Below are 230,686 nucleotides of genomic sequence, written 5' to 3' on the forward strand. Positions count from 1 at the left end.
GATGTGCTGGGATTGGGACGATGCCGGGATTCTGGCAAGATCACCAAACGCTGACAACCAAACAATATTGAGGATGCGGGAATTTCTCAGAAGCAAGAAACATTTGCGGCGGGAAGACTTGCGAATTCTCGGTTCACAGAATCAAGTCGTGTTTGCGCGTTCCTGTCTTGGATGTTTCCATACTTCACTGCTCGTTTCGATCCTGAATCGTGGCGGCAACTCACCTCAATCTGATCAAAGCTTCACACGCAGTTCGACGTTTCTTCTGTCTCAGGCGTGTAGACGGTGGCGTTTTGTTCAAACCGATGATTCCCGTAAGCTCCCCGCAATGACACGCTTGAAATCAAATGTCATTGAACCTCATCTTACGTAGCAAGTTTAAATCAACGTCTTATTATCAAGTGGAGGTCTTGTGGTGCATCTTTTCTGGAGTATTGTCATCGGGATCGCGGCAGGTTGGTTGAGCGGCAAAATTATGAAAGGTCGCGGCTTCGGGTTACTCGGCGACCTGATCGTCGGAGTTGTTGGTGCCGTTGTCGGTGACGTCTTATTCGGCGCACTCGGATTACACGCGGAAGGGCTGCTGGGCAATCTCATCGTCGCAACCGCCGGTGCGGTCGTGCTGATCTTCGCCGTACGGATCATCAGCAATCACAGCCGATAAACCGCACCATCGATGTGAGATCGGGCCTCATTTTGAATCTGGCTTCGCCTGAACTCGGCACACATGCGCAGGTCTCTCACGTCGCAAGTTTCACCTGCGCGACAGACCTCTGAAAAGCGCATGCGACTTCGCGCATGGGGACGCCGCCGTCCCGCCGGTTCAGAATCCAGGATTCACGTTGCTGGGGCTTCCGCCTCCAGGTGCATTTTGGGCGGGTGGGATGGAGATCGGGGCTGGTGGTGCCACCGGTGAAAGGTTTCGGGCAATGCGATCTCGTCGCATGGCATAGCGGATGGGGAAGGACGGCCAGATGACTTGCGGTGAGTCTCGACCAGACAGATCTTTCGCAGAATACGGTTTCAGCGGATTGCCGACGACTTCGTAACGCCCGTCGAAGATATGTGGCATGTACGCGGCTTTGATGTCCCGATTCGCACTGGCATAGAGTATCGACCGGGCCAGTGGTCTCTCCGAAACGTACTGCGTGAATCCCAGCCATTGACGATCCGGTGCGCCACCAAAAAAGTTGTTCCGCTCGGGCTCAAATTGCATGAACTCGCGTGGAAGCGGCGCGGTATGCAGGGCGGTGAGCAGGAATGCCATGGTGAGATACCCGGTACCGGCCCCGACGAGCCATCGGCCCAGCGAATCAACGGCCGGAATCACCTGGATATAGCTGGGGGCCAGATTCTCACAGCCGAGTCTCAGTGCGAACTCGACGCCAATGAAGAGCCCCACCAGTGCGACCACATCGGTGTACGAGTCGGGAAGAAACGCTTTCAATTGAACCGCGAGTGGCTCGAAAAAGTTCATCGCGATCAGGGCGGCCAGCAGGGTGCACAAAAACGTTTCAACGGCACCCCAGATGCCTTCGTTCGCCACCATCCAGGTGACCACGCCGACGACAATCAGGCAGGCGATGTCGATCATGATGCTTGACGCTCGGTTGAAAAAAGGACTCGGAAAATCGGGCATAATTCACAGAAATCATCAGGACCGCGTCGGTTCAGCCCGACGGCTTTGCGTCCGTCATTCGTCATTGTTTCCACGCCGGGGAATGACGTCTTTTCGTCGCAACAAACACCTGGCAATCGAAACGCATCCGCGTCCAAGGAATTCATTGTCGATGAAAATCGGTCTGTCCCCCTCACTGGCCTGTGGACGATGGTCTGTCGTCATTTGACGACTCGCAGTAATTCGTCCAATGAGGTCGTTCCTTTGACGACCAGACGCAAACCTTCTTCTTTCATGTACAGCATCCCGTTCTTGCGTGCTTCGGCCTTGATCGCCGTCATATTGGGGGTTTCGCGAATCAGGTCGCGCAAGCGGTCGTTGATCACCAGCAGTTCGAACACGCCGACACGACCGACAAAGCCCAGCCCGTTACAGGTTGGGCATGAGCCTTCCGGATCTTTGGGTGGTCGATAGAACTTGTCGACCTTGTCGGGCGGAAGCCCGATCTTCTGCAGCAGGTCCGCCGATGGTTTGTACGCCTCTTTGCAATCCTGACAAAGTTTGCGTACCAGGCGTTGGCCAAGAATGGCCGAAATGGAACTCGCCAGCAGGAACGGCTCTACTTCAAGGTCGATCAGGCGGAACAGGGCTGCAATGGTGTCGTTCGCATGAACGGTTGAGAACACCATATGGCCCGTGTTGGCGGCCTGACACGAGATTTTGGCTGTATCGCCATCGCGGATTTCACCGATCAGTACGACGTCGGGGTCCTGGCGAAGAATGCTTCTCAGGGCCGTCGAAAAGGTTTGTCCCGCTTTCGTGTTGATCTCGATCTGCGTGACATTCGGCATCTTGTATTCGACGGGATCTTCGACCGTGATGATGTTGTTTTCGAATGCATTGATCTCTTGTAGAGCTGCGTACAGCGTCGTTGATTTACCGGCGCCCGTCGGTCCGCAGGTCAGAAACATTCCATGCGGCTGGCTGACAATGGTCTGCATCTGCTCGACCAGTTGTTTTCGCATTCCCAGATCGGCGAGCGTTCGTACCGAATTTCCCTGATCGAGAATTCGGATCACCATTTTTTCGCCGCCTTGCAAACCCTGGGTCGCAACGCGAAAGTCGATTTCGCGGTTTTCCATTTCCGCCCGGAAACTGCCGTCCTGGGGCTTTCGGCGCTCGGTGATGTCCATCGCCGACAAGACTTTGAAGATATTGATCAACGCATCCCCGGTGGCGCGATCAAATGGCTCGGCCGGATACATGACACCGTCGACGCGAAGCCGTACCGACATCTCGTGTTCACGTGGTTCCAGGTGAACGTCGGTTGTTCGTCGCAGGATCGCGTCGTAGATCAGTTCGCGAGCGGCAACGTAACCGCTTGAGCTTTCCACTTGTCGGGATCGGTCGATTTCGCCGGCCCCTTTGCCAGACTTGCCGATCAGCCGAATCGGAGGTCCGCCCGCATGGCTGCGCAGCTCTTTGGAATTGAACTTCATTCCCAGCCGTGATAACAGTCGCATCGCGACCAGTTTCAGATGCCGTGGCGTCAGAACCTTGGCCGAATCGGGAACGCGTTTGTTTCGCTCCGCGACATAGATGCCCATCGGCGTCGCGTAGCCGGCGGTCATGACCAGGAAGCTCAGGAAAGGACTTGGGGCGCATAAAGACAGGACAAATCCAACCAATCCGGCGAACAGGAAGATCGTGTTCCAGACCTTCGGGCGAACCTTCAATTCCCTTGAGTCCGTATCGATCCATTCCGCCGTCCAGACCCACAACACGAACAAACCGATCAAATAGGCCAGTTTCAGCGTGTGGAAGTAAAAGCCCACATGACGCGGATCTTGCGGATGATTTCCGCGATAGAACGGGCCTGGAACCGGTGGGAAGCTATTTGCGTTCCGTGCCACGGTCACCACGGGGCCCTGGGCATTCGCCGTTCGAGCCTCTGTCAGGATCACGCCAAACATCACCGCGATGATGCAGAGAACCGAGAATACTGAGGAAATTCGCATAGGGTGGGCCGCTTGAACAGTATTCATTTCCATCAGGACAAAATCCCATCAGCCTAACGGGAATCGAATACGGGAGCCGCAAAAAAGCTGCAGCCTGTTTAAAAAAATGTGGAAATCATCCACAAGTCTTTACCGATCCCAGTACGTCAATTCCCTTGGTTGCAGGTTCAAGCGGCTAAGTGAGTCAGGTCGGATGAGGACTCGTACAGAGAAACAAGGTGACGTCCATGACGGATCGAAAGTTCCCAGGGTGGCGCCTTGCTTCGAATTCTTCTTTTTTCCAGTGCTTTAACAGGCGGCTAAGGCGATCCAGAGTTACGGCGTCTCTTGATGAAATTCCGCCCAGCGATCCCAGGCATAGGACCATTCCATCCACATTCGCATGACCGACCACAGCAGTCGCATTCTGGACATTTGATCGGCAGACATCCGACCTGTCGATTCCATGGCACTCTTGGCGGCATTTGCCAGCTCCCAGCGGGCACCCAGAGCACGACAAAGTCCATCCGCCGACAGGTCGGGGTCGGCGTCCTCGCGAGTGTAACCCGCTCCATTGGCGGTGACAAAGAGCGTAAAGAGTTCGCTTCGAAACGGATCGATTTCCAAAGGCTTCGTTTCTCGTTCCGCCGTAAGGATCAGTTCTTCGACGCGATTCAGGATGCGAGTGGCCAATTGATCAGTTTCATTTGCAGTGGCGGACATAAGGCGATGATCCTGTGTTAGTCAAGACATTGACGGTTAAAAATACCAGATGCCAAGACCGGATGAAATTGACCCATCGTGACAATGGCAGGAATTTCGTGGAAACCGGCACCCGACAAAAGAAATCGACCCGGGCCTTTGCAAGGTCCCGGGTCGATTTGATCATTCCATCGGAATCGTCATCGGCCACGATTCGTCGGCCACATTATTCATCGGTGGGTGTCGGAACGATTCCGGCTGACTCCTGGGCCGTCTCTTCAGCGAACACGCTGCTGATCGGGGCAGGACGGGTTTCGAGGCTGTTTTTCGTGACGCGGGTTGCCGTGCGGCCGTCGAGGATGCTGCGAGCGGCATGACGCAATTCGTCGTCGCTCAGGCGGCGAAGATTGCCCAATTCCGCCAGCGGCTTCATCATCCGTGCGACTTTGGCAACCGAGGTTTCCATCAGGCTGATCTCAACCAGATCGCGTCGGAAATCCCCCAGCGAGTGGATCTGGGCGGCCAGTTCTTCGCGGAAGTTGCTCAGGATTTCGAGCGTCTGAATTGCTTCGGCGACCGATCGCGTCTGAACTTGCAGAACATTTTGCATCTTCAGCATGCCATTCAGGTTCTCTTCCGATGTCGCGACATTCAAGTGCTCATCGATCAGCTTGCCCTGCATCTTGAGGATGGCGTCCAGGTTCTGTTCCGAAGCATCCAGGTTCAATTCGCCGCCGATCAGCTTGCCGTTCAGGCCAATCAAACGCTCGGCCCGTTCAGTTGCGATCTCGGCCTGTTGCCCACCTTCCGCGAGCCGTCGCTGCAGTCCGGCCAGCTTGCCGGAGACGGCTTCGGCGGCTTCCAAGTTCTGTGCGGCGTCGTTCAAACCGGATTTCAGCGCCGCCAATCCATTCAGGCTCGCTCGTGCCGATTCAAGATGTTCGACTTGCTTGCGCAACTCGGCACTCAGTTCGACCAGTTGCTTGAGCGACGATTGAGCCTGTGCGAGATCCTGTGCCTGCGAACCTGCGGTCTCTTTCAGTTCGATCATCTCGTCCAATGCCGTCGCGGCGGTCTGATGCGTTTCCTGCTGCGCGACAACCGCATTTTCGAGAGATTGGATCAAATTGAAGGTGGTCGTTGCTTCGTCCGTGATGGTTCGTTGATCAATGATTCGGGCGTGCAGTTCGTCAACGCCTGCGATGGCTTTCGAGACGGCGTCATTCTGAGCGGCCACTTCGATCACGTCACCGCGGAGTTGTCGAATCGATTGTAAAGCGAGGCGGGCGTCGGCCACCTGACCTTGCTGGGCACGCAGGCTCGACAGCAGGCTGTTGGCTTCCCACACGTTCTCGCTGGTGGAGGCCAGGGTTTCCATTCGTTCTTCGACCGTCGACAGTGCTGATTTCAGATGCGAAATCTCCAGCGACATTGGTCGTGCGACCAGGAAGTGCAGTCCGAGGAATCCGATCGTGATTCCCATGAACAGCATCAGCCAGGTTTGCTTAAGTTGTTCCGCCAGTTGGTTTTCGATCGTTCGCGTTCTCGAGTGTTCGGATGTAAACATGGAAGTCTCTCCCAATTCCGTTGATTCCAGTTGCTTTTGGGGTGGTCCTGCAGACCAGGTAACAGCCGTCCGATGCGAACCAGCGGCGCGCTGGTGGTGCTTGACAGTTTTTTATCGCCCAACCAGTTCGGCAATCTTTGCCGATTGACCAAGAGATATCGCCGTGTTGCAAACGATCGCGGGAAATGGATCGATTGTGTGGGTTGCGCTTGCTGGCCATCATGCTGACGTGGATTTCAGGTCTGACCGCATTCCCGCTGAAGTACGAGACGTTTCATGGTTCATTCCTCTGATGGCGACGAAGGTGATGACGAGTGGCAGGACGAAGACGACGATGATGGTTACATTCCCTGTCCGTATTGCGGACAGACGATGCTCGAGGCGGCCGACTATTGCCCCTCTTGTGATCGTTGGATCTCAAGCGAACAGGTCTCGACGAATCGTCGCCCCTGGTGGGTGATTGCCGTGGCGCTGTTGCTCTTGGGTCTGTTCGTGCTGTCCGCGTTTCGTCTGTGATTCTCGATCGAATTGCCTGTTGAACGAAGCGGGGAATGGCACCGCCCCGAGTCGAAATCGCCATGATGTCGTGAAGAGCAAGGGCCTGTCCCCCGATGAGCTCAATCGTCCAATGTTCAGCAGCGATCCGATCATTGCAGGAAAGCGTCTGATATGCGTGTGTTGGTGACAGGTGGTGGTGGATTCCTGGGGCAAGCAATTGTCCGGCGACTCATCGCGCGGGGTGACAGCGTGCGCAGTTTACAGCGCAGCGCCGCTCCGACTCTCGAGGCGTGGGGCGTCGATTGCGTTCGCGGCGATCTGACGGATCTCGCGCAAGTGCAAGCGGCTTCTGAGGGATGCGACCTGGTCTTCCATGTGGCCGCCAAGGCCGGCGTGTGGGGGAAGTTTGACGAATACTATCGCGCGAATGTCGTTGGGACTGACAACGTGCTCGCCGCGTGCCGCAGTCAGGGAATTCCAAAACTCGTCTACACCAGCTCTCCCAGCGTGGTATTCACGGGGCACGATGAACAGGGGATCGATGAATCAGTCCCGTATCCCAAGACGTATCTGACGCACTACCCGCAGACGAAGGCGATTGCCGAGCAGCGGGTGCTGGCGGCCAACGGAGCTGCCTTAAGCACTGTCGCGTTGCGTCCGCATCTGATCTGGGGTCCCGGCGACAATCATCTGGTTCCACGCTTGATTCAGCGGGCCCAGTCGGGCCGCCTGCGTCGGGTTGGAAACGGCGAGAATCTGGTGGATGCGACCTATATCGATAATGCCGCCGATGCACACTTGTTGGCTGCCGATCGACTTGGTTTCGCTTCCGTCGTCGCCGGCAAGGCGTACTTTATTTCGAATGGCGAGCCGATCCCGCTGTGGACACTCGTCGATCGGTTACTCGCCTGTGCTGGCGTGCCCCCGGTCTCGCGTTCGATCTCCGCGTCGACGGCGCTGCTCGCAGGCGGGATTCTCGAGTTTGTTTACCGCCTCACAGGCCGCCGTGACGAGCCGCCGATGACCCGGTTCGTGGCAAGGCAACTCTCGACGTCGCATTGGTATCGACTGGACGCGGCACGGCGCGATCTCGGCTACGACCCCAAAATCTCGATCGACGAAGGGTTAAAACGACTCACGGACTCGCTGCGACAGAGCTGAACCCTGGTGGAATTCTTCTGTCGCCAACAAACGCGACCGCCGCAGTCTCGAATGGTCGAGCCTACGGGCTTCTGTGGAATTGGGGGCGTTTGACCCAGCCCGTCAGAGCCAGGCGGTCTCCTTTGGGCTGGGCCGCTCGGTCGGCGGGAAAGGCCAAGCCTGGCAGATATTTCACGAGCCAAATCCTTCACCCTGATGCGGTGCCGGTCTCCATCAGCTTTCGTCGTCGTCCTCTTCCTCGTCCTCATCGTCGTCGTCAAAATCGGGATGCAGCGGGTCGCTGGGGTCAAAGAAGAAATCTCCCAACCCCATTGGCATCATGTTTCCGCCCAGCGACTGCTGCCGCCGTTTCGCCAGCGAGTCCAGATCATGGGCACCTTCACCCAGGCAGTTCATCAGTGCCTCGTGCCAGACTTTGTCTTTTCCGGCCGGATGTTCCGGATCTTGCGCCAATCGCTTCATCGCATACCGCAGAACGTTGATTCCGTCGCGTGTCGAGAAATCGAGGTTCAACTGGTGTGACTGCTGCAGGAAGTCGACCGTCAGGTTCAGCATTTCCGTTTCCGCGAACGGCAAATGGAACCGCAGGATCGACAGTTCGTCATCTCGGTTGGGATGACCGAGCGTCAACGTGGGCTGCAAACGGCTCAGAATATAGTCGGGGATTTCGAAGGTCGATTCGTCGTCGTTCATCGTGACGGCACAGCGGAAATTCGCGTGGGCATGAATCGTGATCCCCGCGACGATCGATTCGACATACCGCCGGTGATCGAGCAGTGGAGCCAGACTGGCCCATGACTTCTCGTTCATGCGATTGCCTTCGTCCAGGATGACGATTCCACCGCGAACCATCGCCGTGACCAGGGGCGACGCGTGATACTTGATGCGACCGCTTTCGGCGAGGACCGGTGTGACGAGCAGATCTTCCGGACGCGTATCGGCCGTGCATTGGTAAATGTACAGATCCTGCTGGCGAACTCGACCGGCCGAAATGGCCAGGGTTGTTTTGCCGATCCCCGGTGCACCCACAAGTCGCGGCGACAGCGGCAAGTCCTTGGCATCAACGACCAGCCAGCAGGCCATCAGTTGCTGCAGGATCTCACGCTGGCCAATCCATTCTCCTTCAGATGTATCGGGTTGACTCAGGTGCAGACGGACGCCATCGATTTCAATCGAGTCGGACATGAAGCCAGGATCTTTCATAGGAATGTGGAAGGCGTCGCAATCGCCTTCGTGAGGCGGACACGATGCCGCCCGGGGCAGTCTGCTATTGTGAGGCATTGACGTGGAAGGAACAATGCATCAGTGCAAAGTGGTTCCCCTTGATGACGGTCCTGTTTTTCGACGGACCGTCCGCGTCGTGATCAACGCCGTTACGATGGATGGGGTTTGTGGATGCACTTGGATCTGGTGTGTCCGGGGAAAGTACCGAAGGATTGAGACGGAACTCGCATCGCATGTCCGTTCCTCGCAACAGACTGTGCCCCGCGAATCTCTGTTGTTGATACGAGATTGATCTGACGATGGCCGATGAACTTCCAATCATTCAACCTCCTGTCGAGCCCCGGGAAAAAGTGAAAACGTTTCCCGGATCGCCGGGGGTTTATCTGATGAAAGACAGCCGGGGACGTGTGATCTACATCGGCAAAGCGGTCAACTTGCGGAACCGCGCCGGAAGTTATTTCACAAAGCAAGCCGCCGAAGATCTGCGAACCGCAAACCTGGTCCCGGAAATTCGCGATCTCGACTACATCGTGACCGATAGCGAAGTCGACGCGCTGCTGCTGGAAGCGCGGCTCATCAAAGATGTTCAGCCACGGTTCAATCAGGAACTTAAGGACGACAAGACATTTCCGTATCTCGAGATTTTCATTCGCGAAGAATTCCCGCGTGTCGAGTTCACTCGGAAGCCTCGCCCGCGGGGAACAAAGCTGTACGGCCCGTTCACAAACGCCAAGCGCCTGCGTGGGGCCATCGCGGTCCTGCAACAGATCTTTCAGTTCCGGACCTGCTCGCTCGATATCAAGGAGGCGGATGAGCGTTGGCGCTGGTTCAGGCCCTGTCTGCTGGCCAGCATTCATCAATGTACTGCCCCCTGCAACATGCGGATCAGTCGAGACGACTATCGTCGCGATATCCGCCGTCTGCGAATGTTTCTCGATGGGAAAAAGGAAAGCCTGTTCAATGAACTGCGCAGTGAGATGCAGTTGGCGGCAAAGGAACTGAAGTTCGAAAAGGCCGCACGGCTGCGTGATCAGATCAAGTCGTTAGAGAACTTGAATCTGCGGGGTGACCTGCGCGAGCACGCGCAGCCCGAAGTGTTTCAGATCGATCCCAAGCGCGGCCTGGCGGGATTGAAGAAGGTATTCGACCTCCCCACCCTGCCCCGTCGGATTGAGGGAATGGATATCGCCCACCTGCAGGGCGGACAAACGGTCGCCAGTTGCGTTCAGTTTATTGATGGCCTGCCGTTCAAGCATGGATACAAGCGATTCAAAATTCGATCGATCGATGGCGTCGACGATTTCGCCTCTATGCGAGAAGTGGTCAGTCGTCATTTCCGGCGACTGCAGCAAGAAGGGCAGCCGTTTCCTGACCTGTTGCTGATTGACGGGGGAAAAGGGCAGTTGGGCGCGGCCATGGCGGCACTGGAAAGCATCGGCGTGACGGCGCCCTTCGTCTGTTCATTGGCCAAGCGGGAAGAGGAAATTTTCTTGCCAGGTCAGTCGGAACCACGCGTGCTCAGTAAGCATTCGTATGCCTTGCGGCTGTTGCAGTATGTGCGCGATGAATCGCACCGATTTGCGCAGCAGTACCATCATTTGCTGCGGAAGAAAACGACGTTTGGCGACGAGCCGACGTGAGCGGCTGTCCCTCTGGACAGGTCTTCAGAGTCGTTCCACGCGCCCTTTCTCGTGAAACAGAACCGGTTTCGTAAAACAGAACCATGGCATGTGACGATTCCCGCCGATCGTCAATCGTCGAGGAGGTTGTTTTTGCTTTTTCCGCGGCCCCGGCGATCACGCGAGACGACTCGTCTATCGTCACCTGAGAACGTACTATAAAATTCTTCTCATTGATCACTTGATGTGGAATCGGTGACGGCGGCCGGGATGTGAGTACCGAGAAGATGTTGACAGGACGATTGAGGCCGATCGCATGCCTCGCAGGCGTCACGCTCATGCTGTGCGTTTGCCTTGAATCGACCGCGGTTGCTCAGCCGCTGGCGAAGGGCCGGCTGCAGCAAATCCAGACCAATCATCGCAAGAAATTCCGCGATTTCTCGAATCAGATTGAGAAACTTGCCGAATTCTGCGATGACAAATCGCTCATCGAAGACGCCGGTTTTGTCCGTTCGCGCATCATTCCGCCCGAGACGTTGTCGCTACGGACCGAGAAGCTGTCGAACAAAGTTCAGCCCGAAATCCCGGCTGGGATGGTCGGTGACGAGCGTCACTGGAAGACTCAGCTTCGCTACCTCGAAACGGCCTATGCGAAAGACCTGTTTCTTCAGGCCAAGGCGTCCGTGAAAGACGGCTTCCCTAGTTATGCCTATAACCTGATCCGAGAAGCGGCGTTGCACGATCCGGATAACACGCAGGTCAGAAGGATTCTTGGATTCGAGCGGCTCAAAGACGAATGGATCACGTCTGTCGCTGCGTCTCAAATCAAGAAGGGTTTTGTCTGGCACGAGAGCTTCGGCTGGATTCCCAAATCTCATTTGCAGCGCTACATCGACGGTGATCGCTATTTCAATTCACGGTGGGTCACCCCGCAGAAAGAAGGCGAACTGCGGCGCGACTTCAATTCCGCCTGGGAAGTTCGTACCGATCACTATCTGATCAAAACCAATGTCAATCTCGAGAAGGGTGTCGAGATGGGCAAGGCGTTGGAAGACTTCTACAGCGTCTTCAACGAGACCTTCGCGGGATTCTTCCACACCCCCGAACAATTGAAAAAATTGTTTGAATTCACCGGTAGTGCCAGCAAGGTCCGTGAGCCATTCGTTGTGCACTTCTACGCGTCGAGAGATGAATATCTCCAACGAATGCGAAAGTTCTTTCCTTCGATTGATCAAACGAACGGTGTCTATCTGACCAGCGATCGCGTGGCTCACTTCTACTACGACCCCAAGCAGGAACACGAAGGGACGCTTTATCACGAAGCGACCCACCAATTGTTTTTCGGCCGCGAAAACCCTCACGCCAATCGAACCATTTGTGAGAACCATCACTTCTGGATCATTGAAGGGATCGCCTGCTATATGGAATCGTTCCAGCGTAAGGAAGGTTCATTCATGCTCGGCGATCCGACGTATATCCGTTTTGATCGTGCCCGCTACAACCTGCTGCATGACAAGTATTATGTGCCGCTGCGCGAGTTCTCCGGGTATGGGATGCAGGAATTTCAGCATGCTCCCGAACTGGTGAAGAACTATACGCAGGCGGCAGGGCTGGCTCGTTTCTTCATGCACTATGACAATGGACGATACCGGGAAGCCCTGGTCAGTCACCTGTCGCAACTCTATAGCATCAACGAGAAGACACGGGAACGCGCGGAGGGACTCGACGAGCTCACAGGCGTCGAATTCTCGGAACTCGACCGCCAGTACGCCGACGACGCCGCAGAGGTCACAGGGCAAGTGTCGGCGCGATAGAGACCCCCTTGTCATTCGTTTTAAAGTTGCGTTCTTTGAGATAAAGCCCCTCTTGCCACAGGACGTTGTGAGCACGATCACCATCAGTCATGCCCCCTCAACGTGGTGGCGTGTACCGCTCCAACGGAATTGTCCATCGCAAGTAAGTTGCCCTGACTGGCAACGCCGTGAACGATTTTTGCTAGCCAATTGGGAGCCAGCCGTCGCTTTTCCTGCGGGCCAAAGGCCCAATCATTCTACCAGCCCAGTCCAAAGGAGACTGCAAGGGCTCCGACGGGCTAGGTAATCATCCCCCGCAGCATAAGACGGCCTGTAAGGCCATCTATTCAGCCCCAGGCATCTTGTTCATCGATCTCAATGCGATGCTTTCGGTAAGGCTCTCGAAATTCATCCTGAAATGACCTTCGCTCGTGATGCCGTTCTTGGTGTTCGATGGACCGATTCACCTCGTCGAGCATGGATTCGCTGACCCAGACCGTCGGAGCCCTGCGGCCTCCTTTGGGCTGGGCTGATGGAATGGTTGGGCCTGCAGCCCGCAGGAAATGCCACGATTAGTTCGCATTGAATACGCAAGAATCCTTCACGGCGTTGCCGGTAGGGCCCAAGCAAAACCGTCTCGGGCCTACTTGCCGACACCCGCTTCCGTGACGGGCGCCGGTGCTGGCAGATTGACGGTTGGTACAGTCTCTTCAGTCACCTTCTGACCCAACTCCGATTCGATTTCAATGCGATGCCGAGCCACGGCTTCATCAAATTGAGACAACACATCCAGCGCTTTGTCCTTCGATGTCACCAATCCAATCAGCAAATACTGGGCAATCGCGATTCCGTAACAGATCCAGCCGATTTCGCCCCCATGCAGGACAGAAAGGATGGCAAAGACCGGCGATGACCGATTGAGATGCTGGCAGATCAGGCCCTTGCCCAGTTGGGGCAGGTAAGCCAACACACTCCGAATCACGCGTCCTTTTTCGATTTTGGGTTTTTGCGGGCCGGGATGAATCAATGCGAACAGCGCCTGATCAGGCATGACCTCGATGACACCAATCGCCAGCAGAATGCGGCCCGCCTGAAAATACCAGGTTGCGACTGTGGTCGCCGGAAGCCAGAAGAACAACGTGTGTTCCATGTTATCGGTGGCCGCGAGTAACAAGAGCGAACCGCGAAACCACTGCTCAAGGTCTTTTTCGAGTTCCTCGTTGATCTCTTGGACGCGAACCACCTTTCGCATCGTAAACCGGAAAAGCGGTACTGCGATAAAACCAAGAAGCAACCGCGTCACCGGTTTCAGCACCGGCTGCAACAATCGCGTCGGCAACAGAAATTGCAGCAGTTGAAACACAGGCAGACTCTTGAGGTTGCGACCGGCGATTCTGACTCGAACGAAATGAGAATCAGCGGTTGAAGTGATATCGCATGATCTTCGGAATCGTCAATCTGGGGTTTTCCAAGGAATTTTCCGACGCGATCGACAACAATCAGATCAACGTGGAAATCTGTCCTCTGGTTCAATCGACATCGCGGGTCATCGTGGATTTCTCGCGTCGATTCGTCAGTCCCCCACTTAGGACTGCGAACGGTTGCTGGCGGACGGACGTCGTAACGGTGGCATCCGGAAAGATTCGTGTCTTTTCAAGATTGTTTCGATGAACCAACGACACTGGAAATCGCTGCTGCTGGAACCAGGCCGACAGTGGGTGCTGCTTTCGGGTGGCTGCTACGTCCTCGCCTGTGTGTTGCCTGCCTATGAACTGCAGATCATGGGCAAGAAGGACGTCATACTCGGTTTGCAGTGTTTAATGATGTTTCCCCTGTTTTGGTGGTGGGCGAATCCGCTTTATCTCGTTGCTGCCATAGCCTATTGCGTCGATTATCGACGGACGTCGGCAGTGTTCGGCGTTCTCGCAATGCTTCTGGCACTGCACTTCGAATTTTTCGTCCTTGGCGAGGGGCAGTCAGTCCGCACTGGTTGCATGTTCTGGACGGTCAGTTTCCAAATCGTCTTTCTCAATGCCGTCTGGCATCTGTGGCTTGATCGCAAGCGACAGCTCGAATCGTTATCGTCGAGTGATCCCGTTTAAATTGATTGCCGCTCACCGTTCGTCAGAGATGCCGCGCCCGTGCGATTCTTCCCGGATCGCGCCGCACTGCGTGGCTGAAGAGGATCGTATCGCGGTGCCAAAGTTCGACTTTTGATTCGTGACGCAGCACGAGGTATACCGCGATGTCCGACTCTTCCGCTCCACTGCTGCTGGATTGCCGTGACGTCAGCGTCCGTTTTGGGGGCGTTGTCGCGCTTTCGGGTGTCGACTTCAGCTTGCAACCGGGGGAAGTCCATGGGCTTGTCGGCTGTAACGGCGCGGGAAAGTCGACGCTGATGAAAGTCCTGGCGGGCGTCGTTCCCGAATATACCGGCGAGATTCGGCTCGATGGTCGGTTGATCCGGCTCAGTTCCCCGCGCGAGGCCTTGTCGCACGGCATCGCGATGGTCTATCAGGAACTCTCGGGCATCGAGCAACTGAGCGTGGTCGAGAATCTGTTTCTCGGGCGTCAATTGGTCAATGCCTGGGGGCAATTGGATTGGCGCGAGATGACGCGGCAGGCAACGGCGGCACTCGCTGAGCTCGATATTCAGATCGACGTTCGTCGTCGGCTGCGCGATTACCCGCTGGTCATTCGGCAAATGATCGAGATCGCCCGTGGCCTGCACAGCGGGGCACGTGTTTTGATTCTGGATGAACCGACCAGTGCCCTCAGCCCACCCGAAGCCCGTCGACTCTTTGAGCTGATCAAACATCTGCAGACGCGCGGCGTTGCCATGGTCTTTATCAGCCATTTCCTGGAAGACGTGCTGGCAATCTGCAATCGAGTCACGATTCTGAAAGATGGACGTAAGCTTCGGACCAGTCTGTCGCGTGATCTGGATCGGGCCACCATCATTCGCGAAATGGTCGGTGATGTGACCGAATCGACTTCGGAAGAATGTGTCGAAACCGCTCTTCCTGTCGCAGCCGAGGGAGCCGCTCGTCTCGAAATTCGCGGACTGATGCGAAGTCGGTGTTTCGAATCGATCTCACTCGACGTGAAGCCTGGCGAATGCCTGGGGTTGTATGGATTTGTCGGAGCTGGGCATCAGGATCTGGTTCATGCCTTGGGAGGCTCTGTAAATCCCGAGGGAGGCCAGATCCTTGTCGATGGAAAGCCCATCCGGACGGGGGACGTGGCGAGTGCCGTCGGTGAGGGAGTCGTTCTGGTGGCAGCGGATCGCGCGCAGACTCTTGCGCGACGAGCTCCCATCTCGCATAACACAACCCTCGCTCATTTACGCCGAACTCTGGGCAATTGGATCGTTCGCCGTCGTGAGAACCAGGTCTGCCAACCGCTGCTGGAGCGTGTCGGCTGCAACCCGCCCAATCCCGCATTGCGCGCAGGCGCTCTCTCGGGCGGAAATCAGCAGAAGGTTGTCCTGGCCAAGTGGCTGCTGGGGCCGATTCGCGTCCTGCTGCTCGAAGAACCAACGCGCGGAATGGACGTGCACGCGAAGGCCGAGATCATGGAACTGGTCGCCGAGCAGAAGCGCCAGGGCGCCGCCGTCGTCCTGGCTTCAACGGAGCCAGAACTGGTACTCGCCTACTCAGACCGTATCGTCACATTAGCCCGCGGCCGCGTCACACGCGTCTTCAGTGGAGAACGAGTCACCAAGCAAGACCTCATGCGGTGCGCCGAAGTCGTGTGAGTGTTCTCTGGTCGCCTTCTCCTGAAGAAAGGAGTGCCTCGCCAGTTGCGTTACTCGCGGCGATCGTGCGGAATCTTGTAAACGTAGAGGCTGTCTCCGCAAACGTGGATCGGTGTCTTTCGCAAGAACTCTTCATAGTGACAGTTGGGTGACAATCGCCATCGGTCACCAACCAGATAGTTGACACTGATGACCCATAAGTCGGATGTTTCGTCGGGCGAGGCTGATGTCATCCAGTGTGGGCCACATCTTGCTGGCACATGATCGATTCCAATATCGGCGGGATCAAATACGCCATGATATGCCAAGTGAATCGGCTGATCGATCTGTTGCTGCTGCAGCCATTCCTTCAGAAAGTACAGATCTTGTCCCCAATCCAAACTGCTGTGAATCATGTGGCGATGGCCTTGGCGTGCACCGCCAGCGACCAGGTTAAAGAATGATATGAACCGCGGCGCCGTTGTGAGGGTTGTCGTTATCAATGAAACCACGCAGGTCATCGTAAGGGCTATCACGGCCAAGCGGAGATTCTGTTTCCAACGACGGATCGTGAATGGAATCGAACCGGCGAAGACGAACAGTGGTCCGAACGCAGGCAGGGCATATCGAAAGTGATGATTCAAGGAGGGTTGGCAACTGAGGATGACGACCGTCGCAAGGCCTGGAAGGCAGAGGGACATCCAACCTGCCACGTGATCGAGCTCGATGCGGGGAAGCTTTTGAAATGACACGCAAATGGAAATCAGGACAAGGCAGAGAATGCTTGCGGGCACTTTAACCAAAAAACCATATAGATAGTAGTACCACCAACCGGACATGCGCCATTCGCCGCGTAGATAGGATGCATGCGGAAACGCTTCGAAGTCTTTCTTTTGCTGATCCAGTCCGAGTACGAATTCTTTGGGAAGCGGCACCGGAATAAAGGCGAAATGGCCGTCTTTGAAGACGTTCCCCGAACGTGCATCGGGTTGGGGGTTTCCCAGTCGCTGGCTGACAAATTCGAAATCGCCCAACCGCATCAGTGTGCCATCGAATAGATATCCAAGGTTGAGCACATAGAGCGATACGCCGAACAAAAGCGTCATTTGGCCAATTTGACTTCGCAGGCTCGTGCTCACGCCATTTTTTTGTATCTGCAACAGGAACACGACGAACCATATCGACGGCCAAAGCCCGAACAGCACAATCCACGACGATCTTGCGAGCAATGCCAATCCGAACGTCGCCCCGCAAAGTGCCGCTGATTCCCACGAAAGCGCTTTCAGCCACCGCCAAAACGTGTAAGAGGCGACAAGTCCCAGTGAAGCGCCGCCCATATCTGGGCAAATCACCTGACCCGCCGCGAGAATATTGGGGCTGAAGCACCACAACACACACGACAAAAACCCAGACAAGGACCCGCACAATGCACGTCCCCAAAGGTAGCAACACCAGGCACCCAATATGCTGAAAGGAAGGCAGGCCAATCGGGCAAGGTTGAACAGATGAACTGAATCGAGGCGGTTCACTTTGACGAAATCGGCTCCAATCGCGAATTCTGATCGCACTTGGGGGCCGTAGCGGAGATTGTTCCAGTGAGTCTTGCAGCCGTTCATCATCACCGGAATCGCGGCGATTGCCCGGATCAGTGGTGGGTTCACACGGTAGACGTCGAATCGCCCGAGTTCCCACAGAGCGACCCCCGAGGCCAAGTGTGCCGGTTCATTTGATGTCGGACTTTGCCACATGGCCGACCATCCCAGTAATACGGCGTGGCAAACCAACACCAGACAGACTGCCCGTGTGCACCAGTCGCCGTTCGTGGATTCGACGAAGTGAGCACTCTTCCGACTCTCAATTGGGAACGACGGGCATTTGCAAGACTCGTTTTGTTTCATCGCGTCTGACTGCCTTGCGTCTTCGCGGCTGAGGTGATTAACAGTCGAGCGGAACCTTTTGCCGTCCGCCCCAGCCATAGCTGATGGTGACGTCGAGGTCGATTCGTCTTATCGCCATCAACTGGATTGTAATAGAATCGTTCTGAGCTGCGATACAATTGTGGCCTGCTCTCGGTAACTGTTCACAGGCCGGGGGCTGGTTCAGTGTCCCGCGGCAAAGGGAAAGGTTGCTGTCGTCGATGCACTGTGGATTCCAATGAACCGGGAAAATGTGCCTGTCCCCGTCTCTTTGGACTGTGAGCGGTTGCCTTCTCTCGCATTACAGTGACAGCGATCCTTCGTCACTGCCGCGCATTTGGCTGCCGACGATTCTCGATGCGTACTCGTTCGCCTTGTTGGCAACCAGATTCGCATTTCCTCTGCCCCAATCTGGCGAGGCTGCGAGGCTGGTTCGCGTCATTCGATCATTTTTTTCCAGATTTCGCTTTTTTTTGAATTCATGTTGTATACGAATTTGCGGTTTGTATAATCTTGCCCTGGCTGCGTATGATTATGTGAATGCGCCGACGGTGATGCTTGGCTTTCGGCTTCACTAAGGTCGACTTGTTTTCGCGCAATGCGACGGCTTCTTGCTTCATCATGAAGGTGATGCGCTCTACTCTGGTTGTTTGCGAGTGTTGTTTCTTGGTTTGCTCGCGATAGGTTTATCGACGTACCAATTCGGATTTGAAGTGGTGCTGGGTCGGCGACCGCAGGTGCCAAGTCTCGGTTTTAGCGAGATTTCCTCTTCTGTTTTTGGCGGATTCGCCGCTTTCGTGTCTTTGTGTCAAATCGCGTGTTCAAGACTGTGCATGAAATAGGGCCTCCGTCGACGGCTTGAGTGTTGGGTCGGTCGGGCGCTATGTCGTCATCTAAATGAGGAAGTGGTTAATTCTTGTTGTGGTTTTGCGAACCACTAGAAGAAGGCACGAATTATGGGCAGGCAAGTGTTCTCGGATTTGCTGTCGGAATTGAAGGACGCGGATGCTGAGGAGCGAGCTCAGCGTGAGTCGCCGATGTCTCGCCGTTGGTTCGTGCGGTTGATGGCCACTGCGCTCGTTGGGGTTGCGACGCAATTGGCCGGAGACGTGCAGGCGGCGAATTGTGGTGCTGGCATAGATAGTTGTACGACCGACTCATGTACGATTGATACGTGTGGCCCTGATACCTGCACAACATCGAATACGTGTGGTACGAACACCTGCACAACCGGAAATATCTGCACCGCGGCCAATACATGCACAACGAGCAATAATGAGTCCTGCCAGCAAAGCAATACTTGTGGTACGAACACGTGTACGGCGTCGAATACTTGCTCGGCGTCGAATACTTGCACCACGACCGATTCGTGTGCGACCGATTCGTGCGGGTTTAATCGATGCACTACGGATAGTTGTACCACGGATGATAGCTGTATGATTAACAATACGTGCGTAACTTCGGATACGGATTGCGGGTTTAGTGATATTTCCTGTACGGCGCTCGTCAACACGACGCTATGAGTGGCTCATCGTGATTGCTTCATCGCGAAATCGCGGCAGCGAGGTGCATTGAGGGCAAAGGTTCTTCAGAGTCATTTTCAAGCGTTTGGTACCACAGTCCAATTGTGTGTAGGCCTATACAAGTAGGCTGTTGCAAGTCGCGGGGGCTGGTTCCGCGCAGATTCAAAAATACCATGACACGGTGAACACGAAGGTGCCAGTTCCCCTTATTTCAACAGGCTGCTAAGGAACTGATCTAAATTCAGCAGATTTCTCACCGAAGAGACTCGTGCCTTGTCTTCGTCTCTCGGTAATTACGAAAATGACTAGGGCTCATCATCGGGGGCGGCGCAAAGAGATCGAGCGTGCTGTCTAAGGTGAGCGAGGTTGGGTTGGTGCGGCGGCGCCTGCGTGAAGACCGACGGCAGTCCTTGATATTTTCATGAACGAACCACCGGGCCATTGGAAGCGAGTGTAGTTGAAATGAGGCATCGATCTCCAGGGCTTTTTGTGACGCTGTTCGTACTGTTCGTGACCGAGGTGTTGGCAAACGAACCCGCCGAACTCGCAAAGCATTGCCTTCAGGCCATCGACAGGGTCCAGTCGTACGATGTCACAATGGAAGTGACAACCCTGGTCTTTCCAGACGTGTCCCAACCAGGCAAAGAAAATGTGCCTTTAAAGGCGTCGACAAGGTTGATTCGCGATGTTCTCGCGCAAGGATATGGCAGGCGCGTCGAGGTTTCGGTTGACGACGACGAGTCGCATACGACTGCGGTCAAAGCTTGGGGGCTCATCACGTCGAGCCGCAAAGGCTTCGCGATCGGTCTTTCATATGCCCTCGATTCGGACTACTTCAAATATTACAATCAGAATTGCTATGGATACCTCGTTTCCGAGCTGCTTCAGAAGCGAGAAACGAAGATTCAAATGCGCGAGCCATCTGCTGAAAATGGTGAGTTTGGAATCGAATTGTCTCACCCTCAATTGCAAGGTCCGGTGTGCATTTGGATGGATGCCAAGTATGGCTACATACCAACCACCATTGAGAAGTACTCGATCGTCAGTGGCAAACCATACTTGTACACTCGATCGCATGTGGCGAAGTTTCATCAGGTGGCCGATTCAATTTGGGTTCCCGAGGAAGGAATTTCTGAGCAGTACTTCAATGCGCCGGGGCCGATGGCTGGGCGGGCCGTGGTGGGGGATTCAATGAGGGTGTTACTGGATCGCTCAAGTTGGAACTCGATTGAATCTGGAGACTTGTTTGGCACGGCAAGCATGCCGCCCATCAATGCCGAGCAATTGGATTGGAAGGTGCACAATCCGCCTGCAGTTGAAAAGGCTCTCAAGGCTGCCGAGGCTGCGATGGCCGCCTCAATGAAAGCGAATGCGCAGGCGAATTCGATTGTTCAGAGTCCCACGGGACGACTTATTGTGCTGGCGAACATTGCAATCGTCATCATGATTGTTGGATGCGTTGTTTGGCGGAAATTGCGACGTAGCGGATACTCCTCTTAGAACTCTCTCTCACTTGTCTTGGCAGCCACGGTGTCGATGCTGCCAAGTGCCGGTCGTTGCTTGAAATGGCGCGGTCGCTTCGCGCCAACACGTTCGTATCAGTCACGCGAGGAACCGTTCGCAGGCCGGGGGCTGGCTCATTTTCCCGCGGCATTGGGAATGATTGTTCTGGTCGATGCGCGGCGGATTTCAATGAGCCTGGAAAATGTGCCTGTCCCCCTCGCTTCGGGCTGTGAATGGTGACGTAACACGAGTGTGGTTCTTACGGCTTAAGTCATCTCTCCAAAAGGACAGATATCTATGTTGCAAATCTCGCTCCCCATTCTTGATTCGACGCCGACAGCAGGGATGAAGGCAGGTTGCTCTGGGGGAGGGTGTAGCTCAGGGTGCGGTTCGTCAGGCGGGAACGCGGCTCCGAGAGTCGTTCCTGAGATCGACTCCGAAGCGATCAATACTGGGGTGCCTTTCGATGAGAGACGCTTGAATCTCGGCGCGACGCCGACCAAAGGAACGTTCGTCACCTTTATCGATCTTGATCTGACCGTCGAGTGCAATCTGAGGTGTACATATTGTTTCAAAGAAAAATGGAATGAACACATGGAAGAGCGAGTGGCATTCGATGCCGTCCTTTGGCTGCTCCATGCATCCGGTCCAACGAAAAATGTCGCCGTGAATTTTATGGGTGGCGAGCCGCTTCTTCGTTTTCGGCTGATCAAAAAGCTGGTTCCTTTTGGAAAACGCCGAGCGTGGCAGCTTGGGAAGAATATTCATTTCGGAATGACAACGAACGGAACACTCGTCACGGACGAAGTCGTGAGTTTCTGGAAAAAGTGGGGGATGGGATTTCACACTTCGATTGATGGGACCCCGGAAGTACAAGATCGAAACCGGCCAACGACGGGCGGACGGGGGTCATCGCAACTCGTGGAGAAATCCGTACCTAAGGTCTTGCAATATCGTCCACACACGACGGCGCGCAGTACGGTCGTTCCTGATAGCGCCGCCACACTCGTCGAGAGTTACAAATACTTTCGATCGCTCGGTTACATCAATGTCGCGTTTGTTCCCGGTGGTCCATCTTTCTGGAGTCCGGAGAGCATTCAAGCCTATGAGAAGGAACTGATGGGAGTTTGCGATTTGGTAATGGATGAATTCCGCCAAGGGCGATTTATCTACTTGAAGGGGATCGACGATGCCATTCAAGGGATTATCCGAGACAAACGCCCCAATCATGCTTGCGGCGCGGGGCGCGGACTGTTGCTTGTGGATATTCATGGCGATATCTGGCCGTGCCATCGTTGGAACAAAGATCATCATCAGTCGTGGCGAATTGGAAATATTTACCAGCAATTTGACGATCTGGTTCGCGCCGAATTGGATCGACCCAATCATACAGATCTCCTCGAGCAGAATTGTGAGATCTGCGTTGCGAATAAGTTCTGTGCGGGAGGGTGTCCGGCCGAGAACTTGGAAGAAACTGGAAAGGTCTACAAACGGCATCCCAATGCCTGTGAGTTGACTCGTGTGTGGGCGCGAGCCGGGCAATATGTCCACGACGTGCTTCTGAAAGAAGGCAATGCCACGTTTATGGCACATTACTACAAAGACAAGAACTCACAGTTGAACTGATGTGTGTCGTGTCGCGGCGGATAGCTGAACGGCGGGCGCTGCCCCTTGCATAGTCGATTCAGCTTCTTGCAAACGATGCTGCCGAACTGCAGGTGAGGATTCGTGAACCCGAATCTCGAAGGGTCTCTGGACTCTGTTCAATGAACTTTAAGTGGGCGTGCAACAAGTGATGTTTCAACTCAATGGCGAAGATGTGATCTGCCGTGAGAAAGATGGCGATCGCTTGCGTATTCTCGATGCGTCCGGCTCCAGGGCCTTCGATGTGAGTCTTGGAGACCACCAAGATGAGAAGCGAATTCAGTCGAGACTCAATGAATTCTTTTCCAGGCCGATCGACCCTAAGCACGAGCCTTTTGTCACGATTCAAGTTGACGCGCAACTCGACAGCGTTCATCGAGAAGAGATACGTAAATGCATCGTCGTTTTGTTCGATCTGCTCAAGTCAAACACTCGGCTCAATGTGACATTTCATTTTCGGCAACCTTCGCCAGATTGGTCGGAGACAATCTCGTCGATCGAAAAGCTGAATGAGGCTCTCTCAAATAATCTGCAGGCGAGTATTCGATTATCGGGGGAGTTTGACGAACTTGATGAAGGCACCATGGACGAAATGTTTCGTCTCGGTGTTCAGCTTCGATATGCGACCGGCTATGGGGCAGCGGGGCCAAGCGTTGATTCGATTGTCGTAAAGAAATCCGCCATCGCCCGACTGTCAGAATTTGGTTATCAAGTTCCGATGGTGATCTACGCCGGCCACGGCAATCTGAAGAAAATTGAGCAATCGATTGCAGAGATGTTGCTGGTTAACCACTACGGCGGATTCTCGGTCCCACTCGTTTCGAGGCATCCGAGTTATGAATTCTCCGAGTCTGATCCAGGATTGCCAGACACTCGAGACTATTGCGAGTTACTGGTCCGACTCTACAAGAAGTATTCACACTTTGATGCCGGTTTAGCTCCAGTCAGTGAATTGGCGATGCTGGCAAAGCACGGTGGACGCAACCGGGCGCTCGATTTGCCAACGATCTTGCCGATTCACCTGAATACCGCTGGAGTGGTAGGCATCTATCGCCAGACGCCCTCACGAAGTCTTCCTTGGAAAAATGTGAGTGAGATTGCGGAGTGCGACGAAGCAGCGCTTCCGAATCTTCGTCAAGACCTGCGTCAATTTCTCAAGAATTCATTCGATTGGAGCAGAAACAGCTACTGTGGAGAATGCCAGTGGCGGGGCATTTGCGGTGGGATCGATCATTTTGGTGATTCAAATGGCCTGCCCAACGATGTATACGATGTGATGTGCGACCATCGAATGCTGCTTCTTGAGCACTTTGTCAGCGAGCGTATTGCCGACTTTCAGCTTTGATGGCTCGAACCCAGGCTGGCTCAATGTGATTCTCAAGTGTCACGAAGTGCATACTGTTTACGGTCCTGTCGCGATGGCGACAGGACCGTGCCTTTTAGCGGGGGCTGGAGAAAAGGCGGGGGAAAAGGGTGGCGAAAGGAAAAGGGGACGCAGCTCAATAAGTGGATTTCTGGTGGACCAACGATTGCGGTTTTTGATGCTACGTCGCCCTCGCATCTGCCCCGGTGAAACTGCTTTCACGTGCTTGATCGGACGGTGGCGCGGTTGCCGTTGTTTGAAGTGATCGAGGATGACGAGGCGTTCGAGCGAGTGCTATCGGAAGCACACCGGTTGTTTCCCTTGCTCATGGAAGACGATGGTCATCTGTCTGTCGTACTTCGTGATGTTGAACATAATCCCATCAGGGCCAATCTGTGTGAGCGTGCGTTGGATTGGAAATTCGGCAGCGCTGGACGCCTGGCACGCGGTGATGGGCCGTCGCGTTGCCTCTTGAACGACTGCCATTTCCCTGTTTCAGCAATTGGGCAGGCGACCTCAATCTGCCCCAGTCCGACGCCGAGATTGAGGCGATCCGTCCCAGCTTGAAGCGGAGAGCACCGTATGGACGTGTGAAGCCTGGATGGCCCAATCTGCGGTGAGGCTGAAACTGATCCACACAGTGAGGGCAAGGAGCCGTCCTCCAAGATGAGCTTCGTCTCTGTTCTTTTCTCATACGATGCGCCGTATTCATCGCGAGTCTTGTCGTGTTGCCTATAACCTTAACGATGATTGCTCTGTTGTGGACGTCAGGGTTCTGTGAAGTGGAATCCTGTGAGGGGCGTGCTATTTGTTCTTCGGCGTATGCCATGACAAAGAGTTGCCAGGGAAATCGCCGTCGCATGTTGCCAGCCGTTTTCGAAAGGCTCTGTGGAATTGATCACGATTTCGCCTCACCCAACTCAACGCGGCACCTATCGGCTCAGCGCCGAACAATGGTTGCCTCGTCCGCTTGACGAGGTGTTTGAGTTCTTTGCAGATGCCTACCGGCTTCAGGATCTCACCCCCCCCTTCTTGAATTTTCAGGTGCTCACGCCTCGTCCCGTCGACATGTTTGCCGGAACGACGATCGATTACCGCCTGAAATTGCATGGGATTCCGATCCGCTGGCGCAGCGAGATCACCGAGTGGCAACCACCGCTTCGGTTCGTTGATCGACAACTCAAGGGCCCGTACCGCTTGTGGAACCATCTGCATACCTTTGAAATGAAAGATGGTGGCACGCTCGTTCGTGACATCGTCGACTATGCCGTCCCTGGCGGAGCACTGATTCACTGGCTGATGGTTCGGCGTGATCTGATGCGCATTTTTGAATATCGACATGGACAACTCGCCTCGTATTTCGGAGCAGGCGATCCGCCGTCGGCAACGGCTTCGGCAAAGTGAACACTTATCGCGAAGTGTGAACGTCTTCATTCATCCAGAAACGTGTGGAAATCCGACTCGCACCGCGGGTCGCAACCCATGGCGAGCTGGTTTCGGCTCGGGTACACTCTGCCCGACTCGGTCCGCGAACCGGTGAAATCAGACGTTCGACTCGTCTGATTTTTTCGCTCTCCTTAAAACAGGCAGCTTTTCCATGGCGTATTTCCCTGAAGTCTCGAAGATCGCATACGAGGGGCCCACTTCCAAGAATCCACTCGCCTTTCGTCACTACAATCCTGAAGAAGTGGTCGAAGGCAAAAAGCTGAAGGATCTGCTGCGATTCACGGTTTGTTACTGGCATACATTCCGTGGTACGGGTGTCGATCCCTTCGGTTCCGCGACGCTGGTGCGTCCTTGGGATGACGGTTCAAACTCCGTCGAAAACGCGGTCAAGCGAGTCGACGTGGCTTTCGAATTCATCGAAAAGCTCGGTTGTCCGTTTTATGCCTTCCATGATCGCGACGTGGCTCCTGAAGCTGAGACGCTTTCCCAGACCAACAAGAATCTGGATGCGGTGGTCAAAGCGCTGAAGGCCGCTCAAGAGCGGACGGGAATTAAGCTGCTGTGGGGCACGGCGAACATGTTTTCGCACCCACGGTTCATGCACGGTGCCGCGACCACCTGCAATGCCGATGTCTTCGCCTTTGCCGCGGCACAGGTCAAAAAGGCGTTGGAAGTCACCAAGGAATTGGGTGGCGAAAACTATGTCTTCTGGGGTGGTCGTGAAGGCTATCACAACCTGTTTAATACCGACATGAAGCGCGAACTGGACCATTTGGCCAAGTTCATGCATATGGCCGTGGATTACGCGAAGAAAATCGGCTTCACGGGACAATTCCTGTTTGAGCCGAAGCCGAAAGAACCGACCAAGCATCAGTATGATTTCGATGCTGCCGCGTGTCTGAACTTCTGCCGTGCCAATGGGTTGCTTGATCACATCAAGCTGAATATCGAGACCAACCATGCGACACTGGCCGGTCACACGATGATGCACGAATTGGAATACGCTCGCATCCAGGGGGCGCTCGGAAGCATCGACGCGAACACCGGCGATCTGCTGCTGGGTTGGGACACCGATCAGTTCCCGACCGACATCTATCTGACGACGCAGTGCATGCTCGTCATTCTGGAACAGGGTGGGATCGCTCCTGGTGGGGTGAATTTCGACGCCAAAGTGCGTCGCGAAAGCTTCGATCCGATCGATCTATTCCACGCGCATATCGGTGCCATGGATGCCTTTGCACGCGGAACCAAGATCGCTGCGGCGATTCGTAAAGACGGTGTGCTGAAGGACTTCGTCAAGAAACGCTATCGTAGCTTCGATACGGGAGTCGGTGCGGAGATCGAATCGGGCAAGGCGACCTTCGAATCGCTCGAAAAGTATGTCCTGGGTAAAGAGACATTGAATCCCAATGAATCCGGCCGTCAGGAAATGCTTGAGAACATTATCAATCAATATCTGTAACGCCGGCAAACCTGTCCCGAACCGACGCTTTTTCACCGGTTCGGGGCGAACGACACTCCACATTGAGTGTCCTTAACGGTAGACTGAACGGGACTCGCGGGGCTGACGTTGAAGTCAGCCCCGCGTTTTTCGCGTCCCGAGGTTCCGAAAAACGTTTTCCCGGATGACGGCACGTGTCGAACGGATCGCATTTCGATCGACATCAGCCCACCGGCGGTTTCGGACTGCTGAACGACGCTCATCCCGAAAATCTCACAAGCTTGTCGGTTCTGCCGCGCGAGACGTGCGTTCTCGCCGTCCAATGAATGTTTTCACTGAAGGTTTGCAATCGTGTCAGTCACGTCAGTTGTCGGTTTGCAATGGGGCGATGAAGCCAAGGGAAAGATCGTTGATTTTCTGACTGATTCGCACGCCGTTGTGGTCCGGTATCAGGGTGGAAACAACGCGGGCCATACGGTCAAATTCGATGGTCAAACCTACAAGCTGTCGCTGCTTCCCACGGGCATCCTACGTCCGGGTGTCACGGCCGTCATCGGTAACGGTCTGGTCGTCAATCCAGAAGCATTGCTCAACGAGATGAAGTCGTTGACCGATCGCGGTATTCGCGTCGATGGCCGCAATCTGTTGCTGAGCGATCGTGCTCACGTGATCTTCCCGTATCACATCGTCGAAGACCGCGTTTTCGAGCAACGACGTGGTGACCATGCCATCGGGACCACCGGTCGTGGAATTGGAACCTGCTATCGCGACAAGGCGGGGCGAACACATGCCGTTCGCGTCGGCGATCTTTATCATCCCGAATCTCTTCGCGATAAGCTGAAGGACATCGTCGCATTCAAGAACTTGACGTTGAAAGCACTCGATCCCTCGCTCGAGCCACTCAATGCCGACGCGATCTATGCTCAGTACCAAACGTACGCTCAAAAGCTCGAGTCTCACGTGGTGGATACGACCGCATGGCTCCATAAGGCTTTGAAGCAAAAACAAAACATCCTGTTTGAAGGCGCTCAGGGCGGGCTGCTGGATGTCGACCACGGGACGTTCCCTTACGTCACCAGTTCCAACAGCTCGGCCGCGGGAATTCACAGCGGGAGTGGTGTGCCGCAGCGAGCGATCAATCGGATGATCGGTGTTGTGAAAGCTTATACCACCCGCGTGGGAGGAGGCCCCTTCCCGACGGAGCTGCACAACGAGATTGGTCAGCATATCCGCGATGTGGGGCACGAGTACGGAACCGTGACGGGACGTCCGCGTCGTTGTGGTTGGTTCGATGCTGTCGCGACGGCGTATGGTGCCCGCGTTTGCGGTGTCGATGAGATTGCCGTGATGCTGCTCGACGTGCTGGCTCAGCTTGACGAGCTCAACATTTGCGAGGCATACGAGATTCGCGGCGAACGCACCACAGACTTCCCTTCGCATGTTGAAGACCTGGAAGTTGCCAAGCCGATCTTCCGAAAAATCCCCGGCTGGAAGCAGGACATTACCGGGGCACGGAAGCTGAGCGATCTGCCCGCCGGTGCGCGGCGCTACGTCGATACGATCGTGGAGCTGCTAGAGGTTCCCGCCAAGTTCATCAGCATCGGCCCGGACCGCGAACAAACGATTCTGTTGTAAGTTTGGGCGGTTTGCTTCCATCGCCAGCGTATGAGATCGCCCTGAACGAACTGATCGTTCAGGGCGAAGTTTTTTTATGCATCAGGACAGGCTGCGAGGGGTTCTGGCCTGCTGGCGGCCTACGTCATCAGCCATCCTGTTCAGATGCCGAGTCCGATTCCGTTCAGGATCCCGGTCCCAACGGTTCCGTCGGTGATGTCGAACATCGCTGGGAATCGTTTGTTCCACGGCTTGTTCCCGGCCGGGCAATACTGACGCCCATTCCCTTCGATCGCGGCGACTCCCGGAATGTGTGCGGCAATGCTGGCCGAATGCAGGAAGGAATATCCCGGGCAGGTCAGGTCCTGAACGCAAAGGAACATGCCGTACTTCTGCGCGGCGGCCCCCAGCAGCAACGTCTCGGTCTGTCCCTTGCAGGCTTTGAGCGCGGCACCGGTATAACCCTGTTCGCGGGCCAATTGCAGGGTGTCGAAGTTCACGAGTGATTCGTCGATCACCACGGGCTTGATCTTGGCGGCTTCGTGCATCTTGTTTTCAGGATGCGCCTTCAGGTCGCGATGCGTCGGTTGCTCGACGTATTGAATCCGTTCGAACGTGGCCGGTGATTTCGCTTTGATCTGGTTCAGGAACTCGACGACGTAGCTGACGTTCTGGCACTTCTCGTTGAAGTCCACGGAATAGAACCAGGTCGTGCATCCGCGCTTCACCTGCGCTTCCTCGGCGACGCGATTAACTGTCAGGGTTCGATCCAGGTCCCAGTCGAGGTTATCGCCGGCCAGTTTGATCTTCATGTGTGTCAGGCCGTTGTGGGCGATCCACTGTGGCAATGTTTCCGGAAGTCCATCTCCGATCTTCTTCGTGACGTCTGCATCGGTGAGCGGGTCGAGCGCGCCGATCAGATGGTACAGCGGCATCCGCTCTTTCGGCTGACGCAGGGTGTACTTGTCGAGGTACTCACCTTTGAACTCGCCGTCCAGATAAGTCGACAGGTCATAGTTCATGAACTTCGACGACAGCGTGTCGAAGCTATTCAAGTTATGCAGTCGGCCGTAGGCATCGTGAAGTGCGGCGTCGAATGAACTGGCTGAGACCAACTGAGCCAGCTCGGGCATCGGTTCGGGCACTTTCAGTTGATTCGACAAGGTCTTGGCAAGGTGGTCGTATTCGGCGGAAAGGTGATAGACGAGGTCGATGGGGTGGCCGAACTCACCACACTCGTTGGCGAGATCGATGATTTCATCGATGAATCGCTGCATCGTGTTCTCGGCCTGTTCCGGCGAGACTTTTTCCGATGGCCAAGCCCAGATGTTGCCGAGCGGCATACTGCCAAAACCACTGGCGTGGCGTTTGCCATCGCGTGATTCGACTTCGACATCAACATTAACGATGAACGCTTTATCCATCACGCGCCCGCCGAATTTCAGCGGGGCTCGAAACGGTAACGGTTCAACGGCGCAAGCGGCATTCTTGATGCGGATGTCCGTCGATTTCGGCATGTCCTCGGCACTTCTTTGCTGGAGAAAATGAGAAAGTAAACAGAGTTCGTCGCTCGAACTCGGACTGCGGCAACTTCAGCTCAAAAGATCAAACAATCAGCTGTTGAGATCGCGGGGCTTGGTACTTCCAGACCCCGAAACTGCATGGGATATCTCGTGCAAAGGTGGCTAACACCTTCGTTACAACAGGCTGATCTTGTATTCCGTCGCCTCATTTCCGATTCATTTGGCCCGCATGACGACATCGCGATCTTAGCTTTCGCGGGCAATGCGATCAAGAATTCCATTGTCAGGTCTTACGGATGTTGTCAGGCCAGTCTACTGGAACGGTGTTCATTACGTGTGGAGACATGGTAAGTCGCATTGTGGCGATTTCACCAGGAATTTCTGTCAAACCTGAAATGTCGTCTGTTTCCCGGAACCTCGCCTCCTCGAAGATCCGCAAATTCACTACACCTCACCGGCAGTTTCCGCCGGAATCGGTGGCCTGACGCTGGCACAGGCCGGGCAGGAACAAAAGCTGCTTGAGAACCTATTGTTGTTCGAACCTCGTTGCCGCGAGTGTGTCCTAATCCACAAAGTCATGTTTGAGGCCTGGATGTGATTCAGGCGAAGACAGCCATGAAAAAATGGCTGACGGTGCTGTGGTGCCACCTTGGCGGTTCGTGACAATCAATCACTTGTAACTGGAAGGGAACCAGCATGACTTCGATCAAATTGTTTTTTTCTGTCGTATGTTTGAGTCTTGTTTGCACGGGATCGGCATTTGCGCAGCCAGGTTGGGGGCATCACCATCGGCACTATTACGGCTACGGCCGACCTGTCTATGGCTATCCCCCCGTCGTCGTGGCACCTCCTCCGGTCGTGGTCGCACCGCCCCCAGCGGTGATTCCCGCTCCGGCGCCAGGTGTGGTTTATTCATCACCGGTTTACCCGGGACCGACGTATGTGGCACCCGCACCGGTTCCCGTCTACGCTCCACCTGCCTACGGCTATGGCGTCGTGGGGCCACGTGGACGCTACGGCTTCGGGTACAGCAGTCCCGGTGTTGGCGTGTATATCGGAAGATAGTTGAAGGCAATTTCAGCAGAAACGGATAGGTCGATTGATGGCTACTGAGGCAATGGCGGAAATCACGGAGAGTTCTCAACCTCGGCAAGCGAACGCCGCGGTTTCCGTCCTGGTGGCGCTCAGTCTGTCACATCTACTCAATGATGTGATGCAGTCCTTGATCAATGCCATTTATCCTCTGCTCAAGGAAAGCTATTCGCTCACCTTCTTTCAAATTGGAATGATCACGTTCACGTTCCAATTGACCGCGTCATTACTGCAGCCACTGGTTGGTTTCTTTACCGACCGCCACCCCTGGGCCTATTCATTGACGTCGGGGATGGGGTTTACATTCGTGGGCTTAATCTTGCTCGCGATGGCAAATAGTTTTCCTGCGATCCTCGTGGGGGCGGGGATGGTGGGAATTGGATCGTCCGTCTTTCACCCCGAAGCGTCTCGGGTCGCGCGACTGGCGTCGGGGGGGCGATACGGTTTTGCCCAGTCGATGTTTCAGGTGGGCGGCAACGCGGGGTCGGCCCTGGGGCCTTTGCTCGCGTCCTACATCGTCGTTCCTTGGGGACAACCAAGTATCGCCTGGTTCTCGATCGGGGCCGTGGCCGCGATGGTGGTTCTGTTCAACGTCGGTCGTTGGTATCAGCAGCAGCTGAGCTCGATCCGCATCCACAAGCCAAAGTCCGTATCGGTCGACCGACCAACGCTTCCGCGTTGGCGTGTTGGAGCCGCGATCACGGTGCTGCTCGTGCTGATCTTCTCGAAATATTTCTATCTCGTCAGTCTCAGCAACTACTACACGTTTTACCTCATGCAGCGTTTCAACGTGTCTGTCTCGGATGCCCAGATTTACTTGTTCGTCTTCCTGGGCGCTGTGGCGGTGGGGACAGTGGGCGGCGGGCCCGTCGGTGACCGGGTGGGGTTCAAGACCGTGATCTGGTTTTCGATCCTGGGAGTCTTGCCATTTACGATCATCCTGCCGCATGTCAATTTGTTCTGGACAGTCGTGTTGACCGTTCCCATCGGGCTGATTCTGGCGTCGGCCTTTTCCGCCATGATTGTTTATGCCCAAGAGCTTGTTCCCAGCCAGGTCGGCATGATCGCCGGTCTGTTCTTCGGATTCGCCTTTGGGATGGCAGGCATCGGCGCCGCTGTGCTGGGCTGGTTGGCGGACAAGACGAGCATCGAATACGTCTATCAAATTTGTGCCTACCTGCCGCTATTCGGTTTGTTCACGGCCCTGTTGCCAAATACGGAACCTCAGCGTCGACATGCCAAGGCATAGTCACGAGAGCAATTCCTGCGCGATTGAAACCTGTCGTCCCGCGTCACCCACGATCGATGGCGCGAATCGAATTCGCATCAAATACTCTTGCTCTTGGGATTGTCTGGGGTCGCGAATTCGGATCGCCGTTGTGGATCTTTCCGTCTCCGAAGGTTGCGGGTTTGCGGTTCCGAGCGTCAGCAGATAGGCGGCCATTAACAGTCCGATGACGCCCATAAACATCACGACGATCAAGCCCAGCGGCCAGCGCGGTGGTTCATAGGGAAGGTTCTGGTTCAAACGGCGGATGAATCTGGCATGTTCCCATCCGGCAAGCAGGCTGACGGCGGTGCCGACCAGGACGAGCACGATTCCAATCCACAACGAGAACCCAGAATGATGTGAAACGGGAATCTTTCCCATGGCGGCAATTTCTCGCAGGAAGAACCCGAATCGCGCAACGACGAATCCGAATCCCATCATGGCCAGGCCCGTTCTGATCCATGCCAGCAATGTCCGCTCGCCAGCGAAGCGATTTCGCGGATCTTCGGGGATGGGTTGACCGCTACTCATGGGGTTTCCTTGGAGATGTGCATTCGAAGTTCGTTGGCGCCGCAAATGGCGTGCATGAAGATTTGCCATGAGTGGGCCGACAGTCCACGTGATCAGAAAAAAAAGCTGTCCCTGCTCATGCAGGGTGATTCGCTCGTATCATGCGTTGAAAGCGCGTGTCGCGGAAAATCAATCTGTCGAGCTCGACGTATTTTGGATATGGGATCAGTCCATTGAATAGAGACCTCCGACTATTGCTGGCTTGGTTGACGGTGGTTCTGGGAACACGGCCACTGATCGCCGCTGAGCTCGATGCCCTTGATCCGGCGTACCACCACACGGGCGAACTCGCGGGATCGCTTCGCACTGCGGACCCATTGCCGCTCTACGATGCCGATCCTCAGCACGTTTGGAATCGATTGTTTGCGGCCATCTCGATCCGTCATAGCCTGTTGCCTTCGAAGCGTGGTGGAACTCCCATTGCCCGAATTGAAGGGGGGGATTCGATTGATTTTCTTGCCTGGCCGGGAACAACATATTGGGACGAACCGGAAACCGTCGCGCGGCTTGTGGGGTTGCTCGATCAGTTCCAGCAGGAGCGTGCCGAACGCATGACGACCGATCCCATTCGGCGCGTCATGCTCCAGCGCGACCTGTGGGCGGTCTTTGATTCTCTGGTCAGTCAAAACATCTCTCGCCGTGGTGACGTTGAAACCCGCCAGCGACGTGCGCGACTCTGCGGTCGCTTGGCAAAGGTTATCCAGTCGCTGGCCCTGCCGGTTGAAACTCTCGCACAGTTGCCCAACAACTATCAATTGGCACTCGAATCGGGGCATTTTACTGACACGCATCAGTTCGATCCCCAACGCGAATATCTTCCCTCGCGATTGCTGACGGAGGACGACGAATGGCAAGAGCTCGACTTCTATCAACCCAAAGTGACGCAAGACATCGAACGCCGCTTCGTCTTCTTGCACACCCGCGCCTTTCGGGGCCGATCGTACTTTCGCGTGTTTTATCGATTTCCCGGCGGTCGCTCGCAACTCGAGAAGTATCTCCAGGAGGTGGAAGCGACGGGAATCGATTGGAAGGCGTCGGGCCAGCACGGCAGCATCATGCTGAAGCCCGATGCTCCACAGGTTCCCGAGGGGACGGAAGTCGCGTTGCTGCAGTTCTTGATTGCACTCGATCCGAACATGAAGCCCGTCCCCACGCCGCTGGTGGAATCTGTTCGCGTCAACATGTTCAAAACTGTCGATGGAGGTCGCGATCCCAGTACGAACACCGGTCTTGGATTCAATGCCACCAAGTATACGCTCAAGCGGCGACTTGCGTTTGCGGGGATGAAGCATGGCGGGCTGCAACGCGAACCAGATGACCTTCCCGTTTATCGAATCATTTTTGAGAGCGAAAACGCGATCGACTGGGGCCCGCGTGGGCGATTCTTCGAACTGGCCGCGGAATGTCGTTCGTGTCATTCCGGAAGTGGTCGATCGGGTGTCTTCGCCATTCCTTCGCTGATCAATTCCGGGGGCATCGATTCGGGTGCCCAGCTTGGTGTGGTGCATCCGCTTGCGGTGGGGCAACCCAGTCCGCATCCCGCGCGTACCGTCAAATGGAAGACCGCCGATGAGACGTACCGCCGACTGGTTGAGTTTGTTGAGAATTGAATTCACGTCAGATCGTCTTGATGGATGGCACCAATGACGGAACTCTCTGAGGCTGACCGTGACCTGCTTCAACGATTGGAAGAATCGCTGTGGCGTGAAACATCTCGCTTCGACAGGGCCTATCTCGACACCGTCATGGCCGCCGATTTCTTTGAGTTCGGGCGATCCGGGAATGTTTATGCTCGCGACGACGTTGTTTCGATGCCGAGTGGTCCGATCAATGCGGTCTTGCCACTGGCCGATTTTCAAATTCGGCGGCTGGATCAGAATCTCGCTCAGGTGACCTACAACAGTACAGTCACGAGCAGTAACGGCACGGTCTTCAGGCCGAGGCGAAGTTCGATCTGGAGTCGTACGAGCGACGGTTGGCGGATGCGATTTCATCAGGGGACACCGATTCCCGATCCCGATTAATCCTTGGCCCTTAGGCGGATGCCCGCGGATTACCAAAAATCCATCGTTCTCAGGTCATTTGTGCTGGGATCCTTGTTAAAATCGAGGGTTGAATCAGGTTCTGCGAATGGACTGAATGGCACATTCTTTGAGCGGTCCTCGCGTCGCGCGGATTTGCATGTTTAAGGATTCCGGTTTCATGATTGACCGTCGATTTGCCGTATGTTTGGGGATTGCCAGCGCGTTGCTGTGCGGGATCGATGTCGGTGCAAACGACTATGTCCGAGACCTGCAGACCGAAGCGATCAAGGAAGGAAAGGCACCTGTTGCGCATTGGGGCGACAAGGAGGACAGGTATGTCAGTTGGAGTTCGCACAGCAATCGATTGATTCCCGTCTATTCGTATGGAACGAAGACTGCACCCGAGGGAATTTCGCAAAGCAGCTACAAGGGGCCCCTGAACCCTTATCATTCCGAGGCGGCGCTCAAGCGATTGTATGGTCGGGTTCCTGAAAAGACGTTGAATCCCGATGCGACCTATTTCGACCAGACGAATGTGTTCGACATTCAGCAGGCCGCTTTGAAGGCCGGAAAGAAGCACATCTTCCTGGTGGTGTTCGACGGGATGGACTGGCAGACGACACAAGCCGCCGCGATCTATTTGAAGCAAAAGGTGACCTACACCGAAGGTCGGGGCGATGCGCTGCACTTCCAGAAGTACAACGCGGGGGGAACCGCAGAGTTCGGTTACATGGTGACGAGTCCCCACAATGAAGGCACCGAGGTCGACGTTGACACCCAGACCGTGAAGAATCCGGGTGGTTCGATTTTCGGTGGCTATGATCCGAGCCGTGGGGGACGATTCCCCTGGGAAATCGCTCCCGAGATTCCTTATCTGATCACGGCTCCAAAGACTGATCCGACCAAGCAGGCCTATACCGATTCGTCGAGTTCTGCCACCAGCATGACCGCAGGCATCAAGACGTATAACAACTCGGTCAATGTCGACGCGAATGGTGCCCCGGTGCCCACGATCGCGCACCTGGCGCAAGCGGTCGGCTATTCGGTGGGTGCGGTCACCACGGTCCCCATTTGCCATGCGACCCCTGCGGCGGCGTACGCTCATAACGTGCATCGCGACGACTATCAGGATCTGACGCGAGACTTGATCGGCCTGCCTTCGATCATTCATCCGAACGAACCTCTGGCTGGGCTCGACGTGCTGATCGGAACAGGATGGGGCGTCGAGATTCCGAAGTCGTCTGGCCAGGGAAAGAACTTCGTCGTTGGGAACCAGTACTTCACCGATGCGGACAAGGCCAAGGTCAGCGTCGACAACGGTGGGAAGTATGTCATCGCGGAACGAACCACGGGGATTGCAGGCCCCGTGACATTGCAGCAAGGCGTCGAACGAGCGATCAAAGAGCACAAGCGGCTGCTGGGTTATTATGGCGTTGCCACGACGGGGCACCTGCCCTTTGCAACGGCGGATGGTGACTTCAAGCCTTCGCCAGGTCGCTCCGGCAAGGCCGAGCAATATACCGATGCCGACGTCCAGGAAAACGTGACGCTGAAAGACATGGCCGAAGCCGCGATTCATGTTCTGGCTCAGAACCCAAAAGGATTCTGGTTGATGGTGGAGGCGGGTGATGTTGACTGGGCTAACCACGATAACAATCTCGATAACTCGATTGGTGCGGTGATTTCCGGAGATAACGCCGTCAAGGCGATTACGGATTGGGTTGAGAAAAACAGCAACTGGAACGAGTCGGTCATGATCGTCACGGCAGATCACGGACACTATTTGTTCCTCGATCACCCCGAACAGTTGATCGATCCTCAAGCCAAAGTCAGTGACACTGGAAGCGGTCGCTGAACCGCGAAGTCGTGTCGTCTTCGATTTTCTGTAACCACGTGTGACCGGGACGATCTGCTTTTGCGGGCGTCCCGGGATCCACGCGCGTCTTATTGTGTCGGTCGTTGCCAGGCGACCTGACCGCCGTTCTGAATGTGCTTTCGCAGCAAGGCTGACAATCGTGCTGCGATCGCCTGTTCTTCGTGGATGCGATTGCGTGATTCCTGAGGATCAACCGCCAAGTTGTAGAGCTCGAGCGGTTGAAACGGGTTGTCCTGAATCAGCTTCCAGTCGCCTTGGATCAAAGCTTCGATGGTTTTCCCGCCGTATGCCGAACCGCCTTCGCGCCGGACAAAGTACAGCTCGCGCTGGGCGTCGGCCAAGGCATTCTCAGCGGAAGCCTGTCCCAAGAGTGTCGGCAGAAAGCTGATTCCATCAATGCCTTGTGGTGTCGTTGCCCCGGCCGCGTCAGCGATCGTTGCGAACAGATCCATGGTCACGGCGGACCGCGCCGTGTGCGAACCGCTCTCGATGTGATTCGGCCAGCGTGCGATGGCGGGGACACGTAAGCCGCCTTCGTACATGTGCTGTTTCTCGCTACGCCATGGGCCATTATTGGCCTGATGCCGCAGCAATCCCCCGTTGTCGGACGTAAAAAAGACCAGCGTGTTGTCCGCCAGTTTCAAGCGGTCCAGAGTCTCCAGAACCTTGCCGATCCCGGCATCCATCTGCTCGATCAAGGCGACCAACCCCACGCGCGCTTCGGCCATGTCCGGTTCGCGTTGGCGGACCTTCTCGCGCCATGCGGTTGGTGGCTGGATTGGATCGTGGGGTGCGTTGTACGCCAAGTACAGGAAGAACGGCGTATTGGGGCGTGCCGCGTCAGAGCGTGTCTGAGCCTTCGCCCGTTCCGCGAGATAGTCGCACGCCCAATCGGTGAACAGGTCTGTCGCGTGGCCTTCGGGGTCAATCACGTCATGATTGCGACGCATGAAGTTTTGCCCCCCGCGACGATGAGTGAGGTAGTCATCCATCATGTCGCCAAGGAACCCATGGAAGAAATCGAATCCCCGTTCGGTCGGCGTGTTCGGTGACGCAAGCCCCAGGTGCCACTTGCCAACGATCGCAGAATGGTATCCCTGTGATTTCAGAATCTGGGGCAGCAACACGGCATGTGGTGCCAGCCAGCCCCACGAGTCGTTGTGCGTATGACGGATCACGCCGGGGACGCCGACACGATCGGGAAAACAGCCGGTCAGCAGCGCCGCGCGAGTAGGTGAACAGACGCACGAATTGGCGCGGAAGTTGTCGAACGTCATTCCTTCGCGACAGAGTCGATCGATGGCGGGGGTGCGGATGTCCTTGGTTCCGAACGCCGAGTAGTCGCCTCGACCCTGATCGTCGGTCAGGATCACAATCACATTGGGTCGTGATGGTCCGGCCGCCGTCGACACGCCGGGCGCCAAGAGGATGGTGAGGCTGAACAGCGAGAAGATCATGGATGCCCTGAGGACCCAAGTCGGGGTCTTGCTTCGCGGGATGATCGACGAAGCATGCTGGAAGCTTTTATGAACCGTATTTGGCGGGGCGAACGCCCCATTCTGACGATCCACCGATCGCTGAAGGCCAGCCCAATCCATCGATCCGTGAGTTCTCGGCACAGCATCAACTCCCTTCACGAGGATGATTGCGCGGTGATCTTCTCGAACGTCCCGTAAATCGTCCTGATTCGTTGCCATGCACTGGAACTGATCGTGTCTGTCCCACACGCCAATCGGAAACTAACGTCGTAGCCAGAGTCCACGGTGAATCGTGCAGCCCATTCGTCGACCGCGGCGATGAAAGCCGGTCAAAAAGTCGTTGTCGTCCAGGCCTGCTGGTTCCGGGGGTGGTTCTTGCGGAATGAACTCGACGTGATGATTCATTAGCGACGAGATCACTTCAAAATACTCGCCCACGTCGGACCACGAGTGTACGTAGCCACCGTGCTTGACGATGAGTGCCAACTGGTCGGCAAATTCATCGGTAAACAGGCGGCGTTTGTGGTGTTTTCGCTTCCACCACGGATCAGGAAAGTAGACACGTGCGACATCGACCGAATGAGGTCGAACATGGTTGGCCATGAACTGCTTGGCGTCCCCACCGATGACGCGGGCGTTGGGAAGTTCGCGTTTGGCCAGACGTTTCGCGCCGTGTCGCCCTTCGGTGAAGTCCAGTTCCAGCCCCAGCCAGTTGGTTTCGGGATGGCTGATGGCCGAATCGACCAGGAACTTGCCCCGTCCGCAACCGATATCGAACTCAACGGGATTTGAGTTGCCGAAGACCTCGGGCCAGTCGAGCACACCTTCGACTTCATCGAGTGCGGTGAAATAGGGACGCAGATCAATTACGGGCGGGGCCATCAACGAATCCTGAGCGCATGCAACACGGAAGAGCCGGTCGGACGAGACAAGTCCCGGGATGGCTCCGCCAAAATTATTCTTCTGTGGCCGCCGAGCGGTTCTTGTCGATCGGGACACCGATCATTTTGCCGCTGAAGACCATCTTTTCTTTGACGAAACCCTGGAAATCGAATTCCGCGCGGCGGCCGGGGCGCAGCTTTGACAGCCGAGCCATGATCAGCAGGCGGTCGCCGACGAACACGGGTGATCGAAATCGCACTTCGTCCATCCCGCCGAACCCCAGGAAGTCTCCTTCCAGCAGTTCGTATTTTCGAGCATAAAATCCTGCCAGTTGCGCGGCGCATTCGCACAGCACGACACCCGGCATCAGCGGGAACTCGGGCATATGTCCCCGCACCCAGAATTCGTTCGGGGTAATATCTTTGTAACCGATCAGGCCATTGCCTTCGCGATCGACGTAAACAATCGCCGTCAGTTGCTCCATCTCGAATCGTTGCGGATTGATCTCTCGAATCTCTTCGATTGTGAATACCGGTCGATCAAAATCCACTCGATCAAATTCGTAGATGAGTTGCGGAGGCATCGCGATTCCTTATCGGTCGGTCTTGCGGCAGGGACAACCTGTTCCGCCTATTGGACTTGCAGACAGCAAATGATCCGAAACCAGGCGGCTGGTGTCCGGTTCGACAAATGTCCGTCCCGTCGTGACAGACTTTTAAGAATGAATGATGATCCACGAAAGATCAAGAGCGCTGAAATATCGCCATTGGCTTATGGCTGAACATCTCATTCATGCAGCAGTGTCGGTGCCTTTGATCGCAAAAAGGATGCGCACAATCCTGTCCAGGTACGAGACTCTTTTCTGAAGCGTCGAGCCCCCATTGACGGTCACGCCTTCGGGGCCATCAGGCTGATCCGCAGATTCTTGTCAAAGTGCGCCGTCGCAATCTGCAGGCCGTCCGGGTGCAGCGACAGGTCGCGGGCCTGACTGCCGAGATTGAACGTATGGAACTCATCTTTTGAATCGAACTTCCAGAAGAACAGATGGCCGCCCCCCTGCCCTCCGCTGGCGCCGATCAAATAACCTTCGGGGTGAATGGCCAGACCCCACAGGGTTCCTTGTGTCGCGCCTTTGGATTGGTGAGCGATCGTTTCTTTGCCGGCTTCCCAATCGACTTGCGACGCGATCACAAACCCGACGCCCGCGAACGAGTTCGTGACGCCTGTGATTCCGCCGCCGAAGAATCGTTTGCCGTCGGCGGTGAACTCCAGGCAATATGGCCCCCCATAATCGGCCATGAACCCCGCATCGTAAAAGCTGAGGCTAGGGATCGGAAACAGGCGGACTTGCTTGCCGCTATCGACTTCCCAGTGAATGAACTTGGCGGTGAGATCCCCCGAGACCAGTTGCTTACCATCGGGATGAAAGGCGACGTTGTAGACGTGTCGTTCATGGCCGGAGAATTCACGAATCGGTTGGCCATCGGCCAGCGACCAAAGCTTCACCTTCAGGTCATTCCCGCAGGACGCGAGCATCGTCTTGTCGGGACTGATCGCCAAGGCGCGGATCCAACCTTGGTGCGCTTGAATCGTGCGCAACGGCACGGGTGTTTCGGCGGTTGTCGACCACCAGATCAGCCGCCCATCGTGGCCGCCGGTGATGACCTGATCGCCCGCTCCTGAAAATGCGATGGCGCGAACCCAGCTATCGTGTGCGACGAGTTCCGATTTCACGCCGGTCGCGACTTCCCAGCGGATGACTTTATTGTCCTGGTCACCGGCGAACACGTAACGGCCAGACGGATCGAACCGGCACGAGATCAGCGGACTGCCGTGCGCTAAGGTTTTTGAATTGTGCGTCTGCTTCGGATCAGCGGCCATCTGTCGTTCCTTCAATTATGCCAAGAGTTCCGTGATGACTCGGCTGGATTCCGGCACGAGCGGAATCGGACGGCCTGTTCGATCGGGCAGGAAAATGTGCGGATCGATGCCCAGCAGGTGGTACATCGTCGCGAGGATATCTTTCGGCCCCACCGGATTCGACACCACTTCTCCGGCGTGTTTGTCTGTCGCACCCACGACGCGGCCGCGTGCGATTCCGCCACCCGCAAACAATGCGGAGTACGCTTGTGACCAGTGATCACGACCGCCTCCGTCGCCGGAACTGAGCTTTGGCGTACGGCCATGTTCACTGATGCAGACGACCAGAGTGTCGTCGAGTTGTCCGCGACGATCCAGATCCAGAATCAGTCCCGAGAATGCCTTGTCGAACTGGGGCAGCAACTGGTCGACCATGCGAGGGAAGTGGTTCCAGTGCGTGTCCCAGGCGTCGCCGGCGATCCCATATTCGTCCCAGAAGACACTGACCAGCCGCGTTCCCGCGTCCAGCATTCGTCGGGCGGTGAGGCACGACTGGCCGAACAACGTCATTCCGTACATTTCACGCGTTTCTATCCGCTCTTGCCGCACGTCCAGCGCAGAGGTCACGGTTTGTGATTGGATCAACGAATGGGCCATCTGCTGAAAACTCGACAACGACTTACCGCGACTGGAACGTTCGAGATCGCGTCGCGCGTCATCCATTTGTTCCAGCAGCGAGCGGCGGCGATTCAATCGATCCAGAGTCAGTTCAGCGGGCAGGCTGGTTGATGCCATGCGGAAGGTGGCGTCTGGCTTGCACCCGATGTAGGGGTCAAAGATTTCCGAGCTGACGCCGCCCAGTTTCTTCCACACCGATCGATCGGCCTCGCCTTGAAATTCGGTCCAGACGGGATTGTAGGTTGATCCCAGGTAGGCGGCGTACGGTCCGGCTCGAAACACTTCCCCTGTGCGTTGGGAACTGAAGGGAAATGGCAACGCGACATTCTGGGGAAACGCGGCCAAGCCACCGCGTCGCTGACGATCGACGTATTCCACGGCGCTGCCAAAATACGGATGATGTCGCGGATCGCTGGGGCTCAGTTCCATCGTGACGTCGATCACGGGAACGCCCGTCATGGCATGTGCCACGCCGTGCAGTGGATACTCGTGATGGATGGAACGCAGGACGGTCGTGCGATCCATCATCTTTGACATCAGCGGCAAGTGTTCGCAGACATCCAGTCCCGGCACGACGGACGGGATCGGCCGCATCGTGCCCCGGATTTCGACCGGTGCTTCGGGCTTCATGTCGACGGTCTCCATCTGGCTGGGAGACCCATACAAAAACAGAATGATGCATCGTTTGGCGCTGCCAAACCCGTCGGGCATGGTCCTCGCCGTTGCCGGACGCGATTCCGCGGCGCGGGCGGCGTCGGCTTGCAGCAACTGCGGCAAAGAGAGGCCCATCAAGCCCGAACCGCCGACTTCGAGCAGTTCCCGACGAGTCAGTCCGGTGCACAGCTTTCGGGGCGAACTCAGCAATCGTAGCATCGAGGATTTCCTTTGAAACAACAGATCAAAATTATCCTATGCTATCGGCGTTTCGACCCGCAACCCGCAGTTCTGTGTCCCTTCGGATTACCAATGACGTGTACACGTGTTGTGTTGGTGGCGAACTTGAACTGAATCTCGACAAGCAACCGGCTGGGAATTGAGCATCTTGATTTACTTGATCGAGTTCCTCGGTAACTCCTGTTTGCGTCAGGGTTTGAATGTGCTCAACGCTATCTTGCTCATTTGATCGCCTTGAGCATTATGGCTTGGTCGCTTCATCAGAGTTCCAAGAGGTTGGTGTGCGGCATCTCCCTGAATTTGAGGATTCCGCCAATCCTGCGATCCAAACATCGTGCACCTGCTTTCATGAATCAACCGTTCACAACCCGAAGAGAGGGGGACGGGCACATTTTCCCGGTTCAATTCCCTCGTTGCCAAGCTCCCGCTTGGCAATGCCTCTTCGGATCTCGGTTTCTGTCGAGCAGAAAAGTGGCCTGGGACCATCGTACATTTCTGATGTGTCTGAAGCGTTGACAAGCGCGAGCTTGGCAACGAGGGGAAACAAGTCTGTCAGGCCGACCATTCGAATGCGATGTAATGGAGGTCATGATAGAGATTGCCCCCCGATCTGTCCCCATCAAAACCACCGTAGTTTCCAAACGTTTGGAAGGTGAATTCTGCAATTCGCTTTGTTATTCAGCGATATTCCAGAAACCCATGGCAATGCCAATTGAAACGGTGATCCAGTTCGTTGCCAGCATACACACCAACATTCCAGTCGTGACTAGCAAAGTTAGAAAGAGTGCCTTTAAGGCTCGGATTCCGCGCGTTCGGAAGAGATAAATTGGAAAGGCCACGACGAAGAATAGCACCAATGTCGTTGATGCCAACTTCCCGAATCCCCGGCCCCGTTCGTTTGCGTCCGCAGAACACCAAGATAAAGCCAGGATGGAAATTGGCAGCGAGGCGAGGCCGTCGATCAGTCGATCGCCTGCTGGAAGAAAGCAATATATGGCGCCGAGCGCTGCGGAATAGACGAACAGCCAAACAACAATTCGTCGTTTTTTCGCAGAATAACTTGTTTCGGGAGGATATGTGGGGCCGTCATCGGCGATGACGTCGGTCGATTCGGATTGCTGATTGATCATGTAAAGGCACAAAAAAAGATTGCCGTGCAGTCTTCGCCGTCGCGGATTGGGATTATCGCTGCTCCTCGTTCCATAACAACATGGTAAGGGATCAAGCTTCGTAAGTGGTACCTTGAGTTGGATTGGGATGGCCGATTCGGACCGCTTGGCAGCGTCTGTTCCAAAACCCCCGTTGGGCAACGCTGTGAAGGATTTTTTGCTGAGTTTTGTGTGCCACTGGCTATGCCAGTGCCCTGTCCGCATTCATCCAAAGCAGGACAATGACGGTAGGTGATAGGTCATTTGATAAGGGTTTGTGCTGAAACAAGGATTGCCGTTGGATTCCCAAACAACGGTGTTTTGAATTCCTGTATCCCCTTGCACTGGCGTAGCCAGTGGCACACGAAAACAATGGATAAATGCTTCACAGCGTTGCCCATTGGGCCTGGAAACCCGCGGCGTGTTCTTTGTGGCACGTTCTTTCGAGAACGGAATGGAGTGGGGTACACTCTCGAATGAGTGCACTGCAGCATGACAACACCGTAACAGCATGACACGCCGCGTCAGGACATCGTATGGATCAACGAACTTGGGAGCAGGTTGAGCCTCAGTTGGCCGAGATGGCGAGCGAGCTTGAGCGGCTGTTGGCATCACCTGACGCGACAAAACTTCGCGATATGCTGGCGAAGGTATCGCGGACCATGCCGCGTCATCATTCGGCCAGCCTGAATTGCGCCCTGGAGATCTTTGATTCTCAACGCGAGAAATCGTTCCCGGTGCTGACGATCGGAATGGGCGTGTCCGAGTTGGGCGAGGTCTTTTCAACATTGGGTGAATCGGGCTCACATCGCTATATCGTGAATGGTGAGATCGAAGTCGTTCCGCAGGATCGCTGTCCGAAATGCCTGGATGAATGGGGTTTCAAGTGGATCTGTCACCAGTGCCCTCATTGTGACGCGCAGCTTGGGGTCAATTGCTGGATGTTGCTGGATTCGGACAGGTGTCCGAACTGCGAAGACGGCACAGTTTCGGCCGATGATCCTCACTGCCATCAATGCGGAGTTTTCATCGATCCCAAGTTCGTGCGCTGGGGGTGACGCGTTGTGTTGTCGCCGATGAATGATTTCGGTTGGAGTTTTCGCCGCATCGCTGCCTCGGCGGCATTTGTGCTTGTGAGCCTTGTTCTGCCCCTGGGGATCATCGGTTTGACCGTCGCGTCGCTCGTGTCGGGTGACGCCACGCGAACTCCAGAGGGGGAATGGAAGTGCTACGATGGTGGGGTGCTTGATCAAGGCTCGCTTGTGTTCCCCGTTCAGCGGAATCTCAGGGGGATTTCCAATTCCACCATGGGGTTTGAAGCACGGATCAGGCGCTTGGATTTGAAGTCCGGCGTCGAAAGCGACACTGGCGTCGTCGTTGCCAATCAAGGGATCAATCTGCAATTGGTCAATGAGGAACTGCTTGTCTGGACCCGACAAGGCATCCACCGATGGGACGACTCGTCTCTCGTGAAGATCGCCGATTCGCACAGTTGCCTGAGAGTTCGAAATCATCCATTCCTTTATGATGAGCATCTCACACAAGTGGTCGAGGCGGAGGACGGAGGTTTTCGGTTGATGCATTTGATCGATGACGCATGGGTTAAGGGACTCAAGATTCGATTGCCTGAAACAGACTGCGACTGGCACGAAGACCCGAAAACAGGCAAAGCCAGACTGCAATCGCGTGCGCCTTCTTTGCCTCTTCCAACTGGAGGGGCAGTGCCATGGATTCATCTGATGGTCGCGCAACACGCGGGGAAAACGCACCTTCTCTTGAACACGATCCCCAATGGGCTGTACGCATACCGTCACGGATTCGAGTTTGAGGATCCCGAGTGTGCGTCGGCCCAAGCGCCCGCGAATGCGTCGGTCGATGTTTCGGGCTGGGAACCTGTGCCACTTCTTGTGAGTGGTGATCGATGCGCGGGGATCGTCTGTGATCGTGATGGTCTGCTCGTGGCATCGACAAAATCGTTGGAGCCAATCCGGATGATTCGTCGAACCGACGTCGGTCACTGGCAGGAGGTTGTCGCGGTCGAAGGGGTCAAGTTGCGGTGCACGCCGCAACTCTTCGTCGATGCTGCGACTGAAACGGCGTATGTGTTCGACGCGTATCGGCCGTGGAGCTATGCGGCTTTGTATCCCATTGAACAGAATTCCATTTTGCCGGCTGATCCGGTCTGGTCGCTTGAGGTTCGCAAGTACCTGGCTCGCTGGCTGGCTCTATTGGCGGCGGTGCTCGTCGGCTGGTTGGTTCATCTGATCACGCTGACGTGCGGCACAGAGTTGCTCGCCCTTCGCAGGCCTGAAAACGGCTACGAATTCGGCAATCAAAGCGCGATTCTCGCCACGACATGGCGACGTGGGTTCGCGTTTTCCGTTGATGCGTTGGCTGTCGCGTTGATTCTGTCGATGGTTCTGGCAATTTCACTACGAGATCCGAATCTCCGTTGGCACGACGGCGACGAACGAGACCTGTGTCAAACGCTTTATGATGTCGAAGACATTCTGCTGAAGCGACCGCGAGAAAGTGATCAGATGAACCTGGCGAACTATCCGCGTTTTGAGTACTTCGCGACGATTTTTCGTGGCCGTCCTGACCTCTACAGTTCTGCACTTGCGACAAGTCTCATCGTCTGCGGCCTGAAGATCTACGTTGAAGGCCGGTTTGGGGTGACGCCCGGCAAATGGTTCATGGGGATCCGGAGCGTGGGTTCGACATTGCGTCCCTGCGGGTTTGCACGTGCGCTGGTTCGCAGGGTTCTGTATGTGGTCGACATCCTGTGTTTCATCACGCCGCTTCCGGCCGCAATCAGCATGATGTTTTCCTCCCATCGTCAGCGGTTGGGGGATCGTGTGTCGGATACTGTCGTGATTCGCCGGAGGTCGGGCTCTCCTTCGAGAACCCGACTTGAGATTAAGCATCCACAAAATTAGGCCAAAGAACTTTTGGATTCACTCCAAGCGCTTCGGCGATGCGTTTTATCGTTTTCCGCTGTGGCCGACTTTGTCGTTTCAAGAGATTGGAAACCGCCGGTTGAGTGGTCCCCATCTGAGCCGCGAGCTGGGCCTGGGAAATGCCTTTCGATTCCATCAATGTTTGCACGGTCTCTGCAAAGTTCCGTTCCTCGTCGATGAGTTCCTGTTCCGCCGTTTGTGCCTCGGGCGATGCATGGAATGCGTTGTTTTCTTCTCGGATCATGGCCGAACGCGAAGGGAAGATTGCTTCGTCAATGACATCCCACGCATGGGATTGTGCTTCCGAAGGCGCGTTCTTGTTTCGAAGAATTTTGAACATTCGCGCCACGATCTCTTGAATCTTAGGGTCGCATTCATCAAGTGCACATTGAACTTCGAGGTAGAACTGAAGTGCCGTCTTTGAAAGGACTTTTTCTGCCTGAAATAACGTTGCCATTATCATTCTCCTTGCACGGAACTCTTGGCAACCCGGAGTGCTGATCGAGTTCCTGTGCTTCGGTTGAGTCATAGTATCGGATGACAATCAAATTGCGCAATTCAGCGAAGATGCTCAGCATGTGCTCGTCGAGCTGATGATCATTCTTTGCGACGACGGAGAGTATCCAAATCCTGCATCGATCCTCGTCTCCCAACGGAGATGGCGCCTTGTAGAAGATGGCACTCAGGTTATTCATTCCTGCGATTGTCTCATCGATTCGAAGTTCAAAGATGTCCAGCGCCTGCAATTCTTGAATCTGTTGTCATTCCAGAACCGTCGTTCCATAGCTCTCGCTTGCATCTGGAAAGTGCGCTAGCAGCGCTAAGTGATGTTCGAGCGCAAGACGGTCTCGAGCGGCCGTCAGAAGCTCGGCAATCCGGCTAATTGCTGTGGGAGTTGGAACCACCCAAAACCGACCGAATCTGTTGATGCTTTCCATCGCGTGGACACCTCCATGATTTGCCGATTGGTGTCGTCGCCGGATTGCCCGTTGGTATCACACAATCGACCGTCCTACAAGACGATTATCACATAATATGCAGAGTTGGCAATTAAATAATCTATGAATATTTCAAAAATGCCCGCAGCGACGCACTGGGGAGTGTATCTGTTGATGTTTGTTGGGGGCCAAGGTTCAAGTGGTGATTTGAATCACTTTCGCCTGCAGTCTGGGGACTGCAGCGGTGTGCCGGAGAAACACTGCGGGGGGTGGTGATCTGATTGTCGGTGATGTCAGGTTGGTGGACTGTAACCGATTTGTATTAAGTCAGTTGCGTCGGAAATTTTTGGGCCTGTCGAGGGTTGGCATGGGCTTTGTATTGCGGCCTTCCAACGGGTGCAATCAATCCATTTCTTGCGGAGGCTGGCATGAGTCATTCGACCGAACCGCGATCACCGATCCTGCGATTTCTGAATGCGTTCTTTCAGGAGGAGAACATCAAGTGGATCCTGGGAATTGGGGTCTGCATTCTGCTGGGGTCGTCGTTGAGACTCGTCACGATGCACTGGAACGAGTGCACGCCGGTTTGGAAGTATTTGATTCTGTTGGGGTACACCGGGATCGTCTTTCCCCTGGGTGAACTCAGCTACCACAAGCTGGGGCTGCGGAAGACGGGGACGGTGCTGCTGGCTTTGACCGTGCTGCTGATCCCGCTCAGTTTTCTGGCACTGCACTGGGTGCGGCCGCACGAAGTCACGTCGACGTTTGATCTGGTCCACAACACCAGTTTGGCGGGGCTGCTTGCCCTGAATCTGTTGTGGAGTTCGTTTGCGGCACACCGCATCTTCCGACATTTTCTGCGTGACGTGCAGCCGACCTTTCTGGTGTCGTACCTGTTGCTGTGCGTGGCGGGGGCGGTGGTTCCTGGTTTACCGACGGCCTGGGCACCGGTTCTGACGCTATTCCTGTGGGCCGTGTTTACGGCGGGAACCGTCAAGGTGAATCGCCATGTGTTCTGGATGACCGAAGAGCATCGTCTGCCGCGGATCTTTGGTTTCTTCCCGATTCTGCTACTGGGGGCTCAGTTTGCCGTTGTCCTGGTGTTTGGGCTGGCCGGACATCTGACTCTGGCCTGGATGGGATTTCTCTGCACTCTGATCGCACTGCCGATTTTGTTAACCGCCGATACGGTGGCCCGAGTGTTTGAGCAACGCACGGGCGGATTGGTAAGACCAATTCCTTGGAGCATCAGTGGTCCGCTGATGTTGGGAATCATCTTTTGCGTGGCGGGTGTCATGCTCGCCTTGACGGCATTCCCGGCGAGCGGAGCCGTGGTGCCGACGGCGGCGATTGCGGCCGTGATCATGGCCGTGGTGGCACGGAGGACCCAGAAGGCGGCCTTCGTTTGGGGGATGGTGTTGTGTGTCATGGCCTGTTATCAGACCAGTCCGGTGTTCTTCAAAGAGCTGGTTCTGCAGGTGCGTGATCAGGCGGCCGCGGCCGTTCATGAGGCCCGATTGCCGTACGCCTTTTACGGTTTGACGTATGGGCCGCTGATCGTGGTGTTTTCAGTGATCGCCCATATGCTGCGGCGTCGCGGGGTGTCGTTGTTTGCCGCACCGCTACGACAGACCGCGTGCGGACTGAGTTTGATTCTGCTGGCGGTTTCGTTCACGCATCCGTCTGCGATTTTGCCGGTGTCGTTGGTGATCTGTCCGATGTTCTGTGTCCAGCTCGTGCTGTTCCGACAACGGCTGTTGTTGATTCCTGTGGCGATTGCGTTTCTCGCGGGGGCGTATGGTCTACCCCTGTTCTGCGAGCGGATCTATGACGTTCCCGTCTCGATGGAACTGGCGCTCCTGATTTGGACCGCGGCCGCGGGATTGTTGCTGTTGCCTGGAGCTCTCGTGGATCGGTGGAGTCGTTCCGTTCCCGCGCCCGTAGGTCATGTGATTCCGCATTTCGTTGTGGACAACGTCTGTCAGCTCTTCAGTCTGATTGCGACCTTGGGGGTTTCGATCCTGTGGATCGTCCAGATTCATCGTCATTGGCCATGGTTGGAAGGAATTTCCGGTTTGCTGCTTGCCGGGGTGATCGCAGGTTTGCTGGTCTGTCATGCATTGCGCTGGGTGAACTCGTTGTTGGCGGAATGGTCGCTGGTCTACGTCACCTACTTTGCGTGGACCTGGATACAACCATCCCCCGCGACAGAGAATTCATTCGTCAACTCCACCATGTTTCTGTTGGGGGCGCAGTGGCTCTTGAGCTATCTGCTGGAGCGATGTCCCGAGACACGAATGGCACGGACGTACGCTCGTCCTCTGACCAACGTCAGCTTCTACGGGATGGGGATCCTCTTCGCCCTATCGGGCTGCCGCTGGATCTTGGCGCACATCGCGCCCGTGACTGTGCCGCTGACGACGGGTTTGGTACTCCTGGCATGGTCCTTTGATGCCGCGCGGCGCTTTCAACGGTATCGACTGGCAACGGTGGCCTGGTTCGGATTGCTGCTCTTCTGCAGCAGCGTCATGGCGGATCGGTACCGACTCTCTGATCTCGGTTCCTGGCTGGTCGTCTGGACGCTTGCGGGATATGGGCTGCTTACTGTCCAGCAGATTCTTCAACGCGTTCTGCGATGGGATGACGATGGGACGTTCGACGGAGTGTCCGCTCGTTTGCCCGAATTTCACCGAGGGATTCAGGTTTGTCTGCTTCCCCTTTCCGTGATCCTGCCAGCGCTATTCCTGCTGGTCACGGTCGCCAGTCTTCTGGTTCTTGACTGGCCGCATCGTCTGGCCGGGGGGCTGGCCTTGGGCGGGATGGTGATGCTGCGGCAGTGTCGCATGGGGTTCAGTGTGTTCGCCCTGTTCTGGCCGCTCTTGAACTGGTCTTTACTGGCGACGGTCATGACGGCGCTCGTGCCTGAAAGTCGATCGATCTTCGGGCTGACGCCGGCGGATCTGAAAGCCTGCGGTTTGCCGCTGGCGATGTCTGCCGCGATTAGTGTCTGGTTCTTCGAATGGACGGCGCCGCGAAAGCTGGTGTCCCATCTCGCCATTCTGGGGACTCATCAGCTGTTGCTCGTTGTGACCTCGCTTTCGCTGCTCGCCGGAGCGTTGACCTGGTACGCACCGGGAACGTGGTCGACGGTGGATCTGATTTATGTCGCTGTGGCGGGAGTCTGTCTGACGGGTTGTACGTTGATGATTGCGATTCGGTCGCAAGTGGTCGAGCACGTCTGGTCGGCTCAGCTTGCGCTGTTCGGATCGCTGGTCTATCTGGGTGTGGCTGCCGCCTGGCCGTTGACCGATCCGGCGTTGGGTTACGTGTGCCTCCTGGCGGGACTGATCTTTTGGTCGGTGGGAGCCCTGTCGGAATCCTCCTCGCGATACGGCATTCTGTCGATTCCCTTTCGAAAGACAGGGTACTGGCTGCCGCTGGGAGTTGTCCCCTTGGCTCTTTACCGTCAGGTGGCGGGATTCGAAACGACATTGGCGGGGCTCAATAGTCTGCCGTTGCTGGGGGCGGCGGGGTTCTATTTCTGGCGAGGTATCGAGCGGCGACACCCAGGAACGCTGATCCTGTCTGCGGTGATTCTGAATCTGTCGACGGCTTTGTTGTTCCGTGAATTGAGCTGGACCGATCCGCAACTGTTCCTGATCCCAATCGGAATCTGCATCCTGGGTTTGATGGAGCTGCTACAGCAGGAGGTTCCTGCGAGTTACCACGACCGATTGAGGACGCTTGGTGCACTGGTGATTCTGGTTTCGCCAACCTTCCACATCGTGACCGGCAGTTGGGTTCACATTCTCTCGTTGATGGTTCTGTCGGTCGTCGTCGGACTATTGGCGATTGGACTGCGCATCCGCGTGTTGCTTTACACCAGCCAGGCATTTTTGCTGGCAGACCTGGTGTCGCTGGTCGTTCGTGGTTCGGTCGATCAACCCAATTTGCTGTGGATCGTGGGTGTCGCGTTTGGAGCGGCCGTGATCACGCTGGGAGCGATCTGTGAGAACCACCGCGAGACGGTGTTGAGTCGCCTGCGGGGTATCGCCGCCGAGATGGAAACGTGGCGGTGAGTGGTGAGGGGGCCCGCGATTTGGCCGTACTCAGTTCCTGCCATTCCCTCGTTTTTCCTCTCGTTGCCAAGCTCCCGCTTGGCAACGCTTCCTACACAAAGGAAATGGGGGTTAGGAACGCTGAGAACATTTCTGTTGGGCGGATAAAGAGATCGTAAGAGGCGTTACCAAGCGGGAACTTGGTAACGAGGAAAAAGCACCCTCCAGCTAAAGCTTGGTAACGAGGGAATGGAATGCAATGAGTCGTGAGGGGTCACGTACTCACTCACTGCCAGTGAGTCTTTTCTGAGTGATTGTCATCGCAATCTGGCAGCTTGCGTGCTTTTTGAAAGTCGAGGCAATTATGTGTTGGATGGAACGTTTTTCTCTGATCATGCGATCCAGTTTCACGGTGATTTCGGAGAGGTTTGAGAATCCCGAGCGGATGCTGCATCAACTGCTGATCGATATGGATGAAGAGTTGGAGACGGTGCGTCGCAGTGTGGCGGAAGCGCTTGCCGATGAGATTCAGCTTCGTAAAAAGATGGAGGCGGCGCGATTGGAACGCGACCAGTGGCTGACACGTGCAAAGTCGGCGATTGATCGAAAAGATGAAAAATCCGCCGAGGCCGCTTTGCAGCAAAAGCTGTACGCTGCCGAACGTGCCGAAGAGTTGTCGAAAGAGTATGAACGACAGCAACAGCAGACACGGAAGCTGCGCGATTCCGTACGCGATCTGGAAGAGAAGATTCGACAAGCGCGCCAACGGCAGACGTTGCTGCTGGCACGCGTGACGCGAGCGGACTCGGCCCGTCGAATCAATGCGGTGCTCGACCGCACCGGCAAACAATCGGCATTCGCACAGTTCCAACGGATGGAAGCGAAAGTCGATCGAGCCGAGGCGCTGGCTGAAGCGTACGACCGGATGGATGGTCGTGATCCGGACGTCGAAGAATTGGAACGGCAGTTTGCCGAGCAGCAACGGGCTGAGACGCTGCGGCAGGAACTGGAAACGTTACGTCAAACAATGGGATCTGGGGATTCAGCGCCATGATCGTCAAGTTGCTGCGTGATGCACAAACGAGGATGCGATCGTGGTGGCTTCACGATCGCATCCGAGTCTCGCCCCTTGAAGGAAAGTTGCTTCGAGTCCAGGCGGGCGACCTGGTTCAAGTGGGCCAGGCGCAGGCGGAAGTGGTGGAACGATCGGTCATCGACAATCCGGATGGTTGCACCTTGAGTCTGGCCTGCAGGACATCATCGGACCAGACACCATCTGGTGATGCCCTATTGCAAATCGAGCTGACACCCGAAGGAGACATCTCGGCGATTTTGTGGAAAGAGAACGATCGATGGCGCGAGTTGTCATCGATCGAGGTGGAGATCTGGTTGAGGAGTTGAGTGAGTGCTGGGGCCGATGTGTTGAGATCTCCCACGACGATCAAGGGAGGAATGTCCGCGAGCTGACGCTTCTTGGGTCGCCTCGTCATCATGGGAAGTGATGTCGATTCGTCTTCCCCTCTCGCATCCCCTCGTTACCAAGCTCCCGCTTGGTAACGCTTCCTACATGTCAGAAATGTCTACGGCGGCTCCTGGTGGCTTTCCTGCTCGACAGAAAACACAATCGTAAGAGGCGTTACCAAGCGGGAGCTTGGTAACGAGGGAGGAATCTGGGGGAGCACACGTGCTCCAATCCGCATGGTGATTGACTGGTAATCCTTCGATAACTTCTTCGGTAACGTACGAAGTTCAGCGAATTTCAAAGAGATCGCATGCTCGAAAATATGCAATTATGGGTCTTCGGCACAGCGGCCTTGATTGATACCGTTTTATTATTTGCATTGCTTGAGCGTCACAACTGGCGTGCCGTTACGATCTGGATGTTGCTGCTGGCTGTGGGAGTCTGGACCTGGCATGTCAGCTACTTCGTTTGGCAACTGGTCGGTCAGTCGGTGGGGCCCTTGGCCGATCCGATGCGTTGGTTTTCGATGCTTGCCATGGCGTTCGGGTTGTTGATGATGCCGAGTGCGGCGCTGCATGGCACCGCGCGTTTGTTGCGTCACGGGGAATTTCGCACGGGTGCTCTGCCCGATCCCAAGCTGATCTTGTGCTACCTGCCGCTACTGCTCTTGATGCCGATCAACAGTGCATTGGCCGTTGATCCAACGCGACCCTTTCTGGATCTGCTGGTTGAGTATCGGCTTCCGTATGTTGGCTGGCTGTGCCTGGTCAGCGGCGTGACGGCGTATGGGTTGTGGACGACATCCATGAACGCCGCCTATCTTCCGCTGCGACGGTTTTATCGTCTGCTCGCCGCCAGCATGGTTCTGACTGCGGGACTCACGGCGACGTTTATCGTCCTGCTTGACCGAGATCGTGATCCGAGTGTGGCGATTCTGTTGCAACCGTTCGTCAGCTTGCTGCCGATGATTCCAGTCATTCTGTTCGCCTATTTCGTGATGCGATTCCAGTTGCTGCCCTTTGTGCTCGAACGGACGCTGGTGTATGCCGCGGTGCTGACCGGGGCGATGCTCTTCCACCAGATCGTGTTGCAAGGTTTGATTTCCTCTGTGGGAGAGCGTTATCGCCTGAACCTGGGTGTTATCGAGGGCGCATTGGTCTTTCTGGCGATCATGCTCTACCAGCCGCTGCGCTATCGAGTGGCCGAGGCATTGCAGTCGCTGCTCGATTCTACGGGGGTTCGTCGAAACGAACGGCAGCGGTTGGCGGTGCAACTGGCGTCGCGGGCGGGTGACCCGGTGATCGAACTATTGAACTGGTTCGTGCCTGCGATGAAGCGGTCCTTCGGAAGTGATCTGGGAGCCGCATGGCTGTGTGATCGAGATGGGAGACTCATCGCGACGGCGGGATCGTCAGAGCTGCTTCGCGATGAAAACGTGGCGCCGATACTGTTGTCGATGGCGAAGGCGGATACGCAATTCGTCACGCGATACTCGGTGTCGAATCCGGCGATCGTCGAGTTTCTTGATCTGGTTCGAGCGGGCGCGCTGTTGCGGTTTCAACATGCGGAAGTCTCGGGGCTGTTTCTGATCGGGTGCCGACGATGGGGGCAGCCGCCCAGTAACGAGGATCTGCACGCCTTGGCACTATTGGTCGAACAATTCGGTGTCACACTGCACAATTCGCGGTTGATGGCCATTCAAGTGGCGGCGGAACATCGTGTGCTGCAGCAAGAGAAATTGTCGACCCTGGGACTGATCGCCAGTTCGCTGGCTCATGAAATCAAGAACCCGTTGTCGACGATCAAGACAATCACTCGTGTGATGGCCGAGGAACTGGGCCCTGACAGTCGTTATGCCGAAGATTTGCAGATGATCGGCGGCGAGATTGAACGGTTGACGGCCTCGGCTTCGGAATTGTTGTCGGCGGCTCGGCCCCCGCGGGGGGAGCAGCCAGCGATTCCCTTGCTGGAAGCCCTCAATCCGACGCTGCGTCTATTAGAATTCTTGGCGCGTGAACGCGAAGTCGAATTTCAAATTCGTTTCCCCGAGGAATCGATTCTGATGTCGATCGATCATGTGAATCTGCGCGAGATCGTTTTCAATCTGATTTCGAACGCGATCGACGCCGCCGGGCCACGTGGTCGTGTTCATTTTCATTGTCAGCGCGAGATGCAGCGACTGACATTGGAAGTGGGAGATACCGGCCCTGGGCTGTCGGCGGAGCAACAGGATCGACTGTTCGAGCCGTTTTTTACAACCAAATCGACGGGTACCGGCCTGGGACTGTATATTGTCGCGCGAAGGGTGCGAGAGTCGGGAGGTCTGATCGATTGCCGGAGTGTGGTCGGACAGGGCACGACCTTTGTGCTCACGTTGCCCTATTCCTGAGAATGGCAAGGCTGCTTGACGGTGCTGGTCGGATCGCGTCATTCGAGCGATGTCGATGCCGGTTCTCGTTCTATCCACGTGCTGCAAGCCGGAATGATGCATGTCAGTGTTGCGGATCTTGATTGCGGACGATGAAGCCCCCGCTCGCTTTGCCATGCGCCGCGCGTTGTCCCAAACGGCGACCGAGATCATGGAGGCGGGGGATGGGGACGCGGCACTGGAGTTGATCCGGTCCGAGGTTCCGGACCTGGTGTTTCTCGATCTGCAGATGCCCAAACGCGGCGGGATCGAGATCTTGAAAGAGTTGGGTCACGCGGCGGGTCAGTCCGAGATCATTGTTGTCACGGCCAATGACAGCGTGGCGACGGCCGTCGAATGCATTCGGCTGGGCGCATCGGATTTCATCGCAAAGCCGTATGAAGTGGAACAAGTGCGCTCGATTGCCGCGCGTGTCCGGAAACGACTTGAACTGCAGCAACGGGTTGACCACCTGCAGAATCAGTTGGATTCGCAGTCGGGTTGCGGTGCGATGGTGGGTGTCAGCGGTCCAATGCAGCGGTTGTTTCAGCAGATGACCAAGGCCGCTCGTTCGGACGCCGACCTGTTGATTCGCGGCGAAACCGGGACGGGGAAAGAACTGATCGCGCGAGAGATTCATCGACTGAGCGGGCGATCCGCGGGCCCCTTCATTGCGGTGAACACGGCCGCCATTCCCGAGTCGCTGACCGAGAGTGAGCTGTTCGGGCATGTTCGCGGGGCGTTTACAGGGGCCGATACCACCCGCACGGGCGTTTTTGAGCAAGCACACGGCGGGACCTTGTTTCTGGACGAGATTGGCGACACCCCGCCCGCCGTTCAAACGAAAATGCTGCGTGTGCTGCAGGAACGCGTCATTCAGCCGGTCGGGACGGGTAAGACGGTTGCCGTCGATGTGCGAATCATCAGTGCCACGCATCAGAACCTGGAAGAAGCGATGGCCGACGCGGGATTCCGGCAGGATTTGTTCTATCGATTGAAAGGCGTCGAACTGCACGTCCCGCCGCTACGGTCTCGTCGCGAAGATGTGCTGGTGCTCGCGAACCATTTTCTGGATCGCTGGTCGTCAAAGTCGAATCAAGCTCGTCCCGATTTCAGTCCTGCAGCGATCGACGCGCTACTCGCGCATCGCTGGCCTGGAAATGTGCGGGAACTTGAACACACGGTCCAGCGCGCCGCGATGATGGCCGATCAGGCGTTGATTGATCCGGCCGATCTGGGGATTGCGTCCAGCACCGCGGTGGTCGAAGAGTCGCCCTTTGCAGCCTACATCGGATTGCCGCTGAGCGAGGCAAAAATGCAGGCAAGCGAATTGCTCGAACGCACACTGATCACGGCGGCACTCGATCGAGCACAGGGCAATGTCAGCGAGGCGGCTCGTCAGCTGGGGATGCACCGTCAAAGTCTGCAACAGAAGATGACCCAATTGGAAATCCGCCGTTGAAGTGATTGTCGTGAGGAATCATTTCGCTCATTTTGGTTTGTCTGAACGAGAACACCATGCCGAAACTCGAATTGAGCAGGACCGAGCGTCATCTCGTTGATTCCATTCTTGAGATGCAAGTCGGGCGTCCTAACTTCTTTGCTTGGGGATATCTCGTTTGTGGAGGGGTCCTCGCGGTCTTCGCTGGGTTGAATGATAACACTGCCATGGCATTCACGGCATTTGGACTCGTGTGCGGGTTCCGCATTTGGGAGGAACGGTCGAACTCGAAATACGCACCACACTGGCTATCCCTCATTCAGAAATACGAGTCGATGCGCGAAGATCTGTCGCGTGGTGGCTCGTCGCCTGATACTTGGGACGCGGTTGATCGTTACTTCAATGGCCAATTGATTCCTTCAGATGGGGTGCTTGAGTCGGCGTTGATCGAGAGCGCTGCCGCGGGGCTTCCTTCGCAGCAAGTGGCGCCGAATCAGGGGAAGCTGCTGATGCTTTTGGCAAAGATCTCGCACGCTCGCAAGATCCTCGAGATTGGAACGCTGGGCGGCTACAGCACGATCTGGCTGGCGCGGGGAATGGCCGAGGGGGGCACCGTGATTTCTCTCGAAGCGGATCCGAAGCATGCAGAAGTTGCACGCGGGAATGTTTCCCGAGCGGGATTGGCAGAGGTGGTGGATATTCGAGTCGGTGATGCGCTGGAAGCATTACCAAAACTTGCCGAGGAGAATTGTGGGCCCTTTGATCTTGTGTTTATCGATGCTGACAAAAAGAGCAATTCGAACTATTTCGCCTGGGCGATCAAACTGTGCAAGCCAGGCTCGGTGATCGTGGTCGATAACGTGGTACGGGATGGTACTGTGATTGATCGCCAAAGCAGTGACCCCAGTGTGCAGGGTGTTCGCCGGTTTACGGAATTGTTTGCGGCCGAATCGCGTGTGAGTGGGACGGTGATTCAGACTGTCGGTAGCAAAGGTTACGATGGCTTCGCCATCGCGCTGATGCTCGACAAGTAAAATCGTTTGTCGGTCGTCGCACAATGAAGGATCGTGAGTGTCTGAGTTTCAAAAATTGATTCGATGTCTTGAGTTGGAGGCCGCGGCAGTCGCCGAGGAACTGGTGATTGCGTCGCGTCGTGCGCCGAGTGAACAAGCTGAGCTGACTGGTTCGACATTGGTGGGGCTGGCGATTCGTGACGAGACGCCCGGGTTCGGCGGACGGACGGTGGTGACGCTGGGCAAACGCGATCGACGACTCGAATTGCCTTGGACGCGATTGCGATCGGGGATGCCCGTGGTGTTGTCGGTTCAGCAAGCGGACAACCGAACGGGATGGCGGGGTATCGTCACCTGGCGCGATCGTGATTCGATCGCGGTCGTGCTGAGCGATTCTCCCGAGACCGAAGTTGACCGTCCGCTCTATCGACTCGACATGGCCGCAGACGATGTGGCGCGAGAGCGACAGCGGAGTGCGCTCCGGCGTATTGGCGAGATTGACCGTGGTCGCGCGCTCCGGCTGAAGCAGGCTGTGCTTGGGAAAGAACCACCTGAATTTGATGCGGTACCAGATTGGTCACCTCTAGCGCAATTGGATGAGTCACAACAGGCGGCGGTCAGCCATGCTCTGTCGGCTCAGCACCTGGCGGTGATTCATGGTCCGCCCGGGACAGGTAAGACCACCACCGTTGTGGAATTGATCCGGCAGGCGGTGCGTCGGGGTGAGAAGGTTCTGGCGTGTGCGGCGAGCAATCTGGCTGTCGACAATTTGCTCGAACGGTTGGTGATCGCGCGCGAACGCGTGATTCGGATCGGGCATCCGGCGCGCGTGCTGCCTGAATTGCGGGAACATACGCTCGACGTGATGGTCGAATCGCATCCCGATTTGAAGCTGGCGCGTGAATGGACGAAAGAAGCGTGGAGCTTGCGTCGGCAAGCGGGCAAATTCACGCGAACGGCGCCACCACCGGGGGCTCGCCGTGACGCGCGCGACGAGGCAAAGCGGCTGCTGCGTGATGCACGAGAGTTGGAGTCTCGGCTGGTGGAATATCTCTTGGATTCGGCTCAGGTGGTCTGTGCGACGCTGACAGGACTCAATGACGAAATTCTCGGCGAACGTCAGTTCGATCTGGTTGTGATTGACGAAGCGGCACAGTCGACCGAGCCGCCCTGTTGGATTCCGCTACTGAGATCCAAGCGACTTGTGTTGGCAGGAGATCATTGCCAGTTGCCGCCGACGATCATCTCCCACGATGCGCGGCGTGAGGGATTTCAGGTCAGCATGATGGAACGCCTGGTCTCACGCTGGGGTGATCTCATCGCGCGACGGTTGGACACTCAGTATCGCATGCATGATCGGATCATGCAGTTCTCGTCGGATGAGTTCTACGATTCGAGTTTGATCAGTGCCAATTCGGTTCGCGCCCATCGATTGGCGGACCTTCCGCATGTGACGGATGGGGAACTGACACAGAGCTCGATCCGCTTTTTCGACACGGCAGGATCAGATTGTGTCGAGCAGGCGGAAGTCGAGGGAGAGAGCCGCACGAATCCGGGTGAAGCGGAGTTCGTGGTGATCAAGGTCAATGAACTGCTGGCGGCCGGTGTTCGCCCCACCGAGATTGCGGTGATCACGCCGTATTCAGCCCAGGCCCGACTGCTGCGAACTCTGATTGCCGAAGCGGGTGTCGAGATTGATACGGTTGACGGCTTTCAAGGGCGAGAGAAAGAGGCGGTCGTGATCTCGCTGGTGCGGTCGAACGCGAAGGGCGAACTGGGGTTCTTGACCGATACGCGCCGGATGAACGTCGCTTTGACGCGGGCTCGGCGTCACCTGATGGTGTTCGGGGATAGTGCGACGCTGGCCAATCATGAGTTCTACTTGCGGATGCTGAATTACTTTGAACGGCAGGACGCATACGGTACGGTCTGGGAGATTTCCTAAATCATTGTGCAGCCACGTTTCGCTCGATTGTCGTAAGCGGATGACGTCTCAAACGAATGCGGCGCGGGTCAGAATGGGATTTGAGACAAGCTATGTCTGAAGAGATTTTTGACGTTGTTGATCAAGACGACCGGGTGCTCTATCAGGCCCCGCGTTCCGTGGTCCATGCCAATCACTGGCTGCACCGGGCCGTGCATATTTTTGTGTTCAATTCTCGCGGAGAGTTGCTCGTGCATCGCCGTTCGGCGAACAAAGACGAAGCACCGCTCAAGTGTACGTCTTCGGCATCGGGGCATCTGAGTGCCGGCGAGTCGTACGCCGATGCGGCCGGCCGCGAATTGGAAGAAGAGCTGGGGCTGAAGGCACCTGTCGAATTTCTGGGGATCTTTCCGGCCAACGGGGCGATGACCTCGTTCGAGCACAGCGGCCTGTATCGGACGACCACGGATGACACACCGGTGTTTGATCCCGGCGAGATTCTTTCGGGGGAATTTTATTCCCTTGCGGACGTTCAGGCGATGATCGAACGCGATCCCGATGACTTCACACACTGTTTCCGGGCGCTATTTCAGTGGTATCTGGAACGGTTGCAGTCCGGGCATTGAGCGGCTCGGGTGAGGTCGTTTTGTCTGGGGGCGGCGTAGGAGCGCGCGGGCTGTTTTTGAGTGCCTTTCGGATGCAGGAACACCGAGAATCACGTTTTCTGCTGACACGGGTTGCGAAAACTGCTACACCATGGACTCAATGACCTTGGGTCACGATGACCGTTCGAATCATGGAGTTGATGGCATGGGTGTGCCGATTTCGCAGATGTGGACCGTGGCGAGCTACGTCCTCGGGAAGAAGCTGCGGGGCGTCAAACGGTATCCGCTGGTGCTGATGCTGGAGCCGTTGTTTCGCTGCAATCTGGCCTGCGCGGGTTGCGGGAAGATCCAATACCCTGCCGACGTGTTGCGTCGAAATCTGACGCCGGAACAATGTTTCAAGGCCGTGGATGAATGTGGCGCGCCGATGGTTTCGATCCCCGGGGGCGAACCACTGCTGCATCCACAGATCGGTGAGATTGTCGCCGGGCTGGTGGCGCGCAAGAAGTACGTGTACCTCTGCACCAACGCCATTCTGCTTGAAAAGCATATCCATCAGTTCAAGCCTTCGAAGTATCTTTCGTTCTCGATCCACATTGATGGCCCGAAGGAAGAGCATGACTTCGCGGTCTGCCGTGAAGGGGTCTACGACGTCGCGGTGAAAGCCATTGAGTCGGCGGTTGCGAAGGGGTTTCGTGTCACGACGAATACGACCGTCTACAACAACGCCGACCCCAATGCGATGCGTGAGATGTTCGACAGCATGATGGGGCTGGGCGTCGAAGGGATGATGATTTCGCCCGGTTATCAATATGAAAAGGCACCCCAGCAGGAGCTGTTTCTGCGGCGGAGCCAGACGACGAATCTGTTCAAGCGAATCCTGGGCAACGCGAAGAAGCCGTGGAAATTCAACCTGTCTCCCCTGTTTCTCGAGTTTTTGAAGGGGAACTGGGATCTGGAATGCACTCCATGGGGAATGCCCGCGTACAACCTGTTTGGCTGGCAGCGACCGTGCTACCTGCTGAATGAAGGCTATTGCGAGACGTTCCAGGAGTTGCTCGACACCACCGACTGGTCGAAGTATGGACGAGCGAGCGGCAATTCGAAGTGTGCCGATTGCATGGTTCACTGCGGCTATGAAGCGACTGCGGTTGCCGATACGTTTGGATCACTCAAGGCGTTTTCTCGCGTGGTGAAATTGACGCTGTTTGGTTCCGGACGTGAAACGTTGCCGCCGGACGATTCCAAACCGAACCATCACGATGACAATTCTGGATCGACCAGCGATTCCGACCGCATTCGCAAGGTCGAATTGCCTGTGTTAAGTTCGTAGCGTTTGCCCTACTCGGTGCGTCGACGCCCGCAGAGAGTCCGCCGTTGATGTCCCGTGAGCCGCTGTTGCACATTGTCCTGTTTCAGCCCGAAATTCCGCCCAATACGGGGAATATCGGGCGCACATGCGTGGCGGTCGGGGCGAAGCTGTGGTTGATCCGGCCGCTGGGTTTCAGCCTGGATGAACAACAACTGCGCCGTGCAGGGCTCGACTATTGGCCGCACCTTGATTACGAGGTGGTTGAGAGTTGGAGCGAGATCGTTCAGCGGCTGCCGGGTCGAACCGTCTGGTGTATCGAAAATCCAGCGGCGCGGACGGTCTGGGAAGCCAGTTTTACACCCGGTGACATTCTGCTTTTCGGGCGGGAAACGAACGGACTTCCCGCCAGTCTGGTGGAACAGTATCGCAGTCATACGCTGCAGTTCCCGATGCATGCTGAAGTCCGCAGCCTCAATTTGGCCAACACGGTTTGCGCTGTGGCATACGAGGCGGTGCGACAGTTTGGCGGCCTGACCGCGAACTAATGTCGTGGTTTGGTGGGATTTAAGGGGCTGCCAACTCTGGCGTTTTGCCATAAGTCATCTATGTAAAATAGGATAGGTGGAGAGTGCGCGCGAGGGGCATTCGGGGAAAGTGGCGTTGGAGGATTTCTCGACTCCTTTTAAAGTACGCGCTCTCCCGTCCTCGTATTTAAAAGTTGGTGTGAATGGTGATGTTTCCGAAACATCTCCCCTCGGTCGCGCTATGCCATCCTGGTGGCCTATCGTTCGTGGTTCGGAGTTTTGTGCTCGGCGCTGTGATGGCGCTCGTCGGGTGCGGAACGACCCGGATGTCGGACACGTTGCGCACCGGCACTGAACAGATGCTGTTGTCGACGGCGATCGATCGGTCGATCAGCGAGATGGATTTCGAGGTTCTGTCGGGTAAGGACGTCTATTTCGATCCGCAGTACCTAAGAGGCGTTTCAGACGAAGGTTACATCATCAGTTCGATTCGCCAGAAATTGCTGGCGGAAGGTGTGTTTCTGAAGGCGGTTCGCGATGAAGCGACATATGTCGTCGAAGCCCGCGCGGGAGCGGTGGGGACGAATCGTCAGGATGTGCTGATCGGAATTCCTCAGACCAGTTTGCCGACCGGTGCGGTGGCGGCCGGCGTTCCAACCGCGATTCCTGAAATCCCCTTTGCGAAGAAAACGAATCAGAAGGGTGTCGCGAAGATTGCGGTCTTTGCCTACAACCAGGTCACAGGTCAGGCTCTTTGGCAATCCGGTGCCGAACCGGTGACTGCCGATGCTCGCGACACGTGGGTGCTGGGTACGGGGCCGTTCCAGCGCGGATCGATTTACACCGGTTCGAACTTCATGGGACAGCGGATCAAGTTGCCTTGGACTCGTTCGTCGGACAATTCCGCGAACTCGGTGGCAATCGGTGTTCCCACGAACGTTCCGCGATTGTTTCCCGAAGATCCGGGCGTGGTGCCGCCAAGTCCGCCATCGGTTGCGAAGGGGAAAGAGGCTCCCAAAGCGACACCGGCCTCGTTCGTGCCGGCGGTTCCGCCGAGCCAGCCTCAGCCAGGTCGAATTCCTGCGACCAGTCCTCCATCGTCGACGTCGTCGAGCACATCCGGTTTCCGTTCAGACACCTTCTCGTTGACGCAGGACGCCCAGGGGTCATCGGGGGGGAATGCGGCGGCGGGTGCGGCAGGTGTGTTCATCTATCGGAGCACGACGTCGCAGCCGGCGACGCCTTAGTGGATGTCGGTCCGATCGCGGAGGCAAATGGGAATCTCGAGCTGTTCTAGGGCAAAAACCTGGAATGCGTGCATCGAAACGTGAGCGGTGCTGCCCTAGTGGCACATCCACCCTGTACTGACAGGTTCTTGAACAAGGCTCGCAGGCTCAGTGATCTGCTTGCGGAAGGTTCCTCGACGTGTCAATTCAGGCTTTGAAGCTCCCTAGTCGCTGAAATGATTCCTGTGCTACAATTCTCGACCGTCTACGCGACGTGATGTCCCGGTTGCCGAACGCGTTTCGTCTCGACGCCGGATTGACTTCGTGAGTCGCGCATTGCGGTTCACCCTTTGAGTTGCCTCGAAAGCCGCCGCATGCCGACTGATCCTCCTGCAGCACATCGCAAACTTTGGGAAGAGCGAAGCGTCGTCGTGGCGCTGATTCTTGCGGTTCTTGTGCCTGGATTGGGGCATCTCTATCAGGGGCGGACCGTCAAGGGGTGTATCTACCTGTTTGGAATTCTCGGCTTGTTCCTGTGGGGGGTTAAGCTGGGCGAAGGCGTGGTGGTTTACAATCTGCCGGACAAGGGGTCTCGCCGGATTACGTTGCACTACGCCGCCCAACTGGGGGCTGGTGCCGTGGCTTATCCGGGGCTCTGGCAGCCGAAGCGAGCCGCACGCGAGGAAAATCATTCGCTACGGCAATTGGCTCAGCCAATGACGGCGTCGTTTTCGGGGCGGCTGACGGCGGTCGATAACGATACTCAGGGTGGCAAGCTCGAAGGAAAAGTCAATTTTAAGCCCGAAAAGGGCGAGTATGGCACGGAAACTCGAGGCACATTTACTGGTACTCTGGACGGTCAAGCGATCGAATTGCCACTGGCCGGCGGGTTCTTTCTTGAGAGGCCGATTGGAGCCGGTTTCCGCCGGATCTTGAAGTGCGGGGTTGTGGGCGATCGCGATTCTGGCCCTGGCGCAGGGAAGATGATCACCGGAACCATTCCGCGTTCAATCATGGACGGGTATGGGGTTCCGCCTGACATGGATCAATTGCAGGAAGTTACTGGTCGCCTGGGAAAATTGCACGAACTGGCGTTGGTGTTCACCTGGATCGCCGGGTTGCTGAACGTGCTGGCGATTTGGGATTGCGTGCAGGGGCCTGCATATGGATTCGGCGACGAAGCGTGGTCGCCGCCGCCTGCCGATGACGAAGCGAATGCCACGGCCGCTGCCAAGTCTGCGGCTCTCAACAGTGCGGCTACCTCTACGTGAGTATTGGGTGTGATGATTCTCGCAACACAATTGCTTGTCGGCCATAATATGCCGTTACTGGCACAGACGGCCAATCTGACGTGGTACATCCTGCCGTTGGCGATGGTTGTCAGCCTGGTTTACAGTGCCAGTCGATTTGAGCTGCCGGACCGCATTCTGCGTCGCGCCGTCTGGTTGTTCGTGCAAATCGTCGGCTTCATGGCCGCGGTCTTCGGCGTCCTCTGGGTGCTGTCATACGGCATCTAGGGCACCCGCGCTTCATCTGACTTGCCGTCTATCTTCTCTCTTTGTCTCCGTGTCTCTCTCACCCCCACCGGGCCCACTTGTACGTTTCGCGTACTTCGGGTGCACATTGGTAGGGGTGAGACGCAGAGGCACGGAGACGCAGAGGGGGAAGTAAGCATGATCGAAAAAGAAAAAGGGCCGCCCTTTTTGGAAGGGAGCCCTTTTTCTGTGTCTGAGGTTCAGCCGTTTTTGGAGCGGTGAACTACTTGGCTTCTGGTGCGACCGCAGGAGCCGACAGCTTGTTGATCAGCTTCATCAAGCGTGACTTGTCTCGCGAGGCTTTGTTCGCGTGGATCAAGTGCTTGGCAGCGGATTGATCGATCTTCTTGATTGCCAACTGCAGCACGGCCTTGGCGTCTTCGACCTTTGCAGCACCCGTCGAAACGGAGGCAGCCGTCGTACGAACTTTCTTCACCGAGGTTCGCAAAGCTGACCGCTCATGTCGGTTCTTCACGCGGCGGCGTTCCATTTTTCGTAAAGCGCGTTTGGCACTGTCAGTGTTCGGCATTGAATCAAGACCACATAGTTGTCTGACCGCGGCGTTAAAACAAACTTCCCAGCCGTGCCACGGGTTCGCTGGAGGGATAAAGAATATAGCTGGGCGCTGCGTGCTTTGCTAGTGAGTTCGCAGGAACATCCTGCCAGAAAATTGTGTTTCTGGCGGTTGGACGTTTGCGGAAACGCAATCGTCACCCTCGCCCAAGTAATGGACGGGGTGACGATTTTGTAAGTGCTGTTTGAGAAGTAGTTTATATCAATCCATTGCCGACGGCGTATGCGAAGTACATCAGCGATCCGACACAGATCGGAATGCCGTAGGGCAGCAGAGACATCGTAGGTTTGCGCTCTTTGGCGATGGCGAACAGCTTGTTCGGATCGCGGATCGTCATGATTTCGAACGCAATGTGGAAGAATTGGGTCACGTGGTGCTGAATCCGTCCGCTCCACGCCACCATCACCATGGCCATCAGAGCACCGACGATCACCGTCACCAGGAACGAATTCCAGGTCGTCGCGGCACCCAGCCAGGCGCCAATTCCCGCCATCAGTTTCACATCGCCGGCTCCCATTCCACCGATCGCGTACAGCGGCAACAGACACAGCAATCCGCAGCCAATTCCTGCCAGGCTGGCACTGCAACCCGACCAGCCATTGGCGAGCGTGTGATAGGCCAGGCCCGTCAGGACCATCGGAAACGTAATCCAGTTGGGAACCTTAAGCTGTTTCCCATCGATATAGGCGGCAAAAATCAAAACGGCTGAGACGAGTGTGATGTCCCAGTGAACCAACAAAACTTGCAGCCAATCCATGTCCAATCACCTTTCGTAAAGCAGTTGAGGGGCGGCGTCGACGGAGCTTCCAGCTCCCGCCAGCATGCGATCGGTTTTCAGCATCCACGTTGCTGTCCGGTGGCCAGGTTCACCATCCCCACCAGCAGCACAAGTGCAGCGGGGGCCCATTGGAGAAGCTGGCTACTAGACAAATCAAACCAAATAGGAAGCATGTTCAACCTTCGATCAATCCGCGGGTGTTGAAGCGAAATCTCAGAGTCATTTCGACGTGTGCGACTGCTTCAAGAAACCGTGGCAAACGGCAGATTCAAAGCCAGGGCGAGGTCAGCGAAGCAACCCGGTCGCAAAATGACGACCGGGTCGCGGGACTCCAAGGCGGCTCGATGCGCCTGAATGACGATTGTTGAAATCGCGGGGGGGGCGGGCTCCGTCAAACCACCGGGATGATTCGAAAGGTGCCTGTTTCCCCTAATTTCACTCATCAATCACAGGGCGTTGGCGGCCGACAGGAACTTGGCATTGGCCTTCGTACCGATCGTCGAGACCGTACCGATACAGACGACGATGATCAGGGCGAGCATCACCGCGTATTCAACGGCGGTTGGCCCATCTTCCGAGACGAGAAAATTCTTAACGCTGGTCATGAACTTGTTCATCGTTTCCCTCTTTCAACACACGGCCCGAATCCCGCACCAGGAACCCAAGCGATCTATCAATCTGAGAAGTCCGCTCAGTCGTAGCTACACTGCAGCGACCACGAAGCCTCTCTGCACCCCTGGGTGAACCGACTTTCGTCGGTGTTCACATGAAGCCGACGGTTGGAACGACTGTCGGCTCATGTGAACATTCGAAACCTAGTTCGAGATTGCAGTGCGTCAAATTGGAGTGGTTGAGAATTTTGGGAAATTTGCGAGAAGTGTGTCGGGCGCGGCTGGTGCAGTTAGCCTGGCTATCTGAATTGATCAGCGAGAGCCGCGCAGGCGAGGGTCGGAAGCATCTCGAAGTGCTTCGCCCATCAGGTTATACGCCGTAATCGTGATGAAGATGGCTAAGCCCGGGAAATGAATCAGCCAAGGTGCATGCAACAAGGCTTCACGGCCGTCGGCCAAAAGTCCGCCCCATGAGGGTGTCGGTTTCGAAATTCCCAGTCCCAGAAAGGACAGCGCGCTTTCGGTCAGGATCGCACCTGCGATTCCGAATGTCGCGGACACCAGAACAGGCGCCATGGCATTGGGTAAGACATGTCGGAAGATGATCCGAATTGGTGAATATCCAAGGGCGCGCCCCGCGAGCACGAATTCCTGATCGACCAGGCGCAGGAATTCACCTCGCACCAACCGGGCGATCCCCGTCCAGCCGGTCAATCCGATAATCACCATGATATTCATGATGCTCGGGCCGAAAAATGCCACGATGGTCAGGATGAGAAAGAACGTCGGGAAGCAGATCATGACTTCGATCAGTCGCGAGATCACCAGGTCTGGGACGCCGCGGAAGTAACCCGCAATCGCACCGACCACGATTCCGATCGCGACGTAGATCGCCACAGCGACCAGCCCCACTGACAGGCTGACGCGACCGCCCCAAATGATCCGACAAAGCACGTCGCGGCCGGCTTCATCGGTTCCCAGCCAGTGCGGCCCGCTCCAGGTGGATGTCGGTTTCATGGATGCGGCGTCTTTTCCGGTGGGGCACCACGCCGCGGGATACCAGGCGGGGGCCGCCGATTTTCCAGAAAGATCGTATTCATCAAGGCTGTAAACGATCAGTGGCCATGTTACGGATTCGTAGACAACTGGTGCGCGGTCGGCCGTGCTGTCGGCGGCAAAGACGCCATTTTTGTAGTCGGTCCGATCTACTCGCGAAGGAACCATCCACCAACGCAGGCCACCGGCAAGCGTTGGAATCACAATCAGGATGACGACCAGGCCCCACTTGCGGCGGTCTTCGTGATCGGCCGAGAACAGAACTCGCAACAACCTCTTCCAGACCGGCAGCAGCAGGAACAGAATGTTGGCGCACAGGAAAAAGACTTCGAGTCCGTTCAGCGATTGAAAGACGGGGAAGTGGGATTTTGAAACCAGCGTCAAATCTTTGGCGTCAAAATTGGCGCGCAGGTCTCGTTGCAGTCGTTTTAATTCTTCGATCGATTTGGCCTGATCGGGAATGACTGCGGCCGAAAGCAAGTCCTGGCCGATCGTCCGCAGCGGAGCCGCTTTATCGGGGGCGATTGCATCGGCCATGATGCCGATTTGAATGGGCAGCGTCTTGAGCAATCTCTGGGCGTCGATTTTGGATTGATCGCTGGTTCGTGACTCGATCAGTTGTGTGATCGTGGCGCGCAGGGTCCGCCCGGCTTCCTGATATTCGAATCGGTTATAGCCGAAGTAATACAGGGGAGCCGCATTGGCGAGGATCGGTGCAAAGACGCTGGTCGTGATGAGAACCAGGATCACGACCGCCGCACAGACCGCCATTCGTCGTTTGCAGAACGCGCGCCAGATTAATGCCCATTGACTTTGACCACGTGTTGAGCCTGTGGTCGCGGCCACCGCCGTTGCTGATTTCGCTGTCACAAATCCCCTTCCCTGCGTCATCCACCGAGGGTGTCACCAGAAAATCGTCGATCGAAAATCCACTGTCTCGATTTTCCAATGACACCGCAATCCGTTTGGTCTCGCGAGCAACGACCGAGAATCCTGATTGATTAGATCCGATGGATGGTAGCACAGCCGTGCGTCGATTCGAACCCTCGTGTGTGCCGGATGCGAATTGTCGGCACGAAGGGGATCGTTGCGAATAGCTGCCGGAGCGCTGCAGCGATCGTCGACTTCAATATTTCAGGTCGATTCGATTGTCAGATTCTGTGGTGGAAATGCCGGACTCGTGAGGTGATCGGCGACCTCGGCTGCGGACGACGCCGTGAGCAACGCGAACGAGGCACACGAGAGCACAACGAGCCCCAGCAGCCAGAACGCGGTTGGCCAGGGGATCATCGATTGAAACAAAAATCCGGCCGCGACCGCACCGATGTTTCCTCCGGCGCCGACCAGTCCTGCGACGGAACCGAGTGCCGGGCGATTGATGAATGGTACGATGGCATAGACGGCGCCATTCGACATCTTGACGAACAATCCCACAAGCAACAGCATCGCCACGGCTGGTCCGATCTGTTTTGTTTGCGAAAAGATCAGCAGCATCAGTCCTTCACCCAGGATTGTCAGAAGCAGCCATTGTGCCCGACCGGTCAGGCCGGTTGCCTTGGCCCAGCGATCGCTGACCAGGCCCCCCAGGGCTCGCGCGAACAGGTTCATCATTCCGAAGCCTGCGGCAATCGATCCTGCCGAATACATGTCCATCTGAAAGTAGTCGGTGAAGTACAGGACGGCGACGTTGTCGATTGTCAGCTCGAGTCCGAAACAACAGGCGTAGAGGATCGCGAGCGCCCAGACGCGAAGGTCGCGGGCCGCGGCCATTAATGTCGACTTCTTTCCTGCAGAGGGCAAAAGCCCTGCTCGTCTGAGATCGGCGAAATTGCCTTCGGGTGTATCCTGAGTCAACCACCAATAGAGGACTCCCGTGAAGGCGCAGACCACACCCGCGCAGACCATGCACAAACGCCACCCCGCGGCCGCCGAAATGCCCGTGCCGGTGATCAACGCGAACAACAGCGGCATTCCAAGTTGAGTCACGCCGCCTCCCAGATTGCCCCAGCCTGCGGCCGTTGCGTTTGCTGTTCCTACGCAACTCGAGGCGAACATCCGCGAGGTGTGGTATTGCGTCACGACGAACGAGGCGCCGATCGCTCCAATCAGAATTCGTCCAATTAGGAACGTTGCGAAGTCCGTTGCGAGCCCCACCGCCATGACGGGAATCGCACCCAGCACTAGCAGCCAGGTGTACGTCAGGCGTGGACCGAATCGGTCGCACAACCATCCGACGAGAATCCGAAACACAACGGTCATGCTGACGGAACCGATGATGCACCATCCCACCTGTTGTTTGGTGAGTCCCAACTCTTCGCGGATCACGGGCATCAGCGGGGCGAGTCCAAACCAGGAGAAAAAACACAGGAAGAACGCGAGCCATGACAGATGGAAGGCGCGCATCGGAACGGTGTCGAACCGAAAGATTTGCAGGCGCTGGGCCGGGGCGGCGACAGGACGAGTGACATCGACAACAGACATCGAGTGACCTTTCGATCGTCGAGGAAACGAGGGGAAATTCAACAATGGGCCATGCGAGCGCCGATGGCCAACTGTCACGACGGCAGACGAAGTCTGACCGCGCACGCTTTGTACGAAGGTTGTTTTGAATAGGGATCGAACACCGCGTCGGTCAGGCGATTAACCTCGGCATAGTGCATCGGCAAAAAGATTTGACCGGGGGGAACGGACTGCGTCAGAAAGGCGGTCGCTCTGATGCTGGCGCGTCGTGATTCCACGAGCACCGTCTGCTGCGGTTGTACACCCAGCCTTCGAGCGTCGGCGGGATTGATCTCGACATAGATGTTTCGCGGCGAGAGTTTCTGCAGGACGGCGGATTTCGCCGTCCGTGTTTGGGTGTGCCATTGAACGGCCGTGCCGCGACCTGTTAGCAGGATCAGCGGAAAGTCGTCATTCGGCGGCTCGGGCATGGGGCGAGAGGCTTCGAATCGCAGCTTCGCGCGGCCATCGGCATGAAAGAATTTTCCATCTGCGAACAGACGCCTCTCTTGAGTGATTCCAGCGACTGGCATTGTGATCTGCGATCGCTCTGCACTGTCTGTGAGTGCACTGTCGGCTTGAAGCGGGGGAAAGGGCCACTGAATGCCACCCGATCGATCCAGGTGAGATTCGTCTTCGATGCCGCTGAAATCGCAGGGCCGATCCTTGCTGAGTTGCTTGAGAAGCTGGAACACGGCCGCGGGTGAAGACCATTGGCGAAACATCGATCCCACGCCGCACGCCTGGGCGATCAATTGGAAGATGCGAAAGTCCGAAAGGGCCTGTCCGGGTGCCCGCGCGATCTGTTTGATGGTGCCGATGCGGCGTTCTGAGTTGATCAGCGTTCCGGACTTTTCTCCCCACGCCGCTGCGGGCAGCATCAGATCGGCGAGCTGTGCCGTTTCCGTGGAGGTGTACATGTCTTGCACGACCAGAAACTCGAGTCGGCTGAGAATATCTTTCGCCTGGTCCTGATTGATCCACGAATGGGCCGGATTGGTGGCTATGACCCACAGCCCTTTGATCTTGCCGTCCAGGATTCCCTTCAGGATTTCGTGGTAGCTGAAGCTGTTTTTGTCGGGAATTCGTTCTAGCGGAATCTCGAGGATTTGCGAGACTTCGTTCCGATGGGCAGGGTCTGTGAATTCGCGACCCGCAAACAGACCTGTCGTGTTACTGAATAGCCGTGATCCCATCGCGTTGCACTGGCCTGTGATCGAATTGGCCCCAGTGCCCGGTCGGCCGATGTTCCCCGTCATCAAGGCCAGATTGATCAAACTTTGAGCCGCTCGCACCCCTTCGTACGACTGATTGATGCCCATCGTCCACCAGAACGACACTCGTTTTCGGGTGTGGACCAATTGGGCAAATTCTTCCAGTCTTTCCGGAAGGATTCCCGTGACGTTTGCGACGAATTCCGGAGTGTAACTGGCAACATGTTTCCGAAATTCCTCGGCGCCGGACGTGTGTTGTTTCAAATAGTCGGCATCGATCCAGCCACGTTCGAACAGGATGTGTGCGATTCCGTAGAACAGGGGCAGGTCGCTTTTGGGCTTGATCGCCAGGTGCATGGTCGCTGCCATGGCCGTTTCGGTTCGTCGAGGATCGATGACCACGATTTGTGGCTGGCGGCGATTGCGCATCACACGTTCCCATAGGATGGGGTGTGCGATGCACAAATTGGCTCCTACTAACACGATCACGTCCGATTCTTCGAAGTCGGCGTAGGTGTATGGCGGGGCATCGAAGCCGAACGATTGCTTGTAGGCGACGACCGCGGTCGCCATGCATTGCCGCGTATTTCCATCCCCGTGCAACATGCCCATCCCGAATTTGCCGAGGGCTCCCAGGAACGCCATTTCCTCAGTCGCGATCTGTCCTGTACCCAGCCAGGCCATCGCTTCGGGCCCATAGCGATCACGAATTCGCATCCATCGCTCGGCGAATGTTCGAGTGGCGGTCGGCCAGTTAATTTGTTCGAACTTTCCGCGGGAGTTCTTCAGCAGTGGCGTCGTGGCGCGATCGGGACTGTTGAGTACCGTCAAGGCTTCCCAGCCTTTGGGACAGGCCATTCCCAAATTGACGGGGTACTCGGTGGTCGGTGACAGACCAACCGGACCATCCGCCTGCAAATGGGCAGTAAGAGAGCAACCTGTCGAGCAAAAGCCACACACGAGGTTGGTCGTTGCGGTCGGCGTGATTGACTCGGGAAGCCGTGCGAGTCCAAAGTCGCCGGGGCGTTGCAGGAGTTCACGCGTCATCGGGCCGTCGTGTGCCCGAATCAGATTTCGCAGGTCGAGCCAGTTCATGTGCGGACGGCTCCTGGCATACGTGGCGCAACCGCGGTCATGAAGAACAGCGTCCGTTCGAGCAGTTCGCCGCAGACTGACATCGCGAAGATCGCGGTCACGGTTGCAAACCATTTCACCGCAGAAGTCTGTTCGGCATCGATCATCAAGAGGCTGGGCAGAATGACGCCACCCAGCGCGCCGATCGCAAATCGGACGGTCGTCATCCCGGCGAGTTCCCGCGTCATGAGCTGTGCCATCCGTTTGAGCGGCGTCTGATGGCGATCGAGCAGATGCAGCAGATCGCAGGCTTCGTATGTCAGCTTGACCAGTGCCGACGCGACGAGCGGACGGTACAGGCGGCCAAACAGATCCCGCATGACGGCACTGACGGAGAGTTCCGGGTGCATGACCGCTGCAATCATTGAGGCAAACAACATGGCTGCGAGTCCGAGCCAGATGCTGGTCCCGATGAATCGGAACAGCGTCCGTGTTCCACCCCAGGTCGGCCGCCGCGTTCGGTAATAGATCATCACCGAACACAACACGCCGGCCAGTCCACCGGCGAGGACACTGGCTCGAACCAATCGCCAGGACGAATCGGCAATGAGGTGTTCGCCTCCCAGGAACTCTCCCGAGGAATAGACCGCCGCGGCGGCGGCAAATGCGCCGAAGGCGACGATTTCACGGCTCAACCACGACTTGCGTAAACCGAGGAACGCGCGCCATGCCAGGTGCGGTCGACCCAGATGCAGCGTGGATGATCCCAAGGCCAGCATGCCAAAGCCCAGTGCGATGAGCGATTGCCAGCCGCGAACATCGGCAAATGCGTTCGTTTCATAACGATTCGCCAGCCACGCATTCACATAATATGCACCAACGGACAACTGCGTGAGAACCAGCATGACGATCAATGGAGGGTGGGCTTCCTCGATCCGTGCCGCGTAGTAATCTGCGGGAACCATGTTTCGCGGAAAGACCTGTCGAGTCTTGTAGATGGTCGTGGGTTGAGTGAGCTGTGGATCAGGTGCGGCCGGAAGGAAGTTGGTGGCTTCGCAATCGGCTGCGACATCCGCCTGTGAGACGACACTGATCCGGATCGCTTCGTGAGGACAGGCTTGAACGCACGCGGGGGCTTCACCAGCCGACAGCCGTTGTGAGCACATATCGCATTTGCGGACGATTCCCTTCCCCGCATGATACTTCGGCACGTCGTACGGACAGGCCAGCACACAGTACTGACAGCCAAAGCATTGATCATCGAGATGTTTAACAATTCCGGTTCTGGCGTCTTTCTCATACGCCAGTGTTGGGCAGACTTCCATGCAGGCTGGCTGCAGGCAATGGTGACAGGCGGCCGTGACGTGTTGCAGGACGGGTAAGGCCGCCGTGCCCCCCACTAGCAATCCGACATCGCGCCAGGTTTCTTGTTCGTCCAGGCCGTTCAGAGAATGGCAGGCCGTGACGCATGCTTTGCAGCCCGAGCAGCGATCAAGATCCACTTCAAACGCATATTGCTCGCCCGGTGCGGGAGGACTTGATGGCAGCAATCGCTGATAGTACTTGGATTGAAATGGACGGCCGCCCGACCCAGAGGTTCGGGCGAACTCGTCGACGGCCGTCAGCTCTTGCTGATCCTGGAGGAGCGTATCGATCAGTGACAGACCACTGGTGGACTGTGTGTCGATGGGCAGGCTTGCGGGAGTCATGCCGTGATTCCTTCGCATCGGCGCTGCTCGACAGCAGGAGCCACGGCCAGACGCCCGGGGGGCGGTAACCACAATAGGACATCGTCACCATCGATCTTGACGGGGTAAGTGGCAATCGAACAGGTGTCACCCGTCAGGCACGAGCCGGTCTTCAGCGAAAATGTTTTCTTGTGGAGCGGACACGCGACCTTCGGTTCGCCTTGACTGTCGCCGAGAATTCCGCGAGACAGGACAAATTCCCGCTTGTGCGGGCACATGTTGGTTGTCGCATACCATTCACCGCGACTGCGGAAATTGAAGACTGCGATCTGGGCGTATCCGTATCGGATCGTGCTGCCGCCATCTTCGGGAAAATCGGTCACCTTGCCGACACGGACCCAGGTGTGTTCTTCTTTTGATGGTGAGTATTGACTGCCGTCCGGGAGAGTGAGTTGGGTGAGCGGAATGGAATCGCTGTTCCAGTCGGCCGGTCGTGACTGCCCTCGTTCTGAAACAATTTCGATATCCGGTTCGGTCTGCTTCGAATTGACGAACTGCTGGAAGAACCGGCGTTTTTCGGGGTCATTGACGACCTCTTTCCACTCGCACGCATAGGTGTCGACCACCCGCTGCATCATCTCTTCGAGATCGGCCGCGATTCCCAGTTTGTCGTGGACGATGACCTTGCGCAGGTGTTCGATTCCTCCATCCAGCTTTCCGAGCCAGACCGAGGTACGCGTGAGTCGATCGGCGGTCGTGACGTAGTACATCAGAAAACGGTCGATGTACTTCAAGCAGGTGTCTTCATCGACGTCGCCCACCAGCAGATCGGCATGGCGTGGCTTCGTGCCGCCGTTTCCACACACGTAGAGGTTATATCCACGCTCGGTTGCGATCAGGCCAAAATCTTTGGATTGAGCCTCGGCACATTCGCGTGTGCAGCCGGAGACGGCCCCCTTTAATTTGTGCGGTGAGCGAAGGCCCTTGTAGCGGTTTTCGATGCGAATCGCGAAGCCGACCGAATCGCCCACTCCATAGCGACACCAGGTTGTTCCGACGCAACTTTTGACCGTTCGCAAGGACTTGCCGTAGGCGTGGCCGCTTTCGAATCCCGCGTCGATCAGGTCGCCCCAGATACTTGGTAGTTCATGGACAGGTGCGCCGAACAGATCCACGCGCTGACCACCGGTGATCTTGGTGTACAGGCCATATTTCTTCGCGACGGTTCCCAATGCAATCAGTTTATCTGGCGTGATCTCTCCGCCAGGGACTCGCGGGACCACCGAATACAGCCCACCGCGTTGGATATTGGCGAGAAAGCGGTCGTTGGTGTCTTGCAGCGTCGCATGTTTTGGTTCAAGGATTTGCTCATTCCACAAACTGGCCAGAATCGACGCGATCGTCGGCTTGCAGATTTCGCATCCGGCGCCCTGGCCATGACTCGACAAGAGCTGCGCGAATGTTCGAATCCGTTTCACTTTGGCGATCTGAAAAAGATCCTGACGGCTGAATGGAAAATGTTCGCACAGCGAACGATCGACGACGTGCCCTGCGGTCAGCAGTTCCTGATTCAAAAGATCCAAGACCAGTGGCACGCAGCCGCCACAACCCGTTCCGGCTTTCGTACACTTTTTCAGCTCGTTCAGGTTCGAAATCCCACCGCGAATGGCCTGGCAGACAGCCCCTTTCGTAACGTTATTGCACGAGCAGATCTGGCAGTCGTCTGCAAGCTCGGCGGCTGCAGGTGCCGTTGCGGATCCCCCCGTCAATAGGTCGGCGGGGCGGCCCGGCAGTGGCTTGCCGCTTCGGCTCAGTGAAAGCAGTCTTGTAAAATCACTGGCGTCTCCGACCAGCATACCGCCGAGCAGATGGCGGCCGTCGGAGGTCACTAAAAGCTTCTTGTAAACACCTGCGACCGGGTCTTCGAATGTCAGGGATTTGGCGACATCGGCGTCCGCTTCATATTGACCGAATGATGCGACGTCGACGCCCATCAGTTTGAGCTTGGTCGAAAGATCCGCACCGTGAAACTCACGCTGGTCGCCGGTGAGATTCGCAGCGAGGACATCGGCCATTTCGTAACCGGGGGCGACAAGTCCGTAGATCATCCCGCGATGCAGCGCCACTTCTCCGATCGCGTGGATCTGGGGATCGCTGGTCAGCAACCAGTCATTCACGACAACACCGCCACGGGGACCCAGATCGAGACCACAATCGCGTGCCAGTTCATCGCGGGGACGAATTCCTGCCGACACGACCACCATCTCGACGTCCAACTTCTGTCCATCGGCGAATTCCATCCCCGTCACGCGATCATCACCCACGATCTTTCGCGTGCTTTTGTTAAGATGGACGCGGGTTCCTTGTGATTCGATTTTGTTGACCAGGATCTGCGACCCACGTTCGTCCAGCTGCCTTGGCATCAAACGCGGTGCGAATTCGATGACGTGCGATTCCAAGCCCATGTCCAGGACGGCTTTGGCCGCTTCCAGGCCGAGCAATCCGCCGCCGATGACGGCGGCACTTCGGGCGGTCGGCGCCCAGGCGAGCATGCCATCGAGATCTTCGATGGTGCGATAAACAAAGCAGCCGGGTAAGTCGACACCCGGTGTCGGCGGCACGAAGGGCGATGAACCCGTCGCGAGGACCAGCAGATCGTAGTGCAGGGTGCGGCCAAGCCGCGAGTGAACCGTCTGGTTGAATCGGTCGATGCGATCGACACGATCACCAATGTGAAGTTCGATTTGATTCTGGGCGTACCATTCGGGATCGGCCAGCATCAGCTGCTGCACATCGCGATGGATGAAGTATTTGCTCAAGCCAACACGATCATACGCGGCGCGTGGTTCTTCGCAGAACGTCACCAGGTGATAGCGGCGTTGTTGATCACGTTCGATCATGTTTTCGCAGAAGCGATGGCCGACCATGCCATTGCCGACGACGACGATCGTTTTGCGTTCAATATGCGTTGACGGGGAAATCATGCTTAAGCTGCCTTTGCCAACCCGCAAGGTGGGGGCGGAACAATTCTGCAGTCGCCCGACTCGTTGACGCAGATCGGGCATGGCAATCAATGCGCCTGACGATGCGGCGTGGGGACGATTGCAGGCACCCGTTTCGGGGACCCGAAAGGCAGTCTGTGGAACATCACAGAACGGCTTCTGTATTTCAGGCGGCGGCTCTTGGCTCCCCTAATCGTGGTGGTTGAGATTCGTTTGGGAGATTGTGGAATCTCAGGATATCACATGATTTCTTGAGGAAATCGAGAAGTCGCCGCGATCGCTTGTTTCGCACATCCGGCATCAAATTCGAAGCTGACAGGCGAATCAGGTGATGTCGACCGCACTCGATTGGAGAAACGAAGGTGCGCAGGAAATCAGCAGGTCTGTGCCAGAGAATCTGGCAGCGGAAGAGGCGTTACCAAGCGGAAACTTGGTAACGAGAGGAAAGCGAGAGGAAGCCAGAAACGAGAGAATACACTCGTGATACCGTGGTACACTGATCCGAGGATTTCGTTGTTGTGGGAACGCACTTTGCGGGATTCGTCTGTCGTCACACTTTATGAGGTGTGACTTGCGTGGTCGGCTCAACCATGTCTAACGTCTGAAATGGAAATGGATCAGTCCCCTAACGCGGCAGAAAATCCCACTCGGCGACTCGACAAGCGATCCTGGATCTCGCTGTTACTGGTCGCCGCGCTGATCGTCCTGCATCAATTTTTGATTCAACCTGCGCTCATGGGGCTGACGACCGATGCGCCCGTCATCAACTCCGCTGGTCGTCAGCGAATGCTGTCGCAGAAACTCGTCAAGTCGGCATTGGCGATGGTCTCTGCGGCTGACCCCTTCACGCGTGAACGTGCGCGAGCTGAACTGTCTACGACACTGAGTTTGTGGCGTGAGTCGCATGCACAGCTTCAATCGCGACCGCCGACTCTGATTCTCGGCCGTCATGAGAGTGACCTGATCCGGCAACGATTCTTAAACATCGAACCACATTTTCAGGCGATGATCACGGCCGCAGATGCCTTGTTGATCGATGACATCGATCCGAGCTCGCAGAATGCCCTCACAACCATGATGCGTCATGAATCCGATTTCCTGACCGGGATGCATGAGATCGTTGAACTCTATGAGAAAGAGGCGCGTCAGCATGTCTACCAGTTGCAGCTCTGGGGGCTGATGATCATGGCGGTCATTCTTGGCGTGCAATTGTTTATGCAGATGCGTGTGATCCGGCCACAATTGAGCGTGGTCGGCGACGAATGGAAAAAAATTGACGACCGATATCGAATGCTGGTTGAGTCAATGACCGATGGGCTGGTCGTGTTTGATTCGTCGGGACGAATCGAATTTGCGAATCGGCAGTTCGAAAACTTACTGGGACGTGAGACAGGTGCGCTGTGGGGACGGGACTCAGCGGATGTGGTGGACGCCAATGATCAACTGCCGTTCGAACGGCTTTTCACGGGTGATGGCGCGCCGAATGGGCCAACCGATTTGCGATGGCGTACGGCCAATGGTCAAATCGTCGAGACGATCATTTCACCGCGGCGGTTGACGAACAAGCACGGACGGCTCGAACGACTTTTGCTCGTTGTGACCGACATGACGGCCCGCGGAGCCATTGATCAGCGGAACCAGCAACTGAAATCAGAACTGGCGCACGCGGACCGTTTGCGTTCGATGGGAACGATGGCGGCGATGATCGCCCATGAGATCAATCAATCTCTGTGTGCAATCGCCAACTATGCCGAAGGATGTCTGGGGCTGCTAAGGTTGCCCACAACGGGCGTTCAGGAATTGAAGAACCCGCTGCAGAAGATTGTGCAGGCTTCGCAACGGGGAGCCGAGGTCATTCGCAGAACGCGCGACTATTCTCGTCGGACACCCGATCGCGTTTCGGTCGTGTCGGTCGAACATCTCCTCTGCGAAGTCGAAGAATTATGCCGTAGCGAGGCACGTCGACGGTCGGTTGTGATTGAACTGTGCGTGGCGAGTGACCTGCCGAGGATTGTGGTGGATGCGATTCAGATTCAGCAAGTCCTGACGAATTTGATTCAAAATGCATTTGATGCCTTTGAGCGGGCCAACTCGCCTGACCGTCGGATTGTTCTTTCGGCACGGCGTATTCGGGAGAGCGAGCTGGAATTCGCGGTGGCGGATACAGGGCCGGGGCTGCCCGATGGGGATTCGGAATCCTGGTTTCAGCCATTCGTGACGACGAACGACGATGGGACGGGATTGGGGTTGGCCATCTCGAAAGGAATTGTGGAATCGCATCACGGGCGTATCTGGGCCGAGACGCCTTCGGATACGGCCGGACCGAATGCACTGGGCACGGCGTTTCGATTTGTTCTGCCTTTGGAGGATTTTCCTGGAGGCCTTTCGCCTCGAACGACCGAGGAAGATCATGCTGCAGAGGCCGCTCATGTCCGATAAACCATTGGCAACGGCATTTATTGTCGACGACGACCTGGATATGCGTGGATCGCTGGAATTTCTGATTCAGTCCGCGGGTATTCCGACCTGCTCATTTCCGTCGGCAATCGAGTTTCTGACGGGGTTCGATGCGAGCCGACCCGGTTGTTTGGTTTGTGATGTTCGCATGCCCGAAATGACGGGGCTCGAATTGCTCGAACGGCTGAGTGCGATGCGCAGCCCCCTACCCGTGATCCTGATGACGGCCCATGCAGATGTGCCAATGGCGGTTCGTGCGTTAAAATTGGGGGCCGCGGAATTTGTCGAAAAGCCGTTCAATCCGCAATTGCTGCTCGAACGCGTCCAGTATGCTCTGATGGAAGACAATGGGCGGCGTGTCTCACAAGAGATCTGGCATGAGTTCGCACAGCGGATGCAGGACCTGTCTGATAAAGAACGCTCGACCCTAATGTTGATCATCACCGGGGCACCTAATAAGGCGATTGCCGGGCGATTGGAACTGAGCGAACGCGCTATTGAAGAGCGGCGCGCGTCGATCATGAAGAAATTGAACGTCAATTCGCTGGCCGAACTTGTGCGTCAGGTGACAACGTTCGAGTTGCTGTTTCCGCATCCGCATCCGCGTCTGTTGCGGACGTCATTCGACGAATCGCAGGAATGATGATGCCTTGCGGTGAATAAGAAGACAATTTCCCGCGCCTCGTCGATCGTGACAGACGACGACGGCCTCTCGAATGCGTAGAATGGGCTTCGGCGTCGCCGTCAAATCACGGAGAATCGCCTGCCGACGATCTTAATACGAATCTCAATTCAGGGGCCATTCTCGCTGTGGGCGCTCGTCAATCGCGACTGATCGAAGATTTGGCGGGAATCTTTCGTGGAGAGATCCACTGCGATCCGTTGTCGCAAGCGCTGTATGCGTCGGATGGCAGCCTGCACCAGATTACGCCGTTTGGCGTGGCGTGCCCACGTGATCGAGACGACGTGTTAACCCTGATGCGGTACGCCGCGGAAGAGGGTCTTGCCGTTGTTCCGCGAGGTGCGGGAACCAGCGTCGGGGGGGAAGCCCTTGGTACGGGAATCGTTGTTGATTTCTCGCGACATATGCATCGGATTGAGGAGATCGGATCACAAACCGTTCGGGTGCAGCCTGGCGTGGTTCACAGTCGATTGAATCGCGTCTTGAAAGAATCGGGGCGTTACTTTCCGCCTGATCCGTCCAATACTGCAACGACGACGATCGGCAGTATGTTGGCGCTCGATTCGGCGGGGTCGCACTCGATACGTGTTGGCTCGACACGCGATCATGTCGTCAGTCTCGAAGTGGTGATGGCGAATGGACGCGTCTTCGAAGCGGCGAACGAATCATTGGAGAGTCTGGCGACGGGCGCAGCCGACGCGCCGATCGAAGAAACGATTGCGCTCAAACGCATGCTGGCCAGTCGTCTGGCAACACTATTGTCCGTGAATGCGGCGCTCATCGACGAGAAACAGCCCGCGCGGCAATTTCGCAATCGTGCGGGGTATATGCTTCGCGGAGTGCTTGCCAATTCGACGGTTTCGTTTCCGCGACTGCTCATCGGTTCGGAAGGAACTTTGGGGCTGTTTACGGGCGCAACGCTGCGTACGGCGGCATTACCCGCACATCGCTGTGCGCTGCTCATCATTTTTGAATCGATCGAATCGGCCGTACAGGCGGTCCAGACCATTGCGCGGCTTCGTCCCAGTGCGTGTGATCTATTGGATCGCCGGCTGTTGACACTGGCGCGAGATCTTGATCCTCGCTTTGCGTCGTTGATCCCCGTGGCGGCCGAAGCGGCACTGATCGTCGAACAGACGGGATTCAGTCAGTCCGAAATCACGCTGCAGGTGCATGACTTGATGCTGCGGATGAAAGACTTGCCGGACGCGGGGCGGTCACTATTCGAGGCAACGACGTACGATGAAATCGAGTTCTTGTGGTCGCTGCCCTATCGAGTTGTGCCGCTGCTGAACCGCGCACGAGGCGAAACGTCACCACTGCCAATCGTTGAAGACATCGCAGTTCCGCCCGAGGCCCTGCCCGAATTTGTGGGGAAGGCGCGGCGGGTTCTGCAACGGCATGAAGTGACGGCGTCTATGTATGCGCACGCGGCCGCGGGACAGCTTCACATCCGACCATTCCTGCCAATGCCGCTGGACGCCCGGCGGATGGAGGATCTGGCGCGAGACCTGTACTTCGCCGCACTGTCAGTGGGCGGTTCGATCAGCGGCGAGCATGGTTTGGGGCTCTCGAGAACCGCCTTCCTGCGTTCGCAGTATGGCGAGCTTTACCGGGTGTTTCAGCAGGTGAAAACGATCTTCGATCCACACAATCTGCTGAATCCAGGCAAGGTCCTGACCGACGATCCGCATCTGACGATCAACCATTTGCGACCGCAATCCCTTGATCCTTCGCCGCTGGTGGAACTGCAGTTGAGCTGGACTTCTGCCGAGTTCGATGCGGCGGCGGCGGCCTGTCACGGATGTGGTTCGTGTCGCACTCAGGAACCGAACGAACGAATGTGTCCGTTCTTTCATCTTGAACCGTCGGAGCAGCGTTCGCCGCGTGCGAAGGCGAACGCGATTCGAGCGATCATGGATGGGCGGTTGCCTGCCCATGATCTGGCGTCGAGCGCGATGCAGACGTTGTCGCGGCTTTGCTTCAACTGCAAACAATGCGAACTGGAATGCCCCAGCAATGTCGACATCCCGCATTTGATGCTCGAAGCCAAAGCGCAGCACGTGGCGGCAAACGGTCCGAGAACCTCAGAATGGTTCGTGTCGCGGGTGCATGCGTGGGGCGATTTCCTGTGTCGCTTTTCCTGGCTGGTGAATCCGTTGTTGAATGTCGACAGCGTACGCTGGATTTTGGAACGGCTGTTCGGCCTGGCGCGTCGGCGCAAGTTGCCTCCCTTTGCGCGGCGTACCTTTCTGAACAGTGCGCCGCGAGACTGGCTCGCACCGCCTGTGTCGTTGAAAGACCCTGCACCGGTTATCTACTTCGTCGACCATTTTGCGAACTGTCATGACCCCGAACTGGGGTTCGCGCTGGGGAGAATTGTCGAGCATCATGGCCGGCCCTTTCATGTGCCACCGGGGCAGACGCGTTCCGGGATGGCGCTGATTTCGATCGGCGATCTCGAGGCGGCCCGGCCACTTGCCGAGAAGAATATCCGTGTGCTGGCAGAGTTCGCGCGCGAAGGATGCCCGATCGTGTGTACCGAACCGGCGACGGTGATCTGTTTGAAGCGAGAATATCCCCTGCTGTTGGATCACCCTGATGTGCAACTGGTGGCCGATCATGTCGTCGATGCCGGCGACTTTTTGGCGCGCTGGCACCAGAGCCGCGAGTTGCGAACCGACTTTTCGCCACTGACGTTTCATGCTACGTATCACACGCCGTGTCATCGCCGCGTGCTTGGGGCCGAGACCGCGTTGATCAACTTGTGCAGGTTGATTCCGCAGTTTCGGGCGTCGTCGGTCGAGCACGGCTGTTCGGGGATGGCGGGAACATACGGACTGACCAGCGAACACTTTGATGAATCGATCAAAATCGGCGCCAAGTTGATCGAGCAAATGCGTTCCAGTGAGATCGACTTCGGATTGACGGAATGCAGTAGTTGCAAGCTGCAGATGGAGCAGCAGTCGCCGACTCCGACGCTACATCCCCTGAAGGTTCTGGCGCTGGCTTATGGGCTTATGCCAGACGTGCGTCGACGGTTCAAGCCGAATTTGAAAAAGCGGCTGACGTCGTAGACGAAACGTGTGCCATCCTTCAAGAATCGATTGTCCAAGGCGGCCCTTCTCCGCTGCGTGTGTAGTCTGAATTACGAATGGCCACCCCGACGACGCTCCCTATAGTTGTTCGTCAAGGGCTCGCGGCGTAAACTCTTAACGCCTCGTGTGCCCGCCGTGTGCGTCCCGCCGATCGACAACTTCTGAGGATTCCCGCATGTCTGTTCCTGCTCCGACTCCAGTCGAGCCGATTCGGCTGACCGGTACGCAATGGTTGATTTGCGTGATCGCCGCAATTGGTTTTGCGTTCGATATTTACGAATTGCTGATGCTGCCGCTGGTGATCGGGCCGGCCCTGAAAGAATTGGCCGATATCACCCCTGCGAAGAAAGAACAATTCGCGCTGTGGTTCGGCTTGTTGTTTTATGTTCCCGCGGTCTGCGGAGGGATCTTCGGCCTGCTAGGCGGTTATATGACCGATCGCTTGGGGCGTCGACGTGTGCTGACGTGGAGCATCCTGTTGTATGCCTTCTCGGCGTTCGCCGCAGGCTTTTCGACAAGCCTGCCAATGCTGTTGTTTTTCCGCACGACGACGTTCATCGGGGTTTGTATCGAGTTCGTGGCCGCGGTCGCGTGGTTGGCGGAATTGTTTGACAACCACAATCAACGCGAAAAAGTGCTGGGTTATACCCAGGCATTTTCATCTATTGGGGGATTGTTGGTCGCTGTCGCCAGCGGGCTGATTCTGCAGTATGCGAATGCCCTGCCGGCGATTTCCTTGCCGAAATTTCTGAATCTGTTTGGCGGTGAAATTGCCAATACGCACGCCGCATGGCGATACACGTTGATGTCCGGTTTGATTCCGGCGATTCCGCTGATCGTGATTCGTCCGTTCTTGCCAGAGTCACCAAAGTGGGCACAGAAGAAGGCGGCTGGCACGTTGCGACGACCGAGCATTGCCGAATTGTTCTCGCCTGAACTGCGACGAACCACGATCGTGACGACGATCATGTTTGCCGCCAGTTATGGTGTGGCGTTCGGCGCGATCCAGCAGATGCCGCAGATCGTGGGCGGAATCGATGCCGTGAAGAAGGAAACGGGTGAGAAAGTCGCTGCCGCCAAAGCGAAGGAAATGGAGAGCGAGCCGGACAAGGAAAAGGCCACGAAGGCGGCTGGGATCGCGGCGGGGCGTGTTGCTGGCGAAATCCGCCAGAAGAAAGCGGCGGAATACACCAAGGCTCAAGAAGTGGGGGGGCTTGTCGGCCGCTTCGGATTGGCTTTGTTGGTGATTTACTTTGCCAGTCGCCGAACACTCCTGCGGGTGTTTCTGATCCCAGGGATGATACTGACGCCGATCATTTTCGTGCTGTTTGCCCGAGGTCAGGAATATACCTTCTTCAGTGCTGATATCAGTTGGATTCCCGGCTTCCACGGTTTTCATATATCACTGCTGGGAATTGGCATCTTTCTGGCAGGTCTATTTACCGTCGCGCAATTTAGCTTTTGGGGCAATTATCTTCCCCAGGCGTATCCCGTTCACTTGCGTGGAACGGGCGAAAGCTTCGCGGCCAATATTGGTGGCCGCATGATCGGAACTCCCTTCGCGGCCGTGACACAGTATCTGGCAACGATGGAGAACGTCATTCCGGGGGGATCGCCGGAAGCGAGGACCGCCTATGTGGCAGCCGGGATAGCGGGAACGTTGTTCCTCGTAAACCTGATCATGTCCTGCTTCCTGCCTGAGCCCAAGGCGGATCAGGAATGATTTAAGTCATAATGACTGAGCGAAGCGGGCTCGATTTTCTGAGGTACAGGAAGCGTTGCCAAGCATGCGCTTGGCAACGAGAAGACAGTAAAGGGGACAGGCACCTGACGGCGCCAGTCCCCTTTACTGTCTTCATTTACAGGTGCAGATTCATCTGGCAAACTGTGCCAGGAATGGATTGGAAAGTCCCGATCCGAGTATGTTTCTTTTGATTTGACCTCATTGCAGACAGGATTGCCGATGAAACAGCTTCTCGCTTCTATCGCCGTCGTTGCGATTTGTTCTTTGGGATGGGCGGCCGATCCGGCCAATCAAAAAGAGGAAGGCTTTGTTCAACTGTTCGACGGAAAATCGCTGAATGGTTGGAAAATCAATGAAAATCCCGAGAGCTGGACGGTGAAAGACGGGGAGATCATCGGCAAGGGGAAACGTAGCCATCTGTTCTACATGGGTGATGATAAGCCGTTCAAGAATTTCGAACTGCGTGTCGACGTCAAAACCGAAGCGAATTCCAACGGCGGAATCTACTTCCACACCAAGTATCAGGACGAAGGCTGGCCGAAGTATGGCTTTGAAGCACAGGTCAACAACAGCCACGGCGACTACAAGCGCACCGGCAGCCTGTACGACGTTGTGAACGTTGTCGAAACACATGTGCCTGACAATCAATGGTACACCGAGACGGTGATTGTGAAGGGCAACAAGATCATCGTGAAGATCAATGACAAAGCGTTGTTCGAGTACGCCGAACCAAAAGATCTGAAGCCGGGTGAGCAGTTCACACGCAAGATCGACCAGGGGACGTTTGCGTTGCAGGCTCATGATCCTGGCAGCACCGTTCACTTCAAGAACATTCGCGTGAAGCGACTGGACTAGTCTCGCATCCGTTTTGATTTTTGGGACACAGGAATTTCCTGGTGTACCTCATCCCTCGTTACCAAGCTCACGCTTGGTAACGCCTCGTGCGCCGCAGTTTTCCGTCGAGCAAAAAGGTGTCCTGGGACTCATGGGCACACGTCATAATGTGCGGGAAGCGTTGCCAAGCGGGAGCTTGGCAACGTGGAAAAAGTGTTACCAGGTGGGAGCTTGGTTAGGGTGCTGCCAGTGGCAGGCAAACGCCGAACGATGGTCATAGGAGAGTGCCGATGGCGTCACGAAATTGCTCATGTGCCGCTTTGATCCTCTTGATGTTGCAGGCAGGCAGCGTGGGACCGGTTTTCTCTCAGGAAATCGTCCCGGCAAAACCGAAGGCGCGAACCAACGGCAAGGAACCGGCGTCCAACCCCATGGCCGTTCAGATCCGCACGAGCGTTATGAATGGCGTGCGAATGATTACCGTGGTCGGAGATGAGGAAAAGGTCGAAATCACCGACAAAGGCGGCAAGGAGATCACCGTCAAGCACACCAGAATGGTCGCCGGAAAGCCGGAAACTACCGAGCACAAGGCGGACAATCTGGAGGCGCTGAAGGGGAAATCTCGCCTCGCAGCAGCACTCTATGAAAAGTATGCGGGGGCACCTCGGCAGCCGGTGGGAGGAATGCGCCCCTTGGCTGTCCCGCCCCCCGTCCCGGTGAACGGACGAGCGCCCATTCAGGCACAGTTTTTTTTGAATGACGATCCGGAATTGAGTCGTCCGGGACCTCGGCGGATTCGGGTCGAATTGAAGGATCGGCGGATCGAGATTTATGACGGGGCTGGGGCGGCGATTCGCATAAATATTGTGAAACGCGTGGATGACAAGGACCAGATTGAAGAAGTCCTGGCAGAAAATCTGGTTGACTTGATGGACAACCACCCCGAGCTGGGCCGTCTTTACGAGAAATACACAGGCATCAACACCCACTGATGTTTTTGGAAGAATGCCGGAATAAACCGCAATTTCTCAAGCGGTCAACGGCAAGAGCCGATGGAAAATCCGAGAAGCTTGCATCATGCTCAGACACCGATACAATCACTTCTGACGACATGGTGGCTATAGCTCAGTTGGTAGAGCGCCAGATTGTGGTTCTGGATGTCGCCGGTTCGAGCCCGGTTAGTCACCCCTGAAAAAGGCCCCGTTTGCTGTGACAGCAAACGGGGCCTTTTTTGCTGGTTAGAGCGTGGGTTTAAGGTCGTCGAAGATGAAGATTACGACGGCCCCGCGCCTCGGGGCCATCGTGCATGATTATCAACATGCATCGTGTTCTGGTGACGGTGCTGCAAGGTGGACGCTGAGGCCGCCGTCCGAGTTGACGCCGCGCGCGGCAACGTCAACTCGGTTGAGGTCCAGGCGAATCCAGAGTTCTCTGAGGCGGTCTCGAACAAACGCTTACGTCGTCAGTTCGGTTCGAACGGTCTCGAGCAGTTTCTTTGTCAACATGATCCCTTCGGGTTCGCTGTGCTTGCTGCCTTCGTACTCGATGCCGATCCAACCGCGATAGCCGTAGGACAGGACGATCGGGAGCAACTTCCGGTAGTCGAGATTGACTTCGTTTCCGGCACTGTCGAATTCATGAGACTTCGCGCTGACGCCCTTGGCGAATGGCATGAGTTCTTCCGTGCCCTTGTAGCGGTCGTACTGAATTTTTCCTTCGATGCGGAAGTTGCCAAAATCGGGCAGCGTGCCGCAGTTGGGATGATTCGCCGTGTGGATTGTCGATGACAACCACGTCCCGTTCGATGACAGGCCGCCATGGTTCTCGACGATCACACCGATCTGATGCGTGGCCCCAAACTCGGACAGTTTCCGCAGGCCGTCCGCGGCCAGCTTCATCTGTTCCCAATACGATCCGCTCGACCGGGCATTCACGCGGATCGAGTGGCATCCCAGAAACTTGGCGGCTTCGACCCATTTCTTGTGGTTGTCGACCGCTTTCAATCGCTTTTGTTCGTCGGGATCGCCCAGATTTCCTTCTTTGTCGATCATGATCAAGACACTCGTGACGCCGTTGTCGTCGGCACGCTTTTTGAGTTCCGTCAGGTAAGCCTTGTCTTCCGCTTTATCCGCGAAGAACTGGTTGACATATTCGACGCCTTCAATCCCATATTCCGTTTTGGCGACCTTCGCAAAGTCGATCGGATCGGCCTTCTTGTCGAAGTAGGTTCGGTGAAGCGACCACTGCGCCAATGAGATCTTGAACAGTGGTGGCTTTACGTCTTGTGCGATCGCGGGAGTCGATTTCATCAATCCGCTTGCGGCGGCAACCATTCCCGCACTTGCGGCCAGGAATCGACGACGTGACAGTGGCTGTACCATTTCCCAAATCCTTTAACAATGAATGCCTGTTCATGCACGCGGCGAGTTCTTCCGGCGGCCAGTGGATTCTAACGGGATTGGCCTGGGGTTTCGAAGCCGTGGCCGGATTGACTGTGGGTGTCTGGCCTGGCCGGTTCCAGGAGAGCCGGAGACCCATTTCCCGCTTGGCAGACATCGAGATTGCAAGAGGCGTTACCAAGCGGGAGCTTGGTAACGAGAGGAGGACGAGAGCGGGGGCTTGGGGGTGAGGAAAACGGCCCTTACAAAAACGACCGCTGGAATCTGGTTGCGGACTCGGGTAAACCTAGACTGTGACCCCCAACAGCAGAAAGGACGTATGACGTTTCACCACACGACCCTCGACAACGGCTTGGAAGTTGTCGCCGAGATTAACCCCGATGTGCACAGCGTGGCCTTTGGCTTCTATGTGAAAGCCGGATCGCGCGACGAAACGCCTGAACTCGCGGGAGTCAGCCATTTCCTCGAGCATATGGCATTCAAGGGGACGGAACGTTTTTCCGGTGAAGACGTCAATCGCATCTTTGACGAACTCGGTGCCGACAACAACGCGGCTACTGGGGAAGAGAGCACGGTCTACTATGCCGCGACGCTCTCGGAATACTTGCCGCAAGCGTTCGAAATCCAGTCGAGCATCCTGTATCCCACATTGCGGCAGGATGACTTCGACATGGAGAAGAAAGTGATTCTCGAAGAGATCGGCATGTATGCCGATCAGCCTTCATCGGTCGCGTATGACAACGTGATGCAGACCCATTTCGCCGGACATCCGCTCAGCCATTCGGTACTCGGTACGACTCAGACGGTCGGTGCCCTGACGTCCGATCAGATGCGGAAATACCATCGCGACAACTATCTTGCCGGAAACATCGTGCTGGCGGTGACCGGACAGACCGAGTGGGACACGGTACTGGAACTGGCTCATCGACATTGCGATGCCTGGCCGAAGGGAAAGACAGATCGCAAGGTCATGCCAGCACATCCGAAGCCCTCGGTGCGCTACATCCACAAGGATCAGTGCCAGCAAGAGCAGATCATTCAGCTCGCGCCCGCACCGGCGGGAAATGACTCGTTACGGTTTGCGGCCGAGTTGCTGTCGGTCATCGTCGGTGATGACTGTAACAGTCGGCTCTATTGGGAATTGCTCGATCCGGGATTGGTCGAATCGGCCGAGATGGTCTATTACGACTACGAAGACACCGGCGCGTATTTGACGTTCTTGAATGGTCCACCGGACGAGACGCACGCCAATCTTGCGCGGATCACGAAGATCTATGAGCAGGTCAACGCGAGGGGCGTGACCGCCGACGAACTGGTCCAGGCACAGAACAAAGTCTGTTCGCGGATCGTGCTGCGTGGGGAGCGTCCTATGGGCCGCTTGAACGGACTGGGTGGCAACTGGTTGCTTCGCCGCGAGTATCGTACGATCGCGGACGAAGTCTCGATCGTGCGAGGTATCACGCTGGCCGATATTCGCAAATTGCTGGATCAATTCCCTCTGGGCCAGATGACGACGGTCGGCGTGGGGCCTTTGTTGAATTGAAGACGGGCTCACCGAGAAGACGGGCCAACTGGATCGTGTCGAAGTGATTTTCATCAAGCTGATCAACGTCTGACTTGTCACATTCAACCGAGAGATTGACCATGGCGTGCTTCCGTTTTCGTGTCTTGCAGGCGTTTACGATCTGGTGCCTGGCCGCGATCAATCTGGCCCAGGCTCAAGGACCTGTGCCGAAGGGCGAGGTGCTGGAATACACCTTCGAAGATTCGAAGATCTTTCCCGGAACGACACGGAAAGTTTCGATCTATATTCCGGCTCAGTACAAGGAGGACACTCCAGCGTGCGTGTACGTCAATCAGGACGGGGTCCAATACAAGGCGCCCGATGTTTTTGACGAGTTGATCCACAAGAAAGAGATGCCTATCACGATTGGTGTGTTCGTGACACCGGGCGTGGTGCCGGCAACCTCCGACGAGGCGCTCGATCGATACAATCGCAGTTTCGAATACGATGGTTTGGGCGATGCCTACGCTCGATTCATTCTGGAAGAAATCTTGCCGGATGTCGAAACGCGTCAGGCGACGGATGGCCGCGCGATTGTGCTTTCGAAGGAAGCCAACGACCGTGCGATCGGTGGCGCGAGCAGTGGTGCCATTTGTGCATTTACTGCGGCGTGGGAACGGCCTGACGCCTTCAGTCGTGTCTTCAGTGCGATTGGAACGTATGTCGGACTTCGCGGCGGACAAAACTATTCGACGCTCGTGCGAAAATACGAACCCAAACCGATTCGTATCTTTCTGGAAGACGGCAGCAATGACCTCAATATCTGGGGCGGCGACTGGTGGATGTCGAATCAGGCGCTGGAACGATCACTGACGTTTGCGGGATATGAAGTCACGCATAACTGGGGTGAGGGTGGTCACAGTGGTGAGCACGCCACTCAGTTGTTTCCCGATGCGATGCGCTGGTTGTGGAAAGACTGGCCAGCGCCCGTCAAGACAGGACTTGGTTCACCTCAGTTGCAAGAGATCTTGATTCCTGGTGAGGACTGGAAGCTTTTGCCCGGTGAGTTTCAGCAGGTGGAAGGCCTGGCCGTGAATGCGAAGGGCGAAGTCTTTTTCAACGAAATGAAGAGCAACAAGATTCTTCGCATTAATCTCGACGGGTCTGTTCAGGATTTTGCGTTGAATGCGAAACGCGGTGATGGACATGCTTTCGGTCCGGACGGTCGACTGTATTCTGCAGCCACGTCGACGAGTCAGATCGTGGCTTGGGACGAAGCTGGTAAGCCGACGGTGATCACTGACGGATTTCGAGGAAATGATCTGGTTGTCAAATTCGACGGCACGATGTACGTCACAAGTCCAATCTTAAGCGGCCCCGAGGCGAGCAAGATCTGGTTGGTCGGAACTCGTGGCGACAAGAGGATTGTTGACACGGGTTTGAGGTTCGCGAACGGGGTCTGCCTGTCACCCGATCAATCCTTGCTGCTGATTAGCGACTATCGCTCGCACTGGGTCTACAGTTATCAATTGCAGGAAGACGGGGCACTTGCCCACAAGCAGAAGTATTGCCATTTGCATGCACCCGATACGGCCGATGACAGCGGCCCCGACGGGATTCGTTGTGATCAAGACGGGCGAATCTGGGTTGCCACTCGCATGGGGCTTCAGGTCTGCGATCAGCCGGGCCGGGTCACTTGCATTATTCCGACCCCGAACGGCAAGGTTTCGAATCTGACGTTCGGCGGGGAAAAGTTTGATACGCTTTACTGCACCTGCGGCGACCGCGTGTACTCGCGTAAAGTGAAGGTCCGAGGGGCAAATGCCTGGGAAGCTCCGGTCAAGCCTGCGAAGCCGCGTCTGTAAACATGGTCAAACGCCAGCCTGAACGAACTGCGAGCGCCGTGCCTCAATGTGATTGGCGTGTTCGTGGACTGATGCTCGTCTGGATCGGATTCACGCTTCTGGTCACGGGGTTCGTCTGGATTGTTCCAATCGAAGTCTTTCAGCAGTGGGCCTTCGATCGTGCGGGACAGGGGCAGTTCGAGCGTTTTGAAGCGGTCGGGTCTGCCGAGTTCTCTGTTTGGCTGAGTCGTATCGCGTGCCTTGCTGCGATATTTGTGTCCGGCATCGTCTGGTGGAATCTGGACCGCTGGGCGAACTTTGCCGCCGAGACGTGGGCCGGTCTGCGGGCGGTGACGCTTTCGAGTTCTGCTTCGAACAATTCGACCTCGCGATCACTCGTCGGCCGCTTGCGGACCCTGGGCGGCCGAGCCCTCTTGATTGTCTGGGGCGTGCTGTTCGTCGTTCATTTCGCGAATGGAATACGCGAGCGGATCCATGAATGGCCCTACTTTCGGTTCAACTCGGGTGACGTCGTGCTGCCGAATATCAGCGATTCAAACCGCGCGGTCATTCGTTATCTGCGAGAGGCCACACCCGAGAACGCGCGAATTCTGGTTGCCAGCGACCAGAAGCTCTTCTTCCTGTCGTACTACTTGAGGCCGCGGGTGTTGCTCCATCGCATGCATCCCGAAAGTGAGCACGTGATTCCGCTGAAGGATCAAGAACGGAAGTTGAATGCATATCGACTTGAGGACCTGTCACCGCACGATCTTGAACAGATGCCTCACGATTACACGCTGGAGTATTTCGAACATCCCGATTTCGTCGAGCGAGGCCGGTTGCTTGAGGATCGCGGATGGATCGAATTCATGCGACGACGCGAGCAGAATCCGACGCTGATTCCGCCGTACGTGGTCCGGTTGCGACCTGTGGAAGGAACTCGCCCATGATGGGACTGGTGTTTCTTACCTTCGGAATCGTCGGCCAGTGGCTGTTTGGCGTACTGCTCGCGATGGCAATCTTCTGTCGACCCGGTCGAGCGCCTCGTCCCTTTGCCGAGCTGGCAGGATTCGGTTGCGTGCTGGGAATCGCGGGCACAGCCTGGTGTCTGTTCGTGTGGTCATTCTGTGGCGGACCGTTGGGAACGACTCCCAGCGTTCTGATCACCGTGATCGGGTACGGTGTGGGGGGGCCATTCGCCTGGCGCCAATTTCGCTCGCGTGATCGGGAGCCGACGGCGCCTGGGGTGATCTCACTCGTGACGCGGCAGCAACGAGCGGTGGCCTGTGTCTGTCAGGCACTGATTGCCGGGTTGTTCGCAGCGTGCGTCCTGCAGACCTTGCAGACCCCACAGAAGCTGTGGGACGAACGGTCAATTTTTGCGATCAAAGGGCGTGTGCTGTTTGAAGATCGTTCGATCAACAGTTCAACCTTGTTGCATCCCGATTTCGTTCAGTACCACCCGCGCTATCCGTTGCTGTTACCGCTGGCCGAAGAGCACATTTACGCATTATTGGGCCATGTCGACGATCGGCTGTCGAAGCTGGTGTTTTCGGCGCTGTATCTAGGAATGGTGCTCGCCGTTGCGGGGGTGCTGAGTCGCCATTGGTCCTGTGATCGCGCCTGGATGACGGCGGCAATGGTGGCCACGGTACCGGCACTGATGCCGTACGAGTACGGTTTCCTGTGTGGTCAGGCCGACGCGCCAGTGGCCTGTTTTCATACTGTCTCGGTGCTTTATCTTTGGGATGCTCTGGTATCGCAGCGCCGAGGTGTGTTTCGCACCGATGCTCTATTGGCCGCAGGCCTTTCTGCCGGCGCAACGGTTTTTACAAAAGATGAGGGGATCGCGTTCTTCATCATCGATACGGGAATTCTTGCGCTGTTTGGCGTTCTCAATCTCCTCCGTGGAATTCGGATTCGTGATTCCCTTATCGCGATGACGCTCTTCCCCGTCACCGCAGGGGTGATGCTTTTGCCATGGTTCCTGCACCGTCGTAGCCTGCCGCTGACAACGGAGATGAACTACTTCGGTCGAATGACGCTCGCGATGTTCGTTGGCCGAGTTCCGACACTCGGTTGGTCAGGGCCACATCTGATTCGTCGGATGTTTTGGGAGTGGCGCGAATGGGGGCTGCAATGGTGGCTGATGGCAGCGGCCTGGATTGCGTTTCCGTGGCGTGCGCTGCAGCAGTCCCAACTTCTCTTCATTCTGGATGTTGTCGGGGCACTCGCATCACTTCTCGTCGCGGGCATGTTGGCACCGGCCCAGTTGGATGAACACATTGGTGGTTCGAGCCACCGCTTTCTAATGCAGATCGCGCCGGCGGCAGTGCTGTTCGCAATGACGCAGTGGTTCTCAGAACGCGAATTGACGTCACCAGCGGATTCGGGTTCCGGCGGAAACTGAACCCGGAAACTAAGCACGGGCGCCGGTCCGTTCACGCGAGCGCTTCTGTGATGACATGTCCGTGATCCAGAGCCGGCGACGGTCGTCCCTGGCGATCGGGGACGCGCGTTTCGGGCTCGATTCCCAGGCAGTGATACATCGTGGCGGCAATGTCGGCGGGGCCATAGGGACGGGTCAGCGGGTAGGCGGCGTGTTTGTCGCTGACGCCGACGACTTGTCCCGCCTGAATGCCCGCGCCTGCGAAGAACATCGAGCCACATGCGCCCCAGTGGTCGCGACCGCCAAGAGAATTGATCTTGGGAGTTCGCCCGAACTCAGTCAGGTAAACCACCAAAGTGGAATCAAGTAACCCGCGCTGCTTGAGATCCGTGATCATTGCCGCGAATGCCTTGTCGATGCCTGCGACGCTATAGCCGCGTTTGCACATCTCGGAGACATGCGGGAATTTTTGTTCCGGAACGTTGTGGATGTCCCACAAGTTGCCGTAGTCGGGATCATAGCCATAATCGACCATGACGAAGCGCGCGCCGGCTTCGACCAGGCGTCTGGCCAGCAGACAGCGTCCACCGATCTTGGTGCGACCATACTCGTCGCGAACGGCGTCCGGTTCGAGCGTGATATCAAATGCGTTGCGAACCTGAGGAGCCGTCAGCAGATTCATGGCCCCGCCGAAATGTCCTTCCATCGCGGGAAGGGCTCCCGATTGTTCCACGTCTCGCAGGGACTGCTCAAGACTCGATCGGAGCTGACTGCGTCGTTCCAAACGCCCAATCGTCATTTCTTGCAAGAATCGAAGCTCGGGCGGATTCAGGTCTTCGTCCATCAGGGGCGAGGGCAAATCCTGTTTCTCACCCACCGTGAAATCCGGCTGATCGGGTTGTCCGCCAACACAGAATGGCGCGTACTGGTTTCCCAGCCAGCCGCCGACGAACAAGTTGTGGGGTGGCGGGCCTGGGCGTGTAATGCCAGGCACCGCGATATAACCGGGCAGGCCGTTACGAGGTCCCAACAAGTATTGCACGATGGAACCGATGTTGGGTTCGGTGAAGAGCTGCGCCTGAGTGACCTTTCGGCCGGAGAGGGTGTACACCTGACTGAGCAGGTGATCGTCGCTGTCGTGCGAGAAGGATCGGACGACACACAGGTCGTTTGCAATCCGAGCCAGATTCGGACAAACCTCGGCAAATTGGATGCCTGGCAGAGACGTCGAGATGGCGTTAAGCGTACCGCGTATTTGCTCCGGTGCCGTGGGCTTGGGATCGAGCGAATCGAGTTGGGTCACGCCCCCACCCATCCACAGAAAGATCACCGACTTGGCTTTGGCTGTCGCGGAGGGGATGACATTGGCGCTGACACTGCGATGCAGAAATCCTGGCAGCACTGCGGATGACAGCGCAATTGGTCCGACTTTAAGTAGATCGCGACGGCAGACCAGTGAACGCAGCTGTTCCGACTGTGATTGACGGAGTCTCGACATTCAGATTCGTCCCGGCAGAACCACAAGGGTGAGACCAGTCCTAGTCAAATAGGGCTGACGACGTTCCGAAGATCGTATCAAGACTTCCTGTTCCGTAACACCAGCGAATGAACGAAGTGTCACGATCCAAGAAAAGGTGAGCGCACGTCTTTCGGTAAACGAAAGACTGTTGTCGTGTGGTCCAATGAAACCTGGACATATGACCAATCTGATCGTTGCCAATCAGCGATTTTTCGAATCCGTCCAATCACTGATCTCGGGTTCGATCACGACATCGGGGCGTCCATGATCGCTGACAACCTGATTCGAAACTGTCTGTACTCGGTACAAACCCGCGAAGCAGAGCAGGAAAAATCCAATCGCGATCAGTACCGCAAACAAGTAGCCAATGCTCCTATCAGTGTTTTGGGGAAGTGATTGATAGAAGCTTTGATCGAGGTCGGTTTCAAGAAGCTTCATGAGGGCACCTGTAGGGTGGAATCGTGTCTCGCTGGTTTCACCTGATTGACGCGAAGCAGATTCCATTCCAGGTGCCGACAGATCGCGAAGGGATTCCGAACGAATCGATTGAGTCGGTCAGGACCATCGTCAATGGCGAGATCGATCGTCGACGGACAATCGGTGAGAGCGTGGCCTGTTGCTCGAAGTCAACGGGCGTTGCAATTTGGAGACGTCGTTGGTCGTGTCACAACAGGAGCAACGACGTCTCGATCGGGTCCTGATCCCCACTGTTTTGGGTGTTCGTCCGAATCAACCAGAGCCGTTTCACCGGAGTTAGACGTTCCACATTTCTTCGAAGGCCTGGCGGATGCTGCGGAGCGTGACCGGATGGTCGGACAAGATCCGAGAATGGGCCGTATTTGCGATTTTAGGGACCAGGTCGAGTTGGTGCTTGGACAGCACGAACACGACCGACGTTCCCGACGAACGACAGACGGACAGGGCCTGTTCGAATTGGGCCTCGGCATCTGCGCCCAGTGTGGCTCCCATGAGAACCAACCCTTTTGGGGTATCCGTTCGAAGTCGAGTGAGGGCGCGTTGGAAATCGCCCAGCATCAGGACGCGATAGCCATGCTTGGAAAAGTACTGACGCAACGAATCCTGATGTCGGATGCGTTCTTCCACGCACAGCACCGTTGGCGAGGTCGACTTGCCGGCCGCCTGGGAGGAATTGTCACCGGTCGGGGCTTGATCGCCCAGGGTCGCGCGCAGGTCGCGTAGCAATTCTGTCGGTGTCTGATAGCGATCGAAAGGATTGACACAGAGTAATTGGTCGACAATCCGCGTCAGATTTAGGGGCAGTGACGGATCGACTTCGCACAAGGGGCGAACGTCGCTGTACCGACTGTATTGCCGACGATCTTCTTTGTTCTTTGATGGAGTATAGGGCGGCTTGCCGCTGAGTAGTTCGTAGAAAATGGCACCCAGAAAGTACAGGTCACTGCGGGGATCGTTATCTGGTGCACCGCTGCCGCGTTCCAGCGTCGCGTATTCGACCGCACGATCGACTTCGTCGTCGATCGATTTCATGGAAGCGTCCTGTCCGGCCAACCCAAAGTCGACCAGTTTGGCGATTCCCTGGGCGCTCAACAGCACATTGGTCAGCTTCATGTCGCGATGGGTCAGGCCGACGGATAACGCGTACTCAAGCCCTTCCGCGATATCGATGGCGTAGCGAGTCGCTTCTTCAGGGGAAAATTTTCCACGGGCTTTCAGCAATTCGCGAAGGTTGCCCCCTTCGACGAACTCCATCGTCAGATAGTGCTGATTGCCATCGGAACCGACTTCATAGATTGGGACAATGTTTTTGTGTTTGAGCCGCTTGCCAAGTTCGCCTTCGCGTTTGAAAAGGGCGACCTTGCGAGGATCTTCGGCCCAGCGCGAGCGGAGCACCTTGATTCCGACCATCTTTCCGTCATCAACGGAACAGCCGCGGAAGACGCGCGCAAAACTTCCTGATGCGTTGCGGTACAGCAATTTGAACCGGCCCAGCAGCAAACCCTCCAGATCGCGCTTGCGTAGCTTGGCGATTTGATAGGGTGTCAGCAGGTGGCGGTTTTCCAGCTCTTGAATCAGGCCATCAATACTTTGGCCACGCGACTGTAAACGAACCATGCACTCCTGGAGTTGCGGCGATTCGACCAGTTTCGATTTCGTGAGGTAGTTCTGGAAATTTTGCAGGCTCAAAAAATGCATCAGTGACTCGATCCGCATTCTTTCAGAAAAATCTGAAAGAGGGGCAATTGCTGTACCAGTTTCGTGAGACCGCGCTGCAACGGAAGAAACGACCAAACTCACTTACGGAAACGAGTTTGAGCGGTTTGTGTTGCGACGACGCCATCTCGGTTGCGTTTCAGGCCCTTGTCTGTCTGTTGAACAGATGCAGCACGATAGTATGGCCCGATTCATCGTTCAAGTGGCGATCCGATTTGTGACGGGCGACCAATTTGTGAGTGGTCACCGCAATGCCGGTCACAACGATGAAGAGGATCGTGTCCCCGGTCGAGGGAAATTCGCCGCCAAATCACCCGTCAAATCTCAGGGCCAGGGGCCCGGTGGGAGTCCAGCGGTACAGGCAATCTGTCCCGACGGGTTTGCGCGCATCGCCTGCAGACTCGCGAAGCTGCTCGTTACGAGGTCACCGCTGGTTTGATGTCCACCAGGGTGAGCCCATTGCGTCAGTCGTTCCCGGCAGCAGGAACGACGCTGCTCAGGGGATGTCAGATTTGGAGCACAGCGGATCGCCGCATCATTCGAAAGCGACTTCCTTGATGTCGAACAATTGTTCAAGGCGAGTCATCTGTAAGACTTCACGTACGTCGACCGAAGGATTGTAAAGTTCGATCCGATCCACATGTTTTCGTAACGATGTCAGGACGCCCAGCATGCCGCTCGGAATCAGCGTGACACCTGTCAGGTCGAATGCCAGCACTTTAACCTGGAATTCGTCGATCATGCGAAACAGTTGTTCGCGGTATGACGAAATGCAGACTTCGTCAGGAACATCGCGACCTCCAAAGCCGACAACTGTCAGCTCACCTGTCTGGTACACCTTCAAGACCTGCGGGTCTTTCAGGTTGCCGATTTTCAGGGCCGAGTCGTTGGGGCTAGGGTCGGAGTCGTCGAGAACGCTGTCATTCATCGTCAAGATCCTTATTCCTGATCACGCATCGACACAACACCCTTGCCATTGGGATTCACGGCAAGTTCACTGATCCCGGCGGGCCAGTGTTCTGACGTCAGCAGCGGTTTGCGACCGCATTCGAGTGCCTTGAGCGCGGCAGAAAAACTATACCGCTCCTGAAATCCCCTCGCTACAAGCAACGTCTCGTTTCTGAGAAAGGCGAAAACGGCTGGCCATCATTTTACTGGGCGTCATCTTGGGGATAGACGAGCAGGCGATCGTGCGCGAGCAGGATCAGATCTGCAAGACCATCGCCCGTGACATCGGCAACCAGTGCCTCGCGCGGTTCTGCCTCTTTCGTATTGTCGTCGTTCCGGAAGGACTTTTGTTCGTAGACACGAAAGTAGAGTGCGTGCCGCAATCCGTGATTCGGACGATACTGGATGATTTCGATGTAATGGCTGCGGGTGTCCGTCATCGCCAGATCAACATATCCATCACCATTCAGATCGCCTGCAACCACATCGGTGGGGTAGATCTTTTCCAGTTGGCTTTCGAATGACGCAACTTCTTTGATGGCAGGAGTGCTACCACCCGCGAACAGCACCGCGAACTTGTCGGCGCTGAAGAGTAAAAGGTCATCCTTCTTGTCGCCGTTCAAATCGACGACCTTCAAGGCCTTCAGGTGGAAATCCCCGATATCGATTTCTTTCCAGGGCTGGTAAGTCTCTTCCAGCTTTTTGAGAATTCGAAGCTTATGCAGGCTGCTGTCGACTAGTGCGATTTCCGGTTCTCCATCGCCATTGAGATCAATGATGGCGCCCGCGATGATCTTGGCGTTTGATTCGGCGATGTTGAACTGATCGGCGACTTCCCAGCGTTTTTGCGGGTTCAGGATCATGTGTCGCGCAAAGTTTTCTTGTGTGATCAGCAGGCCTTTTTTCCCGCCCAGTTTACAAAGGCTGACTGCCCCCGCGCCACCCGATCCGACGCCCAGATTTCCTGTCACCACAATTTCGGTGGGAACTCCCCCGTCATTCAAGCTGAATAGTTGTGGTGCTTTCGATCCTTGAAAGACCATGAGTTCCGGTCGATCGTCACCAATCACGTCCGCCAGGACCAGGCGTTCCGGCGTTCCTTTGAGATCCAATGGGGTCGATGTCTTGTCGCCAAATTTGACGGGCTGCCACTCGTCCTGCTTCACCCGCTTCATGGCATATAGAGGGTATTCCGTCGAACGGCTTTCCTTCTTGACCTTGGACAGGAACAGGACTTCAGGTTTTTTGTCACCGTCGATGTCGGCAATTTCGATCAGCGATGCATCGGTGTCGGTTGGAATGGACTGGGGGAACGTTAGGCGTCCGTCTTCGAAGTGGCTGACGCCCAGCGTCTTTTCTGGGCCGCTATGGATGACAAGTTCCGACTTCCCCTGACCGTCGAAGTCGACGGCCCGGATCTGGTCGGTTCCCGTCAGGCTGGAGAATGGGGTTCCCATGTCCAATCCCTGACCCGGATGTTGCCTGAAGAGCAGCATCCGCGATGCCTCGGGGTCGGTCACGACAAGATCGCTCAGTCCGTTTCCGTCGAAATCGCCCACCGCGAGATCGCGATCTTTGCCCGAGCCCTGTTTTCCGAAACCGTACTGGATCAGCCGTTCTGGCAATTCGTTCGGACCTAGTTGCTTTTGGACAACGTTCAAAATTTTCAGTCGCGCGGTGCGTGAATCAATTGTCAGGATCTCGTGTCCCGGCTTGCCGTCGACATCGCGTAATGACACGGCACGGGGGCGTTCGAGGTCAAAGACATATTCGGGACCAAGTTGCCCATTCGACAGTTGCAGGCGCGCACCCAGCACGCGATTCAGACCTTCGCCTGCCAGATAGCACAGGTCTTGCCGCCCATCGCCATCAAGGTCCGCGATCTGGGCCAGTCCCAGTTCGTCTGACGTATTCATGAGGCGTTTCGGTGGGGCGAGGACTCCCTTTGATGTCTGGTAAAGCAGAATCGTTTCATGCTTGCCAAGAATGACGAGATCGTCAAAGCCGTTGGCGTCCAGATCACCCGCGGTCAGGAACCACTGTGAGGGTGACACGTCGGGGATTCGCTGTTGCTTCTTCTCGGTCCAGTCGCCCTGTTCTGGCTGAAAGCGAATGACCAGTTGATCGGGTGTCCCAAAATAGACGATGTCCGTTCGTCCGTCGCCGTTGAAATCACCCAAGGTGACGGCGGCGATTTCGTGATCGACCGGCAGTTTCTGATGTTCGAACCGCCAGTTGCTTTCGATGGCATTGATATCGGACGGCCTGCCAGACTTGTCCTTGGCTTCGGGCGGCGCTTTGCGCTGCAGCAACAGATCGAGTCGGCTGTGGCCATTGTCGATCAGGATGATGTCCGTCAGGCCATCATGATTCAAGTCGCCGGTCAACATGTTGCCGGATCGTTCGGTCAGCTTGACCACCTCGACAGGTTTGAATCCGTAATACGGAGCCAGCTTCGAATCGTCTTCGGCTCGGACAGGTGGTAGGAACATCAACGTGGCAAGCAAGTACATCCCACGTCGTGAAATCGTCGGCATGAAATTCGATCCTTCCGTCTCTGGGCCAGTTGGCCAATCATTGCAATTCTGTCTGTCCTGCAATTCCGTCGATCAGCCTGCGTCGACATACGGTCCGCGGAAAAACCCCGTGTCTTTGGGGGCCGCATATTTGACGTCGAGCGCCGGGCTGGTGATCACTTTGCCTTTGTCGTGAATCGAGTGCATGGCCAGGTCGGTCAAGGTGCTCGTAAGCAGCGTTCGCTCGACTGGATACGGCGGTGTGCCGGAGGCAAAAAACTTCTCGATATTGAATGTCAGTGGATCGAAGAATCGCGCGCCGGGGGGTGAGGGCAGGAAGAAGCAGCTTGAAATCGGTTCAGACCAGCCTTCAATGCTTGCGGCGAACCCGAAATCGGATGTCTGTTCCATCAAATTCAGAATGGTGCCGCGCGTGCCGTCGTGGTATTCGACGAGAGCGGCTTGGGGGTTCAGCACATTTTCGCGAATCGGTCCCGTGTTCCGGCTGGGACAGCGTGACAACGCGGCTTCGAGTAATCGCCATGACCAGCGGTCTTCGTCCCCCGCCTGCCAAACCGCGTCCCCTTCGAGAAACTGCACCGATTTAATGCCCGTCTCGCCCCCTTTGCGACGTTCCATCATCGACTGCAGAACTTCGAACGCGTGGAACAGATAGATCTCGACGACCGATCGCTCGTAACCAAACGTGACGAGTCCTTCTTTGAACGGCGTTCCGACGGTCGGTTCGATTTCAGGGCGGCGCCATGTGACGGGAAGCGATGAACCGGCCATCAAGCCAAACTTCAGGTCACGCGCGGTTTGGACCATTTTTGCCGCGAGTTTGTGGTCATACGACAGGTGCTTGTCGACGAAGATCGGAACCGAACGGCCCGTTTTCTTGAATACATCGACGATCTGTTCGAAGAATTCATAGCGTGGGTACTGCAGCTGACCGAATTTATTCTGAGGGTAGTCGCCATGTTCGATGATCAGCAGCACCGCGTCGATGTCCAGTCCCTGTTTTTCCCCCAGGGCTTGCGAGATCGTCTTGCACAGTTCGATGCCGTGTTGCTCGCACGTGCTGGGTCCCAGGTCATTGGCCGGTTGTTGATGATTCCACATCCGCACCAGTTCAAAGGGCGGCTGATGGTGGAAGCCGTTGCGTGTGTAGCCATGAATGAATCGACCGGCGATGTGGTAGGCGTGCGAGCGAAGCCGGTAAACGGAGTTAATCGCGGCGACCCTCGGTTTTCGTTTGACCACCGATTCCGTGGGCTCTTGCCGGGCCGCTCGGTCGGCGCCCGCGGCCAATTGATGTGCGCCAACGGCAAGACCTGCGGCGGATGCCAGGAATGAACGGCGACAAACTTCATGGCCAGACTGCGTCATCGATTCGCTCCGGGAAGACTGCCTTTTTTCGCGATCGCGTGCTTGAGATTAACCTGCCAGGATGGCCAATGCGACGCAGGCCGCTTGGCATCGGAATGGACGGTGATTCTGCTTGTGGACCGTTGCGTTGTTCAGGGTGAAGTGTGAAACGAGAGATCTGGCTTGTTCGTTTCGAACTCACGCGACCGATCATAACAAATCGGATGACGTAAATCTCATGCTGACAGGCTCTAAAAGGCGGTTACGACAGTTGTGGGATATTGCCGCGGATCAACGGGAGTGGTGGCGTCGATCGCGTCTTTCGGCATGTTTTGTCGTCAGGGGTGGGCGGGGTCATCGGCGAGAATGCGATTCAATCGATCCAGAAGTTCCGCGGATGAGAAGCCCCGGACCAGGATTCGCTTCAGGTTCGCCGTGTGGCCGCTGAGAATTTCAAAGCGACTGGGGCCGATTTTCAGGGCGTCGGCCAAGACTTGAATGATCGCAGAGTTGGCTTTTCCTTTTTCTGGCGCCTGAGTGACGGCGACGCGGATCGCCCCGTCGAAGGTGCCCGTGATTCCATTCCTTCTGGCACCGGCGTGGGCCTTCACTCGCAGGATGGCACCGTCCGGCGATTCATCGCAGGTGAGTTCTGACATCGAGTGGTTCGATCACATTGGGGTCGCGGGCGATTGCGTCATGCGCGGCTGTTCGGTCGATCGCTCGATTTTCAGAGGTGTGGGGTCGCGGTGATGCGAGCAAATCATGCGCATGGGGCTTGTGACAAAAAACGAAAAAGCAGTGAATCGACATTGGTTATATCGATCCACTGCTTCAAATAGACAATCTCGCGTCCGCGATCTGTGGAAGACGAACGGGAAACCACCAGGGTAATTCGACGTGCGTCGGATTACTTCTTCTTGGCGGCCTTCTTCTTGTCGTCTTTCTTGTCGCCTTCGGCGGTTTTCTTCTTCTTTTTCTTACCGACGACCAGCCGAACGACGCGCAGCTTTGGAAGGCCAAATGGGCTCGTGCCATCCGCCCAGCGTTCATCCGCTTTCATCTGAGTAATGCGTTCATCGCGTGACAGCACGCTTCGAAGACGGGCCAACCGGCCTTTGCGCTTCAAACTCTTTTCAATGGTCACTGCAAATCACTCCCGCCAGATTGGCGAACCTTTTTGAGCGTGTCACGCTCGAATCATAGACCGTCAACGAATGCACCCTGCCTATCAGGACTCAACCAAGCCAAAACTCGGCCAGCCGGGAGCCGTCAGGTCGGGCCGAATAGGATAGTTTGACTTGCGTCCGGATTCAAGCCGCGATTCTCTGGTTCCAACGGGAGGCGTTTCAGGTGGAATTTTTCGAGCAGATTTTTGGAAGTCCATTTTCTCGAAGTGACCTCCACTTGCCACTTTCGAGGTCGATTCGATAGAGTACGCCGCGACGGCTTACCCGATAGTGTAACGGTAGCACAACAGATTTTGGTTCTGTTTGTCCAGGTTCGAATCCTGGTCGGGTAATTGCAGTAAGCCCCTACATGATAGGGGCTTACTGCTTTAATGGTGTCAAGAATTGACCATCAAATTGGGTCGCTTGTCCGGAGATCGCAAAGCGCTTCGACGTCAAAAACGCTATTCAAGTTGGTTTTTGACGGAGTCATCGTTTGTGGGGCGACATTCTTGATTTCGTCATTCTCCCAGAGAATGACCGGTGTGCCGGTTTGAATCGCACGTTGGATGACCTTCTTGGCTGCCTGTTCAAACGCTGCATTTGCAAGGTCGGTCAGCGATTGATCATTGGGATTGCTCATCGGGCACCTCAGACTGCAGTTGAATTCGCTGAAATAAGGACTCTTCACGGATCGAGAGCGAGAGTTGGTCCTCTTGAGCGATCAAGCCGGGAGGCAGGCGGGAAGCGTCGTACAGCCGCCAGTGATCGAGTATCGGGCGGTAGAGACGGAAGAGATTTTTTGATCCCGGCTGAGTATCGGCGTCTGATGTCTTCAACCGGAACATGATGCCCTCCTTGCCGTACCCGGTTTGCAACACGTTTCTCGGCCAAGTCCTGGCTGGGTTGCCACAAGTACAAGAGCACACGTTTGGGCAGTTGATGCGGTTGTCCATCATGAGGAAATGATAAGGAGTGCACCGCAAGAATGGCAAAAAGTATGTAAATCATCCGCGACAACAGCATTTGTTTTCTGTCGTCGCGATCGCCGTGACCGTCCGTCGAAGGATGCTGGCTCCGTTTGATCAGCTTCGTGTTGTATTGTTAACGCTGATTTTGTAAGGGTTTGTGAGGTTTCTGGATTTGCGTGGAGGCTCTCGTTCTCGAGATCGCCGTGAAATATCGCTTCACCTTCGCTTCTGCGCACGAGCTGCGTGAGTTAGAAATTCAAGCTGATTGACAGTCTTCCTAAGACGTCTCGTGACAGTTTTTGGCCGTTCTCGGTCTTTCCGTCGGGGCTTTTTCTGCGAAGTCCTTACACGGAAGTTGCTTTCTTACCGAGTCGTTTTCGTTCCTGGGGAGTTTGATTGCATAGGCGGCACATCAGGGCCGCCGGATTGTCGTGATCTCCCAAGGTTCTGATTTGCTCGCCGCCCAAAGGGCCGTTCATGTCCGCTGCGCTCGACGTTTCGTCTGTTCAACATGGTCTGTCGGAAAAGCACCACATTTCGAACTCACGCCCTGCCGGGACATTGTCCGAGCTATTCGAGGCCCAGGCGGATCTTCATCCGGACCGAATTGCGGTCGAATGTGGTTCGCTGCAGATGACGTATCGCGAACTGGAGCAGTCGGCCAATCAGTTCGCATCCCACCTTCGTTCGTTCGACGTCGGACCGGAAGACACGGTGGCTTTTTGGCTGCCTCGCTCGCGAGAGATCTATGTCGCACTGCTCGGCATTCTGAAATCAGGGGCCGCCTATGTGCCTCTGGATTCCGAGTACCCCGCCGATCGGGTTGCATACATCCTGCAGGATGCGGGTTGCAAACTGATCGTGACCACATCGGACTTCGCCGATCGACTGGAAGATTTTCAGGGAGCTGTCGTTCTGCTTGACCGAGACGGGTCCCTGATCGCGGATCGCCCCAGCCATCGTTTGATGAGTGGCGAATTGAAAGCGGCGAGCGAGAATTTGTGCTATGTGATCTACACCTCGGGTTCTACGGGCAAACCAAAAGGAGTGTTGATTGAACACCGCAGCGCCGTTCATTTGGTTAAGACCGAGGCCGAGCGTTTTGCGTTGAGCACAGAGGATCGCGTCTATCAGGGATTCTCCATCGCGTTTGATGCCAGCGTCGAAGAGTTATGGCTGGCGTGGTGTGCCGGGGCTACACTGGTTGCGGCGTTGCCCGATATGATTCATGCGGGCCCTGATCTGCCGCGACTTCTGACCGAAATGAACATCACGGTTCTGTCGTGTGTCCCCACGCTGCTTGCCATGATGGAAGGCGAACTGCCGACTGTTCGCATCTTGATTGTGGGGGGCGAGACCTGTTCTACCGACCTCGTCCATCGATGGTGCGTGCCGGGACGTCGGATGTTCAATACCTACGGCCCCACCGAAGCCACCGTGATTGCGACGTGGACTGAGTGCGATCGCAGCAAGACGGTCACCATCGGCGGACCGCTACCGGGCTATACCGCGTTTGTGCTGGATGACAACGGTCACGAGTTGCCACCGGGAGATGTGGGCGAACTGTATCTGGGCGGGGCGGGTCTTGCGCGCGGATACATGGGCCGCGAGGATCTCACTCGGGAGCGGTTTGTTTTCAAAACGGTTGGAATTCTGGAGAGGGAACCGCAACGGCTTTATCGTACGGGTGACCTCACCAAGTGGACGTCGGACGGCCAACTGGAATTCTGTGGACGGGCCGACGGCCAGATCAAACTGCGTGGCTTTCGCGTTGAACTCAGTGAAATCGAATCCGAGCTGCTGCGCTGCCCGGGGGTTCGCGCCGCGGCAGTCAATGTCTGGGAAGACACTGTCGGCGTTCAGGAACTGGTTGCGTATCTTGTTCCCAGAAGTGATTCTGACATTGACGACGAGCAGCTACGGCAGGCGTTGCGCCTGGTGTTGCCCGTCTACATGATTCCAACCCACTTCGAAACGATCGATTCCTTACCGACCCTGACCAGCGGCAAGGTCGATCGCAAGCGGTTGCCGGCACCGAAACGGCGGGCCGATTTGTCGAGCCAACCGATTTCAAATCAGTGGAAGCCTGCGGATGATGTGGAACTGCGACTAGCCGTGGCCTGGAACGAAGTGTTTCTCACGAACACGATCGGCCCCGACGACGACTTTTTTATGGACCTTGGCGGCCATTCGCTGCTCGCCGCACGGATGGTCTCGGCATTACGGACGTTTCCGACGTTCGCCAGCCTGTCGATGGTCGACGTGTATCATCATCCAACCATCTCTCAACTGGCCGATTGCTTGCGGCAGCGTAACCGCTTGTCGAACGGCAGTTCGACCTTGATGGCCGCCAAGAGCGACTCTGAACGTCGCGATCTCTCGCGCCGGTATCGCTGGTGTTCCGTCTTTCAATTCATCGGCTTGTACTTTGTCATTGCGTTCTTTTCCCTGCAGTGGCTTGCCCCGTATTTGACCTACACGTTTCTTTTGGACGATGGGTACACCGGGCTTGTGCCGATTGTGATGTCGCTGGGCACACTCGTGATGCTGTATCCCGTGATGCTGGTGCTCTCGATCGTCACCAAATGGCTGGTCATTGGACGGATCAAACCGGGACGTTATCCGCTGTGGGGGTCGTACTTCCTGCGCTGGTGGTTTGTGCAGGCGATTCGCAATATCGTGCCGACCAGCTACTTGACCGGGACTCCGCTTTTGGCGTGGTACTACCGCTTCATGGGGGCCCACATCGGAGCGAACGTCTATCTCGGAAACGATGGCTGCCAGGCCTTTGACCTGTTGTCGATCGGGGAAGACAGTTGCCTGGGGGCCGATTCGCACTTTACCTGTGCGACGGTGGAAGATGGGTGGCTGGTGCTTGGTTCCATCGAAGTCGGACAACGCTGTTACGTGGGGACGCGATCGGTTCTGCGTCCCGGTTCGAGGATGTCGGATGATTCGGAGCTTTCCGACCTTTCCAAGCTTCCAGCGGGGCAGCAGATCCTGACCGGCGAGACGTGGGCGGGTTCACCGGCATCCCGGGTTGATGCCGCTGTGGATGGACCGAACTCTGTTGCCATCGATCGCCCTTCCTTGATCAGACGCTTTGGATACGGTGTGTTGTATGTCGCCGGTGTGATGTTCTTTCCGCTCATCCCGATGGCGGCGTTCTTTCCGGGCATGATCGCCATGGCCCATCTGAACTACATTGACGAACACTATTCCTATCTGGTGCTCTCTCCGTTTGTCGCAACCTCGTTCGTGGTGCTCATCAGTCTCGAAATCGTAGTCGTGAAATGGTTGCTGTTGGGGCGTGTTCGGCCCGGTACCTATCCCCTGTACCGTTCGTTCTATTATCGAAAGTGGCTCGTGGATCGCCTGTTGAGCCTGAGTCTGGATGTGATCGGGCCGCTCTATTCCACCTTGTACCTGTCACCCTGGTATCGACTGCTGGGGGCGAAGATTGGTCGTCGAACGGAAATCTCGACGGCATCATTTATCTCTCCCGATTGCCTGCAGATCGGTGATGAGAGTTTCGTTGCCGATGCGGTGTCACTGGGGGCAGCCCCGGTCCGCGACGGAGTGATGACGATTGGCCCTGTTTCGATCGGCCAGCGGAGCTTTGTTGGAAATAGCGCGCTGGTTCCCTGCGGTGTCACGATCCCGAACAGCAGCTTGATCGGCTGCTTGTCCATGCCCCCGTCGACTCCCATGGCCGATGGTTCGTCATGGCTCGGTTCGCCGTCATTTTTTCTGCCACAGCGACAGGCGAGTGCCGAGTTCACCGAACAAGAAACCTTCCGGCCGACGGCGTGGTTGGTCGGTCAGCGCTTGCTGATCGAGTTTTTTCGAATCACGCTGCCCTCGACGCTCTTCATCATCGTGACCAATGTCTTGCTGTCCGCGATTCTCTTGATGCGGGATGAGCTGCCCGACTGGCAAATCATCGTGCTGTTTCCGTGGCTGTATGCCATTACGGGATGTGCCGCCGCGGTCGTGATGATTGCCTTCAAGTGGACGCTCATGGGCCGCTATCGTCCCTGCGAACGACCCTTGTGGAGTCCGTTTGTCTGGCGAACGGAAGTGGTCACTTCACTTCTCGACAATTTCGCATCGCCGTTTTTTCTCGACCTGTTGGCCGGTACTCCCTTCATCTGCTGGTTCTTCCGCCGCCTGGGAGCCAAAATCGGAAAACGTGTTTACTTGGATACCACGGAACTGACGGAATTTGATCTTGTCGAGATTGGTAGCGATGTCGCGGTGAACCTGGACTGCACGTTGCAGACGCACCTGTTTGAAGACCGCGTGATGAAGATGTCGACGATCAAGATTGGTGATGGCTGCAGTCTGGGAGCGATGTCACTGGTTTTGTATGACACCGAGATTGGTGAAGGAGTCACCGTTGGCGATTTGTCGCTGGTCATGAAGGGCGAAACGTTGCCGCCGCATACTACTTGGACCGGTGTCCCCAGCCGTCGAACGAATTGATTGCGTTGAATCGAGGCCGAATGGAGTTCAGGGTAACGGCCAACTTCTTCTCGTTACCAAGCTCTCGTATTGGCAATGCGTCGTACACATCAGAAATGTGTACGACGGTCTGAGGCCACATTCATGCTCAACTGATAATAAGATCGCAAGGGGCGTTACCAAGCGGGAGCTTGGTAACGAGAGGAGGATGAGGTTGGGAGCTTGGTAGCGAGAAGAAGGTTGAGGTTGGGAGCTTGGCAACGAGGAAATGATCGTCGAAACGCCCCTACTTTGTGATGACGACGCTTACCAGCAAGGTCTGCAATTCCGGCCAGCGGATTGGCTTGGCGATGTACTCATCCATGCCTGCGGCCAGGCATTCTTCGCGGTCGCCTTTCATGGCGTTCGCCGTCATGGCGATGATCGGAATGTGGCGATCTGCGCCCTGCTCTTTCGCACGGATTGCGATCGTCGCTTGAAATCCATCGATTTCCGGCATCTGGACATCCATCAGGATGACGTCGAATGGTTCTCGCTCCCACGCTTCGATCGCTTCCTGTCCATTGTTGGCGATCGTCACGGTGTGTCCCCATTTCTTCAGGACGCCGACGGCCAACGTCTGATTCGCATAGCCATCCTCCGCCAGCAGGATTCGTAGCGGCGGACAGGTGGAGTCAATCTTTGTCGACTGCTGAGCCGCCCGCTTGGCGGCATTGCCCAGCGTCGTTGCGATCGTCAGGTGCAGGTCCGATTGCTTGATCGGCTTCATCAGGTGTGCGGCGGCACCCAGTTCCCGGCACCGGGCGGCGTCGCCTGAACTGGCGCCTGAACTGAGCATCATGATCACGGTGCTGTGAAAGCGGCGGTCCTGGCGAATTGTGGAAGCCAGTTCGAATCCGTCCACGTCCGGCATATGGACGTCGCTAAGAACCAGGTCATACGGTTCGTTGGCCTGAATGGATCGGGACAGTTCTTGCAACGCGGCCGGGGCACTGTCGACGGCGGTGGGGCGCATCGCCCACGAATTCAGAATCTCTTGCAGGATGAGTCGATTGGTCGCGTTGTCATCCACAATCAGGACCCGCAAATCTTTCAGTGATGCCAACGGTTCGAAGGCCGGTTTGGGGACGGTGGCGAGCGCGAATCGTGCCGTGAAGTGGAACGTACTACCGCGGCCCGATTCGCTTTCCACCCAGACTTCACCGTCCATGAGACGCACCAGGCGCGCGGTGATCGCCAGACCCAGGCCGGTGCCGCCGTAGCGTCGCGTGGTGGACGAATCGACTTGCGAGAAGGCATTGAACAGCAAATGTTGTTTGTCGGCAGGAATCCCGATCCCGGTATCACGGACGGAGAAGTGAAGCCGCACATCCCCCGCGATCTGAGACTCACGCGACACTTGCAGCACAATCTCGCCACGCTCGGTAAATTTGACGGCGTTCGCAATCAGATTGGTAACCACTTGTCGCAAACGATAAGGGTCACCGGTCAGATATTCAGGAACATCAGGGGTGACATGGCAAGCAAGTTCCAGTTCATCGCCTTGAACTTGTAACGCAAGCGTTTTGATGGCGTCGCCCAGCAGATCGCGCAGCGAGAACGGTGTCTGGTCGAGTTCCAGCTTGTCGGCTTCGATTTTGGAAAAGTCCAGAATGTCATTGATCAGGCGCAGCAGTGACTCGGCGGAATCTTTGACAATCTTCAGATAGCTGTCCTGCAGGTCGTTCAGCTCCGTGTCCAGGACAAGATCCGTCATCCCGATGACGGCATTCATCGGTGTGCGAATCTCGTGACTCATATTCGCCAGGAACGCGCTTTTGGCTCGATTCGCAGATTCGGCGGCTTCCTTGGCTTTGCGAAGGGCCTCTTCCATTTCCTTGCGTTCGGTAATGTCGATCGCAATCCCAAGGACGGCGTGTTTGCCTTCGTACTCAATCGTTGTCGCGGCAAAGTCGACCCACAGCGGCCGTCCTGATTTGTGCACGAGCTTGATTTCATAGCGCATGGGGACCGATTCGCCGCGTTGGCGGGCCAGGCTCCGTTGATAAACAAGTTCGCGAAATTCGGGATGGACGTAGTCGAGAAAGCTGACGCGCAGCAGTTCTTCGCGTGTGTAGCCCAAGACCAGTTCTGTGGCGCGATTGGCATAGGCATGCCCTGTGCCCAGATAGATCGCGACCATCGCGGGAATCGTTTCGGCCATGGCACGAAATCGCTGTTCGCTGGCGCGCAGGGCTTCTTCCGCGGATCGGCGCTGGGACACATCCCGAATGATGCTCGAATAGCCTTTGAGTTCGCCGGAAGGGTTGCGCAAAGCGGATGTGATGACATCTGCCCAGAACTTTGAGCCATCTTTTCTGACCCGCCAGCCTTCATCTTCCGAACGACCAAATGTCGAGGCCGCGCCGAGTTCGTGCTGCAGCTTGCTTTGCTTGGCATCATCTTCGGCATACAGGCAGGAAAAATCGCGCCCGACGATCTCTGCAGAACTGTAGCCTGTAATCGCTTCCGCCCCGGCGTTCCAGGTTTGGATCTGTCCACGATGGTTCAGCAGAACGATCGCGTAATCGGTGACACTCTCGACCAGCAATCGATACAGTTCATCGCCGGGCGCCTGAACGGGCGTGACCTGATCCTCGTCACTGCCGAGGGATCGAAAGCGTTCGGCGTCCTGTCGAATCGAATCCATTTTGCCAAGTACCTTCATTGCGAACCCGACGTGTCGACCCGCGTTCAGCGCGTGTTCACGTCATGGTCACCGTAGGACTTCACTGTGAATCCACATTTTCATTGTGAATCGAAATTCCGGGTCTCGTACCTTGTCACAATAACGAATCAGGAAGCCACTGCATGAGCGTCTTCGGTCATGCAGGACTTGGCGAAACAGAAAAAATCACGAGACCTCTGATTCTCTGCAGTCTATCGCCAATCATTACATCTGCGGTCTGACGGGCAATGCATGCGAGACGTTTTGGTTTTGGTCGGTCGATTTCGTGTGTGCCGCGATTCTGAAAAAATTACAATGTCACACGCCCGCGATGTAAAATTGGGTTCGCGGTATTTCCGTTGGCGCCTTGATCGTCATGACTTCGACACGGCCGACTTTGTGAACCAATGTGGGATGTCGGCGGATGTCGTATTGTTGGATCCCCTATCGGAGAAATCCGGATCGATTCTCGCAGGTTCTGACGCTGTTCGTCAGAAGCGTCTATCCCAAAGCGGCTTAAGTGAATCTTGACGGCTTCGAAGGGATTTCGAAATCATGATTTCGGCGGGGATCTCGATTTCTGGATGATCGTTTCGAACCAATTCGTGAGCGCTGATGGGTGGGAATAACCCGTCTTGACCCATTTTGCCGCTTCGCCCTAGGATTCGCCTCGCTTTCGAGGCTTCCGGGGGGTTGGCCGACATGATTCAGGCGATAGTGTGCCAACGACGGTTTTGGCTTGTGATCTTGCTTGCGCTCATCTTGCGATGTGGTTGCGCGATCGCGGTACAACGATATGTCGCGCAAAATCCCGGTCGACTGTGTCTGATTTCCGGTGATGCCGAAGGCTACTGGGAACTGGCGGGGAAACTGGCCGCGGGTCAGGAGTATTCCATCTACGAACCGCCGCGTCGTCTGTTGCGGATGCCAGGTTTTCCGTTGGTCCTGGCGATTCCCCGCGCGCTGTTCGGTGACAATCCCTTTGCCGCGCGGATGTTACTGGCTGTGATTGGCACGGTGGCGTGTGGATTGACCTATTGGCTGGGTGCGGAGTTGGCGGGGGAAACGGTCGCCACACTTGCCGGACTTTACACCGCGGTGTCACCGCTCATGGTGTTGTTCAGTGTTCTGTTTCTCAGTGAAATGGCGTTTGCGGCGGCGATGCTCGCCAGTCTGGCCGTCCTTGCGCATCTGGTGCGACGACTTGCCGAATCGAGTCCGTCTGGGTCACTTTCCGGGTTTGCGCTGCAGGCCGGGGTCTTGATCGGCGTGGCGACATACATGCGCCCCACATGGTTGCTGGTGGGACCTGGCGTGGGCCTGCTGATCATGCTATTCGGCCCGCAGACGCTCGTCATGCGAACGCGTCTGGCCGCACTGATTTGCGTCGGAGTGGCAGTGACGCTTGCACCCTGGACGATTCGAAATTACCAGATCACGCATCATGTCATTCCGACGACGTTATGGGTCGGACCCAGCCTGTATGACGGACTGAATCCGAGCGCCAATGGCGACAGCGACATGACGTTCTTCGAGGACGACAAGCTGCTGCACGTGATGTCTGAGTACGAAATGGATCAGGAGTACCGGCGACGCGCCTGGAGTTTCGCGCGCGAGAACCCGCAGAAGACCTTGTGGCTCGCTCTGCAGAAACAGATTCGCTACTGGAGTCCGTCACCCAATTCCGTTCAGTTTCGGGCGGCTGCTTTCCATCTAGTGGCCTGGGCCAGTTATCTGCCGCTGCTGCTGTTCTCGCTGGTCGGTTTCTACGCCGCGCGACGCGACTTCTGGTTGCTGATTCTGACAACGGCACCAATTCTGTATTTCGCGGCGCTGCATTTGCTGTTCGTCGGTTCGCTTCGATATCGGTTACCAGCCGAGTTTCCACTCGCGGTATTGGCGGCCGTCGGCATCGTGTATTGCTGGTCAGGTTCAAGTGGTTCCGCGGCGGCCGTTACCAGTCCCCCGCTTGTAAAAAGTCCATAGGGTCCCCTGTCCCTTGTTGTGAGTGAGTTCAACCTTGGCAGCCATCCTGAGATGGATGTTCGTCCTGACCCTGCTGACCACAGTGGCCGGGGGCGGCGCGGCCTATTGGATGTATTCCCGCAGTGATGAGGGGTTGCGCGCGTATGTGCTGGGGCAGCTGCAGACCGCCGCACCGACGTTGAAGATCGAACTGGGGCGGGCACATTTCGACTATATCTTTGGCCGAGTTTACCTGTACGACCTGCGAATGTTTCGCCCCGAGGACAACGATGACAATCCGTCGCTCGAAATTCCTGAGATCATTGCGACGCTCGAGTCCACGGCTCTAACGGATTTCGAAGATGTCGTTGTGCAGAAGCTGTATCTTGTGAAGCCGACGCTACGGCTGTCGCGGGCGGCGGACGGCAATTGGAATTTGCCCGCGTTCGTGCCTCCGCCGAATCCGAGTTCGACGTTGCCCGATCTCGAGATCGAGCATGCCCTGGTTCAACTCGAGTTCCAGTTGGCCGATCAGCGACGACGTCAGTTGAAGCTTCGAAATCTCAATGTGTCAGCCCGACCTCGAGACGCACGGCGGATGGCGATTATTGTCGCCACCCAGATTGAACCGGCTGGACCACTCACGCTCGATATCGATGCCGCTCTGGATGGTTCCAAATGGACTTGTCGATCGCACGAGCCTTGGAAGGTTCCCGTCGATGAAAAGCTGCTGCAGTTGCTGTGCGACCTTTCGCCAGACATTGCCGAGAAAGTCGTATCCGCCGGGGAATGGATGGAATCGCTGAAAGCCCGTCAAGAGGCGACGACTTTGAACGCGAACGGTGAACTGCCATCGTCACCCATGAAGCTGGCTTCGCAATTTTCCGCCACGCAGATGGTTGTTCCCGATTTCGGCGTTCGTTGCCAATGCGGTTTGACCTTCCGAGTTCAAAAGGAATCCGCCGAAAAGACGCCGACCGTACAGGTTCACGTCGATGTGTCAGAGGGAGTGATCCGCAATGAACTGTTGCCATTGCCGCTGCACGATATTGGCGGTGAAATCTATTTCGATAATCGCCACATCAAAGTCGATCGGCTTCACGGAATAAATGGAGCCACACAAGTTGAAGTACAGGGAGAAATTCTTCCGAGTACCCCGATCACCCTCGGATTGAAGTTTCGCCACGTCGAACTGAATGACACGCTGAAGGCGCGGCTGCCTGAGTTGCTTCGGCCGACAGTTCAGTCGCTGGGGTTGAGCGGAATCTGCGATCTCGACGCCACGTTGACGCAAGAAGGCAGTCGATGGGTTCCGAAGATCGACCTGATGCTCTCACAAGGAACGGTGACGCATAAGAATTTTCCGGTGACCGTTCGCGATGTGGTGGGTGAACTTCATCTGGAAAAGAATACGGCGGAGTTCACTGCGAAGGGCAAGTATGCAGGGCAGGAGGTCACCGCCGAAGGAACGATCCTCAATCCTGGTCGGGCGCATTCCGCCGATGTCCGTGTCAAAAGTGCCAATCTTCCCATTGATGATGAATCCCTGGCAGCATGTCCTCCTTCCCTGCGGAAGGCGATTGAGGCGCTCCGGCTACGAGGTCGTCACGATTTGCTCCTGCGGCTGAAACGCGAACCCGGTCTGAACGTGAAGTACGAACCGCAACTGGTGGTTCGCATCCACGACGGAGCGATGCGTTTCACAGAGTTCCCCTTTGCGATCCAGCAGTTGACGGGTCTTGTGAAATGGAAGGGTGATCTAGTTGAATTCCTCGACCTGGAAGGTGTTCACGATGGAGCCAAGATCTCAGGGAATGGCACGTATCGCATTCGGCCAGGACCGGGACGATTGGATTTAAGTGTTCAGGCAACCGACGCGGCGTTCGATCGATCGCTCGAAGACGCATTGCCGCCGTCGTTAAGGAACGTCTGGAAGGAGTTCAATCCTCAAGGCTACTTCAACATGACGACGGAGATGGCGTGGTCTCCCGGTTCGCGTTGCCAGATTCGGGTGCCGAGCGTCAAGGTTCGCGATGGTGTTGTTGTCGTGAAGAGTTTCCCGTGGGCTCTGCACGATCTGAGCGGTGATTTCTCGTACAATATGGAGCCAGGCAAGCTGGTCATCAACGACGTCGTGGCGAAGCACGATGCCGTTGAACTGAGCGCGAGCGGACAAGGATCGTTTTCCGAGGGAGCCCCGTGGCGACTCGAATTCAAAGAATTTAGTGTCGACAATTTGATTCCCAATGCGACCTTCCGCGATGCATTGCCCGCGTCGCTGCAGAAGACGTTCGATTTCCTGCGTCCCACGGGTTTCTATTCGTTTTATGGTCCCGTCGAGTTTTTCGGATCGAAGTCAGGTGACCGAACGCTCAACGCAACTTGGAATCTGAAAGCTGTTCTGTCGCGTTGTGGGATCTACGCTGGCGTTCCCGTCGAGGACATCAATGGCGAAGTGCATTTAAATGGGCAGTGGGATGGTCATCGAGCAAAACTAAAGGGTGAACTCGATCTCGATTCGATCTCGGTCTTCCGCCACCAGCAAACGGGATTGGCCTATCGCATTACGCAGATTCATGGTCCGATTTCGTTTCAGGGTGACACGTTTGTCGCCGGGACGGACGCGGCGATTCCACCGCGAGAGTCTGACTCACCCGATCCCGAAAAACGCGTTCGAGGATCGGTCTTCGATGGCCAGATCTTTCTCGATTCCGTGGTGACGCTGGGGGCTGAACCGAGCTATCGCGCGTTTGTGGAACTACAGAAGGGACGCTTGGAACGATATGCCCAGCAGTATCTGCGTGGTCAATCCAAGCTGGCTGGGGTGATGAACGGTTGGATCAATTTCCGCGGCAAGGGGAATGGTGTTGAGCAGATCGTCGGCGAGGGAAAGATGATCATCGCTCCGGCGGCGCTCTACGATTCGCCGCTCTTCGCGCGACTTTTCGAATTGTTTAAATTCCAAAGCACGCAAAGCGCGATGTTTGATCAAGCCACTGCGAATTTCACCGTGGCCAATTCCCAATTCGACTTCAATTCGATCGAGATGGTCGGCGAATCGTTGAATATGCGAGGACGCGGCTATATCCGATTCGATGGTGCCATGCAGCTTGATTTTGGTCTGCGTCTGCGTCAAATGATCCCCAATCCGTTCAAAGGACCGATGGCCGTTAAGGTGACCGGAAGCGTCAACGATCCCAAGGTTCGTTTCGTCGCCCTGCCAGAATTGGACGACGCCTTCCGCCAATTCATTGAGGCATTCGATCCACGCAAGATGGCGCCCGGCCCCGGCCTGTTTCCGGTACGCACGAGCAGCAAGACGGATGAATCGAAGCGTTGAACAGGTGGTGATCTCGTGGTTGCCGCCGATGCGTTCAATTTCGTCGGTTCGTCACGACGAATTGATGACGCGTGGCTTGAGTTCGCTCTCCGTTCTCGTCGTTCCGCGGATCTCGAAATTGTCTGTTCGGGATCCCGTACTGGCCGGATGGTTACTTCTTTCCCGGCGAGATCGGTATTCTATAGACCCGCAATGATGCGATGCCTGTTGATCCTGCCCTCGTGCCTCATCCCACCTTAACGAATTCGGATGTCATCCCAATGGCTGTACGAATTGTCGGACGTACGACGCATCCTCGAATCGCTTTGCTTGTGACGCGCGCTGTTGGATTGTTGCTCGCGACGACGATCCCATGCGGGTGGGCAGCCGAGGGACCTGGCGTCGACGATTCGAAAATTGAACAGGCGTTGTTCGAGCAGAGTGTTCGACCAGTACTCCAGAAGTATTGCCACCGCTGTCACAACGCGGACGATGCACAATCGGGCGTGCGTGTCGATCAGTTGGCGGCCGTGCCGGAAGATCGGCATCTCTCACTGCTCAAGGGAATTCAGCGGCAGGTTGAAGAGAGTTCGATGCCCCCAGAGGATGAGCCGGCATTGTCCGTTGACGAGCGGAAGACGCTCGTCGATTGGATCGAACGAGCCATCGTCTCGGCTTATCAACGAAAGCAGCAAAAGAACGGCGCGGTCCGGCGGCTGACCGTTTCGCAGTATCGAAATACCCTACGCGATCTGCTGGGGATCGAAGAGGATTTGACGAAATCGCTGCCTCCCGATCCGATTTCCAAAGATGGATTCGTGAATAACGCGCAGGCGATGGTGCTGTCGCCGCTGCAACTGGAAGCGTGCTTTGAGATCGCCGAAAAGGCACTCGATCTTTGCATTGTCGATGAACGTGTCCGACCTGTAGTTCAAACCTTCCGCATGGAACTCGGCGCGTCGATCAACTCGCAGCCGTGTCCGGATAACCTGATTCTGGGGGCGAACAACGCGCTGCTGAACAATGCCGACTTTCTTGTCACGGAACAGAAGCCCCTTAAACCGTTTGACTACCAACCATTCGCGATGCGTACGGCCTATGAGTTCATCGAAGGTTATGCCGGCAACGACACCGTTCGCGGCTGGCGGAAGTTCGACAGTATTTATCATTCCGTGTTTGCCTGCGTCCGAGGGACGCCCGGCTACCCCAAAGGTGAGCCGAATCAGGTCGTGGCCGAGGGGTTGCTACTACGCCCCGCCATACCGAGTGCTGAAATTTTCGGCCAGTCGGATACCTATGGTCCGATGGCGAATTTCAAGATCTCACTTCGCGAGCTGCCCAATCATGGCCACTTTCGCGTGAAGGTCAAAGCGGCCCGCTACAACGATGGGCTGTTGCTCAACGCGGGAGAGAAAACGCAGACGGCACACGATTCCGTCGCAGTCCCCGCAGCCCAATTGGCCGGGAACGCTCTTGCGACGATCACCCTTGAACGCGCGGGCGTCTACCAACTGGATGTCGCATGCACACCGGGGGGAGCTCAAGGTCTGTTGTCGGTTGAACTGGGCAAGCAGTCTTTTACAGGACGTTTGTTTGAAGCGAAGCCGCCTGCTGCGGGAACCACGGGGGATGCCGTGAACGCCGAAGTCTCAACCGCGTTTCTGCTGGTCAGGCTGCCGGCCGGACCGATCGAGTTGAAAGTCCGTTTCGCTGATCAACCGCGGCTGCGCGGGTTGATGTTCACTCGACTGGCGGACGACAGTGAGTTGACACGTCGGTTCGAGACGTTTGAACGGCGTTCGCCATCGCTGAGTGTCTTTGTCGGGTTGCGACGTGACTGTGGCAGTACGTTGGCCCCGGTGGGGGCGCCGCAACGAGTCGAATCCAACGATCTCGGCGAGTATCTGTTTGAAGGGGCCATCAACAACTACCCCAGTCCTGACGTTGAGACTGACAATGTGAACTATCTGGCGGGGATTCGCGAGATTGGTGTTCGCAGCGAATTCACCGATGGTCGCGACATGCCGCGCCTGCTCGTACGCTCTGTCGAGTTTGAGGGGCCCTTCTACAAAAGTTGGCCGCCCGCTTCACATCGCCAAATTTTTGTCGATTCACCGCATCGTGAACATGCCGACGAATCTTATGCGACCGATGTGATTCGTACGTTTGCCACACGCGCGTTTCGTCGTCCGATCTCGCAGGAGGAACTGGATGCGTTGCGAGACGTCTGGCGCCGTTCGTTCGCGGAAAGCCACGATTTCCGGGCGAGCATGAAGGACGCGCTGTTCTCCGTTCTCACGTCGCCGCAGTTCCTATTCCTCATCGAGAATAGCAGCGGTCCGGAATCCGAAGACGTCGATCCGTACGAACTGGCCTCGAAACTTTCGTACTTCCTGTGGAATACGGCCCCTGATCAGCGATTGCTGGATCTCGCCGCGCAGAACGTTCTTCACGAATCACTCGATCACGAAGTGACGCGAATGTTGAGCGATTCCCGGTTTGGGAACTTCGTCAGCGAATTCGCCTCGCAGTGGTTCAGCTTGGACAAGTTCGATGTGGTCGCGGTCGATGCGAAGCGGTATCCACGACTGACGCGCGATGCGAAAACGCAGTTGCGAAAAGAACCGGTTCAGTTCTTGCGATATTTGATCGATCAGAATCTGTCGCTCCGGAATCTGGTGCAGGCGGATTTCATTGTCGCAAACGAGGTCGTGGCGAACTATTACGCATTGGCTGACCGAACCGAAAGCGGATTTCAATTTATTCCGATCAAGCTCGATCGCCCCAGGCTGGGAGGCGTGTTAACACAGGCTGGAATTCTGTCGGGGCTCTCGGACGGTCGCGAGTCGAATCCGATCAAACGAGGAGCCTGGTTGGCACGCAAGATCATCGCTGAACCGCCCGAAGATCCGCCGCCGAATGTGCCGCAGATCAAAGAGGATGATGGCACGACGCTGACCCTGCGTGAGAAACTTGAGCGGCACCGGAATCAGAAAGGATGCGCGAAATGTCATGCGGGAATCGATCCGTGGGGACTGCCGTTTGAGTCGTACGATGCAGGAGGTTTGCTGAAAGCGTCGGTCTATGAGGTCAGTCGTTCTACGCTTCCCGATGGGACCGAGATCAACGACCTCAACGCTTTAAAGGTCTATCTGGCCAACGATCGAATGGACCAAGTCGCGTACAGCTTCCTGAAACATGTGACCTGTTACGCCATCGGTCGAAGTCTTGGGTATATCGAGATGCAAAATTTGCGGGAAGAGGCACGCGCGATGAAGTCGAGCGAGTATCTGACTCGAGACTTGATCCGGTTCGTTGTTCATAGCGAGTTGTTCTTGAAAAAATAGCCCACGGATTGCGATACGCTGCTTGGGTAACAGTTAACAGGCCGGGGACTGGCTCAGTTTCCCGCGGTCAAGGGGAGGCTCACGCATAGTCGATGCACAGTGGATTCCAATTGAACCGGGAAAATGTGCCTGTCCCACTCTCGTCGGACTGTGAACAATTACACTATTTGGCCTTGAAAGATTTCACTGACGGATTATCCACTTGTTATCAAGCCTGTTGAAGTACGGGGGACAAGCACCTTGGCATTCACGATGTCATGGCATTGTTGAATCTGGTCGGAGCCAGTCCCCGTTACTGCAACCGGCCGTAAAAGCCCTACATTTGTCGGAACGATTTCATGATCACTCGACCGAAACTCGATCGTCGCACGTTGCTGAAGGGTTTGGCCGGCGTCACCGTGTCGTTGCCGTTGCTCGACGCAATGGGCAAGGACGTCGCGGAGAAGCCGCCGCGTCGGTTCTGTGCGATGTACACGGCGAATGGAATGTCGTTGCCGAACCCGAAGCACGAGATCGATGAATGGAGCTGGTTTCCCAAAAAAGAAGGAGCCGAGTTTGAGTTCGGCAAATCGACCGAGCCACTTCGACCGTTTCGTGAACAACTAAGTTTTCTGGGAGGACTCCATCATCCGAACGGAACAAAGGCCGATCCGCACATGTGTTCCGACATGTGGCTGACCGGTGCCCCGCTGCACAATCCGAAGCCGGGGGCGTTCAATTCGGTAGGGCTCGATCAGATCGTCGCACTTCATACGAAGCAATATTGTCGTCAGCCTTCGTTGGTGTTGTCGATTGATGCTGGCGTGGGCTTTTTGTCGCGAACCGGCACAATTTCTTACAACCTCGACGGGAAGCCGATCCCCGCCGAGAACAATCCGCGTCGTGTGTTCGATCGACTGTTTCGCGGAGATCGATCGTCTCAAGCCGTTCAGCGCGAACAGCTCAAGCGGCGAATCCGATTGGTGGACGCCGTGGCCGACAATGCCCGATCACTGAATCGGCAACTTGGCCAATCTGACCGTGAAAAGATGGATCAGTATCTGACGTCGCTCGACGAGATCGAGGGGCGGCTCGTCGCATCCGAGAAGTGGATCGATATTCCGCTCAAGCCACAGGATTACAGTCACCTGAATCTTGATGCGACAACCGAGGGCGAACCGCGCGAGTACTATCGCAATATGTTCGACCTGATCGCGCTGGCGTTTGATGCGGACATCACACGCTCAGTCACCTTCATGCTGAATCGAGAAGACGGGATGGGGATCAGCGATACGTTCCCGCTGAAGATGGGTCTTAGCCGGACGCATCACAATCTGTCACACGCCGAGGACAAAGAGGGCCAGATTGAATTTGCGAAGTATGATCTGTTCCTCAGTGAGCAGATTGCATATTTCATGAATCGACTGACCCAGTTTCGTGATGTGAACGGCAGCGTGTTGGACAACACCATTGTGCTATATGGCAGCGGTGCGAGCACCACGCACAACCCTTTGAATCTGCCGACACTGATCGCTGGCGGCGCCAACATGGGACTGAGTCATGGCAAGTACTGGGTTGCACAACACACGCCAATGTCGAATGTGTACCTCAGCATTCTGCGGTCGATGCAGATCGAAGAAGCGTCATTCTCAGACAGTTCGGGCGTGGTCCGCGATTCCGTCTTTACGAAGGTGTAATACGATTTCGTTGAACCCGAAATCACTTGGTTTAAGTCGCAACCAACGGCGACGGTGACATTTGATTCTGACCTGGCCAATAGCCACGCCAAGCTGTTTCGTCGCAGCGATGTTGGCCATCATCGCTCGGGCGGTGAACGGCTCGTCCGTGCCGACTGCAGAACTTCAATCAGATGATTGATTTTGTCTCGGACCTCGTCTGAGAGGTGATAGACTTCCGGATGCCGTTTTGTGACCGCGAGGATCTCACCAAGTGCTTCCTCAAGTCGCGTTCGGGGCGGTTCATCAGGAGTGATGTCGTTGATTGTAGGAGAGATGACGCCCATACCATCGGGCTGCCTGCTGTTCGTGCGTTCCGGAAAAAACGGCGGTTCCTTCGGTCTGAGCTGGAGCAAGACTTCTCCGCGTTGGACCATCTGTTCCAGGAGACCCAGGAATTTCAAGCGGTCCTGGTTCTCCATCGATTCCACTCGAGATTTGAATGTATGGTTTGCAAACTCACGTTGAAATTTCTCGACGATCAGTTCGCGCACCCAGTTATTTTCACGATCCGCAACGATCGACATCAGGTCGACGATCGAAGGTTTCGCGTTTCTACGAAACCGATGGGGCAGCGGATCCCAGTGCGGCGGGAATTCATACTGCCGATGAGCGGACATCAGGTTGACCGCGTCCGTGAAACGTGCCTCACGTATGAGTCGCTCGGCCTGAAATCGTAGTTGCTGTTCTCGTTAAGTGATCGGCAGCACGACGATCCAGCCAAGAATCATCAGAGTGGCCACAACCCAGACCGATCGACGAATCCGGTCGATCGATTGACGATCGGTCACCATCCAGGTCCATACTGGTGTTGAGAGGCTAAAGACAACGCAGGTACCAAGCAGCCAGACCGGGTACGAAAGCATCCCCAAAATGACAACTTCCATCGTCCGGTTCGAAATGATGCTTTCACTCTCGGTGAGCCGAATTCCCCCCATCGTGGCCATCAACGGCACTGGCACGAGTGAGGTGAGGAACAACGCGACGGTGTCGGCGAAGAGCATCACTGGAAAAAATGTTTCGAGACGAGCATTGAAGATCACAGCGATCACGCGAGTGATCAGCAAGACGCGCCAGATCGAAACCAGTCCCAATAAGTTGAGGTTCATCGAGACCGCATCTGCGGCATTCATGAAACGTTCAAACGGGATCGCATAAAGCCATGCAAGCGGCGCGGTCATCCAGTAGAGGCCTAAAAAGATGAGATAGGCACCTAGAAAATTGCCCGTGCCCGCCTGGCGGCGGAGCGACAGCAGATAAATCAAACTAAACAGAAGCATTGACGTGGCAAGTGACGCAATGAGTGGCAGAAACAGATGCGCGGGTTGGTGCAGAAGATCCTCACCATCGTATTCGCGTGCAAACCCCGCGGAGATCACCAGCAACAGACTCAGCCAGATCGTGCCCCGATTTGAAGCGAGATTCAGGATGGCGGCGCGAGAACCAAACAAATAGGCCACAACCGTCGAGAGGGAGGTCTGGTCATCGACAGAGGCAGTTGTTTCATTGAGATGAATTGAATCGTTGTTGGTTAATGTCATCGAAAGATTTTCTCTGTGAGATGTACTCATGTGGCAAATCTCGAATTGGCTGATCATCCTTCTTCCTGCAGGCGGGAAGAAGGATATCTTGGGCCGCCGCACGAACGTATTGGGCTTTGGTCACTCGATTGCCGCGGACATAATACTGCGGATAGCCGCGCCGCAATGTTCCCTTTGAGGCCCATTTCCTCCAAATTCCGTGGTAGCCATGGCTGTTCACGAAAAAGTATTCTTCGTGTACCGACACGTCATCATCGTTCCAATTGCGTCGGTAGCCTAACTCGCCTTCTTTGGGCCAGTAATGTTCTTCGGAGAGTGTTTGTTTTGTGTCGTCGCACCAAAGGTCAAGCCCCGTGCCATTGACCAACGTGTACGTGATCAGCAATTCGCCCTTCTCGTTCCATTGCTTCCCTGGTCCATGGAGCTGACCATCGCGAAACGTATCCAGATCCATCGGCTCGCCATTTGCAAAGAACCGATACGCCCTTCCATGCTTCTGGCCACGCTTCATTGAATATTCGAAGAACAGGACGCCATGTTCGTCCCATTCTCTGAATCCCACAGGTTCGCCGTCGAGATCGTAATAGGCCGATTTCTTCGTTCCGTCCTCAAATCGCTGATCGACCTGTTCGTGCGCAGCACTGGGGATTGAAGTTCGATAGTTTCGGGATTTCATCGCAATCTTCATCTCACAGGATCGAACGCGATCCAGAACTTGTGGCGAATTGAAAAACGTTGCAAGTCTTCCTGGTTGCCAACGACATGCTCTGTATTTCTTTAGAATTCATTGCGGCAGCTTTACGCTCCATTCTTTGGAGTTGTTGTTGGGAGCGTTGGCACCGGTTTGCTGAGAAGCAGATACGCGGTGAGTAGCGTCAGCGGGACGACGATCAGCCAGTAGCGGATCAACACGATCCCTGCCTGTTGCTGTTTCGTTCCGTACGAACGGATGCGAGCAAACCAGCAGTTCGAAATGCTTTTCCAATCTGTTGAATCAAAGTTCGATTGATCGGTGTCAGAAAACCAGGAGACGCTGCCGCGCCTGGGTGTCACTTTGTGTCTTGGATCAGCGGACATGTTCCTCATCCAGATCATGCCTTGGGCGCATGAGACATAGATGTCGTCCATTCCTCGATTGTGATGAATGTACAGGGTGTCGGCGACGCTACGGCTCCTGACCCAACCCACGGTCAGCAGGCAGGCGATGGCCAATGTCAAGATGCCTAACTTGCGTTTCCAGCCACGGAAATATGCGAACACAATCACGCTCCGATAAATGTCAACTTTGCATCCTCGTGACTTGGTCACAGCAGTTCGAGCATTTCGCTCGGGGCTTGAAAATGATAAATGGATGGGATCGCGACTGATGGTCGGATGTTGTGGGCAGCCGCGACAGGGTTGAGTATAGACAGATAGTCTCTTTCGGCGGAGGTCTGAAGTGAAATTTCACGAGCTCGCGTTTTTTACAGAAGACGTCGATTCGGCCTGTGATTTCTATGAACGATTGCTGAACGCCAAACCAGCGTATCGCGGGCCGGGGATTGCGATCTTCCAGATTGGCGAGACACACATTCTGATTCATGCCAAGTACGAGCCAGGTCCTGGTGAATTGCCCTGCGAGAATCATTTCGCATTCGCCGTCAGTCACCTGGATCAGGCGGTGGTTGATCTCGAGATGCGGGGCGTTGCCGTGCAGATACCTCCGAAGTCCTACGACTGGGGGCGATCCGCCTATCTGCGCGATCCAGATGGAAAGTTGATCGAGCTTCACGAGGCGAAAGCTGCGACGGCGGGCGAGGCTGGTTCTGGCCACTGAGTTGTGGCAGCGCTCGGAACTGGTTCGTACTCGTCGCTGAACGGCTTAAGCAGGCCGTGCTGTTAGGTATCGCAATCCAGAAAAAAGAATGGCGGGGTGCTTTCGTCATGTCAGACATGCCGCCTTGACGATACCTGACTATTCGAGGTATAAGGCGGCGATCATGGCGAAGAAAACAAATCCCGATTTTCTGAACGGTGTCCCGGAGCTGCTGATTCTGCAGTTACTCGATCGACGATCGATGCACGGCTACGACTTGGTGCAGGCGATTCGTGAAGCGTCGGACAGGAAGCTGGACTTTGGGGAAGGTTGCGTCTATCCGGTCTTGCACAGGATGGAGGAACAGAAGCTTCTCGCAAGCAAGCGTGAACTCGTGGGAGGCCGGAATCGGATCGTCTATCGCTTGACCAAACTGGGGCAGCAGAAACTTGCGGACTCACGGGCGACCTGGCAGCACGTGGTCACGGCGGTGAATGCGGTCTTGCAAGGAGGCGTCCATGGCGAACCAGGAATGGCGTGATCGATTGCATGAAGAATTGAACAAACGGAAGCTGCCACCTTCGTATTCGGCACGTCTGATAGAAGAGTTTACTGACCATCTGACGGATCTTCAGGAAGTGAGTCCCAATATGGAGGCTGTCAAATCCGCAGAAGCAAAGTTGGGCACACCTGAGTCGCTGGCCGCCGCAGCAGAAAGAGAATATCTGAAGCGAACCTTTTCCGGCCGTCATCCGATTCTCACATTTCTTTTCCTGCCGATTCCTGTCGTGGCCATTACGTCAGTCGTCATGATCTATTTGCTGTTTCGATGCCAGTATGAATTCACGCCCACGTATCCAGCACATCTGGAGAAGCCAACGATGTTTGAATGGTTCATGGCGTACGGCTGCATGTATTTCAGTCGTTTCTTGCCCTTCGCGGTGACGGCGTTGCTGTTCATGAGCGTCGGGAGAAGAGCGCGTCGCCCTGGATGGGGGGTGTTGGCCTGCGTCCTTGTTGCCGGATTCGCCTTCTTGTTTCATGTCATGGTTGTGATGCCGAATGAACAACATAACCTTGTCGTGGCACTCACATTCGGTCCCCAAGACAGTGAAGGCTTGTTGTTTTGGCTTGTTAATAGTGTCGAGAGGGACAGCGACAGATTGATCCAAGCCATCGTTCCAATTGCGATTGGCGTGTGTGGGTTTATCCGCTTGCCTCGTTCCATTTGGCTTCGATTGGACAATGTCATATCTCCGATGGGGCCAGCCACAACGTCATTGTAAATCCACGGGGCGCACCTGCTCTCGGCAAGTGCCTGACCCCGGGCCGCTGTCAGACGTCGGCGTCAGCACTGTGCAGCAAGGAGGCGTCCATGGCGAACCAGGAATGGCGTGATCGGCTTTGGATGGAACTGTCTCAGCGAAACTTGCCAGCGTTCTACGCAGCGCGTCTTTTCGAGGAATTGACGGACCACTTTACAGACATCGAACAGGAGGATTTGAGCATGGATGCTCTGACATCTGCCGAAGAACGGTTGGGCGCACCCGCCTTGTTGGCGCAGGCGGCTGAAAAAGAATATCGGAAGCGAACGTTTGCAGGGCGTCATCCGGTTCTGATGTTCGCGCTGTTGCCGCTCCCGGCCGTCACCGTGACCTGGATCGCGACGATGATCGTGTGTGGTTTGGGCAAATCGCTCGTCACACCGCTGCTGCCCGTCAAGTGCGATCCACCGACTCTGTTTGAATGGGGTGTCGCGTACGCCTCGATGTACGTCGTTCGATTTCTGCCATTCCTCTTGATGGCGTGGCTGTTTACGAGTCTCGGACGACGTGCCAATCGTCGAGGGTGGTCTCTGTTGGCTTGCGGCTTCGTGGCGGTCTTTGCTTTGTTTGTCCATATTCATCTTCGTGAACCGGATGACCAGTACAATCTGATGGTCTGCTGCGGGCCCGAGTTTGGGTTTCAGGTATGGCCGGCTCGGCTACTACAGGCCGGGGTTCCACTTGCCGTCGGTTTATGGGGCTGGCACCAGGCGGCCCGATCACGTACGAGTGCGCAGGGCGGCGACTCGAATGGGTTTCGACCGCCGCCACGACCGCTTCCAAGCCGGGCGTAACGCACGGCGCGCGTCAGGTTGATCGTGATTGAGACCTGGCGCTTGGGCGCATCATCGTCGCGAAGCCTCGCGTGTCGTTTTGGACCATGCCAATCGGGACAGACACGCGGGTTTCACGATGTTTTGATTGGCTCTTCGTTACGTTCTCGCTTGCACGATCTTGACGGGGTTCCCAGAGGCATTGATCGTGACGGTCACGTTGACCTGTCCGACGGTCCAGTTGGCTCGGCTCTCAATCGTTGAGTTGTCCGGGAAGAGCGTTTGCAGGTGTAAGCGAGTGCCCATGACGTCGAGTACGGCGTGGACGGACGCCAGGTCGACGGCCTTTACGACAGATGTGACGACTTTCGCTGTTTTCACTTTCACCTTGCGCGTGATCGATTCTCCTTTGCCGTTAGTGAACGTCTTATCCACCATGTCTTCGCGTGCGGGTGTCACCAACCAGTTGCTCAGATTCATATTCACGTCGGCCAGTCCGCCGAAAAGTTTGGCCAGCTTCTTGAGGTTCAAGTAATGGATCTCGACCCGTTTCACGCCGCCGTCCAACGCTCCCAATGCTTCCTGTCCCACGTCGGAGTTGAGGAGTTCGCACAAAAGAATCGTCATGTCTCCCTTACCGAGCCAGCCACTGTTGGCGGTACCGGGACTCTCCTTGAACCGATCTCGGAAGCCGTCTTTCGAAATTCCAACGCTCTGGCGATCGAGCGTCACATTGTTCCACAGAACGGCCCCGGGAGATCCTTTCATGAGGTGTTCGGCGATGGCATGTGCCGCTTTGCCGCTGACTCCGAGTTTGCCCTCGGATTGATTGATGAGCTTGATTGTGTCGGAAGGGTAGTATTCGCGTCGGAACATAGATTTTTCCCGATGACAGAGTCCAGGGAGGTCAATTCCTACGCAGTGTGTAGTGATACGCGATCAAGGTCAAGTCTCGGCGCAGTGTGATCACTGACTCACAATCGCTAAGACGAGCCCCTAGATTGTGTCTGCAGCACACATACACAGACACTAGAAATCAATGCCTCTCAATTCGGACAACACGCCAGTGGTCGATGGCCGGATGCCGGTGTCGATTCGCACTTCTTGGTCTGGGCGAGTTGCAGAGATGACATTTCCCTGTCGAGGACTTCCTGGTAATAGGCCAGTCGCTTGGCGGCGATGTCTAACGAACCGCCGAATGAGCGTTCTTCTTCCAGATAGATCAGCGGAACGGGGAATTCGACGATTTTCATTTTCTGGGCTGCGGCCTGCACCCACAGTTGCAGCGGCATGGCGTAACCGAGTTCCGTAATCCGCAGCCGCGCCAGACAATCGACGCGATACGCTTTGAATCCGCAGAAGGCGTCCGTCAGGTTCAGGGAGAACTGGTGATTCAGCCATTCCGTGATTTGCAGATTGATGCGCCGTCGTTCGATCGGCGGTTCACTGGCGCCCGGAAAGACTTTCAGATAGCGACTTCCCGAGATGATATCGGCGGGATGATCGGGGCAATCGTAGACTGCAGCCGCCATCTCGGGGATCAGTGCTGGCTGGTGCTGGCCGTCACAATCGATCGTGACCAGCACGTCGTATTGTCCTGCCAGGGCGTAGGTGAATGCGGTGCGAAGGCCGGCACCGTAACCCTGGTTTTGCTCGTGACGGACAATGTGAATTCCAGGGATTGTCTTCAGCAGTTCCGCAGTTCCATCGCTTGAACCGTCGTCAACGACAAGAATCTCGTCCGAGTACTTCTTCACTTCGGCAATGACGTCAACGACGTGACGTTCTTCATTGAAGACTGGCAATGCCGTTAATACACGCAGGGACATAGGGCGACTCCCGTCACTAAAAATTCAGGTCTCCGTACCGCTTCCCTGCACAACGGCGGGATTATTCTAGACCGCGCTCAGACACTGTCAACGAGTTCTCTGGTGCGAATTCGCAGTGTGCGCACGCGATTCTGATAGCTGGCCGTCAGAGGGGTTGCAATTTGCCAATGCCGCAGAGGCGTAATACTTCCCGTACGAAGACTGTCCAAGTGTTTACACAATCGCCAATTGTCGCTTCGGTTACCTGAATGCGAGAATCTTCTGCATGTGACGATCATTGTGGTTTGGAGGGGATTTCCGTTTCCCACTTGCTTTGACCGCTTGATTTGCCGAAGATATCAATCACTGCCGATGCACCGCTGAATGACTGTTGAGCACGCGACTGGTGATCAACCGCTTGCCCTCTGAAAACAAGCCGAGATTCGATGAACGGCCCTGCCTGATTGCTGACAACGCCTGCTGACCGCGCTTGCCAAGACATCCTCGACGTTTGACTCCCGCCCGATTGGTGCCCGCCACTTACTCGCCGAGTGCCGTATGATTGCAAACCGATTCACGCTGAGACCATTTCTCTCACGCGCTTTCCTGGGTCTGGCTCTCTTCGGAAGTCTTGACCGCGTCGTGGTTCAGGCCGAGTCGAATCCGAGTTCCAGTTTGGCGTCAGACGTCCTGACGTTCGAAGCGGATATTCGGCCCATCCTGAAAGCCTACTGCCTGGACTGCCATGGCGGGGCCGAGAAGCCATCAGGGGGATTGGATCTGCGGTTGCGCCGTTTCATGGCGGCCGGGGGCGATAGTGGCGCCTCGATCCAGCCGGGAGCTCCTGCCGACAGCGTTCTGATTCGCCGGATGATCGATGGCGAAATGCCACCGGGGGAAAAGAAAGTTCCGGCCGAAAAGATTCGGATGATTGAACGCTGGATCGCCGCCGGAGCACCGACCGCCAAAGACGAGCCGTTGACGATTGATCCAGGGATCGGGATCACCAACGAAGAACGCGCGTATTGGGCCTTCCAGCCGATTCGCCGTCCTGATGTTCCCATCGTAAAAGCCGCGGACCGCGTCCGGACTCCAGTCGACGCGTTTGTGCTCGCCAAGCTTGAAGGTGCCGGGCTGACCATCAACGCCGATGCTGACCGCTTCACGCTGCTCAAGCGAGCCTACTTCGATCTGATCGGATTGCCACCCTCGCCCGCGGAAACACAAGCGTATTTGAATGACCAATCGCCCAACGCCTACGAAGCCATGATCGATCGATTGCTCGAATCGAAACACTATGGCGAGCGATGGGGCCGGCATTGGCTGGATGTTGCCGGGTATGCCGACTCGGAAGGCGATGGCAACGTCGATACCGTTCGGCCTTACATCTATAAGTATCGCGATTATGTGATCCGGTCGTTGAATGCCGACAAACCACTCAATCAGTTTTTGATCGAGCAACTGGCCGGTGATGAATTGACCAAGCCACCATATAAGGACATGAGTCCCGAAACGACGGAGCTTTTGATTGCGACCGGCTTCCTGCGCATGGCGGCGGACCCAACGGCCAGTGGTCAAGGCGATCCCGAGACCTCGCGCAATCTCGTCGTGGCTGACACCATCAAGATCGTTTCATCGTCTCTGTTAGGACTGAGCGTCGGTTGCGCGCAATGCCATGACCATCGCTACGATCCCATCCCACAGGCCGACTACTATCGGATGCGGGCGGTGTTTGAACCGGCTCTAAATGTGAAGTCTTGGGTGATTCCTCGCGATCGCGTGATCTCGTTGTACACGGAAGCACAGCGGGCGAAAGCGACGGAAGTGGAAGCCGAAGCGGGCAAGCTGCAAGCGGCCTACAACGAGAAGCAGGCCAAACTTGTAGAAGAAGCGTTTGAGAAGGCGCTCGAAAAGTTTCCTGAAGATCAACGGGGAACGTTGCGGACGGCCTTCAAAACGCCGGACGACAAGAAGACAGATGAGCAGAAGCAACTGGTCGCGACGAACCCGGGCCTCAAAGTGGATCCAGGCGTGCTTTACCAGTTCAACGATGCTGCCGCGAAGGAACTGACCAAGGATATGGCCGTCATTCAGGCCAAACGCGGTGAAAAGCCGGTCGAAGATTTTATCAGTGTGCTAGCGGAGCCTGCAGGCGAACCACCGGTCACGTCGATCTTTCATCGTGGCGATCATCGGGAACCAACGACTCCGGTGAAGCCCGGTGATCTGACGATTGCCTCGCCGCCTGGGCAGCGGTTTGAGATTCCCAATCACGACGCGACGCTGCCCTCAACCGGGCGCCGACTGGCGTGGGCGAAGCATCTTGTCGACGGACAACATCCCCTGTTGGGGCGAGTGCTGGCCAATCGCATCTGGTTGCACCACTTTGGTCGTGGAATCGTCGATACGCCTGGTGAATTTGGAATTCTTGGAACGCGTCCGACACACCCTGAACTGCTCGACTGGCTCGCTGCGGAATTGCCTCAGCAGGGCTGGAGCATGAAGCGGATGCATAAATTGCTGATGGTGTCCTCGGTCTATCGCCAGTCGTCCCAGCGATCGGATGCGGCGATGGTTGATTCGGATGGATCGCTCTATTCGCGATTCAGCGTCAGGCGGCTTGAAGCGGAAATCGTTCGCGATCGCATGCTGGCCACGTGCGCTCGCCTGGACCGCACGCAGTTTGGTCCGCCCGTGGAAGTGATCGAAGACTTTGCGGGGCAGGTGCACGTCAAAGACGACTCCGCGCGTCGTAGCGTCTACATCCAGTCGCGTCGCAGCAAACCGGTCTCATTGCTGACCGCGTTCGATGCCCCGGTGATGGCCGTGAATTGCGATCGACGGACGACAAGCACCGTTGCGCCGCAATCGCTGATGTTGATGAATGGAGATTTCACGCTGAAGCAAGCCGAGCATCTGGCGAAACGGTTGAGGGCCGAGACAAATGACCTGGATCGTGACATGACACAGGCGTTCAATAGCCGGTTCCCGAGCTCGCAGATGGCCTGGCAGTATGGTTATGGAAGCGTCGAACGACCATCGGCGGACGCAAACCTGACACAGGTCGTCACCCGTTTTCAGCCGCTGGGTCATTGGACGGGGACGACGTGGCAAGCCAGTGCGTCGCTACCCGACGCCGGTGCCGGATGGGCGCTGTTGCATGCGGCGGGTGGCCATCCGGGCGACGACCAGCAGCGTGCGGTCATTCGTCGGTGGGTCGCTTCCAAGCCGGGAACGATCGTCATGACGGGTGCATTGAATCACCTGTCAGAGAATGGCGACGGAGTTCGGTCGCGCGTGATCTTGAGCCGTGGGGGTCAGCTTGGTGAATGGACATCGAAGAAGAATCGTATCGAAACAAACATTGCCAAGATCGAAGTTCAGCCGGGCGACACGCTCGACTTCGTGACCGATTGCCTGGAAAACGTGACCAGCGATTCTTTCGAGTGGATTGTGTCGCTGCGATCAGTGAATGACCAAGGGCAGGAACTGGAACGCTGGGACTCGGCCGGAAACTTCCATGGACCGTTGACGACAACCGTTCCCGAGCAAATTGCGTTTGCCTGGCGATTGGCCTATTGCCGACCAATTACCGTTGAAGAGTTGGAGATCGCTTGCCAGTTCTTCGATCAGCAGACGCGTACGCTTCGATCTGTGGGCGCCCCCGGCGATCACGATCTGATTTCGCTGTCGAGCTTGTGTCAGCAGATCATGAGCAGCAATGAGTTTTTGTACCTCGACTGAATTTGTCGCGGGCCTGTGTTTGTCACCGGATTAAGCTCGACGAGATTCAACTCAAAGAGATTGAACGCAATGAATCATCCAGATCTCTCTTGCGATGGCTGTCACTCTCGACGTCAGTTTCTGGCGACGAACGCGTTTGGTATTGGCAGCTTTGCCCTGGCGTCGCTGCTGAAGGAAGAAGGGCTGCTGGCCGCTCCTCCGGGCAAGCCGAAGGATCTGCAGTCGAACGATCTCAAATGGCGTCAGCCGCAGTTCGCGCCGCGTGCCAACGCGATGATCTCGATGTTCATGCATGGCGGTCCGTCACACATGGACCTGCTTGATCCGAAGCCTGAACTGACGAAGCATCACGGCCAGGATTATAACGGCGAAGTGGTCTTCAGCTTTGTGAACCGGGCCAGCAAGAAGCTGTTCGGCAGTCCGTGGAAATTCTCGGCCCATGGTGAATGTGGGACCGAAGTCTCGGAACTGTTGCCGCACACCGCCGGAATCGTCGACGACATTTGCGTGATTCGATCGATGCACACGGGGCACAATGGCCACGAAGTGTCGATTCGTTATTTTCATAGCGGCATTCCGGCGGTCACCGGTCGCCCGACGCTGGGAAGCTGGATCGTTTACGGTTTGGGAAGTGAGAATCAAAACCTTCCAGCCTATCTGGTCTTGGCCGATCCAGGGGGGCATCCTGTCGATGGAACGGTCAACTGGTCGAGTGGATTCATGCCGCCGCTGTTCCAAGGTACGGTGCTTCGGGCCGAGGAACCGCGCATCTTCAATCTGGATGCTCCACCTCACCTGCGTGGTCCCTTGCAGAAGCAGAATCTGGATCTGCTGGCACGGCTGAATCAGCGGCATCTGGATCGGCACCCGGGTGAATCCGATCTTGAAGCACGTATTGCCAGTTATGAGTTGGCCGCGGCCATGCAATCATCGGCGAAAGAAGCTCTCGATATTTCTCAGGAACCCGAACATATCCATAAACTGTACGGTCTCGATCAGCCGCATTCGCGCGAGTACGGAACGCGGTGCTTGATCGCGCGTCGATTGGTAGAGCGTGGCGTGCGGTTCGTGCAACTCTTCCTGGGTGGGCAACCCTGGGACAACCATACGGGGATTCGGACAGGGTTGCCGGACATCTGTAAAAAGACCGATCAGCCGGCTGCCGCGTTGGTCACGGATTTGAAGCAGCGCGGGATGCTGGATTCGACGATCGTCCACTGGGGTGGTGAGATTGGCCGGTTGCCGGTCAGCGAAGGTGATCTGACGGAAAATGGCGGCCGCGATCACAATGGACAGGGATTCTCGATCTGGATGGCGGGTGGCGGTTTTAAGCCGGGGATGACGTATGGAGAAACCGACGAAGTCGGCCATCGTGCCGCCGTGAATGTTGTCACACCGAATGATTTCCAGGCAACAATCTTGCGGCAACTGGGGATTGATCACTCGAAACTGTTGTACCAGTTCAATGGTCGCGAACAGCAGATCACCGACGGTCGTACTGCACGCGTGGTTTCTGAAATCGTAAACAGCTAAGGGGCGGCAACGAGCAGCCGTCGTGCAAATGGCTGCTTGGAAACCAGTCTTGTCGGTGCCGAAAATGTGACTCTCGTTTGTTGACTTAGAAACGTTGTTGTTTCGAGCAATGACGAGTGCCGAGCCGACGTTGGACGATTCTAACAATCTTCGTATTGAACGGAGAGTAGCATCGCGTTCGCGCACAGAGTACGTTAGCGACTTCAGTTACGAGTAATTCATCGCACGTCGTTGCGAATCTCGTTCTGTCGGGGCGATCTGACAATTCAAGCTCGCAAGTCGTGAACATGTTATTCGGAATGTCTCGCAGACCATGCTGGCATCGACTGTTTGACGTGTTATTGCTCTTGGTCCTGATCTTGGACTGTGGTCAGCTTGTCTACGGTCAAGGCATCGCGACATCCGGCACGAGTTCTACCGTTCACGAGGCGAACTCGAAGTCCAAGTTTCGATTGAACGTTGTTTGGAATTCGAGGTTTGGGAATTTTACGTACGTCCCCGAGAAGTGGGCGGACCTTCATCTGGCGGTGCAAAATTCCGTCGACGCGTCTCGAGAGTTGTTGTGTGCAACCTATTTCGATGACGACCCGACACTGCAGTTTGGACGTGACGTGTGGTTGCCTGCACGTTCCAAGCTGCGGATCACGCATCCGGTTCTGATTCCCAAATACAGTGAATCGAAGGGACGCGCGATCAATCTGCATTCCCTCGTGATTGAGAAATCGTCAGGAGAAGAGATTCTCGTCAAAAGCGAGTCGGGGCAACTGCTTCACGAAACGTCGATGTTGGTGACTCATTCGCGACGAAATACGGCCGTCATTGCCGGGTCACGCGCAAGCGAATGGGTACCTTCGGATGTCATGAATCTGATCGTCGCGTGCCGCGTCGACCAACGATTGAACAACAAAGTCACCATACTTGGCGATCAATTTCTGCCCTCGGATGAAGCGGGGCTGAGTCGTCTTGATCACATCGTGATTGCCGAAGATCGATTGGCGGATGACTTTGCCGCAATGTCGGCTCTGCGCGATTGGGTCAGTGCGGGTGGTCACCTGTGGGTGATGGTCGATCGAGTGAAACCGTTATTCCTCGAGCGGTTGTTTGGGGATGATTTCACAAGCGGCATCATTGACCGGGTGGGCCTGACCACGGTTCGGATGGATCGACCGGCGATGTTGATTGATCCTGTTGAAATCGAAGGTGAAACTGTCGAGCATGAGGAACCGGTCGAACTGGTGCGGATGATTCCTTCGAATATGGAGGTGTCATACACTGTGAACGGCTGGCCTGCAGCCATGTCTCGCTCGTATGGCGAGGGGCGGATCATGCTGACGACTCTGGGGGCATCGGGGTGGATGAAACCCCGAAAAAGCGATCCTGAAAAAAAGGACTCTGCAAAAGCCGTTGACCCGATGATGATTTCCGACTTCGTAGCAGGGCCCGAGATGATGAATCTGAGTTCGGAATTCTTTCGAATTCCCGCTGCAGAACTCTTGTCCCCAAGCGATCTCGAGCCTCAGGTGCGAGAATACATCGGATATCACATCCCCTCATTCTCGTTGATTGTCGGTCTATTGACGTGCTTTCTCGTGTCGCAGGTCGCCCTGGGTGTCTGGTTGATGCGAACCGAACGGCTCGAACACCTGGGCTGGATCGGTACTTCGTTCGCGGTTGCGATCAGTCTTGTCTTGTTGTTGATCGGCATCTCCTATCGTCACGGTGTGCCGGGGACGATTGCCTCGATTCAAATGGCACAAGCGATCCCGGGAACTGACGAAGTCCGCAGCCAGGGTTGCATTGCCGTCTATCATCCCGAGGGAAGTGCGTCTGAAATCCAGACGACTTGCGGCGGCCTGATGTTTCCCGACATGTCCGGACTTGAGAATGCCACGCGCAGGATGGTCACAACAGATCTGGGCGCCTGGCGCTGGGAAAATCTGGTCCAGTCCGCGGGGTTACGAGTGTACTCGTTTGCTCGGGCCGAGACCGTTGTTGCTCGAATCGAGGCGGTGGCGACGCTGGACGCCAATGGCATCTCGGGGCGGTACTCGGGACGTCTGCCACCCGGGGATGATTCCGTTCTTGCGACACGATTCGGCCGGTTAGGCGTGACGCTGAAAGGCGATGGCACGTTTGCCGCCCGTGCTGACAGCGCATTTGAGGCGTCGCAATACTTGAGCGCAAGGTTGCTGAGCGATGAGCAAATTCGCCGCCGCCGGACGCTCGAGACACTTTTCAAAAGTCATAAAGAGAAAGGGTTTGCTCTACGTCCGCAACTCTTGTTCTGGTCGGAGAAATGGGAGCATGGGTTCCACTTTGGAGACGACTTGAAGCCACAGGGCAGCACATTGATCTCGGTTCCGCTCGTGATTCAGCGGCCCGCAAATGGAACAGAGATCCTGATTCCCCCTGCTCTCCTGGCGTATCGAAATCGCATCAATCCCGATGGTTCGAAAGGTTCTTCAATTTGGGATGAATTTCGAGAGAAGTGGCTGGAACGTTCGACACCCGGGGTGACGTGGCTTAGCTTTCAGGTTCCCAGGGAATTGCTTCCGATTGTCGCCAGGCGCGCACGTCTTTCGATCATGGTCACGGGGCCAGTCGGGCGCATTGAGATCCTGGGGTTACGGCGCCACGACGTCGTTTCTCTTCACACCGTCGTCGATCCTGTTGGAACGGTGCAAATCGAGCTGGATGATATCAGTGCCCTTTCCATTTCCGATGATGGGCAGTTGTCGCTGGGGTTGCAGATGGGTGATTCGTCACGCCCCGGACTGACCATGACCGTGGCCGGTACGGCAACGCAGTCTGGTGCTGAGGCACAAGCGTCGTCGGCCGTCACCAATGTCAACGCGGGCACGAAAGTGAACTATTGGAAGATTGAATCCCTTACCTTACAGCTTTGGGCGAAAACGACGGAACCGATTGCGAATGACTGAAGCCATGTCTTTGAATTCACGCGCGATTGCACTCGGTGACACGTCTTCGATGCGACGAAGTCGAATGCCGCGTTTCCGTCTCGTATGTTGCATCATCTCTCTGTTCGCTGGCGTCAGCATTCTGAACGCGGCGATTGAACCCGATTTCCTGATGGATTCTGATCCCGGATTTCGCGATCCGGATCGCCTGAAGAAGTTCAGTCCGCGTTTGAAAACACTGTGGATTGAAGCACTGAATCGTCCTGAAACCGACATGCAGCGGATGGCCGCCGAAACGATTTCCCTTGCGCATCAACATGGTATTCCTGATCTGATCGAGTCCGTGCCAATCCTGGAAAGTATGCTGATCGCGGACCAGACCCATCCCGCGACGCGATTCGCGGCGGCACGCGCTCTGATCGTGCTGGAATCACGCCCTTCCGCCGAGAAACTCTTGCACGCATCACAGTTGTTTGGGGCTGACCTTCGGCATCTGATTGAGCCTGTGATGGCAAAATGGGACGTGATTTCCGCACGAGAAATCTGGATCAAGCGATTGGAATCGGCGGAAACTCGGCCGCGTGATCTGCTGCTCGCCGTTCGTGGCCTGGGTGAGGTTCGTGAAGCCAAGGTTCTGCCAGTCCTATTGGCGATGGCGCTTGATCTCGTGAGGGGCCCGGAAGTTCGTTTGGCGGCAGCAGCGGCGGCGGGCCAATTGACCGAAACCGGTCTCGAGGCGGACGCCAGACGCCTTGTTGATGAAACGCGAACATCGCCAACATTGAATCGACTTTGTGCCATTCGTCTGCTCGATCGTCACAACAGCGAATCCGCCAGACAGCTCTTGATTGAACTCGTGGCGGCGGACAAGCAACCTGTCATTGTCACGCCGGCACTGGAGCGATTGAATGCCATCGACTCGCGATTGGTGTTGCCACTGGCCGCGAACGCGATGAAAAATGCCGATCAGCGCGTTCGTGAGCAAGGCGCCCTCGCATACATGCGATATCCCACCGTCGAGCGGATCGAGTCATTGAGCCAGCGCTTGAGCGATCCGCATCCTCAAATTCGGGCGAACGTTAGCGAGAACCTGGTTCGTCTGTCGCAGAATCCCGAGCTGAATGAAACCATCCGTGCCCGCGCAATGGAAGTGCTTGCTGGCGAGACGTGGCAGGGACAAGAACAGGCCTGCCTGTTGCTGGGGTCTCTTCAGCACAAACCCGCCTCCAAACGACTGATTGAACTGCTCGAGTCGTCGCGCCCCGAAGTGATGATCGCTTCTGCGTGGGCGCTTCGGAAGGTCGCTGACGTCGAATCGATTCCGGCCATTATCGACAAGATTCGTCGGCAGACGGAGGTCCGCTTGAAACGGTTTCATCCTCCGATTGATCCGCAGGTGGCTCACCTGTTTGAAGCGTGTGCCGTGATGCGTGCGGCCGAGGTCACCCCGATGATCATTCGATACGTCCCCAAGAATTCCAGTATGGGTGAGCGTTCACGCTCGGCGGCCATTTGGGCGATCGGCGTGTTGCTGAATGGCAATCCCAACGAGACCGCGGCAGACGCGCTCATGAAGCGGATCGAAGATGATTCACCGCCAGATGAAAGTGTGCTTGTCAAGCAGCATTGCGTCATTGCATTGGCGAGAATGAAGGCGATCGAACATGCCCCTGCATTACGGCAATCGATTGCGACGAACGTCCCGCCGACGGCGATGGGTTTGGCGAAGCGATGGGCGATCAAAGAGCTGACGGGCGAAGTGCTACCAGAACCGATTCCGATGCTGGCAGATCAAGGTGAATGGTTTCTGGAGCCCGTCCTCGAAGACTGAATCGAGCGGGGCGGGTGCCAGAGCGACGAACGCGTGCGATTTGGCCGCCCGTTGGAACGCAGGGGACAGCCCGCATTTTAAGCGGCGATGCGTTGCTGATGACAACGCTCCATGCCTTGTCGCACGTCGCATGTGATGAAAGTGCGTGGGTCCCCAACCCGCGAATGGTTACGGTTTCGCCAAATTGCTACTTGCCAGCGCCCGTGGTCGACAACGCGATGACACCCATATCGATCGGAGTTCCTTGAATCACCGTCACTTTGTGCTTGGATTTCTTAGGATCGCTATACGCACCCTTTAACTGATCTTTCTTGGTGGGATTCAGTGAGATCGCCTCTTCCCAGACAAAGGTCAGTACATAGTCTCCGTCGGGCAGGCCATCCTCGGCTACGTATGTCGACACCGCGAAGGCTCCCTTTTCGTTGGTTGTAGCCAAAGCTGGACGCGCGATGTCTGACGACGAACCATCTGCGATGAACTTCACGCTTACGTTCAATGCGGGCTTTCCATCGACTTCCACAATCCCTTTCACGGGTGTGGTTTTGAGGCGTGCTTCTCCACGCGGCGCTTCGGGACGGCAACCACAGCACAACACGGCGATCAGGATTGCCGCCCAGCATCGAGATTGAGACATCATTGATCGCCTTCAAGCAGGTGTATTTACCGACTGGGGTGTCTCATCACTGGGATGTCACAACACAGTGTTGTGACATCGACATTGAAAACACAAACAGATGCGAGCCCTTTGGAACGCATCTGTTTGTGGATCGCACTCGATCAATCCAGTTGGATTGACGCCGTGTTCTTAGAATTCACCTGTAATGTCGCCTGCACTTGCGGTCACAAGTGACACAAGCGTGACACCGCTCATGTTCTGATTCAGAAAACGAACACTTCCATCGCAGAGTGCCACATGTGCGCCACCAGTATGAAACGCGTACAAGCCCGCAGAATACTGTGTCGGATCAGGAGCGATGACGCGCGCATTCGAGCAGTTGATCGCACAGGGGCCCGCCGCTCCTGTGCCGTCCACAAGGCGTCCTGAAAGCTTCCACTGTCCGTTATTTCCATCGATCCACGCACCACCACCTTCGAAGACGTTAAAACCTGCCTCATCTGCGAGCGGGCTTCCCGTGGGGGTGATTGGCTTACCGAGACGATAAAGCACGTTTCGGCCCGCAAGTTCGCCAATCATGGTCGTGTTCGACAATCCATCGGTAATGTCCCCGATGCGGCCATTGATCGGCACATTGTTGGTTCCGCTGCCGGCCAAGAAGGTGTTTCCACCCACCCCCCAGCCATTCAGAGTCGAGTAGGTGCCTGGCGGGCTTTTGTATGCAAAATCCTGAAAAGTCCCCATGACTTGATTCGTGGAGATGTAATCGATCGCACCTGCGTTTGTCAGCCCCGTCGCCGCAGTGACGTGGAGTGCGGCATTGAATGTGGGGTCAACTGTGTAAGTGATTGTGTTGGACGCTCGTGGCGTCGATGGACAGAGGAAGCTTGTGATGACGACTCGGCCCGCCGCAGCATTGGCAGGATCAAATGCCGACAAATTGAAATTGTAGAGATTGTAGGCGTTTGCCTGGTCAATATATGGCAGGATTGCCAATGACCAACAGTTGCTCGTGAGCAATCCACCATATCCTGCAGAACCAGCTCCAAGAGTAATCCAAGTGGGAATCGGGTATCGAGAGTAAGTACTCTCGTAATTGGCCATCCCCAATCCCATTTGTTTGAGATTGTTCTTACACTGCGTCCGACGCGCGGCTTCACGAGCTTGTTGAACGGCAGGTAATAGAAGCGCGATGAGTACGGCGATAATGGCAATCACCACCAGCAACTCAATCAACGTAAATCCGCGCGTGCGCGGCGTGACAGCCTGTCTCGTCATGGGTTTGTCTCCAGAAGAAAACCGCGAAACAACGGAAAACCAAATCTGAATAAGAGTTGGGGTCGTCAAAAGCGGAACCGGACGCTACGCAAAAATCACGCAGACTGAAGACATATCGAGGTACAAAAGAGAGGGAACTTAAGACGTTATAGTCTTAATGAGATTCCCGCGCCAAGGAAAAAGAATGAAATCTGAAAAGGATAGCGCGTGAGAACTTACACGTTTGTCATTTCAACTAGGACTGACACGCTTTGATGAAATGTATGAGCTGTTACCTTTCTCACATGTATCAGGTTTCAGACAAATTCAGCACAATGTGAAAATGTGAAGCCTGAATTCGTCACACATCGATCGTGTTGGTGAAACAGATGTAATCGTTCACAGGCCGGGACTGGCTCATTTTCCCGCGGTCAAGGAAAGGACTACTCGAGTCGATCCACTCGGGATTCCAATTGAACCGGGAAAATGTGCCTGTCCCCCGCTCTTCGGGTTGTGAACAGTTACGAAACAGCAAGATCGAGCGGCGAATCGATTCCTCACCGAACGTGAGCCTGATCGAGCAATGCAATCTCATCAGCATATTGATCGATCTGATCGACTATTGCGAAAGGGGTATGGTTGAAAGGGGCGCGGTGAGGTTGAGTGGTTCGAGAAACCACTCGCCTTCTGGATAGCTTTCTGGTTCGGGCTCGGGAAGCTGTTCACCGGTGAGCTCTCGAACGGCCCAGCGAGTCGCAAGACCCAACGGCGTCGGAGGTGTCCCATTCGAAATCGTTTGCCGCATCGCGGGGGCCTGATCCTTGCCGTTCATTCGGGCAATGGAGACGACACACAACCGTTTGATCAGTAAGGGTTCGGGATCCTTGTCCGAGTTTTCCAGGAATCGCCCGATCAGGCGACTGCAGATTGCATCGTTCGAGGTTCCGGCGTGTAACATTCCGAGTGCCCAGATGGCCGCACCTCGGGAACGTGTCATCGTCAAATCTTTCGGGATGTAGTCGAGCATCAATGATTCGGCGGCCTGAACGTTCATCACTCCGCACGCTTCGAACAGATGGGCGATCTGCTCGTCGACGCCTCGTATGGATCGCTGCTTGCGTTCGTCCGTCTGGCGTCGAATTTTGTCGACAATTTGGGGCGCAGAAAGAGGTTCCGCAAGTTTTCGAAGTGCCCATGCAGTATTGATCATGACTTCTGGTCGTGTCGATTCCAGAAGTGCGACAAGTCGGTCTGCCGCGGGTTTGTGCTGGAGCGAGCCCAGGATTAAAGCCGCATGCGATTGCCCTTGCCAGCGATCACCATTCAAGATGTTCATGGCGGCGGACCGAACGGCTTCGTCAAATTCAGGTTTCAATGCCAGCTCACCCAGGTTGCTGGTGACCAATGTGCGGACGGATGGATGGGGATCGTTCAACAGCATCGCGAGCCGTTCGATGTGCGGAATTGTTGGCTGGCGGAGATACGCCACGGCTCCTTCTTCGCGAACATGCTGATCTGCGTGGCGCATGGCGGTCTCTGCCAGGGGAAGAACGAGTTCTGGATTGATCTCATTCAGCCGCTTGAGAGCCGCAGCGGCGATCGATGCCTCGGGGTCGCTCGCCAGGTTGTGCAGCAACTGACAAGCATCTGGAGATGAATGTCGGGCAAGCAAGCGAATGGCACAAAGTTGATCGATGAATTTGGATGGGGGCCGTCCGCCACTCAAGCGGCGAGCTTCCGATTCAAGCCCCGACTCGACCATGGCTCCGGCGGATTGTGCGGCTTCGAGTCGAATCGAACTTCGTCGAGTTGGGTCCATGATGATCTTCATCAGCAACGGACGAGCGGCTGCGTGGCGGGTCAGCCCCAGTCCGCTGATGGCCAGAGAGATGTCGGTGGGAAGTGCCTCGGAGGACTCCAGCCGTCTGATCCAGACGGCGTGTGCCGGGGCAAAGTCCCAGCGAGCAATTGCAGGTTCGACGAGCAATCGCAGATCCGCACCGTGTGACAATCCTGCCTCAAACAATTTCGACGCAGAGTGTCGCGATTCGAGCACGATCAGCGCGCGGGCCGCGGCATAGCGTGCCGCTGGGTGCGAGGAAGGCGCCGTTAAAATCGTTTCCAAAACCGGGGCCAAGTCGATCAAGTCCGGAATCCCATGCAAGTGGGCCCGAGCGACCGTCTCGGCGGTCATTCGTTGCAGATCGATCTCTGGCCTTTGCAGTGCCTCGAGCCAGAGACTCTTGAAATCGCGATGGAATCGTTTCACCGGCGCGGGGGGATGAAATTCCGGATTGGACTCCATCAGGAAGTCAGGGACAAGTTCCGCGTTTCCCGTCGATGCCACAGTGAATAACAGGGCTGCGATCGCCCAGGCTCGAGTGCAATGCAACATGGCTGAAGTTTTTCCGAGAAAAGACGTCTCGACGGAGTAGGTGTTCGGTGTGGCCGCGGCATGCGGCGCGTTCGTGACAGTGACGCGCGAGAGGGCTGCAAAGGGACGAATCAGTCCGTGAGCGGAGTTTTCGCCGTACTGGCCCAAAGCTGTAGTGCCAGAGATTCGATTCGCCAGTAGTTCACTTTGGCACTCTGATTGATTTGCGTCGGAGCGAGGCGTTGTTCGTCGGTCCGGTTTTGATCGGCAGCGGAGTGAGTCAATTCGGGACGATTGGGGTCTCCGGCGCTCAAGCCGAGAGAGAGGCGTCCTTCGTCGTCCAACGTCAGAGAGTCGGCATCGGAAATTTCAATCGACAACGAACCGACAGGATCCATGACCGTCTTCAGGCTGATCACGGACCCATCCTTCAGGCCGAAAATTTCAACACGCCCCACGGGGCCGGCCACCTTGAGATCGATTCTCGCCCGACGCAGGGTCAGAGGGAGCAGTTCGCGCGGGATCATGAAGTTCAACCAGCTCAAGCCAGGTGTCGAACGTTCCTGCCATTCATTGCGCGTTGCGTCCCACATCGTTGATGGCAATGATCCATCTGGATTTCGGCGATTGAAGTAGTTCAAAAACGGCGATGGAATAAAGATCTCTGTGCCGCTCGCGGGACGTTCAAGCACCAGCGGCAAGGCGACAAGCGACGTTCCCCGCCGTGCCAGCCCTTCTCCGAACCGGAAACCGTTGTCCCAAGGCTCGGACCAGAACATGAGTTGCGGCCGGTCGGGATAGTCTTTGCGTTTTGGGTTCGTCAGTAGCGACTCCAAGGTCCGGCGACGTCGATTCTGCTCGTCACTTAAAAGTCCGGCACTCAGGAATTGATCACGTTCGAAAATGTCCTCTGCGCGGCCGATGAATGTGCCGTCGGCCTTCAATGCCACCCCCATTCGCCCATTGCGGGTTGCCAGGATCGCATCAGATCCGACGGGCAATTGTCCCGAGTATTTCCCCACGACGCCGTTGGAATTAAACGTGGCATGGGCCTGCAGGCGGTCGATCACGGTCTGGGACTGAGTGAACGAAGTTGAACGAAGCCCCGCCGCTTGTGGCAGGTTTTCCCAATGACAGGTGCCCAGATCGGTGGTGATCATGCGGCGCGACGTCCCCTCCAGGCCAGTCATGTCGGGAATCATCCGGCCACCATTCGTGACTTCAATTGTGGCCTGGCTTCCTTCTGGCTGGAAAATCGAAAGTAGGCCCTCCGTCCGAATCTCGTCGGTTCCTCGGATGCCCTGGATGAATTGCACACTCGCCAGTGTCGGAGGAATGGCTTGGCGACTCGTTCGGCCGATCATGATCAATCCAGCGCTGACAATGATGGCCAGAATTGAGCCCATCCAGCTGACATGTTCCAGGCGCCCCGAAAGATTGAGCCAGGTTCCCAGCGCGAGGATACACAGGGAAAACCCCAGCAAAGTTCCCACAATCGCACCCCACGAAGGGATGGTGTAGCCGATGTATTCCCGGACTTGTGGTTCAATCGTGTTGAGTGGAAGCAGTGGCGGGTTTCGCGGACTGAAGAAGTCGCGGGCGATGGTGGTGAGCGGCGACGCGGCAATGACGTTCGATGTCTTCAGCGGGTCGGTCGGCTGCTCCATACTTTCGGGTCGCGGTCGTACCCATGCCCGCGCCCCAAGTGTCGTGAGCAGCAGCTTTCCATCACCGCACGCTTTCGTCATTGCAACGGGCCATCCGTTGACCGAATAGCTGGCCGTGAAACTTGGATTTACGATTCGAACCAAGTCGACGGGATCATCGTAGTCGACCGTTTCGGCTTCGGTCATTTCGGTATCGGTCAGAGCTGAAGCCTTGTCGATGCGAACGGAAGTGAGTCCGACGCGATCCACGACATGGCCAGAAAAATCATCACCCAGCAGCCGCTTCAAGACGACGGGGTCGACTTGATCGAGCATGACCCACAGATTGCCGCCTGCATGCAGCCAGGCACGCAGGGCTGTCGTTGCTGCGAAGTCGTCCGTGATTCGGCCGTCGGCGAGGATAAGGTGATCAAAGGTTTTAAGTACGCTTTCATCCGCGGGCAGAAAGGGATCGTTGAGGATCGTAAATCTGTTGGTGAGCTGCTGTCCGACTCGGCCTGCTACGATTAAGTCCGCAATCTCATTTCCCGGCTCCGTGGATGCAATTGCCGAATCGCCAAAGACGGCTGTGTTGCGTCCTGCCTGTGCAACCAGGATTGCGGCATCATGAAATCGCTGGCCCGATTCGTTTCGGATCATGACTTCATTGGACTCTGAGGCGTCGAGGATCAGAGAGCGGAGGTTGAGATTCCGGCCTGGTGCGGGATCGCACTTCGGAACGAGAATCGGGTGCGAGGTGCGCAGGATCGACTGTTTCGGAAGCCAGACTTGCCGACCATATTGCAAACTCGGATCTTGATCGAAGTACGTCGTGCAGAGAACTTCGCGTGATTCTGACCGGGCGTTGACCAGGTTGATTCGCAAATCACCCCATGTTTCAGGGGCATACGTATAAGGCCCCGTGTTGGAGCTTCCAACGACCTTGTATTGGAAATCAGGCTTCGAAGTCGTGTCACTCGTACTGCGGACTGGAATGGGTTGGCCCCAGGCCGGTGAAGTCAATGGAAGGATCGAGATTGTCAGCAAGGCCAAGACAATCAATCGATTTCGCGATGGGGCGATAAAAATAGAGCTCGGCATAGGGCATGACTGGATATTGAAGTTCAAAGATCGTCAATGAAAACGACGGAAGTCGTCAACAACAGGGTGAAGTCCGACGGAGAAAGGCAAAGAGTTCCCTTTGACAACTCAAAGGGAACTCTTTGCGACATTCACGTTATCAGCTTCGTTCTGGGCTGATCCTACTCACTTTGTGGTGAGCTCAATTGTTCCCAGATCCACGGCCTTGTTCACGACCGTAAACTCGATCTGCGATTTCTTTGGGTCGCTGTAACGGCCCTTCAGTTTGTCAAGCTTCTTGTACTCGCGATTCAGGACGTCGTACTCTCGCCACTCCACTGTGACGAGATAGTCACCGGCAGGAGCGCCATCACCGTCCCGATAGGTCACGAGTTCGAAGGTTCCGTCCGGCTTGGATTCGCAAGACGGCGCCTTCTCGATCTCCGTTCCCGCGGAATTCTTCAAAAAGCAAACCAGGCGAACCGGCGGGGTGGGTGTTTGGCCATCGACCACGACCGATCCAGTCACCTTAAACGTCGGCTTCTGGTTTGGCTCCAGTTTGATACCGGGACCACACCCCACGCACAGGGCGGAAATCAAAAGGCTCCCCACCAGAGCTGAACCCAACTGCCTGAAAACCATCGAAACACCTTATGAACTCTGACGGTGCAGTAACGCACGGACGATCGCATCCCGCGACCAAATCAAGAATCATCGACCGAATCATTCGGCGATGGACGCTAGTTGAACTTCAAGCCCGAGCCGACACGTTGATGAACTTGCAGCGAGCAAGCGAATGGGCCTGCTCGCTGCTTCACGAACCTGTCTGCACAGACCGCTGTGTCACTAGTCGACGACGGACGTCGTTTCGCCCATGAACGCGGTCAAGGACCCACCGAAGTTCGGAGCCGCGACGTTTTCACTGACGAATCGCACGGCGCCGTCAACCATCAAGAAGTGAGCGCCACCCACATGAAATGAGTGATAGCTACCTCGAGCATTGGTGCAATTGATGGCACAAGGACCACCATCATCAGTGACTCCGCTCACGGTCACGGTCGATGTTGTCGCATCGTTGTTCGTGCCCATGGTCCAGTTTTCGCCAATCAGAAAATCGCCCCAGCCAACTCCGTTGGTGACGGCATTGATATTGCTTGGGCCAACGATCGCCGGATTGGTTGTCGGGGTTTGCTTCACATACATCGTGGTGCTCCCGGTGCGCTCACCGACGCAGATGGTATTCGAAGACCCATCCGTGATATCCTTGAAGCTTCTGACGCTTCCGCCCGAGCCAGCGACGGCAAACGCACCATTTCGTTTGCCGGAGATGCCGCCATTGTAGGTGTACAACGAGTAAGCCTTGCGAACTCCCGATGTGAGGCAATAATCGCCTCGAGCATACGGAACGGTCAACGTCGTGGCAGGGAAGCCTGTGGCCAATGCACCGGCCGGAATCACCGGGGTGCTCAGCTCGGGAGCGGCGCTCGAAGGACATTTCCAGGCGGCCAACTGCGTGCGGACGACGACCAAATTGGCGGCGCATGCTGCGGCATCATAGCTGCCGGGCTGGTCTGTCACGGGGACAGAGCTGTTGTAGAGGTTGTACAGCGGTCCTTGATCAATGTACGGGAGCAATCGCACAGCAAACCCTGAGACGTTCAAATCACCAGCCGCAACCGCATTGACGTAGGCCGGCGGGAACACGAGGTTGGTGTCGTGATAGTTGTGAATCGCCAGACCAAGCTGCTTCAAATTGTTCTTGCATTGCGTTCGGCGAGCGGCCTCGCGGGCCTGCTGCACAGCGGGAAGTAACAGCGCGATCAGGACAGCGATGATCGCAATCACCACCAGCAGTTCGATCAGCGTAAATCCATGTTTACGCAAAATCCCATTTTGTCTTGCCACGTAACCGTCTCCAGAAAATCCACCAAACCAACAATAAAAACCAGGAACTGAGAATCGAGCCCACTGGTTCAAGCAAAATAAAAATATGCCATCATGATTATCTGATTTTGAATACCAGGGCCGATTGTGAATCTTTCACGCGGCTTAATTAATTCAAGCGAGAATCATGAGTCAAGGAATAAACATCTACTCAATTGGCAAAAACAATAAAGATCTTCAAGGCAACTTTTTTTCCGAATGAACTACCTGCCTTGGATTGCCGACGGAGCTGTTCCACATCGACGAAGCTGGTTTACGCACAAGCTACCCTTGAAGTCAATGCATGGTGTCAGGGGGCGGAAGTTGATTGTCGAAGACTTTTTGTATTGACTGAAAATCAGGCGATGCGCGGCGTTTGAAGGCTGCTGGTGTGTACAAATTTGGTGTGCGCGTCTTTGTGTAGTGTACAGAAGATGTGATTGTGTCTGGTGCAATAAGTTTATTGTGAGGAATGCTGCTGTTGGAGTGGACAAACGAGCGGTTGTCCGTTGCAAAGAGTGTCTATTGCTTGTCAGCGAAGACGGGATCATTTTTGATTCTCTTGCAATAGCTGTTGTGTGTTCAGTTGCGGTTGTGTCGTGATTGATACGGATGTGCATGTGTGTTGGCTACTGATTGTTACCAGCCTTGGCGGCCCGTTCAAAAAATGAGGCCAGGTCTCCTGGTGTCAGTACGAGTTTTGTTCTGTAGTAAGTCATTTTTTTATTTCAGCAGGCTGTGAGATCGTCGGCAGGTATCACCTTTTCGCACATGACGAGATAAGAGTACGGACTGTCAATTCGTGTTGGCGCTCTGGTTGTGTCTGTCTCGCGGTGCGCGGCGAGTACGGCTGATCGCCGATTTAGAGTCAATTGCCTGGGCGGAGTCGTGGCGAGTCAATGACAGCTCATATGCTCGGGTATCAGCAGGCAATCGTGTCCCGCTTGTGACGCGTAAATGGGTGTATTGAGTCTGGTGAGAGGCTTCACGGAAGTCGGTTGAGTCGTCTCGGGAAAATGCTTGGCGTGGAGCCGTGTTTGTACAGCGCGCAAATGCCCTGCGGCTGTTGTCGCGGATGTGGTGCCCAAGGAATGTTGTTGGGTCAGGGGCTTCGTTTCAAGATGCGTGCGTCGTCGCCATGGTGAATCGTGGTAACGACGAATCGGGGGATGCGTCGCTCGGAGTCGCGAAGGCGTCGTCACGAAAGTGAGTGGCGCGTCCACTCTGTCGTGGCGAGTGCGTAGGCGTGTCTGCTTAGCCCGGATGTGACACAGGTCCTGTTCTGGTGAATCGATTTTCGGGATGTAATCCGTAGTTGGTGTCTGGGCGGCTGAGTTCAGGGTGGATTTTGTGAATTTGAGAAGTCTTTGAGGGCTCAGGCGACGGATTTTTGTGGTTGAGTCCCGGGCGCGCGAACCGATCCCATGGCCGTCATCGCGGTGAGTCAAAAAGCAAGAGGAAGTCGGCTTGGATAACGACACATTTAACGGCATCCAGCCGGGATGCTTCAAGTTCGTCAAGATTTGCTGAAACAATTCTTGGTGCGGGTACGCCTGTGAAAATGAGAGGACGATTCGCCGCACTCTGACCTGAATGCTGCCTCCGATTTTTTCAACAGCTGGTTTCGGATCGTTGAAATCTGCGCGTCGGCTAACGCGGCTCCCTTGAGGCCGAATTTCCGCAGCGCGATATGCAGCGCATACGCCATTGTGAAGAACAAAACTCGCAATTGATTGGATTTGAGTTAGTGAGTGCTGGTCCGGTCGGCGAACAGGTACAACTGCTGTTCTTTGATCCGATTCTCCAGCTCACCCCGCGCACAGTAGAGATCGTCGTAAAGGGTTGGGCACGCCAGCGACCACCATCCGGGAGATAGTTCACGATGAAACGCGGATTGCTGTCCTTGGCCAAATGTTTTGCCTTACCAATGACGCGGCACGGGCTCGACCAGCTCGTTTTCGTGGTGTCGACGAAATCTTTATAGACCCGCGAGGCGGTCCCGTTCTGCTCGAACAGCACCTGAGCGTCATGCAATTCTTTTCCCGAGATCTTGAGCAAGCGTTTGTTTTTGGCGAGGCCAAACAGGCAATCCGCCCGGTTTTGCTCGCACCACCGCATAATCGGTTCCCGGCAGAATCCACTGTCTCTTCGGACGATGATCCGCACGTCGGGCCAGGCCTGACTGAGCTTGGCCACAATCCGTTTGAGCGGTTCCACAGTTCCCTCGCTGGCATCGAGGTTGGAAGGCCGTCACAACGCCAGTAGTGGGCAGCCATCGCAAAAATCGTACAACGGCAGGTGGCAATCATTCCGATAATAGCCATGAAAGAAATTACCGAGTTGGTCGCCATGGATGGGATCATCCGTGGCGTCGAAATCGATCACCAATTCTTCCGGGACACTTTGCTTGGCGCGCATGTGGATGAAAGGGTCCACCAGCGTGTCCTGCAATTGGCCGATCGCGGCGACAAACTTCTTGTAACGGCTTTTGGCCCCGACTCTCGCTGGGGTGAGCTCCAGCCGATTGAGCGTACGTCTACCCACCAATGGCTTGCCCTGGTCGTCGGGATTGAGTCGGTCGGCTCCCGTGAAGTCCTTGCGTCCACAGAGAGGTGCCAGCAAAGGGGCATGCCGCAGTCGTTCATGATCGTTGAGATTCTCGTATCCCAGAGCCAACCCCATGACGCGTTGCAGACGAGGTTCCTCGACCGAGAATTCAATCAATTCCTCATCTCGATGGCCGGTAAAACATCGGGCAAACTGTCGCACGATCTCAAGCCGCTGTTCGACTTCTTGAAACAGAAGACCTCCCGCGTCTCATGTGACCATTCCCCCTTGAAATCCACGACAATGTCTCGACGAGCGTGAGACTAAAAAGAAGCCTCTGTTGTGTACACTCTGCCAGATGACGAGACCGCCGTTTCCACGGGTAAAATGTTGCGTGGTGACTACACTTTACGCGAAAATAGCTGTCTCGTTTACTTTGCGCTGGGGGCATCCGGGTTAGTCCCGGAATGCGCTTCGACCGGCAACTGATAAGGCATCCAGGATACCCGCCGGATACGCTAAGTGCGCGGGGAGTGTCGGAGGACGGCGGGGGTGATCCCGCGTCCTACACGATTCCGCACACGAATGTCGAAAAGGTTTCAAACATTGCAAATGCACCGCGAAGATGCACGAAGAATTGCAGTGTGAACGATTCAGTGCGTTGCGAAGAGGGAATCACGAACGGAGCAAGCCGCTTAATGCTTTGTCAGCCTGCTTGCCGCCTGTGCTTCATATTTCTGGGGCGTTTGAATCCTGAATTGCGCCCCCCCCAGCGCGAAGTCGCCTCGTCCTGGTGCGCCGTCCCTGGAAGTGAGAGGCTTTCTGACTCTGCCAGTTCGGGGGATATTTACAAATTACTTTCCAGGACCCTTAGAGGACAATTCAATCGTTCCTGCGTCACACTTTTGACCTTTGATAACGGTGACCTTAAAAGTCGACTTTTTCAGATCAGCGTACGCGCCCTTGAATTTATCAACGGGAACCAGGGACGGCTCAAGCCACTTGAAGGCGAGCACATAAGTTCCTTCGGGGAGTCCATCGCCGGTCTGGTATGTTGTCAGCGAGAACTTGCCATCTTTGTCTGTTGTCGTCGTCAGCGGGTATTTGATCGCCGATGATTCACCATCGGACTGGCAAGTGACTTCAACCATTTCCGCAGGGTTTCCGTCAACAAAGACGATGCCTGTGACAGGCGATGTTGGTAATCGAGGCCCACCTGTAGGAGGCTGGTGGCAACCAATCAGAAGCCCCGTCACGAGGAGCATTAGTCCGTGCTTGATACCCGTCATCTCTTAAGGTCCTTCATCATTCGTTGATATCAGCGGTTATTGAAAAGCCAGTACTTGACTTGGTTTAAACGCGGATTGAAGCGCAGAATTCGTCAGCAAAAATGCGAACAGATGCAGGGGGTTCTTGCCCGCATCTGTTCGCCATTGTTTTTGAATCGGCGATTAGAATTCGCCGACAACTTCGCCACCACTTCGCGAGACCAGAGCGGCCATGGTGATTCCACTCATGTTCTGATTGAGAAAGCGAACGGCTCCGTCGCCCATCAGGCCATGTGCGCCACCGACATGCCACGAATACAATCCTGCGGCATCTTGCAATGGGCGTGAAGTGCTCATCTTAGCGTTCGAGCAATTGATTGCGCATGGGCCGCGATCCGTGTTCGTACCGCCGTCATAAGGACGACCCGACAGTTCCCAATTACCACCAAATGGGCAGATCCAGGCACCGCCGCCAATCAAAGACTGGTAGGCGGCTTCATCGGATGCCGATGCTGGGGCAATCACCTGTCGTTGGGCGTGATAAAGCTGATTCCGGCCTGCAAGCTCGCCCACCATCATCGTGTTTGATGTGCCATCGGTCATATCCGAGATGCGACCACCACTTGGGATGTTCCATGATGAAACGGGGAAGTTCGCGTTCATGGTTCCGCCCATCGCCCAACCATCAAGAACTTGGCTGTTCGTCACATTGTTGACGACATTCAGGAATTTGTCCCGGACGCGGTTCGTACAGACATAATCCGTCGCACCGGCGTTTGTCAGGGTCCAGTTCGCGGTGCTCAGGCCGACTGACGTCAGCAGTGCAGAAGGGATTGTGTAGGTAATGCTGTTCGAGGCACGTGGCGTAGACGGGCAAAGGAATGCGGGCAATTTCGTCTGACCAGCGGCCGCATTCACCGGGTCGTAAGCCGACATATTGAAGTTATACAGATTGTAGACATTGCCCTGATCGAGCATCGGGAGGATAGCCAGCGACCAGACGTTTGTCGTCATCACCCCGCCGACACCGCCACCGCTACCACCAGCATTCGAGTTCATCAGGGCTGGCAGTGGGAATCGCAGATTCACGTCGAGGTAATTGTGAAGCGCCAATCCCAGTTGCTTGAGATTGTTTTTGCATTGCGTGCGCCGGGCAGCTTCACGAGCTTGTTGCACTGCTGGAAGCAGCAATGCGATGAGGACGGCGATGATCGCAATCACCACCAGCAGTTCGATCAACGTAAACCCGCGTTTACGCGCTGCACTAACCTGTCTTGCCATGGTCTCGTCTCCAGAAAAACAACCGAGGAACTAAGGTAAAAATCCAAAATCTAATGAGATTTGGGCTCAGTCAGTTGAAGCGGAAGGGCGATGTGAATCAATCGTCTTGAGACAAGTCGAATTCCGGTTTTACGGCTCAGTCAACTTTTATAGTGGCTCGGGAAATCGTGCGCCAAGGAAAATCGTGTCAGTCAGAACGTTTTATTTGCAAAGGACTTGCGTTAGAGCAAGTCGGGTTCCAAATCGACTGGGATGGGTGAATTCTTCATGAACATTGGACAGAAATACCCACACCTCTGGCCCGCATCCTATGAAGGTACTTATGTTTACCTTGCGGCAGATTCGGAAGTTTCAGCCATTTTTCAGGATGCGGAGAATGTTTGATCAGTTGCAAAACCGTATTGCATTTCAACTACGACGATTCGCCATTTCACTGCGAATTGCTTCGGTGTACTGAGCGTGCGTGCTTATGGGTGTTGCATTATTGGTTGTGTTCGGGACTAGAGCCCGAGAATCCAGGAGTGCATGCGCGGATGCAGTCGGGGTTTTTCGGTCTTCGACCTGCTTCCTTATTGATCGCATGGGTTCTCTGGGATGAGTTCAGAAAGGCAATTTAACGCCAAGTCGCAAAGAAGCGGAGGCGCCAAGAGGAAATGCGGCGGCGGCTATTGGCTTCACATTCTTTGCGTCTCCGCGCCTTTGCGTTTCCTTCTTTTCTTTCCGAATCCGTTTGGACATTGAAATCAATTCCCTCATCTTGGATTCGCCCGTCAGAGTCGATTTGCAACGCGATGAATTCCGTCTTTTACAAGCCGTTCGCCAAAGTTGATGACAAGAGCGAGTTTGAGATTGGTCAGGCGCAAGTATGTGAGCGTCTGCGCTTCGAAGACTTCGTGGTATTTGCTCGTCGCTTTGCACTCGACAATGACCAGATCGCCTACGATCAGATCGACTTTTAGGGGTGTGGCGAGAAGTTTCCCCTTGTATTGGAGGGGTAGGCTGACCTGCCTCGCAACATTGAGGCCGCGTTGAGTCAGTTCCCAAGCCTATGCCTCTTCATACACCGACTCCAGCAAGCCCGGTCCACCTAAAGTGCGATGTACTTCAATCGCGGCGTTCACAATTTGATTCGCGATTTCATTCTCGGTCATCGACTTGCATTCCCGCTGATCACGTGGCCAATGGAATGAGTTCAGAAAGGCAATTTAACGCCAAGTCGCAAAGGGTAAATGCGGCGGGGGTTATTGTCTTCTCATTCTTTGTGTCTCCGCGCCTTTGCGGCTTGGCGTTAATTTCTTTTCGAATTAGTTTGTGTCTTTGCCCCTATCGCGTGAGTCCTTGTGCCTTGTCTTCAGATATTTCCAGCGTCATTTCCAAAATGAACGGTCTAGCGTGCGATAGTTAATCGCTTCGCTGAGATGGACGGCGGAGATGTTTTCGGACGCTTCAAGATCGGCGATGGTTCGGCTGATTCGCAGGATCTTGTCGTGAGCCCGAGCCGAAAGGCCCATCTCTTCCATGGCGTTCTTCAATAGGGACTCGGCATCGGATTCGAGCTTGCAGTACTTGCGAATCTGTGACGGCAGCATTCGTCCGTTCAGGCGTAATGATCCTTTCCCAAATCGACGATGTTGGATTTCCCGAGCGGCGATCACTTGAGCTTTCATCGTTTCGCTGTTGGTCCCGGCAGCGGAATCATTGGAAAGTTCACGAAACGGAACCGGCGGAACTTCGATGTGGATATCAAGACGGTCGAGCAAGGGGCCGCTGATGCGTGACATGTACCGCTCGATCTGCATCGGTGTGCAGTTGCATTGGCGTCTCGGATCGCCGTGATACCCGCAGGGGCAGGGATTCATGGCCGCCACCAGCATCAGATTGGCGGGGAACGTCAGGCTGCCCATGGCGCGACTGATCGTCACCATCCCGTCTTCCAGCGGTTGCCGTAACACCTCCAATGTGCGTCGGTTGAACTCGGGAAGTTCGTCGAGAAACAGCACGCCATTATGCGCCAGGCTGATCTCCCCCGGCGATGGCACACTCCCCCCGCCGACCAGGCCGGCTTCGCTGATCGTGTGATGCGGAGCACGAAAGGGGCGTTGCAGCATCAGTGGCTGGCCCGGCTGCAGGCGACCCACCGCGCTGTAAATTCGTGTTGTCTGCAGACTTTCCTCGGGTGCCAGCTCAGGCAGGATCGTTCCCAGTCGGGATGCCAGCAACGTTTTGCCTGTTCCGGGGCTTCCCAGCATGAGCAGGTGGTGCGCACCTGCGGCGGCAACGGTGACGGCACGTTTGGCGGATTCTTGTCCGCGGACGTCGGAAAAATCGACTCCGTACTGGCCAAATGCGACGAACGCGTCGGTCCAACTGAATGGCTGGGGGGCAATTTCGAGTTGGCCGCTGAAAAAGCCGACTGCTTCGGTCAATGAGCCGACGGGGATTACATCGATTCCTTCCACAACGGCCGCTTCAATCGCATTTGTGGCGGGGACAACGAAGCCGCGCAGGCCCTGCTCTTTCGCGGCCAATGCCATGGAAAGAGCCCCTTTTGCGGGGCGGATGGAACCGTCCAGAGCCAACTCACCAATCGCGGCGTACTGAGTCAGCACATCGGACGTCAATTGTCCACTGGCGATGAGTTGTCCCAAGGCGATCGGCAGGTCGAACGACGCCGCTTCTTTCGGCAAGTCGGCCGGAGACAGGTTGATCACAATCCGATCGGATGGTCGGACATACCCGCCATTCACGAGGGCCCGTTCGATGCGATGGGTGCTCTCACGAACCGCAGCCTCGGCCAATCCGACCAGGATGGTTTTCGGGATGGCTCCCGGCGAAATATCGACCTCAACTTCAACCGGAAGCGCATCGATTCCCAGCAACGAATAAGTCGTCAGTTTGGCGAGCATCGTTGACCGGTACTCCGAACGTCAGGATTGAGAAACAAATCGTCCTGACTGAGCCAATTCGCGTGGGGCGGACAGCGTCATGAGCGATGAGTTAGCGCAATTTGCAACAGGTTGACGATTGTGTCAGTTTCGTCAACGCATGTCAGCCCTGCTGCCGCGGAATTCGTTCTCTCGCGATGATGTGGCGAAGGAAGCGACGCTCAACGGTGAAAATCAGAGTGCACTGACCTGTCAGGCACCTATTCGTGTTCGCCGGTGTCGATCTGATTGGACTCTTCGTCGCCACCCTGGATTCTTGTCATCCGATCGACGGTATCGCGGTAGTCGTAGTCGATGGCGAGGATTTCGGTGTAATGCTTTTCGGCATCCGCCTTATCGCCCGCTTCTTCGGACAGGCGTCCCAGGTAGTAGTGACATTCCTTGAACGGAATCGGGTTGTCGTTTGCATTCAGTTTTTCGAGGGCTTTTTCGAACTGGCGCTTCGCAAGGCTGTTCTGCTTCTTTGCCAGGAAGCACGATCCCAAACTGGCGAGCACCTGAGCTTCGATGCGGATGTCCTTCGAAGCGGCCTGCAACAAGGGGATCGCCTTGTCAAACTTCTTGGCACGCATGTACCGCTTGGCCAGTTCGTGTTTGAGTCGCAGGTCGTTCGGATATCGATCGACGCGTCGGCTGAAGATTTCAATCTCTTGTTGCAAAAGTTCGGTCGCCAGTTCGGCGACATCCAGCCGCGATTGTTCGTTTGATGGATCTTTCGAGGCCGATTCCTTGGCGAAGTTCAGATTCCGCCGGACCATATCCAGCTCAACGTCCTCCATCTGTTCGCGAATGTTGGGGTCATTGCTGACGTTCAACGCCAGTTTGAAGGTGTTCGCGGAGTCTTCCAGCTTTCCGTTACGGCGATAGAAATCGGCCAATTTCAAATAGTGAGCAACGTTCGCGGGTTCTTTACGAGTCATTCGCAGCAGGTCGGCTTCTTCTGATTCACCTGGTGCCAGGACTTCTTTCGTGGTTTTGACGTTGCCTTTGACGGATTCTTCGTAGCCCTGTTTGGGGGCTTCGTTTTTGACTTCTTTCACATCCTGAGTCGATTTCGCCTCGTCATACCGACCACGATTGATCGTTTGGTCGGCGCCAAGTCCCATGATTTTTGAACGGATGGAACCATTCAGTGGATCGAGCTTGCCAATTCGTTCCAGGGTGGCGATGGCGGCGGAGTAGTTGCGTCGCAGTTCGTGGACATCGGCGAGGGCTGTGAGGAATTCGACGTTTTTCGGAGCACCGTCGGGTCCGACAGCCAGTTCGTAATAGAAGACCGAGATTTCGAGAAAATCGCGTTGGCGTGCGGCGTCACCCAGGTCTGCGTTGAACTGTCCATCCCAAGGGTTCAGAGCGTGGCCTTCGAGCGCCGCGATATCCATTTCCGACCAATTCTTGGCACTGCGCGCTTTCTTGAGCCGCGAACGAATCCCCGGCAGCTTCATGAACGTCATGCTGGCGCCGGTTTTGTTGTCTTTGTATTTCTTCCGGAGGCAACCGGTCAGCGACTGGCGATAAACGAGATTTTCCGGCTGGACTTTGGCACAGGTCAAAAGCATTTCGACCGCGTAGTCCCAATTCTGCTTTGCCATCGCTTCCGTGGCGCGTTTGAAGCAATCGGACGCGAGTTTGCGTTTACGGATCTCTTCGGGGGAGTAGCCAGAATCAGACATTGTGCGATCTCAGCAAGGTCAATCATCGTCAGAGACTGTTTTGCTCAAGAGTACCACAACGTACGGACCGAACCCAATCAAGAAAGGGTTGCTTTTAACGGGATGTCGCCGGCCGTCGCGTCGCTCACACGACGAATTCGCCGTGCTCCACGAACCGGCGGGCCGATCTCTCGGCGATTCGCGACAGATCAAAGAGCGAAAAAGACGAGATGCGAGCAGCCAATGGCGGCTCGCACCTCGTCTTTTTGATTTCGGACGTGATGGCCATCGCGAAAAATCAGTCGCGTTTGCGACGATACCGCTGTGGCTCAAACGACGTTTCCACCGTTCGGTGGGCTTCTTTCGCAGCCGCGTTGGTCATGTTCGGCTTTTGCAAATCCATTTGTGTGTCGTTCGCCGCAAGGCCGTTGGATCGATGGGTCGCCGACTTCTTTCGAGGAGCCTTTTGCGCGGTGTCGACAGGGGCTGATTTTGAACGGCTGTCGGATTCATGCAGCAGGTCGTGGGTGAATCGTTCGGTGGCTTCATTCACGATGACAATGCGACTCATCGCACCCGGTGTTCGGGGGCGAATGATGCAGACAACTTCCGCGCCGACATAGTCGGAAATGGATGAGTTTGCGGTCCCGCCTGATCGCGATGCTTCGTTCAAAAGGCTGACGACTTCCTCATCAAGGCGTTGTTGGTTCGCGGTGGCCAAGGCGTTGTTTGCCGAATTGAAATCTGGGGCAGACGGGGGTGGCGTTGCTTCCACCAGGGCTCCGCCCCGATCAGAGCCGGGGATTGATGGCAGCAAGTGGTCCAGTTTACATCGGCCGAGGAGCTCCGCCACGGGTTTCAATCCGGTGTAGATCCCGCGTTGATCCTTGGGATCTGCGGCGATGCAGACGCCGACGATTTCCGCACCACGGAACAATCCGCCGCCCGAACGTCCCAGTTGAGGGATTCCATTGCATTCGATGTTGTCTGGGCCGTCATATCGATTGATGGCGGTAATGGAGTGCTGTTGGACGCTGGGGGGATCACCGCGGCCGCAACCAATGCTGATGACGCGGTCGTCGACAGAGAGTGGGCTATGAGCGAAGCCGAGTTTGATCGAAGTCAGGCGTTCGGAGCATGGAATCTCAAGCAATCCCAGGTCGGCGCCCGACGGATCGAATTTCAGAATGGTTCCGATGGCCGTCTTCGGATGGGATTGCCCGTCGACGTAGTAGTTCACTTCGATGACCGCGTCCTTGCCCAGTTTTCGGAAAATGTGACCGCAGGTCAGGATCACTGCATGATCGTCCTGTGCGTCGATAATGGTTCCCGAACCAAAGTGGACTCGCGAGCCATCCGTGACGCGGATCCGTGTGCTGGCGGCCATCGGCAATTCCACCAATCCCGTGGCAACGAGCCCTTCTCCTGGGTTTTGGCCGCGAATCGTGTCCTGTCCGTCGGTGGGCGTCAGTTTGGTTTCGGGATTCTTGGCGAACAGCGACGGCAGCTTTGGCGTCTGCTTCTTTTCCTTGGTGGCGGATTTGCCTGCGTCCGCGGTGGAAATCAGTTGGCCACCCGTCCGCGAAGGCTTGGCGGTGGAATCGTCGTTTCGACTCTTTTGCAGCATCGTCATCATCTGCCGCAGATTTTTCTCACTCGTGGGGCCGACGATTCGGTTGAGTTCCCGGCCGTTGGAGACCAATACAAAGCAGGGAATCGATGTGACGTTGTACTGTCGGGCCAACTCGGCTTCGCGATCGATGTCGACTTTGCGGATCGGCAGTCCTTCTCGTTCCAGTTTGGAAACCAGGGGGCTCATTTGCTGGCACGGACCGCACCAGGTGGCAGAGAAGTCGAGCAGAATGTTGTTTTGGTCAATCGCCTGGGCCGAGATGGTTGTCGTCACCATCATTCCGCCCGCGATGGCGAAGAGGAAAGTGCCGCAGAGGAAAAGTCCATTCCAGAACCCCAACGGAGATCGCGATCGCGATCCATTCGTGGCGTGTGATCGTCGATCATGCGCGCTTTGAGAGAAGTTTCGGTCGGTCCCTGAAGAGGTGGCGGTCAACCGTGACAAAGTGTCCGGCGAGTTGGGAACTCGATCCTGCATGAACTCGGCCTCCGTGCCTTTTTGTAAATTTTCCAATCGAGGCCGTCTTGCGACGGTCATTTTTACAATTCGGACAGATTCGAGCCATCCATGGCCGAAGTGCCTGTTCCGTATTGAGTTGTTTCGATCATACTGAACTGACGGTCACCGCATCCCACGAAGACGAGTCAGTTCAAAATCCGATCGAATGGCAACTACGACTGGCATCGAGAGAGTTATGCACAGTTTATGCCAATTTGAATTTGGAGATCGCGATTTCAGGGCGACCTTCAAGAGATGAGGAACCGTCCGTCCAAAGCGGTATTGACGGGTTGGAATACCGGTCATACGATCCCAACGCTTAGCTGTTTCGATTTGTGCATAAGAGTGTAGTCATTCCTTCGTTCGTTGATTGGTCGGAGACGTGCGCGGTCTCCACATGATAGAATCAACTCACGCAGGTTGGGCGGGTCCACAGGATGTGACCAGCATGCTCTGCCAACCAGCAATTCGTTCTCTGACTGTGCTGGCCCCAGCGAAGCTCAATCTTTTCCTGCGCATTGTGCGGCGTCGAGACGATGGGTTTCACGAGCTTGAAACCGTGATGACCGCCATCAATCTGTTTGATACGTTGCGGTTTGACTCCTGTGACTCGTCAGAGATCCAGCTTCGTGTGATCATGGCGGGCACACGGAATTCCCTTACATCCCCTTCACAGCCGATTCCAACGGGGCTCGATAATCTCGTCGGGCGCGCGGCGCAGTTGATCAGGCAATATGCGGGTGTCAGTCATGGCGTGCAGATCACTCTCACCAAACGAATTCCTGCTGCGGCCGGGATGGGTGGTGGTTCGAGTGACGCGGCAGCAACGTTGTCGGGATTAAATCGTCTCTGGAACCTCTCATTGTCGCGGGCCGAGTTGCTGGATCTGGCCGCGCAACTGGGAAGTGACATCGGTTTTTTCCTGGGAGGGGGCTCGACGGCGGTTTGTCGCGGACGTGGTGAAATTGTCGAGCCACTGTCGCACTCTGCCGGACTGCATTTTGTGGTCGCGCGACCGGCGACCGGTCTATCGACTCCTCAAGTCTTCAAGCACTGCCGTCCCGATGATCAAGGTCCCGATTTAGAGTCGTTTGTTGAGTCGATGAAACAGTCGAACTCATCGCGCCTGGTGCGATTGTTGCACAACGGATTACAGGGACCCGCCGAATCATTGAATCACGAGGTTCAAGAACTGCGTGAACGCTTCTGTTCGCTACCAGTTCTGGGGCATCAAATGAGCGGAAGTGGTACATCATATTTCGGGATCTGCGCTTCGGCGCGTCACGCTCAAACAGTTGCGGCGCGTTTGCGGGCGTCGGGCGTTCCTTGGGTTCACATCGCACGAAGCTGCCCATAATTCGGGCGTCAAATGTCAGGTCAGAATCGTTTCATTCGTCGACATTCAAAAACGAAACAGATTTTTTAGCACTATCTTCATTCGGATGATGCACGCGGCATTGGATAGCAGGCAACGTTCGCGATTCTCGGTGCCTGGCCAAGTTGCGGTAAGAGGGCGGAATGGCTGAATTGGGTATTTTCTCATGGCGCTACATGGGTTTTGGGAAGTGGTTATGGACGTCAGGAACCTTCTCTTCGATGCGGAGAATTCGCCGCGATTGAAGACCGGTTAAGGAGAACTGTTGTGGAAATCACCGAGATTCGCATCAAATTGATGAGCGATCCAAACGAGCGATTGCAGGCGTTTTGTTCGCTGACCTTCGATGGCAGTTTTGTGATCCGCGACCTCAAGATTATCCAGGGCACCAAGGGCTCGTTCGTCGCGATGCCCAGCCGCAAGCTGACTGATCATTGTCCACGATGTTCAGCGAAGAATCATTTGCGAGCACAGTTCTGCAATGAATGTGGTGTCCGTCTGCACCACGATCGGGCCGCCAAGTCGGACGATGGCCGCGCCAAGTTGTATGCGGACATCGCACACCCGATTAATTCCGAATGCCGCGAGATGATTCAAGAGCAGGTGCTGATCGCTTATGTCAGCGAGCTCGAGCGTTCCAAGCAGCCGGGTTATGTCTGCATCTATGACGACTACGGCGAGGACAACTTCGCACGTCTGTGTGAGGACGACATTGGTGACTTTGAATCCAGTCGCCTTCATCGAGGCGGCGACGCATTTCATCGCCGTGACAACAGAGAGAGCCACCAGACGGCCCCGCATCTGAATGGTATTGAGGCGTCATCAAACCAATTCGCCGTGGCACAGCGGACTCTTCGCGACGACGAAGAAAAGTTTGGTGCCGGGATTATCTGATGCGGTCTTGAATGGTCACGGCTCAGAACGAGCGTTGGACGGCGAAGTCGGCGATCTCGGCCAGAATGCGTCGTGCGGGTGTGCTCGGGAGCAGTTCGAGTTGCCGTCGTGCGTCTTGGGCGAGAGTCTTTGCGCGCTGGTTTGTGTAATCGAACGCGTCACTTCGTTCCAGGTACGGCGTCAGTTGTTCGCGTGTCGTTTCATTCGGCCGTGCGAGCAGTTGTCGAATCTTGACCGCATCTTCGTCTCGCGATGTGCTGAGCAGTCGAATCAATGGCAGGGTCAATTTCTGCTTCTGCAGGTCACTGCCCAGCGACTTGCCGGTTTTTCGTTCGTTTCCTGTCAGATCAAGTACGTCGTCTGCGATCTGGAATGCCAGTCCGAGTGATCGGCCGTATTGTTCCATGGCGGTGATGATGGTCTGGTCGGCCTGAGCGTAGCGGGCACCAAGATGGCCGCACAGCGCCGTCAATTCTGCGGTCTTTCCGTCGATGATCTTGAAATACGTTTCTTCGGTCAGATCGAGATTGCCACGTTCTTTGATCTGCGACAATTCGCCTTCGCACACGACGTTTGTGGCCCGGCCGATGCGTCGGCAGGCGTACGTCGTGTCGAGACTGCTTGCGAGATGGAAAGAATGCGTGAACAGATAGTCGCCGAACAGCACGCTCGTTTCGTTGTTCCAGCGGGCATTCACCGTCGCAACATGGCGACGCGTCTCGGCTTCGTCGAGCACGTCGTCGTGAACAAGCGTGGCCAGATGAATCATTTCGACCACGGCTGCGAGCACTTTGTGATCGTGCTGAATTCCGCCCGCGGCTTTGGCTGTCAGGAGGAGCAACATGGGGCGCAAACGCTTGCCACGAAAGCGAGTCGAATGCTGCAGAATGTCGCTGACATACGGATTGTCGCTGCCGAGTTCTTCTGCCAGAACTTGTTCGGCCTCCAACAATTCTTTTCCGATGGCTTGTTCAACAGCCGTCAGCACCGGAACACCCTGCTGCATTACCGCGTCGCCTGCTATCTGATGGGTCATTTCGCACCGTGACTTCAAACCGGAAACTCTGCTTCGATCCCATGGAACGAAAGAGAAACCGCAATCGACTTGCGAAGGTTAACACTGTCTTGTCAAAAAACGCCAACTTAGCGGCCAGGCGCCAAGTCTTACTTGCTTGTCGCGTTGCCGACAGGAAATGGGTTTTGACGGACAATTCCTCCGGCAGAGCTTAGGTTATCGGCTGGTAGTTGGAAACGCCAATGGGTCACACAATTCGTCGGCCAGGGAAAGACGATCTTTTCCACCAGAGAACCGGGGACGATCGTCCCTGTGTTTTGATTCTCAATGCGTGATTTTCGAGGCTTCGAATTGCGTCCCTGTCATCAATTTCGCATGATTTCAGTCAGTCAGAATGCCTGAATTGTGGCGTGGTTTGATCGTCGTCAACGAATCGAATCACGCATGTCGGCAAAATGCCGTCAGATTGATTTCAATTCAACTGTTTTCCGAGCGGCGACGCACACCATGGTGGAAAGTCCTGTGGAATCTTCTGGCATCGATCCTGCTTCGACCGACTACAGTCGCCGTTATCTGGGTGGCTTCATGGCACTGGTCGTTTTATCAGCGGGAATTCAACTGCTTGTCGGCTTTGCGGTTGACGTCAATGTCAGCGACGCCCTTCGGTCACAGCCAACGGTGGCACCGACGTTCACCGGCTCAAGTCAATCGTATTCACTTCGGCCAGGGTCGACGGCGGTTTGGCAAGGTCAGGTCTGGGTTTCCGCAACACCCTCCAGCATGCCCGGTGCATGGCCCGCTGGGCGGAATTCTCCGTCATCGCGCCTGTTGACCATCGATCTGACGACAGGCACTGTCAAAGATACGGGCCTTGTGCTTTCGCCAGCACCGGTCGGAATGTTGGTCGTCGACAATATCTTGTACGCCGTCACCCCGTCCGTGGTTTATCGAATTGACGGCAGCCAGGCGATTCCGCGAAGTCCGCGCCGCAGTCTCAATCGCCCGACGGCTCCGTTTGTCTACGAGGGGCGACTCGCTGTTCTCGAGCGAAGCCGCGATGGTGAACACCTGCTTCTTACCTGGAACGAGGGCGAATGGGAGGTGATGGGGCAGACACAGCTCCCCGGTACGATTTCGGAATCGGTACTGGGGGCGCCGGACTACTCCGAGGTCAGTGTCGTCATTGCCGAAGGGAAGTCGTTTGTGTTCTTTTCGAATTGGGCCGCGACACATCAGCGTGAAGGTCTTGTGATTGAGCCCGTTCAAGATGCAGTTTCTGCGTTACATCCCGTCAATCGAAGGCCGGTCTATGACGACCGAACAGTGTCACAGCCCCTCAGCCCAAGGATGTTGCAGGGATGGCGAGGGATGCCAAGTGGCTTCAGCACGCAGGTACCGTCCCAGGAAATGTTGATTAAAGAGGACCTTTGGGCGGCCTGCGTCCCCGCGACGAATACCGGGCTGTTGCTTTACAAATTCGAAGATGGTGGCTGGGTCTTGAAGATTATGCCGGCCGGTCTCGTTCTCACGTCGTTCAGCGTCGTGACCGGGCCAACAAACTATCTTGTGACAGACAATCTCCGGCTGTTTGTGTTCGATGACCCCGTCAACCCGCGGTTGATCGGACAGGCGGCCGCGGTTGCGGTGCGACGATTGCAGTCGCGGGTATTAATTGGCTGGCTATCGCGGTACGTCCTGGCCGCGGCGGTCCTCGCTTTGGGCGCGTCGTGGCTGATGAGAAAGTACCGATCACCGCAATATGTCTACGGCCACCGCCATGCGACACATGCATCGATTCTACGTCGCGGGGTGGCACGGATGATCGACACTGTCATGCTGGTTTACCCCGCATATCTTGGATTCACGCGAGCCCTCAGTCTTGATTCCCGTACGCTGGCAGCCACTTCAGAGCGAGTTTCGGACGCGATTGTGCTTGCGGTTCTTGCCACGTTCGGAATTTGGAGTCTCTCGATTTTTGCCGTTAGCGTGATCGAAGGCTGCTGGGGCGTGACCCCGGGAAAATGGTTATGTGGGATACGGACACTACGGACGACCCTGCGTCCGTGCGGAGTTGTCCGGGCGCTCGCGCGCGAGTTGCTCGTTTATCTCGACAGTGTTTTCCTGCTGGCGTGGCAACCCGGGATGATCTTGATCGGCCTGACAAAGCATTGGCAGCGTCTGGGTGATCTTGCTGCCGATACCGTCGTTGTGCGGAATCCAGATCGGACGAAATGGAATTCCTGACCAATCCACGACCGCTTGTCCATCCCTCGATCGCGTAAGCCTCACGTTTCGTTCTTCGGACATCCCTCCCGCAACCTTGGTGCGCGATGCTAGAATCCCAATGAACAATTCGAGGTGAACTTGTGGAGAGACGTTTTCAATGAAGATCCTGGTGGCCAATCCGCGCGGCTTCTGCGCCGGTGTGAACATGGCGATTGAATGCCTTGACGAGGCGATTCGAATGTTCGGTTCGAATATCTACGTTTACCATGAGATCGTCCATAATAAGTACGTTGTCGAACGATTCACGCAGAAGGGCGTCACGTTCGTCAATGCGATCAGCGAAGTACCCGAGCAATCGATTCTGCTCTATTCGGCGCATGGGGTTTCGCCAGAGATTCGTGAGCAGTCGCGAGCTCGAAAACTGCAGACGATTGATGCCACATGCCCGCTGGTGACGAAGGTGCATCTCGAGGCGGTCAAGTATGCCCGCGAAGGATATCACATCGTTCTGATCGGTCATGAGGGGCATGACGAAGTGATTGGCACCATGGGCGAAGCGCCGGCGAGCATCACGCTGGTCGAAGATCCAGAAGACGTCGCGAAGTTGTCATTTCCTCTCGATGCGAAGGTCGCGTACCTGACTCAAACGACGCTGAGTGTCGAAGAAGCGGGACGCGTCATCGCCTCGCTCAAATCACGGTTTCCAAAGATTGAAAGTCCGCCGAAAGAAGACATCTGCTACGCGACGACCAATCGCCAGGATGCCGTCAAGCAACTGGCCAAGAACTCGGATGTGGTGATCGTGCTGGGCAGCCAGAACAGTTCAAACAGTCGGCGGTTGCAGGAAATCGGCGCATCGTTCGAGAAACGTTCATTTCTCGTGGATGGGGCGGAAGAGCTGCAACGTGAATGGTTCAGCGACGCGGATACGGTCCTAATCACCGCTGGCGCCAGTGCACCGGAGGTGGTCGTTCAGGATTGTATCGCATGGCTGTCGCGCGAATTCGGTGCAACGATCGAAGAAGTGACCACGCGCGAAGAGCACGTCGCGTTCCCGCTGCCGCGTGAACTGCGAGTGCTGCAATCGGCGCGAAACTGAATCAGGGACGAGATCAAGCCACTTTACGCTGCGGAACCGTCGCGTGTGGATACGCACCGACGGCCCCCGCGGGGGTTCCGTCCCATTGATGGGTCTTGACCTGACGCAAGATCCGATCGGCGACGATCATTGCCGCGAGAGCTTGATCACCCCCGACGTGTGGCCGGCATCCTGTTTTCACACACTGAACAAATTCTGCGAGTTCCTGTGTCAACGCATCGGGGCCGGTGTTGTCGACAGGGATGGCGTCATTCGTGATGAAATGTCCGAAGACACCTTTCTTCAGTGTTTCCAGGTCAGCACCCGGCTGAGCGGCCATCTGCAATGGTGGTGTTCCATGTCGCAACGCGTGGCTCGGTGCAAAGCACTTGACTTCGCGCTGGTGCATGTCGACAGTGACACAGCCGGCGGCGGACCACGCCGTCATTGAGCGTGAGGCGACCGGGCTGATCCGGCTGGCCGTAATGTCGGCGATGCATCCGTTTGCAAAGTAGAGACGCGCTTGGGCGGCGTCTTCGTGTTGCCCCATGACGCCAATTCCGAAGGCTTCACAGCCGCGTAGCGGGCTTTTCACCAACGAGAGCACGAGATCAATATCGTGGATCATCAGATCCAGCACGACACCAATATCGGTTGAGCGGAAGGTGTAGGTGCTGGTGCGTTCGCATCGCAAGTATTTCGGCTCGGCGATGACTTTTTCCGCGGCCATGAAAGCAGGATTGAATCGCTCGATATGTCCGACCTGCAACAGCGTCTGATGTCGTTTTGCGAGTTCAACCAGCTCTCGAGCCTCAGCGACATTTCCCGCGAGTGGTTTTTCCACCAGCACGGGGATGCCCTGTTCGAGAAATGCGCCAGCAACTTTTCGGTGTGCGATCGTCGGAACGACGACCGAAACGGCATCGATCCGATTGTCTTGCAGCAGTTCGTGATAGTCGGCGACCCATTGCGTCTGGTGCTTGGCGGCAATCTCTTGCCCACGCTCGGCCTGACTGTCGGCCACGGCGACCAGATCGACGCCCTCAAGCTCGCTCAGAATCCGTGCATGATGTCGTCCGAGAGCCCCCACCCCAACCACCGCCACACGCAGCCGATCCATCGTTGTTCCTTCGCAACCTGCTGGGAATGAGGAGCAGGCACCTCTTGAGGTTTCGCTGTCTGGGTTGCCGTCACGCTCCATGGACAGGCCCGCAGCTCAAATCAAAGTTGTCTCACGCCGCTCGTTGTTCTTCATTCGCAACGGGCTTGCTGCTGCGAACCGCTTCGCGTGCACGCCCATTTTTTCCTTTGGCAGACAGTTCGCAGAAATTGAGCAGTGTCAACAGTTCGATCGGCAGGACGCCTTCGGTTTTGTCGAGCAGTCTGGTGCGAACTTCTTCCAGTTTCAGATGTTCGCGGAAGATAAGCTTGTGGGCCTGACGGACGAGCGAAATCGCGTTTTCGGAAATACCGCGCCGACGCATGCCGACGACATTCACGGTCACGATTTCCGGGCTGTCACTGCCTGCGGCGAGCATGTAAGGAGGGATATCTTGGGGGGCACGGCAGCCGCCGGCCAGAAAACACCCGGTTCCCAGTGTCGCAAAGTGATGGACGACGGAGTTCCCGGACACGATCGAGAAGTCGTGAACGTGAACATGTCCACCGAGCAGGCTGCCGTTACACAGGATCACGTTATTGTGAACATGGCAGTTGTGTGCGACGTGTGTGTTCGCCATGAGAAAATTGCGATTGCCGACGCGCGTGATTCCGTCCTCTTTGTCGGCGCCACGATTCACGGTGACACCTTCGCGAAACAGGTTGTCATCACCGATGACGACGCGGGTATCAGAGCCGCTGTAGCCGATGTCCTGGGGTTCGCCGCCGATGACGGCACCAGGAAAGAAACGATTGCGTTCACCGATCGAGGTATGCCCGACGATCGCCACGTGGCTGTCCAGTTTGCAGCCAGCTCCGATCGTCACATGCGGGCCGACGACACAAAACGGACCAATTTCGACGTCATCGCCGATCGCGGCTTTGGGGTCCACTTGTGAGAGTGGTGAGATGTTTCGCGTCATGGTGTGGTCCTTGAGAAAACAATTCTCGTGAATCGAGTTTTGATGTGAATTGGCAGTTCGCGTTCGTTGTCTTGTCTCGATTCAGCGGCGATCGAAATCACATTATGCCGCCCTGCGAAGTGGGGTCGCTTTCTGTTGTCGTGGCAGGCGAACCTGTTCGCAAATCGCATGGTTGTGGTTATGGCCGGTTCGGTAGGCACGGAAGTGGCCGTGGAGATCACAGCCCAGTAGCGCAAAGTCGCCGATGCAGTCCAGGATTTTGTGTCGTGCGCATTCATCGGTCGCGCGAAGCGCGTTGCCGATGACGCCGTGGGGGCCGAAGATCAGCAGGTCTTTTTCAGTGACGCGTGAGCCGTAGCCCTGTGACTTGAGCGCCGCGACTTCGCTTTCCAGGACGAATGTCCGGGCGTAGGCGATGTTGGCCACAAAGCTTTCGGGGGAATACTCGAATGTCAGCAGTTGCGGTTTGATCGGAGATCGAGGGCCGTAGTCCAGTTCGTAGGTGACCACCAGCGTTCGTCGGAAGACGGGCGCCGCAGAAATCTCGGTGCCATCTGATGGAGACTGAATCCGCGATTCGCCGCTGAGCACCAACACGTCACGTGGAGCGGATTGTTCGGCAATCCCTGCATCCAGAATGGCGTGAACAAACGGCAGGCATGATCCGTCGGCACCCGGTGGTTCAGGGGCGTTCAATTGGACCAGGCAGTTGTCGATCTGCAGTCCGGCCAATGCCGCCATGACATGTTCGACAAGTTCGACGGTCGCGGCACCGTTGGAAATCGCCGTTCGCCTCTGGCGTGGAATGACATGATCGAGCGTTGCGGGAATTGGCTCGGTTCCCGGTAAATCCAGACGTTGAAAACGGATTCCATCATTTTCGTCGGCGGGTAGCAAATTCAACGTGACATCGGCGCCCGTTAAGAATCCGACGCCACAGTATTTCGCGGGACGATTGAGTGTGCGCTGGTTTCTTTGAATCATGTTCGGTCCCTGCGAGTCGTCACGAGCAAGTGGCTGTTGTCAGCGCGCCGTGACGAGCAATCACGGTCTTGTCGAATTGCGAACAAGAGCAGAGGGGATATAAGTCGACCCTGGAGTCATTCCAGGGTCGGTCAGGTCAACGCTTTCGCAGTGTGGTCAGGAGTTTTGACGAGCGAGAACTCGTTCAATCGCACATCCGCGAGAAGACTTCGGCCGGTCCGACAACTCACGATCTGATCGCAGTCATCGGACCTTTGTCCGAATGGCTCGATTACTTCTTGGTTGTTGGGGCAGGACGCTTGGCTTCGTCTGTCGCACGAGCAGGCTTCGTTGCGGCTGGGGTGTCCTTGTTCAACTTCTTGTTTAGTGCGGCCAGAATCTTCTGCGTGATATCGTCGTCTTCACGGTAGTAGACAACTTGGCGGTTCATGTTCTGCAGAATTTGCTGTGGGTTTTCGGTGTCCAGGTCATCGCGGTTGAATCGCATGACCAAGGTGTAGCCGAAGTGTTGGGCATAGTTCTTCACCATTTCCGAAACTTCGTTGTAGACCTGCAAGTAAATCTGCGATTCCTTCTTCAGGAACTCGCGCGATTTTTCACGGCGAAAACCTTCGAATTCAGCAGCCATCTTCACGAGAGCTTTTTCGGCCTTCGTGTATTCTGGGCTGCCTTCAGTAAAGGTCTTCATCTCTTGTTGCATCCGGGCCGTTTCTTGCTGAGTGGCCTTGGCCTTCTCTTCGCTCGACTGGATTTCTGCCTTCAGTTCTTCACGAAGAGTTTCGAACTTCGTGTAGTTCTTGAAAACATAGGCCATGTCGATCAGCGCAACCTTGTGAGGTTCGACGGCGCCCGCTGCGGGTTTGCTCGGCTCGCTCCAAGCGTCCCGAGTCAACGTAAGAAATCCAGCCAATAAGGCGATTGCGGATGCGGAAACGATGACTTTCTTCACGGCGGATGCACTCCTTTGCGTGGCCGAAGGGATGGGACTCGTCTTGTGTTGTCGTATCCACCACCGAAACCGTGTCCCCGGTTCGCGAAGGATGGATAAAATCGCTTGGGTATTCTGCACAGCGCCGAAATCTCGTCAAGATGAAGTCGGGTGGGGATTCCCGGTTGATCCTCAGTTTTTTTGATTTTGACGAAAGTCGGCAGGATTCGCCGGATGCCCCTCTGCTGAAACTTTGACGAATCGAGTTCTTCTGGTTTGTAAGTCTTTTGCTTTAATGTTCTTACGCACTTCGTTATCTGTGCCAGACAGAGTAAGGCAAAGGCAACAAAAACGCCCCGGTTCAATATCCAATGAACCGGGGCGTCCCGAGTACCGCGTCATCAACCGTTCCATCAGCCGTCGGCGGTCGGTGTTTCGCGTTTCACTTCTGTTCAGGAACCCCGCACACCTGTCGATTGAGATCTCGACAGGGACGGCCGTTCCGGTCAGTTCAATTCAGCTACAACCATGGCTGGTGCCGCAGTTGTGGCAAAGGTAGCAATTGCCGTTGCGGACCGTGATGGCTCCACAGTTGCTGCAACTGGGCGCGTCGGACTGGAACTTGGCGAACTGCTGATTGCGATTCACGGTCGTGTCCGCCCCACTTGGCTGCAGCACTTTCAGTGACGATGTTAGTCGCTGGGCAATCGCCACTGGTGTCTTTCCGTTTGCCTGGCCATTTGAACTGTGGCCGTTTCCACCGTGGCCCTTTGCTGAGCGGCCATTCGAACCTGCATGACCATTGCTGGTCTGACCATTCGTCGCATGGCCATTGGTTGCAGGGGCCGAAGTCGCAGGCGTTGCCTTGTTCGAAGCGACTTCGGCCGGACGATGACTTTCCGCGGCGTCCTCGCTCTCGCCATCATGCCCGGACGCGTCAGGACGCTTGGGCACGTTGGCTTCGCGGAAGCCTGGCAGGAACTGAATTCCCAACCAGCGGAAGATGTAATCGACGACGCTCTTGGCGTTTGGAATGTCTGGGTTTTGCGTCCATCCACTCGGCTCAAATCGCGAGTGCGAGAACTTTTCGACCAGAACTTCCAGCGGAACCCCGTACTGCAGGCCCATGGACGTCTCGGTGCCGATGACGTCCATCAGACCGCCGATCGTGCTTCCTTCTTTCGCCATACTGATGAACAACTCACCGGGGGTGCCGTCTTCGAACAGTCCCACCGTGATGTAGCCTTCGTGTCCGCCGACCGAGAACTTATGGGTGAGCGAATGTCGCGTGGCGGGCAGTCGGCGACGTGCCGGTCGATCGCCACTGTTGGCTCCGCCCTTCTTGCGGTCACCTTCTTTCGTTGTCGACAGCGGCTGGCTTTGCTTCGAACCGTCGCGATAAATCGCGAGAGCTTTCAGGCCCAGTCGCCAGCCTTCCAGGTAGGCTTTTTCGATGTCTTCGACGGTACTTTCGTTCGGCATATTCACGGTTTTGGAAATCGCGCCCGACAAGAACGGCTGTGCAGCCGCCATCATCTTGACGTGTGCCTTCCAGTGGATCGTGCGTGTACCATTGTTGGCTTTGAATGCACAGTCAAAGACACTGACATGTTCGGGCTTCAGATCGGCAGCGCCTTCAATCGTTTCGGTGTCTTCGATGTGCTTGACGATGCGATCGATTTCCGGGGAATCATATCCCAGTGTTTTCAGGGACAGTGGAACTGTTCGGTTCACGATCTTCATCATTCCGCCACCGGCGAGCTGCTTGTACTTCACCAGCGCGATATCGGGCTCGATCCCGGTCGTGTCACAATCCATCATGAACGCGATGGTGCCCGTCGGAGCGAGAACCGTCGCCTGGGCATTGCGGTACCCGAATTTCCGACCGGAATCGACACATTCATCCCAGACCTTTCCTGCGGCATCGCGCAGGTACTCGGGGCACGAGGTATCGATACGATCGACAGCGTCACGATGCATCCGCATGACGCGAAGCATTGGATCGGCATTCTCTTTGTAGCCTGCAAAGGGACCCAGGTAGCCCGCAATGCGGCTCGACATCAAGTAGCCTTGGCCCGTCAGCAGGGCCGTCAAGGCGCCCGCAATCCCGCGGCCGGCGTCGCTGTCGTAGGGGATGCCCATCGACATCAGCAGGCTGCCCAGGTTGGCGTAGCCCAAGCCCAGCGGGCGGTACAGGTGGCTGTTCTTGGCGATGGTCGGCGTGGGATAGCTGGCATTGTCGACCAGGATTTCCTGTGCCGTGATGAAGATCGAGGCTGCGGAACGAAACCGCTCGACATCGAATGTCCCCTCGGGACGCTGGAACTTTCGCAGGTTGAGGCTCGACAGGTTACATGCGGTGTCGTCGAGGAACATGTATTCCGAACAGGGGTTCGAGGCATTAATCCGGCCCGAATTCGGGCAAGTATGCCAGCGATTGATCGTCGTGTCGTACTGGACGCCAGGATCACCACAGGCCCAGGCCCCTTCGGCCATTTGACGCAGAATATACTTGGCTTCGTACTCGGGGCCAAATTTGGTTGCATCGGTCACCCAGCGGGTCTTCCAGGTCTTGCCTTCTTCGCCCGCTCGCATGAACTCATCGCTCAATCGAACAGACAGATTGGCATTCTGGAACATGATCGAGGAATAGGCTTCGCCATTGAAATTGGCGTCGTACTCACCGCTATCGATCAGAACGCGGGCTTTCTTCTCTTCTTTATTCTTGCACTGGATGAATTCCAGGATGTCGGGATGCCAGTCTTTCAGCGACTGCATCTTAGCGGCGCGACGGGTCTTTCCACCGGATTTCACGACGGCTGCGATCTGATCGTAGACTCGCATGAACGAAAGCGGGCCCGAGGGGGTTCCCCCACCCGAAAGCTTTTCGCGTGAACCACGGATGGTAGACAGGTCGGTACCGGTTCCCGAACCAAACTTGAACAGCATCGCCTCGCTGGTCGCGAGACGCATGATGTCTTCCATGTTGTCATCGACCGACTGAATGAAGCAGGCCGAGGCTTGTGGGCGCTCGTACGATGTCTCTGGGCGTTCGACCTGCTGGGTGGCCGGGTTAAAGTAGTAGTTGCCTCGTGCACCCGTGACGCCGTACTGGTGGTACAGGCCGACATTGAACCAGACGGGCGAATTGAACGAGCCGTATTGGTGCAAACACATCCAGGCGAGATCGCGATAGAAGTTTTCGCCGTCTTCAAGGCTCGCGAAGTATCCGCCGGCAATACCCCAATCGGCGATGGTTCGCGCCACGCGATGGATCACCTGCTTGACGCTGGTTTCTCGTTCGGGTGTACCGTGTTCGCCATAGAAGTACTTCGAAACCACAACGTTTGTGGCCAAAGGGCTCCATGTGGCGGGGATTTCGCAATTCGTCTGTTCGAATAGGACCTTACCGGTTTCGTCCTTAATCGCCGCCGTTCGGTAGTCCCATTCGACGGTCGTAAACGGATCTGTATCAGCCGGGCAAAAACGTGGGGGCACCGACATGGCGCGGGTTTCGGGCAAGGGGCGACCAGAAAGGTTTTGACCGCTGGGAGCAGTCGTGGCCGCAGACGAGCCGGAAGAAGTCATTCCATTGGACTGGTGCATCATGCACGCTCCTCAATATCCAGAGTCAAAAAACTGCCACAGCCTGGCAGATGGCGTGAAGAAATTTAGCCGGAGAAATTAGAAAACGAGGTTGTGACTGTTATCTCTCATCGGCACTACGGGTAGCGGTCCTGATGTGAAATTGACGCTACATCTGGTGACGGACGGTACGTCGCCACAATAAAAATCGCGACTCCGAAAGTCAACAGTCTCAATTCGGGCAATGTGTTCCCGCCATCAAGACGACAAGCTTAACTTGAAGTCGAACTTCGACTTAATTTACTTGTGAAAAAATTACAAATTCATTCATCAAATGCAGGGAAGATCCGGTTTTGATGACGGTCCGTGTTGCTGATCGGCAACGCTTTGCGTGAATCTGTGGTGTACATGGCATGTTGATGGCGCTGCTAAGTATTATGGGTTATTATGTTGCGTTGCATTGTGGGTTTGCGTTGAATGGTGTACTAGGCGTCGCCTCACGGTCAGGGCTCTGGTGTGGGACGTGGCGTTTCAGCCACAATCCCTAGTGGCACACCCGATCTGCACTGACGGGTTTGTGAGCGACACCTGAAGGTTTATGGGCCTGCTCGCAAACGAGCTAATTGATGAATCAATTCTGCTTTGATGCTTCGCTGGGATGGACGGATCGTCGTCATCTCGCGCGGGGGTGGACAGCAGAGTGGAATGCTGGATGAGTGGCACTTTCGTGAGGGGGCTGAAGCAGGATAATTGCCTCACTCGGGTACGAATTCACTGTTCTCGTTTTCGAAGGCGGTCAACCGATATTCGCGGGATTCAGTGCGGCGATGTGTTCGAATGGCGCGTGCAACGCCATAATTCGGTTGTGTGGGGTCTTGCCTGCCCTACGGGGCGTATTTCTGCTGTTTCTCCAATCGGTACGAGCACCATGTTTGATGTCGCCGCCATCCAATCCGCACTTCGAGAGAGTCAACTCGATGGTTGGCTGTTCTACGACTTTCGGGCGAGCAACGTGCTGGCTCGTCGCATTCTTCAATTTCCAGACGGTCCAGACGGTTCGCGGCGATGGGCGTATTTGATTCCGAAAACGGGTGCGCCGAAGAAACTGGTTCATCGGATCGAGGACGGGGCGCTGGATCATCTGCCTGGAGAGAAACGGGTTTATCTCAAGTGGCAGGAATTTGAAGCGGGGATCGCCGCCCTGGTCTCCGGGTGTCCGCGGGTCGCGATGGAGTATTCACCGCTGAATGGAATTCCCTACATCTCGCGCGTCGATGCGGGAACGGTGGAACTCGTTCGGAGATCTGGTGTCGAAGTCGTGTCGTCGGGCGACTTGATTCAGATGTTCGAAGCCGTCTGGGACGACGCTCAGTGGACCATGCATCTCGAAGCGGGGCGTCATACCGATTCGGCGTATGCGGCGGCATGGGCGATGATCGCGGCCGCAGTCCGTGCAAATGGCGAAACCACGGAATCGGCCGTGAGTGCCACGATTATGGAACATTTCGACAAGCATGGCCTGACGACGTATCACCCGCCCATCGTGGGGGTCAATGCGCACAGTGGCGACCCCCACTACGAAACTGGCGAGGCACCAATTCGAGCAGGCGATTTTGTCCTGATTGATTTGTGGGCGAAGCTTAACCAGCCACGTGCCGTCTACAGTGATTTAACCCGAGTCGGTTTCGTAGGGGAATCCGTTCCAAAGAAGTACGAAGCGATCTTCTTGATCGTGGCTGCGGCCCGAGACGCGGCGATTCAGCTCGTCAAAGAGCGATTCGCCCGGAACGAAACGCTGCAAGGATACGAAGTCGATGATGCCGCACGGCGGGTGATTGAGCACGCGGGGTATGGGCAATATTTTGTCCACCGTACGGGTCACAGTATCGGTCAGGAGACCCACGGGAACGGGGCCAACATCGACAATCTGGAAACGCACGAGACCCGTCGCATTCTTCCCGGTTGCTGCTTTTCGATTGAACCGGGAATCTACTTGCCTGAGTTTGGGATTCGTAGCGAAGTCAACGTATTCGTCGATCATCAACGGCAAGTCCATGTGACGGCAGGAACGCTTCAGACTTCCGTCATTCCGATTCTCAAAGCTTTCTGAGCGTGGTTCGCTCCATTCTCTTCTCACCATCAACTCGATCAACCGTCAGGATCTCAGGATGTCTCGCAGGCTTTCAGATCTCTTAGGTCAGCGTGTTTTGAAGCGATTTCTCCATCAAGTCGCTGAGTCTACCGTTTTCCATACGGCAACTCGACGGGGTTTGAATTGGGGCCCGGTCGTGATGCTGGTGATCGCATTTTCCGCGGGATGCGGAACCAAGGTGCCAGCGAAATCAACGTCGCACATGGGCGAGTCCGATGATCCTGTGGCGGCTGTTGCGACGGAAACGTCTTCCAGCACGGCTGTCGCTGGGCAGTCCGAACCAAGGCCGTCCCACGAGGTCCACGCGGCGTCATCGGGGGGGGAGTCACCAGCGGGAGATGCTCAGGCGTCAACGAAGGAGAACGGGGCTTCGACCAAGTCAAACGCATTGGCACAGGCACCGAAGTCAGTCAGCCCGAAGGAGTCCAATGCGGCTTCCAAACGGTTGGCCGTCCCCACTGCGGAACAAATTGCGAAATGGGCGATTCCGGCGTATTCCCCTTTGCGGATGCTGACCTGTTACGACGGATTTGGCGATGCCTTTGTGCACAGTGCGGCAATCAGTCCAGATGGAAAACGATTCGTGCTGGGCGGCGTCAAATTGACGGTTTGGAGCATCGCGGACAGCGAGCCGTCGGTCGATTTACTGGCGGAGATTAAGGGGATCGAAATCGAACGACCGATTCGCGCAGTGGCGATTTCCCCGGATGGAAATTGGCTGGCAGCCGGTGATCAGAAAGGGTTTCTCCGCATCTGGAACCTTGCCGATCTGAAAGAGGCCGTGAAAGTTCGCGCTCATGATGCACGACTACTTCAGTTGGCGTTTTCTCCAAATTCACAGACGCTCGCAACAACCAGTTACTCTGGAGAAGTCCGATTCTGGCAGGTGTCCGACGGCAAGAAAGTTGGTAGCGGGAAGGTCAGCGATCATGAACTGGCCCGGATAGCGTTCTTGTCAGAAACGCAACTGGTGGGGGCCGGCCGTGAAACAAGTATTTGGAATGTTGAGCAAGGGGCCAAAGAGAATGTATTGACGACGGCCTACATTACCGGGCCTTCATTGGGGCTATCGCCTGATCGGCAACGAATTGCGTTCGGCGACCAGGAATCCAAAGTGCAATTCTGGGATGTCAAGACGTCGTCGCTGACGGATCGTCCACTGATTGGCGCCGGGGCGCACCTGATCGATTTTTCGCATGATGGAAAATTCATTGCGACGTATTCACGAGATTCAAACATTCGTATCTGGGATGCTGCGACGGGCCAGGTTGTTCAAGTGATTGATGCGGACGGCGGTCGGACCACCGGACTGCAATGGATTCCGAATAGTCACGCGCTGTTCATCGTGTCCGAGATCGGTCGCATTCGGATCTGGGGTACTGATGAGCAGGCGACGTCTCTTGGTCTGACCGCAATGCTGCAGCCGGTTCCCCAATCGAATCCTGTGAGCCCGCGTAAGCCGTTCAGTTTTCCCCAGCTTCAGCGTGTCATCGATCTTCGTTCGTTTCCCAAATTGCCGGGTGCCGTACCGCAATGGGGTGACGTTGGGATTCTCGGATACTCGGCGCCCGTCACGACGGAGGAGGCTGAGCAGTTCTATCGCTTCACGCTCGGAAACGCCGGCTGGAAGGAAGTGGTGCAGGCCAACACTTCCACGCCTGGAGTGACGTTTCAAAAAGAAAGCTGTCAGTTGAATGCGACGTTCACACCGGGGACGGGGGAGGACAAACAGTTGCAGATAAACTTGCAACTTTTGGGAAACTTCGATGTGCGACAGGTTCCTTCCTTCAAGCCGGTTCCATCGCAAAGCACCTTCAGCTCGTTCTCGTCAGTCATGTATCGCACGAAAGCCGAACTACTTGACGTCGAAGTGGGGTTGTTGAAACTGCTGCACACCGCCGGCTGGACACCCTATTCTCGATTGGCGGCGGCAAGCCAAGAGGACCCTGAAGGCCGGATGATGTCGTTCATTCAAGAAGGCAGCATTCTGACGCTGTTCATCAGCCGCCCGGCGGACGCTCCGGATGAATTTTCCGTTCAGGTGAGCACGCAGATCACCAGCAAGTCATTGCCGATTCCTTCCGATGCCGGTTGGATTGAATTCGACAATTCCACCGAGTTGCAACTGGTGGCGAACACCAAGATGGATCTGAAGCAAACGGCCGAATTCTATGATAAGGAAATGGCCGCCGATGAATGGATTGCGCGAGAATCCGGGCGAGGTTTCAAAGAGGACCGTGGCTTCATGCCGTTCATTCGTGGCCAGCAGGACGTGCTGATTCGCTTGGTGGCTCAACCGGACGGCGGTACCCGCATCATCGTCGGTGAAGCCGAACGTTCGTCGTGGCAGTTGGAGAAGCTGAACAAGGACGACGGAGCAGGAAAAGGTGGGCTTGAGGCCGCCGACGTGCCGTTGCCGAAAGCCGCCACCGCGGTCAAGTTCGAGGTCGATCAGAAGCAGATCTTGTTTGAGCTGAGTGACGTTAGCCCGCCAGATCTTGCCGATCAGTTCGCCAACTCGCTCGCGCCGCTTGGCTGGAAGCTTGAAAAAGGCGGTGTGGTGAGCAACGACTATGTTCTGGCGACATTCAATAAAGCGAAAGCCGAACTTCAAATCCGAATTCGGATGAACGGGAAGAAGACCGCGGCGATGGTTAGCGGCGATGGGTTGCTATGGTCGAAACCACTGCCGGCGGCGCCGGTTCGGATCTCGTACGGTACCTGGCTGCGCCGCGAAAAGAAGGATGCCACGCTTGATCGCCTGGACGAATACGTCGCAGAGATGCGGATGGTTCCACTTAAGGCCGCGGCTGAAAAGTAGTTGTGAGTGTGCGACACTGAGCGGATCGAATCCCGCCCCAGAAATCGGGGCGACAGATCTTTCTGGACTGGTCGAGCCGCGTCGGGCATACGATTTGTCTCGATTTGCAACTGCTTACCCCGTCATAAATTCCGCTCGACATCTCGACTTTGTCATCTGAAAATTGCCCTATTTACTGCGGTTTTCCGATCAAAATCGGTCTTTGCCCAAAGTCGGGTCTGTGGTAGAAGTCCGTCCTCCCCTAGAATACCCCTCCCGCCGATCGACTGAGCGAGGTCATTGCCTCGCGAGTTGTCGACATACCACTGGATGAATCATTGTGTGGTCATTGAAAGGTGCGAAGCGAGCGATCATTTTCGCTGGCTGTCTTGCCGCAGCCTATACCCAACTGACAACATCTCCGGCGACGATCCAATACATTCGAGCACTGGGTGCGAATGAGTTTCACATTGGCATCCTGGGCGCCATGCCAACGCTGATGTTGTTCATGCAGTTTGTGTCCGCCGTCGTGGTGAACCACCTCGCCTATCGTCGTCGGTTATGGTTCTGGGCGGCGATGACGCATCGTTTGATGCTGTTGCCGACCGCGCTGGGGCCCTGGCTCTTTCCAGAAATGTCCGATCAGTTCTGGGTTTGGACGTTGCTGATCACCACCGCAATCAATCAGGGATTGCTTCATTTCAGTTCGCCATTATGGCTGAGCTGGATGGGCGATTATCTGCCTCATAAGGGGCTTAGCAGTTTCTGGGGGCAACGCCAGTTGTGGACACAAATTGCGGCGGCCGGATCGCTGTGCGCCGCCGCGTTTCTCGTTCACCAATCCGGGCTGCCCATTGATATCAGCTATGCCGTCATGACTTGCATCGGAACGCTGTGCGGCGTGATTGACCTGTTGCTGTTCTTCAAGGTTGCGGAACCACCTGTGCAGAAGGCGCCGTCGCCGCGATTGATGAAAGTATTGACCGAGCCCTTTCACAGCAGCGAATTTCGTCGCTATATCGGCTTCATGTGCTTCTGGAACTTTGCCGCGATGGCGGGCGCTCCGTTTATCAGCCTTTATCTTCTGTCAGAAGTCGGCATGGATCTGTTTCATGTGCTGCTGCTCTGGACCATCTCCTGGGTCGGCGGCGCCATGTTTTCCCGGACGCTAGGTCGTTGGGCCGATGCCCATGGTTCGCAGCCGGTGCTCGTGATGTGTGTTGCGCTCAAGTCCAGCAATATGCTCGCGCTGCTTCTGATCCCCCCATCTCCGTCCATTGCCTTTTGGGTCCTGGCCCCGTGTTTCATGCTGGATGCCGCACTGAATGCCGGAATCTTGATCGCCAATAACGGCTTCATGATCAAGAATTCACCGTCCGAGAATCGCACGATGTACATTGCCGCGACTCAAGCCGTGGCGGGGGTTGTTGGAGGGTTAACCTCCATTCTGGCCGGGCTGGTGATGCAGCAGCTTTCAGGGACGCAGTGGAATGTCCTCGGCTGGACGCTGGGGCAGTTTCAGATCATGTTTCTGGCGAGCATCGCCCTGCGATGGGTGGCGTTGCTGATGACCCGCTACGTCAATGAGCCAAGCGCACGTCACACTTGGGACGTTGTTCAGGAAATGGCTCGAGACACGCTCGAACGGATGGAAGTCCGCAGGACACGTGTCTTCGCCCGAGTCAGAGTCATTACAAAGCGAAGGCTTCGAACCGGTTCCGTGATCGATGGCACAAGTCAGGGCCTAGGAGCGGACATTCCGGGCGGCCATGCGCGAGTCCCAGCGCCGAAACGTGCGCGGAGATTACGTCCGCGCCGGTCTCAGCCTATGTGACCACGGTTCTAATGTTCCCACAGGGTATCGTTGAGCGCCCTGTCGATGAATGCCGGTTCCTAGCGGCGATACTGAATCTGATTCAGTTCACCCGTCGAGGGCATCGTCGGTGGCAGCAATGTTTCTGGCAGGTTGCCGGGGACCGTGACGGTGTGCTGAAACGCCGGTTGCTGAACCTGCGGATATGCCATTTGTTGGGCTGGAACGTGCAGTCCCGTTGGTTGGGCGACCCAGGATGGATGCTGCTGAGCCACGGGCTGAACGTACCCGTAGGGCACATGGGCCGGTTGATACCGCGACACCTTCAGCATGGTCGCCTGATCGTGGTACTTGTGCCAGAACTGTTGCGAGTACGGCATTGAGGGGCGTTCTCCCCAACCCGCCGCCGTTTGCGACTGAGAAAGCACATCTTTGTAATTGTACGGACGGAAGACGCCATGACCGCCGTAAGCGGGAATTTCTTGGAAGTAGCCATGCACCCAGCTCATCTGAGAATCGGACGCGTAGTGCTGCTCTGCGGAACCTTCAAACCCGTATTGCCCGTACGCACGAGCTGGCACAGGAGCGTTTGGCATTTCCGATGGGCCGGGGGAACCGACCTGCATTGCAAGTCCGACCGCAAGATTGATGAGGCCGTTCGGCATGGATCTATCCTTCCGTGTCTATTCCGCGGCCATGCCGCTTGATCGGTTGATGGGTCGATCGGTCATGATGCCGATCGAAGCACTCAAGCACAGTCTCTGGATGAGTTTCTGCGGCTGATTTCCTAAATCACCTTGTCGCTATCGGCGCTCCTTGAGCGAATCTTCCTGAGTTCTGGGCTGAACGCTAATTGTTTCGGGATCGCTACTGACAGATTGAACCGCGATGTCGCTAGAAGCCGTCAGGTCGGGACGGGATTCCGCTCGTGATGTCCAGTTTGCCTCCAGATGCTCCATCATCAGGGGTTAGGTTTGGTTATCTCCACATGACGCTCGCCGCGGACGAACGCAAAACCTGCAGTCTGTCGCGGTTTGTTTGTGTGTCTTAGGCAAACTTTAGGGGGTGTGTCGTGAATTCACCTCATATTGAGAGCCTTCGAGTGGAGCTTCGAATCTGAATTCACACGCAATCTGCCAACAGAGAACGACGAGACGATTGAGGCCAGTCCGAGGTCCCAAGTCCCTCAAAATAATCCCCCGGCAATGTTCCCCTGTGGAGACACTCGCGCTATGTTGATCTCGAAATCGTGTCGCATGTTTTTGGCCGCGGCTGCGGTCGCAGTAATGGCACCGGCGTCGCAAGCAGGATGTAACTGCTCGGTTCCTCCTTCACCCGTTGTTTCCACCTACACTCCCACTTCCGCCGCTGCGTGGGGCGGTGCGCCTGGCTATGCTGGCTCACCTGGTGGGTATGGGGCTACGGCGGTGGGCACCGGCCCGTCTGCCTATGACGACTACAACTCTGCCGGTCCGCACTGGGCACCCGGGGGCTACGAACCGCGAGTGGGATCGCCTGCGTACTACCACGATCCCGCGGGCGGGCAGTATGTCGTCACCGGAAATCCCTACTACGATCATTTTGGTCCAGGGTTTCACCGTCAAGATCTGCACGGACACTACCGCTTTCCGTACTACAACTACCGGGCTCCCTGGTACTACCCCGGTCGTGCGGTCTACAACCGAAACACCAATTTCCCCTGGTGAGGCCCATTTCAATTGACACGCGATGATTCAAGCAGATCGCATCACGTCAGCACGCCGATGATTTGCTTGAATCGCCTGCTTGGTTGTGACAAGGAGGCGTTCTGGCGGGCGACGCTCGCGCATCCGCCAGAGCCCATTGGGGCTGTTTGACTAGGCTTGCGGTGATTGAAGTCTGTGAACGAGCGATTCGAGCATCGTGAGTTTCTCTTCAATTCGGTCGTCGAGTGAGTTCTTGACGACCACTTCGAGTTCGCGGGCACAGTCGGTCAGCATTGGGAATCCCGCCATTCCGCCGGACCCTTTCATCCAGTGCGCGAGTTCTTTGAGCTGAGTTCGGTTGTTTGATTGGTAGGCGCTCTGCATCTCGAACATTTTGTCGTGTGCGCGTTCGACGAACTCACGCACGAGTTCCGCAAACGGTGGTTCTTCGATGGGCAATTCCGAAACGATCAAATCAGAGTGATCTTTTGGCCGGGGCGCGGTTACGTCGCCGGGCTCGACATCAACGTTTTTTCCTGAGAGGAGCGCGATGATTCTGGCAAGGAGCAATTCTTGCCGAATCGGCTTCGACAGATATTCCGTACAACCTGCCTGCAGACAACGCTCTTCATCGCCGCGCATGGCGTGTGCCGTCAAGGCGACGATTGGATTGGTGAATCCTTCTGCTCGTAGCTGCGCGGTGGCCGAGTAGCCGTCCATAATCGGCATTTGCATGTCGATGAGAATCAGGTCAAACTGCTCGTTGCGGACTGCAACAACCGCTTCCAGGCCGTTCTCGACGAGAACCACATCGGCACCTGATCGGACGAGTAACAATCGAATCAGCTTACGATTCGTCTCGCCATCTTCGGCCACCAGAATCCGCTTCGAACGAATCGATTGCTTCAAGATTGAATCGGCGGTGCTTGGTTCGTCCATCACGATATCTTCGAGCGGAGACGAAGACATGCGCACGTTGTCCATCGAACCGGTATCGACAGTGAACGAAAACGTGCTGCCCTGTCCCTGTTCGCTCTTGTATCGAATCTCGCCCCCCAATCCTTCGACGATGCTCTTGCAGATGGAAAGGCCCAGGCCCGTGCCTCCGAATCGGCGGGTCACCGAACTGTCACCTTGTGTGAACGGATTGAACAGCGCGGTCTGTGTTTCTTCGGGGATACCCACTCCGGTATCAATGACATCGATGGCGAGCGTCCGCGACGCGGGGTCAATTCGTGCGACGACGTTGACGCCCCCGGTTTCGGAAAACTTGACTGCGTTACCAATCAGGTTCATCAGCAGTTGTCGCAGGCGAAGGGGATCGCTTTCGATCGATTCGGGCACGACGCCATCCCAGCGGTATTCGAGACTGAGATTTTTTTCGCGTGCTTTGGGGCGCAGGATCGAAATGGCGTCGGAAATCACGCCATGGGGTGAAAAACGGACCCGTTCAAAATCCATTTGGCCGGCCTCAATCTTCGACAGGTCCAGAATGTCGTTGATCAGGACCAGCAAGCCCTCACCACATCGTTTGATCGTCCTAAGGTAGTCTCGTCGATCCGCTTCCTTCAGGCTGTGATCATGGATCACGATGTAGTCGGCGAAGCCCAAAATCCCGTTCAGTGGCGTACGAATTTCGTGGCTCATATTCGCCAGAAACCGGCTTTTGGCCAGGCTGGCCGCCTCGGCGGCTTCCTTGGCGCGAACCAGTTCCTGTTGAATTGTTTCGCGTTGCGAGATTTCGTCTTGCAGTTCACGCGTACGTTGTTCGACGCGAATTTCCATTTCATCGCGCGCTTGTTTCAGTTCCGACTGCGACGTCTGAATCTTCTGAACCATCTGGTTGAACGACCTGTAGAGAACAGCCAGTTCATCGCGCGAATCGGTGGTGACACGAATCGTATAGTCGCCATTGGTTGTGATGTTTCGGGCGGCGTCCGCCAGTTGCAGGATGGGGCGCGAGATCAACGACTGCATCATCGAACCGAACAGCAGCGCGACGGCCAGCGAGCAGAGCGTCAGGATCACGATCATTGTCGCATGACTACGGGCCTGCTCGTAGAACTCGCGCATGTTTGCTTTCAGATAAACGACGCCGACTTCGCGGCCCCGCTCAATCATCGGATAGAACAATTCGAGTTCACCAAATTCGGTGTAGCGATACGAATCGTGTTCGATAGGAAGTGCGATAGGATCCGTCTGCGTTCCTGCCGGCAGATCGGATGTCAGCGGCGTTCCTGTGTTGGAGAACAAGCCTACGGTCGCCACGGACGGATGCGATTTGACCAGCATCAGCATGGATCGTGCGGCATCATTCCCGGGTTTCTCAACCGTCGCAAGCCCGGCGAATGCCAGCAGTTCTGCTTTCGATCGAAGTTCTTCAATCTGAGCCGATCGCAACAGCCTCAGGTCATGCCAGATGAACCCCGTACAGGCCATTAGGAGCGCCATCGTGCCGGAAACGGCGGCGAGCAGGACCAGCTTCTTTTTGAGTTCGAGATTCTGAATCCAAAGCATTGCCCGTTCCTGCCATCCTGCGGAGTAACTGGAGGCTGGTGACATCCAACCCGCCATCAGATGCCGTGTTCACATTGCAGTGGGGATGTTTGAGTTGGTTTCATCAGGCTGCTGCCATCGGCAATCTGGGTCACTCGGGGTCTGCTAGTTCGATTTGTGTCTGAACAATCAGATCGCGCTGGGAAATGAATGTGTCGACGATCTTCGGGTCGAAGTGGCTGCCGCTCTCGTTCGTGATGATTTCGAAGCACTTGCTGATGGGGTAGGCCGGCTTGTAGGGACGGCGACTGCTGAGTGCGTCGAACACATCGGCGACCGCAGTAATACGACCTTCGATCGGAATATCCTCACCGGCAAGCCCCAGGGGATATCCCGTTCCATCCCATCGTTCGTGGTGCGTTAGAGCGATCCGAGCTGCCATTGTCAGCAGGGGTGAGCGAGGAACATCCAGAATGCGCGATCCAATCAATACATGCTGGCGCAGTCTCGTCGACTCGCGGTCTCCCATGCGTTCGACGATTCGCTTTCCGAACAGCGTGTGACGCTGCATCTGTTCAAATTCCTCCGGCGTCAGTTTGCCGGGTTTCAGCAGAACTTCGTCCGGAACGCCGACCTTACCGACATCGTGCAGCTGAGCCGCCTGCTCGAGCATCAGTGCATCATGTTCGCTCCAGCCCAAGGCGAGTCCAATCAAACCGGCGTACTGGCCAACCCGTTCGACATGTCGGCCGGTCACGTCGTCCCGATATTCGACGGCGCGAGCCAGGCAGAAAATGACGTCTTGGCGCGAAGCTTCCAGTTCCAGCGTTCGTTGCTGAACAGCCGCTTCCAGCGTTTGCGCGTAATTTTTTAGACTGTCCTGATGCTGCTTGACGGTCAGCACGTTCCGGACGCGCGGCGCCAGTTCGCTCGGATCGATCGGTTTCGTGAGAAAATCGGACGCCCCGTACTCGAGGACCGTCAGCTTCGTGCTGCGGTCGGTTGAGGCCGTCAAGATGAGGACAGGAATATGACTGAGTTCCGGCTTCGATCGCAGTTGGCGAAGAATGTCTACGCCCGACACGACCGGCATCATCACATCCAGAATGACGAGATCTGGCATCTCTTCCGCAATTTGCGAGACGGCGCGAGTGGCATCCGACAGTCCAATACAGCGTTTGTAGCCCAGTTCGTTCAGATACTTCTGGCAAACTTTGACGTTGATGGGTTCGTCATCGACGATCAGAATCTTGGTTTGGGCTGCGATTTCGGCGTCGACGGCAGGTGGAAACGCTTTCGCACCAAAGCGAGTTTCCCCGCCCTGTGTGAGCGAACTGAATCCATGTTCGATGTCATCCAGTAGTTTTTCAACGTTTGAACTTGTCGACATCGCCGAGATGGACTGGCCCATTCGCAGACTCCGCTGTTCAAAATGCCCCAACAGGGATTCGATCGCATCAAACGTGATGCATTCCACTTGCCCCGCACGCGAATCTAGTTCGCTTTCCGCAACGACATGACTTGCACCGTTGAAAAAGCGAAACGTTCACAAAACGACAGGGTCTCCAAAGGAACTTTGCCGTCTTCTCTGTCGAGTTGCATTGTGTCGATCGTAGTGAATGTTTCGTCGGGCCTGCTGGATTCTTGGGTAACTCGCACCCGAAGCTCGCTTCAGGACAAAATGGCGCTGATTGTTGCCCGCAACCAGGTTCGTACGGTGGGCAAATTCTCACTTCGTCGTTCCTGCGACCGTGGTGGATGTGGGGGTGGAACTCGTTTGTCTGGAATTGGCGACCCAGAATTCCCATGGGAAATGATGGCTTGTCGCATATCACTGTCGGGCGGCCAACGACTAGAATGGACCGCTGAAATCGCGAGTATCGATTCTGTTAAGAAGATGCTTGATAATCAGTTACAGAAGAATCAAAGGTCCGACGAGGACTTATTTGCGCCCGGTTCAAGTGAACCACTGGTGCGATTTCCCGAGATGAAATATGGCCAAGCCCGATCCAACCAAACCCGACTACTCGCTCGAACGCGTTGTCTGCCGTAATCGCAAGGCCAAACACGAATACGAGCTCACAGACTCGCTCGAATGCGGGATCATGCTGCACGGCAGCGAGGTCAAGAGCGTCCGTAACAACAAGATCTCGATCGAAGAAGCGTGGGTTCGCGTGCAAGGCGGCGAGGTTTGGCTGGTCGGTTGCGACATTGCCGAATATCCCCAGGCGACCTACTTGAATCACGATCCGAAGCGTCAACGCAAGCTTTTGATGCACCGCCGTGAGATTCGCAAATTTGCCGAAGTGGCCAGTCAGAAGGGGTTGGCGATCGTTCCGCTTGATGTTCATCTGATTCGCGGAAATGTGAAAGTGACCATCGCCGTCGGCAAGGGCCTGAAGCGTCACGACAAGCGTGAAAAACTGAAGGAACACGATGCGAATCGCGAGATCCGACAGGCGCTGCGTCGGCAAGACGACTGAATCAGTCCAGCGAGTGGCATCAATCCGGAATTGCGGCAATCAAGTGAGATAGATACTGATGGTGAAAAAAACTCCATTGCAGGTTGCTTTGGAACAAGGGCTGGCTGAAGGAGGCAACCTGTTTGAGTCGCTCAATGAACTCGAGCACTACGAGATCGAATCCGTAGAAGATGCCGAGGCGTTGGTCGACGCGATGGAATCGTACGTGCAGTTGCCCGTCGAGCCGCCTGGGACCCACGCGCCCTTTCATCAGCTTGTTTCGTTGTTTCAGGCTGTGACCAGTGTGACGCCATTTCAGTACCTGGTGCGACGCGGCATTCCGCTGCTCATTCAAGCCTATGATGCGCGTTTGCCGCAGTCTGAAGACCAGCAGAACGAACTTCTGTTCGCGATCAAAATCTTTGCACGCTATGGATTGGAGGAAGGCTTCGATCGGTTGGTTCAGGCCGCGTATCATCCCATCCTGCGTGAAGGGTATCTGTGGTCGGTGATCTTCGAGCAACTCGGCGATCTCGATCCGGCAGTTCCCGATTTGATCGAGCGATTGAGCGATCCGTTGCCCGACGGCTTTGCCAGTATCGCCTTTCTCGACTGGGTCAATCGATTGGCACGCGAAGAGCTGATTACGGGGCATCCATTCGATTCGCACGACGGCACTCAGAAACTTCGCTATTGGCTGAGGAGCAGCGATAAAGACGAGTTCAGTTTTGCCCATAGCGCTGCGGGTGCACTGCCCTTCATTAGCGAACCACAGCGCGTCCAGCTTCTGGCACTCGCCATGGACCATCCTGATTCCGCCGTGCAGATGGAGGCGGCATGGGCTTCCGCGCATCTCGGCAGCGAAGCCGGGCTGAAGTTTCTCGTCAGGCTCTGTCTCGATCGCAATTTCTCGACGACGGCATGTGCTTATCTGGAAGAGCTTGGCCGTGAGGATGTCATTCCCGATGCCGCGAATGAACCTGACTTTCGTGCGATCGCCGATCTGTGCGATTGGCTGTCTGATCCACAAGAGTTCGGTCGTCCGCCGGATGAGATCGAATTGTACGACACGCGCGAGATCTTTTGGCCACCCACCAATGACGTGCGACAACTTTGGTTATTTCGATACCGGTTTGTTGCTGACGAGGCTGGTGAGTCGGATGAATGCGGCCTGGGAATGTGTGGCAGCATCACCTATTCGCTGTTCAATGAAACGAATTTCGATATGGCGGCTGAAGACGTCTATGCCCTTCACTGCTGTTGGGAATTGGAAATGAATTCCGACTCACGGGCGCCTGAAGAACGCACGATCGCTGCCGGTCGCGCGATTCTGGAAGCCGGTGCGCGTGGGGAGTATTCGAATTCTGACGACGACGATGACGATTTTTGACCGGGCAGCCCTGGCGTGCCGTTCACGGCGATCGATCGGGCCTCATTCCGACAGGTGTCAAGCCCGACCCCATCATCTTTCCATTGGATACGGCTCGGTGCGGTGGTTGGATTCCAGCCAGTGGTCGCAAGACCAATTGGGGGGCAATTCCCAGCATGATCGTCAATGTCGCAGCAATGGCGGCAGCGAGAAATGGTCCTCGCGTGCCTGAGATCACCGGACGCATGTGTGGTGCTTCGAGATACGTTTCTCGCATCAATCGGACGGCGATTCTGGCGACAAAAAGAGTGGCCAGGATTCCCATCAGGATGACAAAGCGAATTGCCGGTTCCGGCAAGAAGACCGGCGATTCGTGTTTTGCATGCAAGTTATGGACCGCAAGCAGGGTCAACCAGCGTACCCAGAAACCGGCAGTCCAAGGGATCGCAACCGTGCTGGCGAGGGCCACAGTTAACGACAGGGCGCTGATCGGTGCCGTCCGGCCGAGTCCCTTGAGATCTTCCATGAACTCCACGTCACGGTCTTTTCTCGCCAATGTACACAAGACCCAGAAGACTCCGCCGCAAGAAAGTAGTCCCGCCAATTGCGTCAGCACGAGCACGGACATTGTTTCGGGTAGCGGGTGCGTGGCTGCGGCACGAAATTGCGGATGCCCGGATTCCGCCGCCGCCAGCATCCATCCGATGCTCAGCCAGCCATTTTGAAGCAGAACCAATCCGCCCAGCCAGCGTGGCAGCGAACGAACTCCCGGTGATTCGGCTCGTGACGACATCACACTCGCCACGACAAAGTTTACGAGGATGATTGCTGTCAACAGCGTACTGAGAGATTGATCAAAACCTGCAAACGTGACGCTGCACAATCGCGTGAGGACAATTGAGCCTGCGAGTTGCTGGGCCAGGATGGTTAACCCCGTCAACTTCAGCCGTTGATCCGAGCGATTGAGGCCAAGTCCGAAATGGAACGGAACCAGTCCCATGCGTGCCAGTTGGCTGACGATGATCAGTCCCGCGGCAAGTAAGATCATCTTCGAAGGCGCGCCAATCGAAGTCTGCTCGCCACCAGGGGCGTAGGCGTCGACAAGGATCAGTCGGGTCGCATTCAACTGAGTTGTGCCCGTGCTATTCGCCATCAGCGCGATGCCATACCACATGAATGCCGAAGACAGCCAGCGGAGGCGGTCATCGACACGTTCGGTCTGGGCACCCGGGTGTCGGGTTGCGTCGCGCTCCCGAAGTCTTATCCCGCGCAACGCAAGGCTCACGATTTCGATCGACAGGCCCATCGTCAGGAAATCGTTTGCGCATGCGGCGAACATCAATCCGGCCAGCAAAAACAAGACGTATCCGCTTGATCCTGGCTCGGTCCGTTCGTCGGTCGCCTGATCCCAGGTTGCGAGTCCCGCGAGAGCTCCAAATAACAGCACGACCCACTGCTCGGCCGCGGACAGGGTGTCCTGCGCCCAGATCGATTCGGTGTCGCTATTGCCTGGAAGTACACCCTGCGACTGGCGTTCGAAGAGCAGAAATCCGGACGCCAGCACGAGTCCCAACAAGAGAAACGGCCCATGAAGCGACTTTTCAGGGATCCTCAGCAACCGCGTTGTGATCATGTTCAGACTTGCCATCGCAAGTAAGATCATCGGCGGTAAGGGAAGCGGCATAGGGCAGCATCACGTTCAGATTCAACGAACAGACAAGACCAGCCGGTCATTCCAACTCGCAAAGGCCGGTTCAATCGAAGTCAACTCGCAGACGGCGTGCAACGGGCCTGGAATCAAATGATGACCGCGATGTGACAGCAGTGTCTCGCCAAACAAGGTGAACAGCAAGCGCACCACGGTGACTGCTGGTGATGACTCCCGAAAGTTTGCGATTCCACTTATGCTGCACCGGATCGTGCAAGTCTGTTGGTGAACGGACGAAATCGCAAACGCTTTAATGGAAGAGATCGGCCAAGAAGAAATGACCTACTGTGGTGTGCTCAATGTTGACAAGCCAGCCGGGGTGACCTCACGTGACATTGTGAATCAGGTGGTTCGATTGGTTCGTCCCGCCAAAGCCGGCCATGCCGGTACCCTTGATCCATTGGCGACTGGCGTTTTGGTCGTGTGTGTCGGCCACGCCACACGGCTCATCAATCTTGTGCAGGAAGGACGTAAGCGATACTTGGGCCGATTTGCACTCGGCCAAACCAGTGACACCGATGATGTGACGGGAAATCTTCAGGCGGGGGGTGACTGGAGTGGGATTACCAAAGCGCAGCTTCAGGCCGAATTGACGCAATTTGTTGGTCGCATTGATCAGACGCCTCCGCAGTTTTCGGCCGTGCACGTTCAAGGCCAGCGGGCTTACGATCTGGCACGGCGCGGCGTGACGGTTGAGCTGGCTGCTCGGCCCGTCGACATTTTTTCGCTGGAACTGACGGCGTTTCAACCTCCCGAATTTGAATTGGACGTCATCTGTGGCGGCGGGACGTACATTCGGTCGATCGGCCGGGATTTGGGTGCCAGGCTGGGATGTGGCGCGCTAATGACCGACCTTCGGCGGCTTGCAGTTGGCCACTATGAGATCGCCAATGCCGTCCAATCTGACCAGATTACGGCAGAATCGATTGGTCAAATGCTAAGATCACCGCTCGAAATTGTGTCACACCTGCCAAGACGCGAGCTGACGCAGGCCGAGGCGATCGCCGTTCGCTGCGGGCAAAGCATCGCTGCTTCGGACCCCGCCACCAATGATTCCGATTTGAATCGGTTTGAACGCCGTACATCCCTCGTTGATTCGGAGGGCCAACTGGTGGGTGTTGGCGAACTGGATGCGGCGACGGAACGACTTCAGCCTCGCATCATCTTCCCGGCGTCGTAACGTACGCCGGGAAGCGAGTACTGCATCAAAACCAACTTAGCCGTTGGCAGGTTCAAGCGCTGATGCCGAATCATCGAATTCGATCGACTCGAGCTGGTCGATCGGTACCAGATCCCGCAGGGGATGTGGTATCTCATCGAGCGGCAAGGGATCGCGTTTTGAACTTTCTGCACTCGGAACCCACGCAGATTTTCGAGTGACGGGTGATGACTCGCCACAATCGGCTTGAGCTTTCTCGACCGCGGACGCGGAAATCTGCAGCGGTGTGGCAATCGTATCTGGCAGCAGCGCGGGAGCCGCCAGAGGGAACTGATCGCGGTTGCCGCTTCGGCCCGTCATGGGTTTCCGATCCAGGACTTTTTGCGGTGGAGCGGGGTTTCCGACGTCGCGGAACCTGTTCGCATCAATCTTGAATTGAGGGTTTTTCGAAGAGGCCGGTCGTGCGACCACCGAGGTGGCGTGCGATGGCGGTGGCGCTGGTCGAGTAAATTCTGGTTTCGATTCGCTGACAGAGTTTTCGAGTCGTGCAGTGTCCGTAGGAGGAACTGGGATGCTTGTTGCTTGAGGCAAATTCGCTTTTGTTTCTTCAGACAGCGCCGTCGCGGTTTTTGGCACGACCAGTGAGGGCTGGGCGACCGCGACAGGAGGCGTCAAGATGCTCGGTGATGCTGACAGCGGAATGTCCGACTTTGGATTGGCGATTTGTGGCGGCTCGCTAGGTGATTCCACCACAGGTGCTTTGGGACGAATGCGATCACGATACAGAATCAACGCGTCGAGCGAATGGAACAGCGGTCCGCAATCGATCATCGTGTTCTGATGAGCCACCAGTTCTCGAGACAGCGTCCAGACCGCGTTGCGAACCCACGTTTCGTTCAAGCGTTCCTGCGGAAGGCTGATAGACAGGAACTCCATCGTGTGTCCGGTCGTATTGAATCGATTGTTGACGTCGTTGGTATGCATCTTCCCTTTGTACGATTCACTCGAGAATGAGCCGTCTTCATTCTGCAGTGAGCGTGCAAGTTCGATGTGCTGCCGAATTTTCCTGTCGGCTTGCAACCAGGCTCCACGCAATTTCCCCCCGTTTTGAAGGTACTTGTCACGGGCGCGCGTCAAAGCAAACAAGCGGTGATTTCCACCGCAGGGGGCTCCAACGACCGGTGCGTCTGATTCCATCTGAACCAGCCGTTCAATGCTCCAGGTTTCATTGTCCTTATTGAGCCAGACCGCGTCGGATTTGAGGTAGTGCTGCAGGGTCCACAGGACCCAGGTCACTTCTTCCTTGGTGTTGACTTCTTTCATCGTGTTATTGAGCAGGTCATTCAGCGTGACCACTTTTCCTTGCACATGGAATTTGTGATCCAGTGGCAAGTTCGAATGGGAAAGCAGAGCCAGGAACTGTCCCGGATGACCTTCGAAGTAATACTTCTGTGTGTACGGATGGAACTTCGCACCGTGCGGCGTCAGCATCAGCCAAGGTTCGCCAGCGAACTTTGGCTCTGTCGTTGATAGCCACTGGATGGCGTTGATCTTTTCGGAACCGGACTTCAGCAGGGTTTCATTCCGCAGGGCCAGGATGCAGTGAAAAATCTGCCATGGCGAATGCGGGTTGCTTCCTGTTGCAGTCAGATAGCGTTTGCTGGTGACCTCGATCGCGCGATCCAGCATCTGCTGAAACGGATCGACGGGTTGAGATTTCGCCGCGGCGCCCAATTCCGTCGTACCCGGCTGGTTCGCGGTGGCCGCCGTTGCCGGGACCGGTGCGGGGGCCAGCGACGGGGTGGGCGCAGGTGCCGGGGCTGGCGCCGAATTGTTCAAGAACTGTCGGGCGACGGACTTCGCACGGCCTACCTGCGCAATGGAATGCTCGGGCTCTGACATGACGCAGAGCAACCCAGCAATCAGTGCGGGCCTCAAGGCAGACCGAAAAACAAATTTTCGCACAATAACTCCTGACCAATACAGACGCTTCGTCGTCTAATCTCATATCGGCATTCGGGCGAGCGCGAGCGTAGGCAGGCCACAAGACTGCGCCGCTCGGAATTCAGCCGATGCGATTGCGGCGACATTCTCGAACGGCCAGGAACTGCGGGAATCGGCACCAATCGCTGATGAAGTCATCCGCGATTGGGAATATACGTCAAAGGACGTGCTGGTTTTTCGGCAGTTGGCGAATGCGTCCACTACATGGTACGGGACAAGTAGTGGATGCTTCGCAATCGTCATAGCTTGCCACGACAAAGTGTCACTGCAGAAGTGCCTGAAATGCAGCAATTGCCTGCAAATTCGATCGAGGCGGGAACACTTGTGCGGGTTTGTTGAGTGCGATTAGCAGTGCGGAATTGGCTCGATTGACGCCCTATGAGCTGGCGTCGCTCCTGACGGTTGGACGAGTTGCTCGCGATCCGTGGAAATGCGCTCTCACGCCAGACTTCCTCGTGCGGAAGACGGCCGCTACGTTACACACCGGGATGCCTGCCACTTGAGTTTAGAAACGCCTATGTCGACCTACACCAATATTGCCGCTTACAAATTCGCTCCACTACAGGAGTTGAAAGCGTTACGTGAACGACTGAGCGCTCTGTGCAAGGGGTGGCGGTTGAAGGGCACAATTCTGCTCAGCACCGAAGGGGTCAATCTGTTCGTTGCCGGAACTCGGGCCTCGATCGATTCGCTGCTTCAGGAGTTGCGCTCGGTTCCGGGACTTGAGCAGCTTGAGGTGAAATTCAGCGAAAGTGACGAGCAACCCTTCCGACGTATGCTCGTCAAAATCAAACGCGAAATCATTGCTTTCGGTGTGGAAGGTATCGACCCCGCCCGCAATCCCTCGCCAAAATTGAAGGCCCAGGAACTCAAACGCTGGCTCGACGAGGGGCGTTCGGTTGTTCTGCTGGATACGCGCAACGACTATGAAGTTCAGCTGGGCACGTTCCAGAATTCGGTCAATTTGAAGATCGACCATTTCCGCGATTTTCCGCAGGCGGTGCAAAAACTTCCGGATTCTCTCAAGCAGCAGCCGATCGTGATGTTTTGCACCGGCGGAATTCGCTGCGAGAAGGCCGGGCCTTTCATGCAGCGCGAGGGGTTTGAACAGATCTTTCAACTCGATGGCGGCATCCTGAAATATTTCGAAGAATGCGGAGCGGACCATTACACGGGTGAATGCTTCGTGTTTGATCAGCGTGTCGGCGTCGATCCCAGTCTGCACGAAACTGAAACCACACAGTGCTTTGTGTGCCAGTCGCCGCTCAGTTCTGACGATCGAGCCGACGCTCGATTCATCGAAGGGAAATCGTGCCCATTCTGTTTTCAGCCACCTGACGAATTGCGCAACCAGTCGTTGATCGAGCGGCATGAATTGCTTCGCCGAATTGTTTCGCCGTTGCCAGGTAGTCAGCCTTACGAGAACCATCGTCCACTGAATGTTCCTGCCGAATTCGACGGGCGGACGATGCTCGATTTTCTGTCCACAATCTTCAGTCACATTCCAGCGGATGACTGGAAACGCGCGTGCGACGAAGGTCGGCTGCGAAAACGACATGTGCCCAGACAAGGACGCACGTTAGAGGACGAATCATCGACACCTGTCGCCGGGGACGCGATTGTGCGTGCGGGCGCTCAGTACTTTCATGTGCAGCCTGCTGCTCCAGAGCCCGATGTGAACGCGGAGATTCGAATTGTCCACGAAGACGAGGCGATTCTGGTGGTTCACAAGCCAGCACCGCTTCCGATGCACCCGTGCGGCCGATTCAACCGAAACACGCTGCAACACATCCTTGGCAAGCTTTATCATCCTCAAAGCCCAAGACCTGCTCATCGCCTTGATGCAAACACCACCGGCCTGGTTCTATTCAGTCGCACGCGCCATTTCGCGCGAATATTGCAGGCACAGTTTGATCCTAATCAAGGTGGGGGAATTGAAAAGCGCTATCTTGCGCGGGTGCAGGGGCATCCACCGCATGATCAGTTTCACTGTGACTTGCCAATTCAAGATGAAGCGAGCGAGCTGGGGTCTAGAGCGATTGACTTCGAGCACGGGCTTCCTGCACGAACTGAGTTTCGCGTGCTCGACCGGTATCCCGACGGGACCTCACTGTTAGAAGCCGTCCCGATCACAGGACGGACGAATCAGATCCGCGTTCATCTGTGGCATCTGGACTATGCCATTTGCGGCGATCCAACCTACCTGCCGAATCGCCGTCTCGGTGAGGTCCAGACCGCGGCGTTGGGCAGTGCACCGCTCTGCTTGTTCGCGCATCGAATCGCACTTGTGCACCCGCTGACGAGGCGGCGAGTCACATTTGAGGCACCGCCTCCGTCGTGGTGTGAATCAGACGCCGGAAAATGAAAACGCTCCGAGCAAGCGAGTTGCTCGAAGCGAAATATCTCATCGTGATCAGTCGTTGTCAGTTTCCAAGCGAAGCTGTTCGTGGCACGGGCTGTTGTGCCGTTTGCGTCAGCGGCAGGAAACCCCATTGCGTTTCCTGGGCACGAACCACGTAGAACTTGACTTGATGTGGTGAGTCGGCGGACACCGTCTGGCCACTCAGGTGGTTCATGATCCAGGTGATATTGTCGACGCTGATGGTTTCCCACTTATCCAAACCGACCAGGACGTCACCCTTTCGAATTCCGTTCGCTGCAGCCGGGCTGTCAGCTTTCACTTCGAGAATTCGCATTCCACCACGGTACTTCGTATTTGATAGATGAGACTTCTGTTCGCTTGCTGGCAGATTGACCATTCGCAGTCCGAGCTGCGACCAGAACCGATCACTCTCGTCATTGTTCGCTCGCGAGGTCACCTGGACGTCACCGCTCAGTTGAGCACGTCCACCGGTGTACTGAGCCAATCCGAGCGACATCTTTTCGAGTTTGTCGTTTCGCAGGATGGTGATCTCGACTGATTCACCCACACGACGATGAAGAAGAGCTCGTTCCAGATCAACGGCGTCAACAACGTCGACGGATCCTGCTTTTGTGATGATGTCGCCGGCTCGGAAACCGGCCAGTGCCGCAGGACTGTTCGATTGGAATCCATCCACAATCAGCTTGCGATCTGACCCGGATTTGACATCCTTGGTGACGAGACCGTGAGAATTGCGATCCAGGCTTTCGATACTCATCAACTTGGCAATGACTTTGCGAGCGTCATCGATGGGAATCGCGAAGCCAATCTTCTGCGAATTGGCGCGGATAGCGACGTTGATCCCGATCACTTCGCCGTCCATATTGATCAATGGTCCGCCGCTGTTGCCAGGATTGATTGCTGCATCGGTCTGAATCAGGTTCTTGTACGAGACGGTTTCGTTCGCTTCGACGTCGCGGCCGAGGTAGCTGATAATTCCCAGTGTAACGGTACCGTCATATCCAAAGGCATTTCCTATGGCGATGACGCGTTCGCTGAGCATCAGATCAGACGATGTTCCGCAAGGCATGACCTTGAACGGCTTCGACGGGCTGCCGTCAATCTTAATGATCGCCAGATCATGCTCGCGATCAAACACGACTCGTTTCGCGATATAGCTGGATTTCATCCGGTTCTCGTCTTCGATATCGACTCGAATCGTGTCGACATCGGCGATGACGTGGTAATTCGTCACCATATAACCACGATCATCAATGATGATCCCGGTACCCATTCCATTGATCTTGCGAGCCTTTTCCGAGTTGAACACATGGTTCGTCGGAGTCGCGGCTTTTTCCGTATGAATGTTTCCTACGGAAGGAAGCGCGCGACGCACGGCTTTGACTTCCAGAGTCATTCTCTCGGATGCAGAGACCACAGCCGTTCCTGCGAGCAGGAACATGGCACTCCACAGCTTGCAGATATAAAGACGTTTTGTCATGAAAAGTCTACTCGTGGGCGCTGAGGTCGGACAATGGTTGATGTTCACAAAGCGTCTGCCACACTCCCTCGATTCGTTCCGGAGGACGGTCCTTCATCTCCGTTAGGCTTCAGCATCGACGAATCACCTGAAACCGCTTGAAACCCAGCCCGTTAGACGTGAACAGCTTGCCCATTCCTACGAAGTGGAAAACAGCGAAACTATGCCACTGACTCGAACGTCAGTTCCGACTTCTGCCCGACATCCCGCGAGTTGACTCAAGTGGGACGAGTAAGTGCGATCGTCTTGCGCAAGTTGGCATGGATGTGCGGCGTAAAACGCCGATGTGAGACGAAAGAATTCGTCCGACTCAAGCTTCTGCGTCAAGTGTTGCGGTTGTTCGGGCGGGGTGCTCGTCGCAGGAAAAAAAGCGAGAAATTGCGAAACTCACGTAGCGGCAGATCTTGCAGATTCGGTCGCCCGAAATTGGGGGCCCGCACGAGAGACGCGGGTTGCCAGCGACGTGTCGTCGTCGCTCGTGGGGCACGTATCCAAAAAGAAATCGAGGCCAACACCACCGTTTGTGGCATTGGCCTCGATATTTGAGTTTACGGAGTCTGCCGATCGCGACCGTATTCCGACTTAGACCAATTCGGTAATTGGATCGCGGCGGTCAACCAAGAATTGTGGGCGACCTGTTGGGTCCCTCAGTGTAACCGACATGGGGTCGACTCCCAAGTTGCGGTAGATCGTTCCGACGACTTCTTGCACGTCGACCGGCCGGTCTTTGGCATATTCACCCAGACGGTTGGTCGAGCCGATCACCTGCCCAGTTCTCATTCCACCACCGGCGAGAAGTGCACAACTGACTTGAGGCCAGTGATCGCGACCTGCGCCGGGGTTAATGCGTGGGGTTCGTCCAAACTCGCCCCAGACCACAACCGTGACGTCTTTCAGCATGCCACGCTCGTCGAGATCCTGAACCAGAGCACTGACTGCTTGATCGAGTTTCGAACCGTGATCGCGAACCAGATTGAAGTTGTCACCATGGCTGTCCCAGCGTCCATAGGACAAGGTCACGCAGCGCACACCAACTTCGACCAGCCGTCGAGCAATTAGCAGATGTTCGTTGCAGGTGGGGGCACCGTCGTATTGGAACTTATAGGGCTTTCCGTCGCCGTAACGTTCGCGAACCTTGGGATCTTCTTTGCTGATATCGAGGGCGTCGACCAGCTTGCTGGACGTAAGTACGCCAAATGCCGCCTCAGAGAATGCGTCCATACCACGCAGCATGCCCGTGGAGTCTACGTCGCGCTTCAGCAAATCCAGACCACCCAGAAGTGCCTTGCGATCTTGCAGGCGATCGAGCGACATGCCATTCAATCGCATGTCCGACGTGCCTTCACCTTGCGGTTTGAACGCCTGATACGCCGCGCCCAGAAAACCGGGTGTACCCGGGTCGGACCAGGGAACGTGCTGTGTCTTTTCCGCGAGTGCCACGGCGGCCGGGACCCCTGGATCGGTCGGGCCGTACAATTTACCGAGCACCGCTCCAATGCTGGGGCGACCGCCAACGGAAGCAATGCTTCGGCGTCCCCACCCGGTATAGCACTGGAATGCGTCGTGTCCCCCTTCATTCCCGACCACGGTTCGAATCGCGACGAACTTATCCATCATCGCGGCGATCTTGGGAAAGCATTCGCCGATTTCGATTCCCGGGACGTTGGTACGGATCGGATCAAATTCACCGCGAATCTCGCGCGGCGCGTCAACTTTGATGTCCCACATGTCCTGATGCGGCGGACCGCCACCCAGGAAAATATTGATGACCGCCTTTTGTGATGCTTTTTTGCCACTCACATGCTCTGCTCGCAGAACATCGGCAAGCGACAATGAAGCGGCGGAGCCAAATGCAAAACCGCCAATCTTCAAAAAGCCACGTCGACTGAGTCCATCGCAATATCGCGCGGATTTTCCGAAAAGTGTCAGCATAGAGGCCGTCCTTTCGCGATGTCGCTGCTTTGGGGTGGGGAATCTGTATGGTGAGCGACACACCGCACAGGAGGTAGGCAAGCGCGTTACTTCAGTCTTCGTTGATACGTCGAGTTAGCGTACCAAAGCCGCTTCTCGAAGGTCAAGCCTCTGTCATTTCCGACACACTCGTTACATCATCCGGCGTTCCGGAGTTTTGTGGACGAATGAACATGTCCTATCGAGACTTAGGCGAATCTCTCGCTCCATCTCCTATCTTAGCATCGAAAGATGCTGATCAATGACTGTTCGTCGTTTTTGTGTTCCCATCCACCCGTGCTAATCGGCGAAATCGGCATAATATGCGCAGATTGCGTGTCGGCGGTAAGTTGACGGCGGCCGTGAAAGTTCTCGCGGGATTGTGAAGGGCGCCCGCGCTGTGTTCCTTCATTCTTCTATGTTAAAACCGGAATCTGACGGAATTGGGTTCGACTCTTGAGATTTTCAGAAAGCAAATTTTGATGAGCGCGCCGGGAATGCGTGTGGGATTGGGGCATGACCGACATCGCCTGGTTGCGGGGCGCCCCTTGATTCTGGGCGGCTTGCCGATCCCATTTGAACTCGGTCTCGACGGGCATAGCGATGCCGATGTTTTGCTCCACGCGGTGACAGACGCTCTGCTAGGAGCGGCGGGGTTGGGCGATATTGGCGAATGGTTTCCAAACACGGATTCGCGCTGGGCCAATGCAGATTCAGCCCTGTTTCTGCAGCATGCCGTGCAAGAAGTCCGACGGCACGGTTGGGAAGTTGCCAATTTGGACTGCACCGTTCATGCCGAGCGACCAAAACTCTCCGCCTTCAAGCAGCCAATCGCACACCGCATTGCGGAACTGTTGGAAATCGACGTGGCCCAAGTCAACGTCAAAGCCAAGACTGGCGAGAAAGTTGGACCGATTGGACGGCAAGAGGCGATCGACGCCGACGCAATTGTCCTGCTGATTCGATCAACCTGATGGAGTGTCAAACCTGAATCTTGGAGTGGTCAGGGTTGGAGGGCTTTGCCGAAACCCCACGGCATTCAGCGCGATCGCTCGTCCAGTCTCAGCCCCCAATTCCCATTTCTCGCGCTGACAACGCATTCTCAGTCTGCGGTAGCACCCTGATTCAGGGCGAGGGCCGTGTCGAATGCGTCGCTGTTGATTCTCGCTCTGCAATCACTTTCTCCAGACACGCAGGACAAAAACAGCGGCACTGTCCGCTGATTGACTTGATCCGAGGCAGCGTCATACACCAGCAATGGTCTTTGCCTTGTTGGACGTCGCACACAAAATGCTGATGGCAACAGGGGCACTCGGTCCCGTTGGCGGAGTCTTTCGCAGGCAGGCTGTTGTCATTGCTCATGCAGAACATCATATCTGCAAGAGATTCTCTGGACATCTCGACAAGCAACAAGGCGGATTGCAACCGTTCAAAGTCTGAAGAGAGGGGGGGCAGGCACATTTCCCCAGACCATTGGAATCCACAGTGCTTCGACCATCGCAACTCTGTCCTTAGTCTTGGGAAAATGAGCCAGTCCCCGGCCTGTGGACAATTCTCGCGAACCTGCTTGAACGGTGTGGGCCGAACTATCGGGGATTGGGGCGTCGCCGTAAAATTTCCGGTGATCCCCTGAACGAGTTTCGTGTTCTAGCAGGAGCCACCACATGTCGCGCGAGGACGATCTTGCACTCCTGAAGAGTTACACCGACAGCGAAAGTCTGGTGAAGCATATGCTGGCTGTCGAGGCCGCGTGCCGCGCGTATGCTCGGAAATTCGGCGAAGACGAAGCGAAATGGGGAACCGTCGGGCTGCTGCACGATTTCGACTATCAGCGCTGGCCCGATCCGCCGGATCATCCGCTGCGAGGGGCGGAGATTCTGAAAGAGCACGGCTATCCCGACGACGTAATCTATGCCATCAAGTCACATGCCGATTATCTACCCGATTGCCCGCGGGTGTCGAACCTCGACAAGACTCTTTATGCCTGCGACGAGCTTTGCGGATTTATCACCGCGTGCGCCCTCGTGAGACCCCAACGACTGGAAGGATTGACGGCATCGAGTGTCAAGAAAAAGCTAAAGCAGTTGTCGTTTGCGGCGTCGATTCATCGTGAAGACATTACACGCGGTGCCGCTGACCTGGGTGTCGATCTGGATGAGCATATCCGTTTCTGTATCGCTGCCCTGCAGCCAATTGCCGCGGAGCTGGGGTTGTTGACAACCGAATGATCCCCCGGATTTTCAGGATCGTCTTGGCGGCTCAAAGCGTCGCGCACTTTACGAACTGTGGGCACGCGTCATTCGCATGCTCGAACCGTATCCGAAATCGGAGTGATTGAATCAGGTGGCCAAAATTGTTGGTTTTGCTCAATAAACTGCGGCCCCCAACGATAGTGATCGAACAGCGAAGTTGTCTCGCGTCCCAACAGGCGGTAGGCCGCATAAATCGCTTCGATCGTGGCCAGCCCCCCGTCGGGATCTTCGCTAACCTTTGACGAGCGGGGATACGCGGTGGTCAAAGCGGGCAAGCTGCGAACGGGGACGGACGCGGTCAATCGTTCCATTGGCTCGACCCAGCGCCAAGTTCCGTCGAGAACCAGCAATCCACTGTTCTTGTCCGCTTCGCTCAATAGAGGTCCTCCGAGGCCCAACCGGACGTATCCAGTCAGCTCTTGAGGGACGCGTGGGTGCTTGTAAAACTGAAATCCAGGTCGCTGTCGCAGCGGATGGACCGTACATTTCGCACGCCGTTCACGTGGATGGACAATGATGATGGTCTGTGGAGGATTCATGCCACGCAGGATCGACGATCGTCTGTGACAGGTCAAGCGCCGACATCGTTGTGGAATCCAGATCATTGAGACGGATTTACCCATCGCCCGTTCGCGGTCGGTTTTCCCCTTTCGGAAAATGTGACTCACCCGCCTCGTCAGTTGGGAATGTGAATCCGTGAACGAGAATCCATCCCGATTTGTTTCGGCGGGAACTCGGCGATCGATCTTCATTATTTTCTCAACTTGATGCATACTGTCTTGGGATCAGTACGATTCCGTTCACAGCTTAGAATAGAGGGGGGGCAGGCACATTTTCCCGGTTCAATTGGAATCCACAGTGCATCGACTAGGGTAATCCTTCCCTATACCGTGGGGAAATGAGCCAGTCCCCGGCCTGTGAACGGTTACCTATTCCTGTTGCAAATTGTGTGTATGCAGAATCTCATCGTTTTCTGTCAGCGATGTTTTACCTGGGTGGAAACTCACGCGGACCTGTGTCCGGAGTGCGGTGCGGATGTTTGTCTGGAATTTCCCGATCCCGCGCTCGAACTTCTAACAGAAATTCTTGGCAATCCTCTGGCGGTACTGGGACCGGTCTCTGTCGATCGACGTACATTGCCCAATTATGGTTCGTTTGTCGTCACCACGCAGGGGTTGCTGTTTCTGCCACGGCTACGGCGCCGATTGAATGGCGCGTGGACGGAAGTCACTTCGCAACGCGCCCATCAATGGTGGCCGTTCGGGGATCAACCGTCGTCGCCAAAGGTGCTGGGCTGGCTTCGCCGAACGGCCGACGCAGCCGCAGCAGACGATGCGCCGTCCGATGAGCGAATCGAGCTGACTCAGGAGTCGCTGGCTGAACGCCTGATGGATTCGCCAGGTGCATTCTTTCTCGAACATCGATTCACGCGGAACGTCACTGCCCGGCGTCGCCAGGTGAAATTTGATCGATCGCCGCTTCGCAGCATCACAGTCATCGACGAATCAAAAGACGGATCACTGCTTGAGTCGGTGACTTCATTCATCGCACAGGCAGCCAGCCAGCGAGCGAACGGCTCTCTCGGTGCAGGTTGACATCAGAAGGGCCGACGCCACTCAAGCCCAAGGATTTTAGGCGAGCCAAGAAGCGTTCGCTCTCGGATCTTCGATGTTCCGTCAGTGATGCATTTATCAATCACACGTGTCATGTTTTTTATGCCGAGAGTCCTGCAAATCGCACGAAGTGGTCGTACGAATACGGCCGCGAGCGCGAACCGGCATGTTGATTGAATCGCCGTGCGTGGGTGGTGACGACCAAGAATCTTTTCATTCCCATTCGCAGGTGTGTTGAAATAACGGGGACTGGCACCTTGCGGAGCCAGTCCCCGTTATTTCAACACACCGGAACGCTCCTCGGCTTGCTGAGTTACTTTTTCTCGATTCAGTGACACACAAAAAACGCCCCATAAATCGTTCACGGTGTTGATCGATAGGCAAACTGCGTCTCTCCTTGCATGCATGCCAACTTGCAACAAGAGTGGTCCCTTCGCAGAATGCGGAAGCTCACGTTATTTCTTGCCTGGTTCCAGACCAATATCGCACCACCGGATGGAAGTCTCGCCACACCATGAAAATCATCGCCCAGATCGCGCTTGTTGGCTGCCTGCTGATTTCTCAGTGGGGAGTTGCTGATGACACCGTCGCCCTTTCGCAGGCACTGACACTTCATGCATCGTTTGATACGACCTTCGACGCCGATTTCTCGAAGGGTAGCAAGGCCTGCTCGACACGGATCAATACGGGGCTTGTTCCTGCGGTGGCCAATGATGAAGTGCAATTCGCGAAGGCGGAGGGACGTTACGGTGGTGCACTGCATTTCACGAAGAAAGGAAACCTGCGTCCTCAATTCTTCGGGGAAAGCGTCCTGGGCTACAACGACAAAAATTGGAGCACGACGGTCAGCGTTTGGCTGCGACTCGATCCTGACAAGGATCTTGAGCCGGGCTATTGCGATCCGGTCCAAATCATCGGAGACGATCTGAAGAAAGGCTTCATCTTCCTGGAGTGGTCGAAAGATGAGACGCCACGTTTTTTCCGCTATGCCATCCGGCCACTGTTTCACATCTGGAATCCGACCAATATTCAATGGGCGGACATCCCGTTTGAAAAGCGTCCGATGGTTCAGGTCGCACGTGCTCCGTTCACCCGAGACGCGTGGACGCACGTCGTGTTCACTTTGGAGAACATCAACGACAAATCGAAAAAACCGGCCGGCGAACTGTATCTGAATGGTCAGTCCCAGGGTCGCATCGAGAATTGGGATCTGACGTTCGGCTGGAACCCGGCTCAGGTCCAGTTGGTGCTCGGTGCTGCGTACGTCGGTTATCTGGACGATTTGGGTGTCTTCAATCGCGTGTTGACCGCAGCGGAGGTAAAGCAGGTTTATCAGTTGAAAAGCGGCTTGGGCGAGCTGCATTCCAAGTGATCTGACAAAATTAACCTTGTCGAATCTCAAGTGCTCGTCCTGCGACGAATGCCATTCCCCACTTTGGGAAATTCTCCTACAGTCAAAGGCTGGCGTTTGCTGTTGCCGCGTTCAAGTGGTGCTGCGACACGAAAGGCAACTTTGATTCCGGTGTTGTGGGAGCGATGAATCGTGAAGATCCGAAGCCGCTGGTTGACGAAAGCAGCGGCATTTTGTGCGGTGGCGGCCTGTCGAATGTTGTTCGCAACATGCCGCAAGAAGTTCATCGGTGACGTGCTCGATGCCGGGTTGGATCCTTCGTATAACACGCCGGACGCACAGCGATATGTCCTTTGCGTGTGGCACGATGCCTTGCTGCTGCCGACATTTGCCTGCCCAGAGTCGATGCGGAAGCAGTGTTGTTGTCTGGTCAGTAAGCATCAGGATGGATCGTATCTGGCCGAAGCCATGGCTTGCCTCGACTACACGACAGTGCGTGGTTCGAGCCAGCGCGGTGGGGCCGAGGCGCTCCGTCAGCTGATTTCCGACACCGCGGGCATGCACATCATTTTTACGCCAGACGGCCCGCGCGGTCCGCGGCGGCAGATGAAACAGGGGCCGCTGTTCGTCGCCGCTCAAACGAATCGTCAAATTCTGCCTGGTGCGTTCGTGGCTAAAAGTGCCTGGCGAATCCGCGGAAGTTGGACGGATCTGGTGATTCCGATGCCGTTCACCACCATCTATCTGATGACGGGCGCACCGATCGCCATTCCGGCCGATGTTACACGCGATCAACTGTCGCAGTATCTCGATCTGGCTCAGCAGGCGATGGATCAGTTGAACGAGCAGGCCGATCGAATGTTTACGGGCCATTCGAGTGCCGCATTCGTTCCACGTCAGAAAAAAGCCGCGTAAATCGGACCAATTGTCCACCCGCGAAATCTCGCGTGTCGGTTTTGTCCGGACGTCCCTTGCTGCTATGGTGCGCCGTCTTGCGTTCTCGAAGAAGGTTTACCGCACATGCGCATCGGTCACGTTGCAGTCGCTCACCCCATCACGCTCGCTCCGATGGAAGAGCACACAAATCCTCCGTTTCGTCAGCTCATGAAGCAATACGGGGCCAGTCTCGTGTGTGGCGAGCGGATCGATGCCTGCGATATCGTGAAACACGACCGCCGGGCGATGCGGCTGCTTTCGACAAGTCCCGGAGAACGACCCTCGGTCGGACAAATCAGCGGCCGTGATCCGCATGAGATGGCAGAAGCGGCCAAGATCGTGGAATCACAGGGCTTTTCCATCGTTGATCTGAATTTCGAATGTCCCATTCGAAGGCTGATTGGTCGCGGTGAAGGTGGGGCCTTGATGGCCGATCCCGCGGCGATTGCCACGATTGTGGCGGCCGTTGTCCGAGTCGTCTCGATCCCGGTGACGTTGAAAATTCGTTCAGGTCCTGATGGAGAGCACGAAACCGCACCCGAGATCGCTCGAATGGCCGAGGATTCGGGGGCCTCCGCAGTGGACGTTCATGCTCGCAGCGTCGCACAGTCGTATGTCGGCGGGCCCGATTGGTCGGTCGTCGCGCGGGTGAAAGACGCCGTGCGAATCCCTGTTCTGGGGAGTGGAGGAATCCGCGTTGCTGCGGATGCGATTCGATTTCTAAAAGAGACGAATGCGGATGGTGCGGCAATCGGCCGTGGCTGCCTGGGAAATCCCTGGATCTTCCAGCAGGCACGTTCGCTGGCGATAGGCGGTGCGGAAATGGCTCCCCCTTCGGCGGCCGAACGAGCGCGCGTCCTGTTGCAACTCGTGGAGGGTGAGTTCGAGTATTATGGGAATCACTTGGCCTTAAAGCGTTTGCCAAGAACGAGTTGCTACTTTGCGAAGTTTCTCTCGAACTTCAAGGAATTTCGCACGTCGATTCAGCAGGTCAGGAACGTACAGGATTTCCGCAGACTCGTCCGCGAGCATTTTGCCTCGGCCGTGCCACTGGCGTCACCTGTCGCGGTACCGGACTGAGTGCTGCTCGCTTCATTTTGCGATCCGGCCTATCCGTCAAATTCGATCGTGGGGTATACTCTGCGTTCGGCGAAATCTGCCGATGGAGCAGCAGATTCGTTCGAGCGAGGAGGCTCGGGAATGAACCGGACGATGGATCGTTCAGTACAGGCGCTGGTAATCGTGATGTTGGTGGGTTGCGGCACGCCGGAAACACGGTGGCTGACATGTCGTCCACGACCTGCCAAGGATGAGATTGCTTCATTCAAGTTTCACGATCCATTTCCTGACGAAGAGGCTGGTCCGAAAACGTTTACTCGTCCCCGTGTGTTCATGGAGCCACGGACAGATTCGCAAAAAAGCTTCGATTTGCGCTACATCAAGGCGGCGTATGGTTACCCGCAACACAAATATGCCTGGGATCCCAATGCGGTGCCGATGGGGGCCGCTCAATATCCCGTTCAGTCACTCTGGCAAACACCGTCGAACTCGACGCCTGTGGCAGCGGCTCCTGGTTGGTAATCGCGGGGCATCGGCCGAGCTCGCACGACCTTTCAACTTGCGGGCAACGCGAATTACGGTCGCCATGATGGTGTTGATCTCGTTGCTCACCTCGCGCGTGTACGCTCAGGCGAAGCCGTCCCGCTCATTTGAATCGCATGGACAGGAATTCGTCACCGCTGAAACGCAGCGTGCGATCAATCGCGGGCTTGCCTATCTCGCTGACAATCAAAATGCCGACGGCTCGTACGGGAAGGCCGGGATTTACAAGTCGAATGTCGCGGTCACAGCGCTGGCCGGAATGGCATTTCTTTCCGCCGGACATGTTCCTGGACGAGGTCAGACGTCTGCTCATGTCGACCGATCAATCGACTACATTCTGTCACGCGTCGGTCCCACGGGCTTTATCCGACGTGAAAACGCCAATGAGCATGGGCCGATGTACGGTCATGGGTTTGCGACGCTGTTTCTGGCCGAAGTCTATGGAATGACTCCGAAGAAAGAAGTGCGCGAGGCCCTCAAATCTGCGACCCAACTGATTATCAATTCGCAAAACAAAGAAGGCGGCTGGCGTTATTTTCCCGACGGGCGCGAAGCTGATGTGTCGGTGACAGTCTGTCAGATGATGGCGCTCCGTGCTGCTCGAAACTGCGGCATCGCCGTGCCCAAATCGACGGTCGATCAGTGCGTCGAATATGTTCGCAAATGTCAGAATCGAGACGGTGGATTTCGCTATCAGCTTGCCGGGCCCAAAACGAGCGATTTTCCACGATCGGCGGCGGGCGTCGTCGTGATGTACAACGCCGGCATCGCTGAAGGGCGTGAGGTGGAACGTGGGCTGGAGTATCTTCTTCGCTCGCCGCCGCGTGGTGACCTGCTTCGTGACGATCCGCATTATTTCTATGGACAGTATTATGCCGTGCAGGCCATGTGGCATGCCGGCGATGACTATTGGCGAGCCTGGTATCCGTCGATTCGAGATGAATTGATCAGCCGTCAGGCTCCGGATGGCAGTTGGATTGATTCCCGGATCAATATCGAATACGGCACGGCAATGGCCTGCCTGATTTTGCAGATGCCAAACAACCTGTTGCCAATTTTTCAGCGATAGATATTTCAGCGGACTGCGAATTCAGCATGGATGATGTGGATTCCTCGAATTTCTGCCGACTCCGTTTTCATCGGTTCGCACGCAGGGGCGTGCCTGTCGGACATCCCGGTTGTGCGGATCACGACGATTCCAAGGAACTCGGTTTTGTGACCTTTCCGATTGGCTTGGTGATCGGCTGTGTCATTCTCACGCAACTGTTACAGACATCCTTCGCCGCTGCGGCGGACGCGGCGGTCATCACAGACATCGCGGGCGTGCGAACAACTGCCGCGATCCAGCGAATGGCCTCTGATCGGTTATTTCTTGAATCAGAGCCTCTTCGCGAAATGACGCTCGACATGGTGCGGTCGATCGTATTTGATCACCCCCTTCTAGCACCGACGGGGGGCGGCGCCTGCGTCTGGCTGGCGAACGGTGACCGAATCGCTGCCCGCGCGGTCGACATCAAGAATGATGCACTGAGAGTGAGCTGGCCGGTGCTTGAAGAGGCTGCGATCGAGCCGATTCCCCTTGAACGGGTTTCGGCCGTGATTCTTGATCTACCTGCCACAATTGGCGAACGCATGCGATTGTTTGCCGATCTCGAAACGCTTCCACCAGGTAACGACGTCGTCATGCTGCTCAATGGCGACCGGTCACTTGGGGAAATTCAGCAGTTGGACGCGGCGTTTTTGGAACTGAAATCCGGGAATTCGGTCTTAAAACTGGATCGCAGTCGGATTCGTGCCTTGAGAATGAATCCAGAGCTCACGAACGCCGCACGAGTCACCGGTCGCCGCGCGACCTTGACGCTGACCGATGGAAGTCGGCTCACGACGACCAGTCTCGAAGCAACGAGCGAGACTCTCACGCTGAAATCGGCGGCAATCAAGCCGCTGAAATTGCCATGGAAGGATATTCATGCGTGTCACCTGTACGGTGGTCGCCTCATTCCGCTCAGCGATTACGAGCCACAGAAGGTGGAGTTTACGCCGTACTTGTCCACGATGTGGCCCCTGGTCCGGAATGCGAATGTCCGATACGGACCATTGACGCTGCGCGGGATGGAGTATGTCTCGGGGTTGGGGACGCATAGCCGGATGCTCGTCAGTTACATGCTCAAAGGTAACGAAAGTGAGTTCCAGACAGTAGTTGGGATTGATGACATCGCCAACGGAGCGGGCAGTGTTGTGTTTGCGATTGATGTCGATGACCAGCGAGTCTGGATGAGTCCTGAAATCACTGGCAAATCGGCACCAGTGAACGTTCCGTCCATTTCGTTGAAGGGGCGGAAGCGTCTGACGTTAATTGTCGAATTTGGGCAATACGCCGATGTTTCGGACTATGCCGATTGGTGTGACCCTGTGTTGCTCATCAATGCCGACTAATGGCGGTCTGCGGGAATCCGCAGACAGGTAAAAATCCGGAGAACGGTGAAACTTCGCGAAACGCGCCTATTTCCTCGGCGACATGCTGGTGACTATACTTCAGGCACGTCGATGAATAATGACACGTCGATGATTTCAGTGGTTTCTGGATTCTGAGAGACCTTCATGAGCCGAATCGCAATCTGCCTCGTGGTCCTGGCAACGGGAATTGTCTTCGCGAGCGGTGTCTCTTCGGCGTGGGCGGCGTCCGAGCTGTATGCTCCGCTGAAACCCGATGAAGGGCGATCGCGAATCTCTGCCTGGCTGAATGAACAGCAGGCGACGGATGATGTCCGGCGGCAGGTGGAACAGATCTGGATGGAGCGGGGTGAGTCTCTCACGCCCGAGCAACTGCTCGACCTCGTCATTCATTCGTTGGCCCTCGTCGATCCCGAAGTGATGAAGTTGGTCCAGGAATGCAATGCGCCGCCTGTCGGAGTGGTGGTGCCACGGTATGAAGTCATCAACAAGATGACGCGAAGTCCCTTCTGTCGAGCGAACCTGGGGCTGTTCTACGGCCGCTATCTGGTCGAACGACGCTTATTCGATGAATCGTGGGAAATTCTGAAAAGCGTCGATGCCAAGCAGGTCGTCGATCCGGCGTCACTGTTTTTCTTTCAGGCGGTGGCGGCACAGGGAATGTTGGAACTGAAGCCCGCACTGGAAGCCATCGACCAGTTGCTCACAAACACGGAACGGGTTCCCGTCCGCTATTCGGCGACCGCCGCTTTGATGCAGGTGGATTTGAAAGGGCTTCAGGAAAAGTCACTCGGCGAGATCGCGCGGCTGATGGCCGATTCCGAGCGACGATTGGAATTGGGACGCGCCGGCGAGAAAGTTCAGGGTGTTCAGGAACGGATCATTTCTGACTTCGACGAAATCATCAAAAAGATCGAGCAACAACAGAGTGGTGGTGGCGGTGGATCGGGCGGCCAGGGGGGCGACCAGAATACTCCCGCGGGCCCTGCGGACGACAGCCGCGTCAAAGGCTCCGAGGCTCCTGGCGAAACCGACAAAAAGCAGTTCGATAAGAAGGGAAGTTGGGGAAACTTGCCCGAGAAAGATTTGACGAAGGCCAAGAACGACCTCAATAAGAACTTCCCCTCGCACTACGAGCAGGCGATCGAAAAGTACACCAAGAAGCTGGCCACCCGGGCTGCCAAGAAGAAATAACCAGCGGAGCTGACCTTACGATGAATGGACTTTCCTTGCTTGTCTGGTTGGCGGTGGCACAGGTGCAGCCCGTTCAATCACCCGCCGTTCAGGTGGTGACACTTCCTGGTGAGCAATACGAAGGGACGTTGGAATCATTCACGGCGGAATCGGTGACGGTGAAGTCCGACGCCAAATCGCAGACGATTCCAATCGGTGAAGTTCTGCAGATCCGAACGACGGTATCTCCGCCTGCGGTCGCGTCCGATCCGGCGATTGAAATTCGTCTGGTTGACGATTCGCGATTGCGTGCGAAATCGATGACGTCCTCGGGTTCAACCGCGACCATTAGCCATTCGCAGCTGGGCGAAATCAAGATTCCCACGGCCGCAATTTTCAGCGTGCGACTCGCGCCGTCTGATCCCAAGATTGACGCCGAGTGGGCCAAACTGGTCGAGCGAACAATCAAGAAAGATGTGGTGGCTGTACGAAAGGGAGACGTGCTTGACCATTTGGACGGTGTCGTCGGGGCACTTGGTGAGGCGACCATGCAGTTCCAGATGGATGGCGACGACATTCCCATCAAACGCGAAAAAGTCTTCGGTCTGATCTATTCGAAGCGTGAAAGCACAGCCAAAAAAGCGATTGCGCAATTGGATCTCAACACCGGTGACCGACTGGCACTGAAGGCGGTTGCCTGGAGTGGGACCGCCTGGAAAGTTCGATTGGTTTCCGGTGCGGAGTTTGAGATTGCCACAGATCTGTTTCGCGGGCTCGACTACAGCCTGGGAAAAGTGACGTACCTCTCCGACCTTGAACCACGCGCCATGAAGTACACTCCGGAATTCGGATTCCCCGGTGCCTTTCCCGTCTACGAATTTCGACGCGACAAGAACTTTGAAGGTGGTCCGATCACACTCGGAGACAAGCCGTATGCCAAAGGTCTGGCCATCCATTCTCAATCGATGTTGAAGTATCGGCTGGGCGGCGAATATCGTCGGTTCCAGTCGGTCATGGGGATCGGCGACGAGATCCGATACGGCGATGTGGATGTCACATTCAAAGGAGACGGAAAAACGCTCTTCAAAAGCGCGGTGAAAGCTTCAACTCCGGGTGACAAAGGAACGATTCAGCGTTCTGTTCCGCAGATTCTGGATCTCGATGTGTCTGGAGTCGTCGAGTTGGAAATCTTCGTCGACTATGGCAGCGACGGCCATGACAATGGCGACCGCCTCTATTTGGGAAATGCACGCGTGGTGAAATAACGCGTCACGCCAAGTTGCAAGAATGGGGACTGGCTTCTCAAGGTGCCTGTCCCCATTCTTGTAACCTCATGACCAAGTTCTCGCTTGTCTCAACCCAAGGGGACAGGCGCCTTGCGGAGCCAGTCCCCTTGGGTTTACCATTCCAGCGCATTGTTCGACAAACTGCTGAGCACCCCGCGCGAGCTATGGTAGTGGCACAATGCCACGGCGAACGCGTCTGCGACGTCGTTCGGCTCCAGCACCTTCTCTAGTCGCAGTTGCTGTTGAATGGCGAGTTGGATCTGCAGTTTCGTCGCGTGGCCGCTGCCTGTCAGCAGTTGTTTGACTTGATTGGGCATGTAGTGCACCACCGGAATTCCTGCGTCGGCGGCGGCGAAAAGGAGTGCACCCCGTGCGTGTGCCATCAAGATGGCGGTCTTGGGAAACTTCGGGGTCGAAAAGATCTGTTCGATCGCCATGACCTGAGGCCGGAATTCTTCAATGACTTCTTTCAAGCCGCGTCCCAGTTCCAGCACGCGTTCTGCAAGCGTCAGTTCTTGGGTTGACCGAATCACCCCTCCTTCCCGCAGGATCGGCTCGCGAGCCGAACGTGCGAGAATCGCATAGCCCGTACGGTTCAACCCCGGATCGACACCCAGAACGCAATCGGCGCGTGCGGCCAGCTCGACATTGTGCGAACCGAAGGACATAGGGACTGCCAATCACGCAGAGTCAAAATCGTCCGTGAAAACTGTGACACAACAGGAACCTGGCGGTTTTGATCCGACGTTCGTTGCCTGATCGCACTCACGACGGCTGGCCGAGTTGTAATGGTAAACGGCGAATGTGTCACTCTGTTTCGGTGTCCGAGAATGGGCGATCGGACGAAAACGAACCTTGTGAATCGACGCAGTGTCTGAAAACATCACGGGTTAACTCTGTTTTCGACGTCCCGATAAGTTCTCAGAACGCGAATCGATCTTTAGACTACGGGAGCTTCAAACCTGAATTGACACATTGATGAACGCGCCACGAAAAAGGCCAACGCGCCCCAGGGCGATGCTCGTCAACCTGTCAGGTCAGTGTGGCTCTGCCACGACTCAAGCCTGCGGCTTTTGACGGATTGCCGTTTGCCCGCTGGATGACTCCTTTTGATCCCACACGCCTCCGAATATGGACACCGCACTCTGTCATTGGCCAGAGCTGCGAATCTTTCGAAACGGACAGAACGCCCATGCCTCGCTACGACGACGAAGTCAAACGGATTGAACCCAAATGGCAGGCCTATTGGGACGAGCACCAGACCTTCAAGATCGATCTGAAAGCGGACACTCCGGCGAGCGAAAAGTTGTACGTGCTCGACATGTTTCCGTATCCCTCCGGTGCGGGCCTGCATGTCGGTCATCCTGAAGGGTATACGGCGACAGATATCGTGAGCCGATTCAGCCGCATGCATGGCAAGCAGGTCCTGCATCCGATGGGATGGGATGCGTTCGGCTTACCAGCCGAAGACTATGCCATCAAAACCGGTACGCACCCCCGCGTCACCACCGCCAAGAATATCGAGACGTTCAAGCGGCAGTTGAAATCGCTGGGCTTCAGTTACGACTGGAGCCGCGAGTTCGCCACCACTGATCCGGACTACTACCGTTGGACGCAGTGGATTTTTCTACAGCTGTTCGACACGTGGTATGACCGTGATCACGTCTGGACGGGGCCAGATGGAAAATGTCGAACTGGCAAGGGGCGTCCGATTTCGGAATTGCCCATCCCGGCCGAGATTGCTGCGCAGGGGACCGCCGCCGTGAGACGCTATCAGGACCAGCATCGCTTGGCCTATCAGCACGAAGCGCCCGTCAATTGGTGTCCAGGACTTGGAACCGTTCTCGCCAACGAAGAGGTTGTGGACGGAAAAAGTGATCGAGGTGGACATCCGGTCGAGCGTTTTCCATTGCGCCAATGGTTGCTGCGAATCACCGCTTATGGCGACCGATTGGCTTCCGAATTGGACGATCTGCAATGGCCCGATTCGATCAAGTCAATGCAGAAGAATTGGATTGGCCGTAGCGAGGGAGCCGAAGTCGATTTCTTTGTCGGTCAGTCGTCGTTCGACGAGTGGAAATCCGGACGTGCGAAGACCGGTTTTCCACGTGAACCCGGCAACGACGTGCTGCGCGTTTATACGACACGGCCCGATACGCTGTTCGGCGTCACCTATATGGTCCTTGCGCCAGAACATCCGGCCGTTGCGCTCTTGACCAACTCGACACAGCAAGTCGCGGTCGATGCGTATCGTCAACAGGCGGCGATGAAAAGCGATCTCGATCGAACGGACTTGGCCAAGGGCAAGTCGGGGGTTTTTACGGGCGGTTACGCGATCAATCCCGTCAACGGCGAACGAGTTCCCGTTTGGATTGCCGACTATGTGCTGATCAGCTACGGCACTGGAGCCATCATGGCAGTGCCTGCACACGACACCCGCGACTTGGAATTCGCGACCGTGTTTCAGATCGACGTCCGACCGGTTGTCGCGCCGGTCGAGACTCCGACGGTCGGAACACCAGGCTTCTTCGAGTACGGGGTCGCAGTCAACTCGGGGCCTTACAATGGTCTGCCGACGCTTGAATTTAAGTCACGCATCACAACAGACCTCGACCTTCAGGGACTCGCTCACAAAGCCGTCAATTACCGCTTGCGAGATTGGTTGTTCTCACGCCAGCGCTATTGGGGCGAACCATTTCCAATCTGGCATGAGCTCGATGCAAGCGGTCAGCCGACCGGGTTGCTTCGGACCGATTCCGAAACAACGTTGCCAGTACTGCTGCCAGAGATGGCCGACTTCAAGCCCACGGGAACGCCCGAGCCGATGTTGTCCAAAGCTCCCGATTCGTGGCTCTATACGACGGCCACGGATGGAACCCGCCTGAAACGTGAAACGAACACCATGCCCCAATGGGCCGGGTCGTGCTGGTACTATTTGCGATTTGCCGACCCGAAGAATGGGACGCAGTTCCTTGATCCGGCGATCGAAAAGTCGTGGTTGCCTGTCGATCTGTATATCGGTGGAGCCGAACACGCCGTGCTCCACCTGCTCTATTCGCGTTTCTGGCATAAGGTGCTTTTTGATCGGGGCCACGTCTCGACCGCTGAACCGTTCCAGCGATTGGTGAATCAGGGGATGATTCTGGGTGAAGTCGAGTTCACCGCGTATGTCCTGGGCGAGTCTGCAGGCACTCAGGCTGATCCTGAATCTCGTCGCTGGGTCTCTGTCCGCGACCTGAAAGAGGGTGTTGACGAAGAGGGCGTTGCCACTCGTGTCGTCGAAAAGACGGGCGAACTTGCGACGCCGGTGAAAGTCGGCGCGGATCAAGTCGAAAAGAAGGGTGACGGCTTTGTGCTGCAAGGCCACCCACATATCGCGATTGATAGTCGTGCTCACAAAATGTCAAAGTCACGTGGAAACGTGATCAATCCTGATATCGTCGTGAATCAGTTTGGCGCCGACTCGCTCAGGCTCTACGAAATGTTCATGGGCCCCTTCGACGCGGTGAAGCCATGGAGCATGAAGGGAGTCGAAGGCGTCTCACGGTTTCTTGCACGCGTCTGGCGCATGGTCATTGATGAGCAGCAGGAAACGGTGGTGCAGTTGAATGCGGCCGTGCACGATGTCGAACCGACGGCGGCCCAGCTTCGGACGTTACACCGGACAATCAAGTCGGTCACACGCGATATTGAAACGATGGGCTTCAATACCGCCATTAGCCGCATGATGGAGTTCGTCAATGATTTCACGGCTCAGGACGTGCGTCCCAAGTCGGTGATGGAACCGTTCATCCTGTTGCTGAGCCCGTTTGCTCCGCATCTGGCGGAAGAGTTGTGGCACGCGTTGGGGCATTCGAAGAGTCTCGCCTACGAGCCCTGGCCGAAGCATAACGAAGCGTACCTTGTCGAATCCGAGATCGAAATTCCGGTTCAGTTGAACGGCAAGCTGCGTGGGAAGGTGACGGTTCCGGCGGGTTCGGATCAAGCGACGATCGAAGCTGCGGCCAAGGCCGATGAAACCATCGCGAGTCAGTTGGCGGGGAAAACGATCGTCAAAACGATTGTCGTTCCCGGCAAGATGGTCAACTTCGTTGTGAAGTAATTGTTCGTCACGAAGCCAATGCAAAAGCCGGTTGCAGCTCATTCGTGACCTGCAACCGGCTGTGTTCATCATCGATCGAAAGTGACCTTCCGCAACGTCATTCCGCAACGACGGGATTGACCAGCACGCCGACATGTTCGATGTCGACTTCCATGCGATCGCCCGCCTTCAGCCACAGCGGTGGAGTGCGCGCCGCTCCGACACCGGGTGGCGTACCCGTGAAGATCAGGTCGCCAGGTTGCAGCGTGATGAGCTGCGAAACATGGGCGATGATTTCGTCGATACCGAAGATCAGTTCTTTGGTGGTCGAGTTCTGGACGGTTTCGCCGTTGAGCCGCAGGCTGACTCGAATGTTGTGAGGATCGACTTCATCCGAGGTCACCAGATATGGACCAGTCGGTGCGAACGTATCGGGTGTCTTGCCCAACAACCACTGTCCGCCTGGACGTCCCTTTTGCCAGTCGCGAGCCGAAATGTCATTGCCAACGGTGTAGCCCGCGACGTGTGAGAATGCATTCTCTTTGGAGATGTTCTTACCGCGTTTGCCGATGATGACGACGAGTTCCGCTTCGTAGTCCACTTCGTGTGAAACCTTCGGCAGGATCACGGCGTCCTCGGGACCAATGACCGTCTGCGAGAACTTGTTGAAGACGACCGGTTCGTTGGGAATGGGCGAATTCGTTTCAATCGCATGGTCACGATAGTTCAGTCCGATGCACAGCACTTTGTCGGGGTTGCCGATCGGTGCGAGCAGACGCCCTGTGACGAACGGTCCCTTGGTCATTCCCACTGCCAAGGCGTGAGCGGCTGCCGCCAGGCCTTCTGGGGCAGCGAGAACTTCGCGCATCGTCGTGGGGAGCTTGGAATCGACTTCACACAGATCAACATAGCGTCCGTCGAGAGCTACGCCTACGACTTTGGGTCCGCGATCGGTCAACAACGTCGCCAGCTTCATCAGTCATCCCCTGGAAAAAGTGTCGGTCATTTGGAAGTGAGCCAAAAAAATGATTTGGTCCACGTCCCGCTGTGAGTCCTCGTGCGACCTGTTGGCACATCTGACTCAGGCCCGAAGATTCTCTCGGCCTATTTCGCATCAACTCTAGTCCGTGCGGTGTCGTTTTTCATCCGTACGGTGGACGGACCAGGCAAGGGATTGTCCGACCTCGTCGGATTGGCCCCGTGCGACTTCAGCACGATCTTCAGCATGAAGTCGAGGGCACTCCTCGTCGTGCTGGAAAAAATCTCGATTCGGAGCATTCAATTCTTCGCGGCAGCGGCCTGCTCGTGCCGCTGTTGGTAGGCCCGATACGCGCTTCGATAGTTCTGTGCGATGATAAAACGGGACAGTCCGAAGACGGTGGAAATCAGGATGACCAGGATGCCCACTCCTGGAAGGAGATACGCACCAATCGTACGATCAGAAACTTGTAATCCGATCGAGCTTGTCGCGGATGTCACGACGATGGCCCCTGCCGTCCAGAGCGTGCCTAATGTTCCGCCGAGCAGGATCGTGGCCAGACTTTCACCCGTCGAAGGAACATATCTGCGACCATAACGCCCCACGACTTCGTATTGCCGCCGCTCAATACTCCATTCACGATCAATTCGTTCCAATTCACTCAGATGTCGAAGTTGCGACAACTGGGTTTCGATCGCGGGGTTCACTTCTAGGGTTGGCGCTGGTGTGGCTAAGAGCAGCGACTTGGCGCGCGTAAACTCGTCCTCGGTCAACGTCCCGTTCTGTCGAAGCTGTTCCAGCTTTTGCAGTTCATCAGTTAGCGACATTCGCAGTTCCTGCAGGAGACCCGAATTGGAGTTGGTTTGATTGCGTGCATTGTGCCGGTTGGTTGTGTCTGGCGGATTTTGATGCACAATCGCTCGGTGATTCATCGTTCGTTGTGCCAAGCAGACTTCCGGAAAAGTGAAAAGCAATCGTCTAAATCAGGCACTCAATGCCCGCAAGGGCGACTTTCGCTTTGGGCGTACGACCCGCAGAGGAGTTCGATGTTATACTCTCAGGTGTCGTGGTTGGTCGGCAATGACAACTTTTGACATGAGATGAACGCGAGTCAAGCTCTCTCGGATCACGAACTGCGAGCGGCACGGAACGCAGTGAGGGGCGATTGAGTCGGGTGGTGAACCCACCAAAGATGCCAACAGGTTTGATCCCTCACGCTGTCGGATGAAAAGCTGGACATGATTAACGTTCATCGCCTGACGAAGCGGTTCGCGGATCTTCGTACAGGCGCTTTTACGGCTCTCGACAATGTCACCTTTGAGGTGAAGCCGGGTGAAATTCTGGGTTTGCTCGGTCCGAATGGAGCGGGTAAGACGACCTGCCTGCGCATTCTGAGTACGGTCCTGAAACCGACCAGTGGCAGTGCATTTGTCGCGGGATACGACGTCGCGACCCATCCCGAAGAGGTGCGGGCGCGAATTGGATTTCTGTCCAATAATACCGGCATCTACGATCGGATGACGGGTGGAGAAATGGTCGAACACTTTGGACGCTTGTATGGCATCCCCGAGGTCGCGCTGCAACAACGCATCTCTGAGTTGTTCGAACGATTGCAGATGACCAACGTTCGCGATGTCCTGGGGTCGAAGATGTCGACCGGCATGAAACAGAAGGTTTCGATTGCCCGCACGATCATTCACGATCCGCCCGTCTTGATCTTCGATGAACCGACATCGGGGTTGGACGTGCTCGTGGCACGGAAGGTGATTGACGAGGTCAAATCGCTCCGTGATCAGGGCAAGTGCATCATCTATTCGACACACATCATGCGTGAAGTCGAAAAGCTGTGCCATCGGATTGCCATCATCTATCGTGGAAAAATCCTGGCCATGGGATCGGTCCAAGAATTGGCGGATCAGTATCACGAATCGGATATGGAAGAACTGTTCTTCAAATTGATCGACCGACATGAAGCAGATCTGGCCGCGGGGCACGTCTCGTAAACGATCGACGGACGCCTTTGCCTCAGGAGAAATAGTGGCCCCATGAACTGGCGAAATATCATTCTGATCTTCCGGCGTGAAGTGCTCGATCAATTGCGAGATCGACGAACGCTGTTCATGGTCGCCGTCCTGCCCATTCTGCTCTACCCGCTGCTTGGGATTGGCATGGTGCAGATGACGGTCCTATTCACGGAACAGCCACGGACCGTCGTGATTCTGGGTGCTGCCGACCTGCCAGAACAACCGCTGCTCGACGGTCATCGGTTTGCACGCCAGTGGTTTCGGTCTGCGGGCGATGCAGACAAACTGCGTGTCATCACCGATTTGAATGAGTCTGGACAGGATCAACCTGCTGAAACGAACGCCCTAAACAATTCCGACGAGCAGATTCTGGCGAAGGCAAGAGCGGTGCGCGAGCGCCTGCTGGAGCGGCAGCAGATTGAAGTCGAACTCCACGCTGCGCAAGCGAAAAAACAAACTGCGGAAATCACCGCCTTGGAAAGCACGCTGCAAGGGCTGAATCGTCAACTGACGGCACTATTCGACCGCAGCGGCATCCAAGTCTTGATCCACATTCCGCAAGACTTCGCTCGCAATCTCGAGAAACGGCAACAGGAACTGACGTCGCGCGAATCCTCGACCAAGGCGGCCTCGAACTATCCCCGGCCGGTGATATTGCAGAATAGCGCCGACGAGAAATCCGTGATTGCACACCGGCGCGTTCAGGACGTGATGCAGGCCTGGGAACGCTCGATCCTGAAGCAGCAATTGCATGAAAGCCAGTTGCCGGAAACGCTCACCGAACCCGTCCGCCCCGATGACATTGATCTCGCCCTGCAATCCCAAGTCTCGGCAAATACATGGGCGAAGATGTTTCCGGCGCTGCTGGTGATCATGGCGTTGACGGGTGCGTTCTATCCGGCCGTCGACTTGTGTGCGGGCGAAAAAGAGCGTGGCACGATGGAGACGTTGCTGATCTGTCCCGCCACGCGTACCGAGATTGTCCTGGGAAAATTTCTGACGGTGCTTGTTTTCAGTATGTCGACGGCCCTGCTGAACCTCGTCAGTGTCGGGTTTACGGGCAAATACATGACATCGCTGGCGATCGGCGGGGCCGCTTCGCGCATGGGCGACTTGTCACTTCCATCGACGTCGGCTCTCATTTGGGTGATCATCATTTTGATCCCCCTGGCGACACTGTTCAGTGCCTTGTGCCTGGCGATTGCGACCTTCGCGAAAAGCAGCAAAGAGGGACAGTATTACTTAACGCCGCTGCTGATGGTCACGCTGGGATTGACGATGTTTTGCCTGTCTCCTGCCACAGAGATGCAGCCGTTCTATAGCGTGATGCCGGTCATCGGACCTGGGCTGTTACTCAAAGGCCTGCTGAAGGGCAGCGGCCCTGCGATGGAGATGTACCTGTATGCGATTCCCGTGCTGCTGACGTCGATTGGTTACAGCCTGCTGGCACTTTGGTGGGCGATCGAACAATTCGGCCGCGAAGAAGTCCTGTTTCGCGAGGCCGAGCGATTTGACTTGCGTCTCTGGGTCAAACATCTGCTGCGCGACAAAGAACCGGTTCCGACATTCGCGGAGGCTGGATTTTGCTTCTTACTGATCCTGTTACTGCAGTTTGTTTCGTGGAAGTCGTTCCAAACCGCGATCCACGAAACGTCTCCAGAAGATCAGGGCCTGTTCCAGATTCGACTACTGATCATTCAGCAAATCGCTTTAATTGCCACGCCGGCGCTGATGATGGGGCTGATCCTGACGACCAGCGTGCGGCGGACGTTTTCGCTGCGGTGGCCAGGTGCGACCCGGATGCTGTGTGCCGCCCTGCTGCCGTTCACGCTGCATCCCTTGACCATCGAGTTGATCATGAGCCTGCAATGGTTCTTCCCGCCGCCGCCCGAGGGGATGGCGGAACTGATGAAGCACTTGAAGACGGCCGACATCAGGTTGGTCCTGCTCGCCTTTGCCGTGGCACCGGCGTTTTGTGAAGAGATTGCCTTTCGTGGATTTCTGCTGGCCGGCTTTCGACGTCTCGGACGGGTCAGGCTGGCGATTGTGCTGTCGAGTCTGGCGTTCGGGATTATCCACATGATCCCTCATCAGGTCTTCAATGCGACGCTGCTAGGACTGGTGCTGGGCGCCATGTGCGTCCGAACGCGCAGTCTGTTTCCCGGGATTGTGTTCCACTTCGTCTACAACAGCCTGGGAATCTTGCACGATCGGTTTGGAGACTTGGTTCCGACGGATCACGTCTGGGCGATCCTGTTCCGTTCCGAGGCGGGAGCCCTGCGCTATCAACCGACCCTGCTGTGTCTTTTGGCGGTGATCTGTGTTGGCCTGCTGTATCGGATTCTGAAGTCGTCCCCCTTCGCGCCAGATCCAGAGCAGAAGGAACTGGCAGCAGAGGATTCCAAGTCACAAACAGATACGTATCGCTCGTCCGCCGTTCACGGATAGATGTCGATAGAGTCTGTTTGAATCTGTTGTGACCGGAATTGTCAGCCAGGCCAGCCGAGAAGCGTCTCGGCGTGTTGAAATAAAGGAGACTGGCTCCGCCAGGTGCCTGTCCCCCTTTATTTCAACCTCTCCCTCTCCCAGACAGGAATCTCAAACCCTGCCATCTCCTCGGCAGGAAGTGCATCTGGACACAATTCTGGGTTACTGATACGTTCCCGGCCTCCAAAATTCCCAAAATCAACTCAAGTTTCCGATCAATCTGCGAATTGTTCGCTGCGCTGCGGCAACGATTCTCGAATGATCGTTTCGTGATGACGTTCCTCAAAAATTCGATGCCTGCCTTCAGAACACGGTACGAAGCCGTGTGAGGCAACTGCACAACTCTGGTTCGCCAGTAATCAAGGATGGAGTCTGTCGTGCGAACTCAAAAACCGATCATCAGTTCTCTTTTGGCCGTGCTGTGGCTGTTCTCGGCCTCATCCGTGCAGGCCATCGAAAACGATCCGAAGAATCACTATCCACTCAACGAGAAGTTCGGGCCGTGGATGGTGATGGTTGCCACCTTCAGCGATGTCCGGGACTCGCACCAAAAGAAGGACGGACTGTCCGCGGAAGAAGCGGCTGACAAACTGGTGCACGAACTGCGTGCCAAGGGCTTTCCTGCCTACTCATATGTCCAAGACAGTCGGAAGGAAAAGATCGACACCTACGATCGACTGGGAAACAAGGATCAGCGAGTCTATACCGCACAGCATGATATGGTCTGTGTGCTCGCAGGAAACTATGCGAAAATTGACGGTACAGACGCGCAGAAGACCCTGGCTTACATGAAACGATTTCGTCCGAAATTCATGTCGGATCCCAAGTCAGGTGCGATCGCGCGGAACCCCGCCGATCCGCGCAAGGGACCTTTCAGTGGTGCGTTCCTCACGATCAATCCGTTGCTCAAACCCAGCGATGTGGTCCGTCATAAGGTGGATGCCGAGACCCTGCATTTCAATTCGGGCATCGATTATCCCCTGGTCGGTTTGAAGAAAAAGTACACTCTGAAAATCGCCACCTTCAATGGCAAGTCGGTCGTGCCGGTGGGGAGCAGCCGGTATGCCGGTCACGAAGAGAACTTTGACAAGACTCTGGCACAAGGTGCCCATAGTCTGGCACGCGCCGGTGAAGACGCGACGCAGTTGACCTATGCCCTGCGGCAAAACAGTGCGGCGAACAAAAGCTTGGGACGTGATCGCTTCGAAGCGTACGTCTTCCATGACAAGTTCCAGTCGTACGTGACCGTCGGTGGATTCGATTCCGATAAAGATCCGGAAATCAAACGACTCGCTGAAGTCTTCATGGCGAAATACAAACCCAATCAAGACGGCGACTATGCGCTGCTGGGTGAATCACTCAGCTTGCCCGGTGCGACGCCACACGATTTGCCGGTCCACACCTGGGCCTTTGATCCAGTCCCCAAATTGATCGAAGTTCCTCGGCTTCGATAAGTCCCGACGGGTTGACCATTCTTGCAATATTGAACGAGCGTCCTGGTGGAAACAACCCGCCAGGACGCTCGACTCATTTCCTCAATCTTCTTTCGTGTGCCGACGATTTGTGGGCGGTCTCGATCAGAGCCGTGCAATAAAACGAACAGGCCCTTCTCGATCTGCGTTCGAGAAGGGCCTGATTGATGAACAGTCGTCAGAAATCGATTCAAGCTGCGCGACGGATTTTTTCACTCACTTCGAACTGAGTCGCGGCCGATTTGTCCGGAACCTTCGACCAGCGAGACACTTTGAAAAGATAGCAGCAACGATGGCATCGCGCGGATTTCGTCAGGAAGGAAAAGACGTTCGCGTTTCCGCTGGAACTGAGATAAACGTCATTCATTTTGCAGCGAGGACACCGCATAGCGCTCTCCGTATGAGAAAAAACGTCCGTTCAGTGATCCGCGGTTAATATCACGGACCCGCGCCCTGCCCTTGCGCGATCGAATCCACTGGGACACGAATCAATTCAGATCGGGACGAACTGAAGTCCGTTCCCGCGATGATTCCAGCCACCGACAAGAGTCATTCAGGTCGAACTTGGCGGTTTGTAATTTGATCCGCAAAGTGCGCGAATCCCAGTTTTTACCTGTTCAAGCGGTCTGGCTCGAGAGGCAGGGTTCGGGCGTTGATTCCGTCGGAATGAGGGATTCGGTCGCTTCCCTTTGCATTTCGTACAGACCATCCCCGTTCAATTTGAAGAATTGGCGAAACCAAAGCATTCGCTGGACATTCGGTTGCGGCGGTGTGAGCGCGAACCGTGTTCCGCACTTTTCCTGCCAGTCAAACAACATCCCGAAAAAGCCGCTGGGAATGTATTTGACGTAACGCATGTCGATGACGATCGAATCGCAATCTTCGCCATCAATTAAGCGGAAAAGGCCTTCGCGCAAGAGCGCAAGATCGGCTCCATCCCAGATCTCCATCTCGCCCATGTGCAGCAAATGCAGCCTGTCCCGAACTTCGATCAGCATCCGTTTGAAGCGCCGCTGGACCGTCATACGAGCCCCGTCGTGTGTACGAGTGACCTGGATCAAACCTCGAACTCACTGAATTCGAGGACATCTGTCACTGAACGCAAACACTGGGCCACGTGGATTGGATGAGTGGCTTTTTCGCTCAGAATGAGCGTAAGGCGTGTGATGCTAGTTGTTTAAATAAAATTCTTGTTGCGAGGTGCTGGCGGCGTTGTTGTTGTGTTTCCGCAACATGCGAAGACGCGGTGTGGCGTGCTCGCAACATTCCAGGAAACATCACAAACCTTGAATCGGACGAAAGGCCGAATCGCGTCTCCATTGGAAAACCAATGGAATGCCAATGCCGTCGAGCGCGTGGCGCGCCACGCACCATCGCAATGGAAGGGGCCCGTGCGTCAGACATCATCCGCGACGTACATCAGCCTGCCGCAGGTACAGAACCGAACCTTGCCTGCGCGAAGTTCAAGATAAACTTGAGCTGTCACGGACACATAGCATTCGCTGCAGGACTTATTGATGACGGGTGCCAGAGCGTCCGCTCCATAGGCCTGAACCAGACGGCGGTATTGAGGAAGAAGATCGGGAGGCAGGATTTGTTCGGCGTCCGCGACTTGAGCTTGAAGTGCGGTCGCTCGTTCATTCAGGCCGGCCGTTTTCGATTCCACATCGGTGGCCAATTTTTGCAAATCGGCTTCGGCGGCCACGATCTCAAGCTCATGCTTCTTGACGTCCATCTGTGCCCCGTCGACCTTTTCCAAGGCTTCGAGGATTTCGTCTTCGAGAACACTTTTGGCCATCGTGTCAGCCGCGATCTGCGAACGCAGGGCTTCGTACTCGCGATTGTTTGCGGCAATATTCAGCTTGCCATTGAGGTCATAGATACGCGCTTCGCTGGTCTTCAGTTGCAAGTTTTTCTGGTCGGCAGTCATCTTCAACTGCTTGACTTTGGCCTTGAGTGCTTCGACCTCTTCTTTTTTCTTGTCGATCGTCAGCTTACGTGCTGCGATCTGTCGCGGGCCACGTTCCAGTTGGTCGGAAATTTCGCGTAGCTTGATTCTCAGGTCGTGTAATTGCTTCATCCCAGCGCAAATCGAACTCATCCACAACTCTCCTGGAAACCTACCGCACCCCGCGACTCTCCGACCGTTCCTGACTGACCTGGTAACACACGTTCGAACGACGCTGCGCGGCATTGACTGCCGTCACGCACTCGAGTTCGACGCTGGATGACCGCACTGCAAAGCGTCGTGGTGCATCGGTGGTTCCAGGTCGCGAGAGATTGTAACAGAAAAACGACGCCGATGTCTGTTAATCTTCGGCCTTGTTTGTCGCGCCCTGGAATCATCCTGTAGAATAAGTCGTGGGCCCCTAGTGACTTTGCATTGCCGCTCTGTCGCGTCGTGATTCCGTCTTTCCTATCAGCTCAATTCGCTGTCCCACGAGTCCATTTTTGCCAGGAACCTGCGACCATGGATTTTCCGGTTTGTCCCGCGTGTCATCAATCGGTGATTGACGATGACGCTGTGGACTGTCCGTTTTGCGGCGCGTCGATGAAGGGAAAGCCCACTGCCAAGCCTGCCGCTAAAGCGGCTGCGATCGCTCCCAAGCCCGAGACCACTGCTTCAAAACCCGTCGTGACGAAACCGGTACAGGGGAAATCGACGCCGGGCAAACCGACCTTACCTGGCGACGATTTTCCTTTCGAGGCTGAACTGACGACCGGCAAGTCGGCCATTCAAGCGATGCCGAATCCCACGAAGCAGCGAACCTTGAAGGTCGTCTGCCCGATGTGTGATACGCCGGGCTATTTGCCGCCGACGGCGGCCGGCCAAGAGATTCGCTGCGCGAATGCCAAATGTGTCATGCCTGTTTTCACCGCTCCGTCCGAGAAGAAAAAAGAGCCTGAACCGGCTCCGCCACCACTTCCACGTGCGAACCGAATGCCCCTCATCGCCGCGGCGACAGTGCTGGTGATGGCCGTTGTCGGCGGAGGGCTTTACTTCTACAGCACGCTGCCGGGAAATGCTGTAAAGGGCCCAAAGACCATGTCCGATGAGGACAAAGCGCTTTTGGCGGAAATGAGTGGGAAAGGTGTCAAGCCGGCAAATGCCGGCAAGACGGGTGGAAAAGCGGCCGATCAGACGAATGGCGAAAAAAATCCCAATGTGGTGCCCCAAACGTCTGAGCCCACCGCCGAAGTTCGAATTCAAGACGCGTTGAAACTCATGCAGAATTTCAGTCTTGAAAAGTCAAAACAGCGTAGCAAGCCCTATTGCCGCCAGTTGTCTGCCGAGGCGAGCGCGATCGCGGGCGACGTCAAATCGGCGAATGAACATCTGGGACAGTTGCTCAAAGTCGGAAATCAAGTCAGTTACTATCAGATCACTCCACTGCTCGAACTGTTCTGGCGCGAATCCGCGGCGGGTGACAAAAAGGCGGCGGCCTCAAGGCTGGACGCCGCGATGAAGGAAGTTTCGAAGATTCCCAAATTCGGTCGCACCCGTTTGGATATCGCCGGGCGACTTGCCACGGCACTCGTTGCCAGCGGGCGCGTGCCTGATGCGAAAGCCTTGCTCAAAGAAATCCATTCGTCCGATGAGGAAGGTCAACTGGCGGCGAAATTGCAAATCGCGACCGACGGTCATGTTGCCCCGCTGCAAGAGTCCTACTCTTTGTTGCCAGGTCAGTTCCCTCAGGCGGTTGCCACGACCGTTTCGTTGATGACCCGTGGTCAGATGGAGGCCGCGGCGAACTGGGCTGCGGCGCAGGACGATGACGAAGCCAAAACCGAGTGTCTTGCTGCTTGGGCAGAAGCCGTTTCCAGGCAGAACGCGAAGCAGGGGGCTACTGATGTGGATGGTGCGATTGCGGCCGCCCTAAAGTCGCTGTCGCCAGCCCTTGCCGCACGCGTCTGGGCACGTGCCGGTTGTGGACGGATCGCCGCACAGGATCACGCGGGGGCCGCTGCCGCAGTCAAGCTAGTGCAAGAGTCGATGGCCGCCGTGCCGGTTCCCCAACCGGTCGCAATGCCGAATCTGAAGGCGACGCTCCGATTCAAACTTCCCTCGGCCGTTCCAATGGTTCAGGCCGCAATCGCAATGGGCGAGCTGGCCCATTTGCAGTCGTTGTCGCCCGAGTCCAAGGCGGACGCGGAAAAATCACTGGAACTCGCCTTTGCATTCGCCGACGGAATGGCTCCTTTCACGGCGATTGCACGAAAGACGTACGACGAAGCCGAGCGACGGGGGCCCGTGGGCCTGCGTTCCTTCTTAAAGACTGAATTGAAAATCAAGTCTGATGACGAAGCCCGCACTGTGGCCAGCAACTACAAGACGATCCTGCACGACATTGTCGAAGCTTCGAATGAGCGATTCGAGCTTCAAACGAAGTTGCTGCAAGGATTGTTGCGTTCAGGATTGGATCTGAACCACAAGATCTGGATCATGGTCAACGCGAGAGCGACTTCTGATGATCTCAACCGCCGTGATGATTACTTTGCGACGTCCATCCCCGGTGAATTGATCGAACGCATGAAGGGCACCGTGGAAGAAAAGGCGATTCGTGGCGCCTGGTCGCTGCATGCCAAAGGGGACGCACCGCCTCGTCCCGTGTCGGCAGAGTTGAACGACAAATTGCAGGCCAACCCGGGCACTGCGGTCAAGTACTTGAGCTCTGCCATGCCGAAGTCCGCTGCGAAAGATGAACTGATGCTGCTGACGGTCTCGCGTCTGGCCGAGAAGGATCAGCTTCCCGTCGCCTTCAAATTCATCGCGGATCTGGACGACATTGTGAACCGCGAGGAATGCTATCGATTGGCTGCGGCGATTGGTGCGCTTCGAGGCCAAGTCGCCCCGGTTGTGAGCCAGATCGCGGCTGTCGTGGAACATACCGAGAAGGTTTCGCTCTGCCGTGGGCTCGTTGCCGGTTTGATCGATCACTGAGACCACCTACGAGCGGTCGCGAGTGTCGGCTGCGTCTTTGGCTTTGCTGACCGACACTTCGACGATCTTGTAGATCTCTTTTTCCTTCTTCAACACGAACGAGATGACTTGCCCACTGCGTTGATTGCGGACACTCCGCTTGATGTTTGAAGGGCGTCGGGCTTGCACGTTTTGCAGTTGATCAAACGGTTTGAGCGATTCGCTGATCTCTTCGATCTTCGCTTCTGGTAATTCGCCTTCTCGGAGTTTGGCTGCGATTCCTACGGCCGAATGACTGACGTAGTCACTCGCGGTTGCCGTATCGCCGTCCGCAAGTGCAATACAGAAACGGTACAGAGCATCATCGGCACTTCCCGCCGCAAATGTCGACGGCGCGGGGCCCCCTGTCTGCACGGGGCGTCCAGTCCGACCAGGTTGCCCCGGGAGATTGCCCGCTCCTGGAAGAGTGCCTGCCGTTGGGGCAGTTCCAGCCACTGCGGGCGTGGTGGGCTGGTTCGGCGTCATTGCTGTGGACATTTCGTCGTCGTCATCACCACGCCGTCGCTTGGGTGGTGCGGGTTTGGGAGTCTGTTCCGCAGGATCATCATTCGCAGTCACTCCGATACTGAGCTTCCCTTTTCGTTCGGGTTGATCGGCCGCCAACGCCGATTTCCCATTATTTATGACGGTTCCTACGCTCAGAACGGCCAACAAGCATGCACCACTGAGTCGCACCGAGGAAATCCAGAATGTCATTCGCGGAACCTTCATTGCGTTCAAAATTACCCAACATGTGCCAAAGCATCTCGACTGATCAGTTCATGCTGATCAATTGCTGTGACAATCGCAACCAAATTCCACGATGGAAGTTTCTCCCCTGCTATTCGCGGAACTGCCACCGCACACAATTCAGTAGAGCTCCTCTGGAAATTGGCTGCCTGTGGAAATCACAGGGGCTGATTCGGCCCAGATGCGACGAGGCCCAGCGATTGTCACGATCCACGTGCCTGTTTCCCTGTGCTTCAACGGCGAGTTCAATCGTTAACAGTGGGTTCAATCGTTGTGAGCATGTACCTCAATACGGGCCAGATGTTCGCAATCCACTCCGTCGACTTGTCGGGGTGAAGTGAGGATGGAGCGGCAGACGTGGTGGTCGGAAGGGCGAGGATGATCCTCGTCACGTCGAATCAGTTTCCATTCCCCTTCCTCGCCGGATTTCAATAGCCTGTTCCATCCCAGACTGAATCGTCCCATGGTCCAGCGCGCATTCAGATCCTGAAGGGGCCGAAATCGGACGGTTCCGTTCAGATCTGTATACGCCATGGCATCGATGCCCAGGGGGCCGAAGTAACCATGTGACTGCAGGTCCAGTGCGGCCCGGAGCGCCACCTCGATCGAAGTCGACCAATCGGTGCGATGGCAGCGAAAGCGAGACTCGTTCCACGCGAACCAGCTTCCGGCATATTGCCCTCGTTCATCCACCTGCATTGGCGTTAGCCCAATCAGGCGAGGTTCACCGTGTTGTGGAACGTCGATCTGGATGCCGATTTCTTCCAGGCGATTCACCCATGGTTCAAAGAAGACGGCCTGGTTTATCGACAGCTTTCGTCGGACCCAGTTTTCCTCCGCGGGCTTCAGCGGGCCGCGCCCCAATATCCGTTCGCGTGCCGACATCCCAAACTCGGCCT

The 230,686-nt window shown here is 55.9% G+C and carries 161 protein-coding genes, 2 tRNA genes and 2 pseudogenes (1 of these 165 running past the window's edge); 86 read left to right on the forward strand and 79 right to left on the reverse strand.

Translation table 11 applies throughout. The features are described 5' to 3' along the window. Positions 1-415: 415 nt before the first annotated feature. Positions 416-664, forward strand: coding sequence for a GlsB/YeaQ/YmgE family stress response membrane protein (locus tag OSO_RS0140075; RefSeq protein ID WP_010588320.1), 249 nt, complete (start codon positions 416-418; stop codon positions 662-664). 159 nt (positions 665-823) lie between these two features. On the opposite strand, the gene OSO_RS49240 is transcribed toward OSO_RS0140075, so the two are convergent. The 4 genes from OSO_RS49240 to OSO_RS0140100 all read right to left on the reverse strand — a co-directional run bounded on the left by OSO_RS49240 (position 824) and on the right by OSO_RS0140100 (position 5,884). Further along, positions 824-1,594: a CvpA family protein gene (locus OSO_RS49240; RefSeq protein WP_050986314.1), complete on the reverse strand. Its 771-nt coding sequence runs from the start codon at positions 1,592-1,594 to the stop codon at positions 824-826. Positions 1,595-1,839: 245 nt separating this feature from the next. After that, a complete protein-coding gene (locus tag OSO_RS0140090; protein WP_237729402.1) occupies positions 1,840-3,669 on the reverse strand; it encodes a GspE/PulE family protein in 1,830 nt (609 codons plus the stop codon). Between the two features lie 282 nt (positions 3,670-3,951). Next, a complete protein-coding gene (locus OSO_RS0140095) occupies positions 3,952-4,338 on the reverse strand; it encodes a hypothetical protein (protein WP_010588323.1) in 387 nt (128 codons plus the stop codon). A 205-nt stretch (positions 4,339-4,543) separates the two neighbouring features. Beyond that, entirely contained in the window at positions 4,544-5,884 is a 1,341-nt protein-coding gene (locus OSO_RS0140100) for a coiled-coil domain-containing protein (RefSeq protein ID WP_010588324.1), read from the reverse strand. Positions 5,885-6,160: 276 nt separating this feature from the next. On the opposite strand from OSO_RS0140100, the gene OSO_RS0140110 reads away from it, so the two are divergent. Continuing rightward, a complete protein-coding gene (locus OSO_RS0140110) occupies positions 6,161-6,400 on the forward strand; it encodes a hypothetical protein (RefSeq protein WP_010588325.1) in 240 nt (79 codons plus the stop codon). 153 nt (positions 6,401-6,553) lie between these two features. Next, positions 6,554-7,543 (forward strand): NAD-dependent epimerase/dehydratase family protein, encoded by a 990-nt coding sequence (locus OSO_RS0140115; RefSeq protein ID WP_010588326.1) that lies wholly within the window; start codon positions 6,554-6,556, stop codon positions 7,541-7,543. A 213-nt stretch (positions 7,544-7,756) separates the two neighbouring features. Here OSO_RS0140115 and OSO_RS0140120 read toward each other — a convergent pair whose 3' ends face one another. Next, the gene (locus OSO_RS0140120; protein ID WP_010588327.1) at positions 7,757-8,728 is read right to left on the reverse strand and encodes an AAA family ATPase; all 972 of its coding nucleotides are present in this window, start codon (positions 8,726-8,728) and stop codon (positions 7,757-7,759) included. A 338-nt stretch (positions 8,729-9,066) separates the two neighbouring features. Here OSO_RS0140120 and OSO_RS0140130 point away from each other — a divergent pair, with 338 nt between their 5' ends. Next, the gene (locus OSO_RS0140130) at positions 9,067-10,407 is read left to right on the forward strand and encodes an excinuclease ABC subunit UvrC (protein ID WP_010588329.1); all 1,341 of its coding nucleotides are present in this window, start codon (positions 9,067-9,069) and stop codon (positions 10,405-10,407) included. Between the two features lie 317 nt (positions 10,408-10,724). Further along, on the forward strand, positions 10,725-12,200 hold the full coding sequence (locus OSO_RS0140135; protein WP_029247971.1) for a hypothetical protein: 1,476 nt from the start codon (positions 10,725-10,727) through the stop codon (positions 12,198-12,200). A 622-nt stretch (positions 12,201-12,822) separates the two neighbouring features. On the opposite strand, the gene OSO_RS0140145 is transcribed toward OSO_RS0140135, so the two are convergent. Continuing rightward, on the reverse strand, positions 12,823-13,542 hold the full coding sequence (locus tag OSO_RS0140145; protein ID WP_010588331.1) for a hypothetical protein: 720 nt from the start codon (positions 13,540-13,542) through the stop codon (positions 12,823-12,825). A 304-nt stretch (positions 13,543-13,846) separates the two neighbouring features. On the opposite strand from OSO_RS0140145, the gene OSO_RS0140155 reads away from it, so the two are divergent. Both OSO_RS0140155 and OSO_RS0140160 read left to right on the forward strand, forming a co-directional pair. Then, positions 13,847-14,281 carry a hypothetical protein gene (locus OSO_RS0140155; RefSeq protein ID WP_010588333.1) on the forward strand — a complete coding sequence of 145 codons (435 nt, stop codon included), beginning with the start codon at positions 13,847-13,849 and terminating at the stop codon, positions 14,279-14,281. Between the two features lie 143 nt (positions 14,282-14,424). Then, a complete protein-coding gene (locus OSO_RS0140160) occupies positions 14,425-15,936 on the forward strand; it encodes a sugar ABC transporter ATP-binding protein (protein ID WP_010588334.1) in 1,512 nt (503 codons plus the stop codon). Between the two features lie 50 nt (positions 15,937-15,986). On the opposite strand, the gene OSO_RS0140165 is transcribed toward OSO_RS0140160, so the two are convergent. Next, positions 15,987-17,663 (reverse strand): ArnT family glycosyltransferase, encoded by a 1,677-nt coding sequence (locus tag OSO_RS0140165; protein WP_010588335.1) that lies wholly within the window; start codon positions 17,661-17,663, stop codon positions 15,987-15,989. 2,153 nt (positions 17,664-19,816) lie between these two features. Here OSO_RS0140165 and OSO_RS0140180 point away from each other — a divergent pair. From OSO_RS0140180 to OSO_RS0140225, 6 genes are all read left to right on the forward strand, one after another. Then, positions 19,817-20,854: a hypothetical protein gene (locus tag OSO_RS0140180; protein WP_010588337.1), complete on the forward strand. Its 1,038-nt coding sequence runs from the start codon at positions 19,817-19,819 to the stop codon at positions 20,852-20,854. A 348-nt stretch (positions 20,855-21,202) separates the two neighbouring features. Then, positions 21,203-22,483 carry a radical SAM/SPASM domain-containing protein gene (locus OSO_RS0140190; protein WP_261340404.1) on the forward strand — a complete coding sequence of 427 codons (1,281 nt, stop codon included), beginning with the start codon at positions 21,203-21,205 and terminating at the stop codon, positions 22,481-22,483. Positions 22,484-22,634: 151 nt separating this feature from the next. Beyond that, the gene (locus tag OSO_RS0140200; RefSeq protein ID WP_010588341.1) at positions 22,635-23,846 is read left to right on the forward strand and encodes a hypothetical protein; all 1,212 of its coding nucleotides are present in this window, start codon (positions 22,635-22,637) and stop codon (positions 23,844-23,846) included. 906 nt (positions 23,847-24,752) lie between these two features. Beyond that, a complete protein-coding gene (locus tag OSO_RS0140210; RefSeq protein WP_010588343.1) occupies positions 24,753-25,268 on the forward strand; it encodes an SRPBCC family protein in 516 nt (171 codons plus the stop codon). A 193-nt stretch (positions 25,269-25,461) separates the two neighbouring features. Then, entirely contained in the window at positions 25,462-26,772 is a 1,311-nt protein-coding gene (gene xylA, locus OSO_RS0140215) for a xylose isomerase (RefSeq protein WP_010588344.1), read from the forward strand. A gap of 330 nt (positions 26,773-27,102) precedes the next feature. Continuing rightward, on the forward strand, positions 27,103-28,386 hold the full coding sequence (locus OSO_RS0140225) for an adenylosuccinate synthase (RefSeq protein ID WP_010588346.1): 1,284 nt from the start codon (positions 27,103-27,105) through the stop codon (positions 28,384-28,386). A 140-nt stretch (positions 28,387-28,526) separates the two neighbouring features. Here the strand turns inward: OSO_RS0140225 and OSO_RS0140230 are convergent, their stop codons facing one another. Continuing rightward, positions 28,527-29,882 (reverse strand): enolase C-terminal domain-like protein, encoded by a 1,356-nt coding sequence (locus OSO_RS0140230; protein ID WP_010588347.1) that lies wholly within the window; start codon positions 29,880-29,882, stop codon positions 28,527-28,529. A gap of 702 nt (positions 29,883-30,584) precedes the next feature. On the opposite strand from OSO_RS0140230, the gene OSO_RS47010 reads away from it, so the two are divergent. Continuing rightward, positions 30,585-30,953, forward strand: a complete 369-nt coding sequence (locus OSO_RS47010) for a hypothetical protein (protein ID WP_010588348.1) — start codon at positions 30,585-30,587, stop codon at positions 30,951-30,953. Positions 30,954-31,005: 52 nt separating this feature from the next. Continuing rightward, positions 31,006-32,229 carry an MFS transporter gene (locus OSO_RS0140240; protein ID WP_010588349.1) on the forward strand — a complete coding sequence of 408 codons (1,224 nt, stop codon included), beginning with the start codon at positions 31,006-31,008 and terminating at the stop codon, positions 32,227-32,229. On the opposite strand, the gene OSO_RS47015 is transcribed toward OSO_RS0140240, so the two are convergent. Then, positions 32,230-32,781 carry a YidH family protein gene (locus OSO_RS47015; protein WP_010588350.1) on the reverse strand — a complete coding sequence of 184 codons (552 nt, stop codon included), beginning with the start codon at positions 32,779-32,781 and terminating at the stop codon, positions 32,230-32,232. Between the two features lie 212 nt (positions 32,782-32,993). Here OSO_RS47015 and OSO_RS0140250 point away from each other — a divergent pair, with 212 nt between their 5' ends. From OSO_RS0140250 to OSO_RS0140260, 3 genes are all read left to right on the forward strand, one after another. After that, the gene (locus tag OSO_RS0140250; RefSeq protein ID WP_157606239.1) at positions 32,994-34,430 is read left to right on the forward strand and encodes a hypothetical protein; all 1,437 of its coding nucleotides are present in this window, start codon (positions 32,994-32,996) and stop codon (positions 34,428-34,430) included. Between the two features lie 33 nt (positions 34,431-34,463). Further along, entirely contained in the window at positions 34,464-34,844 is a 381-nt protein-coding gene (locus OSO_RS0140255; protein WP_010588352.1) for a nuclear transport factor 2 family protein, read from the forward strand. A gap of 178 nt (positions 34,845-35,022) precedes the next feature. Further along, positions 35,023-36,699 carry an alkaline phosphatase gene (locus OSO_RS0140260; RefSeq protein ID WP_010588353.1) on the forward strand — a complete coding sequence of 559 codons (1,677 nt, stop codon included), beginning with the start codon at positions 35,023-35,025 and terminating at the stop codon, positions 36,697-36,699. 89 nt (positions 36,700-36,788) lie between these two features. Here the strand turns inward: OSO_RS0140260 and OSO_RS0140265 are convergent, their stop codons facing one another. The 6 genes from OSO_RS0140265 to OSO_RS0140305 form a co-directional block, all read right to left on the reverse strand. Continuing rightward, positions 36,789-38,339: a sulfatase family protein gene (locus tag OSO_RS0140265; protein WP_237729403.1), complete on the reverse strand. Its 1,551-nt coding sequence runs from the start codon at positions 38,337-38,339 to the stop codon at positions 36,789-36,791. Positions 38,340-38,459: 120 nt separating this feature from the next. Then, on the reverse strand, positions 38,460-39,080 hold the full coding sequence (trmB, locus tag OSO_RS0140270) for a tRNA (guanosine(46)-N7)-methyltransferase TrmB (protein WP_010588355.1): 621 nt from the start codon (positions 39,078-39,080) through the stop codon (positions 38,460-38,462). A gap of 73 nt (positions 39,081-39,153) precedes the next feature. Next, a complete protein-coding gene (locus OSO_RS0140275; protein ID WP_010588356.1) occupies positions 39,154-39,663 on the reverse strand; it encodes a 3-hydroxyacyl-ACP dehydratase FabZ family protein in 510 nt (169 codons plus the stop codon). A 305-nt stretch (positions 39,664-39,968) separates the two neighbouring features. Further along, the gene (locus OSO_RS47025) at positions 39,969-40,961 is read right to left on the reverse strand and encodes a WD40 repeat domain-containing protein (protein ID WP_010588357.1); all 993 of its coding nucleotides are present in this window, start codon (positions 40,959-40,961) and stop codon (positions 39,969-39,971) included. A 15-nt stretch (positions 40,962-40,976) separates the two neighbouring features. Continuing rightward, positions 40,977-42,491, reverse strand: coding sequence for a DUF1501 domain-containing protein (locus OSO_RS0140285; protein ID WP_010588358.1), 1,515 nt, complete (start codon positions 42,489-42,491; stop codon positions 40,977-40,979). Positions 42,492-43,186: 695 nt separating this feature from the next. After that, on the reverse strand, positions 43,187-43,642 hold the full coding sequence (locus OSO_RS0140305) for a hypothetical protein (protein ID WP_029247979.1): 456 nt from the start codon (positions 43,640-43,642) through the stop codon (positions 43,187-43,189). A gap of 554 nt (positions 43,643-44,196) precedes the next feature. Here OSO_RS0140305 and OSO_RS49245 point away from each other — a divergent pair. Both OSO_RS49245 and OSO_RS0140315 read left to right on the forward strand, forming a co-directional pair. Further along, positions 44,197-44,718, forward strand: a complete 522-nt coding sequence (locus tag OSO_RS49245) for a hypothetical protein (protein WP_010588361.1) — start codon at positions 44,197-44,199, stop codon at positions 44,716-44,718. 18 nt (positions 44,719-44,736) lie between these two features. Then, on the forward strand, positions 44,737-46,599 hold the full coding sequence (locus tag OSO_RS0140315; RefSeq protein WP_010588362.1) for an RDD family protein: 1,863 nt from the start codon (positions 44,737-44,739) through the stop codon (positions 46,597-46,599). Here OSO_RS0140315 and OSO_RS47035 read toward each other — a convergent pair. Both OSO_RS47035 and OSO_RS51260 read right to left on the reverse strand, forming a co-directional pair. Continuing rightward, positions 46,580-47,077 (reverse strand): type II toxin-antitoxin system RelB family anti-toxin, encoded by a 498-nt coding sequence (locus tag OSO_RS47035; protein ID WP_010588363.1) that lies wholly within the window; start codon positions 47,075-47,077, stop codon positions 46,580-46,582. The two genes, OSO_RS0140315 and OSO_RS47035, sit on opposite strands and share 20 nt — an antisense overlap. A 304-nt stretch (positions 47,078-47,381) precedes the next feature. After that, positions 47,382-47,558 (reverse strand): hypothetical protein, encoded by a 177-nt coding sequence (locus OSO_RS51260; protein ID WP_157606241.1) that lies wholly within the window; start codon positions 47,556-47,558, stop codon positions 47,382-47,384. Positions 47,559-47,986: 428 nt separating this feature from the next. Between OSO_RS51260 and OSO_RS0140330 the strand changes: the two genes are divergently transcribed. The 13 genes from OSO_RS0140330 to OSO_RS0140390 all read left to right on the forward strand — a co-directional run bounded on the left by OSO_RS0140330 (position 47,987) and on the right by OSO_RS0140390 (position 65,047). Next, entirely contained in the window at positions 47,987-51,637 is a 3,651-nt protein-coding gene (locus OSO_RS0140330; RefSeq protein WP_010588365.1) for a hypothetical protein, read from the forward strand. Between the two features lie 352 nt (positions 51,638-51,989). Further along, positions 51,990-52,670 carry a PspA/IM30 family protein gene (locus tag OSO_RS0140335; RefSeq protein ID WP_202800047.1) on the forward strand — a complete coding sequence of 227 codons (681 nt, stop codon included), beginning with the start codon at positions 51,990-51,992 and terminating at the stop codon, positions 52,668-52,670. Beyond that, positions 52,667-53,017, forward strand: coding sequence for a hypothetical protein (locus tag OSO_RS0140340; protein ID WP_010588367.1), 351 nt, complete (start codon positions 52,667-52,669; stop codon positions 53,015-53,017). Before OSO_RS0140335 ends, OSO_RS0140340 begins: the two co-directional genes overlap by 4 nt. Positions 53,018-53,388: 371 nt before the next feature. Further along, complete coding sequence (locus OSO_RS0140345; protein WP_010588368.1) at positions 53,389-55,467, forward strand: sensor histidine kinase; 2,079 nt, start codon at positions 53,389-53,391, stop codon at positions 55,465-55,467. A gap of 100 nt (positions 55,468-55,567) precedes the next feature. Beyond that, entirely contained in the window at positions 55,568-56,947 is a 1,380-nt protein-coding gene (locus OSO_RS0140350) for a sigma-54-dependent transcriptional regulator (protein ID WP_010588369.1), read from the forward strand. A gap of 56 nt (positions 56,948-57,003) precedes the next feature. Then, positions 57,004-57,960, forward strand: coding sequence for an O-methyltransferase (locus OSO_RS0140355; RefSeq protein WP_010588370.1), 957 nt, complete (start codon positions 57,004-57,006; stop codon positions 57,958-57,960). A 37-nt stretch (positions 57,961-57,997) separates the two neighbouring features. Beyond that, on the forward strand, positions 57,998-59,884 hold the full coding sequence (locus OSO_RS47045; RefSeq protein WP_010588371.1) for an AAA domain-containing protein: 1,887 nt from the start codon (positions 57,998-58,000) through the stop codon (positions 59,882-59,884). 92 nt (positions 59,885-59,976) lie between these two features. Further along, positions 59,977-60,489 carry an NUDIX hydrolase gene (locus tag OSO_RS0140365; protein ID WP_010588372.1) on the forward strand — a complete coding sequence of 171 codons (513 nt, stop codon included), beginning with the start codon at positions 59,977-59,979 and terminating at the stop codon, positions 60,487-60,489. Between the two features lie 184 nt (positions 60,490-60,673). Then, positions 60,674-61,801, forward strand: a complete 1,128-nt coding sequence (gene hpnH / locus OSO_RS47050) for an adenosyl-hopene transferase HpnH (RefSeq protein WP_010588373.1) — start codon at positions 60,674-60,676, stop codon at positions 61,799-61,801. A 47-nt stretch (positions 61,802-61,848) separates the two neighbouring features. After that, entirely contained in the window at positions 61,849-62,325 is a 477-nt protein-coding gene (locus OSO_RS47055) for a tRNA (cytidine(34)-2'-O)-methyltransferase (protein ID WP_010588374.1), read from the forward strand. 275 nt (positions 62,326-62,600) lie between these two features. After that, positions 62,601-63,551 carry a DUF6655 family protein gene (locus OSO_RS49250; protein WP_050986316.1) on the forward strand — a complete coding sequence of 317 codons (951 nt, stop codon included), beginning with the start codon at positions 62,601-62,603 and terminating at the stop codon, positions 63,549-63,551. A gap of 353 nt (positions 63,552-63,904) precedes the next feature. Beyond that, a complete protein-coding gene (locus OSO_RS49255) occupies positions 63,905-64,801 on the forward strand; it encodes a DUF6677 family protein (protein WP_010588376.1) in 897 nt (298 codons plus the stop codon). A 12-nt stretch (positions 64,802-64,813) separates the two neighbouring features. Then, the gene (locus OSO_RS0140390; RefSeq protein WP_010588377.1) at positions 64,814-65,047 is read left to right on the forward strand and encodes a hypothetical protein; all 234 of its coding nucleotides are present in this window, start codon (positions 64,814-64,816) and stop codon (positions 65,045-65,047) included. Positions 65,048-65,288: 241 nt separating this feature from the next. Here the strand turns inward: OSO_RS0140390 and rpsT are convergent, their stop codons facing one another. The 8 genes from rpsT to nirB all read right to left on the reverse strand — a co-directional run bounded on the left by rpsT (position 65,289) and on the right by nirB (position 77,543). Next, positions 65,289-65,594 carry a 30S ribosomal protein S20 gene (rpsT, locus tag OSO_RS0140395; protein WP_029247983.1) on the reverse strand — a complete coding sequence of 102 codons (306 nt, stop codon included), beginning with the start codon at positions 65,592-65,594 and terminating at the stop codon, positions 65,289-65,291. A 241-nt stretch (positions 65,595-65,835) separates the two neighbouring features. Continuing rightward, positions 65,836-66,396, reverse strand: a complete 561-nt coding sequence (locus OSO_RS0140400; RefSeq protein WP_010588379.1) for an A24 family peptidase — start codon at positions 66,394-66,396, stop codon at positions 65,836-65,838. A 467-nt stretch (positions 66,397-66,863) separates the two neighbouring features. After that, positions 66,864-67,034, reverse strand: a complete 171-nt coding sequence (locus OSO_RS0140410) for a Flp family type IVb pilin (RefSeq protein ID WP_010588381.1) — start codon at positions 67,032-67,034, stop codon at positions 66,864-66,866. Positions 67,035-67,340: 306 nt separating this feature from the next. Then, positions 67,341-68,954 carry an ABC transporter permease gene (locus tag OSO_RS49260; protein WP_162130592.1) on the reverse strand — a complete coding sequence of 538 codons (1,614 nt, stop codon included), beginning with the start codon at positions 68,952-68,954 and terminating at the stop codon, positions 67,341-67,343. A gap of 264 nt (positions 68,955-69,218) precedes the next feature. Further along, complete coding sequence (locus tag OSO_RS0140425; RefSeq protein ID WP_010588384.1) at positions 69,219-70,565, reverse strand: MFS transporter; 1,347 nt, start codon at positions 70,563-70,565, stop codon at positions 69,219-69,221. Between the two features lie 74 nt (positions 70,566-70,639). Then, entirely contained in the window at positions 70,640-72,892 is a 2,253-nt protein-coding gene (locus tag OSO_RS0140430) for a molybdopterin oxidoreductase family protein (RefSeq protein ID WP_010588385.1), read from the reverse strand. Then, positions 72,889-74,580 carry a DmsC/YnfH family molybdoenzyme membrane anchor subunit gene (locus OSO_RS0140435; protein ID WP_010588386.1) on the reverse strand — a complete coding sequence of 564 codons (1,692 nt, stop codon included), beginning with the start codon at positions 74,578-74,580 and terminating at the stop codon, positions 72,889-72,891. Before OSO_RS0140435 ends, OSO_RS0140430 begins: the two co-directional genes overlap by 4 nt. Then, on the reverse strand, positions 74,577-77,543 hold the full coding sequence (gene nirB / locus OSO_RS0140440) for a nitrite reductase large subunit NirB (RefSeq protein ID WP_040594087.1): 2,967 nt from the start codon (positions 77,541-77,543) through the stop codon (positions 74,577-74,579). The genes OSO_RS0140435 and nirB overlap by 4 nt, the downstream gene beginning before the upstream one ends. A gap of 630 nt (positions 77,544-78,173) precedes the next feature. Between nirB and OSO_RS49265 the strand changes: the two genes are divergently transcribed. The 7 genes from OSO_RS49265 to OSO_RS0140480 all read left to right on the forward strand — a co-directional run bounded on the left by OSO_RS49265 (position 78,174) and on the right by OSO_RS0140480 (position 87,563). Continuing rightward, complete coding sequence (locus OSO_RS49265; RefSeq protein ID WP_010588388.1) at positions 78,174-80,000, forward strand: ATP-binding protein; 1,827 nt, start codon at positions 78,174-78,176, stop codon at positions 79,998-80,000. After that, positions 79,990-80,661, forward strand: coding sequence for a response regulator transcription factor (locus OSO_RS47080; RefSeq protein WP_063710480.1), 672 nt, complete (start codon positions 79,990-79,992; stop codon positions 80,659-80,661). The genes OSO_RS49265 and OSO_RS47080 overlap by 11 nt, the downstream gene beginning before the upstream one ends. A 167-nt stretch (positions 80,662-80,828) precedes the next feature. Then, positions 80,829-83,777: an FAD-binding and (Fe-S)-binding domain-containing protein gene (locus OSO_RS0140460; RefSeq protein ID WP_010588390.1), complete on the forward strand. Its 2,949-nt coding sequence runs from the start codon at positions 80,829-80,831 to the stop codon at positions 83,775-83,777. Between the two features lie 196 nt (positions 83,778-83,973). Beyond that, complete coding sequence (locus tag OSO_RS0140465) at positions 83,974-85,521, forward strand: MFS transporter (RefSeq protein ID WP_010588391.1); 1,548 nt, start codon at positions 83,974-83,976, stop codon at positions 85,519-85,521. Positions 85,522-85,761: 240 nt separating this feature from the next. Continuing rightward, entirely contained in the window at positions 85,762-86,397 is a 636-nt protein-coding gene (locus tag OSO_RS0140470) for a 3-keto-disaccharide hydrolase (protein WP_010588392.1), read from the forward strand. A 269-nt stretch (positions 86,398-86,666) separates the two neighbouring features. Continuing rightward, the gene (locus OSO_RS0140475) at positions 86,667-87,368 is read left to right on the forward strand and encodes a hypothetical protein (RefSeq protein WP_010588393.1); all 702 of its coding nucleotides are present in this window, start codon (positions 86,667-86,669) and stop codon (positions 87,366-87,368) included. 122 nt (positions 87,369-87,490) lie between these two features. Then, positions 87,491-87,563 (forward strand) — tRNA-His (locus OSO_RS0140480). Between the two features lie 267 nt (positions 87,564-87,830). On the opposite strand, the gene OSO_RS0140485 is transcribed toward OSO_RS0140480, so the two are convergent. Next, on the reverse strand, positions 87,831-88,757 hold the full coding sequence (locus OSO_RS0140485) for a sugar phosphate isomerase/epimerase family protein (RefSeq protein ID WP_010588394.1): 927 nt from the start codon (positions 88,755-88,757) through the stop codon (positions 87,831-87,833). 337 nt (positions 88,758-89,094) lie between these two features. On the opposite strand from OSO_RS0140485, the gene OSO_RS0140495 reads away from it, so the two are divergent. The 4 genes from OSO_RS0140495 to OSO_RS0140510 all read left to right on the forward strand — a co-directional run bounded on the left by OSO_RS0140495 (position 89,095) and on the right by OSO_RS0140510 (position 94,533). Then, positions 89,095-90,318 (forward strand): M16 family metallopeptidase, encoded by a 1,224-nt coding sequence (locus OSO_RS0140495; protein ID WP_010588396.1) that lies wholly within the window; start codon positions 89,095-89,097, stop codon positions 90,316-90,318. Positions 90,319-90,419: 101 nt separating this feature from the next. Further along, on the forward strand, positions 90,420-92,144 hold the full coding sequence (locus OSO_RS0140500; protein WP_010588397.1) for an SMP-30/gluconolactonase/LRE family protein: 1,725 nt from the start codon (positions 90,420-90,422) through the stop codon (positions 92,142-92,144). Positions 92,145-92,182: 38 nt separating this feature from the next. Beyond that, the gene (locus OSO_RS0140505) at positions 92,183-93,073 is read left to right on the forward strand and encodes a hypothetical protein (protein ID WP_157606247.1); all 891 of its coding nucleotides are present in this window, start codon (positions 92,183-92,185) and stop codon (positions 93,071-93,073) included. Next, entirely contained in the window at positions 93,070-94,533 is a 1,464-nt protein-coding gene (locus OSO_RS0140510; protein ID WP_010588399.1) for a hypothetical protein, read from the forward strand. The genes OSO_RS0140505 and OSO_RS0140510 overlap by 4 nt, the downstream gene beginning before the upstream one ends. Positions 94,534-94,564: 31 nt before the next feature. Here the strand turns inward: OSO_RS0140510 and OSO_RS0140515 are convergent, their stop codons facing one another. The 9 genes from OSO_RS0140515 to OSO_RS0140580 all read right to left on the reverse strand — a co-directional run bounded on the left by OSO_RS0140515 (position 94,565) and on the right by OSO_RS0140580 (position 104,203). Then, the gene (locus OSO_RS0140515; RefSeq protein ID WP_010588400.1) at positions 94,565-96,010 is read right to left on the reverse strand and encodes a DUF1501 domain-containing protein; all 1,446 of its coding nucleotides are present in this window, start codon (positions 96,008-96,010) and stop codon (positions 94,565-94,567) included. 222 nt (positions 96,011-96,232) lie between these two features. Continuing rightward, positions 96,233-96,469 carry a hypothetical protein gene (locus tag OSO_RS0140525; RefSeq protein WP_010588402.1) on the reverse strand — a complete coding sequence of 79 codons (237 nt, stop codon included), beginning with the start codon at positions 96,467-96,469 and terminating at the stop codon, positions 96,233-96,235. A gap of 315 nt (positions 96,470-96,784) precedes the next feature. Beyond that, a complete protein-coding gene (locus OSO_RS0140535) occupies positions 96,785-98,206 on the reverse strand; it encodes a serine/threonine protein kinase (RefSeq protein ID WP_157606249.1) in 1,422 nt (473 codons plus the stop codon). Positions 98,207-98,759: 553 nt separating this feature from the next. After that, positions 98,760-99,152, reverse strand: coding sequence for an STAS domain-containing protein (locus OSO_RS0140545; protein WP_010588406.1), 393 nt, complete (start codon positions 99,150-99,152; stop codon positions 98,760-98,762). Positions 99,153-99,163: 11 nt separating this feature from the next. Continuing rightward, entirely contained in the window at positions 99,164-99,334 is a 171-nt protein-coding gene (locus tag OSO_RS51265) for a hypothetical protein (protein ID WP_157606251.1), read from the reverse strand. A 41-nt stretch (positions 99,335-99,375) separates the two neighbouring features. Beyond that, the gene (locus OSO_RS0140555; RefSeq protein WP_010588407.1) at positions 99,376-101,709 is read right to left on the reverse strand and encodes an FG-GAP repeat domain-containing protein; all 2,334 of its coding nucleotides are present in this window, start codon (positions 101,707-101,709) and stop codon (positions 99,376-99,378) included. Positions 101,710-101,781: 72 nt separating this feature from the next. Beyond that, a complete protein-coding gene (locus OSO_RS0140560) occupies positions 101,782-103,077 on the reverse strand; it encodes a hypothetical protein (RefSeq protein ID WP_010588408.1) in 1,296 nt (431 codons plus the stop codon). Positions 103,078-103,394: 317 nt separating this feature from the next. Continuing rightward, entirely contained in the window at positions 103,395-103,715 is a 321-nt protein-coding gene (locus OSO_RS0140570) for a DUF167 domain-containing protein (RefSeq protein ID WP_010588410.1), read from the reverse strand. A 251-nt stretch (positions 103,716-103,966) separates the two neighbouring features. Next, the gene (locus tag OSO_RS0140580; RefSeq protein ID WP_010588411.1) at positions 103,967-104,203 is read right to left on the reverse strand and encodes a small basic protein; all 237 of its coding nucleotides are present in this window, start codon (positions 104,201-104,203) and stop codon (positions 103,967-103,969) included. A gap of 304 nt (positions 104,204-104,507) precedes the next feature. Between OSO_RS0140580 and OSO_RS0140590 the strand changes: the two genes are divergently transcribed. After that, positions 104,508-104,578 (forward strand) — tRNA-Gln (locus OSO_RS0140590). Positions 104,579-104,637: 59 nt separating this feature from the next. Here OSO_RS0140590 and OSO_RS0140595 read toward each other — a convergent pair. Both OSO_RS0140595 and OSO_RS0140600 read right to left on the reverse strand, forming a co-directional pair. Further along, positions 104,638-104,868 carry a hypothetical protein gene (locus OSO_RS0140595; protein ID WP_010588412.1) on the reverse strand — a complete coding sequence of 77 codons (231 nt, stop codon included), beginning with the start codon at positions 104,866-104,868 and terminating at the stop codon, positions 104,638-104,640. Beyond that, positions 104,852-105,073 carry a hypothetical protein gene (locus tag OSO_RS0140600; protein WP_010588413.1) on the reverse strand — a complete coding sequence of 74 codons (222 nt, stop codon included), beginning with the start codon at positions 105,071-105,073 and terminating at the stop codon, positions 104,852-104,854. Before OSO_RS0140600 ends, OSO_RS0140595 begins: the two co-directional genes overlap by 17 nt. Positions 105,074-105,673: 600 nt before the next feature. Here OSO_RS0140600 and OSO_RS0140610 point away from each other — a divergent pair. Continuing rightward, positions 105,674-109,681 carry a Pls/PosA family non-ribosomal peptide synthetase gene (locus OSO_RS0140610; protein ID WP_010588414.1) on the forward strand — a complete coding sequence of 1,336 codons (4,008 nt, stop codon included), beginning with the start codon at positions 105,674-105,676 and terminating at the stop codon, positions 109,679-109,681. Positions 109,682-109,946: 265 nt separating this feature from the next. Here OSO_RS0140610 and OSO_RS47085 read toward each other — a convergent pair whose 3' ends face one another. Continuing rightward, complete coding sequence (locus OSO_RS47085; RefSeq protein WP_010588415.1) at positions 109,947-112,349, reverse strand: PAS domain S-box protein; 2,403 nt, start codon at positions 112,347-112,349, stop codon at positions 109,947-109,949. 720 nt (positions 112,350-113,069) lie between these two features. Here OSO_RS47085 and OSO_RS0140630 point away from each other — a divergent pair. The 4 genes from OSO_RS0140630 (at position 113,070) to OSO_RS0140650 (ending at position 122,674) form a co-directional block, all read left to right on the forward strand. Further along, positions 113,070-114,353, forward strand: a complete 1,284-nt coding sequence (locus OSO_RS0140630; protein WP_010588417.1) for an ArnT family glycosyltransferase — start codon at positions 113,070-113,072, stop codon at positions 114,351-114,353. A gap of 34 nt (positions 114,354-114,387) precedes the next feature. Then, the gene (locus OSO_RS0140635) at positions 114,388-117,672 is read left to right on the forward strand and encodes a hypothetical protein (RefSeq protein ID WP_157606253.1); all 3,285 of its coding nucleotides are present in this window, start codon (positions 114,388-114,390) and stop codon (positions 117,670-117,672) included. Positions 117,673-117,932: 260 nt separating this feature from the next. Further along, positions 117,933-120,998 carry a DUF1592 domain-containing protein gene (locus OSO_RS0140645; RefSeq protein ID WP_162130593.1) on the forward strand — a complete coding sequence of 1,022 codons (3,066 nt, stop codon included), beginning with the start codon at positions 117,933-117,935 and terminating at the stop codon, positions 120,996-120,998. A 338-nt stretch (positions 120,999-121,336) separates the two neighbouring features. Then, positions 121,337-122,674, forward strand: coding sequence for a DUF1552 domain-containing protein (locus OSO_RS0140650; RefSeq protein ID WP_010588421.1), 1,338 nt, complete (start codon positions 121,337-121,339; stop codon positions 122,672-122,674). A gap of 119 nt (positions 122,675-122,793) precedes the next feature. Here the strand turns inward: OSO_RS0140650 and OSO_RS0140655 are convergent, their stop codons facing one another. The 4 genes from OSO_RS0140655 to OSO_RS0140670 all read right to left on the reverse strand — a co-directional run bounded on the left by OSO_RS0140655 (position 122,794) and on the right by OSO_RS0140670 (position 125,514). Further along, entirely contained in the window at positions 122,794-123,333 is a 540-nt protein-coding gene (locus OSO_RS0140655) for a hypothetical protein (protein WP_010588422.1), read from the reverse strand. 72 nt (positions 123,334-123,405) lie between these two features. Continuing rightward, complete coding sequence (locus OSO_RS0140660; protein ID WP_010588423.1) at positions 123,406-124,254, reverse strand: hypothetical protein; 849 nt, start codon at positions 124,252-124,254, stop codon at positions 123,406-123,408. Beyond that, complete coding sequence (locus tag OSO_RS0140665; RefSeq protein ID WP_157606255.1) at positions 124,217-124,930, reverse strand: toxin-antitoxin system YwqK family antitoxin; 714 nt, start codon at positions 124,928-124,930, stop codon at positions 124,217-124,219. The genes OSO_RS0140660 and OSO_RS0140665 overlap by 38 nt, the downstream gene beginning before the upstream one ends. Positions 124,931-125,052: 122 nt before the next feature. Continuing rightward, positions 125,053-125,514, reverse strand: coding sequence for a hypothetical protein (locus tag OSO_RS0140670; RefSeq protein WP_157606257.1), 462 nt, complete (start codon positions 125,512-125,514; stop codon positions 125,053-125,055). A gap of 178 nt (positions 125,515-125,692) precedes the next feature. Between OSO_RS0140670 and OSO_RS47090 the strand changes: the two genes are divergently transcribed. The 4 genes from OSO_RS47090 (at position 125,693) to OSO_RS49270 (ending at position 128,168) form a co-directional block, all read left to right on the forward strand. Next, positions 125,693-126,070, forward strand: a complete 378-nt coding sequence (locus OSO_RS47090) for a VOC family protein (RefSeq protein WP_010588426.1) — start codon at positions 125,693-125,695, stop codon at positions 126,068-126,070. A gap of 163 nt (positions 126,071-126,233) precedes the next feature. Continuing rightward, entirely contained in the window at positions 126,234-126,590 is a 357-nt protein-coding gene (locus OSO_RS0140680) for a PadR family transcriptional regulator (protein ID WP_010588427.1), read from the forward strand. Then, on the forward strand, positions 126,568-127,335 hold the full coding sequence (locus tag OSO_RS0140685) for a hypothetical protein (RefSeq protein WP_010588428.1): 768 nt from the start codon (positions 126,568-126,570) through the stop codon (positions 127,333-127,335). The genes OSO_RS0140680 and OSO_RS0140685 overlap by 23 nt, the downstream gene beginning before the upstream one ends. An 89-nt stretch (positions 127,336-127,424) precedes the next feature. After that, positions 127,425-128,168: a hypothetical protein gene (locus OSO_RS49270; RefSeq protein WP_010588429.1), complete on the forward strand. Its 744-nt coding sequence runs from the start codon at positions 127,425-127,427 to the stop codon at positions 128,166-128,168. Positions 128,169-128,306: 138 nt separating this feature from the next. Here the strand turns inward: OSO_RS49270 and OSO_RS0140695 are convergent, their stop codons facing one another. Next, the gene (locus OSO_RS0140695; RefSeq protein WP_010588430.1) at positions 128,307-129,023 is read right to left on the reverse strand and encodes a hypothetical protein; all 717 of its coding nucleotides are present in this window, start codon (positions 129,021-129,023) and stop codon (positions 128,307-128,309) included. A gap of 170 nt (positions 129,024-129,193) precedes the next feature. Continuing rightward, positions 129,194-129,976, reverse strand: coding sequence for a glycosyltransferase family 2 protein (locus tag OSO_RS0140700; protein ID WP_010588431.1), 783 nt, complete (start codon positions 129,974-129,976; stop codon positions 129,194-129,196). A 537-nt stretch (positions 129,977-130,513) separates the two neighbouring features. Between OSO_RS0140700 and OSO_RS47100 the strand changes: the two genes are divergently transcribed. From OSO_RS47100 to OSO_RS0140725, 4 genes are all read left to right on the forward strand, one after another. Beyond that, a complete protein-coding gene (locus OSO_RS47100; protein WP_010588433.1) occupies positions 130,514-133,699 on the forward strand; it encodes a PSD1 and planctomycete cytochrome C domain-containing protein in 3,186 nt (1,061 codons plus the stop codon). 69 nt (positions 133,700-133,768) lie between these two features. Next, positions 133,769-135,232, forward strand: coding sequence for a DUF1501 domain-containing protein (locus OSO_RS0140715; RefSeq protein ID WP_010588434.1), 1,464 nt, complete (start codon positions 133,769-133,771; stop codon positions 135,230-135,232). Between the two features lie 335 nt (positions 135,233-135,567). Continuing rightward, positions 135,568-138,171, forward strand: a complete 2,604-nt coding sequence (locus OSO_RS0140720) for a hypothetical protein (protein WP_237729405.1) — start codon at positions 135,568-135,570, stop codon at positions 138,169-138,171. A gap of 64 nt (positions 138,172-138,235) precedes the next feature. Beyond that, positions 138,236-139,981, forward strand: a complete 1,746-nt coding sequence (locus OSO_RS0140725; protein ID WP_237729406.1) for a HEAT repeat domain-containing protein — start codon at positions 138,236-138,238, stop codon at positions 139,979-139,981. A gap of 187 nt (positions 139,982-140,168) precedes the next feature. On the opposite strand, the gene OSO_RS0140730 is transcribed toward OSO_RS0140725, so the two are convergent. From OSO_RS0140730 to OSO_RS49290, 14 genes and pseudogenes are all read right to left on the reverse strand, one after another. Next, positions 140,169-140,618, reverse strand: coding sequence for a hypothetical protein (locus tag OSO_RS0140730; RefSeq protein ID WP_010588437.1), 450 nt, complete (start codon positions 140,616-140,618; stop codon positions 140,169-140,171). A 168-nt stretch (positions 140,619-140,786) separates the two neighbouring features. Further along, the gene (locus tag OSO_RS0140735; RefSeq protein ID WP_010588438.1) at positions 140,787-141,875 is read right to left on the reverse strand and encodes a DUF1559 domain-containing protein; all 1,089 of its coding nucleotides are present in this window, start codon (positions 141,873-141,875) and stop codon (positions 140,787-140,789) included. Between the two features lie 598 nt (positions 141,876-142,473). After that, positions 142,474-144,249 (reverse strand): HEAT repeat domain-containing protein, encoded by a 1,776-nt coding sequence (locus OSO_RS0140745; RefSeq protein ID WP_157606259.1) that lies wholly within the window; start codon positions 144,247-144,249, stop codon positions 142,474-142,476. A gap of 110 nt (positions 144,250-144,359) precedes the next feature. Then, on the reverse strand, positions 144,360-146,927 hold the full coding sequence (locus tag OSO_RS0140750) for a hypothetical protein (RefSeq protein WP_237729407.1): 2,568 nt from the start codon (positions 146,925-146,927) through the stop codon (positions 144,360-144,362). A gap of 213 nt (positions 146,928-147,140) precedes the next feature. Continuing rightward, positions 147,141-147,596: a hypothetical protein gene (locus OSO_RS49275; protein ID WP_010588442.1), complete on the reverse strand. Its 456-nt coding sequence runs from the start codon at positions 147,594-147,596 to the stop codon at positions 147,141-147,143. 204 nt (positions 147,597-147,800) lie between these two features. Further along, a complete protein-coding gene (locus tag OSO_RS0140765) occupies positions 147,801-148,859 on the reverse strand; it encodes a DUF1559 domain-containing protein (RefSeq protein WP_010588443.1) in 1,059 nt (352 codons plus the stop codon). A gap of 1,762 nt (positions 148,860-150,621) precedes the next feature. Further along, positions 150,622-150,732 carry a transposase gene (locus OSO_RS52780; RefSeq protein ID WP_390512119.1) on the reverse strand — a complete coding sequence of 37 codons (111 nt, stop codon included), beginning with the start codon at positions 150,730-150,732 and terminating at the stop codon, positions 150,622-150,624. 23 nt (positions 150,733-150,755) lie between these two features. Continuing rightward, positions 150,756-151,682, reverse strand: a pseudogene (locus tag OSO_RS52205) (IS1380 family transposase); the annotation flags it as partial. A gap of 596 nt (positions 151,683-152,278) precedes the next feature. Beyond that, positions 152,279-152,713 (reverse strand): hypothetical protein, encoded by a 435-nt coding sequence (locus OSO_RS47115; protein WP_010588446.1) that lies wholly within the window; start codon positions 152,711-152,713, stop codon positions 152,279-152,281. Between the two features lie 162 nt (positions 152,714-152,875). Beyond that, positions 152,876-153,973 (reverse strand): DUF1559 domain-containing protein, encoded by a 1,098-nt coding sequence (locus OSO_RS0140795; RefSeq protein WP_010588447.1) that lies wholly within the window; start codon positions 153,971-153,973, stop codon positions 152,876-152,878. 770 nt (positions 153,974-154,743) lie between these two features. Continuing rightward, positions 154,744-155,124, reverse strand: a pseudogene (locus OSO_RS50315) (GxxExxY protein). Positions 155,125-155,340: 216 nt separating this feature from the next. Next, positions 155,341-156,879: a YifB family Mg chelatase-like AAA ATPase gene (locus OSO_RS0140825; RefSeq protein ID WP_010588450.1), complete on the reverse strand. Its 1,539-nt coding sequence runs from the start codon at positions 156,877-156,879 to the stop codon at positions 155,341-155,343. Between the two features lie 239 nt (positions 156,880-157,118). After that, complete coding sequence (locus tag OSO_RS0140830) at positions 157,119-158,591, reverse strand: tetratricopeptide repeat protein (protein ID WP_010588451.1); 1,473 nt, start codon at positions 158,589-158,591, stop codon at positions 157,119-157,121. Between the two features lie 277 nt (positions 158,592-158,868). Next, entirely contained in the window at positions 158,869-160,680 is a 1,812-nt protein-coding gene (locus OSO_RS49290) for a thioredoxin domain-containing protein (RefSeq protein WP_162130594.1), read from the reverse strand. A gap of 469 nt (positions 160,681-161,149) precedes the next feature. Between OSO_RS49290 and ispE the strand changes: the two genes are divergently transcribed. Then, complete coding sequence (ispE, locus tag OSO_RS47130) at positions 161,150-162,058, forward strand: 4-(cytidine 5'-diphospho)-2-C-methyl-D-erythritol kinase (protein ID WP_010588453.1); 909 nt, start codon at positions 161,150-161,152, stop codon at positions 162,056-162,058. Positions 162,059-162,343: 285 nt separating this feature from the next. After that, entirely contained in the window at positions 162,344-162,970 is a 627-nt protein-coding gene (locus OSO_RS0140855) for a SpoVG family protein (RefSeq protein WP_010588454.1), read from the forward strand. Positions 162,971-162,992: 22 nt separating this feature from the next. On the opposite strand, the gene OSO_RS0140860 is transcribed toward OSO_RS0140855, so the two are convergent. After that, a complete protein-coding gene (locus tag OSO_RS0140860) occupies positions 162,993-164,006 on the reverse strand; it encodes a polyprenyl synthetase family protein (protein WP_157606263.1) in 1,014 nt (337 codons plus the stop codon). Positions 164,007-164,507: 501 nt separating this feature from the next. On the opposite strand from OSO_RS0140860, the gene OSO_RS49295 reads away from it, so the two are divergent. Together OSO_RS49295 and ispH are read left to right on the forward strand one after the other, a co-directional pair. Continuing rightward, positions 164,508-166,229 carry an RDD family protein gene (locus tag OSO_RS49295; RefSeq protein WP_157606265.1) on the forward strand — a complete coding sequence of 574 codons (1,722 nt, stop codon included), beginning with the start codon at positions 164,508-164,510 and terminating at the stop codon, positions 166,227-166,229. Positions 166,230-166,368: 139 nt separating this feature from the next. Further along, positions 166,369-167,310: a 4-hydroxy-3-methylbut-2-enyl diphosphate reductase gene (gene ispH, locus OSO_RS0140870; RefSeq protein WP_010588457.1), complete on the forward strand. Its 942-nt coding sequence runs from the start codon at positions 166,369-166,371 to the stop codon at positions 167,308-167,310. Positions 167,311-167,323: 13 nt separating this feature from the next. Here ispH and OSO_RS0140875 read toward each other — a convergent pair whose 3' ends face one another. From OSO_RS0140875 to OSO_RS0140900, 5 genes are all read right to left on the reverse strand, one after another. After that, positions 167,324-168,409 carry a Gfo/Idh/MocA family protein gene (locus OSO_RS0140875; RefSeq protein ID WP_010588458.1) on the reverse strand — a complete coding sequence of 362 codons (1,086 nt, stop codon included), beginning with the start codon at positions 168,407-168,409 and terminating at the stop codon, positions 167,324-167,326. Between the two features lie 112 nt (positions 168,410-168,521). Further along, positions 168,522-169,370 carry an acyl-ACP--UDP-N-acetylglucosamine O-acyltransferase gene (gene lpxA, locus OSO_RS0140880; RefSeq protein ID WP_010588459.1) on the reverse strand — a complete coding sequence of 283 codons (849 nt, stop codon included), beginning with the start codon at positions 169,368-169,370 and terminating at the stop codon, positions 168,522-168,524. Between the two features lie 102 nt (positions 169,371-169,472). Beyond that, a complete protein-coding gene (locus OSO_RS0140885; protein WP_010588460.1) occupies positions 169,473-170,354 on the reverse strand; it encodes a UDP-3-O-acyl-N-acetylglucosamine deacetylase in 882 nt (293 codons plus the stop codon). 271 nt (positions 170,355-170,625) lie between these two features. Then, the gene (locus OSO_RS47140; protein ID WP_010588461.1) at positions 170,626-171,303 is read right to left on the reverse strand and encodes an OmpH/Skp family outer membrane protein; all 678 of its coding nucleotides are present in this window, start codon (positions 171,301-171,303) and stop codon (positions 170,626-170,628) included. Between the two features lie 495 nt (positions 171,304-171,798). Next, a complete protein-coding gene (locus OSO_RS0140900) occupies positions 171,799-174,786 on the reverse strand; it encodes a vitamin B12-dependent ribonucleotide reductase (RefSeq protein WP_390512122.1) in 2,988 nt (995 codons plus the stop codon). A gap of 1,009 nt (positions 174,787-175,795) precedes the next feature. Here OSO_RS0140900 and OSO_RS0140910 point away from each other — a divergent pair. The 3 genes from OSO_RS0140910 to OSO_RS0140920 all read left to right on the forward strand — a co-directional run bounded on the left by OSO_RS0140910 (position 175,796) and on the right by OSO_RS0140920 (position 181,653). Beyond that, on the forward strand, positions 175,796-176,977 hold the full coding sequence (locus OSO_RS0140910) for a M24 family metallopeptidase (protein WP_010588464.1): 1,182 nt from the start codon (positions 175,796-175,798) through the stop codon (positions 176,975-176,977). A 58-nt stretch (positions 176,978-177,035) separates the two neighbouring features. Beyond that, the gene (locus tag OSO_RS0140915) at positions 177,036-179,840 is read left to right on the forward strand and encodes a WD40 repeat domain-containing protein (RefSeq protein ID WP_083843102.1); all 2,805 of its coding nucleotides are present in this window, start codon (positions 177,036-177,038) and stop codon (positions 179,838-179,840) included. A gap of 319 nt (positions 179,841-180,159) precedes the next feature. Beyond that, complete coding sequence (locus tag OSO_RS0140920; RefSeq protein WP_010588466.1) at positions 180,160-181,653, forward strand: MFS transporter; 1,494 nt, start codon at positions 180,160-180,162, stop codon at positions 181,651-181,653. 59 nt (positions 181,654-181,712) lie between these two features. On the opposite strand, the gene OSO_RS0140925 is transcribed toward OSO_RS0140920, so the two are convergent. Beyond that, positions 181,713-182,297, reverse strand: a complete 585-nt coding sequence (locus OSO_RS0140925; protein ID WP_010588467.1) for a hypothetical protein — start codon at positions 182,295-182,297, stop codon at positions 181,713-181,715. Between the two features lie 567 nt (positions 182,298-182,864). Here OSO_RS0140925 and OSO_RS0140935 point away from each other — a divergent pair. Further along, positions 182,865-183,338: a hypothetical protein gene (locus OSO_RS0140935; RefSeq protein ID WP_010588468.1), complete on the forward strand. Its 474-nt coding sequence runs from the start codon at positions 182,865-182,867 to the stop codon at positions 183,336-183,338. A 150-nt stretch (positions 183,339-183,488) separates the two neighbouring features. Here the strand turns inward: OSO_RS0140935 and OSO_RS47145 are convergent, their stop codons facing one another. Next, entirely contained in the window at positions 183,489-185,834 is a 2,346-nt protein-coding gene (locus tag OSO_RS47145) for an ATP-binding protein (protein WP_010588469.1), read from the reverse strand. Positions 185,835-185,964: 130 nt separating this feature from the next. Further along, positions 185,965-187,224, reverse strand: a complete 1,260-nt coding sequence (locus OSO_RS0140950; protein ID WP_157606269.1) for an HD domain-containing phosphohydrolase — start codon at positions 187,222-187,224, stop codon at positions 185,965-185,967. Positions 187,225-187,807: 583 nt separating this feature from the next. Between OSO_RS0140950 and smpB the strand changes: the two genes are divergently transcribed. Next, complete coding sequence (smpB, locus tag OSO_RS0140960) at positions 187,808-188,296, forward strand: SsrA-binding protein SmpB (protein WP_010588471.1); 489 nt, start codon at positions 187,808-187,810, stop codon at positions 188,294-188,296. 58 nt (positions 188,297-188,354) lie between these two features. Continuing rightward, on the forward strand, positions 188,355-189,665 hold the full coding sequence (locus tag OSO_RS0140965; RefSeq protein WP_010588472.1) for a HEAT repeat domain-containing protein: 1,311 nt from the start codon (positions 188,355-188,357) through the stop codon (positions 189,663-189,665). Between the two features lie 22 nt (positions 189,666-189,687). Here OSO_RS0140965 and OSO_RS0140970 read toward each other — a convergent pair whose 3' ends face one another. Continuing rightward, entirely contained in the window at positions 189,688-191,292 is a 1,605-nt protein-coding gene (locus tag OSO_RS0140970) for a proton-conducting transporter transmembrane domain-containing protein (protein ID WP_010588473.1), read from the reverse strand. 313 nt (positions 191,293-191,605) lie between these two features. On the opposite strand from OSO_RS0140970, the gene truB reads away from it, so the two are divergent. Next, entirely contained in the window at positions 191,606-192,532 is a 927-nt protein-coding gene (truB, locus tag OSO_RS47150; RefSeq protein ID WP_010588474.1) for a tRNA pseudouridine(55) synthase TruB, read from the forward strand. Positions 192,533-192,568: 36 nt separating this feature from the next. On the opposite strand, the gene OSO_RS0140985 is transcribed toward truB, so the two are convergent. Further along, entirely contained in the window at positions 192,569-194,476 is a 1,908-nt protein-coding gene (locus OSO_RS0140985) for a hypothetical protein (protein ID WP_010588475.1), read from the reverse strand. A 556-nt stretch (positions 194,477-195,032) separates the two neighbouring features. Between OSO_RS0140985 and OSO_RS0140990 the strand changes: the two genes are divergently transcribed. Beyond that, a complete protein-coding gene (locus OSO_RS0140990; RefSeq protein ID WP_010588476.1) occupies positions 195,033-196,880 on the forward strand; it encodes a sulfurtransferase in 1,848 nt (615 codons plus the stop codon). 58 nt (positions 196,881-196,938) lie between these two features. Here the strand turns inward: OSO_RS0140990 and OSO_RS0140995 are convergent, their stop codons facing one another. Together OSO_RS0140995 and OSO_RS0141005 are read right to left on the reverse strand one after the other, a co-directional pair. Continuing rightward, positions 196,939-198,378 carry a trypsin-like peptidase domain-containing protein gene (locus OSO_RS0140995; RefSeq protein ID WP_010588477.1) on the reverse strand — a complete coding sequence of 480 codons (1,440 nt, stop codon included), beginning with the start codon at positions 198,376-198,378 and terminating at the stop codon, positions 196,939-196,941. Between the two features lie 621 nt (positions 198,379-198,999). After that, a complete protein-coding gene (locus tag OSO_RS0141005) occupies positions 199,000-200,349 on the reverse strand; it encodes a DUF1501 domain-containing protein (RefSeq protein ID WP_010588479.1) in 1,350 nt (449 codons plus the stop codon). 500 nt (positions 200,350-200,849) lie between these two features. Here OSO_RS0141005 and ispF point away from each other — a divergent pair, with 500 nt between their 5' ends. After that, positions 200,850-201,341, forward strand: a complete 492-nt coding sequence (gene ispF, locus OSO_RS0141010; RefSeq protein ID WP_202800048.1) for a 2-C-methyl-D-erythritol 2,4-cyclodiphosphate synthase — start codon at positions 200,850-200,852, stop codon at positions 201,339-201,341. A 690-nt stretch (positions 201,342-202,031) separates the two neighbouring features. Then, complete coding sequence (locus OSO_RS0141020; RefSeq protein WP_010588482.1) at positions 202,032-202,595, forward strand: HD domain-containing protein; 564 nt, start codon at positions 202,032-202,034, stop codon at positions 202,593-202,595. A gap of 68 nt (positions 202,596-202,663) precedes the next feature. Here the strand turns inward: OSO_RS0141020 and OSO_RS47160 are convergent, their stop codons facing one another. Further along, positions 202,664-203,158, reverse strand: a complete 495-nt coding sequence (locus OSO_RS47160; RefSeq protein ID WP_063710484.1) for a ribosome biogenesis domain-containing protein — start codon at positions 203,156-203,158, stop codon at positions 202,664-202,666. Between the two features lie 456 nt (positions 203,159-203,614). Here OSO_RS47160 and OSO_RS0141030 point away from each other — a divergent pair, with 456 nt between their 5' ends. The 9 genes from OSO_RS0141030 (at position 203,615) to OSO_RS0141075 (ending at position 213,013) form a co-directional block, all read left to right on the forward strand. Beyond that, positions 203,615-204,214, forward strand: coding sequence for a hypothetical protein (locus OSO_RS0141030; protein ID WP_157606271.1), 600 nt, complete (start codon positions 203,615-203,617; stop codon positions 204,212-204,214). Between the two features lie 532 nt (positions 204,215-204,746). After that, a complete protein-coding gene (locus tag OSO_RS0141040; RefSeq protein WP_010588485.1) occupies positions 204,747-205,604 on the forward strand; it encodes a LamG-like jellyroll fold domain-containing protein in 858 nt (285 codons plus the stop codon). Between the two features lie 171 nt (positions 205,605-205,775). After that, positions 205,776-206,498 carry a lysophospholipid acyltransferase family protein gene (locus OSO_RS0141045; RefSeq protein ID WP_029247994.1) on the forward strand — a complete coding sequence of 241 codons (723 nt, stop codon included), beginning with the start codon at positions 205,776-205,778 and terminating at the stop codon, positions 206,496-206,498. A 105-nt stretch (positions 206,499-206,603) separates the two neighbouring features. After that, a complete protein-coding gene (locus OSO_RS0141050; RefSeq protein WP_010588488.1) occupies positions 206,604-207,599 on the forward strand; it encodes a tRNA dihydrouridine synthase in 996 nt (331 codons plus the stop codon). Between the two features lie 132 nt (positions 207,600-207,731). Continuing rightward, positions 207,732-208,100: a hypothetical protein gene (locus tag OSO_RS0141055; protein WP_157606273.1), complete on the forward strand. Its 369-nt coding sequence runs from the start codon at positions 207,732-207,734 to the stop codon at positions 208,098-208,100. Between the two features lie 64 nt (positions 208,101-208,164). After that, positions 208,165-209,190 carry a prenyltransferase/squalene oxidase repeat-containing protein gene (locus OSO_RS0141060; protein ID WP_010588490.1) on the forward strand — a complete coding sequence of 342 codons (1,026 nt, stop codon included), beginning with the start codon at positions 208,165-208,167 and terminating at the stop codon, positions 209,188-209,190. Between the two features lie 146 nt (positions 209,191-209,336). Next, positions 209,337-210,557: an NPCBM/NEW2 domain-containing protein gene (locus OSO_RS0141065; protein ID WP_157606275.1), complete on the forward strand. Its 1,221-nt coding sequence runs from the start codon at positions 209,337-209,339 to the stop codon at positions 210,555-210,557. 165 nt (positions 210,558-210,722) lie between these two features. Continuing rightward, the gene (locus OSO_RS47165; RefSeq protein ID WP_010588492.1) at positions 210,723-211,769 is read left to right on the forward strand and encodes a hypothetical protein; all 1,047 of its coding nucleotides are present in this window, start codon (positions 210,723-210,725) and stop codon (positions 211,767-211,769) included. Between the two features lie 20 nt (positions 211,770-211,789). Beyond that, the gene (locus tag OSO_RS0141075) at positions 211,790-213,013 is read left to right on the forward strand and encodes an NPCBM/NEW2 domain-containing protein (RefSeq protein WP_010588493.1); all 1,224 of its coding nucleotides are present in this window, start codon (positions 211,790-211,792) and stop codon (positions 213,011-213,013) included. Between the two features lie 134 nt (positions 213,014-213,147). Here OSO_RS0141075 and ruvC read toward each other — a convergent pair whose 3' ends face one another. Continuing rightward, on the reverse strand, positions 213,148-213,702 hold the full coding sequence (gene ruvC / locus OSO_RS0141080; RefSeq protein ID WP_010588494.1) for a crossover junction endodeoxyribonuclease RuvC: 555 nt from the start codon (positions 213,700-213,702) through the stop codon (positions 213,148-213,150). A 524-nt stretch (positions 213,703-214,226) separates the two neighbouring features. Here ruvC and leuS point away from each other — a divergent pair. Continuing rightward, complete coding sequence (gene leuS, locus OSO_RS0141095) at positions 214,227-217,136, forward strand: leucine--tRNA ligase (protein WP_010588496.1); 2,910 nt, start codon at positions 214,227-214,229, stop codon at positions 217,134-217,136. A gap of 97 nt (positions 217,137-217,233) precedes the next feature. On the opposite strand, the gene OSO_RS0141100 is transcribed toward leuS, so the two are convergent. Both OSO_RS0141100 and OSO_RS0141110 read right to left on the reverse strand, forming a co-directional pair. Further along, positions 217,234-218,091 (reverse strand): fumarylacetoacetate hydrolase family protein, encoded by an 858-nt coding sequence (locus OSO_RS0141100; RefSeq protein WP_010588497.1) that lies wholly within the window; start codon positions 218,089-218,091, stop codon positions 217,234-217,236. A 302-nt stretch (positions 218,092-218,393) separates the two neighbouring features. Next, positions 218,394-218,921, reverse strand: a complete 528-nt coding sequence (locus OSO_RS0141110) for an SHOCT domain-containing protein (protein ID WP_157606277.1) — start codon at positions 218,919-218,921, stop codon at positions 218,394-218,396. A 411-nt stretch (positions 218,922-219,332) separates the two neighbouring features. Here OSO_RS0141110 and OSO_RS47170 point away from each other — a divergent pair, with 411 nt between their 5' ends. The 3 genes from OSO_RS47170 to OSO_RS0141130 all read left to right on the forward strand — a co-directional run bounded on the left by OSO_RS47170 (position 219,333) and on the right by OSO_RS0141130 (position 224,059). Then, positions 219,333-220,097 carry an ABC transporter ATP-binding protein gene (locus tag OSO_RS47170; RefSeq protein WP_010588499.1) on the forward strand — a complete coding sequence of 255 codons (765 nt, stop codon included), beginning with the start codon at positions 219,333-219,335 and terminating at the stop codon, positions 220,095-220,097. A 42-nt stretch (positions 220,098-220,139) separates the two neighbouring features. Further along, positions 220,140-222,566 (forward strand): ABC transporter permease subunit/CPBP intramembrane protease, encoded by a 2,427-nt coding sequence (locus tag OSO_RS49305; RefSeq protein WP_010588500.1) that lies wholly within the window; start codon positions 220,140-220,142, stop codon positions 222,564-222,566. A gap of 416 nt (positions 222,567-222,982) precedes the next feature. Further along, on the forward strand, positions 222,983-224,059 hold the full coding sequence (locus tag OSO_RS0141130) for a hypothetical protein (protein ID WP_010588501.1): 1,077 nt from the start codon (positions 222,983-222,985) through the stop codon (positions 224,057-224,059). Between the two features lie 635 nt (positions 224,060-224,694). Here OSO_RS0141130 and OSO_RS0141145 read toward each other — a convergent pair. Both OSO_RS0141145 and OSO_RS0141150 read right to left on the reverse strand, forming a co-directional pair. Then, entirely contained in the window at positions 224,695-225,102 is a 408-nt protein-coding gene (locus OSO_RS0141145) for an STAS domain-containing protein (protein WP_010588503.1), read from the reverse strand. Between the two features lie 371 nt (positions 225,103-225,473). Next, positions 225,474-226,178, reverse strand: a complete 705-nt coding sequence (locus tag OSO_RS0141150; protein WP_010588504.1) for a zinc ribbon domain-containing protein — start codon at positions 226,176-226,178, stop codon at positions 225,474-225,476. 369 nt (positions 226,179-226,547) lie between these two features. Here OSO_RS0141150 and OSO_RS0141155 point away from each other — a divergent pair, with 369 nt between their 5' ends. Continuing rightward, positions 226,548-229,019: a hypothetical protein gene (locus tag OSO_RS0141155; RefSeq protein ID WP_010588505.1), complete on the forward strand. Its 2,472-nt coding sequence runs from the start codon at positions 226,548-226,550 to the stop codon at positions 229,017-229,019. Between the two features lie 6 nt (positions 229,020-229,025). Here the strand turns inward: OSO_RS0141155 and OSO_RS0141160 are convergent, their stop codons facing one another. Together OSO_RS0141160 and OSO_RS0141165 are read right to left on the reverse strand one after the other, a co-directional pair. Then, positions 229,026-229,754 (reverse strand): hypothetical protein, encoded by a 729-nt coding sequence (locus OSO_RS0141160; protein WP_010588506.1) that lies wholly within the window; start codon positions 229,752-229,754, stop codon positions 229,026-229,028. 297 nt (positions 229,755-230,051) lie between these two features. After that, positions 230,052-230,686: the 3' portion of a hypothetical protein gene (locus OSO_RS0141165; protein WP_157606279.1), read on the reverse strand. 487 nt of this gene lie beyond the right edge of the window; only the last 635 of its 1,122 coding nucleotides appear in the window; the start codon falls outside the window, past its right edge — the gene reads right to left on this strand; its stop codon occupies positions 230,052-230,054.

Source organism: Schlesneria paludicola DSM 18645 (assembly GCF_000255655.1).
In the GTDB taxonomy this organism is placed as follows: Bacteria; Planctomycetota; Planctomycetia; order Planctomycetales; family Planctomycetaceae; genus Schlesneria; species Schlesneria paludicola.

What these genes read in the sequence shown, in the direction of transcription:
- OSO_RS49240 (WP_050986314.1), bottom strand. Translation starts at nt 1,594, where the DNA reads ATGATCGACATCGCCTGCCTGATTGTCGTCGGCGTGGTCACCTGGATG.
- OSO_RS0140090 (WP_237729402.1), bottom strand. Translation starts at nt 3,669, where the DNA reads ATGGAAATGAATACTGTTCAAGCGGCCCACCCTATGCGAATTTCCTCA.
- OSO_RS0140095 (WP_010588323.1), bottom strand. Translation starts at nt 4,338, where the DNA reads ATGTCCGCCACTGCAAATGAAACTGATCAATTGGCCACTCGCATCCTG.
- OSO_RS0140100 (WP_010588324.1), bottom strand. Translation starts at nt 5,884, where the DNA reads ATGTTTACATCCGAACACTCGAGAACGCGAACGATCGAAAACCAACTG.
- OSO_RS0140110 (WP_010588325.1), top strand. Translation starts at nt 6,161, where the DNA reads ATGGTTCATTCCTCTGATGGCGACGAAGGTGATGACGAGTGGCAGGAC.
- OSO_RS0140115 (WP_010588326.1), top strand. Translation starts at nt 6,554, where the DNA reads ATGCGTGTGTTGGTGACAGGTGGTGGTGGATTCCTGGGGCAAGCAATT.
- OSO_RS0140120 (WP_010588327.1), bottom strand. Translation starts at nt 8,728, where the DNA reads ATGTCCGACTCGATTGAAATCGATGGCGTCCGTCTGCACCTGAGTCAA.
- OSO_RS0140130 (WP_010588329.1), top strand. Translation starts at nt 9,067, where the DNA reads ATGGCCGATGAACTTCCAATCATTCAACCTCCTGTCGAGCCCCGGGAA.
- OSO_RS0140135 (WP_029247971.1), top strand. Translation starts at nt 10,725, where the DNA reads ATGCTGTGCGTTTGCCTTGAATCGACCGCGGTTGCTCAGCCGCTGGCG.
- OSO_RS0140155 (WP_010588333.1), top strand. Translation starts at nt 13,847, where the DNA reads ATGAACCAACGACACTGGAAATCGCTGCTGCTGGAACCAGGCCGACAG.
- OSO_RS0140160 (WP_010588334.1), top strand. Translation starts at nt 14,425, where the DNA reads ATGTCCGACTCTTCCGCTCCACTGCTGCTGGATTGCCGTGACGTCAGC.
- OSO_RS0140165 (WP_010588335.1), bottom strand. Translation starts at nt 17,663, where the DNA reads ATGTGGCAAAGTCCGACATCAAATGAACCGGCACACTTGGCCTCGGGG.
- OSO_RS0140180 (WP_010588337.1), top strand. Translation starts at nt 19,817, where the DNA reads ATGAGGCATCGATCTCCAGGGCTTTTTGTGACGCTGTTCGTACTGTTC.
- OSO_RS0140190 (WP_261340404.1), top strand. Translation starts at nt 21,203, where the DNA reads ATGAAGGCAGGTTGCTCTGGGGGAGGGTGTAGCTCAGGGTGCGGTTCG.
- xylA (WP_010588344.1), top strand. Translation starts at nt 25,462, where the DNA reads ATGGCGTATTTCCCTGAAGTCTCGAAGATCGCATACGAGGGGCCCACT.
- OSO_RS0140230 (WP_010588347.1), bottom strand. Translation starts at nt 29,882, where the DNA reads ATGCCGAAATCGACGGACATCCGCATCAAGAATGCCGCTTGCGCCGTT.
- OSO_RS47010 (WP_010588348.1), top strand. Translation starts at nt 30,585, where the DNA reads ATGACTTCGATCAAATTGTTTTTTTCTGTCGTATGTTTGAGTCTTGTT.
- OSO_RS0140240 (WP_010588349.1), top strand. Translation starts at nt 31,006, where the DNA reads ATGGCGGAAATCACGGAGAGTTCTCAACCTCGGCAAGCGAACGCCGCG.
- OSO_RS47015 (WP_010588350.1), bottom strand. Translation starts at nt 32,781, where the DNA reads ATGAGTAGCGGTCAACCCATCCCCGAAGATCCGCGAAATCGCTTCGCT.
- OSO_RS0140255 (WP_010588352.1), top strand. Translation starts at nt 34,464, where the DNA reads ATGACGGAACTCTCTGAGGCTGACCGTGACCTGCTTCAACGATTGGAA.
- OSO_RS0140260 (WP_010588353.1), top strand. Translation starts at nt 35,023, where the DNA reads ATGATTGACCGTCGATTTGCCGTATGTTTGGGGATTGCCAGCGCGTTG.
- trmB (WP_010588355.1), bottom strand. Translation starts at nt 39,080, where the DNA reads ATGGCCCCGCCCGTAATTGATCTGCGTCCCTATTTCACCGCACTCGAT.
- OSO_RS0140275 (WP_010588356.1), bottom strand. Translation starts at nt 39,663, where the DNA reads ATGCCTCCGCAACTCATCTACGAATTTGATCGAGTGGATTTTGATCGA.
- OSO_RS47025 (WP_010588357.1), bottom strand. Translation starts at nt 40,961, where the DNA reads ATGGCCGCTGATCCGAAGCAGACGCACAATTCAAAAACCTTAGCGCAC.
- OSO_RS0140285 (WP_010588358.1), bottom strand. Translation starts at nt 42,491, where the DNA reads ATGCTACGATTGCTGAGTTCGCCCCGAAAGCTGTGCACCGGACTGACT.
- OSO_RS0140305 (WP_029247979.1), bottom strand. Translation starts at nt 43,642, where the DNA reads ATGATCAATCAGCAATCCGAATCGACCGACGTCATCGCCGATGACGGC.
- OSO_RS49245 (WP_010588361.1), top strand. Translation starts at nt 44,197, where the DNA reads ATGGATCAACGAACTTGGGAGCAGGTTGAGCCTCAGTTGGCCGAGATG.
- OSO_RS0140315 (WP_010588362.1), top strand. Translation starts at nt 44,737, where the DNA reads ATGAATGATTTCGGTTGGAGTTTTCGCCGCATCGCTGCCTCGGCGGCA.
- OSO_RS47035 (WP_010588363.1), bottom strand. Translation starts at nt 47,077, where the DNA reads ATGGCAACGTTATTTCAGGCAGAAAAAGTCCTTTCAAAGACGGCACTT.
- OSO_RS51260 (WP_157606241.1), bottom strand. Translation starts at nt 47,558, where the DNA reads ATGGAAAGCATCAACAGATTCGGTCGGTTTTGGGTGGTTCCAACTCCC.
- OSO_RS0140330 (WP_010588365.1), top strand. Translation starts at nt 47,987, where the DNA reads ATGAGTCATTCGACCGAACCGCGATCACCGATCCTGCGATTTCTGAAT.
- OSO_RS0140335 (WP_202800047.1), top strand. Translation starts at nt 51,990, where the DNA reads ATGGAACGTTTTTCTCTGATCATGCGATCCAGTTTCACGGTGATTTCG.
- OSO_RS0140340 (WP_010588367.1), top strand. Translation starts at nt 52,667, where the DNA reads ATGATCGTCAAGTTGCTGCGTGATGCACAAACGAGGATGCGATCGTGG.
- OSO_RS0140345 (WP_010588368.1), top strand. Translation starts at nt 53,389, where the DNA reads ATGCTCGAAAATATGCAATTATGGGTCTTCGGCACAGCGGCCTTGATT.
- OSO_RS0140350 (WP_010588369.1), top strand. Translation starts at nt 55,568, where the DNA reads ATGTCAGTGTTGCGGATCTTGATTGCGGACGATGAAGCCCCCGCTCGC.
- OSO_RS0140355 (WP_010588370.1), top strand. Translation starts at nt 57,004, where the DNA reads ATGCCGAAACTCGAATTGAGCAGGACCGAGCGTCATCTCGTTGATTCC.
- OSO_RS0140365 (WP_010588372.1), top strand. Translation starts at nt 59,977, where the DNA reads ATGTCTGAAGAGATTTTTGACGTTGTTGATCAAGACGACCGGGTGCTC.
- hpnH (WP_010588373.1), top strand. Translation starts at nt 60,674, where the DNA reads ATGGGTGTGCCGATTTCGCAGATGTGGACCGTGGCGAGCTACGTCCTC.
- OSO_RS47055 (WP_010588374.1), top strand. Translation starts at nt 61,849, where the DNA reads ATGTCCCGTGAGCCGCTGTTGCACATTGTCCTGTTTCAGCCCGAAATT.
- OSO_RS49250 (WP_050986316.1), top strand. Translation starts at nt 62,601, where the DNA reads ATGGCGCTCGTCGGGTGCGGAACGACCCGGATGTCGGACACGTTGCGC.
- OSO_RS49255 (WP_010588376.1), top strand. Translation starts at nt 63,905, where the DNA reads ATGCCGACTGATCCTCCTGCAGCACATCGCAAACTTTGGGAAGAGCGA.
- OSO_RS0140390 (WP_010588377.1), top strand. Translation starts at nt 64,814, where the DNA reads ATGATTCTCGCAACACAATTGCTTGTCGGCCATAATATGCCGTTACTG.
- rpsT (WP_029247983.1), bottom strand. Translation starts at nt 65,594, where the DNA reads ATGCCGAACACTGACAGTGCCAAACGCGCTTTACGAAAAATGGAACGC.
- OSO_RS0140400 (WP_010588379.1), bottom strand. Translation starts at nt 66,396, where the DNA reads ATGGATTGGCTGCAAGTTTTGTTGGTTCACTGGGACATCACACTCGTC.
- OSO_RS0140410 (WP_010588381.1), bottom strand. Translation starts at nt 67,034, where the DNA reads ATGAACAAGTTCATGACCAGCGTTAAGAATTTTCTCGTCTCGGAAGAT.
- OSO_RS0140425 (WP_010588384.1), bottom strand. Translation starts at nt 70,565, where the DNA reads ATGTCTGTTGTCGATGTCACTCGTCCTGTCGCCGCCCCGGCCCAGCGC.
- OSO_RS0140430 (WP_010588385.1), bottom strand. Translation starts at nt 72,892, where the DNA reads ATGAACTGGCTCGACCTGCGAAATCTGATTCGGGCACACGACGGCCCG.
- OSO_RS0140435 (WP_010588386.1), bottom strand. Translation starts at nt 74,580, where the DNA reads ATGACTCCCGCAAGCCTGCCCATCGACACACAGTCCACCAGTGGTCTG.
- nirB (WP_040594087.1), bottom strand. Translation starts at nt 77,543, where the DNA reads ATGATTTCCCCGTCAACGCATATTGAACGCAAAACGATCGTCGTCGTC.
- OSO_RS49265 (WP_010588388.1), top strand. Translation starts at nt 78,174, where the DNA reads ATGGATCAGTCCCCTAACGCGGCAGAAAATCCCACTCGGCGACTCGAC.
- OSO_RS47080 (WP_063710480.1), top strand. Translation starts at nt 79,990, where the DNA reads ATGTCCGATAAACCATTGGCAACGGCATTTATTGTCGACGACGACCTG.
- OSO_RS0140465 (WP_010588391.1), top strand. Translation starts at nt 83,974, where the DNA reads ATGTCTGTTCCTGCTCCGACTCCAGTCGAGCCGATTCGGCTGACCGGT.
- OSO_RS0140470 (WP_010588392.1), top strand. Translation starts at nt 85,762, where the DNA reads ATGAAACAGCTTCTCGCTTCTATCGCCGTCGTTGCGATTTGTTCTTTG.
- OSO_RS0140475 (WP_010588393.1), top strand. Translation starts at nt 86,667, where the DNA reads ATGGCGTCACGAAATTGCTCATGTGCCGCTTTGATCCTCTTGATGTTG.
- OSO_RS0140485 (WP_010588394.1), bottom strand. Translation starts at nt 88,757, where the DNA reads ATGGTACAGCCACTGTCACGTCGTCGATTCCTGGCCGCAAGTGCGGGA.
- OSO_RS0140495 (WP_010588396.1), top strand. Translation starts at nt 89,095, where the DNA reads ATGACGTTTCACCACACGACCCTCGACAACGGCTTGGAAGTTGTCGCC.
- OSO_RS0140500 (WP_010588397.1), top strand. Translation starts at nt 90,420, where the DNA reads ATGGCGTGCTTCCGTTTTCGTGTCTTGCAGGCGTTTACGATCTGGTGC.
- OSO_RS0140510 (WP_010588399.1), top strand. Translation starts at nt 93,070, where the DNA reads ATGATGGGACTGGTGTTTCTTACCTTCGGAATCGTCGGCCAGTGGCTG.
- OSO_RS0140515 (WP_010588400.1), bottom strand. Translation starts at nt 96,010, where the DNA reads ATGTCGAGACTCCGTCAATCACAGTCGGAACAGCTGCGTTCACTGGTC.
- OSO_RS0140525 (WP_010588402.1), bottom strand. Translation starts at nt 96,469, where the DNA reads ATGAAGCTTCTTGAAACCGACCTCGATCAAAGCTTCTATCAATCACTT.
- OSO_RS0140535 (WP_157606249.1), bottom strand. Translation starts at nt 98,206, where the DNA reads ATGCATTTTTTGAGCCTGCAAAATTTCCAGAACTACCTCACGAAATCG.
- OSO_RS0140545 (WP_010588406.1), bottom strand. Translation starts at nt 99,152, where the DNA reads ATGAATGACAGCGTTCTCGACGACTCCGACCCTAGCCCCAACGACTCG.
- OSO_RS0140555 (WP_010588407.1), bottom strand. Translation starts at nt 101,709, where the DNA reads ATGCCGACGATTTCACGACGTGGGATGTACTTGCTTGCCACGTTGATG.
- OSO_RS0140560 (WP_010588408.1), bottom strand. Translation starts at nt 103,077, where the DNA reads ATGACGCAGTCTGGCCATGAAGTTTGTCGCCGTTCATTCCTGGCATCC.
- OSO_RS0140570 (WP_010588410.1), bottom strand. Translation starts at nt 103,715, where the DNA reads ATGTCAGAACTCACCTGCGATGAATCGCCGGACGGTGCCATCCTGCGA.
- OSO_RS0140595 (WP_010588412.1), bottom strand. Translation starts at nt 104,868, where the DNA reads ATGAGCAATCCCAATGATCAATCGCTGACCGACCTTGCAAATGCAGCG.
- OSO_RS0140600 (WP_010588413.1), bottom strand. Translation starts at nt 105,073, where the DNA reads ATGTTCCGGTTGAAGACATCAGACGCCGATACTCAGCCGGGATCAAAA.
- OSO_RS0140610 (WP_010588414.1), top strand. Translation starts at nt 105,674, where the DNA reads ATGTCCGCTGCGCTCGACGTTTCGTCTGTTCAACATGGTCTGTCGGAA.
- OSO_RS47085 (WP_010588415.1), bottom strand. Translation starts at nt 112,349, where the DNA reads ATGGATTCGATTCGACAGGACGCCGAACGCTTTCGATCCCTCGGCAGT.
- OSO_RS0140630 (WP_010588417.1), top strand. Translation starts at nt 113,070, where the DNA reads ATGATTCAGGCGATAGTGTGCCAACGACGGTTTTGGCTTGTGATCTTG.
- OSO_RS0140645 (WP_162130593.1), top strand. Translation starts at nt 117,933, where the DNA reads ATGGCTGTACGAATTGTCGGACGTACGACGCATCCTCGAATCGCTTTG.
- OSO_RS0140650 (WP_010588421.1), top strand. Translation starts at nt 121,337, where the DNA reads ATGATCACTCGACCGAAACTCGATCGTCGCACGTTGCTGAAGGGTTTG.
- OSO_RS0140655 (WP_010588422.1), bottom strand. Translation starts at nt 123,333, where the DNA reads ATGTCCGCTCATCGGCAGTATGAATTCCCGCCGCACTGGGATCCGCTG.
- OSO_RS0140660 (WP_010588423.1), bottom strand. Translation starts at nt 124,254, where the DNA reads ATGACATTAACCAACAACGATTCAATTCATCTCAATGAAACAACTGCC.
- OSO_RS0140665 (WP_157606255.1), bottom strand. Translation starts at nt 124,930, where the DNA reads ATGAAATCCCGAAACTATCGAACTTCAATCCCCAGTGCTGCGCACGAA.
- OSO_RS0140680 (WP_010588427.1), top strand. Translation starts at nt 126,234, where the DNA reads ATGGCGAAGAAAACAAATCCCGATTTTCTGAACGGTGTCCCGGAGCTG.
- OSO_RS0140685 (WP_010588428.1), top strand. Translation starts at nt 126,568, where the DNA reads ATGGCGAACCAGGAATGGCGTGATCGATTGCATGAAGAATTGAACAAA.
- OSO_RS49270 (WP_010588429.1), top strand. Translation starts at nt 127,425, where the DNA reads ATGGCGAACCAGGAATGGCGTGATCGGCTTTGGATGGAACTGTCTCAG.
- OSO_RS0140695 (WP_010588430.1), bottom strand. Translation starts at nt 129,023, where the DNA reads ATGTTCCGACGCGAATACTACCCTTCCGACACAATCAAGCTCATCAAT.
- OSO_RS0140700 (WP_010588431.1), bottom strand. Translation starts at nt 129,976, where the DNA reads ATGTCCCTGCGTGTATTAACGGCATTGCCAGTCTTCAATGAAGAACGT.
- OSO_RS47100 (WP_010588433.1), top strand. Translation starts at nt 130,514, where the DNA reads ATGATTGCAAACCGATTCACGCTGAGACCATTTCTCTCACGCGCTTTC.
- OSO_RS0140715 (WP_010588434.1), top strand. Translation starts at nt 133,769, where the DNA reads ATGAATCATCCAGATCTCTCTTGCGATGGCTGTCACTCTCGACGTCAG.
- OSO_RS0140725 (WP_237729406.1), top strand. Translation starts at nt 138,236, where the DNA reads ATGCCGCGTTTCCGTCTCGTATGTTGCATCATCTCTCTGTTCGCTGGC.
- OSO_RS0140730 (WP_010588437.1), bottom strand. Translation starts at nt 140,618, where the DNA reads ATGATGTCTCAATCTCGATGCTGGGCGGCAATCCTGATCGCCGTGTTG.
- OSO_RS0140735 (WP_010588438.1), bottom strand. Translation starts at nt 141,875, where the DNA reads ATGACGAGACAGGCTGTCACGCCGCGCACGCGCGGATTTACGTTGATT.
- OSO_RS0140745 (WP_157606259.1), bottom strand. Translation starts at nt 144,249, where the DNA reads ATGTTGCATTGCACTCGAGCCTGGGCGATCGCAGCCCTGTTATTCACT.
- OSO_RS49275 (WP_010588442.1), bottom strand. Translation starts at nt 147,596, where the DNA reads ATGGTTTTCAGGCAGTTGGGTTCAGCTCTGGTGGGGAGCCTTTTGATT.
- OSO_RS47115 (WP_010588446.1), bottom strand. Translation starts at nt 152,713, where the DNA reads ATGACGGGTATCAAGCACGGACTAATGCTCCTCGTGACGGGGCTTCTG.
- OSO_RS0140795 (WP_010588447.1), bottom strand. Translation starts at nt 153,973, where the DNA reads ATGGCAAGACAGGTTAGTGCAGCGCGTAAACGCGGGTTTACGTTGATC.
- OSO_RS0140825 (WP_010588450.1), bottom strand. Translation starts at nt 156,879, where the DNA reads ATGCTCGCCAAACTGACGACTTATTCGTTGCTGGGAATCGATGCGCTT.
- OSO_RS0140830 (WP_010588451.1), bottom strand. Translation starts at nt 158,591, where the DNA reads ATGTCTGATTCTGGCTACTCCCCCGAAGAGATCCGTAAACGCAAACTC.
- OSO_RS49290 (WP_162130594.1), bottom strand. Translation starts at nt 160,680, where the DNA reads ATGCAGGATCGAGTTCCCAACTCGCCGGACACTTTGTCACGGTTGACC.
- ispE (WP_010588453.1), top strand. Translation starts at nt 161,150, where the DNA reads ATGCTCTGCCAACCAGCAATTCGTTCTCTGACTGTGCTGGCCCCAGCG.
- OSO_RS0140860 (WP_157606263.1), bottom strand. Translation starts at nt 164,006, where the DNA reads ATGACCCATCAGATAGCAGGCGACGCGGTAATGCAGCAGGGTGTTCCG.
- ispH (WP_010588457.1), top strand. Translation starts at nt 166,369, where the DNA reads ATGAAGATCCTGGTGGCCAATCCGCGCGGCTTCTGCGCCGGTGTGAAC.
- OSO_RS0140875 (WP_010588458.1), bottom strand. Translation starts at nt 168,409, where the DNA reads ATGGATCGGCTGCGTGTGGCGGTGGTTGGGGTGGGGGCTCTCGGACGA.
- lpxA (WP_010588459.1), bottom strand. Translation starts at nt 169,370, where the DNA reads ATGACGCGAAACATCTCACCACTCTCACAAGTGGACCCCAAAGCCGCG.
- OSO_RS0140885 (WP_010588460.1), bottom strand. Translation starts at nt 170,354, where the DNA reads ATGATTCAAAGAAACCAGCGCACACTCAATCGTCCCGCGAAATACTGT.
- OSO_RS0140900 (WP_390512122.1), bottom strand. Translation starts at nt 174,786, where the DNA reads ATGTCGGTGCCCCCACGTTTTTGCCCGGCTGATACAGATCCGTTTACG.
- OSO_RS0140910 (WP_010588464.1), top strand. Translation starts at nt 175,796, where the DNA reads ATGTTTGATGTCGCCGCCATCCAATCCGCACTTCGAGAGAGTCAACTC.
- OSO_RS0140915 (WP_083843102.1), top strand. Translation starts at nt 177,036, where the DNA reads ATGTCTCGCAGGCTTTCAGATCTCTTAGGTCAGCGTGTTTTGAAGCGA.
- OSO_RS0140925 (WP_010588467.1), bottom strand. Translation starts at nt 182,297, where the DNA reads ATGCCGAACGGCCTCATCAATCTTGCGGTCGGACTTGCAATGCAGGTC.
- OSO_RS0140935 (WP_010588468.1), top strand. Translation starts at nt 182,865, where the DNA reads ATGTTGATCTCGAAATCGTGTCGCATGTTTTTGGCCGCGGCTGCGGTC.
- OSO_RS47145 (WP_010588469.1), bottom strand. Translation starts at nt 185,834, where the DNA reads ATGCTTTGGATTCAGAATCTCGAACTCAAAAAGAAGCTGGTCCTGCTC.
- OSO_RS0140950 (WP_157606269.1), bottom strand. Translation starts at nt 187,224, where the DNA reads ATGGGCCAGTCCATCTCGGCGATGTCGACAAGTTCAAACGTTGAAAAA.
- smpB (WP_010588471.1), top strand. Translation starts at nt 187,808, where the DNA reads ATGGCCAAGCCCGATCCAACCAAACCCGACTACTCGCTCGAACGCGTT.
- OSO_RS0140965 (WP_010588472.1), top strand. Translation starts at nt 188,355, where the DNA reads ATGGTGAAAAAAACTCCATTGCAGGTTGCTTTGGAACAAGGGCTGGCT.
- OSO_RS0140970 (WP_010588473.1), bottom strand. Translation starts at nt 191,292, where the DNA reads ATGGCAAGTCTGAACATGATCACAACGCGGTTGCTGAGGATCCCTGAA.
- truB (WP_010588474.1), top strand. Translation starts at nt 191,606, where the DNA reads ATGGAAGAGATCGGCCAAGAAGAAATGACCTACTGTGGTGTGCTCAAT.
- OSO_RS0140990 (WP_010588476.1), top strand. Translation starts at nt 195,033, where the DNA reads ATGTCGACCTACACCAATATTGCCGCTTACAAATTCGCTCCACTACAG.
- OSO_RS0140995 (WP_010588477.1), bottom strand. Translation starts at nt 198,378, where the DNA reads ATGACAAAACGTCTTTATATCTGCAAGCTGTGGAGTGCCATGTTCCTG.
- OSO_RS0141005 (WP_010588479.1), bottom strand. Translation starts at nt 200,349, where the DNA reads ATGCTGACACTTTTCGGAAAATCCGCGCGATATTGCGATGGACTCAGT.
- ispF (WP_202800048.1), top strand. Translation starts at nt 200,850, where the DNA reads ATGAGCGCGCCGGGAATGCGTGTGGGATTGGGGCATGACCGACATCGC.
- OSO_RS0141020 (WP_010588482.1), top strand. Translation starts at nt 202,032, where the DNA reads ATGTCGCGCGAGGACGATCTTGCACTCCTGAAGAGTTACACCGACAGC.
- OSO_RS47160 (WP_063710484.1), bottom strand. Translation starts at nt 203,158, where the DNA reads ATGAATCCTCCACAGACCATCATCATTGTCCATCCACGTGAACGGCGT.
- OSO_RS0141040 (WP_010588485.1), top strand. Translation starts at nt 204,747, where the DNA reads ATGAAAATCATCGCCCAGATCGCGCTTGTTGGCTGCCTGCTGATTTCT.
- OSO_RS0141050 (WP_010588488.1), top strand. Translation starts at nt 206,604, where the DNA reads ATGCGCATCGGTCACGTTGCAGTCGCTCACCCCATCACGCTCGCTCCG.
- OSO_RS0141055 (WP_157606273.1), top strand. Translation starts at nt 207,732, where the DNA reads ATGGATCGTTCAGTACAGGCGCTGGTAATCGTGATGTTGGTGGGTTGC.
- OSO_RS0141060 (WP_010588490.1), top strand. Translation starts at nt 208,165, where the DNA reads ATGATGGTGTTGATCTCGTTGCTCACCTCGCGCGTGTACGCTCAGGCG.
- OSO_RS47165 (WP_010588492.1), top strand. Translation starts at nt 210,723, where the DNA reads ATGAGCCGAATCGCAATCTGCCTCGTGGTCCTGGCAACGGGAATTGTC.
- OSO_RS0141075 (WP_010588493.1), top strand. Translation starts at nt 211,790, where the DNA reads ATGAATGGACTTTCCTTGCTTGTCTGGTTGGCGGTGGCACAGGTGCAG.
- ruvC (WP_010588494.1), bottom strand. Translation starts at nt 213,702, where the DNA reads ATGTCCTTCGGTTCGCACAATGTCGAGCTGGCCGCACGCGCCGATTGC.
- leuS (WP_010588496.1), top strand. Translation starts at nt 214,227, where the DNA reads ATGCCTCGCTACGACGACGAAGTCAAACGGATTGAACCCAAATGGCAG.
- OSO_RS0141100 (WP_010588497.1), bottom strand. Translation starts at nt 218,091, where the DNA reads ATGAAGCTGGCGACGTTGTTGACCGATCGCGGACCCAAAGTCGTAGGC.
- OSO_RS0141110 (WP_157606277.1), bottom strand. Translation starts at nt 218,921, where the DNA reads ATGTCGCTAACTGATGAACTGCAAAAGCTGGAACAGCTTCGACAGAAC.
- OSO_RS47170 (WP_010588499.1), top strand. Translation starts at nt 219,333, where the DNA reads ATGATTAACGTTCATCGCCTGACGAAGCGGTTCGCGGATCTTCGTACA.
- OSO_RS49305 (WP_010588500.1), top strand. Translation starts at nt 220,140, where the DNA reads ATGAACTGGCGAAATATCATTCTGATCTTCCGGCGTGAAGTGCTCGAT.
- OSO_RS0141145 (WP_010588503.1), bottom strand. Translation starts at nt 225,102, where the DNA reads ATGACGGTCCAGCGGCGCTTCAAACGGATGCTGATCGAAGTTCGGGAC.
- OSO_RS0141150 (WP_010588504.1), bottom strand. Translation starts at nt 226,178, where the DNA reads ATGAGTTCGATTTGCGCTGGGATGAAGCAATTACACGACCTGAGAATC.
- OSO_RS0141155 (WP_010588505.1), top strand. Translation starts at nt 226,548, where the DNA reads ATGGATTTTCCGGTTTGTCCCGCGTGTCATCAATCGGTGATTGACGAT.
- OSO_RS0141160 (WP_010588506.1), bottom strand. Translation starts at nt 229,754, where the DNA reads ATGACATTCTGGATTTCCTCGGTGCGACTCAGTGGTGCATGCTTGTTG.